Source organism: Marinobacter sp. NP-4(2019), from assembly GCF_003994855.1.
Taxonomy (GTDB): Bacteria; Pseudomonadota; Gammaproteobacteria; order Pseudomonadales; family Oleiphilaceae; genus Marinobacter.
Genome location: NZ_CP034142.1, coordinates 2,996,252 through 3,226,937, shown reverse-complemented (window position 1 = coordinate 3,226,937; position 230,686 = coordinate 2,996,252). Strand labels below are relative to the sequence as shown.

The window sequence follows — 230,686 nt, the reverse complement described above, 5'->3', positions numbered from 1 at the left end:
TGCGAGCCATGGCCTGGAACGGCCGCCACCTGATCATCGGTTTTGCCGCTGGTGATATTCCGAAGATCCCGGCGAACCTGACACTGCTGAAGGGCTGTTCCGTGGTCGGCGTATTCTGGGGCAGCTTCACCCAGCGCGAGCCGGAGGCCAGCGCCCAGAACATGATGGAGCTGATGAAGCTCTACGCCGAGGGCAAGATCGATCCGAAGATCAGCGAAGTGTTCGAGTTCGAGGATTATGCCAAGGCCCTGGGTGCCCTGACCGAGCGGCGGGCTACCGGGAAGGTGGTGCTTAAGGTCGGTTCCTGAGTTTTGGTTTAGTCTGGGATCCCAGCCTGCCGGGTTTGGTGGTGACGCCATGTCGGGCAGGCCGTCCCAAAAACCGCTACGAGCACATCCATGTGCGCTTCTTTCCGGCCGTCCCTGGCCTCCAAGATTTTTGGGACGGCCTGCCCGACATGGCTTGTAAGCTTCTCAGATATGTCCCGACCTACGTACCCACGCTCTTGATTTTGACCGGATATAACTGAACTGTCCGAATGCGCTGGTGGGCGCCCCCTCCCAAAAATGTCGGAGGCCATGGATGGCCGGAGATCAAGCGCACATGGGTGAGGCCGAGCGTTTATGAAGCGAAGCTTCATGCGACAGCCGAACGACAGCAATCTGTGATTGCTGGCTGGACCCCGGAGGGGTGCTTGTAGCGGTTTTTGGGAGGGGGCGCCCACCAGCGCAGTCCCCCAAGCCATCAGGCTAGGGCCCATAGAAGCAGGCCCCTCCAATGGTCAGAAGCTTATCTCACCAGCATCAATCTCAGAAAGCAGCTTCTCATCAAGCCTGGTATACCCCTCAGTACGAGGCAGCCAGGCATAGACCTCCTCGCCGGGCTTGCCGATGGAGTAGCCGGCTTTCTGGATATCCACTTTGCGATACTTGAACGTGCCGGTCTTCTCGATGGCGTGGGTCACGCGCACGAACACCGGGATGGCATAGGCAGGCAGGTTTTCCTTCAGGTAAGCGAACAGCTTGTTGATATCGAACTCACTGCCATTGCTCTGGGGCACCAGAGTCACCATGCCGGCCTTGCCGTTGGTTTTGGGGATTTCCACGCCGTAGACGATGGCTTCCTCCACCATGCCAGAGCCGTCGAGGATGTTTTCCACCTCCGTGGTCGACACATTCTCGCCCTTCCAGCGGAAGGTATCACCCATGCGATCCACGAACTGCAGGTGGCCGCAGCCGATTTGCTTGAGGACGTCGCCGGTATTGAACCAGGCATCGCCTTTCTTGAACGCGTTACGGAGTATGGATTTTTCCGTGGCTTCTTTCTGGGTATAACCTTCGAACGACCACTTCTTGGTAATCTCACCGATCAGCAGCCCCGGCTCACCCTTGCGGACCTCCTCCATGTAGCCTTTCTTATTGCGGATTGGGTCCCGGGTGCCTTCGTGGAATTTCACCAGTTTGTACGGCGCGGTGGAGAAGCCCACCGTGTTGTCCATGTTGAAGAAGTTGGAGAAACCGATGTTGCCCTCGCTGGAGGCATAAAGTTCCGCCACGGTTTCGATGCCGAAACGCTCCTTGAACTCCTTCCAGATCGACGGGCGCAGGCCATTGCCGATCATCTTGGTCAGGCTGTGGTTGCGGTCTTGCTCGCTGGCGGGCTGGTTCAGCAGGTAGCGGCAGAGCTCACCCACGTAGCCAAAGGTGGTGGCGTTGTAGCGGCGCACATCGTCCCAGAACGCGCTGGCGGAGAACCTGCGGCGCAGGGCGATGGAGGAGCCGCCAGCCAGGACTGAACCCCAGCACACCAGCAGAGCCGTACCGTGATACAGCGGCAGGGTGCAGTAGAGGACATCCTCCGGCTCCATGGCCAGGGACATCAGGCCGAAGCCGCCGTAGGCTTTCACAAACTTGCGATGGCTGCCGGGAGCGGCTTTGGGCAGGCCGGTGGTGCCGGAGGTGAACAGGTAGATGGCCGTGTCCCCCATTTTCGGCGGATTGCTCAGTACCGGATTGGTGCCACCATGGGCGCTCACTTTTTCTGCCATGTTGACGTAGCCTTCCGGGGCGTCGCCGAAGATATTCAGGGTATTGGTGTCGGCCAGGAACAGGAACGGCGTGCGGTGCCGGGTCAGCAGATCCGCCTTTACCGCATCGAACGGTTCCACCAGTTCTTCGCCAACCACCACCATGCGAGGTTTGATCAGGTTTACGCTGTGTTCCAGCACCTTGCCTTTCTGGGAGGTGTTGAGCATGGCGCAGGACACGCCGATCTTGGCAGCACCGGCCACCACGGCAAGAAGTTCCGGGCGGTTTTCCAGGAAAACGGCGATGGACTCGCCCTTGACCAGTCCCTGTGCCAGCAGGAAGTTGGCAATACGGTTGGCCCAGGCGTTGAATTCGGACCAGGTGAGGCTGCGGTCTTCGTAGGCAATCGCAGGACGGGACGGGTATTTTTCCGCGTTGCGCTCCACCAGGGTGCCGAGGGTCAGTTCTTTCTTTTCGTTCTTGACCGAGTAGTAATAGTAACCCTTGGCAATGGAAGGGAAGCGGCGGACGATGCGGGGAATGCTGCGGACGATGTCACGGGCTGAAACGTTATCTTGACTCATGGTGTTATCCGTAAGGGTTTTGAGTTGTCGTTTTATCGTTCACGCCCCGGGACACCATCCGCCTCCGGGGCTAATCCAGGAACAGGTCCGGTAGCAGCGGTTTGTCGCCCGCGGCGTATCGGTACTGTTCGAAATCGGTTACGCCATCGCCCCTCAGCACTTCTTCGTCGATCAGGGTCTGACCGGTGAGGCTGGTGCCCGGGCGGTTCAGGATGCTGACCGCGGCATCGGCCATGATCTCGGGCTTGCGGCCCTGAGCCATCATCTGTGGGCCACCCACTTCAAACTCGATGGCGGCCGTGGCGATCAGGGTTTTTGGCCACAGGCAGTTGACGGCGATGTCGTAGCGTTTGAATTCCTCTGCCATCCCCATGCTGAGCATGGTCATGGCGTACTTGGTTGTCGTGTAGGGTCCGTACTGGGCGAACCACTTGGTGTCCAGATTCAATGGCGGCGACAGGCTCAGGATATGAGCGCTGTCCGACTGTTTCAGCCAGGGCAATGCCGCCTGACTGCAGACAAACACCGCACGGGCGTTGACCTGATGCATCAGGTCATAGCGGCTGGCCTTGAGGTTTTCCACCCCGGTCAGCCGGATCGCGCCGGCATTGTTCACCAGTACATCAATGCCGCCAAAGTGTTCGCCGGCTTCGTTGACCCGCTGGAGCACCTGTTTCTCGTCCCGCACATCCAGCACCAGGGGCAGTGCCTGGCCGCCAGCGGCACGAATTTCATCGGCGACGCTGTGAATGGTGCCCGGGAGTTTTGGGTGTGGTGTGTCGGACTTGGCCGCAATCACCACGTTCGCCCCCTGTTTCGCGCAGGCCAGGGCGATGGCCCGGCCGATGCCCCGGCTGCCGCCGGTGATAAAGACCGTTCTTTTGTTCAGGCTGTTCATGCGTTGGCCTCCTGTTCTGTCGCCTCGCCAGCGGTAATATTCACCAGCAACTGGCTGCGCTTGACCTGGTCGCCGTTGCTGACAAGCACCTCGCCGACCACACCATCCCGATCCGCTTTGACCGGATGTTCCATCTTCATGGCTTCCAGTATAACCAGTGTCTCGCCCTGTTGGACGGTCTGGCCTGGGTTTACCAGCACATCAATGATGGCGCCATCCATGGAGGCCTGGATTTTGCCGCTGCCGACACCGTTGGCGCCCGCCGCTGGCTGGTGCGTCACGTCCCGCACCGACCAGGCTTGCCCGAACGCCTGCAAATATAGGGAATCCCCCTCACGGTGATATTGGCAACGCTGACGTACGCCATTGTCGATGATGCATAACAGGCCATCGCCGAAGCTTTCCAGGGTGAGCTGATAATGACTGTCGCCATGGCTGACAGACACTGTGTTTCCGGTCTTTCGCACCAGTAGCTCAACCGTTTTCTCGCCAGTGTCCAGCTTCATTGGCGTCATTGTGGCCGGCGCGTTGCTCCAGGCGCTCTGGCCCGAAATGCCATGGTCGAGAATGCAGGCTGCCAGGGCAAGCTCGCGGATGCCTGGCGTATAGGGTGCCAGTGACGGATCTTCACGGAAGGCCTGTTGCAGGAAGGCGGTGGTGGCCTCTCCCGCCCCGAACGACTCATTGGCGATGATACGGCTGAGGAAATAGCGGTTGGTGGTAACCCCGAACACGGTGGTGTCCTCCAGCGCTCGAATCAGCCGGCGACGGGCTTCGTCCCGGTTCTGGCCCCAGGCGATGACTTTGGCGAGCATGGGGTCATAGTGTGGCGTGATAATGTCGCCGGAGCGCACGCCGGTGTCGAAACGCAGGCCTTCTCCCTGTGCGGGTTCAAAGGCGTGCAGTGGACCGGTTTGTGGTGTGAAATCGTGGGCGGGATCTTCCGCGTACAGTCGCACCTCGATGGCGTGGCCGTTGAGCTGGATTTCGTCTTGCTTCAGGGGCAGAGGCTGCCCCTCCGCCACGGCCAACTGCCAGGCCACCAGATCCTGTCCGGTGATCAGCTCGGTGACCGGGTGCTCCACTTGCAGGCGGGTGTTCATTTCCAGGAAGTAGAAGTTGCGATCTTTGTCCACCAGGAATTCGACGGTGCCGGCGCCCTCATAGCTGCAGGCGAGGGCTGCTTTAACGGCTGCTTCGCCCATGGCTTGTCGCAGTTCCGGGGTGACGAACGGGGAGGGGGCCTCTTCCACGACTTTCTGGTGGCGGCGCTGCACGGAGCAGTCCCGTTCGCCGAGATAAACGGCGTTGCCGTGACGGTCGGCGAAGACCTGGATTTCCACGTGGCGTGGTTCGATGACGGCTTTTTCCAGGATCAGTTCGTCGTCGCCGAAGGCCTGTTTGGCTTCGGAGCGGGCGCGTTTGATGTTGTCCGCCAGTTCGTTTTCGTTCTGTACCAGGCGCATTCCGCGGCCACCGCCGCCGGCAGAAGCTTTGATCATCAGCGGGTAGCCGATGTCGCCTGCGGCGCTGGTGAGTTCTTCGTCGCTGGCGTTGTTACCTTTGACAGGGCCTTCGTAGCCGGGGACCACGGGTACACCGGCTTCCTGCATGGCGATTTTGGAGCGGCGTTTGCTGCCCATGAGTTCGATGGCGCCCGCTGGCGGCCCGACGAAGATCAGGCCGGCGTCTTTGCAGGCGTTGGCAAAGCCGGCGTTCTCGGAGAGGAAGCCGTAGCCGGGGTGGATACAGTCGGCGCCGGTTTTCTTTGCCGCTTCGAGGATGGCGTCGACGTTGAGGTAAGATGCAGACACCTGCGCGGGACCAACGCACACGGCTTCGTCGGCCTCATGTACATGCAGGGCGCGGGCATCGGCTTCGGAGTAGATGGCGACGGTCCGGTACCCCAGAGCTTTGGCGGTGCGGATGACCCGGACGGCTATTTCGCCTCGGTTGGCTATCAATAATTTTTTCAGCATGACTCTGTGACCTACATTTTCAGCGCGCTGGCGTTGTTTGGTGCTCGTCCGCACCCCTGTCGGGGCAGGTCTCCGGAAAACCGCTACAAGCACATCCCTGTGCGCTTCTCTCCGGCCATCCATGGCCTCCGAAATTTTCCGGAGACCTGCCCCGACAGGGGCGCTCCCGCTAACTTGGTTCTTGCTTGCTTGGTGAACACTTTTGTTCTGTTTGCTGAATCATTCAGCCTCACCTGCCCATTTCGGAGGGCGCTTTTGCATAAACGCCATAGTTCCCTCTGCGCCTTCGTCGCTTCGAATAGCCGCCGCGAACTTCTCGGCGGCGCTATCCAGCAAACCACTCATGGATTCGTGACCCACCCGATGCAGCAACGCTTTGGTTTCCGCCGTCGCCTTTGGCGCACAGTGACGAACGCGTTCGAGGGCCTGGCCGAGCAATTCGTCGATCTGCTCGTCCGAAGTTGCTACCTGATGAACAATCCCGAGCGTGCAGGCTTCGTCCGCACCAATTCTCAAACCGAGTAACGCCAGCCGCCGGGCCTGGGTCAGGCCGATGCGTTCGACAACAAACGGTGCGATCTGTGCGGGGATAACGCCGAGGGAGGTTTCCGGCATGCCAAATTTGGCGGTCGGTCCGGCAATGGCGACATCGGAGACGCAGGCCAGGCCGAAGCCGCCGCCCATTACCGCGCCTTCGGTGACGGCGATGACGACCTTTGAGGATTCGTTCACCTGCTGGATCATCTGGCCGAATGCGCGGTTCAGGCGGTAGAACGGATCGGCTTCGCCATCGGCGGCGTCCTGGCTGCGGGCGCCGGCCATGTCTTTGATATCACCGCCGGCGCAGAAGTGGCCGCCGGCCCCGCGGATGACCACGGCGCGGATGCTGAGGTCGGTTTCGATCTGTGCGAACACGGTCGACAGTTCCGCCACCATTTGCAGGCTCATGGCGTTGCGCACGTCGGGGCGGTTGATGGTGACGTGCAGGGTGGGGCCCTGTTGTTCCAGTAGTAGTGTTTCGCAATGTGGTAGCTGATCCATCATAAGACTCCACGTATGTTGTCTGGGGCCGGTGGCCCGGTATCACTGTCCAGGACCGTTGAGGGCCATGGATGGCCCGAATCGAGCCCTACAGGGAGGTACTTGTGGGCGTGTCCTGGACAGTGATACCGGGCTGCCGGTTTTGCACCAAATGTCAGTCGCGACGCTTGCCGGGCAGGGTTCCCATCATTTTGCAGATGATGCCCAGCATGATTTCATCAGCGCCGCCGCCGATGGACACCAGCCGCACATCCCGGAACGCGCGGGACAGCGGGTTATCCCACATGTAGCCCATGCCACCCCAGTATTGCAGGCAGCTGTCCGTCACCTCACGACCCAGGCGGCCAGCTTTCAGCTTGGCCATGGACGCCAGGCGGGTCACGTCTTTGCCTTCCACATGTAGCTCGCAGGCCTGATACGTCAGGGCTCGCAGGGCCTCTACCTCGGTTTGCAGCTCAGCCAGGCGAAAATGGATGACCTGGTTGTCGAGCAGCGGCTGTCCAAAGGTCTTTCGCTCGCGACAGTAGTCGATGGTCTGGTTGATGCAGTTCTCCAGCGCCTTGATCACGTTGGCGGCGCCCCACATGCGTTCTTCCTGGAACTGCAGCATCTGCATCATGAACCCGGTGCCTTCGGCGCCGATGCGGTTACGCTGGGGCACGCGGACGTCGTCGAAGAAGATTTGCGCGGTTTCCGACGAACGCATGCCGAGTTTGTTCAGGTGCGGGCTGAAGGAAATGCCCGGTGAGTTCATGGGCACGACAATCAGGGATTTGTTCTTGTGGGGCTTGTCGTCGGAGGTGTTGGCCAGCAGGCAGATGAAGTCAGCCTTGGGGCTGTTGGTAATCCACATCTTGGAGCCGTTGATGACGTAGTCATCGCCATCTTTCTTCGCGGTGGTCTTCATGCCTGCGACATCGGAACCTGCGCCGACTTCACTGACGCCGATACAGCCGACCATATCTCCGGCGATGGCCGGTGTGAGGAACTCGCGCTTGAGTTCATCTGAGCCAAAGCGGGAGATCGCAGGGGTACACATGTCGGTCTGCACCCCGATGGCCAGCGGCACACCGCCGCAATGGGCCATCCCCAGTTCTTCCGCCGCCACCAGGTTGTAGCTGTAATCCAGCCCCATGCCTCCATACTCTTCGGGCTTCTGGATGCCCAGCAGGCCGAGGTTACCGAGTTTCTTGAAGATCTCATGAATCGGAAACTCGCCGGCTTCCTCCCACTCGTCGCAATGGGGGTTGATCTCTTTTTCCACGAAGTCACGGACGGTTTTCCTCAGGGCTTCGTGTTCGGCAGTGAATTTCATGTTTTTGTTCTCCTCGGGTGTTAGTTCTTGCCTGCATGTATTGGTGCAGGTCCGTTAGCTTGGGTGGCGGGTGTGGGGGACCGATTCCAGAAAAACGCTACGAGCACATCCCTGTGCGCTTCGCTCCGGCCATCCATGGCCTCCGAGATTTTCTGGAATCGGTCCCCCACACCCGCTTTTGTCTGCGAATTTGGTGCTGTCTGGTGACAGTTTTGTGTTCTTGTAGGTCGGATTAGCCGCAGGCGTAATCCGACAGATTGGCGGATTTTTCTGGGCTTTGGTTGTCGGATTACGCCTGTGGCTAATCCGACCTACGTTGGTTATGTCCTGCTACGATTTTTGAAAAGCATGCTCTTCAAAGGCGTTAACTCTGAGCTTGGTCAAACCGTCTGGGAGGGCGTGTCCAAAAATTTCGGAGGCCATGGATGGCCGGAGAGAAGCGCACACGGACGTGCTTGTAGCGGTTTTTGGACACGCCCTCCCAGACGGTGCCCTCACCCAAACAAGCAATCCACGAGGCGGGCTCCCCCATCACAGGCGAGCCACACCAAACGTATTAGGCCGCAATTGCCGCGCCTCAGCCTCCCGGCACACATCCAGAACAAGGGCCACCACCCGCCGCGTATCCCGCGGATCGATCAGGCCGTCGTCCCACAGCCGGGCTGTGCCGAACAGGGCCGTGGAACCGTCCTCCAGTTTCTTGGCCGTCGCCTGCTCCAGGAAATCCAGGGTCTTCGGGTCCGGCTCCATGCCGCCCCGGCGCTGCTTGTCTTCCGCCACGATGCGCATCACCTTGCCGGCCTGGGCCGGGCCCATGACCGCTGTGCGGCTGTTGGGCCAGGCGAAGATAAATCTTGGGTCCAGACCGCGCCCGCACATCGCATAGTTACCTGCACCATAGGAACCGCCGATCACGATTGCGACCTTTGGCACCCGGCAATTGGCCACCGCCTGGATCATTTTCGAACCGTGTTTGATGATGCCGTTCTGCTCGGAATGGGTGCCCACCATGAACCCGGTGGTGTTGTGCAGGAACAGCAGCGGCGTGCCGGCCTGGTCGCAGAGCTGGATAAACTGGGCGGCCTTGGCGGATCCCGCCGGAGTAATCGGGCCGTTGTTGCCGATAATGCCGACGGAGTGACCCTCAATGCGGATGGTGCCGCAGACGGTCTGGTCGTCGAATTCGTTCTTGAAGTCCATGAACTTTGAGCCGTCGGCAATGCGGGCCAGGACCTCGCGCACGTCGTAGGGCTTCTTGGAGTCCGCCGGGATCACGCCCAGCAGTTCCTCGGCCGGGTAGCGCGGTTCTTCCCACTGCAACTCCCGTTGTGGCGGTAATTGCTCATTCCAGGGCAGGGCTTCCAGAATATTCCTCGCCTGTCGAATGCCGTCGGCGTCGTCTTCGGCCAGGTATTCGGCGGTGCCGGCGACCTGGGCGTGCATTTCCGCACCGCCCAGTTCTTCATCGGTGGCCACCTCACCGGTTGCCGCTTTGAGCAGCGGTGGGCCGGCGAGGAACATCTTGGCCTGGTCGCGCACCGCGATGACGTAATCGGACAGACCCGGCTGATAGGCACCGCCTGCGGTGGCGTTGCCGTGGACCACTGTCACCTGCGGAATACCGGCGGCGGACATGCGGGCCTGGTTGGCGAAGCCGCGGGCGCCGAGCACGAAAATATCCGTGGCGTAGTTTAGGTTGGCGCCACCGCTTTCAGACAGGGAAACCACCGGTAGCTTGTTCTCCATGGCGATCTGCTGCAGGCGCAGGGTTTTGTCCAGGCCCGCCGGGGTGATAGTGCCGCCCTTGATGGCGCTGTTGCTGGCGACCACCAGGCAGCGGATGCCACTGACGGTGCCGATGCCGGCGATGATGCCGCCGCCGGACAGGCTGCCGTCCTTGTCGTCATGCATCTTGTAGCCGGCCAGGGAGCACAGCTCCAGGAATGGTGTGCCACGGTCCAGCAGGCGGTTGATACGGTCCCGGGGCAGCAGTTTGCCCCGTTTGGTGAATTTCTCCCGCGCCGCTTCCGCCAGATCCAGAACCTTCTGCTCCACCTCCCGGAAGGTGGCGATGTGGGCTTCCATGGCCTCGGCGTTGGCGCGGAAATCGTCCGACTGCGGGCTGATGGTGGATTCAATGACCTGCATTGGTGTCTCCTTAGTCTTCACCCAGCACTTTGGGGGTGGTGGCCCGATGGAAGCCGTTAAACGGTTCGTTGTTCTTTGCTTTCGGGAAGGGCCATACCCGGCCGCCCTGGGATGCGGCGCCGTCGATGCGCAGGCAATCGCCGCTGACGAAGGCAGCGCCGGGGCTCAGCAGGAAACAGATGGCGGCGCTGACTTCCGCTTCCGTGCCCATGCGCTTCAGGGGCACGTTGTCGCCCAGGCTGCGAATCCACTGCTTCATGTGTTCCGGGTAGTTGTCCATGCCGCTGGAGGCAATCCAGCCCGGGGCAACGGCATTGACGCGAACACCGGACGTACCCCATTCCACGGCGGCGGTCTGGGTGAAGTTCACCATGCCGGCACGAGCAGCACCGGAGTGGCCCATGCCGGGCATACCGCCCCACATGTCCGCAACGATGTTGACGATGGCGCCGCCGGTTTTCGATAGCGCCTGGGTGTAGGCCTCGCGAGCCATCAGGAAACCGCCGGTGAGGTTGGTGCGCACCACGGTTTCCCAGCCTTTCTGGTTGATGCCGGTGAGCGGTGAAGGGAACTGGCCGCCGGCGTTGTTGACCACGCCGTTGAGTCCGCCGTGTTCCTCAAGAATGGCGGTGACGGTGGCTTTGACGGATTCTTCCTCACGGATATCACAGACGTGGGCAGAGGCGATACCGCCATCCTCGGTAATTTCGGCTTTCACCGCTTCAACCTTCTCCGCCTTGCGTCCCACCAGCGCTACCCGCGCACCCAGGGAAGCCAGTTCGTGAGCGGTGCAGCGGCCAATGCCAGAGCCACCACCGGTGACGATAAAAGTCTGGCCCTTGAACAGGTCAGGGTGAAAAATGGATTGATAGCTCATCAGTGTTGTCCTTTCTCCAGAACGGCCCGGGCAACGGGCACAGGGAATTCCAGTAATTGCTGGGCGAAGGCCTTGCCCTGCGGATCGATGCGCAGGCTGGCGACGCCGCCCCCGCCGAGGCTGTGCTCCAGCAGGAAGTTGAAGGCGTGAAAACCGGGCAGGGCCCAGCGGGTCACCTTGCCGGTTTCCGGATTCAGTGTGTGGGCCATCCATTCGGCCACGGTGGATTCGGTCAGGGCCGCTTCAATGAAGGGTACGAAGTCCGGGTGGCGGGCGATGACGCCGATATTGCTGTGATCGCCCTTGTCACCGCTGCGGGCCCAGGCCAGATCGATCAGGGGAACGGTAGTATCGGTCGCCGGTAATTCCTGGCGTGCAGCGGATTCTGCCAGTCGGGCAGGGTCGAAGCCGCCGGCGGTGTCGATCTGCACCGGGTGTTGGTCGTCGGCCAGGTCCACTGAAACCGTTACTTCGGATTTTGGTACCAGGCAGGAGTAGAGACGAATCTTCGGCCACACGGTCGGACGCCCACCGACAATGCCGGTGATTCCGGGAGCCATACCGGTAGCAGCCTGGGCAATCTCCCGGGAAAATAACACCAGTGCTTCCTTCTTGGGGTGGGCAGTGCTTATCTTCACCACCACCTCGCGGCAATCCTGGCGCTGACCGTGGGCGCCGTAGGTCGCTTCCGTACCCAGCAATTCCACGCTGGTTTCGGTGTAGTCCGGCAGGCCGCGTTCGCTGAACATGCGGGCGGTTTTGGCCAGGATGGCATCGGCGACAGTCTGTGCCTTGGCTTTTGCGTCAATGCCGGCGAGCAGGAAGGTCACCGTGCATTTGAATCCGTCCGGCCAGGTGCCGGATACCTTGTAGCTGTCCGTCGGTGGCAGGCCCCTGGCGCCACTAACCGTGACCTGGTCCGTTCCGGTTTCCGATAACTCCACACCGGTGAAGTCGCAGGTTACATCCGGCAGCAGATACGCGCGGGGATCGCCAATTTCGTAAACCAGCTGTTCAGCAACCGTGCCACGGCTGACCATGCCTCCGGTACCTTCAGGCTTGGTGATGACGAAGTCGCCATTGGCACCGACCTCGGCAATGGGGAACCCCATGTCGGCGTAGCCAGCGGCCACCGTCTGCCAGTCGGTAAAGTTGCCGCCGGTGGACTGGGCGCCACACTCAAGCAGATGGCCGGCGAGGCTGCCCTGGGCCAGTTTGTCGTAGTCGCGCCAGTCCCAGCCAAATTCGTGTACCAGCGGCGCCAGCACCAGCGCGCTGTCCGCCACGCGGCCGGTGATAACAATGTCGGCTCCCTGCTCCAATGCCGCCACCAGCCCCGGTGCGCCCAGATAGGCGTTGAGGCTGACCATCATTGGCGGCATGGGCTGGCCGGTGGTCATTTCGGTGATGCCCGCTTCGCTGAGTGGTTTCTTCTTGGCCATCAGGTCGTCGCCCAGTACGAGGGCAATCTTCAGATCCACGCCGGCCTTGTTACACAGGGCCTGCAGCGCATCGCGGCAGGCGGCCGGATTAACGCCTCCGGCATTGGCCAGTACCCGAATACCCTTGTCCTTGATGTCTCCCAACAAGGGGGCCATGACGGTCTGGACAAAATCCCGGGCATAGCCCTGGGTGGGGTCCTTCATTTTCTGGCCCGCCATAATCGACATGGTGATCTCGGCGAGGTAGTCCGCTACCAGGTAATCGATGTTGCCCTTGTGTACGAGTTGGGCGGCGGCGGTCTCGGTGTCGCCCCAGAAAGCGGCGGAACAGCCAATGCGAACGGTTTTCGGGGAATCTGCCATGGTGTTTGCCTTGTTCTCTATGGCCGTCGGAATTCAGGTCGCCTGGCCCGACGGGGTTCTCCAATGATGAAAACGACAATACCAAGCAAGCGCTTGGTTTGTAAACAGGCAAATTGCGGGTAGAATGGCGACATTGTTTCTGCAGCTGGATAACCCCCGTGACCCAAGACGCCATTCTCCATTCCCTCATTGCTGAAAATCTTGTTTCCGATCCTGCCGGTGCCCGTGGTCGGCTGCTGCGGGAGGCCGCCCGGCTATTCCGTGATAAAGGCTATGAACGCACGACGGTCCGGGATCTTGCGGCAGCCGTTGGCATCCAGTCCGGCAGTCTGTTTCACCATTTCCGCACAAAGGAGGAGATCCTCAAGGCGGTGATGGTGGAAACCATTCGCCTGAATACCGCGCTTATGCAGGCAGCCATGGATGCGGAGAGCACCCCCCGCGGAAAACTGCGAGCCCTTATCCGTGCCGAACTGGAATTCATCAATGGCCAGACTGGTGAAGCGATGGCGGTGCTGGTCTATGAATGGCGTAGTCTGTCTGAAGCCTCCCAGGCGGAGGTGCTGGAGTTGCGGGATATTTATGAGCAGCTTTGGCTGGATGTGTTGACCACGATGAAAAGCGAGGGACAGCTGAAGGCGGAGCCTTTCGTAGTGCGCCGAATGCTGACCGGCGCTTTGAGCTGGACGGTGACCTGGTATCGACCGGATGGTGGGCTGAGTCTGGATGGGTTGACGGATCAGGTAATCGCTATGATGGGGCTGGCTGAATAAAAAAGCGAACCCATTCGCCGGGACTTACCTCTTTGGTACAAACGTGCCTACATTAGTTGGCCTTCAAAACACTTGTTTTTCATCAAGATAAGTTCATATTCTTTCTTTCACTAAGGGCCATTGGCCTGATCGGCATAACCAAATCGGCATTCGAGCCATTTTTGTCTGACAAGATTCACCGCATTCTTTGTACCGTCAAAGGTACAAACGGTGCATGGGGTGATGGCACCGTCTCGCGCTCTGCGGGAGACAAAACCTGATAACAAACTGGTCGCCTCATCCCGGACATATAAAAACAACGTAGAACACAGGGCGAATTATGATCTCATCTCTGGTTAAACCCCTTGGCTGCATGGTCGCCATGCGCAACAAGCTTCTGACTCTGGCCGCTCTGGCCTTGCTGGCTGGCTGCTCGGCAAATCCGATTTATTCCACTACTGGCGTGGTGCTCTCCAGCTATTCCGAAGGGGAGGCAACTCCTTATGTATTGCAAATGTCTGACCCTGAAATGGCCTGTGCGCTGGGTGAGGGCATTGATCCCTTGCTGTATTCCTTCTCTCGAGTCACCTCAGCGCCGGACAGCACCGGTTCTCTGTTGATGCTGCTTGCGGGTAACTGTTCGGAGTACCGTGCCTGGGAGGCCGAGCTGGAGTACCTGCGCCACGATTACGCCGGCAATGTGCCTGCTGCAAAGGATGCCCGTGAGAGGGCGAAACGTCTGAACGCGGAAACCGCCAAGCGCCGTTATATTGCCTTCCAGCGGGCCATGGCCGCTTACGATTTCGATCCCGGCGCTGAAGAACTGGAGTGCCCGTTCCTGTTTGAAGATCAGGACGAACTGACCTTCATGGTCGGGCTTCTGACGGGTATGCAGGCGATTGTTAATGATGCCAACTCTGGCGCTATGGCGGGCGTTCCCCGCAATATCGCGCCACAGGCCGAACGTGCCGCAACCTGTCTGGATAACGAGAAGTGGGGCGGATTGCCTAATGCAGTGCGCAGTCTGGTCTGGTTGCTGTTGCCGGATACCCGCCCGGCGCTGTCTCCGGATCCATGGGAGGTTCTTGAAAACAGCTCGAAGCTCTCTGTTGACGCTGGTTTCCGGGTATCCATGGCACTGGAAGCGGTGGCTGCGGAAACCTTTGGTAAGCCGGAAGTGCTTGAGGACCTGATTGCACGTTTTGCGGAAGCTGATAACACCATCGAGGTCAACGATGACTATCGGTTGTTAGATGAAGTTGCCCGCGACGTCATCCAGTTCTCTTCCGATAAGCACTGGACCGCCAATTACGGTTATCGGACACCGCGACGCCATTTCGGCAAGATGAGTCCGGAACGCGAAGAAGAAGTTGAAACCATGGACCTGGATGACCTGCTATAAGCAGGCATCCAACCCCTGTCAACGCAATCCCTTACAAACACAAGAATGACCCGGAGGTCAGTTATGATCCGCAAATCCCTTGCTGCCTTGTCTCTCGTCGCTGCTGCACCATTTGCTTCAGCCGAACCAATCAAGATGTGTGTGTTTGATGTTATCGGTGCCAATGGTGACATGTTCAACATGGTCAAGGATTACGCCCTTGAGATGAAAGCTCATGGCGTTGATTTCGAACTCAAGCCATACACCGACGAAGGCGTTGCGGTGGGTGACTTCAACTCTGGCCAGTGTGATGCGGTCGCGGCCACGGACCTTCGAACCCGCCCATTCAACAAGTTCACCGGGAGTCTCAGCGCGGTTGGTGCAATTCCGACTTACGATGATTTGAAGACCGTGCTGGCAACTCTGGCAACCCCCAAGGCCGCCCCGCTGATGAAGTCGAACGGCTACGAAGTGCTGGGCATTGTGCCTGCCGGGGCCGGTTACCTTTTCGTGAATGATCGCAGTATTGATACTGCGGGTGAATTAGCCGGCAAGCGTATGGCGACCCTGGATTACCAGAAGGACGCCATCCACATGGTTAATCACGTGAAAGCCACTGTCGTCCCGTCTGATATCACCAACTTTGCCGGCAAGTTCAACAACGGTTCTGTTGATACCGCATATGCGCCTGCCTTCGCGTACGAGGCGCTGGAACTTTACAAGGGTATCGGGGAAGACGGCGGCATCGTTGATTACCCGCTGGCCCAGCTCACCATCCAGGTCATTGCCCGGGAAGGTGTTCTGGATGATGAAACGGCTCAGAAATCCCGTGAAGTAGCCTGGGGTATGTATGGTCAGGCCATGGACCTGATCAGCAGCCAGGAAGAGGCCATCCCAGAGGAGAAATGGATTCGCATCCCGGACAGCGATATTGAGGGTTATCAGGAGATGTTCCGTGAAAACCGTCTCCAGCTCCGTGACGGTAGCCACGGTGCGGAGAAGGTTTACCATCCGAAGATGATGAGCCTGCTCAGCAAGATCCGCTGCGCGAGCAATCCCTCAGCATCCGAATGCACTGCAAGCGATCGCGAATAATAACTTCAGGGCAGATCCCTCATGAACTGGCAAGCGATATCGACAGCTGGTGCCAAGACCCTTTACCCCGTGCATCGTTTGCACGGGGTCATACTCTTGCTGCTCCTGATTTTTACACTTCTTCTCGGCATGGGGAATTCCCTCCACTCCAGAATGCTCTGGGTGGGGAACAGACCTGGCCGAATTACTATCTGCTTAATCCGGATGCGACTGAACCCACGTGCGACAGAACGATGGATGTCGAGGCCGAGGTGCAGAAGCGGATGGATGCCTACGAGCCCGATCCCGACGATTTGTTCAGCTCCCCGCCGAACGAAGCTTCCATCAGGGAGTCCCTGGAGCGGAACCTGGCGCTTTGCGAGCAGAAGTACCAGATGTACGCGGAGAACCAGAAGAACGCCACGCCGGCCCTGTCGGTTTTCAAGACGGTGGAGCAGGGGTTTGCCTCGTTCCTGCTGGACAACATCGAACTGACCAAATTTCTGTTTATCGCGATGTTTGCGATGGCCGCCGCGATTTCCGCGCTGGATGCCGATCACATTGCGTTAAGACTGCCCCGCAACCGGGCGGAATGGCGTTTGAGTCAGGGCGTTCAGCTGGCGGTCAACGGGTTGATGGTTTTTTCCCTGCTGTCCTACGTCGGGAAGTTGGAGACCTCACCAGGATCGGAGGATAATATTACCCTCCAGAATGCCTGGGCTGCTGTTTTCGGGCTGTTCATGGTGATCAACCTGGTACGCTTTATCAATATCCCGGAACGGATGAAAGCAGGCAGCCTGAAAGCGTCCTCTGGCCTGGTGTTGCCGCTTTATTGCGCGATGGGCCTGATCGCGATGAGCTACTTCTTCTTTGTCGACGGGTATTCTTCTGGTCTGGCCATTTACTTCGGGATGATGACCAACCTGTCCTCCATGTTCATCAACATCGGTCTGTACGTGTTGGTGGGTATGGCACTGAAGCAGACGCGCATTCCGGAACTGCTGCTGAACATCATCAAACCGTTCCATCTGCCTGCGCCCCTGCTGGCGTCTGTGATGATCTTTGCCACGGCGTTCCCCACAGCGTTTACCGGGGCCTCTGGTATCTTCATCCTTGCCGTGGGTGGTGTGGTCTACGATGAGCTGCGCCGTTCGGGTGCGGGGCGTCAGCTGTCTCTGGCGACAACCGCCATGTCAGGCAGCCTGGGTGTGGTGCTGAATCCGTGCCTGCTGATTGTCGTGGTCGCTGCCCTGAACAAGGAAGTCACAACAACCGAGATGTATGGCTGGGGCTTCTGGGTGTTCATAATGTCGGCCACATTGTTCTCCATAATTGTGTGCAAGACCCAGGGCAACTGGAAGCCACGTCCTGCACCGGGTGCTTTCCGGGAAGCATTGAAGGAATTCCGGCCGCTGGCTCCTTATGCGGCGGTGGCTGTTGGTGTGGTTCTGGCCATCTGGATTATTCTGGGACTGGGCTTCAATGAGTACAGTGCCCCGATGATCATGCCGCTGGTGATTCTGGCTCTGGTCTATCTGGATGCCAGTAAAGACAGCAGGGACGACGGTCAAAGCCGCTCCCAGGCGTTCTGGAGCCGCAGCACGGCGGCAGCCAGTGATGCGGCCGTTCATATCGGGGCGCTGTTGGCGCTGATTGGTTTCTCCATCTGTCTGGGGGGGATTCTGGAGCGGTCTGACATTGTCCACGCACTGTTCCCGGAGGACCTCACCAGTCCGTGGCTCGCCATGTTGGTGATTGTGATCATGCTGACCGTTATCGGCATGGTGATGGATCCATTCGGCGCGGTCGTCCTGGTGTCGGCAACCATTGCGCAGCCAGCCATCCAGCTGGGAATCGATCCGTTGCACTTCTGGATCGTCTGTCTGGTGGCATTCGAACTGGGCTATCTCAGCCCACCGGTGGCGCTGAATCACCTGCTGACCCGTCAGGTCGTGGGGGAAACCGAAGTGCTGGCGGCCGAGCGTACCGGTTCTTTCTGGCACCGTTACGAGCGTCTGTTGCTGCCCTTGGCGGTCATGGTGCCGACCCTGCTGATATCAGCCTTCGTGCCGATGTTGTTCTACGCCCTGTAAGCCGGGTGTAAAAGGACGCCAGAAACCGCCGGTGGGCTGACCTGCCGGCGGTTTTTTGCATCCGGGTATCGTTCGGGAACGTAATTACAACAGAAATCGTCAGATAACCGGGGCACTTTGCTCTATCCTTTTAAGACAAAACACGTATCAATGACAGGAGTCTGGTGGGTGCAGGTGTTGACAGAGCGATTGGGATTCGGTGGTTTACTCATAGCCGGCTTGTTATCCGGTTGTGGTGGTGGCGGCGGTGGCAGTCTTTCCGGTGAAGTGGAAGCGGATCTGTCTGGGACTATTTCCATGGAGAGCCGGACCAGGGTGGATCTGGATACCGCAGACGATATCCGGGTGGGCCTGGCCGGAGATAACGATTCCAGAAATACCTCCCAGGCACTTCCCAACAGTGCAGTGGTGGGCGGCTACCTGAGCTCGTCTCGTGGCACCTATAACACCAATACTGCGGATAGTTTTGAGTATTTTGCTGACCGTGTCGATATATACGCTGCCGAACTCTCTGAAGGGGACCGGATCAATTTCCAGGTCTTCGAGTCACCTGACTCGTATTTCCCGGTAGGAACTTTGCCTCCACAGCGAACCTTGAAGATTGTGGATGCGGATACCGGCCAAGAGGTTCTCATTCTTAGTGAATCTACCGGCTCCCTCCCGATAATCGCGGTGATGGGGGATGGCTTTGAAGAAGGCGCCTATTTTATTGAACTGAGCACCTCTGGCGGTGCTCCTTTTCGGTATGTACTGACGCTGGCCAGTGAGAGCTCTGCCAGTGTGATGAATACCCGCTATGCTGAACCGGATTTTCTGGTTGATGAAGCGGTGGTTACCTTCAAGCCCGAAACTGTCGCAGGGCAGGATGGTCTCGCCGTTGCACAGGCGATGTCAGCAGCCGAGGCGCGTCACCTGGGTGGTCATTCATGGCGGGTGCGCCGGAGCGCGGGGCAACCAGTTACAGCGTTGTCGGCTCAAACGCCTGAGCACCTGCGGACAGAAACCCTGAGCTGGATTCAGCAGTTGGGAGCACGCGCGGATGTGGAAGTTGCCGAGCCGAACTACATCTACACGGCCCAACAGATCAAGCCAGATGACGATCCGCTGTATTCCCGGCAATGGAACTATCCGTTGATCCAGTTGCCCCTGGCCTGGCAGGCGGCCCCCGAAGGAGGGCAGGGCGTCGGCATTGCGGTGATGGATACCGGATTGTTCCGAAACACACCATCGGACACTGGTACGTGGCATCCGGATATTGTCGGCAATCTGGATTTTGTCCCGGGCCAGATCATGGATTACGTGTCCGCTGAGCTGGATATCGATAGTCGGTGGGGGGATCAGAATGGTCGGGATGCCAACCCGGCGGACCCCGGTGACGGCAAGGCCCAGAGCAGCAGCTTTCATGGCACTCATGTGGCCGGGATTGCCGGTGCGGTCGATAATACCGACGGTGTGATTGGCGTAGCCCCCCTGTCGCGCATCTTGCCGGTTCGGGTGCTAGGCGAAGGTGGCGAAGGTAACGCGGCGGATCTGATTGATGCCATCAACTGGGCCGCGACCCGCAACGAGATCGATGTGATTAACCTCAGCCTTGGAGGGCTGGGGCCGAGTCAGAGCCTGGAGAGCGCGATCAATAGCGCGACGGACGCCGGTAAACTGGTAGTTGCGGCGGCCGGTAACCAGGGCACAGATGAAGCCACTTATCCGGCCGCTTTTGAGAATGTCGTCGGAGTCGGGGCGGTAGATGGCGCGGGTAAGCGCTCCTCCTACTCTAACATTGGTCCTTCAGTGGACTTGGTGGCTCCTGGCGGTGATGCCAGCCGTGATGCGAATCAGGATGGCGTGGCAGACGTCATTATCAGCACTTGGGGCACGGATGACGGCGGCGTCTTTGTCCCCGGGTACGCGGGACTGCAGGGTACGTCCATGGCGGCTCCCCACGTTTCGGGAGTGTACGCACTGATGAAATCTGTAGATTCAGGTATGACGCCGGATCTTTTCTTTAATTTCCTGGCCGGGGGACAATTAACCAGCCCTCCACCCAACCAGACGGAATATGGGGCAGGAGTAATCGATGCCCTTAAATCGGTTGACGCTGCGCTCGACGGGAATACCTCGACCATCCTGGCGGCCAACCCATCGAGCCTGCAGTTTAATGGGGTGATAAACGAGCAGGAATTCACCTTCGCCAAGTTTCCCTCCAATGCGAATATTTCAATTACCAGCGTCACCGATTCGGCGCCGTGGCTTATTGATCTGGACGCGGAGGCAATAAATACGTCTGAGCCTGTTATTGTTTCTGTGGATACGTCAGGTCTTGACCAATCCCAGACATACAGTACGGATATCGTTATTGAATATAGCGATAATGCTGGCGGTGACACCGCCAGCCCCCTGACCATTCCGGTCACCCTGCAATTTGGTGATTCCCCGGAAGATCTGGATGCCGGCCGACATTATGTATTACTGGTCAGCACCGATGATAGCCGGGAAACCATTGCACAAACGGTCGTCACTGCCTCGGACGGGCAGTACCGCTTCGCCTTCGACGAAGTGGAGCCCGGTGAGTATTTCCTGGCGGCCGGCACAGACATGGATAACAACGGGCTGATCTGCGAAAACGGTGAAGCCTGCGCCGAGTACCCGGTCAACGGCCTGCCTGAAAAAATCGTCATTGGCGATGAGCCCCTCTCCGGTGTCACACTCAACACCAGTTTCAGGCGCCCCACCATTGCTGCCATGGGCGTGCCCAGATATGGTTTTGAAGGATATCGCCTGAAAACCGGCGCCGATGACGAGGCTGAGCTCGTACGTCAAGTGGAGACGAATCGTTGAAGTTACGTTATGCCAGAGTCGGTTTGGTGGTTGGTGCCCTGCTGGTTGCGGGGTGTGCTGCCACGGTCAGTCGTTCCGAGACGTCGCAGGGCGCCCCTCTGGCACGCCAGGTGACCCAGTCCGACCATTGCGGATTGACGGCGCCCGGGGTGGTTTATGTGGAGCGATACAACCAGCTTGAACGGTTGTCCCGCTTGCCTGCCCAGAACCTGGCGCTGGGCACGCTGGCGAAAGTGGACTTTGAGCGGGAGCACCTGGTGCTGGTCGGATTGGGGCAGAAACCGACGGGTGGTTACGGGGTTACCCTGGAGTCGTCCACCATCACCGATGGTGTCCTGGAGCTGGCGGTCAATGTCAGGCAGCCCTCCGCCGGCAACATGGTGACCCAGGCGCTGACCACGCCCTGTGCGGTCATCGCTGTTACCCCGGATGCCTGGGACCGTTTACGGGTGTCCGGTAACGGAATGGAACCCATGACCCGCAAACGCTAGATTTCCTCGCCCGGACGATGCTATCCGACCACGCCCGCACCGGGGTTCATCACGGGGGCACAAAACAACCGTTGATCTTTCTCCGTGAATCCCTAAGCTATGGGCCAGTTTGATAACAAATCCGCGGAGTCTCTTCCTGCCTATGAGCCAGCAACAGTATAACGCCGACGCTATTGAAGTCCTGAGTGGTCTGGACCCCGTTCGCAAGCGCCCGGGAATGTATACGGACACCAGTCGCCCCAACCATCTGGCGCAGGAAGTGATTGATAACAGTGTCGACGAAGCGCTGGCTGGCCACGCCCGCCGGATTGACGTGGTGTTGTACGCTGACGGCTCCCTGAGCGTTGAAGACGATGGTCGTGGCATGCCGGTGGACATGCACAAGGAGGAGGGTCTTCCCGGGGTTGAGCTGATCCTGACGCGTCTGCATGCTGGTGGCAAGTTCTCCCAGGGCAACTACAACTTCTCCGGCGGCCTGCATGGGGTCGGGGTGTCCGTTGTGAATGCCCTGTCGACCCACCTGGAGGTGACCATCAAACGTGGTGGTCAATTACACCGCATGACCTTTGCCGATGGTGAGAAGGCCTCTGATCTGGCAGTCATCGATACCGTGGGCAAGCGCAACACGGGTACCCGCCTGAAGTTCACCCCGGATTCAAAGTATTTCGACAGCCCCAATTTCTCGGTCAGTCGCCTGCGCCATAACCTCAGGGCCAAGGCGGTCCTGTGTCCCGGCCTGACAGTGACCTTCGTCCAGGAAAAGACCGGCGAGAAAGACGAATGGTGTTACGAGGAAGGGCTACGGGATTACCTGCGTACGGCCCTGGCGGATATCGAAGCGATTCCGCTGGATCCGTTCACTGGCAGCTTCTCCGGTAACAAGGAAGCGGTGGACTGGGCGATACAGTGGCTGCCGGAAGGCGGCGAGGCGGTGATGGAAAGCTATGTGAACCTGATTCCGACCGCCCAGGGCGGTACCCACGTGAATGGGCTGCGTACCGGTCTGCTTGAGGCCATGCGGGAGTTCTGTGAATTCCGCAGCCTGCTGCCCCGCGGCGTCAAACTGTCTCCGGAAGACATCTGGGAGCGTTGCGCATACGTGTTGTCGTTCAAGATGCAGGAGCCGCAGTTCTCCGGGCAGACCAAGGAACGTTTGTCGTCCCGGGAAGCGGCTGCGTTTATTTCCGGGGTGGTCAAGGATGCCTTCAGTCTCTGGCTGAATCAGCACACCGACGTGGCGGAAATCCTGGCAGAGCTGTTTATCAGCAACGCCCAGCGTCGCCTGCGGGCCTCAAAGAAAGTAGCCCGGAAAAAGGTGACTTCCGGCCCGGCGCTTCCTGGCAAGCTGGCCGACTGTTCTGGCAGTGACACCAACCGTTCCGAACTGTTCCTGGTGGAGGGTGACTCCGCCGGTGGGTCCGCCAAACAGGCCCGGGACCGCGAATTCCAGGCGGTGATGCCGCTGCGGGGCAAGATTCTCAACACCTGGGAAGTGGATTCGGGTGAAATCCTCGCTTCTCAGGAAGTTCATGATATTGCCGTGGCGATCGGCGTGGATCCCGGCTCGGAGGATCTTGCGGGGCTGCGTTATAACAAGATCTGTATTCTCGCGGATGCGGACTCCGACGGGCTGCATATCGCGACCTTGCTGTGTGCCCTGTTCGTCAAGCACTTCCGCCCGCTGGTGACGGCGGGGCACGTCTTTGTCGCCATGCCGCCGCTGTATCGGGTGGATCTGGGCAAGGAGACCTTCTATGCCCTGGATGAGCACGAGAAACAGGGCATTCTGGATCGGCTGGCAGCGGAGAACCGTCGTGGCAAGATCTCCGTGACCCGGTTCAAGGGGTTGGGCGAAATGAACCCGCTCCAGCTGAGGGAAACCACCATGGCGCCAGACACCCGCCGCTTGGTGATGCTCACCATTGCTGAGGGCGATGATACCGACAGCCGCATGGATATGCTGTTGGGCAAGAAGCGTGCGTCGGATCGCCGGTCCTGGCTGGAAACCTACGGCAATATGGCGGACATAGCGGTTTGATATTACTTATGGTGCTTTAAAAAGCATCCTTTATTCTTTCTCTGTGATCTGTATAGCCGTTATCCTGCCTCCTTTACTATCGGGAAGCAGGGTGTATGGACTGGCAGGGCTGGTTTGCGTTGAGCCTGGCAGGCGTGGCGCTGATACTCATGAGTGTAGGACGGTTTGGCCCTCATCTGGTGATGATGGGGGTGCTTGTCGTGCTGAGCGCCGGTGGTATCGTCACCGCTGACCAGGCCCTCATGGGGTTCAGTAACAGCGGTCTTATTACCGTTGTCGCCATGTTCGTGGTGGCGGCCGGCATTCATCATTCCGGGGGTGTTGACCTTGTGGTCCACCACCTTCTGCGTTCGCCCAGGAGTGTCCGCTCCGCCCAGGCGCGGATTGCGCTGCCGGTGTCCCTGCTCAGTGGTTTCCTCAACAATACACCGGTTGTGGCCACCATGATTCCGGCGGTTCACGCCTGGTCCCGCAAGATCGGTATTTCTCCCTCCAAGTTAATGATTCCCCTAAGTTATTCGGCGATTCTTGGTGGTACCCTGACGCTGATTGGTACCAGTACCAATCTGGTGGTTAATGGTCAGTACCGGGAATTGACCGGGGAAGAAGGATTCTCGATTTTCTCCATCACCGCCGTGGGGTTGCCGGTGGCGGTCATCGGTATTTCGCTCATGTTGCTGGTGTTGCCGCGTGTTTTGCCGGACCGCAAGGATGAGCAGAAATTTGGTTCGATGCGCGAATTTACCCTGGAAGTGGCGGTGGCCTTCGATGGCCCCCTGGTGGGCCGAAGTGTCGGGGAAGCCGGTTTGCGGGAACTGGAACGGTTGTACTTGGTCGAGATCGAACGTGATGGCAGCGTGGTGACCGCAGTACCGTCCGAAGAGCGGCTTCAGGGTGGTGATCGTCTGGTATTCGCCGGTGATACCCAGGCGATTTCAGACCTGCTGCGAATCAATGGCATCGTACCCTCGGTACACGATGATGAACCCAGTCTTAGCAAGGATCGTGCGGAACGCCGCCTGGTGGAAGCGGCGCTGTCACCGCAATCCGAAGTGCTGGGGTTGACGATCCGTGATGCCCGCTTCCGCGACCGTTACGGTGCGGTGGTGCTGGCCGTTGCCCGAGGCGGCGAGCGGGTGTCCGGGAATCTGGGTAACATCCGCCTTAAGCCCGGAGACGTCCTGTTGCTGGAAGCCCGTCCGGCCTTTGTGACCCGGCAGCGCTACAACAAGGACTTCCTGCTGATTAATGACCTTGAAACCGAGACTCCAAGACATGACCGCGCCTGGCTGTCCTGGGGCATTCTGCTGGTGTTGGTCGGCTCCGCGGCCCTGGGGTTGTTGAGTATGTTAAATGCGGCTCTGATGGGGGCGGCGCTGATGATTCTCAGCGGTTGCTGTTCCGTTGGCCAGGCTCAGAAAGCGGTGGACGTTCCAGTGGTACTGACCATTGCGGCATCCTTCGCCCTGGGTGCGGCGCTGGAGCAGACCGGAGCGGCGGGATACATGGCCGAGGGTATCCTTGGGGTGAGCAACGGCCATCCCTTGATAACCATCTTCCTGGTGTATTTCACGGTGTCGGTGTTGACCGAAGTCATTACCAACAATGCGGCAGCGGTTCTGGTGATTCCGGTGGTGTTGTCGATGACCGGCTCACTCGGGGTCCCCGCTGAACCGTTTGTGATTGCCGTAATGATGGCCGCGTCGGCGAGTTTTGCCACACCTCTGGGCTATCAGACCAATATGATGGTGTTCGGTCCCGGCGACTATCGCTTTATGGATTTCGTGAAAGTGGGGCTGCCAATGAACATCTTTATTGGCCTGGTGACCGTGGCGGTTATTGCCCTGGTTTACGGCATCAGTCCTGTTGCCTGACGTTGTTGATCGAATTGGCGAGCAGGTCGCAACAGAGCACTCTCAGTTCCCCCTGATAGTAATAGCCCAGTGACAGGGTCACGCACATATAAGCGCCGGTAATACAGAGGTAAGGCGTTGTTACCTGCAGGAACTCTGGTTGCGCAATTGCCTGGCGCAAATACTGTTGACGATACCAGTCCGCACTGGTGGTGCTTTCCAGTGGGCGGAACCGCGGGTCAAGGCTGCCGGCCATGGCTTCGGATACCAGGGTGTCCTCGATCTGGACGCCCTTGTCATCTACCAGGTAACACCGGGAAACGGCAGGGTGTTCCAGCAGCCGCAGACAGGCTTGTTGCATCTCGACCCCCTTGTTCAGCTTGCTGACGGCTTCGCGGAAGTCTTCGGAAAAATAGCGGATCAGTTGGTGAGTGGGATCTCTGGTGACCAGGCTCTGGCTCTTGTATTCGTTGAGCAAGACATCAAGGTCGGCCGCTCTGGTCGAAATCTCCTCCAGCAGGATGCTGGGCTTTCTGAAGTAGAAACCCTGAACAAAATCCACGCCGGCATCAATGGCCATCAGGGCCTGCTCCCGCGTCTCTACGCCCTCCAGAAGTACCAGGCAGCCGGACTGGTGCAAAAGGGAAACGATACCGTTGAGGATGTGGCGCGCCTTGTCGTCCTCGGTGGCTCGGGTCAGAAGTTTGCGATCCAGTTTCACGATGTCCGGCGAAAGATTCCAGATGCGCTCAAAATTTGAGTGGCCGGCCCCGAAATCATCAATGGCGGTGAGACAGCCGAGTTTCTTGTAGTACGCCACTGTCTCCCGGAGTTTGTCGGCATCATCCGTCGACTGCTCCACGATCTCGATAACGATGCGGTGTGGAGGAAGGCCGGTTTTCTTCAGTAACTGCCCGAAGAACGAATCTGCGTGGGTGCCGCTGGTGACCACCTGTGGTGATACATTCAGGAAAAGCCAGTTAAGCTGGTCGTGGAACCTCGTGTAATTGCGGATGTGGAGGTAGCGACAGAGCCTGTCAAGCAACAGGTTTTCAGCGCTGGAAGTGGGTAACTGGAACAGGTGTATCGGTAAGACGGCGGCGTTGTCATTATCGAAAGGCCGAACCAGTGCTTCGTACCCCACCACCCGTTTATGGGAGATGCTGTAAATAGGCTGTAGCGCGGTTTTCAGGGTCAGGCCCTGATAGTCTGCGGTCCATGAATCACCTTCCTGGTTGAGCATGGGGGACAGCAGGTCGATATCCGGCGCCGTCAGCTTTTCAGGGAGGGATCGTGACATAGGCGGTACTGAATCTATAGACGAATGCATCGACCGGGCTGATCGTAAGCCGATCGAACTGTAAATACAGATTACAGGCGCCTTCTACAAGCTGGCTGGGCGGCCCTGTGATGAAGGAGAGGGTGCCAAAAACATTGGGGGTTTGCCACTGAAAAATGTAAAAAATCAGGTAATGTGGCCTGATTAAACGCAACGGCAGGGGCAGGAATGGGAAATTCCGGCGGCCGGAAACGGGCCGCCAGGGAATCAATTGTTGCTCGGGACTACAACACTTTCGTCAAATTCAAGTTCCATGTTTACACCTCTCGTTCAATGAGTCACCCAACCGGGTATTGAGTATGTAGGAAGTCTATCTTTTTCATGGTTTTCAACAATCCGTAAAACCCGTATCAGACCAAAGGCATAGTCACCGCGGTTTATCGGCGAATCTGGCGGCATCGGAAATTTTGAGGGGGCTTCTTGATCAGAAAAACTGATCCAGGCGTACAAAACATTTTGGTTGGCTTTATAACAACGCCTTTCTAGACTGTGCCCTGACATCCAGATCAATCAGGGAGTGAGGTTCTCCAGGCCATGCAAGTCCGTAATTCTTCCAGCCAGTTTGGTATCGTCAGCATTGTTGTTCACTGGTTGGTGGCGTTTACCGTATTCGGGCTCTTCGGCCTGGGGTACTACATGGCAGGGCTGTCCTACTATGATGAGTGGTATCGTCTGGCGCCGGATATTCATCGCAGCCTGGGTATCCTTCTGTTTTTGGTCGTACTGTTCCGGGTAGTGTGGCGGTTAGCCAATCCTGCCCCCGAGCCCTTGCCTACCCATACCCGTTGGGAGGTCATGTCTGCTCACATCGCTCATATGTTGCTCTATATCCTGTTGTTTGTCGCGATGGTGAGTGGTTATCTCATTTCCACTGCAGACGGATCGTCTATCAGTGTGTTCAACTGGTTTGAAGTACCATCCGTGACCGGCCAGGTAAAAGGTATGGAGGATATCGCCGGAGATATCCATTACTGGAGCACCTGGGCCATTGTCATTCTTGCGGGCCTCCACGCGCTGGCTGCGATCAAACACCATATTCTGGACAAGGACAACACCTTGCGCCGCATGCTGGGTGCCAAGGGCTGACACCCAGTATGCAAGTTATCGTTGGCCCGCGTCGGGCTTTTTCACTAAGGGAGATGAATATGAGAAAACTATTGCTGGCTTCGGCAGTATCCATGTCCATGGTTGCGGGCGTTCAGGCGTCTGAGCACAGCGGCACCTATGCCTTTGATACCGAGGGGAAGCACCAGTTTATAACGTTCAAGATCTCACATTTGGGTTATAGCTGGCTCTATGGTCGCTTTAATGACTTTGACGGGCAGTTTGTCTACGACGCCGAAAACCCGGAGAACAGCTCTGTCGAGGTCACCATTGACCCCAGCAGCGTTGATTCCAACCATGCCGAGCGCGACAAGCACCTGCGCAGCGAAGACTTCCTGTACGTGGACGAGTACCCGCAGGCGACCTTCAAGAGCAAACGCGTGGTCCTGGATGACGATGGCGACGAGGCCGATATCATCGGCGACCTGACTTTGCGTGGTGTAACCAGGGAAGTCACTCTGGAAGCAGAGTTGGTGGGGCATGGGGAAGATCCCTGGGGCGGCTATCGCATGGGTTTTGCAGCTGAAACCGAACTGAAGCTGTCCGATTTCGGTATTCCCATGGATTTGGGTAAAGCCTCTGAGACCGTCGAGATCGAGATTTCGGTGGAAGGTATTCGTCAGTAATAGAGGTAGTGCCGGGCTGGCGTTTCGTCAGCCCCGGTTTTCCCTGGTAAACAGATTAGCCTGAATCCGCTTTTTCTCTCCGCTTTGCTCCGCTCCGCAACGACATAAATGTCGCTGCCGCCAGAACTGGGCAATGAAAATCACCAGCCAGATCAACAGCCCCGCCCAAAGATAAGGTCCCGCCATCTGGAAAGTGCCGCTGATGGCAAATTCAACGAGAAGCATCAGTGCCAGGGCGAGCACCGCATTAACCATGGCGGTGACCATGGCCTGCCCACAGGCTTTCATATTTGGTTTCATAGTGTTCCGCTTGTTCAAGGTGAAAACGGTCATCTATTCACTGCAGGCGAGCATACGGCCAGTATTAAAGACTCTCCATGCGGGAATTCCGCTATTGGAAACCGGTGTTTCCGCCATCCTGATACCCGAACCCGGAGATATTGCGCCACGGTTATTGGTGTATCGGGGGCTGCGTCCATATAATGTGCCCTCAAACTCAGGGCCGGACAGTTCCGGTCAAGGGCAGGCACAGTCAGCAGAATTCACAACAGGTAAAAAGAGGCATCCATGCCAGAATTCCAGACAACGGATGAAGGCTTTGAGCGGGTTTCACTGAGGGACTACACGGAAAAGGCCTATCTCGACTATTCCATGTACGTCATCCTTGATCGCGCGCTTCCAAATGTCGGGGACGGGCTCAAACCGGTTCAGCGGCGTATCGTTTACGCCATGTCCGAGCTTGGTCTCAAGTCCACCTCAAAATACAAAAAGTCTGCGCGTACGGTGGGCGATGTGCTGGGTAAGTTTCATCCTCACGGTGACAGCGCCTGTTATGAGGCGATGGTGTTGATGGCGCAGCCATTCTCCTATCGCTATCCGCTGGTGGATGGTCAGGGCAACTGGGGGTCTCCGGATGATCCCAAGTCTTTTGCCGCGATGCGTTACACCGAATCCCGACTGGCATCGTTTGCCGATGTTCTGCTGAGTGAGCTGGGACTGGGAACAGTGGACTGGGTGCCTAACTTCGATGGCACGATGGACGAGCCCTCGGTGTTGCCGGCACGGCTGCCCCACGTATTGCTTAACGGTACCACCGGCATTGCGGTGGGCATGGCCACGGACATTCCTCCCCACAATGTCCGGGAAGTGACGGCGGCTTGTATTCGCTTGCTGGATCAGCCCGAATCCACGGTTGACGATCTGTGTGAACACATCAAGGGGCCGGATTTCCCGACTGAGGCCGAAATCATCACCCCGAGAAAAGACATCCGCCAGATGTACGAGACCGGTCGCGGCTCATTGCGGATGCGGGCCCGCTGGATTCGCGAAAGTGGTGAGATTGTGGTGACCGATCTGCCGCATCACGTATCCGGCGCACGTGTGCTGGAGCAGATTGCCCAGCAGATGCAGGCGAAGAAACTGCCCATGGTGGCGGACCTGAGGGATGAGTCCGACCATGAAAATCCGACTCGCCTGGTGATTGTGCCTCGTTCCAACCGGGTTGACCTGGATGGCCTGATGGCCCACCTGTTTGCCAGTACCGACCTGGAGAAAACCTACCGGGTCAATATCAACGTTATCGGCAATGACGGTCGTCCGGGGGTCAAGGGCCTGAAAACCATGCTGACGGAGTGGCTGAGTTTCCGTCGCACGACGGTTACCCGTCGACTGCAGCACCGTCTCGACAAGGTTCTGGCCAGACTGCATCTTCTTGAAGGCCTGTTGATTGCCTATCTGAATATCGACGAAGTTATCGAAATCATCCGCACCGAGGACAAACCCAAGGCGGAGTTGATGTCCCGGTTTGGACTGTCGGCTGAGCAGGCGGAAGCCATCCTCGAACTGAAGTTGCGGCATTTGGCCAAGCTCGAGGAAATGAAAATCCGTGGTGAGCAGGATGAGCTGTGCGCGGAGCGGGATGAGCTGCAGGCCATCCTGGGATCGGAGGATCGCTTGCGTGAACTGATCAAGGCCGAGTTGCAGGCGGATGCCGAAACCTATGGGGATGACCGGCGGTCCCCCATCGTTGAACGTGAGGAGGCGAGAGCCTTCAGCGAGGTTGACCTGGTTTCCAATGATCCGGTCACCGTAGTGCTTTCCGAAAAAGGCTGGGTGCGCGCTGCCAAGGGCCACGACATTGAGCCGGAGGGGCTGAATTACAAATCCGGAGACCGGTTTGCGATGGCGGCCAAGGGCCGGCAGAATCAGCAGGCGGTGTTCCTGGATTCCACCGGGCGCGCCTATGCCCTGATGGCCCACAGCTTACCTTCCGCTCGTGGTCAGGGTGAGCCGCTGACCGGACGCATCAATCCGCCATCGGGAGCGACCTTTTCGGGACTGTTGATGGGTGAGCCTGCCCGCAAGGTCTTGCTGGTCACGGATGGTGGCTACGGTTTTGTAACCTCCCTGGAAGACATGATCAGCAAGAATCGTAACGGCAAGGCGGTAGTGAGTGTTCCGAGGGGGGCGAAGATCATGCCTCCGGTTGTGGTGCCGGCAACTGACAAGCCATTGTTCCTGGGGGCAATATCCAACGAGGGGCGGATGCTGGTGTTCCCGTTGAACGAGCTGCCGGAACTGGCCAAGGGCAAGGGCAACAAGATCATCAGTATTCCTTCCGCCAGGGTACAGAACCGTGAGGAATATGTCGTTGCGGTGGCGGTGTTTGCCGAGGATGATAATCTTGAGATTCGCGCCGGCAAGCGCAAGATGGGATTGCAGTTCAGTGATCTTGAGCACTATCTGGGAGAGCGGGGTCGACGCGGTCACAAGTTGCCGCGGGGCCTGCAACGGGTGGATGCCATTGAGGTGACCCCGGCAGCCGGAAACGGCACAGAAGAGGAGTTGTCCGACAGTGAGTGAACTGGTCCTGATCAATGTTTCCGGGCGTGACAAGCCCGGCCTCACATCGGAAATTACCGGGATAATGGGGCAATACGATGTCCGTATTCTGGATATCGGTCAGGCGGTCATTCACGACCACCTCACCTGGGGGATTCTGATCGAGATCCCGGACGCGTCCAAATCCTCCCCGGTTATCCGTGACCTGCTGTTCCGGCTGCATGCTCTGGACCTGCAGGTACGCTTTGCCCCGATCACGGAAGAGGAATACCAGACCTGGGCAGCCGCGAGGAACCGTGCCTGCTACATCGTTACTTTGCTGTCCCGCGATATCAAGGCTGAGCAGATTGCCCGGGTATCGGCCATTACCGCCCGGCATGGGCTTAACATTGATAACATCACCCGGTTATCGGCCCGGCCCTCCCTCAACCCGGCCGAGAACCGGATTGCCTGCGTGGAATTCTCCGTGCGGGGGACACCGTCGAACCTGGAGGAGCTGCGGGCTGATTTCCTGCATATTGCCGGTGAGATGAATGTAGACATCGCCTTTCAGGAAGATTCGATCTTCCGCCGCAACCGGCGCCTGGTGGTGTTCGATATGGACTCCACACTGATCGAGGCGGAAGTCATTGATGAGCTTGCCCTGGAAGCCGGCGTCGGTGATCAGGTCGCGGAAATTACCGAGCGCGCCATGCAGGGGGAGCTGGATTTCAGCCAGAGCTTCGCCGAACGTCTGGCCCTGCTCAAGGGGCTGGATGAATCGGTGCTTGAAGGGATCGCCAGCCGTCTCAAGCTGACCGAGGGTGCGGAACACCTGATTAGCCGTCTCAAGTCCCTGGGTTATCGCACCGCGATCCTGTCCGGCGGATTTACCTACTTTGCCCGCCATCTGCAGAGCAAGCTCGGCATCGACTATATCTACGCCAATGAGCTGGCAATTGAGAACGGGAAAGTGACCGGTCGCGTGTCTGGCCAGATTGTGGACGGTAAACGCAAGGCTGAACTGCTGCTCGAGATCGCTGAGCGGGAACACATTTCACGGGAACAGGTGATTGCTGTGGGTGATGGCGCCAACGATCTGCCCATGCTCAGTCAGGCTGGCCTGGGCGTAGCGTTCCGCGCCAAACCCCTGGTCAAGGAATCGGCCAGGCATTCCATTTCCACCCTGGGGCTGGACGCTATTCTTTACCTGATTGGTTATCGGGAAAGCGAAGACCAGTAACGATTCGCCGGTGGGTGGGTTTCCACCCATCGGTCTCTCCGCTGTGGGTGAATGGCCACCCAAACCTCCGTATACTCTCAAGATAATCTAATATAAATCAATTGCTTATATAGTTGGCTTGCCTGTTGCTTTGATTGGTGGACCGGAGTCCTGCTCGACTCCTGGATACTCACAACAATGACCAATTGGGGAGCACGCCATGAGCAATCGTCTGAATCACACCTTCATTGCCCTTACCGCCACTGCGTTGATGACCGGTTCCGCGCTGGCTCAGGACCGATCGGACTGGCCGGAGAACTTTACGGTCGGCACCGCCAGTCAGGGCGGCACTTATTTCGCCTATGGGTCAGGCTGGGCGAACTTCATTGCCGAAAACCTGGGAGTTTCCGGAGGCGCCGAAATTACCGGCGGGCCGGTTCAGAACATGGCACTGGTGCATACCGGTGACCTCAGGTTCGGCCTGGTCACCATGGGGCCTGCCAGTGAGGCGGTCAACGGGAAGAGCCCCCTGATGCCGGGGATGAAAATGGACAACGTGTGTGCCATGTTCCCCATGTACCAGACCCCATTCTCCATCACCGTTCTGGCGGATTCGGGTATTACCTCCATTTCTGAGATTCCTGATGGCGCCCGCATCGGTTTCGGTCCTGCCGGCTCCACCTCGGATTCCTACTTTCCGCGCATGATGGAAACTCTGGGCGTAGACTTCGAGCGCCGTAACGGTAGTTGGTCCGATCTGGGCGGACAGTTGCAGGATGGCCTGATTGATGTGGTGGCCTTCGCCGCCGGTATTCCGATTCCTGCCGTCAGTCAGTTGGAAGTGCAGTCTTCCATCAACATCATTGAGTTTAATGAGCAGGAGTTGAGTGCGGTCACTGACGCCTTTCCGGTGTCACCTTTCAGTATTCCCGCAAGCACCTATCAGTCCCTGTCGGATGACTCCCAGGCAGTGTCCATGTGGAACTTTGCCACGGCCAATTGCGATCTGCCGGAAAGCTTTGTGTACGAGATCACCAAGCTGACCATGGAAAATAATGAAAAGATGGTCTCTATCCACAAGGCTGCGCAGACCAGCATTCCGGAAAACTATGTCAACAATACTGTATTGCCCTGGCATCCCGGTGCTGCCCGCTGGTTTACCGAGAACGGCTACTCCATCGAACCTGACATGATCAAGTAATCTCATCCGGGGATCCGCTATGACAACCTCATCACAACAAAACCAGGCGCCGGTTTCGACTACCGGTGCCGAGGATGAACTGCTTGTCCAGGGAGTGGATGACGAACCGGTGGAGGCGAACCGTCGCCTTTACCGTCACTGGATGCTCTGGGCGGTGACGCTGTTCGCAATCGCGTACTCGGCGTTTCACCTGTATACCCTGAACATCTCACCCCTGGAAACCTGGTCGTTCCGCATCGTGCATGTGTGCGGTGCGTTGATTCTGGGCTACCTGTTGTTCTCGGGCGCCGCTTTCAGCGAAGGGCGCCCGCCCGCCGGCCGGCGCTGGACAACCCTGGCAGCGGGTGTGTTGCTGGTGCCCGCTGTCTACGCTCTGGTACAGACCGGGCGGATGTACGAGATGGTGCAGGGTGGCGCCATGCGACTGCCAGTTGAACTTGAGACCTGGCACTTTGGATGGCCGCTACTGGCTGCCACCGGTCTCGGGATTATGGTGAGTTGGTTCCATCGCCGTGACCGTGCCCGATTCAGCGTTCCGGATCTGGTGCTGGTGATATGCTCCATTGCGGTCGCCAGCTATCTGTTGGTGGTCTACAACACGCCAATGCGAATGACCACAGGTACGTCCTTTGCGCCGCTGGGAATCTCTTTTGCGGCAGTCGCCGGCACCGCGCTGATCATGGAGATGACCCGCCGGGTGGCCGGTCTTGCCCTGGTGGCTATTGCCCTGATATTTCTCGGCTACGTCTTTGCCGGGCCTTATCTGCCGGGCTTCCTGAGTTATCCGGGGCTGTCGGTGCAGCGTTTCTTCAGTCAGGTATATACCGATGCCGGCGTGCTGGGGCCAACCACGGCGGTGTCCTCTACCTACATTATCCTGTTCATCATCTTTGCTGCCTTTCTGCAGGCATCGAAGGTGGGGGACTATTTCGTCAATTTTGCCTTTGCCGCGGCAGGGCGCTCCCGGGGTGGACCTGCGAAGGTTTCCATCTTTGCATCCGGTCTGATGGGTATGATCAACGGCACCAGTGCCGGCAACGTGGTGTCCACCGGCTCCCTGACCATCCCGCTGATGAAAAAAGTGGGATATCGCAAGCAGACCGCTGGCGCGGTAGAAGCTGCGGCTTCCACTGGCGGGCAGATCATGCCGCCGATTATGGGCGCTGGCGCCTTCATCATGGCTGAGATTACTGGTATCCCCTATACCGAGATCGCCATTGCGGCCATTATTCCGGCCATCCTGTACTTTGCTTCGGTTTACTTCATGGTGGACCTGGAGGCAGCAAAAACTGGCATGAGAGGTATGCGTTCCGATGAGCTGCCGTCCCTGAAGCGGCTGGCGCGGCAGGCATACCTGTTTGCCCCCATTCTCATCCTGATCGTTTCCCTGTTCATGGGCTATTCGGTCATTCGCGCCGGAACCCTGGCCATGGCGTCCGCCGTGGTGGTGAGCTGGTTGTCACCCCACAAAATGGGCTTCCGCTCCATCCTCAAGGCACTGGAGCTTTCGGGCATCATGTCGGTGCAGATTATCGTGGTGTGTGCCTGTGCCGGTGTCATTGTCGGGGTGATCTCGCTGACCGGTGTCGGCGCGCGATTCTCGTCCCTGTTGCTGGGGGTGGCCGAAACCAGTCAGTTGTTGGCGCTGATCTTCGCCATGGGGATTTCGATACTACTGGGTATGGGCATGCCCACTACAGCTGCCTACGCCGTCGCGGCTTCGGTGGTGGCTCCGGGCCTGGTGAAGCTGGGCATTGACCCGTTGACGGCACACTTCTTCGTGTTCTACTTCGCGGTGGTGTCGGCCATTACGCCTCCGGTAGCGCTGGCTTCATACGCGGCGGCCGGGATATCCGGGGCCAACGCTATGGGGACGTCGGTGGAGTCGTTCCGAATCGGTCTGGCCGCGTTCATCGTACCGTTCATGTTCTTCTACAATGGTGCGCTGCTGATGGATGCCGGAGTACTGGATATCTCCCGCGCTCTGGTGACTGCCCTGGTTGGCGTCTACCTGCTGTCCTCTGCTGTGCAGGGTTGGTTCCTGCGGAATCAGGCGGCGACCGTCGTTCGTCTGTTGCTGCTGGTGGCGGCAATGATGATGATTGCTGGCGGACTGGTCACCGACCTTGGCGGTGTGGCCTTTGCCGTAGCCGCCTTCCTGCTCCAGAAGAAGCAGGCCAGTCCCGTTCTTACGGCCCGGGTATGATGCTTGGCAGGTCGCTTGTGGCTCTCGCCGCGAGTGACCTGCATAATGTCAGCCATGATCAAGCAACCTGGTTTACCTGATTGATGACTGCACGTTACTGGCTGGCCGGACTGTTCCTGATCGTTGTTATTCTGTCCTGGCAACTGGGGAGCTGGTCCGGCTATCAATTACTGGAACGAGAGGGCCTTAAAGAGGCCTTCCGCTACAGTCAGTTGGTGGATCGGGAACTGAAACGCTACCGCCCCATCCCGGGATTGATGGCGGAACATCCTGCATTACGGGAAGCCCTCGATAACCCGGGAAACCCGGACCGGATCGCCATCGCCAATCGCCAGATGAAACGGATGGCGGAGATCGTAGGCAGCTCGGATGTGTACCTGATGGATCGGGACGGCCTGACCATCGCCGCCAGCAATCATGATCGGGCCGATAGCTTCATCGGTCGTAACTTCGATTATCGTCCCTACTTTTACCAGGCAGTCAGCAGCGGCACGGCGGCCCTGTATTTTGCCCTGGGTTCCACCTCCGACGTTCGTGGTCTGTATTTTTCCTACCCAATCCGGTCTGAGGGCCAGGATGTGCTGGGGGTGATCGCGGCAAAAGTCCCGGTCACCGAACTGGAATCCCAATGGCAGCGACCGGCCGCCTTCGCCGATGCGGAGATGGTCGTACTTGACGGCCAGGGGTTCAGTTTCCTTTCCAGCAGACCGGAATGGCTCTATCGCAATTTCCTGCCGGATGACCACGTTGGCAAGGCGGATCTGGCACGGGTACAGAGTCGGTACCCCGGACAATCCCTGAATCCCATGGACATTGACTACCTTGGATCGCCGTTCGGTCTGTCCGAACAGTCCCGCCGGGTACGCATTCGTGATGGTGACCGTTGGCGGGAATACCTCAGTGTTCATACGCCTCTGCCGGAATTGGACTGGGGCCTGGAGGTCATGTTGGGAACCCGTCAGGTACTGTGGAGTCAACTGCGCTTTCTGGCTATGGGGCTGGTATTGTATCTGGGGGGCGTGTTGACCTGGCTCTATCTGAAGGAGCGTTATCGGAGAGAGAAGGAACTGGCCCAGCGAGGTATCCAGCTGGAGCGGCGGGTCGCGGAACGCACGGCCGACCTGGAGGCGTCGAATCAGAAACTGCTCAGGGAAATTCATCAGCGGGAAGAAGCGGAAAAGGAGCTAAGAGAGATCCAGCAGGAACTGATCCAGGCGGCCAAACTTGCTGTGTTGGGACAGATGTCCGCCGGCCTCAACCATGAAATGAATCAGCCACTGACGGCGATTCAGTCTTATGCACGCAACAGCCAGCGCTTTCTCGAGCGGGGTGATACCGAGACCGTCAACGCCAACCTCACGGAAATCCAGGCCCTGTGCGGCAAAATGGCGGAGCTCACCCGGCAGTTCAAGGTGTTTGCCCGAAAATCCGAAGGGCGTCCCGCCAGTATTGATCTGCGCCAGGCGGTGGATGCCGCGCTCAAGATTGTCCGCGCACAGGAAACCAGTGATGGGGTCAGTGTTCAGTGGCAGCGTCCCGAATCCCCGATATTATGTCACGGTGACCTGATCCGTATCGAACAGGTGATGGTGAACCTGCTGACCAATGCCCTGCATGCGGTGGAAGGCATGTCCGACCCGGTTATCCGGATTGATATAGAGGATGGTGGAGGTGATTGGCAATGCCGGGTCCGGGACAACGGTCCGGGACTCCCCGGCAACTCCGAGCAGATCTTTGAGCCATTCTTTACCACCAAGTCCATGAAACAGGGACTTGGGTTGGGGCTGTCGATTTCCCGCCAGATCATGGAGGCTCTGGGTGGCCGCCTGATCGGGCAGAATCGGGAAGATGGCCAGGGTGCGGAATTCATACTGACAGTGAACAAGCGAGAGGCAGTGGAATGACCAGGCCCGCAGTGGTGTTTATCGATGATGATCCCGACATCCGTCAGGTGATGGCCCAGACCCTGGCCCTGGCCGACATGAAAGTGGCGTGCTATGCCGATGGTGAATCGGGGCTGGCAGTTATCGACCGTGACTTCGACGGCGTGGTGCTGTGCGATTACAACATGCCGGACATGGACGGGCTGGCCGTACTTGAGGCGGTTCGCCAGCGGGATGAGGCCATTCCGGTAATTATCCTGACCGGGCAGGGGGATATCAGCACGGCGGTCAACGCCATGCAGCAGGGAGCCTACGATTTTATCGAGAAGCCATTTGATCACGATGAATTGATCGAACTGCTGCGCCATGCCATGGAGAAGCGTCAGCTGGCTCTGGAAAACCGCCGCCTGAAGGCCCAGTTACGTCACCTGGCGAGCCCCGGACCCAGGCTGCTTGGTGATTCCGCCGCCATGCGCCGGGTGCTGGCCACGGTTGAGCCAGTGATGGCGACCTCGGCCAACCTGTTGCTGAAGGGAGAAACCGGTGCCGGCAAGGATGCCATTGCACGCTTTATTCACGAAAACAGCCCCCGAAGCCAGGAAAAGTTTGTCGCGATTAATTGCGGAGCAGTGCCGGAAAATCTGATCGAAAGTGAGTTATTCGGCCACGAGGCAGGCGCATTCACCGGAGCCGACAAGGCCCGGGTCGGCAAGTTCGAGTATGCCCACAGGGGCACTTTGTTCCTGGATGAGGTGGAAAGTATGCCCCTGGCCCTGCAGGTCAAGCTTTTGCGGGTATTGGAGGAGCGGAAGGTTGAACGCCTGGGTAGCAATAAGCCGATGGACGTGGACGTGCGGGTGATCGCGGCCACCAAGGAAGACCTGAAGAAGTTGAGTGAGACCGGCCATTTCCGCGCAGATCTGTATTATCGCCTCAATGTGGTCCAGGTGGATATTCCACCCCTAAGGGAACGCAAGGAGGACATTCCCGTGTTGTTTCATCACTTCGCCCTGGTGGCTGCTGCCCGCCATGATCGTGAGAGTATTCCCCTCAGCGCTGCCCAGGCCGCACGGCTGATGCAGTATGAGTGGCCGGGGAATGTCCGTGAGCTACGGAACCTGGCGGAGCGCTACGTACTGATGGGGCCCGTCGCCCTGGCGGGCAGTGACGAGGGCCTGACTCCTGATGTGGCTGGGCAGCCCAGCCTGGCTGAAATGGTGGACGGGTTCGAGCGCTCGGTCATCGCCAGCGCCCTGAATGCCTGTCAGGGCAGTATCAAGGGCACCATGGAGTTGCTTGGATTAGCCCGGAAAACCCTCTACGACAAGATGAAGAAGCACGGCCTGGACAAGGCCGAGTTCAGGGAGTAACCCCCAACGGGGATCACTGATCCCCGAAGTCGTAGTTCATTTCCGGTACCGGCGCCTGCAGATAATAGCCCTGGATGTAGTTCACCCCGGCCTGCCAGAGTGTTGCCAATACGCCGGCGTTCTCGACCAGCGGAATGATGGTCAGTTTGCCGGAGCTTTGCAGGCTCTTGACCATTTCCTTGACGTTTTCCTTGGCCTCATCGCTCTTCTGGATTTCTTCGGTGAAGGAGCCGTCAATCTTCACGTAATCCACGTTGATGTGTTTCAGTGTATTGAACGGGTTCAGGGCACAGCCAAACTGACAGATGGAAATCTTGCAGTGCAGCTCATGGACCGCCTTGGAGAACTCCTTGGCCTGTTTCATGTAGTTGTTGGCGTCTCCCTCACGGATCTGGAAGATCAGCGAGTCGCCGGGCAGTCTGGCGGCCTTGAGCGCAACGCTCAGCCAGGAAGTGAAGGTCCTGTCTTCCAGGGTTTCCGCGGTAATGTTCAGGAACAGTCGGGTATCATGGCCACGGGAGCGGTGGCTGGAAAGCTGTTTGATGGTTTGCAGGATCACCCAGCGGTCAATCTTGATGGACATGTCGGTAGGGCCAACCGGAGGCAGGAAATCGTAGGGAGAGACTTCCTCACCGTCCTTGTCCAGCATCCGCACAAAGGCTTCGTAATGCTCTTCGCCTTCCCCCCGGAGGTTAATGATGGGCTGGAACAGCAGTCGGAACCGGTTCTCGTCCAGGGCTTTCTGGATGGCCTCTGCCGAGTTGGTATCATCAAGAGCCTCGTAATCGGCCGGGTTGTATATCAGTACGCCGTTGCCCTGGGTGTGGCCTTCCTTTTTCCTGAGTTCGGCGGAAGCTGTGTGGGCCCGGCCAAGAACATCCGGTGCTTTCGGGGAATTCTCGGTTACCGCTGCCACACCAATGCTGAGTGTCACCTGGACAGTGCGGCCGTTGATATCAAACAGGTGATTCTCAACGGTTTTGCAGAGCTCTTCACACTGGCTGGCCAGCTCTTTTTCGTCTCCGGGCTGGCACAAGAGACAGAAGGCATCGTCACTCAGGCGGGCCAGTGTTGCGCCTTCCGGGGTATGCTCCCTAAGTATGTTGGACAGGTCGCCCAGCAGGAGATCCGCGCCGGCAATGCCGACCCGACTTTTCAGGCTCATGAAGTTGTCCAGCGCAATATAGGCGAGGGCGCCAGTTTCGTTGTTCTTGCCGGCATTCGCGACGGTCTGCCCCAGGGCGTCCATCAGATACTGCCGGTTGTAAAGACCGGTAAGCAGATCCTGACTGCTGATCTGACGCAGTTTTTCTTCCAGCTCGGCGTCGCTATGCTCTGGCTGAAGTACGATCTGGGTACACGCCTCACCATCGTAAGTGGCCGATGACACCGACATAACAACGTTCAGTTCATGGTCATCGCTGCGACGGGCAACACAGGTCAGTGTCATACCGTCTTTACCGCTTTCGGCAAAGGACTTCATGAACTCCTTGTACCGTTCCTGGCTTTCCGGTGTCAGGGTGTCGAGGACAGGGATGCAGATCAGTTCGTCGATGTCTTCGTAGCCAAGGAATTCCAGGTAGGACTGGTTGGCGTAGATATGCATGCCATCGTTGATATAGGCGATGGCATCCTTGGAGCTTTCCAGTAACAGCTGACAACGCTGCTCGGCTTCCCGTAAATGTGATTCCAGAATCCGCCGGCGGCGTCTCTCATCCAGGGCTGCCAGCTCCCGGTTTACGACAAGAACCAATTGATCCGTGTATTCAAACGGTACCGTGTCCTGTGCGCCTGCACGAATGATCGACACCGTACGGTCCCGGTCGTACTCGCCGGTCAACAGAATAAACGGAATATCCTTGTCCATGCGGCGGATCATCGCCAAGGCGTCGTCAGCTCCGAATTCCTGTTCAGTATCCCGAGCCAGTAAAAGATCCCAATTGCCGTTTTTCAGTGTTTCTTCGAGGTCTTCCTCGGAAGTAATGCGGTGGGCCCTGGTGGCTTTCCCGGAATTCCTCAGCAAACTGATCAGAGATTCAGCGTCGTTCTGTGATGGATCAAGAATCAGAAGATGTACGGTGGCGTTCTTTTTCTGCATTCGTCAGACGTCTCGTGATACGCATGGGCAGTGCCTCCCCGTTGATGGCACCGGAGGTGCTGAAGCTACAGGGAGGGCCACAGAGAGTCAAATTCATCCTCGTTCGTGCTTGTCGGGGGCATCGAGCCGGTGCTCAGGGCATCGGAGTTCTGCAGCTTCAGTTGGAATTGGCTGATACTGCCGGTGGAGGCCAGCTTCTGCTGCAACTGGCCGTTATCCTCGCGTCCGTCGTGAAGCAGCGATATGCGACTGCCGGACTGGAACGGTAGCCTGGGGGTAATCAGTGTTGCCGCCTGGTTCACAACGCTGATTTCCGGCAACAGTAGCCCCCGCAGATATTCACTGCTGGCCCCGACCTTCTGGATGAGTCGGACTCCGCACGGAGCGGCACTGGGGGCCAGAAGTTCGATGCCTATCTGTGTGCCTTTGTGCTTGATCTGGCGAATCCAGCGCACCACCGCAATGCTCCAGGGGTGACTGGCCTGCTCCCTAACGCCCAGAATTTCGCCTGTTTGCAGCGCCGGGGGGACGTTGCTTTCCCAGGCGGCGCAGTAACCGCCGGGGCTGCTGTTCACCAGCAGGGCCTCGTATGACTGAGGACGTTGCTTCCTGTCGGCTTGGTTCTGAGGCAATTTGCCGGCGCTGCTGCGGAAATTAATTGGTGTGTCCGGCGAACGGTGACCTTCTCCCAGCGGGGCGGCATCATGGGCCTGGGCCCAGACATCCTCATTCCGGCGAGCCGACTGAACAAAGGGGTTGGATGTTTCGTGATGTACGTTGTCATTCCCTCTGACGAATTCGTGAAACTGTTTTTCGCCTGCAATAAAGTAATGCGTGGCCGTCAGGCCAACGCTGATTTCCAGTTTGCCCTGGCCGGAGATGCGGTTGAAATTGCGCTTGGCAAGGATGCCCAGAGCCTGGCTCAGGTGCGTCAGCAACGTTTCGTTCACTCTGGGGGGGAGTTGGAGGCCGCTTTTGTCCTGGTCCCGGGGAGCGCCTGCTTGCAGTGCATCCGACAGCATCCGTGATAACTCTACCGTGTCAAAACCGAAGGTGTCGCCATCCGGCCCCTGTTCCAGAAGGCTGCGATAGATCGGCGGGTTGTCATGCTCCATGTTGACCGCGAACAGACTGCCTTCACTGATGCCGGGACCACAACTGACATGTCGGGTCCAGGTTTCAAACAGCTCGTAGCTTTGCTGCAACTCGTTCTGGCGCAGCTGGTTCGGGCGTGCACAGCCCAACAGGAGAATGCGTTTGTAAGCGTCCTCAATGGTGCTACCGTGGCGATGGACCAGGGTGTTGTCGTCAATGTCGATACCGATCAGCTTGTTGCGATGGGCAAAACGGAACAGGCGGTGGCACTCCAACCAACTGCGCGAGGGGCTCGGACAGTAAAGCTGGTGGGCACGAAGGATAGTGGCCGACAACTCGGACAGGGCGCGATGCACCGACAGGGCGATCGCTTTGCGATTCCTGTCCAGACTGCCGTTCTCCAGGAATTCCAGTATGCACAACTTATAGCCGCCAGCAGAGTGGAGCTGCAGGGCCTGGGAAAGATTGGCAATCTTGCGCTGTTTCTCGGGGAGCGCAACCGACAGACCAAGATAGTGGCGTGACAGTTCGGTGCACACGAAATGAATCTTCGGCCGAAGCATCTCAAGAAACTGCAGGCGCTGCTGGGGTGCTATGAATAGATGGTTCAGTTCGATAATGGCGTGATACAGCTGGCGCGAAGCTTCACCAATATTGGCCATAGGCAATTGCTTGACCCAGCGCCGGAAGGCTTTCGGAGACGTCTCACAAAAGGAGAGGCTCGCTGTTTTCTGCTCGGGAACACGGAGGTCTGGTTTCAGGATTGTTCCTTCCATTCGTTTGCGCCAACAAGTAGTAGTGCCAATTATTCGAACTGTAAAATAGCATAGGCAGAACAGAAAGCGAGAAGTTCACGAGTTGACAAACTTTCACAAGTGATCTCAGGCCATCTGTGTCCTGAACGTCATGCAAACAGGTCAATAGGGGTTTTTCCTGTCTTACCCGGTTCCTCGCGTACCAGTCTGGGGACCAGGAAGCCAGGCAACGTTGCCAGCATTGTTCGTACCAGCCCTCTTGCATGGTCGTCGCTGACGTCAAAGTGGTGAGCGCCGGCAACAGGATCAAAAGCGTGAAGGTAGTAGGGTAGCACGCCTGCGTCAAATAGCCGTTCGCTGAGTTCGCACAGTACGTTTGCGTCATCGTTGACCCCTTTGAGGATGACGCTCTGGTTGAGCAGTGTGACGCCGGCTGATCGCAAATAACCAAGGGCCTGGCGGGTCTGGTCGTCCAGTTCCGCGGGGTGGTTTACGTGAAGCACCATGACCGTTTTCAGGCGCGTTTTCGCAAGCCAGGCCAGCAGCGAGTCGCAGACCCGCTGCGGGATCACCACCGGTAACCGGGTGTGAATGCGTAATCTTCGAATGTGGGGAATGGTGCCGATGGATTCTGCCCAGGCCGAGAGCAGTCTGTCGTTGACGGCCAGCGGGTCCCCGCCGCTGAAAATGACCTCATTGATCGTGTTGTCCCGGGCCAGGGTATCGAGGACATGGGCCCTGTCCGCTGCCGATAGGCGGTGCTCTTCATAGGGGAAGTGGCGGCGGAAGCAGTAGCGGCAGTTAATGGCGCACTGTCCGGTTACCATTAGCAGTGCCCGACTGCGGTATTTGCGGATCAGCCCTGTGGTTTGCAGGGCGCCGGATTCCTCAAGGGGGTCGGAGACGTAGCCTTCAACAGACTCGTTCTCCGCAGTCAGCGGAAGCACCTGGCGTAACAGCGGGTCGTCGGGATTTCCCCGGCTCATTCTGTTCAGATAGGGTTCCGGTACCCGGACCGGGAACAGTTTGTGGCCTTGCCGGGCGCCGGCCAGCCACTGTTCAGGGTCCAGTGCCAGCCGTCTGAGCAGCTGCTCGGGGCTGGTGACGGACTCCGACAGCAGTTGCTGCCAGCTGCGGGGGTCGTTATCGACCAGGCGGGCTTCTATACGGGTGGGGGTTCGCTGTATCATAGCGACCCTTGAATTTTTAATTGCATCTTTTCGGGTAAACATTTCATGGCTTCATATTCTACCAACGAATTTCGCAGCGGTCTTAAGGTTTTGCTGGACGGCGACCCCTGCGTGATTCTTGAGAACGAATTTGTAAAGCCCGGTAAAGGCCAGGCCTTTAACCGGGTAAAACTCCGTAACCTGATGAGCAACCGGGTGTGGGAACGCACCTTCAAGTCCGGTGAAAGCCTGGAATCGGCTGACGTCATAGACCAGGACATGGAGTACCTGTACACCGACGGCGAATTCTGGCATTTCATGCTGACCGACGGTTCCTTTGAGCAGTATCCTGCCGATGCCAAGGCCGTGGGCGATACCGTTAAGTGGCTGAAAGAGCAGGATGTGTACACTGTCACCCTGTATAACGGAGCGCCACTGTCTGTGACGCCGCCAAACTTTGTCGAGCTCGAAGTTGTGGACACCGATCCCGGCATGAAAGGCGATACCGCCCAGGGTGGGTCCAAGCCGGCTACCCTGTCCACCGGTGCTGTGGTTAACGTGCCACTGTTCATCACTATTGGTGAGGTGTTGAAGGTGGATACCCGCTCTGGCGAGTACGTCAGCCGCGTCAAGAGTAGTTGAAGGCTGCTGTTGTGAATCGCGCGTTCGAGTGGCAGCCGTCGGCTTCACTAAGCGCCCTGAAAAGCCGTGCAGACCAGTTGGCCTGGGTGCGCGGCTTTTTTGCGCAAAGGGGGGTGCTGGAGGTGGAAACGCCGGTGCTGGGCCGTTACGGGGTGACAGACCCCAACCTGGATGGCATCTCCGCCAACACCACCGCCGTGGCTGGCGGTGTCGCCGGCGGCTGGCTCCAGACGTCACCGGAATATCACATGAAGCGCCTGCTGGCTGCCGGTTCCGGTCCCATTTTTCAGGTTTCCAGAGTGTTCAGGGACGGGGAGCGCGGACGCCGTCACAACCCGGAATTTTCCATGCTGGAATGGTACCGGCCGGGGTTTACCGACAGTGACCTGATGGCGGAAGTGGGTGATCTGGTGGCCGGCTGGCTGGGGTGTGGGGCCCCGGATGTGCTCGCCTACAGGGATGCCTTTCGCAGGTTTGTCGGCCTGGACCCCTTCCTTGCATCGGCTCGCGATCTGGCTCGCCGTTGCGAGCAATGGCTGGACCCGGAGCAGGCGATGACGCTGGGGCGTGATGGATGCCTGGACCTGATGATGAGTTATCTGGTGGAGCCGGCCCTGGCGGAGTATGGCCCCGTATTCATCACTGGCTACCCGGAATCCCAGGCAGCGCTGGCCAGGGTGAGTGAGCATGACGGTATCCGACAGGCCCACCGGTTTGAGCTGTACGTTCAGGGTATCGAACTGTGTAATGGGTACTGGGAACTGACCGATCCGACTGAACAACGCTTGCGATTTGCGGCGGACAACCGTATCCGGCAACAGACCGGAAAGTCTGAGATGGCGGTTGATACGGCGCTGTTGGATGCCCTGGAGGCGGGTATCCCGGACTGTGCCGGCGTCGCGTTGGGATTGGACCGGTTACTGATGCTGAAGCTTGGCACCCGTGATATTGCCGATGTACTTGCCTTCCCGTTTGAGCGTGCTTGACAGCCCCCGACGATCAGGGGCTGTCTGCTATCCTCTCAGACCAGTGTGCCGAAAGCTTCGCCCATTCTGACGGTTTTCCCGGGGACCTCGTCCTCGTTCCAGCGGACCGAGCCTTTTGGCATCACCAGAACAACGGTGGAACCCAGGCGGAACCGACCCATTTCCTGGCCTTTCTCGAATTGAATCTCTGGTTGATCATCATCGTAGCGAGTGGATGTGATTTCCCCGGTTCCGGGGGCCACAACCCCGCTCCATATCGTTTCAACGCTGCCGACAATCATCGCACCCACCAACACCATGGCCATCGGGCCCGCGTCAGTGTCGAAAATGCAGACCACGCGTTCATTCCTGGCAAACAGATTGGGTACGTTTTCGGCAGTGACCGGATTGACGGAAAACAACTTGCCGGGGATGTACACCATCTCCCGGAGCTTGCCGGCCAGGGGCATGTGAATCCGGTGGTAGTCCTTGGGGGCAAGGTATATGGTGGCGAATTCGCCTTCCACAAAGTCTGAGGCCCGTTGTTCGTCGCCCCCGAGCAGTTCCGTCAGGCTGAAAGACTGGCCTTTGGCCTGGAATACCCGGTCACCGGTGACATGACCAAGCTGGCTGATCGCACCATCCACCGGGCTGACCAGCGTGCTATCCCGGTTATCCACCGGACGCAATCCGGGCTTCAGGGCTCTGGTGAAAAACGCATTGAAGGTTGGGTAAGCCTCCGGAGACTCTTCTACAGCCTCGCTCATGTTTACGCCATAGCGGCCGATAAACCATCGAACAACGCGATTCTTGAGCGCCGGCGTGCGGTCATTGTCTGCCAAACGACCTGCCAGCCGTGAAACAGCCAGCTGAGGGGTAATGTACTGGCTTAAAACGAAGAACTTGTTGAACATTAAACGGGATCCTTTGCGCTCGAAGGCGCGAAGTTTACCAAATACGGTGGCTTGTATAGAAATTGTTTCACAGCTTCGCGGTTCATGCCGGCCCTTGCTATTATCAGCACTGCTTCGGCGGTGTGATAACGATAAAAATTTTCCGATAACTATTACATAAGGCGTTCTCTACTTCCCATGTTGCTCATTATCGGTGCGGTCATTGTAGTTGCGAGTGTTCTCGGCGGGTATGTCCTGCACGGCGGTAACCTGATGGTGCTGTGGCAACCCACCGAGATTCTGATCATTGGTGGGGCAGCGGTCGGCTCTTTTGTGATTGCCAATCCGATGCATACCGTCAAAGAGGTCTTCCGGGGAATCATGCGCCTGTTGACGGGTTCCCCGTACAACAAGGCGTTCTATATGGATCTCCTGAGCCTGTTGTACGACATCTTTGACAAGTCCCGCAAACAGGGTGTCATGGCTATCGAGGAAGACATTGATAACCCCGAGTCCAGCCAGATCTTTACCCGCTATCCGGCCATTATGAAGTCCGGTCACCTGCTGGCTTTTGTCACCGATTATCTGCGCATCATCAGTTCCGGGAACATGGCCACCCACGAGCTCGAAGGCATGATGGAAAACGAGATCGACAGCCGCCAGCACGAACTCGAAGAGCCGGCACACGCGGTCAATAAAATAGCCGACGCCTTGCCCGGCCTGGGTATTGTGGCGGCGGTACTGGGTATCGTGATTACCATGAACTTCCTGTCGGAGGGGCCCGAAAAAATCGGTCTGAGCGTGGCTGCGGCACTGGTGGGCACGTTCCTAGGGATCTGGATGGGCTACGGCTTTGTTGGTCCGACCTCCATTGCTCTGGAGCACGCCGTCAAGTACGAGTTAAAAGCGTATGAGTGTGTGAAGGCCTCGGTTGTTGCGACGGTCTCCGGTCAGGCGCCACAAATGGCCATCGAATTTGGCCGTAAGGCATTGCCAACGGACAAGCGCCCGGGATTTCAGGAGCTTAACGACCACGTCCGGTCGAAGTAAGGTCATTCAGGGGCTGCTGGAGCAGGTTTGTGGAAGAACAACCGATCATCGTAAAGCGCAAGAAGCGGGTTGCTGGCGGCCATCACGGAGGCTCCTGGAAGGTTGCCTTCGCGGACTTCGCGACCGCGATGATGGCGTTTTTCCTGGTGCTGTGGTTAACCGCCACCGCGTCTCCGGAGCAAAAGCGGGCGGTGGAAGGGTACTTCAAGGATCCGGTTGGTTTTACCGAAGGAGGCTCGCCGAACCCGGTGGATCTTGAGGGCAGTGCCTCGGTCGTCAAGGAAAGTACCCAGGATATCGAGAGGAGTGATATCCAGATTGAGGACGAGGTAGTGGAGGAGCTGGCGGAAACCCTCGAGCAGCGACAGATGGAAGAGCTGTTCCAGGAGCTCCAGGAGCGCATTGAGCAAAGCGAAACACTGCAGGAATTCAAGGACCAGCTGCTGATCGATATTACCAGTGAAGGACTGCGGATCCAGATCGTGGATCGCTCTCAGCGCCCCATGTTCGACAGCGGCCGGGCGGAACTCAAATACTACTCTCAGGATATCCTGTTCGAACTGGCCAAACCGCTCGGGGCGGTCAGCAACAAACTGAGTATCACCGGTCATACCGATGCCACACCTTTTGGCGGGCGTCCCGGTTATACCAACTGGGAGCTGTCAGCGGATCGTGCCAATACGGCGCGCCGGGCTCTCGTTGCTGGCGGGGTTGGGGCTGGCCAGATTGCCCGGGTAGTGGGCTTGAGTGATTCGGTCCTGTTCGACAAGGATGACCCCACAGCGCCGGTCAATCGCCGCATATCCATCATTGTCCTGAACAAAAAAGCCGCAGAAGGCATCCAGAACAATGCCGGGCGCAGTGATGAGCCGCTGATTGATTTGACCCAGCCGACGGAGGCCGAGCAGGAGGAGGCCATGGAAAGCCTGGAGCAAGGCGACTGGATGCGGGAGCAGGAACAGCCGGCCGAGGGCGAGCTGAACTGGTAACGGCGCAGGCCGAACTCAGTCCAGTTTCAGGCCCCGCGATTGCTGCTCCGCCATGTCCTTGAGAATTCGATGAAAGCTTTTCAGGCGGGGCTTGCTGATACGCCCTTCCTCAGCCGCCACGTCAATGGCACAACCCGGATCGCCTAGATGACGGCAATTGCGAAAACGGCAGTGGCCGATCAGGTCGCGGATTTCCCGGAACCCGTACTCAATCTCCTGTGGCGACATATGCCACAACCCAAACTCGCGGATGCCCGGCGAATCGATCAGATCGCCGCCGATGGCAAGATGGAACAGCTTGGCTGTGGTCGTGGTATGGGTGCCTTTGCCGGTGCTCTCCGAAAGCGCCCCGACCCGTAGCGACTCGTCCGGCAGCAAGGTCTGAATAATCGACGACTTGCCGACACCTGACTGCCCCACAAAGACACTGGTCTGGTCCTTCACCAGAGCTTCCACCTGCGGTGACGGCGCGTTGCCGGATGCCATGGCGGACGTGCGCATCACCTGGTAACCCAGCGCCTCGTAGCGACCCAGCAGTTCATCGACATAGTCACGATTCCGGTCCGTCAGCAGATCGGTCTTGTTCAGCAGAATGACTACCGGAATATCCGTGCTCTCGGCCGCCACCAGATAGCGGTCAATCAGGTTGTCATGGGGCTCCGGCTCCGGCGCAATCACCAGAATAATATGATCAATATTCGCCGCCACCGGTTTCAGCGCCCCGAAATTGTCCGGGCGTTGCAGCAGGTTGGTCCGGTCACAGCGGGCGACGATGACGCCGGTTTCGCTCTTGCCCGGCCGCCAGATAACCTTGTCACCGGTGACCAGGCTGTCGATGTTGGCGCGCACAAAGCAGCGCACCACCTGCCCCTGGTGTTCGCCTTCCAGCGCTTCCACGTCCAGCTGCTGACCGTAGTGAGCAATAATCAACCCCTCTTGCTCAGGGCCCAGCTCACCGGCTTCCGTCAGTTCCTCAATGGCCTGTTCCTTACGGGAAACACGGGCCGCCCGTTCCTGCTGGATTTTCTTGATGCGCCATTGCTGCTGTTTGTTCAGTCGCCGTTTTGCCATGAAGTAATTTCTGGATTCTTTGATGAAGGGTGTCAATTGCTGTGACATCATACGCTACATCAATGCTATCAGTCTGTCTGAAAGATAATTGGGGCTGATATATCACCATTATTTCGGGGTTGCGGTTGGTGAGCCCCTGTCCAGAACTGTCGGAGGCCATGGATGGCCGGAGATCAAGCGCACATGGATGTGCTTGTAGCGTGTTCTGGACAGGGGCTCGCCAACCGCAACTATCCCGCAAAATTGCAGGCTAGGAGAGCAAAATGGCAGAAGGCAATAACCTGGTATGGATCGACCTGGAAATGACCGGTCTGGATCCGGAAAAGGAAAAAATTATCGAGATGGCCACCATTGTCACCGATTCGGAGTTGAATCTGGTGGCAGAAGGCCCCGTCATTGCCATCCATCAACCGGACAGTCTGCTGAATGCCATGGACGAATGGTGTACCAAAACTCATGGTGAGAGTGGTCTGACACAGCGGGTGAAAGACAGCAAAGTGTCCGAACGGGAAGCCGAACAGGCAACCATCGAGTTTCTGAAACAGCATGTCGAGCCGGGCAAGTCACCGCTGTGTGGCAACAGCATCGGCCAGGACCGGCGTTTTCTGGTGAAATACATGCCGGAGCTGGAAGGCTTCTTCCACTACCGGAACCTGGATGTCAGCACCATCAAGGAGCTGGCGCGGCGCTGGCGGCCGGATGTGCTGGCGGGCGTGAAGAAGAAGGGCAGCCATCTGGCGCTGGATGATATTCGTGATTCCATCAACGAACTGCGCCACTATCGGGAAACCTTCTTCAAATTATAAGCCGTGCTGCTTCAGCGCCCATTGGACATGCTCCCGGACCATCGCTGAGGGGTGGTCCGCGCGTTTCTTCAAGGCTTCGATCACCGGGATGGTGGAGGGGGCGTTGCCCAGCCCCACGGCCAGGTTTCTTAGCCAGCCCTCGTAACCGGTGCGGCGTATCGCCGAACCCTCTGTGCGTTTGAGGAACTGTTCCTCCGTCCACAGGAACAGTTCCGCCAGTTCGCTGTTGTTCAGGCCATGGCGGGGCTGGAAATCGGGTTCCTGTGTGGGTTTGCTGAACTTGTTCCAGGGGCAGACCAACTGACAGTCGTCGCAGCCAAAGACGCGGTTGCCCATCAGCGGGCGCAATTCCTCCGGAATGCTGCCTTTGAGTTCGATGGTCAGGTAGCTGATGCAGCGGCGGGCATCCAGCAGGTGCGGGCCCTTGAAGGCATCGGTCGGGCAGAGCTCCAGGCAGGCGCTGCAGCTGCCGCAGTGATCCGTTTCAAATGGCTGGTCTACGGGCAGCGGGGCACTGGTGAAAATTTCACCCAGGAAGAAAAACGAACCGGCCTTGGGGTGAATCACCATGTTGTTCTTGCCGATCCAGCCCAGGCCTGCGCGTTGGGCCAGGGCTCTCTCCAGCACCGGTGCGCTGTCCACGAAGGCACGGTAATCGTGGCCGCTGACCGCTTCGTCAATTCGCCTGGCCAGGGTTGCCAGCCGCTTGCGCATCAGTTTGTGGTAATCACGACCCAGGGCATAGCGGGTGACGTAGGCTTTTTCCCGGTTAGTAAGCGCTTCTTTCGGGCTGTCCGGTGATGCCAGATAGTCCATGCGAACGGAAATGACCCTCATGGTTCCGGGCACCAGGGATGTCGGTGTGTAGCGCTTGTCGCCATGATCGCCCATGTACGACATCTCACCGTGATAGCCATGTGCCAGCCAGCGCTTGAGGCGCTCGCCATGGATGCCGGTATCCGGAAGGGTGATGCCCGCGTCACTGAAGCCCAGTTCCCGTGCCCAGGAGCGGATGAATTCCGGCAAATTTTCAATGGCGTTAGTCGGTTTCGCGGTCATTTCCATGCAAGCTGGGTGAGCGTACGGAATTTTAATCTGATTAAGTTATGACCTTTTTCTCTGTTTTGCTATTCTTTACAGGTATCTGGCCAATTTTCTTAAACTGATTTCTTTAGCTGGAGCGCGGGTGCATGCCCCTGTCTGATCTACACAGTCTACCAGAAGACCTGTATTCCGCAGATGCTGTGCGGGAGATCGATCGCTATGTGATTGATGAAAAAGGGGTTGACGGGTTCGACCTGATGCAGGCGGCAGCGGCGTCGGTGTTTCGCCGGCTGGTAAGACGATGGCCTGAGCCAGGTCGGATTCTGGTGTTGTGTGGTGCCGGGAACAATGGCGGAGATGGCTACCTTTTGGCGGCCGCCGCCAGGCGCCATGGTCTGAATGTGAGTTGTATTGCCGTTGCTCCGGTCGGGAAACTGTCTGGTGATGCCCGTCTGGCTTGGCAGAAAGCAAAGCAGGATGGTGTTGATATTGTTGCCTGTGACGGTATCGGGGCGGATGGACTGGATGCTTTGTTTGTGTCGGCGAACCTGATTGTCGACGCCATGCTGGGGACCGGTGTTTCCGGAGCACCACGAGAGCCGTTTGCGGAGATGATCCGCCGCTGTGCGTCGGCCCGGAAGCCGGTGGTCGCAGTGGATCTGCCATCGGGACTGAACGCGACAACCGGCGCGGCAGCGGGGGATGTGATTCGGGCGGATTTGACGGTTACCTTTATCGGCTTGAAGGCAGGGCTGTTTACCGGGCATGGTCCGGAAGCCTGTGGTGAGATCTGTTTCGAGTCTCTGACCACGGCACAGTGGCAGGAGGGCAGTGGGCAGATTCCGTTGGCGCGCCGGATAGACTGGGCTTCCGAGTCCGCCATGGTACCGCGTCGCCCGGTGACAGCCCATAAGGGGCATTTTGGCCACATACTGGTGGTGGCTGGTGACCGGGGCTTTGGTGGCGCGGGTATTCTGGCCGCCGAAGCAGCTTCCCGTGCTGGCGCTGGGCTGGTGACCCTGGCGACGCGTCCCGAGTATGTGGCGCCGGCCCTGGCGCGCTGCCCGTCGGTCATGGTCCAGGGGCTGATTCATGGTTCCGAATTGCCGGCGTTGCTGGATGCCGCCGATGTTGTTGTTTGCGGCCCCGGTATTGGCCGGGGTCCCTGGGGCCAGCAAATGCTCCAGCAGGTGGTTGCCAGTGGCAAGCCCAGGGTGCTGGATGCCGATGCGCTGAACCTGATGGCTTCCCGGGTAGCGGTAAAGGATGATGACCATATCCTGACGCCCCATCCGGGTGAGGCCGCACGATTGCTGGACTGTGAGGTGGCTGAAATCGAAGTGGACCGGGTCAAGGCGGCTGACAGATTGCGTCAGGTGTTTGGTGGAACGGTGTTACTCAAGGGCGCCGGTACTGTCATCGCTTCAGGAAACGAAGTACCCCGGATCGTTGATGGCAGTAATCCCGGGATGGCAACCGGAGGCATGGGCGATGTGCTTTCAGGTATCATTGGCGCCTTGTATGGGCAGCTGGGTAATCCATTGCATGCGACCACGACCGGGGCTTGCCTGCATTTGGCAGCTGCCAACCTGGCTTCCCGGAATAAGGGCTTTATGGGATTGTTGCCGGGTGATGTGATCGATGCCGTGCCAGGAGTGTTGGCAGAGATTGAAAGGAAGAGATGTAGCTTGCAAACGCCGGAGTCGGGAACGTAATGCAGTCTGATCAAAAGGAATTCCGCGTTTTTCTGGCTGACGAAGCGGCCACGGAAGCGCTGGGGGGGCAGTTGGCAAAGGTGGTCATCGATGCCGGGCGTGGGGCGACCCTGTTCCTGCAAGGTAACCTGGGCATGGGAAAAACCACGCTGAGCCGGGGCGTCATGAGAGGTCTGGGCCATGAAGGGGCGGTCAAGAGCCCGACGTACACCCTGGTGGAGCCCTACGAGCATCTTCAGCCAGCGGCGTACCACTTTGATCTCTACCGGCTGGGCGACCCGGAAGAATTGGAATACATGGGCATCCGGGATTATTTCGAAGGTGGCAACTTCTGTCTGATCGAATGGCCTGAAAGGGGGCTGGGTGTTTTGCCCCAGCCAGATCTTGTGGTCACGCTTGAGCGGGAAGGCAGGGGGCGTGCAGCGAGGCTGGTGCCCGGAACAAAGAACGGTGAGTCGCTGTTGGCGATGCTAAAGGACGCTGGCAACAACCGACCCGGGGCAGATCCGGGTCAGGATAAGCGCGGGTGAGCAGTATGACAATCATCAGAACATTAGGTGCCTCCCTGGCAACGGGGATTCTTGCGATGCTTCTGGCCTGGCCGATGGTCGCTCTTGCGGGCAAGGATGTGGAAGGTGTGCGTATATGGCCCGCCCCGGACCACACGAGGCTGGTTCTGGATATTGCCGGCAAGGTCGAACACAACGTGTTTTCGCTGTCTGGCCCGTCCAGGCTGGTGATTGATATGAAGGATGTCTCTCTGAAAGCCGATTTTTCCACGCTGGATCTGTCCGGTAGCCCTATCCAGAGGATTCGGAGTGCGCCCCGCAACGGTAACGACCTGCGGGTTGTGCTGGACCTCAAAAGCGAAATCAAGCCACGCAGTTTTCAGCTGGAGCCTAACCAGCAGTATGGTCATCGTCTGGTGGTGGACCTGATTGATGAGGGCGGGCTGAAGGTGCAGAAGGCAGTGAAGCCGACCGTCACTGAAAACACCAATGGTAAGCGGGATATCGTTGTCGTGATTGATGCGGGCCATGGTGGTGAAGACCCTGGGGCAATCGGTCCAAGGGGGACCCGCGAAAAGGATGTCGTATTGTCCATGGCGAAAACCCTGCAGCAGCTTATTGACAGGAAGCCGGGCTTCACCGCCAGGCTGACCCGCACAGGCGATTACTATATCGACCTGCGCAGTCGGACTCTGCTGGCCAGGAAGCATAATGCGGACCTGTTTGTGTCGGTCCATGCTGACGCGTTCAGAACACCGCAGCCCAGAGGGGCGTCGGTGTTCGCGTTGTCTGAGCGTGGTGCGACCAGTGAATCCGCCCGCTGGCTTGCCCAGAGTGAAAATCGCTCTGACCTCATCGGTGGTGCGGGTGGTGTGTCACTGAATGGCCGGGATGAAATGTTGGCGGGCGTTCTTCTGGACCTGTCCATGACCGCCAGTATCAACTCCAGCCTGGGCATCGGCAGCTCAATCCTTGGCAAACTCGGAAATGTCACCAAGCTGCATAAGCGTGGGGTAGAGCAAGCGGCGTTTGTGGTACTGAAGTCGCCCGATATCCCGTCATTGCTGGTGGAGGCGGGCTTTATTTCCAATCCTCAGGAAGAGAGAAACCTGTCAAGCTCGTCTTATCAGCGCAAATTGGCGAACGCTGTTTTTGATGGTATTTACGACTATTTCTCGGAAACGCCTCCGCCGGGAACGTTGCTGGCCGCACAGAAGGCGAACAGGCAGGACGGTAACACGGTGAGCCAGTACCGGATTCGTCGTGGCGATACCCTGTCGGATCTGGCCCGGGAGAACCAGACCACTGTCAGCGAGTTGATGCGTTTTAACGGCCTGAACGATGACCGTGTTATGGTAGGGCAAACCATTCGTATTCCCGCATCCTGAACAAGAGGTTTTTCCGAAACATGCCCGCCATCCGATTGCTGTCTCCACGGCTTGCGAACCAGATTGCCGCAGGTGAAGTGGTGGAGCGCCCCGCTTCTGTTGTCAAGGAACTGGTGGAAAATGCCCTGGATGCCGGCGCCAGCCGGGTTGATATTGATGTGGAGCAGGGCGGAGTGAAGTTGATCCGGGTGCGGGACGATGGCTCCGGCATCGGTGAAGCGGATTTGCCGCTGGCGCTCAGTCGCCACGCCACCAGCAAAATAGAAAGCCTGGATGATCTGGAAGCAGTGGCGTCTCTCGGTTTTCGCGGCGAGGCCCTGGCCAGCATCAGCTCGGTATCGCGGCTTGCCCTGACCTCCCGCACGGAAGAGCAGGAAGCGGCGTCCCGGGTCGAAGTAGAGGGTCGTGATATGGACGCCCGCATTTCTCCTGCTGCCCACCCCGTTGGTACCACCGTGGAAGTGCGGGATCTGTTCTTCAACACGCCGGCGCGCCGCAAATTCCTGCGGACCGAGAAAACCGAGTTCAACCACGTTGAAGAGTGTGTCCGCAGGCAGGCGCTGAGCCGATTCGATGCCGGGTTTACCCTGCGCCACAACCAGCGTGTTATCCAGAGCCTGCGCCCGGCGGAAAATCCCCTGGACCGGGAGCGCCGTATCGGTTCGCTGTGTGGCCAGCAGTTCATCGACAATGCCGTGGTGATCGATGCCGAGGCTACCGGTCTCCGCCTCTGGGGCTGGGTTGCCTTGCCTACTTTCTCGCGCAGTCAGGCGGACCTGCAGTACTTCTTCGTCAATGGCCGGGTCATCCGTGATCGCCTGGTGGCCCACGCCGTGCGGCAGGCCTACCGGGATGTGCTGTATAACAATCGCCATCCGGCGTTTGTCCTGTACCTGGAAGTGGACCCGGCCACGGTAGACGTGAATGTTCACCCGACCAAGCACGAAGTGCGCTTTCGTGACGGAAGACTGGTACACGATTTCATTTTCCGAACCCTGCACAAGGCACTTGCGGATGTCCGTCCGGACGATCACCTGCGTGGTGCCGTTGCCCAATCCGCGGTGCGGGAAGACGTCGGAGGCACCGGCGTTGTTGGTGGCGGTGCATCACCGTTTCCCGGTGGCAACGCGACATCGTCGGCCGAGCAGGGCATGTCCCGCAGCTGGGGTGAAACCGCATCCGTATTTCCAGCCCATGGCGGTAGCGGGCATCAGGGGCAACCTCAGCATGAGTGGCAGGCCCGGGATCAGATGGGGTTCTATCAGTCCCTGAATGAGGGGGGTGGTCTGGCCGGGCGGGAGCAAAGCACGCCGATGCCGGACCTTGCCGTAGGGCAGCCCACGCCTCCGGCAGACAGCGAAGCAGAACCGCCACTGGGCTATGCCATCGCCCAATTGCATGGCATCTATATCCTGGCCCAGAGCCGGCAGGGCATGATCGTGGTGGATATGCATGCGGCCCATGAACGTATCACATACGAGCGCATGAAGCGGGCGCTGGAAGCGCAGGATCTGAAAAGTCAGCCATTGCTCGTGCCGCTGTCACTGGCGGTCAGCCAAAAAGAGGCGGCCCTCGCCGAAACCCACGGCAACGAACTCCAGCAACTGGGGCTTCAGGTGGAACGCATTGGTCCGGAAACCCTGGCCATCCGGCAGGTGCCGGCGCTTTTGCGGGGCGCGGATACCGAGCAACTGGTGCGCGATATCCTGGCCGATCTGATTGAAAACGGCCAGAGTGACCGGGTTGAGGCGGTAACTCATGAGTTGCTGGGCACCATGGCCTGTCATGGCTCGGTGCGGGCAAACCGGCAGCTGACCATCCCGGAAATGAACACTTTGTTAAGGGATATGGAAGCGACCGAGCGCAGTGGTCAGTGCAATCATGGCCGCCCCACCTGGACGGTGGTGACTCTCTCCGAGCTCGACAAGCTGTTCCTGAGAGGGCGTTAAGAGCGCCATGGCCGATGACCTGAACCAGACTCCCCAGTTGCCACCGGCTATTTTCCTGATGGGGCCGACCGCCTCCGGCAAGACCGATCTGGCTATGTCGTTGTGTGAACAGTTGCCTTGCGACATTATCAGCGTTGACTCGGCAATGATCTATCGAGGCATGGATATCGGTACCGCTAAGCCGTCGGCAAGGGAGCTCGCCAGGGCGCCCCATCGTCTGATTGATATCTGTGACCCGGCGGAGCGCTATTCAGCCGCCGATTTTCGGCGCGATGCGTTGCGTGAAATGGCCGCTATTACCCAGGCTGGCAGGATTCCGCTGCTGGTTGGCGGCACCATGATGTATTTCAAAGCGTTGTTTCATGGTCTGTCGAACCTGCCATCCGCCGACCCGGAGCTCCGTCGGGAACTGGAAAGGGAAGCCCGGGAAAAGGGCTGGGCGGCCCTGCATGAGGAGCTGGCGGCCCGCGACCCGGTCGCTGCAGGACTGATACACCCGAACAATCGCCAGCGACTGATAAGGGCCCTGGAGGTCATACGTCTGACAGGGCGGCCGATCTCGGAACTCTGGCAACATTCGGCCGGAGACGGTACCGATGCGCATGGCAAATCCTCTAATGTCGAGGATTACACCTATTTTACTCAATGGCAGGCAGACGAATCCTCGTCGCTTCCGTATACTGTGGTGCAACTTGCTGTTGCTCCGACCGACAGAAAGGTTCTTCACGAGAGGATACGCCTTCGATTCATGAAGATGCTGGAGGCCGGTTTTCTCGAGGAAGTCCGGGCCTTAATGGCCCGCGAGGACCTGGATGCGGATGCGCCTTCCATGCGTTGTGTCGGTTACCGCCAGGCCTGGCATTATCTGGCAGGTGATGACGACTATGACACCATGATCAGCAAGGGTGTAGCTGCGACCCGCCAGTTGGCGAAGCGGCAGTTAACCTGGTTGCGCAAGTGGTCCAATGTGGACTGGCTCGACAGTGAAGATACATATATCACTGAAGCGGCCTTGAAAATTATCAGACTTCGCACCACATTTAATTCTGAAAAATGACGATCTGCACTTACTTATAAACAGGAGAAAAACACATGTCAAAAGGGCATTCTTTACAAGACCCTTACCTCAATGCCTTGCGCAAGGAGCGCATTCCGGTTTCCATCTTCCTGGTCAACGGCATCAAACTTCAGGGCCAGATTGAATCTTTTGACCAATTCGTGATTTTGCTGAAAAACACTGTCAGCCAGATGGTCTACAAGCATGCCATTTCTACCGTTGTACCGGCCCGGAATGTACGTATTCCGCCGCAGGCACCCGGCGGAGAAGGCGAGGCTGAAGACTGAATTGTCGGGTTTCCGGTATTGCCACCCGCGTTTCCGAAGAACCCCTGGCGGTTCCGAGGACCGCGGGTGTTTCTTTTTAAGCGACTAACGGTTTGACTGTTTCGGAGTTGTGACCACTTGTTTGAGCGTCCCGACGTTGGTGAAAGGGCAATTGTCGTCCATATTGATTTTTCCTCTTACGAAGAGACCGAAGACCCGGATGAGTTTCGGGAGCTGGTGACATCTGCTGGTGTGGAGCCGGTGGGGCTGGTTACTGGTTCCAGAAAGCAGCCGAGCCCCCGCCTGTTTGTCGGTGAGGGCAAGCTGGAGGAGATCCGCGATGCGGTCGCTGCCCACGAAGCCGATGTGGTGCTTTTTAATCATGCCCTGAGTCCTTCCCAGGAGCGCAATATTGAGCGTGAGCTCAAGTGCCGGGTCCTGGATCGCACCGGGGTCATTCTGGATATTTTTGCCCAGCGTGCACGAACCCATGAAGGTAAGCTTCAGGTGGAACTCGCCCAGCTTGAGCACATGTCGACAAGGCTGGTGCGTGGCTGGACTCACCTTGAGCGCCAGAAAGGGGGTATCGGTCTGCGTGGGCCGGGTGAAACCCAGCTGGAAACGGACCGCCGGTTGCTTCGTGAGCGCATCAAATCGATTCACAAACGGCTGGAGAAGGTTCGCCGCCAGCGTAATCAGGGGCGTCGGGCCCGTAAGCGTGCGGACATTCCCACCGTTTCTCTGGTCGGTTACACCAACGCTGGAAAATCTACCCTGTTCAACCATGTCACCACTTCGTCCGTCTATGCGGCGGACCAGTTATTTGCCACGCTGGATCCAACGTTGCGGCGACTGGAACTTCCGGACATTGGTCCGGTCGTAATGGCGGATACCGTCGGGTTTATCCGACACCTGCCCCACAAGCTGGTGGAAGCCTTCCGCGCGACACTTGAGGAAACCACAGAAGCGACGCTGTTGCTCCACATCATCGACTGTCATGATAGCCGTCGTGATGAGAACATGGAGCAGGTGGAGGAGGTGCTGGCTGAAATCGGCGCTGATGAAGTCCCGGTGCTTCAGGTCTTTAATAAAATTGATTTGCTTGATAATTTTAGTCCGCGCATTGAACGTAATGAGGACGGCTTGCCGGTCAGGGTATGGTTGTCCGCGGTCACCGGTGAGGGGATCCAGGGGTTGTTTGACGCCATTGTCGAGCGTCTGGCCGAGGATGTTATTCATCAGTTTGTATTGTTGGGCCCCCGGGACGGCAAGCTTCGGGCGCTTCTGCATCAGGCCGGTTCGGTGTTGAGCGAAGAGCACCGGGACAGCGGTGATACAGTGCTGGAGGTCCGCCTGCAGCACCGGGACTGGCTCCAGTTATTGAGCCGTGCCGGCATACAGGAAAACGAAATCAGATTAGATGCAAGGGAGGCGTAGGCCGGTAACGCTATTGCCGGGGCGCTCATAAATCCCTAGTATTTGCAGCCATTCTATCAGTCAGGAACGGAGAGCATTATGGCCTGGAACGAACCGGGTGGTAACCGCAACGACAATGACCCATGGGGAACCGGTGGTGGTCGTGGCGGCAATGATCAAGGTCCGCCAGACCTCGATGAGGCGCTGAAAAAAGGTCTCGACAAGCTGAACAGGATGCTGGGTGGAAAAGGCGGTCGCTCCGGCGGCTCCGGTGGTTCTTCATCCGGCGGTGGTGGCTTTGGTGCCATTCTGGCGCTGGTGGCCATCATTGGTCTGGGGTATGTCGTATTCCAGTCCTTCTACACAGTGGACGAACAGGAACGGGCAGTCGTTCTGCGCTTTGGTGAGTTCAGCCGCACAGAGGAGCCCGGTCTCCGCTTCAAGGTGCCACTGATTGACGATGTCACCAAGGTTCGCGTGACCAATGTTCGTACGGCTGAGTCCAGCGGTCAGATGCTGACCCAGGACGAGAACCTGGTAACCGTGGACCTTCAGGTCCAGTACCGTGTTGGCGATGCCAAGGCGTATGTGCTGAATATCAGGGACTCCAACCAGGCTCTGGCATTTGCCACGGACAGCGCACTGCGCCATGAAGTGGGTAGCTCCACTCTGGACGGAGTGCTGACCGAGGGTCGTGCCGAGCTGGCGGTTCGCGTTGAGCAGCGCCTGCAGAGTTTCCTGCGGGACTACGGCGCCGGTCTGGAAATCGTGCGTGTGAACGTTGAAAGTACCCAGCCGCCTGATGCGGTGCAGGATGCTTTCCGCGAAGTCCAGCGTGCCCGTGAAGACGAGCAGCGCGTCAAGGAAGAGGCGGAAACCTACCGTAACAAGATCGTGCCGGAGGCCCGTGGTCAGGCTCAGCGCATGATTGAGGAAGCCAACGCCTACAAGGAAGAGGTGATCGAGCGCGCCAACGGTGAAACCGCACGCTTCCTGGCAATGCTGGAGGTGTACCAGCTGTCTCCGGAAGTGACCCGCGATCGTATGTATCTGCAGGCGCTGGAAGGTGTATTGTCCAGTACCAGCAAGGTGCTGGTGGACACCCAGAGCAGTGGCAACATGATGTACCTGCCGCTGGACCGCCTGACCCAGGGGCGTATTTCCAGCAGTGGCAGTGGCGCGGACAGTTCCGCAACTCAACCTGATATCTCAACTCTCACAGATCAGGTGATTCAGGAACTGCGTGGACGGCAGGATACCGGCATTCGGAGGAGCAGATAATTATGGGACCCAAAGGTGTAGTGGGCCTTGCAGGCGCCCTCATTGTAGTCCTGCTGGTGTTGTCGAGCGTTTACATCATTCCTGAGACCCACCGTGGCGTGAAGCTTCGCTTTGGTGAGCTGATTGAAACGGACATGCAGGCAGGCCTGCACTTCAAGGTGCCGGTGATTGACCAGATCCGCGAGTTCGATATTCGGGTACTGACCATGGATCTTCCCTCCCGTCAGTACTTGACGATCGAGAAGAAGCCGCTGGATGTGGATTCCTACATTGCCTGGAAAATCCGCGACGTGGACCAGTTCTACCGCGCCACCGGTGGCGACGAATACCGCGCCCAGTCCCTGCTGTTGTCCCGCGTCGACAACGGTCTGCGGGATGAGTTCGGTGTCCGGACCATGGTCGAGGTTGTCTCCGGTCAGCGTGATGAGCTGATGCATACGCTGCGGGATCGGGTCAACGAAACGTCTTTGACAGAGTTTGGTATCGAAGTTCTGGATATTCGGGTCAAGGCGATCGAGTTTCCCGGTGAAGTGAGCCAGAACGTCTATCGCCGCATGGCCACCGAGCGTGAAAAGCTGGCCCAGGAATTCCGGTCACGTGGTCGTGAGCTGGCCGAGGGTATTCGTGCCGATGCCGATCGCCAGCGTACGGTGATTCTGGCGGAAGCGTTCGCCCAGGCCGAGGAAACTCGTGGTGAAGGCGATGGTGAGGCTGCGCGGATCTATGCCAATGCGTATGGGGCCAACCAGGAGTTCTACAGCTTCTATCGTAGCCTGCAGGCGTACCAGAACACCTTCTCAAGCAAGGATGACATCATGGTGATTGATTCCAACAGTGACTTTATGCGGTTCCTCAAGGATCCCCAGGGCGGCCGCTGAGAGACATTGCTCTGAGCTAAAACCGGAATACCTCGGTATTCCGGTTTTTTTGTGCCTGCCAACAGTGTAAAATTCTGCCGGTTTTGGTTCGGGTTTTTCCTGCTCCCGAACTCGCCCTAAATCCTGTGCAATCCCGCCAACCTCGGTTGCGGCGGGGCAGAACGGACAACGGAATCTCATGACAGTATCTGATCGCTGGTTACTGCCGGATGGCGTGGAAGACATTCTGCCGCCTCTCGCAGGACAGATTGAATCCCTGCGCCGGGATGTAATGGACACTTGCCAGCGCTGGGGGTACCAACTGGTAATCCCGCCGCTGATTGAATACCTGGAATCCCTGTTTACCGGAACCGGCCACGATCTTGAACTGCAAACGTTCAAACTGACCGATCAGCTGACTGGCAGGATGATGGGCGTACGCGCGGACATGACCCCTCAGGCGGCCAGGATTGACGCCCATACCCTGGGGCAGGAAGGCATTACCCGTTTGTGTTATGCGGGCCATGTCCTTCACACCCGTCCACGGCACATGCTCACGGGCCGCACCCCGATCCAGGCTGGCTGCGAACTGTTTGGCAGCGCGTCCGAAGCTGCCGATATGGAAGTGATCAGCCTGATGCTGGAAACCCTGCGGGTGGCGGGAATGCCCCGGGTGCACCTGGACCTGGCCCATGTGGCGATTTATGAAACCCTGATGGGAGAGGCCAACTTCGATCGGGATACCGAAGCGGCCATTTTTGACGCCATGGCCCGTAAGTCCGTCCCCGAGCTGGATGAATTGCTTGGTTCCTGTGAACCCGGTTCTGCTGGCGGTCGTCTGCGGGAGCTGGCCCGGGTGAGTGGTGGTTCAGAAGCTCTGCAGGAAGCCCGAGAGATTCTGGAAGGTGCGCCGGAGGCCTTGCTGGAAGCCCTCGATAAGCTGGGGCGCGTGGCGGATATGCTGGCCAGGGATTTCCCGGAGATCAGTTTCGGATTCGATTTCTGTGAACTGCGCGGCTACAACTACCACACCGGTCTGGTGTTTGCGGCCTACGCGCCCGGGCACGGTGATGCGGTTGCCAAGGGTGGCCGCTACGATGCCATTGGCAGTGACTTTGGCCGTGCCAGACCTGCAACCGGCTTCAGCCTGGATATCCGTGCCCTGGTGTCACTTGGCGAGCGTGTCGTGCGCCGTCCAGGAGCCGTGTGGGCGCCTGCCGATACAGATCCCGCCCTGGAAGGGGTGATTGCCGGTCTGAGGCTGACGGAAACCGTGGTGCGGGCACTGCCTGATGAATCGGACGCTGACCCGGCGGCAAAGGGGTGTGACAGAATTTTGGTAAAGCGTGACGGCCAGTGGGTCGTGGATCAACTGAGCTGAATTGAGAGAATATCATGGGTAAAAATGTAGTTGTGCTGGGCACCCAGTGGGGTGATGAAGGCAAGGGCAAGATTGTTGATCTGCTGACCGATAAGGTCGCGGCCGTGGTTCGCTTTCAGGGCGGTCACAATGCGGGTCACACCCTGGTTATTGAGGGCAAGAAGACCGCTTTGCACCTTATTCCCTCCGGCATCCTTCGTCAGGATGTTCAGTGCCTGATTGGTAACGGCGTTGTCCTGTCACCGGAAGCCTTATTAAAGGAAGTGCGTGAGCTGGAAGTCAACGGTGTGGCGGTGCGCGACCGTCTGCGTATCAGTCTGGCGTGCCCGATTATTCTCAGGACCCACGTCCGTATCGACCAGGCCCGTGAGCGCGCCAAGGGTAATGAAAAGATCGGGACTACCGGTCGCGGTATTGGTCCGGCATACGAAGATAAAGTTTCCCGCCGTGGTGTTCGTCTGGGGGATCTCTGTAACCCGATCGCTTTTGAAGAGAAGCTGCGGGAGATCATGTCCTACCATAACTTCGTGCTGACCGAGTATTTCAAGGAAGAGCCGGAAGATATTGATGCCGCGCTGGCTGAACTCAGGCAGATGGGTGAGGAAATCCTGCCCATGGCCGCAGACGTCACCGACATCCTGCACGACTACCGCAAGCGTGGCGAGAACATCCTGTTTGAGGGTGCCCAGGGCTCACTGCTGGATATTGATCTGGGTACCTACCCCTACGTGACCTCGTCCAATACCACGGCCGGTGGCACCGCGACCGGTTCCGGGTTTGGTCCCCTGTTCCTGGATTATGTTCTGGGCATCACCAAGGCTTACACCACTCGTGTGGGTTCTGGTCCTTTCCCGACTGAGTTGTTCGATGACATGGGGCAGCACCTGGCGGTGAAGGGCAATGAAATCGGCACTACCACCGGACGTTCCCGTCGTTGCGGCTGGTTCGATGCCGTGGCCCTGCGCCACGCCATTCAGATCAACAGCGTTTCCGGTATCTGCCTGACCAAGCTCGACGTGCTGGATGGCATGGACACCGTGAAGGTGTGTGTCGGCTACAAAACGCCGAAGGGCGAAATTTTCCGTCCGCCCATCGGTTGTGACACCTACGAGGACATCGAGCCGGTATACGCTGAACTGCCCGGCTGGAAAGAGAGCACCGTTGGCCTGACCAGTCTCGATCAGCTGCCGGAAAACGCGAAAGCGTATATTCGCTTTCTGGAAGAGCAGATCGAGGCCCCGATCGATATTATCTCAACCGGGCCGGATCGGGTGGAGACGGTGACGCTCCGCCATCCGTTCGGCGAATAGAGCCTGGACCCAAGAAACCCCGCTTTCGAGCGGGGTTTCTTGTAAGCGGAACCCGGAAATCAGGGCTTGTTGGCAATGATGGTTGCCCGCTTGGGGCCCGGGTAGCCCTCGATGGTTTTGCCGGGATCATCGGGGTCGAGGAAATCCGCCAGGGAATTGAACCGCATCCAGTCGGTCTGACGCTGTTCCTCGGTGGTGGTCTCGGTGACGTCCACTACTCGCGCGTCCCTGAATCCGGTGCGATCGAGCCAGCGCAGGAGGGTATCGCAGGTGGGCAGGAACCAGACATTGCGCATCTGGCCGTAGCGATCCTCCGGCATCAGGCTGTAGCCTTCCGGTCCATCCACGACCAGTGTTTCCAGCACCAGCTCTCCCCCCCGGCGCAGGGTGTCCTTCAGTTCCAGCAGGTGGTCCAGCGGCGACCGACGATGATAGAGAACGCCCATGGAGAAGGTGGTGTCGAACGATTCCAGCTTGCCTGGCAGGTCTTCCATGCGCACGGGAAGAAGATCAACCGGCACCGTCCCCAGGTACTTCTTTACGCTGAGGAACTGGAACAGGAACAACAGGCCGGGGTCGATACCGATTACCCGTCCGGCGCCTTCCCCGAGCATGCGCCAGCAGTGATAACCGGAGCCGCAGCCCACGTCGAGAATACGCCGCCCGCTTAAATCCGACAGATAGGGCGCCACCCGGTCCCATTTCCAGTCCGAACGCCATTCGGTATCGATGTAGGTGCCAAAGAAATCAAAGGGCCCCTTGCGCCAGGGCATGAGCCCTCTTAGGCCGGATTCCAGCTGTTCAAGCTGTGATTCGTTGAGTGGCGTTTCCGCGCTCAGGGTAACGGCGGATGTGTCCAGTCTGGCCCGGGCGTGGGGAACCTCGGGAAGCAAGGCCAGTGCTGCCATCCAACGGGCGATGTCGCCGTGAGGGTTGTCCTCGAACCGGCGCCGGAGTTGTTGGGTCAGCAGATCGGACCAGCGTTCCTGGCCCTCGTTATTCAGTTCATTGAGGAGGGCCTGATAGCAGCCCTGCCAGTCAAAGGTTGCCATTGAAACTCCTCAGGCAGCGGATTTGATGGCCAGCATGGAGACAAAGTTGAAGCACTGGTACCAGACCATGACCTGGTCAAAGCCGGCCTGCTCCAGTCGTATGCGGTGATCGGCGAGACTTTCCGGGATCAGTACCTGCTCTATGGCAGAGCGTTTCTGACTGATTTCCAGGTCGGAGTAGCCATTGGCCCGTTTGAATTCGTGGTGCAGGCGGGTCTGGGTTTCCTGCTCTTCGGGAGACTCGAAGCGGATTTTCTCCGACAGGATCAGTACCCCTCCCGGCCGGGTGGCCGTTGCAATGCGTTCCAGTAGTGCCGCCCGCTGGTCTGGTGGCACGAACTGCAGTGTGAAGTTGAGCGTGGTGACCGAGGCATTGCTGAGCTCGGTGTCAAGAATGTCCTCGCAACGCAGGTGCACGGGCAGGGGGCTGTCATCCAGGGCGACATAGTGTTCACAACGTTCAATCATGGCTTCCGAGTTATCGACGCCAATGAGGGTACAGTCGCCAAAGGGTATGCCGTGTCTCATCGCCAGGGTGGAGGCGCCGAGCGAGCAGCCCAGGTCGTAGCAGTTGGAGCCGGCCTGGACGTACTGCTCGGTGATCACTTCGATCATTGGGATGATGGTGGTGTAGCCGGGAACCGAGCGGCGAATCATGTCCGGGAAGACCCGGGCTACCGAGGCGTCGAAGCGAAAATCCTCGGGATTCCGTTCAGTGGCGAACAGGCGATCGGTTTCCTGCAGCGGGGCTCGGGGTTTGTCACTCATCGCCGGCGGTATCCTCTGAAGGCTCCTGGGTGGAGGCACGATGACATCTCACACCCCGGTTCTTGTAGTCCACAACAATACCGCGAAAGTCCGGGTCCACGTCTGCCGCAATTGCCAGGTAACCCTGTTCGCAAACGGCGTGCAGTTCGGAGGATTTCGGGGACATACGGAAGTCGTCCCCGGGGGTGACGTGAATCGCCTGAAATTCGCCGACCGGCACGTTGTCCTTGTTGTTGGAGTGATCTATACGGCCACTGACTTCAAGAACCACCACTGTGGCGATGGCCGTGCCGATGGCGGTAGCGATCAGACTGCGGACCGTGAACCTGGCCTCTTTCTCGCTCATCAGAAAATCTCCGGGTTAATGTGTCTGTCCGGTCGTTAGTACTGACCAGGAATGTTGATGGGCGGTGCCTGCAAGGCGGCAAGTTGTTCCCTCATGGCCAGTACCTGATCCGACCAGTATCTTGGCTGGGTAAACCAGGGGAAGAATCGTGGAAATGCGGGGTCATCCCATCGCTTCGCGAGCCAGGCGCAATGGGCAATCTGCCGATAGCAGCGCAGGGGCTCTATCAGGTGGCGCTCGCGACGGTCAAAGTCGCGAAACATCTCATAGCCTTCGAGCAATTCGCCGAATTGCTGGCCCCTTTCGGTGTCGTCGCCATTGAGCAGCAGCCACAGATCCTGGATGGCCGGCCCGGTACGGCAGTCGTCCAGGTCGACAAACAACATCTGTTCGTCGCGACATAATATGTTGCCGGCGTGGCAGTCGCCGTGGAGTCTCAGACTTGCCACGTCACCGGCATCATCAATTCTGCGGGCACAGGCATCATACAGATCGGGAATCAGGCTGTCCCAGGCCGGGCGGAGGTCCGCCGGGATCCAGTCGCCGTCTATCAACAGCTGATTCTTGCTGGTGAGGCCGTCGAGGATGTTGAACGCGGGGCGGTGCTGGAAGGGCTTGCTGGCACCCACGTTGTGGAGTTGCCCCAGCCATTGGCCGAGCCGGTAGAGGGTATCGGTGACGCTGGTGTCCGGCGCCTGGCCGCCACGCTGGGGAAAGACCGCAAAGTGAAATTCCTGCCATCGGCCCAGGGTGTCGCCCGAAGGCATCGCCATCGGCGCGACCACCGGGATATCCGCTGCCGCCAGCTCGGCTGTGAAGGTGTGTTCCTCGCGGATCTGGGCCTCAGTCCAGCGGCCCGGTCGATAAAACTTGGCAATGATCGGTGCGCTGTCTTCAACGCCGATCTGGTAAACGCGGTTTTCGTAACTGTTGAGGGCGAACAGACGGCCGTTGATGACGAAACCTGCGCTTTCCATGGCGTCCAGAATGGTATCGGGAGTCAGGGCGTCGTAAGGATGGCTTGAGGTTTCTGTCATAGGATCGGTTAGCGCCTTGAGTCTTGTCTGGCCTGCATGTGGCTGAGGTGGTACCAGTTTTCATCCAGTTCCCACCGGATGCGATTGATGCCGCCGGCGTTCAGTATGATGTCGCCGGCCCTGGCCTGGACCTGGGCGAGTTCGCGCTCTGCCCGCTGCCAGTCCCGGTGGTTGTCACCCAGATTCTGCATGCTCGGAAAAATAGTCGTTAACGCCTGACGGGTGGAGATGTTGTGGGAGCGCAGGGAACTCATGATGGCGGTGTTGCCTTCCACCCTCAACACCCGGTGTTGGTAAGGGTAGTCCGCCACTACGGCGTCTGCTTTCAGGCTGTGGTTGAGGCTGATCACTTCAAACCCTCTCCAGCCCAACCAGCCCACAAACAGGGCTGCAACCACCATGACCGTTAAAAACTGCTTCCTGTCTGACATCTCACACCTGCTTCCTGCATTAACGTGACGTCCCAGTATAACGTGTCCCGCATGGTATCGTAATGTGAATACGGATGTGTCTGCCGGCTTTTTCGCGGCCCCCGCGTTTTGCGAAACTGTCCGCTGGCACAAGGTAACAAGACAGACAGGAACAATAAGGCAGGTTGGAATGGCGAAGCTGGAGAAGCTCCAGGCGGATACGGTGGTGATTGGCGCCGGTGTTATCGGGCTGGCCGTCGCTGGGGCTCTTGCCCGGCAAGGCAGGGAGGTGTTGGTGCTGGAGGCCGGGGATCATTTCGGAGAAGGGATTTCCTCCAGGAACAGTGAAGTTATCCACGCGGGCATCTATTACCCAGAGGGTTCCCTCAAGGCCCGCCTGTGTGTGCGGGGGCGTGAACAACTCTACGAGTACTGCCGGAAACGTCACATTGGTCATCGCAAAACAGGAAAATGGATCGTGGCAGCCCGCCGCTCCCAGATTCCGAAGCTTGAAAGCATCCAGGCGCAGGCCCGGCTAAATGGTGTGGCGCTGGCCATGGAGGGTGTGGATGCGGTGAAGAAATATCTGCCAGGAGTATCCGCCTGCGCGGCCCTGTATTCGCCGGAAACGGGTATTGTCGACAGTCATGGGCTGATGGTATCCCTGTTGGCCGACCTGGAACGCGCAGGCGGGCAGTTGGTGAGGCGTGCACCAGTGGACGCCGCCTGTTCCGATGACACGGGGCATCGCCTGACCGTCGGCGGATCCATGCCTTGTGAGTTGTTGGCCCGTTGCGTCATCAATGCGGCGGGGCTTGGGGCAGTGCCGTTGGCGGAAAACTGGGCGGGGCTGCCGGCTACCGGTCGACCGGAGCAATGGTTCGCTCGCGGCATTTACTTCAGTTACAACGGTCGGCATCCTTTTAGCACCCTGATCTACCCGGTGCCGGAACCTGGCGGCCTTGGGGTGCACTTGACGCTCGATCTTGCCGGACAGGCCCGTTTCGGGCCGGATGTGGAGTGGATTTCCACTGCGGACTACACCGTCAACCCGGCGCGGGTTGATGCGTTCGTCGAGGGTATCAGGCAATGGTGGCCGGAATTGGACGCAAGCCGCCTGCAGCCGGCCTATGCGGGTATTCGCCCGAAACTGACGGGCCCTGACGGAGGTTTTTCCGATTTCCGGATCGACGGACCGGAGGATCATGGGGTGCCGGGGCTGGTAAACCTGTTCGGCATCGAATCGCCTGGTTTGACGTCCTGCCTGGCGATTGCCGATTATGTCGCTGCCAGAGTCTGACCTGATTGTCGGATTACGGCGTTAGCCGAGCGTCCTGGCCAATGCCCAAACCTGCACGTCTTCGGCACCAGCGTCCATCAGTGCTGCCGTCAGCATCCGGGCAGTAGCGCCGGTGGTGACCACGTCATCCACCAGCGCTATCCGTGCCGGTATCGCACCGTTGACCTCAAACATGCCGCGCAGGTTATGCAGCCGCGCTTCCCGGCCTAGTTCTCGCTGTGGCCTGGTGTGTCGAAGGCGTCTGATGCGGGTTGTAGACCAGGGTATTTTCAGTGTCAGGGACAACTGTTCGGCAATATCCTCTGCCTGGTTAAACCCCCTCTGGCGCCTGCGCTTGCTGTGCATGGGCGCAGGCACAATCAGGTTCGGCCTCAGCTCAGGCCTGGTTTCCAGGTGTCGGGACAGGTGCTCAGCCAAGCCGGTCACCAGTGGCCGCACATATTTTCTCTGGCCGTTGTATTTGTACCGTCCGATCATGCCGTCTACCGGATATTGGTATCGCCAGGGCGCAACGGTATGGCTGAATGGCGGCGGTGTGGAAAGGCATTCACCACAGATAAGCGTGTCGGAGGGAAAGGCCATCGGAAGGGCGCAGCACCGGCAATGCCACCGGTTAACCGGTAAGTCCTCGCGACACCCCTGACATAAGCCATTGATTGCCTTGTGGTCCAGGCAGGCGACACAGCTTCCTGCTGTTTTCTCACTGTTAACCTTTAGTTCTATCAAGGTTGACAGGAATCTCAGTCCCTTTATCATTCGTCTCATCCGTAAACCAGTAACCCGTTAAAGGTTAACAGGGCCCTATTATGACCGCTACTACTCCCCGTCACGACTGGACGCTTCAGGAAGCACGCGAACTGTTCCAGCTGCCGTTCAATGACCTGCTGTTCCGCGCCCAGAGTGTTCACCGGGAATTCTTTGATCCCAACGAAGTCCAGGTCAGCACGCTGTTGTCGATCAAGACCGGTGCCTGCCCTGAGGATTGTAAGTATTGTCCCCAGAGTGGTCATTACAACACCGGCCTTGAAAAAGAAAAGCTTTTGGAAATTGAGAAAGTGGTCGCAGAAGCTCAGGCCGCCCGTGAGAAGGGCGCCTCCCGTTTCTGCATGGGCGCTGCGTGGCGCAGTCCGACCAAGAAGGACATGCCGTACGTTCTGGATATGGTGCGTCAGGTGAAATCCCTGGGGCTGGAAACCTGTATGACCCTGGGGATGCTTCAGGAAGACCAGGCAAAAGAGCTTGCTGATGCTGGGCTGGATTACTACAACCACAACCTCGACACCTCCGAAAAGTACTACAGCCATATCATTACCACCCGTACTTACCAGGATCGTCTCGATACCCTCGACAATGTCCGCAAAGCCGGTATGAAAGTCTGTTGTGGCGGCATCATGGGCATGGGTGAAGATGAGGACGACCGTGTCGGCCTGCTGGTCCAGCTGGCGAATCTGCCCCACCATCCGGAGAGTGTGCCGGTCAACATGCTGGTGAAGGTGAAGGGTACGCCGATGGAGAACGTGGAAGACCTGGACCCGTTTGACTTCGTGCGCATTATTGCCGTGGCCCGCATCATGATGCCGGAATCCCATGTTCGCCTGTCCGCCGGGCGGGAGAACATGAACGAGCAGATGCAGGCGTTGTGTTTCATGGCTGGCGCCAACTCCATTTTCTACGGCGAGAAGCTGCTGACGACCGCTAATCCGGAAGCCGATGCCGACATGGCGCTGTTCCGCCGTCTCGGTATCCGCCCTGAGCAGCGGGAACAGTGTGCAACCGAGGAACAGGAAGAGGAGTCGATTGCCGAGGCGGTCGAGTACGAGGCAACCCGCCACATGTTCTACGACGCCACCAGGGAATCCGCATAACCGGAAGTCCTGTAGGTCGGTTTAGGTGTTCACCGAACACCGTAAACCGACAAGCGCCGTCACCAAAGCTCAGGAAATGACCAGTGCGAGACTTCGCGGCAGAACTTGAACAGCGTAAACAGTCCGGCCTGTACCGAACCCGCCGACTGATTTCCGGCCCCCAGCAGCCGTCTCTGACCTCCGATGGTCAGAGGCTGCTGTCGTTCTGCAGTAACGATTATCTTGGCTTGGCCAATCATCCCGCCAACATCGAAGCGCTCGTTAAGGCCTTGCCGGAGACTGGTCTGGGTGGCGCGGCGTCTCACCTGATTTGTGGTCATCATGATGCCCACCACCGCCTGGAAGAGCGTCTGGCCGCCTTCACCCAGCGCAGTGCCGCGCTGTTCTTCTCCACCGGGTACATGGCTAACATGGGGGTGATCTCTGCCCTGGCAGGACGGGGAGATACGATCTTCTCGGATCGGCTCAATCACGCTTCCATCATTGATGGCTGTATTCTCAGCCGGGCAAAAGTCCGTCGTTACCCCCACAGTGATATGGCCGCATTGGAGCGGATGCTGGCAGAAACCCCGGGCCACAAGCTGGTGGTGACCGATGGCGTGTTCAGCATGGACGGCGATATAGCGCCGCTCAGGGAGTTGGCTGCGTTGTGCAGGGCCAACGATGCCTTGCTGGTGGTGGACGACGCCCACGGTGTGGGTGTGCTGGGCCCCCAGGGGCGTGGCAGCGTGGCGGAGCTGGGATTGTCCGAGGAGGACGTGCCGGTGCTGATCGGTACCCTGGGCAAGGCCGTGGGCACCAGTGGCGCCTTTGTGGCAGGTTCGCAGGTATTGATGGATTACCTTGTGCAGAAGGCCAGGACGTACATATACACCACCGCGATGCCGCCGGCGATTGCCGAAGCAACGGTTGCCAGTCTCAACCTGATCGAGCGGGATGATGAGCGACGGGGGCACCTGAGCGAATTGATCGAGCGTTTCCGGCGCGGAGCCAGCGAACTCGGGTATCAGCTGATGCCCTCCCGGACGCCGATTCAGCCCATTATGGTGGGTGATAACTGGTCTGCACTGGCATTGAGTAAAGCCTTGGAAGAGCAGGGGCTGCTGGTAACCGCCATTCGCCCGCCGACGGTGCCTGAAGGTGAGGCACGGCTGAGGGTCACCCTGAGTGCCGCCCATACCCTGGCAGACGTGGACCGCTTGCTGAAGGGCCTGGCTGATTGCCGGGCACTGTCGGGCATTGCGGTGGAACAGTCCGCATGACTACCGGGAGCGCTGGCAGGTTGGTTGTGGTCGGCGGCTGGGGCGTGCGGAGTGACATGCTTTCCGACCTCTATGACAGCTGGCCAGGAGAGGTGATGCCCGTCAGTCTGGATGACAAACTGTTGACCGGGTGCGACTCGGTCGGGGCGGTTGCTGACGAGTTACTGGGCCGCTTCCCAAAGCCTGCAGTGTGGATGGGGTGGTCCCTGGGTTCGCAGGTTGCCATGGCCGCCGCCGCTCGCCACACCGGTGCTGTGACTTCTGTCATTACCCTCGGAGGCTTCCCCCGATTCACTGAAACAACGGGCTGGCCCTCGGGTATGCCGCAAGGCGAGTTTGAGGCGTTTGCCCGGGGGATTACCAGAGATCCTGACCGCTATTGGATGCATTTTCTGTTACTGATGATCAATGGTGATGCCCATGAATGTGAGGTCCGCAAGAAGCTGAAGTTTTGGCTGGAGCAGGGGGCTCCGGTATCCAGCGAGAATCTCGTCAAGGGACTGGACTGGCTCAGGACCGGGGATCAAAGATCGCTGTGGGGCAGTTCCGGAGTGCCGGCGTTGCATCTCATGGGGGAGAAGGACGTTGTTGTCAGGCCCTGGCGTGAGTGGGCCGGGCTGTCCGTGCAGAGCTGCACCGGGGTGGTACCGGGAATGGCTCACTGGCCCACGGGAGAAGCCGCCAATGAATGCCAGCAGGTGATAGCCGAGTTCCTGGCAGGCGCGCGCGAGGTGGGGCAATGGATGTCCTGATGCGATCGCCCGGTGAGGCCCAGCGCAACGACCAACCGCGCCAGCAGGATATCGCACGGGATTTTGGCGTGGCTTCTGAAACCTACGAATCCGCGTCGCGGCTCCAGCGACATATGGGGGGCGTGATGCTGGACCAGCTTGATTGCTGGCAGGCCAGCAGCAGCGAACCCGACATTCTCGACCTCGGCTGCGGTACCGGTTGGTTCACTCGTAAATTACGACAGGCTTATCCTGGAGCTCACGTCACCGGCATTGATCTGTCGCCGGGGATGATTGCTCACGCCAGATCCAACAGCCCGGCTGATATTGATTGGCTGGTGGCGGATGCGGTGCACATTCCGCTTCCCGACAATAGCGTCGATATCGTCTTCAGTAATCTGATGATTCAGTGGTGCGACCATCCGCTGTCGGTGCTGGCCGAATGCCGGCGCCTGTTGCGCCCGGGCGGCATACTGGTGTGCTCAACGTTGCTGGACGGTACCCTGAAAGAACTGGAACAGGCCTGGGCGCAGGCTGATCCGGGGCGTCGGCACGTCAATCGGTTCGAAGCTGCGCCCACCATCAAGCGAATTGTGGATGAAGTATTGCCGGGCGGGGAAGTGGCAACAGCAACCGTGACCCTGGACTATCCGTCGCCCCTGACACTTACCCGGGAGCTGAAATCTCTGGGAGCGGGATACAAAGGGCAGGATCGTCGTCGCACAGCGACAGCCCCGGGACGTCTGAGATCCATGTGTGCGAACTATCCGCGAACCCCCGAAGATACGATTCTGGCATCTTATCAGGCGTGCTGGATTACATACTTGTCTCCCCTTTTCTAACCCTAATTTCTGAACAGGTTTATCATGGCCGGAAAAAGCTTTTTCGTCACAGGTACAGACACCGAAGTGGGTAAGACCATCGTATCGTCCGCCATACTGGAAGCGGCCAGGACGATGGGCAAGCGGACCATCGGCATGAAGCCGGTAGCGTCCGGATGCGATCGGACATCGGAAGGACTTCGGAACGAAGATGCGCTGATGCTGCAGGCTGCGATGACGGAATCACTGGCCTATGACCGGATCAATCCTGTGACCCTGGAACCGGCCATCGCACCCCATGTGGCTGCAGAGCAAGCCGGTCGTCAGTTGACTGCGCAGCGGCTGGTGGGATTTTGCCGGGGCCTGCAGATGCAGCCGGCGGACCTTTTGTTGATTGAAGGTGCGGGTGGCTGGCGGGTGCCCCTGAACGACAGGGAAACCTATTCGGCAGTTCCGAAGGAGCTGGATGTGGGGGTTATCCTGGTGGTGCCGCTGAGGCTGGGGTGTATTAACCATGCCCTGCTAAGCGCTGAAGCCATTCGCAACGATGGGTTGACCCTGGCGGGCTGGGTGGCAAACCGCCCGGAAGAGGAACCCATGAGTTGTGAGCAGGAAACCCTGAACTACCTCCTGATGCACCTCGGCGCGCCTTGCCTCGGGGTTCTGCCCTGGCTTCGGGAACCGAATCCCCGGGAGTTGGCGGCGTTTCTTGATATTGATGTGCTGTTTGAAAACTGATCAGGTTTGTGGCCTACTAAGTCCAGTCAGGGGCATCAGGTATCGCAGTCATGATCAACAATACATTGGGCATTGGTATTCAGGGCATCCAGGAAGGCATGGCGGGCATGGAGAATGCGGCCCGAAAGATTGCCCGTGGCGGTGTTGATGGTCCCCAGGGCACTGCGGAGGGCGCTGGCTCTCTGGTGGAACCCATCGTCGAGCTGAATCTGTATGAGCGCAGTGTTGAAGCGTCCGCACAGGTTGTCAAAACCGCGGACGAGACGCTCGGCACACTGCTGGATATCATGGCCTGATCACGGTTCCTTCCAAAGCTGACCAAAACTGAACCGACCCCTTCGAACGAATCGTTATTATTCTGCGTAATTCTTCCCTCTTCGTAATGGCCTGATTGGCCAATCTTTTCTTCTCGGGTTAGCGCTGAACCCGCCTCACTCCAGTCTTTTTTGCCACAAATTGCAACACAAATTTCCAGCATGGCTATTGACAATTCTGTGCCTCTAAACGTATGTTTCAAACAAGTGTTTAATTAAGGCTGTGTTGCGATAGCATCACGGTGTCTGAGCAAACCCCAAGGCCAAGTACTGCAATCTGTGTTGCAGATGTGACCGAAAACCTGAGGTGGATTACATGCCTGAATACAAAGCGCCCCTGCGTGACATCAAATTCGTAATGAACGAGCTGCTGGACAGCGAGCAACACTACGCCAAGCTGGAAGGTGCCGAGGATGCAACTCCGGATATGGTGGACGCCATTATCGGGGAAGGTGCCAAGTTCTGTGAGCAGGTCCTGTCTCCGCTGAACCAGGTGGGCGACAAGGAAGGCTGTACCTGGAGCGAAGACGGTGTGAAAACTCCGACAGGCTTCAAGGAAGCCTACCAGCAGTACGTTGAGGGCGGCTGGCCGTCGATGACCGCCGATCCCAACTACGGTGGTCAGGGCCTTCCGCATTCCCTCGGTCTGGTTATGAGCGAAATGGTGGGTACCGCTAACTGGTCGTTCGGCATGTATCCGGGCCTCAGCCACGGCGCTACCAACACCATCGAGGCACACGGCACAGAAGAGCAGAAGCAGACCTACCTGACCAAGCTGATCAGCGGTGAATGGACTGGCACCATGTGCCTGACCGAGCCGCACTGTGGTTCCGACCTGGGTACCCTGCGTACCAAGGCCGAGCCCAACGCTGACGGCACCTATGCCATCACCGGTACCAAGATCTTCATCTCCGCCGGTGAGCACGACATGGCCGAGAACATCGTCCACATCGTTCTGGCTCGTCTGCCGGGTGCTCCGGAAGGTACCAAGGGCATCTCCCTGTTTATTGTGCCCAAGCAGCTGCCGAACGAAGACGGTTCCGCTGGCGAGCGTAACGCTGTGTCTTGTGGTTCCATCGAGCACAAGATGGGTATCCACGGCAACGCCACCTGTGTGATGAACTTCGACGGTGCCAAGGGCTGGTTGATCGGGCCGGAGAACCGCGGCCTGAACTGCATGTTCACCTTCATGAACACCGCCCGTATCGGTACCGCGATCCAGGGGCTGGGTGCGGCCGAGCTGGGCTTCCAGGGCTCCCTGGCCTACGCCAAGGAACGTCTGGCCATGCGCTCCCTGAGCGGTCCGAAGAACCCGGATGGCATCGCGGATCCGATCATCGTTCACCCGGACGTTCGTCGCATGCTGCTGACCCAGAAAGCGATAGCTGAAGGCGCCCGCGCGCTGATCTACCTGACTGCACAGCAGGCGGATATCGTTCACAGTGGCAAGACCGAAGAAGAGCGCAAGGCCGCTGACGAAGCCCTGGGCTTCCTGACCCCGATCGCCAAGGCGTTCCTGACCGAAATCGGTTACGAGTCAGCCAACCTGGGCATGCAGGTCTTTGGTGGTCACGGTTTCATCTCCGAGTGGGGTATGGAGCAGAACGTACGTGACGCCCGTATCGGCATGATCTACGAAGGTACCACCGGTATCCAGGCGCTGGATCTGCTGGGCCGCAAGGTGTTGATGACCCAGGGCGAATCCCTGAAGGGCTTCACCAAGCAGGTGCATGTGTTCTGCAAGGAAAACGCCGATAACGAGCAGCTGAAGGAATTCCTGGAGCCGCTGGCGGCCCTCAACAAGGAATGGGGCGATCTGACCATGAAGATCGGCATGACCGCCATGAAGAACCGCGAGGAAGTCGGCGCCGCGTCCGTGGACTACCTGATGTATTCCGGTTACGCCGTGTTTGCTTACCTGTGGGCCCGTATGGCCAAGGTTGCGCTGGACAAGATGGCTGACGGAACCAGCGAAGAAATGTTCTACAACGCCAAGGTGCAGACCGCGCGTTTCTACTTCAAGCGTATGCTGCCCCGCGCCAAGGCTCACGCCGAAAGCATGCTGGCTGGTGCAGACAGCCTGATGGATATGCCGGAAGAAGCCTTCGCCATTTAAGGCGCGGGCAGGCAGACCCGGAAAAGCCCGCTCTCCCCGGAGGCGGGCTTTTTTCATGAGTTAGGCTCGCCAATAGGGTAGAATACGCCCCTATAAAAATAACCTTGAGCGGACACATAGCCGAGAGGCACGCGACAGCAAACAGCTGGGTGTGTGCCGACAGACTGACTGGATTTTTGGAGAGTTTTAGATGGCTGATTATCAGGCACCTTTACGTGACATGCGCTTTGTTCTGAACGAAGTTTTCGATGCACCTGCACTCTGGGCGTCTCTGCCGAAAGTTGCGGAGAATGTAGACCCGGAAACCGCCGATGCGATTCTGGAAGAAGCCGGCAAGATTGCCAGTGGTGTGCTGGCCCCGCTGAACCGTGAAGGTGACGAGCAGGGCAGTAAGTGGAATGACGGCGAGGTCACCGCTCCAGAAGGCTTTAAAGAAGCTTACCAGACCATCGTGGAAGGTGGCTGGAATGGCCTGGGCGGCAACACCGAGTTCGGTGGTATGGGCATGCCCAAGACCCTGGTGGCCCAGTTCGAGGAAATGATGCAAGGTGCCAACATGGCGTTCGGTCTGGCACCGATGCTGACCGCCGGTGCCTGCCTGGCCCTGGATGCCCATGGTAGCCAGGAACTGAAGGAAAAGTACCTCCCGAACATGTATTCCGGCGTCTGGTCCGGCGCCATGGATCTGACCGAGCCCCACGCTGGTACCGATCTGGGCATTATCCGCACCAAGGCCGAACCGAATGATGATGGCTCTTTCAGCGTCACGGGTACCAAAATCTTCATTACCTGGGGCGAGCACGACATGGCGGAGAACATCATCCACCTGGTGCTGGCCAAACTGCCGGATGCGCCGAAAGGGCCGAAGGGCATTTCCCTGTTCCTGGTACCGAAGTTCATGGTCAATGACGACGGCTCCCTGGGCGAGCGCAACAGTGTGAGCTGTGGTTCCATCGAGAAGAAGATGGGGATCAAGGGCTCCGCAACCTGTGTGATGAACTTTGACGGCGCCAAAGGCTGGCTCGTGGGCGAGGAGAACAAGGGCCTGGCGGCCATGTTCACCATGATGAACTACGAGCGTCTGGGTGTGGGTATCCAGGGTATTGGCGCTGCCGAAGCTTCCCTGCAAAGTGCTCGTGAGTACGCGCTGGAGCGTATCCAGAGCCGTGCCCCGACCGGCGCCCAGCAGCCGGAGAAAGCAGCCGACCCGATACTGGTGCACCCGGACGTGCGTCGCATGCTGCTGACGATGAAAGGCTATGTCGAAGGCGGTCGCACCTTCTCAACCTACGTTGCCCAATGGCTGGATATTTCCAAGTACGCCGAGGATGATGAGCGCCGCAAGCACGCCGAAGGCATGGTGGCGTTGCTGACACCGGTTGCCAAAGCATTCCTGACCGATCGTGGCCTGGATGCTTGCATCATGGGGCAGCAGGTATTCGGTGGCCATGGCTTCATCCGTGAATGGGGCCAGGAGCAGCTGGTTCGTGACTGCCGTATCACCCAGATCTACGAGGGCACCAACGGTATCCAGGCACTGGATCTGATGGGCCGGAAAGTGGTTGGTAGCCAGGGCAAACTGTACGAGCTGTTTGCCAGTGACGTGGCTTCCTTTATCGAGGAAAACAGCGGTGATGAGAATCTGCGTCCGTACCTCGAGCCACTGGCAGCCGCATTAGAGCGTCTGTCCGATGTCACGGAACATGTGATCAATCAGGCGGGCGATAACCCCAATGCCATCGGCGCGGCGTCCGTGGACTACCTGGACCTGTTCGGTCTGACCGCCCTGGGCTATATGTGGGCGAAGATCGTCAAGGCTGCCGCTCCGAAAGCGGAAGGTGACACCTCCGGTTTCTACACCGGTAAGCTGAAGACGGCGCGCTTCTATTTCGATCGTCTGCTGCCGAAGACAGTATCACTGGCGGAGGGCATTCGCAGTGGCAGTGACTCGATGATGGCGCTGACAGCCGAGGAGTTCTGATCGTAACGGTCAGATGATGAAGTCGAGAAAAGGCAGATCCTGCGAGGGATCTGCCTTTTTTGTTATTGGGGCAAGAGTTTTTTTACAGGTTGTCCATGCGGTCAGGATTCAGGATAAACGGGTTCTCGTTACCCTGAAGCTCACTGACCTGGCGATGGCGAGTCAGCTCATGGTCGTCCGGGGGATCCATCCGGTTCCAGCTTTTAAAGACCGGGGAGGCACCGACCCAGGGCAGGTCGTAGGTATCCACCATGTAGGCAACCGCACGGGCGACATCACCTTTCACCTTGCCCGGTGGTGCAAAGAACTGGGCACTTTCCCGGTTTCCACACTCGTCTTCCCGTGCGCCAGCGCCAAGTTCCTCGTAACGGGCGTTGCGACGGCGCATTTCTACACGGTTGGTAACCGGCACCATGTTGTGGAGATCGGAAGCTATTTGGCGATAGCGGTCATCCCGGTCGCATTGGCTGGACGTGCCGCAGCCCAGGGCGCTTCGGACCGCCGAGAGAGGGTATATATGGCCCGCTGTCATGGTGAACCCTTTGTTTTTGAACGGGGTTTCGCAGAAGAATGAGGTGCCCCCATCGGCGTAGAGGGTTCCCCAGAACTGATCCCGGACAACCGCATCCGGGTCGCTGAATCGGGTATTCTGGCCGTTGACCAAAGGCGGGACCAGCAACAGTGTAAGGATAACAATAAGGGCGCTTGTCTGATGCATGCGTTCTTATACCTCGCTACGAGGGTTTGGGCCTTTGCCGATCAGGCCCAACCCCCATTACTTCAAGCGATCACGAAGGCGCTGATACCCCGCACGAACCTCTTCTCCAAGCTGGTGGGCTGACTGCCGGGCTTCGTGGGTGGCATCCTCGGCATCGTGCAGAATCTTGTCGAATTTGTGGCGGAACTTCTCCCAGTCCTTTTCCAGGTCGTCCCATTCATCCTTGACGTCTTCGCGGGCAAGGTGAAGCTGGACACGTGCTTCATCACGATACTGTTTGATTTTCTCCGACAGTTTTTTGAGGTCATCCTGCAGCGTCATATGAAACACCTCCTTTGGTAGATATTCCTTACAATGCTCCCGAACCTGAAAACCTGTCAAGAGGGGAGTTGGGGGGAGGGAGGTTCAGGTGGCGCGGGTTGCCAACAGGGTGGCCATGTCTTCCAGATAGCTCCAGGGAGAGGAAGGGGAAAACCCCTTGGCGGCGCGATCGATATCGCTGCATAGCTCCAGGGCTGAGTGAAGCTGGGGGCGGGAAAGCCGGCGTGCTGCCTGCTCGATGGTACGGGCCCGTTGTAGCTGGAAAACGCCACGTTGCTTGAGGAAGGCCGATGGGTTTTCGCGCTGCGCAGCTGCTGCCCGCAGTTCCATAGTGAGATTCAGGTCGCGGACCAGGACTGCCAGAAGCCCCAGAGGGTTCTCACCTTCCTGTTTGAGCACCCCGATCATCTTGCGGGCGTGGGGAGCCCGCCCGGCCAGCAACTCGGTTACCAATTCGAACCCGGTAAAGCGGGAACTGTCCTGAACAGCCTGTTCTATGACGTCTTCATCAATGGTTTTACCGGTGCCAAAGAGGGCCAGCCGATCCAGTTCCTGGCTGGCAGCCAGCAGGTTGCCTTCCAGTCTCTCGGTGAGAATGTTCAGGGCGCCCCGAGTCAGGCTCAGTCCCCTGGATTTGGCGCGTTGTTGCAGCCAGCCGGCAAACTTGTCGCCATCGACAGGCCACACTGGAACATGTACGCCCTTGTTCTGTAATTCCTTGTACCATTTCCTGCGGGTCTCGGCGGCGTCCAGTCTGGCGCTGATCAGCAGCAGTATGATGTCTTCGGGAGGATCCTGAAGAACTCTCTCAAGGACTGCGCGACCATCTCCGAGTTTGCCGGTGGGCAAGTGGATCTCGATGCGGCGTTTTTCCGCAAACAGGGACAGTGAACCAAATTCCTCGCCCACCGTGTTCCAGTCCAGTTGGTGATCGGCGTGAAACGTCATGCGCTCAAGGAAGCCGGCATCCCGGGCCGCGCTGCGGACCTGGTCGCAGCATTCCTGGACCAGCAGGGGTTCATCTCCGGAAATCAGATAGACCGGTGCCAGGGATTTCTTCAGTAACTGGGGAAGCTGGGCCGGTTGTGTTTTCATAATCAGCGAGTGTCTTGCTCTTGATCAGTGGCAGACTCTTCACTTAGCTGGTTCCGTAATTCGGTAACCCGTGCGTCCGTCAACGGTGCCAGCCGGAAAATGATCTGCTGTGCGAGCCGTTGATAGAGTTGTTGTCGGAGTTCCTCTTCCTCCCGCTGTTTGGCGAGCACATTGGTCTCGTCGTAGCGATAGGTCTCGCTGGTGTTAAGGCGGGTTTCCGCGATCAGCGGCAAGTCGTCACGGGTCAGCAGGTCCATGTCGACGGTCTGTCGTAGCGTGTATTCGGCAGCCGACGCCTGAACCGTAATGGCGCTGGCACGCCGATCCTGCCGGAAACCACGCAAGCGCAGAATGTAATCCGCCTGCTCCGGATCCCGAACGTCAATCTTGCCGAGCTCAAGCTGCTCCGTGACCGCCCGGCAAAGGTCGTCCGGTATTTCGTTGACGCAGGAGACCGCCAGGGGCTGCAGACCGGGCGGCACGGGTGGTGCCCCCCGTAACTGGAAGCCGCACCCGGTCAGGATCAGCGACAGCATGGCTGCCACTGAGAGTCTGATGTAACGACGTGGGTGCGAAGCGGTCATCTTAGTTGGCTACCACGTTGACCAGCTTGCCGGGAACCACAATGACCTTGCGAACCGTCTGGCCTTCGATAAAGCGCACAACGTTTTCGTTTTCCAGTGCGAGTTTTTCCAGGCTCGCCTTGTCGATGTCCGCAGGTACATCTGCTTTGGCACGGACTTTACCATTGACCTGCAGCACCACTTGGATCTGGCTGCGCACCATGGCCTCTTGGTCAGCCTCTGGCCATGGGGCGTCCACCACGGGCTTCTCATGGCCCAGGGCCTGCCACAGGCTGTGGCAGATATGGGGAACGATGGGTGACAGCATCAACACGGCAACCTCCAGCGCCTCCTGGCGGACGGCCCGGCTCTGGGGGGCGTCATCGGTCAGTTTGCCTACATCATTCAGCAGCTCCATCACCGCCGCAATGGCGGTATTGAAGGTGAGGCGACGGCTGATGTCATCACTGACTTTGGCAATGGTTTCATGGGTCTTGCGACGCAGATCCTTCTGGGCGTCGGTCAGGTTGCCCACGTCCAGCGCTGGCGTGTCGCCACCTGTCGCCAGTTCATTCACCATGCGCCACAGGCGCTTGAGGAAGCGGTGGGCACCTTCCACGCCGCTGTCCGACCATTCCAGGGACTGTTCTGGCGGCGCCGCGAACATCATGAACAGGCGTACGGTATCCGCGCCGTGCTGATCGATAATCGCCTGGGGATCGATGCCATTGTTCTTGGACTTGGACATCTTGGTGACCCCGCCAACCTCAACCGGCTGGCCATCTTCCTTGTGGACCGCTCCGACAACCTGACCCTTGGCATCCCGCTCGACGGTGACATCGGCCGGCGAGATCCAGGTTTTACCGCCTTTACCGTCTTCGCGGTAGTAGGTCTCCGCCAGGACCATGCCCTGACACAGCAGACGGTTGAAGGGTTCGGAACTATTAACCAGGCCCACGTCCCGCAACAGTTTGTGGAAGAATCGTGCGTACAGCAGGTGCAATATGGCGTGTTCTATGCCGCCGATATACTGATCCACCGGCAGCCAGTAGTTGGCGGCAGCCGGATCCAGCATGCCCTTGTCGTAGTTGGGGCTGCAGAAACGGGCGTAGTACCAGGACGACTCCATGAAGGTATCGAAGGTGTCGGTTTCCAGGGTCGCCGGCTGGCCTTCAAAGGTGGTTTTGGCCCACTCCGGATCGGCTTTGATGGGCGACTGGACCCCATCCATTTCGACGTCTTCCGGCAAAGCGACTGGCAACTGATCATCGGGTACCGGGCGTTCGGTGCCGTCTTCCAGGGTCATCATTGGAATTGGGGCACCCCAGTAACGCTGGCGGGAAACACCCCAGTCACGCAGACGATAGTTCACAGTGCGTTTGCCAATGGCGTTCTCTTCCAGGTAGTCCGCAATGGCATCAAAGGCTTCTTCGCTGGTCAGGCCGCTGTATTTGCCAGAGGACACCAGAATACCTTTTTCGGTAAATGCCTGTTCCTGCACGTCTATGTCACGACCGTCGCGGGCGGCGATCACCTGCTTGATCGGCAGGCGGTACTTCAGGGCAAACTCGTGATCCCGCTCGTCGTGTCCGGGAACGGCCATCAGGGCGCCGGTGCCGTAATCCGTCAGCACGAAGTTGGCAACCCAGACCGGAATTTCTTCCTGGGTGAGGGGATGGATGGCCTTGAAGCCGGTGTCGATCCCCTTCTTTTCCATGGTGGCCAGCTCGGCCTCGGCGACCTTGCTGTTGCGACACTCGTCGACGAATTCAGCGACGTCACGATGACGCTCCGCCGCAGCCTTGGCCAGCGGGTGTTCGGCGGCCACGGCCATATAACTGACGCCCATCAGGGTGTCCGGACGAGTGGTATAAACGGTGAGCCCGTCATCTCCGCCCTTCAGCGGGAAGGTCAGCTCGGTGCCGACGGACTTGCCGATCCAGTTGCGCTGCATGGTCTTGACCTGTTCCGGCCAGTCTTCCAGGTCGTCCAGGTCATTCAGCAATTCTTCGGCGTAATCGGTGATACGGATAAACCACTGGGGAATCTTCTTCTGTTCGACCAGGGCACCCGAGCGCCAACCGCGACCATCGACCACCTGTTCGTTGGCAAGTACGGTCTGATCCACCGGATCCCAGTTGACTGTGGACATTTTCTTGTACACCAGGCCTTTTTCGTAAAGGCGGGCGAAGAACCACTGTTCCCAGCGGTAATAGTCCGGCTTGCAGGTGGCCAGTTCGCGGTTCCAGTCATAACCAAAGCCCAGTTGCTTGAGCTGGTTCTTCATGTATTCGATGTTGGCGTAGGTCCACTTGGCAGGCGCGGTCTTGTTGGCGATGGCGGCATTTTCAGCGGGCAGGCCGAAGGCGTCCCAGCCCATCGGCTGCATCACATTCTTGCCCTGCATGCGCTGGTAGCGGGAGATCACGTCGCCGATGGTGTAATTGCGGACGTGGCCCATGTGCAGTTTGCCGCTCGGGTACGGGAACATGGACAGGCAGTAGTACTTGGGCTTGCCAGGCTCTTCCTTGACGGTGAAGGTGTTGTTCTCCTCCCAGAAGGTGCGGGCATTCTGTTCTACATTACGTGGGTTGTACTGCTCGTCCATTCCTGCCATTACCGAAATTACCTTGTGTGAAAAATAAAACCCTGTATCAAAATGATGTCCGGAGCGGGCCGAACATTCTAACGCACACGGAGGTTAACAGGTAGTCTGCCAAAATTCGTTTCATGTGCCAGACTTAAAATTATGGGGGAAGGCTGATTGGGTATGGCGGACCGGGACACGCTGTGAATACATCCCTGTACGCTTGACAAAAACATCCCTGTTTTTGACAGTCCCGGTCCGCCAACACCCAATCAGCCCCAGACCATCTGAGGAGTCGTTATGGCCGAGTCAGAACGCAGACATCTATCCGGAAAAGCCCTGGAAGTCTATGACCGGATGCTGGAGAGGGTGCAGTCGCGCCTCAATGAGTTGCAGGAAACCTCCCTGGAAACCCTGGAAGAAGAAGTCCAGAAAGCGGTTGAGTTCGAATACGAGTTGGAGGAAATGACCAGGGAGGAGGCGGATCTGCTGGGAGCTTATCTGCAGCGGGATCTGGAGCACCTTCTGCACTTTGTGGAGGAGACCGGTGAGGGGCTGACCGAGTGGTTGCAACTGGATATTGCGTTGCTTGAGCATCAGCTTGCGGACAGGCTGCTTTCTGTTGCAGACAAGACGCTGGTGGATAATCTGGAACTACGCCAGAAGCTGGAAAACCAGGAGGTCGGCCATTACATTTCCGGCGAGGTGGCGACAGCGGGGATGTTCCAATGTCTGAATTGCGGCCATATGCGCTGTCTGACCGCCACCAGCCATTTGGAGCCTTGCGAGGCCTGCGGTTCCCACTACTACGAGCGCGTGACCAGCCGCTGGCCCCGTAAGTCGGAATAGCGGTGCACCGTGTCCCAACAAGTAGGTCGGATTAGGCGAAGCCGTAATCCGACACAGAAGTTCATGTCGATTGTTGGATTACGCTTTGCTAATCCAACCTACGGTTTGGGGATAATCCGCTCGCGCACGAAGACAATGAGAATAAGCGCCAGGGTCAGCACCGGCCAGGAGCCGGTCTGCATATAAGGCGTGCTGCCGGATGCGACATATACCTCTCCGGTCAGAACCGCGCGCTCGAACTGGGGAATGGTCTCAGCCAGCTGTCCCTTGTGATCAATGATCGCAGTAACGCCATTGTTGGTGCCCCGTAGCATATAGCGGCCGGTTTCCAGTGCGCGCATGCGGGCAATCTGCAGATGTTGCAGCGGGCCAATGGAATCGCCAAACCAGCCGTCGTTGCTGATGGTCAGCAACAGGTCGGTGCCCCGGGCATTGCGGGCGACAAAATCCGGATAAGCCACTTCGTAACAGATGAACGGCATGATGCGTCTGCCGTTGGCAATCAGGGGGGGTTGGTCGGCCGGCCCCCGGCTGAAGCTGGACATCGGCAGGTCGAAGAAGCCGATCAGCCCACGCAGCCATTGCTGAAGGGGCACATACTCGCCGAAAGGCACCAGTTTCTGCTTATGGTACATACCTTCGCCATTGCCAATAGCCATGATGCTGTTGTGGAAGGTGAAGTCCTCGATGCGGTTGCTGAAACCGTACCAGGGGATGCCGGTGATCAGTGTGCTGTTGTCCCCCAGTTCTTCGGCAATGTGTTCGATGATTTTGCCGGCCTGATCCTGAGGAATGGGGATGGCGGTTTCCGGCCAAAGAATGAGGTCGGTGTCCCACTGCTCCTCCGTCAGCCCCAGATAGACCACAATCTGATCGCGAAGGAAGTCGGGGTCCCACTTGATCTGTTGGGGGATGTTGCCCTGCATGGAGGCAAAGGTGACGGCCTCGTCGCTGACGCTGGTCCACTCGATTTTCGACAATGTGGGGCCGGTTACCCAGGGGATGAGCGCCAGTACAGCAACGATCACGGCATTGGCGGTGCGCTTGTTGAGAACGAGCCACCATGCACTGTAGATGGCGACGCTGGTGACGGTTATCCAGAAGGTCACACCATGCACCCCGACCAGTGGCGCAAAGCCTCCCAGCGGCCCGTCCACGTGGGCATTTCCCAGGTACAGCCACGGGAAACCGGTCAGCAGCCAGCTGCGCACCCAGTCGCCAAGAATCCAGATGGCGGGGAAGAGGAGGAGGCGGCGCACCAGGCTCTCCTTTGCCAGCTTGCCCCAGCCCCAGAAGGCGATGGCGTGGAACAATGCGAGGCCCGCCACGAAGAGTGCCGTCAGCAGGATCGCCAGGGGGACAGAGGTATTGCCGTGCTCACTGATGCTGATGTAGACCCAGCTGGCGCCACTGCCAAAAATCCCGAGGCCGGTAAACCAGCCCGCCCGGAACAGCTTGTGAGGTGCCAGCGGAACGCTTGCCAACAGGATCAGTACAAGGGAAACCGGCCCCAGCCACCACCACTGAAAGGGCGATAGCGTCAGGGTTTGCAGGGCGCCCGCCACCACGAGGGTGACGGTTCTCAGCCAGTGGTTACCTGACAGGCGCGTGTCCGGAATTCGGGGAAGGGCGTCGTTATTGCTCACTACGGGTTACCTGCAGCAGACGGATGACTCGGTTATCAGCGTTCGCAATAGTAAATTGCAGCCCGCCAAATGCAACCGATTCACCTCGCCTGGGCAGGTGGCCGAATTCCTTGAGAACCACACCGCCAATGGTGTCGAACTCTTCCTCATCCAGCTCCGTCTGGAAAAACTCGTTAAAGTCGTCCACCGGTGTGACCGCTTTTACCGCAAAGCTGCCGTCTCCCCGGGCTTTGATGTGGGTCTCCTCATCAAAGTCGTGTTCGTCCTCGATTTCACCCACAATCTGTTCAAGCACGTCCTCAATGGTGATCAGCCCGGCGGTCCCGCCGTACTCATCCACCACAATGGCCATATGGTTCCGGTTTTCCTTGAACTCTTTCAGCAACTGGTTAAGACGCTTGCTTTCGGGCACGAACGTCGGTGGTCGCAGTATTTCGCGTATACGGGACCAGTTGACGTCATTATTGAGGGCCAGCGGTAAAAGATCCTTGGCGAGCAATACGCCAATGACGTCGTCCTGGCTGTCGCCAATGACGGGAAACCGACTGTGTGCAGAGGAAATGATTTCGCCAAGAAATTCTTTTGGTTCCTGGGCGGCCTTGACAGTGACCATCTGGGAGCGGGGGATCATGATCTCGTCCACCCGCATGTCGATGACCTGCATGGCACCTTCGATGATGCTCATGGCATCGGCGTCGATAATGTTCTCTGATTCCGCATCCCGCAGGATTTCCAGCACGTCCTCGACGGACTCAGGCCCGCTGGAGAAGGCCTGTGATATACGCTCCAGCCAGGACCTGTTGCCCTGACTGCGACTCGACTGATCGTCGCTCATGAGTCTTGTTCCGCTTCCTCTGGTTCGTAAGGATTGCCATATCCAAGCTGTTGTAGCAGCCGGACTTCGAGGGCTTCCATGACCTCGGCATCATCATCTTCAATATGATCATAGCCCTGAAGATGAAGCATGCCATGTACAACCATGTGTGCCCAATGGGCCTCAAGTTCTTTATGCTGATCTTTGGCCTCTTTTTCAACAACCGGGGCACAAATGATGAGATCTCCGACCAACGGAACTGTTATACCCGCTGGGGCCTCAAATGGGAAGGACAGCACATTGGTTGGCCCGTTTTTGCCCCGGTACTGGCCATTGAGTTCCGCGCTCTCATCGCTATCGACAATACGAATTGTGACCTCGGACGCGGTGTCCCCGAGCCAGGCGCATTGCGCCCATTGCTCAAGCCTCTCTGCTACCGGAATGCCGGAAGCGTCATAAACCTGTTGCAGATCTACTGTTAGCCTGTTCACTGGCCGGTGGCGCTCCCATCGTCAAAGGAATCGTAGGCTTCCACTATGCGTTGGACCAGGGGATGACGAACCACATCCTTTGCTTCAAATCGTGTAAAGCCAATGCCGGAAACCTTGCTCAGCACGCCGGCAGCATGAATCAGCCCGGAGTTTTCGCCGCGAGGCAGATCGACCTGGGTGGTGTCACCGGTAATCACCGCCGTGGAGCCAAAACCAATCCGGGTCAGGAACATCTTCATCTGCTCCCGGGTGGTGTTCTGGCTTTCGTCCAGGATGATGAAGGAATTATTCAGAGTGCGGCCACGCATAAAGGCAAGGGGCGCAATCTCGATCACGCTCTTTTCAATCAGCCGGGTGACATGGTCAAAGCCCAGCATTTCATAAAGGGCGTCGTACAGCGGGCGCAGGTATGGATCCACTTTCTGCGCCAGATCTCCAGGCAGGAAGCCCAGCTTTTCACCGGCTTCCACCGCTGGACGAACCAGCAGGATGCGCTTTACCTGCTCGTCCTTCAACGCTTCCACCGCACAGGCCACCGCCAGCCAGGTCTTACCAGTACCGGCCGGGCCAATACCGAAGTTGATGTCGTGGGTGCGGATGTTGTGCACATACTTCTGCTGGTTGGCCCCGCGCGGCTTGGCCTGCAGCTTGGGCGTCTTGATGACGGTCACCGCGCCGTCGTAGGGAACATCCTCAGGCAGCCGCTCGAAGCCGGTTTCACGAATGAACAGGTGCACGGTGTCAGGAGAAATGTCGTCAGTGGCTTCGGTTTCCCGGTACAGGTGCCGGATAACCTCCACGGCCGCCGCCACATGCTCGGTCTCGCCTTCCACCCGGAAGTGGTGGTTACGGCGACCGATCTTGACCCGCATACGCCGCTCAATGTGCTTCAGATGCTCATCAAACTGGCCACAAAGGGTGGTCAGCCGGTGCTGATCGACGGGGTGCAGGTCAAATTGTCTGGAATCGTTGGCTTTCAAAAGTGCTCCGTTTTGTTTACTCCCCTGTTTGCATTCCGGGAGTACGAATGTTTGATTCGGTGTCAACGGGAGAGGGCCGGAACGTCTTTCCAAAAAACGCCCGTAAATACATCCCTGTAGGGCTCGGTCGCGCCATCCCTGGCGCTCCACGTTTTTGGAAAGACGTTCCGGCCCTCTCCCTGATTAATCTATGTGCAGGCCCAGCGCCAAAAAAACAAGTAGGTCGGATTAGACGCAGTCGTAATCCGACAAAGTTCGAGATCGCATTTTTTGTTGGATTACGACTTCGTCTAATCCAACCTACGGTCAATACCGCCCGATTAAACTCTGCTCCCGGCATGCACGTACAAAGTCAGCGGAGAGCGGTGGGGCTTTCCTCCCAAAAATTTCGAAGGCCAAGGATGGCCTGAGAGAAGCGCACATGGATGTGCTCGTAGCGGTTTTTGGGAGGAAAGCCCCACCGCTCGCCATGCTCCAAACTCGGACGAATCGGAAAACAAGCTTAGTATAACTCCGAGCTTGTAGGCACACCGCGCAACGAGTTGGGATAAGCCTCAACAATCTCGACGTCGATAAAGTGCCCCACCACTTCCGGATTCTCATGCCGGAAATTCACAATCCGGTTGTTCTCCGTCCGCCCGGCATACTCACCCGGGTCTTTCTTGGACAAACCCGTTACCAGAATCCGCTGAGTCGTACCCACCATCTTGCGACTGATGTCCATGACATTCTGATTCAGCCGATCCTGCAGAATGCTCAGGCGCTGCTTCTTCACCTCCATCGGTGTGTCATCCGGCAAATCTGACGCCGGAGTACCCGGCCGGGCGCTGTAGATGAAACTGAAGGACATATCGAAGCCGATGTCATTGATCAGCTTCATGGTGTCCTCGAAGTCTTTCTCGGTTTCGCCAGGGAACCCGATAATGAAGTCCGACGAGAAACTGATGTCCGGGCGAATCTTACGCAGACGGCGGAGTTTGGATTTGTACTCCAACGCCGTGTGACCACGCTTCATGGCCGCCAGGATTCGGTCCGAGCCGCTCTGAACCGGCAGGTGCAGATGGCTGACCAGTTCCGGTACCTGCTCATAGACCTCGATCATCGCATCGGTGAACTCTACCGGGTGCGAGGTGGTATAGCGGATGCGGTCGATACCGTCGATGGCGGCCACCAGGGTGATCAGTTCTGCCAGATCCATGGTGTCGCCGTCGTAGGTTTCGCCACGGTAAGCATTGACGTTCTGGCCCAGCAGGTTCACCTCGCGTACGCCCTGGCTGGCCAGATGCGCCACCTCGGCAATCACGTCATCCGCCGGGCGGCTGACTTCCTCGCCACGGGTGTAGGGCACCACGCAGAAGGTGCAGTACTTGCTGCAGCCTTCCATAATGGACACAAACGCGGAGGGTCCGTCGGCTCCCGGTTCAGGCAGTTTGTCGAACTTCTCGATTTCCGGGAAGCTGACGTCCACCACGCCGACGCCGTTACCCTTGGTGCGGACCTCGGTGATCATGTCTGGCAGGCGGTGCAGGGTTTGTGGGCCAAACACCATATCCACGTATGGTGCGCGATCCAGAATGGCCTGGCCTTCCTGGCTGGCGACGCAGCCGCCGACTCCGATGATCAGGTCCGGTTTTTTGCTCTTCAGGCCCTTCCAGCGACCGAGCTGGTGAAACACCTTCTCCTGCGCTTTTTCACGAATAGAGCAGGTGTTCAGCAGCAGAATGTCGGCGTCATCGGGTGTGTCCGTCATTTCGACGGTTTCACCGGTCTTGAGCAGGTCCGCCATGCGGGCAGAGTCGTACTCGTTCATCTGACAGCCGTGGGTCTTGATGTACAGCTTCTTGGCCATGATTCTCACGTAATCTGGTGGATGTGGCGCCGGGCTCGCGATGGTTCAAAGAGGCGCTAGCAAAAAAGGAACTGCGTATTATAACGGGGTGATCAATCCGCAACCACCATTGTCTCGGCTTGTTGCTAGTTTCGCTGTGGTATTATTTGCTTCTTTTTAGGTTTGGGGCTGAAGCGATTGGGGAGGGGCTTTCCAAAAAGCGCCCGTAAATACATCCCTGTAGGGCTCGGTCGCGCCATCCTTGGCGCTCCACGTTTTTGGAAAGCCCCTCCCCAATCGCTTCGTCAGACCTCCGAGTGACGCTCGACCCGTAGGTCGGATTAGCCGAAGGCGTAATCCGACACCCCAACAACCAACCCCATACAACGCTATGACCCCAGAACGCCTGGCCCGAATCAAACAAACCCTGAATACCCGCCAACCGGATCTCAGCGTCCTTACCGACCAGGTCCATAAACCCAGAAACCTGTCTGCCATCATCCGTTCCTGCGATGCCTTTGGGCTGGCCACCATGCACACCGTCTGGCCAAAGGAAGGCTTTCGTGCCTTCCGCAAGACTGCCGGTGGCAGCTACAGCTGGGTGACCACCCACACCCACCGCACCATGGAGGACGCGATCGGCACGTTGAAAGGTCAGGGCCATAAACTCTACGCCGCACAGTTGTCCGACCGTGCAATTGACTACCGCGACGCCGATTTCACGGTGCCCTGTACGGTGATCATGGGTAATGAAGTAGATGGTGTCAGTGCCAACGCCGCCGAGCAGGCGGACGAGCATATCGTGATTCCGATGATGGGTATGGTGGAGTCCCTGAACGTTTCCGCCGCCTGCGCCATCATCCTGGCCGAAGCCCAGCGCCAGCGAAAGGCGGCAGGGCTGTACGATTACCGGCGCTTGCCGGATGATGAATACAACAGATTGCTATTCTGCTGGTGCCAGCCAACCGTCAAACGCTACTGCGATGACCGCAACCTGCCGTATCCGCCGATAGATCCGGATACCGGCGAGCTGATTGATGGCGTCGGCTGGATGCAGGGCGTTCGCGAACTTCGCAAGAACCGCCCCCGTTGGGATGACGTCCCGGCTGTTGAGGAGTCGGATCAGGGTTGATCCGACTTCCAGGTGATATGCGGGCTACCATTTATCCAGTTGCAGGCCGTGCTTTTTCAGGTAGTCGCCGTGTTCTTTCAAGTATTGCTCGGTTCCTACCGTGAACTCTGCCGGATCGCCATCGATTTCAGACGCCTGCATTCGCATCACCTCTATTTCGTTGCCGCGTTGATTCAATATCCAGCCAACAACAGTGCCGCCGGGAGCGAGCCCAAGTATTAGCGTATGACGAACATCCTCAAAGCTACCTTCTGATGTGTAGACAGTTGCTTTTTCGCGCATTTTTTCCAGAATATCAGGTGTTAGCTTGATAAGCTTTGCGAAATATTTCTGCTCAGCAAAGGAAAACCACGTTAAGAATACGAGTTCCGGAAACGGATCGGCCTGAGCACCTTTCCCTCGGGGGCCGAGGGGGCCTTTCCAGCAGCACCCAACACTTCCAACAGGTTGTTTCCAGCTCCTTACACCAGACTTTTCCAAGTGCATGTTCGTTACCCATATCGGGTAATGTTTTGGGGCACCGATTGCAATTCGCCAATATTCTTCCTTAGACGCTGTCGCACAGCCTGATATAAAAAGTAGCAAAGCCAGTAATGGGATAGTGATCCTCATTGGCATCATGTTATAGATTCCTGTTTGGATAAATCGCACGGTCTGTCTCTGGTACGTTTGGTCTTAGGTTCCGGAAGAGCGAGATTTGTGCTGGTACGCCTGCCAGTGATGTTTGGTAATCGTTGTAGTGGGCTGAGTAGTGAGTGTACCGCTGTCGAATCAGGTTAAGTTCTGAGTTCGACAGGTTGATTTCGTGTGACGGGTCCCGCAACAAAGATTCGAACTTCGGCAGAAGGGCTGTTAAGTCCTGGGGAAGTTCGCTTTCGCTGGAATGGGCTCTCAGTTCTCCAAAAGGTACCCCTGCCATCTTTGCTTCAGAGTGCATCAAGTGGAGTGGTATGCGTGAGTAGTCTCCACGTACGTTCCTGATCATGCGAAGCATGATTTCCATTTGTCCATCCGGGGAAGGGTGAGAACGATAGTCTCGATCTATTTTGAGACTCGCCCTGTCGGTCGTCACTCCATCGTGAGTTTCAATATTTTGTCGCAAGGGAAGGCTGAATTCTCCAATCCACTTTTCTCGGACAAGGTCGGCTTTTAGGATCTCGAGGGAATCCCACTCCTTTGTCTGTTCCGGCCACTTATAATGGTTTGAGGGGATTGGTATTCGGGGGTGAGTTGAACATCTTCGATAGACTCTTCGGCGTATCCACCGCCAATGTCTGAATGCGCGCCGGGCAGGGCTAATTCTTTAAAATTACCAGGAAGGGTGCCATCAGAATTCCTAATGCTGTTGAGTGCAAAATTCTTTCGTTTTTCGTCTGAAGCAGTGATGTGCAAAACTCGACCGACATTGCGAGAATCGACGTGTAGTTTGACCGGATCGTTGCGTTCGTTGTGAGCGAAAAAGTCGCCAGACTGAACGTTTATGATTCCTGCGACAGTATCAAAAATACCCAGGAATCGAATCTGGACGTCATCTGGCCAGCTGATTTTTTGCTCTTTGAGCATCTTCCCCAGAAGACCTTCGCTTCCTTTGGATATTTCGTGAGAAGCGTGACGTGCCGCTGCGGCCCCTCTGCTGAACTCGAAGAGATCGACCGTCAATCGTTTGATTTTTTGATTCTTGATATCCATGGATAGGAGCCGCTTAAGTTCTTCGAATACCTTGTTTACTTGTGTGATGACACCGGTCTGGCCGAGGCCCGTGACGGCATCAAGTAATCGGTCGTCCTCTCCATTTTTGGTTCCCACACCAGGGACATAGACTGGATACCGATAGATTCTTCGGTCATGTGTATCCTCAATCCCCTCTGGGTATACATTCCATAGCTTTGCGATGTTGGTGGGGGCATTTGAGTAGCTTGTATCAGCTCTTAATGCGATTAACTGCTCGCATTCGTCAATTGATGCAGCGCCATTTTCGAGCGCTTTTGAGCACTGTCTTTCTGTTATTTCTCGCAACTGCTGACTGTTAAACGCATTATTCAACGTCCCATCCGTAAAAATCCCCACCTCAACATGAACTTCCGGCTCCTTCTCCTCCTGCACCTCGATGTCCTCTGCGGATTTGATACCAGCGATAGTCGTGGCCATCACCGACGCCGATGATTCGGTAGCAGAGGAAGCCTGTTGCATTGGGTGGGGCTGGCTCTCATCGGAGTCTGTGCTTGGGTGAGGTGAGGGCGAGCCGGAGCCCGGGAAGAATGGCCCGCGTTTAATATCCTGTGGCGTTAGTTGGGCTGCGTTCAGGTCCTGTAGCGGGTCATCAAGGCTAAAGGGCAGCGGGCTTGTGGGTTGCCATTCGCCGCCCTGCGGCAATTGCGGGTTCGTAAGCCAGGCGACAACCGGGGATAGTGGGTCTTCGTCCAGTGGTCCGTGGACCAGAAACGCTTCGCCTGTGTATACCAGGTTTGCCGCTAACTCGCAGAGGTCCGCCCGGTCGTAGGGTTGCAGCCTGAGCAGTTGGCGCAGTTCCTGATCGCTGAATTGTCCTGCGTGGATTCTGGCGCGGGTCTCGAAAGCCGCCAGGAAGGGGCATTCTATTCGTGGAATATCGTAGGGGGTCAAATCCATTGACCGCTTGAGTTGCATCGTCACCACTCCTTGCTGACGTATAGGTTTTAAGGCGGGGTAAGCATAACGGATTCGGGGCCGATGTGACCGTTTTGCGTCACATATTCAGTCAGTCGGTGACCATTCGCTGGGTCGTCCCGGTAAAGAGTTGGTGATAGGTGCCGTTGTCGATCAGTTCCTGAGCAGCTTCGTCGAAGTGGTGTCTTAGGCGCATGCCCTGATCTGACTGATGAAACCGGTAGGCCAGTTCCTGTACGCCAAATTCCGCACCGTGATGAATCATGGCCCGTAGCCCCAGGCGGTTCAGAAGTTTCACACCATCGGACTGATACTCAATGGTGGCGTCTATGCGCCCCAGAGCCAGTTTATGCATGTTCTGCTCCAGCGAGTTGCCGGGTTCGATCTGGATGCCGGAAATATTTCGCAGTTCTTCGGGGTAATAGCGTCCCCGGATTGTGCCGACGTTGAGGCCGGCCAGCTCGTCAATATGATTAAGTGGGCCGGTCTTGTGACGGGTGAAGATAACAAAACCGTGGGTCAAGGCAATGGGTCTGCCAGTTACGCCGGGTTGCTCCGGGTCGCCCACGATTTCAGGGAACAGAACATCAGCGGTGCCATCCCGAAACATCTTGTTCGCTCTTGCCCAATGATCAATATTCAGCACCTTGCAGTGAATATTGCGTGATTCCAGATTCTGTATAAGTCGCTTGGTCCAATCAAAATTGGCTTGGGTCAGTGCCGGATCGCCTGTCGGACCATTCACCACCAGGCAGGGAGGCTCATTACTGAACAGTGGGGTTGGCCAGGCTAACAGGGAGCATGCAAGACAAATTCGGCAGGCGTTGGCAAAGGCTTGAATGCATAAGCACAACATGGGCGCTTTCATCGCAGCCTCCCACTGAGTCGTGTCCCTCCAACTGTGTCTTGTGCCAGTGGCTGGTAACACAAGAACTGCGTATGTTCTGAACTAACTCTACGCCACCTGCGGCGAAACGAAAGAAAAACTTGAGGTCAGAAAGGGGAGGAGAGGTGTCGGGACGAGAGGTGTCGGGACGACACCTCCGGTGCTGGCTTATTCCCGCCCCTCCAGATAGCGCTGCAACTGCTCCCGAAGCGCCTTTGGCAGCCGGGTTATGGTCAATGCATCCTTGTCCTTGTCGTAGTAGACCGCCTGGTTCACCAGATCCGAGGAGAAAGACACACTCATACCGCCGCCGGAACCGGCGATGCGCACCAGCTTCTTCACCTTGCGGTGGTCCGGGTGCAGTACCCCGCTTTCGGGAAGCTCTGCAGCCTGGGATGCAAACTCCTTGAAGCGCTCTGGCTGGCTTTCATCGAGATAGCCGGACAGGGCTTCGATGGCGACAGGCTCGCCCAGGGCGTGTTGTTCCTTGCAGAATTCATAGGCCCGGGCGCGTACTTTGCCGGCTTCTTCCGGCTCGGCAGTCTTCGCGAACGCTTCCACCGCATCCAGAAACGTCACGGTTTCTTTTTCCACGTCGACCTGATTGGTGAAACCACACAGCTTGATGAACAGGTCACCGCCTTCGCCGGTGCCGCGTGCATGCACCAGAGTCAGGTAATTCTCGCCGGGATTGTCGCCACGCCAGTCGTCCAGCTCGATGCGGGCCGCCAGGTTCAGACGGGACAGACTAAGGATGTCGGTAGCGTCCAGCGTCTGTTTGGCGTCAAAACGCATGGCGCTGTCGTTTTCCAGGATCAGCAGGTACACCACTTCCGAGTCAGCCAGGGCTTCGTGGACAATCATCAGGTGCCCCTCGAACTCCTCCTGGGCGCCGTTCAGCAGTTCCTGCCACTGCCCGAACAGGCGATCGGTCAGGGAGGTGAAGGATTGCCTGTCCTCCAGGTAATCCTTGAGCCAACTGCTGAAGGGGCTTTCGCCGATATCATCGGAGAAGCGGCCGTATTTCTTGCCGGGCTTGCTGTTGAACAGGCGCTTCATCTGCTTGTGAAGGGCCTCGTAGTCGCCGCCCGGCTCGGTCAGGGCTTCGCCCGGGCGAACCCGTGCCGGTTGTCCGGGCTGATACTGGCTGGCAAAGAGAGTACGAAGCTGCTTGATGGCCATGAAATCGTCGTTTCCCTGGTTGGTAAAAAAACAAAGCCCTGAGGGCTGACCTTCAGGGCTTTGCATTGTACCGATTTTCCGGACCCGGTGAATTGTCGGATTACGCTTTGCTAATCCGACCTACGATAAGGCATCAAATCCGCTTGTGACGAACCAGATCCTGTACCAGCTCGTTAACCGCCCCAGGAATGTCCTGGTCGCTGTCTGCGGAAGCCGTAGCGGTGGCGACATCGGAACCCAGGTTAACCGCAACCGCAATCAGTCCATGGGCGGACAGCAGCTGGGCAGTACGTCGGCGATCTTCAGCCGTACCGGCATTGTCCTCGCTGAGCACAACCGTGGTCTTGCCCTGATCAAACAGCGCGCGTTCCACCGCCAGTGCCAGTGCCGGCGCCTGCTTGCCGTTACAGGCAATAATGGCCGGCTTCTGGGCCAGGCGACGGGCGCGTTCTTCCACGCTAACCGGCTCGAGGGACTCCACATCACTTGCCGTACCGGCGATCATACCGGCGCCCACAGTCACGTTGGTCAGCCTGTCGATTACGATGAAGCTGCCCGTGGCATGGTTACGCGGATAGGCATCAAACGCGATTGGCTGGCTCAGTGTCAGTTCACAGAGGCCGATCTCATTGAGCTGAAGTGCTGTTGGATTGGTCTTCTGCTCCAGGGTATTCACGTCAGTCTGGTGGTGAATTGTCTTCACGGTACCAGAGGTAAAGGTCGGCCCCAGCTTGATGTCATACAGGCGCCCGGTTTCCAGCGGGGCGTCGGTCATCCACACGATATTGGCGTTAAAGCGGTTGCCCACCTCCGGCTCATCTTCCGCCTTGACCAGCATGTCGCCACGGCTGATGTCGATTTCATCATTCAGGGTCAGGGTGACGGCCTGATCGATGTAGGCTTCTTCAACGTTCCCTTCAAAGGTGACGACCTCCTTGACCGTGCTGGTGCGGCGGGACGGTAAAGCCATGACCTTGTCGCCGGGGTGGATAACACCGGAGGCGATAGTGCCGCAGAAACCGCGGAAGTCCAGGTTGGGGCGGTTGACGTACTGAACCGGGAAGCGGAAGTGCTCCAGGTTCTTGTCACGGGAGACTTCCACCGTCTCGAGGATTTCCATCAACGGCTGACCGGTGAACCAGGGCGTGTTTTCACTCCGGTTGACCACGTTGTCGCCTTCCAGGGCCGAGATCGGCACAAAGCGGATATCCTTCAGGCCGAGCTTGGCGGCAAAGGCCAGGTACTCGTCCTTGATCTCGTTGAAGCGCTCCTCACTGAAATCCACCAGGTCCATCTTGTTGATGGCCACCACGATGTGACGGATGCCCAGCAGGGACGCAATGTAAGAGTGCCGGCGAGTCTGGGTCAGCACGCCGTGGCGGGCGTCAATCATCAGGATTGCCAGCTGCGCCGTGGACGCACCGGTGGCCATATTGCGGGTGTACTGCTCATGGCCCGGAGTGTCAGCGATGATAAACTTGCGCTTGTCGGTGGAAAAATAGCGGTAGGCCACATCAATGGTGATGCCTTGTTCCCGCTCCGCCTGCAGGCCGTCCACCAGCAATGCCAGATCCAGCTTTTCACCGGTGGTGCCCACTTTGGCGCTGTCGGTTTTCAGGCTGGCCATATGATCTTCGTAGATCATCTTGGTGTCATGGAGCAGGCGGCCGATCAGGGTGCTTTTACCATCGTCGACACTGCCGCAGGTCAGTAGACGCAGCAGTTCCTTGTTCTCGTGTTGCTTCAGGTAGGCCTGAATATCTTCAGCGATCAGATCAGACTGGTGTGACATCTTAGAAGTACCCTTCCCGCTTTTTCTGTTCCATGGAGCCGGCTGAATCGTGGTCGATCACACGACCCTGACGCTCGGAGCTGGTGGCCAGCAGCATTTCCTGAATGATTTCAGGCAGTGTGGTGGCCTCGGACTCGATTGCGCCGGTGAGGGGATAGCAGCCCAGGGTGCGGAAGCGGATGGACTTCATCATCGGCTTTTCGCCTTCCTTCAGGGGCATGCGATCGTCGTCCACCATGATCAGTGTGCCGTCCCGTTCAACAACCGGGCGTACAGCGGAGTAGTACAGCGGAACAATCTCGATGTTTTCCAGGTAGATGTACTGCCAGATGTCCAGCTCGGTCCAGTTGGACAGCGGGAATACGCGGATGCTCTCGCCCTTGTTGATCTTGCCGTTGTAAGTATTCCACAGCTCCGGGCGTTGGTTCTTTGGGTCCCAACGATGGTACTCGTCGCGGAAGGAATAGACCCGCTCCTTGGCGCGGGACTTTTCTTCATCGCGACGTGCGCCACCAAAGGCAGCATCGAACTTGTACTTGTCCAGGGCCTGCTTAAGAGCCTGGGTTTTCATCACATCGGTGTGCTTGGCACTGCCGTGGGTGAAAGGCCCGATGCCTTGCTTGATGCCGTCCTCGTTCTTGTGAACGATCAGATCGAGCCCGTACTCTTTAACCTTGCGGTCCCGGAATTCAATCATGTCCTTGAACTTCCAGGTGGTGTCCACGTGCATCAGGGGGAAGGGCGGTTTACCCGGGTAGAACGCCTTCCGTGCAAGATGCAGCATGACCGCAGAATCCTTGCCGATGGAGTAAAGCATGACCGGGTTATCGAACTCGGCCGCGACCTCCCGAATGATATGGATGCTTTCAGCTTCCAGCTGCTTGAGATGGGTCAGGTTATATGTGGTCATCGTAATCTGTTGCCGCCTTGCGTGCCGAAAATGGCTTTGCGTGTGAATAGGGCAACTATACCAGAGGCGATTAGGGTATAAGAAGGTGTGTAACTAGAGTTTGGTGCTATATGAATATATCAGGAGCAGTTGTCAGAACCTGAAAGCAGCTTGCTGACGTAGCGATCCACATAGTCGTACCCGTTGCCTTCAAACTCGGCAAACTGGATACCAATATGGAATTCATCCCGGGCAATGCGACGCATGTGAACAATACTGCCTTCGGCAATCACGGACACCGGCTGGGTGGGCACTACCGGAACGGAAAACTTTGCTGTAACCGGAATAACGCTGCCCGGAATCGGTGCTCTCTGGCTCGGAACCAGTTCTTTTACCAAAGCCTGATTGCAGGAAATCATAATGCCTGTCCGGGAAAGGTTGGCGATTTTGCAGGTCAGGCAACTGCCGTCCTTCCGCTCAATGGTCACATCGGCGGACACGTCCACCCGCTGTTGGTTACGAAGATTTGGCTTGAAGGCAACTGGTTTCATTCTGACTCTTTTGGCATGTTCGGTTTCAAAGTTGGCTGCCTTACCCATAATGCTCGTCCAAAATTCCCGGAACTGACCTTTGAAATCAGGGTTTATGAATAACTCGACTGTCGGGTCGAATCGCCTGGTCATTTGATGAAAACGTTATGCATATTTCTATAACTGACTGAAAGTCTAATTGTTTAAATGATGAACAGCAATACGTCTGTCGCTGTCAGTGTCAGTTTTGTGAAGTAATTCTGAACGGGGTGTCAGATAGTTCCGAGCTCCTGATCATATCGGTGCCTTATACACCTCGCTTATTGCTTCAGGCCTTGTGCATGCTGAGGTAAACTGTTGCCCTCAATTCACCCGTGCAGGAACCCTGGCGCGTATATGACAGACAAACTCCAAACCTCCGTAACCGGCAGCGGCAAAGTTGGCTTCATCAGCCTTGGGTGCCCGAAAGCACTGGTCGATTCCGAACGCATCCTCACCCAGCTGCGGCTGGATGGCTATGACGTAGTGCCAACCTATGACGATGCCGACATAGTGGTGGTGAACACCTGCGGGTTTATCGACGCGGCCAAGCAGGAATCCCTGGACGCCATTGGCGAGGCGATCAACGAAAATGGCAAGGTGATTGTTACAGGCTGCATGGGTGTGGAGGCAGACAAAATCCGCGAGACCCATCCGGGCGTTCTGGCGGTATCCGGCCCCCACGCTTACGAAGAGGTTGTGGGGGCGGTGCATCAGTTCGTGCCACCGAAAAAAGAGCACGACCCGTTCACCGATCTGGTTCCACCCCAGGGCGTGAAACTGACCCCCAGGCACTACGCCTACCTGAAAATCTCCGAAGGCTGTAACCATCGCTGCACCTTCTGCATCATCCCGTCCATGCGGGGTGATCTGGTCAGCCGCCCCATCGGTGATGTGATGGACGAGGCCAAACGCCTGGTGGATGCGGGGGTCAAAGAACTGCTGGTGATCTCCCAGGACACCTCGGCCTACGGTGTTGATACCAAGTACCGCACCGGTTTCTGGCAGGGCCGGCCGTTGAAGACCAGGATGCAGTCACTCTGTGAGGCGCTGGGCGAAATGGGCGTGTGGGTGCGTTTGCACTATGTTTACCCCTATCCCCACGTGGACGACGTGATTCCGCTGATGGCCGAAGGCAAGATCCTGCCGTACCTGGACATCCCATTCCAGCACGCCAGTCTGCGGGTTCTCAAGGCGATGAAACGCCCGGCCCACGACAGCAAGACTCTGGAGCGCATCCGCAAGTGGCGGGAAATCTGCCCCGAGCTGACCATCCGCTCCACCTTCATCGTTGGTTTCCCCGGTGAAACCGAAGAGGATTTTCAGTACCTGCTGGACTGGCTCGACGAAGCCCAACTGGATCGCGTCGGCGCGTTCAAATACAGCCCGGTGGAAGGTGCCAGGGCCAACGAAATCGAAGGTGCGGTGCCCGAGGAAGTGAAAGAAGAGCGCCTGGCCCGCTTTATGGAAAAACAGGCCCGGATCTCCGCTGCCCGCCTGCAGGCCAAGATCGGTCAAACCATCGATGTGCTGATCGACGAAGTCGACGAAGAAGGTGCCATTGGCCGCTCCAAGGCTGACGCACCGGAGATCGACGGCATGGTTTATCTCAACGACGAAACCGACTTGGTGCCGGGGCAGATCGTTCAGGCTGTCGTCGAGCATGCGGATGAGCATGATCTATGGGGTCGGCTTTTGTAGTTACCTTTGAGTTGGGCTCCTAGCCTGTCAGCGTTGGGGGAGGGGTGTGTTTGCTGCCCCTTCCCAAAAACCGCTACGAGCACATCCATGTGCGCTTCTCTCCGGCCATCCATGGCCTCCGAAATTTTTGGGAAGGGGCCGCAAACACACCCTTCGATCAGCGCAGTGATAGTCAAACGAGCAACAGCGTAGGTCGGATTAGCGAAGCGTAATCCGACGCCTGGCACGGTGTATGGACATTTGTCGGATTACGCTTCGCTAATCCGACCTACGGTGAGCCTTTTCTTTGGCGTTATCACGGAGTTTGATGGCCTTGGCGGGCGACTCCTCCCAAAAATTTGCGGAGCCATGGATGGCGGAGCAGAAGCGCCACATGGATGTGCCGAAGGAGCGGTTTTTGGGAGGAGTCGCCCGCCAAGGCCCCTCCCGCAGAACAGGCAGGCTAGGGCCGCACCAAACAGGCACGACCCAGAATTAGCCCATTACCCCCCAAGCTTCTTAACAAGAATCTCGTTGAACAGCTTCGGATTCCCCTGACCCTTGGAGGCCTTCATCAGCGGTCCCATGAAACCTCCAAGCATCTTCTTGCGCTTCTTGGGATCTTCCTCGTTCTGGTACTGGGCCACCTGATCCGGCATGCCGGCCAGGACCTCATCGACCATCGCCTCCAGCGCGCCGGTGTCAGACACCTGCTTCAGACCCTTGGCATCAATGATGGCGTCGACATTGTCGTTCTCGCCGCTCCACAGTGCCTCGAAGACCTTCTTGGCGCCAGCCGAGGAAATCGTATTGTCGGCAATCCGCACCACCAGGTCACCCAACTGGGTGCCAGTAATCGGAGAATCGGCCACCGATTTCTCCTCGGCATTCAGGCGAGCGGAGAATTCGCCCTGGATCCAGTTCGATGTCAGCTTGGCATCTTTGCCGTGACTGACGGCTTCCTCGAAGAACGAGGCCAGTTTTGAGTCGCCACTGAGCAGGCCGGCATCGTAGTCATTGAGGCCGTACTGATCCATGAAGCGGGCTTTGCGAGCATCCGGCAGTTCCGGGAGGCTGTTGCGGGCTTCTTCAATGAACGAATCATCGATTTCCACCGGCAGCAGGTCGGGGCAGGGGAAGTAGCGGTAATCGTTGGCTTCTTCCTTGGTCCGCATGGAGCGGGACTCGTCCCGGTCGCCGTTGTACAGGCGGGTTTCCTGCACGATGGTGCCGCCGTCTTCCAGAATGTCCATCTGACGCTCCACCTCGTGGGCAATGGCCTGTTCCATGAAGCGGAAGGAGTTCAGGTTCTTGGTTTCAGTGCGGGTGCCCAGCGTTTCGGAGCCCTTGGGTTTCAGCGAAATGTTCACATCAAACCGCATGGAACCCTGGGACATGTCGCCATCGCAGATGCCCAGCGATGTCACAATGCCATGGAGTTTCTTGGCAAAGGCCACCGCTTCCTCGGCGCTGGTCATGTCGGGCTCGGTGACCACCTCGATCAACGGTGTACCGGCGCGGTTCAGGTCGATGCCGGTCATGCCGTGGAAGTCCTCGTGCAGGGACTTGCCGGCGTCCTCTTCCAAATGGGCGTGGTGAATCCTCACGCGCTTGGTCTCGCCATTGGCGAGATCAATGTCCACATAGCCGGGGCCAACAATCGGGCGTTCCAGTTGGGTGGTCTGGTAGCCCTTGGGCAGGTCCGGATAGAAATAGTTCTTGCGCTCAAACACCGAGCGGCGCTCGATCTCGGCATTAACCGCCAGGCCGAACATCACCGCGTAGCGAAAGGCCTGTTCGTTCGGCACAGGCAGGGTACCCGGCATGGCCAGATCAACCGCATTGGCCTGCGTGTTGGGCTCGGCACCGTAAGCGGTGCTGGAGCCGGAAAAAATCTTGGTTTTGGTGGCGAGCTGAACGTGAATTTCCAGCCCGATCACAATGTCCCACTGCATACTCATTCTCCTGTCCCGGGCTTATTGCGGTTCACGCTGGTGCCAGTCGGTCACCTGCTGGAATTGATGGGCGGCGTTCAGCAACCGGGCTTCGGAGAAGTAATCCCCGATGATCTGCAGCCCAACCGGAAGGCCGTCGACAAAGCCCGCCGGCACGGACATGGCTGGTACACCCGCCAGGTTCACCGCGATGGTGAAAATGTCTTCCAGGTACATGGTGACCGGATCGTTGGTCTTTTCGCCCTGAACGAACGCCGGTGACGGCGAGGTCGGGCTCATCAGCACGTCCACTTCCTTGAAGGCATTGATAAAGTCCTGCTGAATCAGGCGACGGACTTTCTGCGCTTTCAAGTAGTAAGCATCAAAATAGCCGGCGGACAGTGCATAGGTACCCACCAGAATCCGGCGCTTGACCTCGGTGCCGAAGCCTTCGGCGCGGGTACGGGTGTACATGTCCATCAGGTCTTTCGGGTCTTCGCAGCGGTAACCGTACCGTGCCCCGTCAAAACGGGACAGGTTGGCGGACGCCTCGGCCGGCGCAATCACGTAGTAAGCGGCAATCGCCAGTTTGGCGTTCGGCAGCGATACCTCTTTAACCGTCGCGCCCAGTTTCTCGTATTCCCTCACTGCGTTGCGGATCTGCTCTTCCATGGCCGGGCTGAGCTGGTCACTGAAGTACTCTTTTGGAAGGCCGATGCGCAGGCCTTTTAAAGGCTCGTTCAAAGTCGCAGTGTAATCGGGCACGTCACGATCAATAGACGTGGAGTCCTTGGGGTCAAAGCCCGCCATCACATTCAGCATCAGCGCGTTGTCTTCAGCTGTCCGCGCCATGGTGCCACCCTGATCCAGGCTGGAGGCAAAGGCAATCATCCCGTAACGGGAAACCCGTCCGTAGGTTGGCTTCAGGCCAGTAATGCCACACAACGCCGCAGGCTGGCGGATAGACCCGCCAGTATCCGTCGCCGTAGCAGCAGGAACCAGCCGGGCCGCTACCGCCGCAGCTGAACCACCGGACGACCCTCCCGGCACCCGCTTCTCACCCTGGCTCAACCCCCACGGATTAGTGGTGGCGCCAAAATAGCTCGACTCCGTGGACGAGCCCATGGCGAACTCATCCATATTGGTCTTGCCCAGACACACCGCGCCGGCCTTGCGGAAGTTCTCCGTTACCGTGGCGTCATAGGGGGGGACAAAATTCTCCAGCATCTTTGAACCGCAGGTGGTGCGAACCCCATTGGTGCAGAAAATATCCTTATGGGCGAAGGGCACCCCGGTCCAGGGCGTCGCGTTACCAGCAGCACGCTGCTCGTCCGCTACTTTCGCGTCCGCCAGCGCCTGATCTTCGGTCACCGTAATAAAACTGTTGAATCGACCGTCTTCCTGCTTGATGCGGTCGAGAAACTGTTGAGTCAGCTCCACACTGGAAATCTCGCCACGTTCCAGCTCGCGGGAGAGCTCTGCTACAGATTTGTTATGCATGATACTTCCTGAATTACGTCGCTGTTCGTCCGGTCACTCAATTCTCTTTATTTACTCTATGACCCGGGGTACAAGATAAAGACCATTTTCGGTGGCCGGCGCTATGGCCAGGAACGCTTCCCGCTGATTGGTCTCGGTCACCTCGTCTTTGCGCAGGCGCTGAACCGCATCCAGCGGGTGGGCCAGGGGCTCCACATTGGCGGTGTCCGCCGAACCCAGCTGATCGACCAGGTCCAGAATATTGCCCAGGTCTTTCTCAAGTGCCGAGACCTGCTCCTCGTCCACGCGGATGCGGGCGAGCACAGCGACTTTCTCAATGTCCTTGCGGGAAATGGTCACATTGCCTCCCAGAAATATGAAGTTTCAGTAACTTATGGCTGAGCTGACGCCAGCCGAAATTTGCACGGACTACGAGGGCGCCTGGGAGACAGCTTTCCAAAACTGTGCGGAGCCATGGGTGAAAAGCGTCAGCTTTTCACGGGCTGGCCACGGATGGCCTGCCCAGGACCCGCAGCGCGACGCAGGAGCGATAAGCGTTGCGGGGCGGAGCCCAAGCGTACAAGGACGTATTCACAGCGTGTTTTGGAAAGCTGTCTCCCAGGCGCCCTGCACCCAGGTCAAAGGTAAAGGCGCTATGGTAACAGATTCCGGCATTGGCGGGAGGGGGCCACTTTGTGTAGCAAACTTGTGGCAAAGTGTTAACGGATAGGCTCAGGGCCTCATCGTGCCTTGCCTGCGGGGGTGCTCGCTGCTAAAGTTGCCGCATCTTTTCTGCGACTGCAACTCTCAGGTTGAAACTACACGAATGTTGATTAAAAGACTCCGAGGAATGTTTTCCAGCGACCTGTCCATCGACCTGGGCACCGCGAACACCCTTATATACGTGCGTGAGCGCGGAATTGTGCTGAATGAGCCCTCCGTTGTGGCCATTCGCACCAGTAACTCCCAGAAAATGGTCGCAGCAGTCGGCTCCGAAGCAAAACGGATGCTGGGCCGCACCCCCGGGAACATCACCGCCATCCGACCGATGAAAGACGGCGTGATCGCGGATTTTGTAGTGACCGAGAAAATGCTGCAGCACTTTATCCACAAAGTGCATGAAAACAGTTTCATTACCCCCAGCCCGCGAGTGCTGGTCTGTGTGCCAAGCAAATCCACCCAGGTAGAGCGTAAAGCCATCCGCGAATCCGCCCTCGGTGCGGGTGCCCGTGAAGTCTACCTGATCGAAGAACCCATGGCCGCGGCAATCGGCGCCGGTCTGCCGGTAGAAGAAGCCAGCGGTTCCATGATTGTGGACATCGGTGGTGGTACCACCGAGATTGCCATCATTTCCCTGAACGGCATCGTCTATGCCGAATCGGTCCGGGTTGGCGGGGACAAGTTCGACGAAGCCATCGTCACCTACGTGCGCCGCAACTACGGTAGCCTGATCGGTGACTCCACGGCTGAGCGCATCAAGCATGAAATCGGCTGCGCCTACGAAGGCCTGGATATCCGCGAGATTGATGTTCGCGGTCGAAACCTGGCCGAAGGTGTGCCCAGGGCGTTCACCCTGAACAGCGAAGAAATTCTCGATGCGTTGCAGGAATCCCTGGCGCAGATTGTCCAGACCGTGAAAAGCGCCCTGGAGCAGTCTCCGCCTGAACTGGCATCCGACATTGCCGAGCGCGGCATTGTGCTGACAGGTGGCGGCGCCCTGCTACGTGGGCTGGACAAACTGATCAGTGAGGAAACCGGCCTGCCGGTGATCATTGCCGAAGACCCGCTGACCTGTGTGGCTCGCGGTGGCGGCAAGGCATTGGAAGTGATTGACCGGGGTGGAATCGGAATGTTCTCCCAGGAGGGGTAAAACCGTGGTACCGGCATCACGCCTGACACCCTCTTATCCCCGACCGCCGCAAGTGGACGACCACTGCGGCGGTTGTCGTATATGCCCGGTATTTAATGGCGGGAGGATTAGCCATTAAGACCATCTTTGTGCAAGGTCCCGTTCCCGGTTTCAGGTTATTGCTGGTGATTGTTGTCTCAGCGGTGATGATCGTTGCGGATGCCCGCTTCGACCGACTGACACCGGTTCGTAGCGTGATCGGCACCGGCCTGGCTCCGATCCACTGGCTGGGCAATGCGCCTTCCGAGCTGGAGCACTGGATCGCAGGTCTGTTTACTACCCGGGAAGATCTCCAGGCTGAAAATGAAGAGCTCAGGGCTCGCCTGCTGATCCTTGAGCGCCGTGCTCTCAAATATGCCGCTCTGGCGTCCGAGAATAACGAACTCCGCCGTCTGATGAACTCGTCGGAAGTGCTGGACGACCGGGTCATTGTGGGCGAAATTGTCGGCGTGTCGCCGGATCCTTTCTCTCACGAAGTTATCATTAACAAAGGTAGTCGGGACGGTGTGACGGTCGGGCAGGCTATCCTTGATGCCAATGGTCTGCTGGGACAGGTCCAGCAAACCAGTAGTTTCACTTCGCGGGTGCTGCTGATCTCTGACAGCAGCCACGCCGTTCCGGTCGAAGTGGTACGTAATGGTCTGCGCGCCATCCTGCTGGGGAACGGCGACATCAACGCCCTGGAACTGGTACACGTGCCTGACACCGCCGACATCCGGGAAGGTGACCTGCTGGTCAGTTCCGGCCTGGGCGGGCGTTTCCCGAAAGGTTATCCAGTGGCTGAGGTGGCCAGTATTACCAAGGAATCGGGTGAACCCTTCGTAAATATTAAGGCAACGCCAAAAGCCCAGTTGAACCAGAGTCGGTTGGTGCTGGTTGTCTTTCCGCCGGAAGGAGAAAGAGACGGGGATGGCAACGCCCCTGGCCAGGTCGATGCCACCGTGAGTACCGAGCCTGACGAGCGGGGTGAGCACTGATGTTATCCGTGATCAGCTACCCGGTCTTTGTCATCAGTGTCATTCTGTCTCTGGTGCTGAGTATTTCTCTGTTCCCGGTCGGTTGGTTCGAGTTCCGACCCGAATGGCTGGGTCTGATGGTGTTTTACTGGACCTTCCGCGCCCCGGCGCAGTTCGGAATCCTGTTTGCCTGGTGTCTGGGCTTGTTGCTGGATGTTCTGGAGGCCACGCCCCTGGGGGTTAATGGCCTGGGTATGGCCTTGATTGCGTTCCTGGTGCTGACCATTCATCAGCGTCTGCGGATGTACCCGATACCACAGCAGTGTCTGATGGTGTTCCTGTTGATTGGTATCAATCAGATGCTGGTGCACTTCATCAAGCAGATTCTTGGCGGTGAGGACGCAGGGTTCAGTTATCTCTGGCCAGCCCTGAGCAGTGCCATTATCTGGCCGTTGGTCTGTGTGCTGCTGGATAATCTCAACCGCAAACTGGGGTAGGGTGTTCCCATGCAGCCCATTATTCTGGCTTCGGCCTCACCAAGACGCGCCGAACTGTTGACGCAAATTGGCCTGTCTTTTCATGCCCGGCCCGTGGATATCGATGAAACGCCGCGGGAGGATGAGTCACCGTCCGCTTATGTGGAACGTCTGGCCAGAGAAAAAGCCATTGCCGGAGCCTCGGATCCCGGGCAGATCGTCATCGGATCTGACACGTCGGTCGTCCTGGGTGGCGACATTCTTGGCAAGCCCGCGAACCCCGGAGAGGCGGAAGCCACACTGGGCCGCCTGTCCGGTCGTACCCACCAGGTACTGACGGCGGTTGCACTGGCTACGGGAGGGCAGTGTTTTACCCGTCTGGTGATCACCGATGTGACCTTCCGGGAGCTTTGTCCGGAGGAGATTCGCGCCTATATCGCCAGCGGCGAACCGATGGATAAAGCCGGAAGTTATGGAATCCAGGGGCTTGGTGGTATTTTTGTGAAGGAAATACGAGGCAGTTACAGCTCGGTCGTGGGTTTGCCGCTGCAGGAAACTGCCACGCTGCTGGCGCAAGCCGGTTACCCGGTCTGGAAAGTCTGGCAACGTAGTCTGGAGAGCCACAATGAGTGAAGAAATTCTGATCAACGTTACCCCGGTCGAGACAAGGGTGGCTCTTGTCGAAAACGGCATGTTACAGGAAGCCTACATCGAGCGGACCAGCCGCAAGGGGATCGTTGGCAATATCTACAAGGGGAAGGTTGTTCGGGTGTTGCCCGGTATGGAAGCGGCGTTTGTCGATATCGGACTGGAGCGGGCGGCCTTTATTCACGCCTCCGATGTGGTGAACGGACAGTCGTCAGACGATGGCAATGACTCTCCGAAAGTCGTGCCGGATATTCGCACACTTCTGCGTGAAGGTCAGTCCCTGGTGGTGCAGGTGACCAAAGATCCGATTGGCACCAAGGGGGCCCGCCTTACCACCCAGCTGTCGATTCCCTCCCGCTACCTGGTGTTTATGCCCGGGATTTACCACATTGGTATTTCCCAGCGTATTGAGGACGAAGCTGAACGCGCGCGGTTGAAAAGCCTGGTGGAAGAAGCGGCTGCCGAACAGACGGATGTGCAGGGCGGATACATCATTCGCACCGCTGCGGAAGCGGCTGCGGCAGATGATCTGATCGGCGATATGAAGTATCTGCACCGTCTCAGCCAGTCCATTCATGAGCGCATTGCCCGGGTCCAGGCACCAACGGTGGTGTATCAGGATCTGCCCCTGTTTATCCGCACCATTCGGGATTTGATCCGCCCCCAGACCGAAAAGGTCCGCATTGACAGCCGGGAAAGCCACCAGCGGGTGATGGAATTCGTTGAAGAGTTCGTGACCGAGTTTTCCGACAAGGTGGAGTATTACCCCGGAGAGCGCCCTATATTCGACCTGTATTCCGTGGAAGACGAAATCCAGAAGGCGCTCAGTCGCAAGGTGCAGCTCAAGTCCGGTGGGTATGTGATCATCGACCAGACCGAGGCGATGACCACCATCGACATCAATACCGGCGCGTTTGTCGGGCACCGGAACCTGGAAGAAACCATCTTCAAGACCAACCTGGAAGCGGCACGTGCCATCAGCCGGCAGCTACGCCTGCGAAATCTCGGCGGCATCATCATCATTGATTTTATCGACATGGAAGACAGCGAGCACCAGCGCCAGGTCCACCGGATGCTGGAGAAAATGCTCGAGCGGGATCACGCCAAGACCAAGATCACCGGGGTGTCGGAGCTGGGGTTGGTGGAAATGACCCGCAAGCGGACGACAGAAAGCCTTGGCCAGATTCTCTGTGAGCCTTGCCCCATCTGCGATGGTCGTGGCTTCCTGAAAACCAGCGAAACGGTATGCTATGAAGTGTTTCGGGAAATTCTCCGGGTCAACCGCGCCTATGACGCGGAAAGCTACCTGGTGATGGCGTCCCAGAGCGTGGTGGACCGCCTCCTGGATGAGGAGTCCGATAACGTTGCCGACCTGGAAACCTTTATTGAGAAAACCATCCGGTTCCAGGTAGAGCCCTTTTACAGCCAGGAACAGTACGACGTGGTTCTGCTGTAATCATCAGGTAAGCGATGTCCTCCATGATTGACGACCAGGATCCGGAAAGTACACCGGTCCGGCTGGTTTCCAGGCTGGCCAGCCTGGTGTGGTGGATGTTGCTGGTGGCACTGGTCCTGCTGGCGTTGTATGCCGGTATTGGACGGCAGTTGACCCAGAACATAGACAGCTTCCGGGGCGAGATCGAAGCACGCCTGTCTCAAAAGCTGGGGCACGAGATCTCCATTGGCTCCCTGAGTTCCAGCTGGAACTGGCTGGACCCTTCCCTTGACGCCCGCAACCTGATTGTCCTGAGTGAGGATGGCGAAGAAGTGGCGGCCTCCCTGCAACAACTCCGTGTTCGCCTGGATACCCTTTCTTCGCTGTTTCGTCTGCGCATCGTCTTTGCGGATTTCGAGGCCGACGGTCTGGACATGACCCTGAGTCAGACTCCGCGGGGGAAGTGACCGTCGAAGGGGCAGACCTGCCCGAACCGGTAACCAACGACCTGAAGCTCTGGCTGGACCGTGCCGGAACCTGGCTGTCCGATCCCAGTGTCAGGATAACCCGGGTGAACCTGGGCATCAGGGACAACAACGGCAAGGTTCGATACCTGGACATTCCGCAGTTGGATATGGTTTACCGCCGCGGTCTCTTTATGGCTTCGGGACGCGCCATGCAGGCGGGTACCACCGAGCAACTGGCCAGCTTCAGTCTGTTTGGACAGCACTTCTTTCAGGGGAACTTCAATGGCCAGCTCTATGTAGACGTGAATTCCGGGCGACTTTTCGATGGCCTGATTGATGAGTACAGCTGGCGTGATGTGCGCGTTGAAGGGTTCGATCTCGGAGGCCAGGCCTGGCTGACGTTCCGTGATGGCAGGCTGGAGCAGGTGACGGGCACGGTTGAAACCCCCTATCTGCAACTGGGCGTGGGGCGCGAATCCCTCGCGCCGCTGGAGGATATTCGTGCCAGGTTCGGGTGGCGTCGCAGTGAGACCGGGCTCATCGACAAAGAGCCGGTCGATCTTGAAAGCCTGGCCGGTGCTGGTGAGTTTCATCTGAATGATCTGGAGTGGACCTGGGACGGTGACCAGGTGTCACCCTTTAACCTGCGGGTTAGGCAGCGTGCTGAAGGAACGGACATCATTGCAGACGAAGTGCCCTTGCGGCCGCTGCGGCGGGTGATCTCGAGCATTGGCCTGTTGCCGGCGATGGCCAATCGGGCGCTGGATAATTACCGACCGGGCGGCAAGCTTAATGACGTGCGATTACTGGTGCCGGGTCCCGACGGTGAAGGCTTTAGACTCTCCGGTGTGTTGGATGATGTCAGTGTTGAGGCCTATCGGGGGGCGCCGGAGATCCAGGGCCTGGACGGCCATCTGGTGGTGGACCAGCGTGGCGGCTACGTGGAGGCTGACAGTGAACAGGTGACGTTCGGTTTTCCTTTATTGTTCCGGGGAAGCTGGGCCATGTCGTCACTCCAGACCCGGGTCGCCTGGCAACTGGATGGCCCCATTACCCGGGTGTGGTCTGACGACATCCGGCTGCACTACGGAGAGCAAACCGAACTCACCGGGGCGTTTGATCTTCGTCTGGATCGTGAAGGCGAAGACAACCTCAGTTTGCGTGCGGGCGTCCGCAACGGCCGGGCCGACATGCTTGCCGATTTCGTGCCGGCGCGTGTGGTTGATCCGAAGCTGTACGACTGGCTCACCACGGCCATTACCGAAGCGGATATTACCGAGGGTGTCTACTACGGACACGGACTGATCAACCGGGGCGCGCCCCGGGGCTCGTTTGTATCGTCCATGCGATACCGATTCAATAATGCCAGTGTGAAATACGATGAACGTTGGCCGGCGGTGGAGAACGGCCGGGGTGAGGTGTTTATCCACAATGGTCAGACCCGGGTAGAGCTGGAGCAGGGCAATACAGGACAGCTTCAGCTCGAGCCCAGCCAGGTACGGGTGGAGCCGGTGAACGGCAGCATCCGTCTTACGGTGGATGCCTCTGCCGGGGTTCCCGGATCGGCGGTAGCTTACTGGATGGAAAACAGCCCGTTGGGCGAGATGGCGGGCGCCGCCGGACGGAGTGTGCGGTTCGGTGGTGAATATCACCTGGACCTTGGTCTGGAGATGCCCCTGAACGGTAATGGTGAGCCAGAAGTAGAGGCCCGGGTTGCGACCGAAAACGGTGAGGTGGTCTACCCGGAAGCGGATCTGGTCTGGGAGAAAATGTCCGGACAGCTTGGGTTTAGCACGGTATCCGGGTTTTCCGGCGAGCCGTTGAAAGCGGTGTTCCTTGACGATCCAGTGACGATCTCGCTCTCCCGTAGTGGCAGTGATGGTGCGATGACAATCCGGCAGCAGGGACAGATTCGGTTGCCTCAGGTATTTGCCCGCGCTGGGCTGGAAAGCGATATGGGGCTGGGCATGGATGGGGTCACCGGTTACACCGCCACTCTGGATGTGTCGCCTGATACTGCCTCGACGATAACGATCCGCTCAAACCTGCAAGGGGTGTCCGTCAACTGGCCGGAGCCACTGGCGAAAACCGCAGATGAGGAAACGGTTATAACGGCCGCCATCGATCCAACCCGAAAAGACGGGCTTGGAGTTGATCTCGACTGGGAGAACCGCCTGTCACTCAGCCTGCTGAAAAAAGCCAGTGGGTTTGACCTGGATATCCATCGCCTCTGGCTGGGGCGACAGTTACTGACAGACATTGAAGTATCGGGCAGTGACCATGGGGACCAATGGGTGCTCGGCACCCGGTCAGAACGGGCAGTGGGGCGTGTGGTTCTGCCGGGCAACGATGACACGATCATCGCTGACTTCCAAAGCCTGCATCTGACTCGTGACGGTGAGAAAACGGACGATCAGGGGGCATTGCTGACAGTTGATGAACAGCTTGAGGCATTTCGTGCCCTGGAGATCGGGAAATGGCCGGACATCAACGTGAGTATTGCCCGGCTCCGGTTGAACGATGATGAGATTGGTCGATGGTCCTTCCGCTTGCGACCAGAACCTTTCCGTTTGAGGGTAGAGGCAATCGAAGGGCGGCTTAACTCTCTGAAATTGACCGGCGACATGACCTGGAGTATTGCCGGGGACCGGGAGACGACCCGCTTCGCAGGTGATATTGAAGGCGGTACCCTCGGCGACCTCGGTAACTTGTTCGATGCCGACATCCCGTTGCGTAATGAGGAAACCGCGATCCAACTCGATCTTGATTGGCCCGGTCGTCCCAACGAATTCGGCCTTGAGGCTCTAAGCGGTTCGGTGAGTATGCGGCTGGATGATGGTGTCATCCTGGAGCGGAACAACTCCGCCCAGCTGTTCCGTGTATTCAACCTGCTCAATGCGGATACCCTCTGGCGTCGCCTGCAACTGGATTTCTCCGATTTGTACGAAGCAGGGGTAGCGTTTGATGCCATTTCCGGCAAGGCGGTGATTAACGACGGGCTGCTCACCTGGGACCCTGAATTGCAGGTGGTGGGGCCGTCGGGAGCCTTCAAGCTGTCGGGCACAACGGATATGGCGGAAGAAACCCTGGATATGCGATTGGTGGTGGTGCTGCCCCTGACCCAGAATCTCCCACTGGCAGCCTTGTTGATGGGGGCGGGGGCACCTATTGGTGGAGCCCTGTTTGTATTGGACAAGGTACTGGGCGACCCATTGAGTAAACTGACCAGTGCGACCTATAGTGTAACCGGAAGCTGGGATGATCCGGCGGTAGACCTGCGGAGAGTGTTCGATACCGGCGAATGATTCCAGATAATCGGGCATCACTACGGAGACTGACCATGACTAATGTTTCTCCCCCCCTTGTGGCGGCCATCCAGATGGTCAGCACCCACGATATTGACGCCAACCTGCGCGAAGCCGAACGGCTGTTGACCGAATCCGCCCGTGCCGGAGCACGCGTCGCTGTGTTGCCTGAAAACTTCGCGGTACTGGCCACCTCACAGATGGTGGACTGTGGTAAGCGGGAGGCATCGGACGCGCCCGTGATACGGCAATTCCTGGCGGACCAGGCACGCCGGCTCGGAATCTGGATTGTGGGGGGCTCGTTGCCCCTGTCCCAACGCCCGGATGGCACAGACATTGACGGGCGGGTTCGCGCGACCGGTTTGGTGTACGACGACCAGGGCAATGAAGTGGGTCGTTACGACAAGATCCACCTGTTTGATGCCATGGTGGAGGATGCTCACGGTCAGTACCGGGAATCCGATACTTTTGAGCCCGGAGAATCAGTGGTCACCGTGGAAACGCCGGTTGGCCGGTTGGGAATGGCGATCTGTTATGACCTGCGTTTTCCAGAGCTGTTCCGGGCATTGCGGGAGAAAGGGGCCGACTGGATCTGCCTGCCCAGCGCATTCACCTGGCAGACGGGGGATGCCCACTGGCACGCACTGATCCGGGCGAGGGCCATTGAGAACCAGGTTTGGGTTGTGGCACCGGGGCAGGGTGGCCAGAACAGCCAGCGGCGCCGCACCTACGGTCACAGTCTGATTTGCGATCCCTGGGGCAAGGTGGTGTCGGAGATAACAGAAGATGGGCCCGGCGTGATTACCGCAATCCTGGACCCGGATCTATTGACCAACGTCCGCACTCGAATGCCAGTCTGGGAACACAGACGTTTATAAAACTACTCCACTTCGTCAATCGCTTCCCGCAAGTACCGGAACAGCTTCCTCGCCTGCCCGGTATTCTTCTGCTTCTCCACGTCCTTGCGGGCGTTGCGGGCCAGGTTGCGCAGGTGCTGGATATCGGCACCGGGGCAATAGTTTACGAATTCCCCCACCGCTGAATCGCCCTCGCTGATCATCCGGTCACGCCAGCGCTCCGCCAGGTGGTGTCGCCGGGTGTGTTCCTCGCTGCCGGCATCGAACGCATCAATCGCCCGCTTCAGGGCATCGGGATCGTCTTCCTGGCGGATGACCTTGCCAATGAATTGCAGGTGCCGGCGTTTGGCCTCATTCTGGCGAATGCGACGGGATTCCTCGATCGCGGCCCGCAGGGTGTCACTGATGGTCAGGGTGTCGAGCTGGTCATTGCTCAGTTCCAGCATACGCTTGCCGAGATCCTGGAGTGCGTGCATTTCCCGCTTGAGCTGGGATTTGCTGGGGCCAAGGTATTCCGGCGCGTCGTTGTCGTCGTGATGATCTTTCATAGTGCTATCTGCTTGTAGGGTTACGCATAGAATATGGTGGCCAGTCCCAAAAACGCCATAAACCCGACCACATCCGTAACCGTGGTCAAAATAACGCTGCCCGCCAGCGCCGGATCAATATTACGGGATTTGAGAAACAGCGGCAGCACGGTGCCAACCAGGGCAGCGGCCACCAGGTTAATAATCAGTGCCGCGGCAATGATGCCGCCAATCAACAAATCCTTGAACCAGAGCGTGGCAGCGGTCGCCACCACCACGGCCCACAGTACGCCGTTGAGGATGCCGGCTACAAATTCTCGGTTCAGCAGCCAGCCAACGTTGGCACCGCTGATTTGTCCCACCGCCATGCCGCGGATCACCAGGGTCAGGGTCTGGCTGCCGGCAATGCCGCCCATGCTCGCGACAATAGGCATCAGCACTGCCAGTGCGACCACCTTGGCGATCGTGTCCTCGAACATGCCGATAACGGCGGACGCAGTGAACGCGGTGATCAGGTTGATGCCCAGCCAGATGGCTCGGCGCCGGGTGGTTTTCAGGATCGGAGCAAAGGTGTCTTCGTCCTCGTCCAGACCCGCCATGCTCATTAGCGAGTGGTCCGCATCTTCACGGATAACGTCAACCACGTCATCGATGGTGATGCGCCCGAGCAGGCGGCCGTCTTCATTGACCACCGGTGCAGAGATAAGGTCATAACGCTCAAACAGGGTGGCTACCTTGGTGTCCGATAGCAGCACCGGAATGGGTTCAATATCCGTGTCCATCACTTCCCGCACGGTCGCTGCCGGGTTGGACACCAGCATCTTGGTAATTGGCAGCATGCCAATGAACTCGTCCCGCCGGCTCACCACGATCAGGCTGTCGGTCATCGGCGGCAGGTTACGGTGCCGGCGCAGGTAACGGAGCACGACGTCAATGCTGATGTCCGGGCGCACCGTGATGGTGTCCGTGTTCATCAGACCACCGGCGGTGTCCTCCGGGTAGGACAGGACTTCCTCTACCCGTCGCCGATCCTGCTCGTCCATGGTGTCCAGGACTTCCTGGATAACCGTGTCAGGCAATTGCTGGAGCAAGTCGGCCAGGTCATCCGACTCGAAGTCCTCGAGGATATCGGCCAGTTCCTGGGCATTCAGCTGGCTGAGAAAGTAGCCCCGGATATCATCACCGAGGTACTGGAGGACTTCACCTTCCAGCTGCTTGTCGACCAGGTTCCACAACAGGGCCCGCTGACGGGGCGGGGACGACTCCAGCAGGTGGGCTATATCACTGGGGCTCAGACCGCCATTCAGGATGCGTGCAACCTGTTTCAACGCGCCACTGTCAAGCGCTTCGCTAAGAGAGCGAAGGCGCTGGCGAGCCTGGCTTTTTTCCAGAATATCGGTCATGGTTCACCCACAGTCAGAAAACCCCCGTATTATAGCGGAGTTAGGCGGCACAGGTGATAAAGAGTTGTAGGTGAATGTCGCAGGAAACCAAAAGTCGGTCGAGAATGTGGGTTTATTCGCCTTCGCCAAAATAGTCATTGATCAGCTCGACCAGGGCCTCAATCGCCTGTTCCTCGTCTGCGCCGTCCGCAATCAGCTCTATTTCTGTTCCCTGGCTTGCGGCCAGCATCATGACCTGCATGATGTTTTTCGCATCAACTTCGCGACCTTTGCCACAGATTGTCACCGAGCTTTTATAGGCTGAGGCGGTGGCAACCAGCTTAGCGGTGGCACGCGCGTGCAAACCGAGCTTGTTGATGATGGTGATGGGACGTCGAATCATGCCCGTTTACCCCTGGTCCCTGGTTTGCAGGTGGGGTAATTCCGTGTGGCGGACCTGGACATTGTTGTACTTCTGACGGAAGTAGTCGCCCAGTTGCTCGCAGACATAGACAGAGCGATGCTGTCCGCCGGTGCAGCCGATGGAAATGGTCATGTAGCTTCGATTGCTGTCAGCGAACGATGGCAACCAGCTGTCCAGAAACGCAATCAGGTCGTCGACCATCCTGCGGCTCAGGGGCTCTTTCTCCAGAAATTCGATAACCGGTTGGTCAGTGCCGACATACTGGCGAAGGCTGGTATCCCAGTAGGGATTAGGCAGGCAGCGCACATCGAAGACGTAGTCGGAATCCAGAGGCACGCCGTGTTTGAAGCCGAATGACTGAAACAGCAGGGCCAGTTCCTGGTCCTTGCGCCCGACGATACGCTGCTTGACCATGTCGCGCAGTTCATACATGGACATGCCGGTGGTATCGATGTAGAGGTCGGCCAGCTTTGACAGTGGCTCCAGTAGCTGTTTCTCATTGCCAATGGCTTCCCGGAGTGACGTTTTGTCGTCACTCAGCGGGTGTTTGCGACGTGTTGCGTGGAAACGCTGGAGCAGGGATTGTTCGTCCGCATCCAGGTAGATAATCTCGACGGTGACGCCGGTACCCCGGAGCTGGCGATAAATGGTTTCGAAGTTGGTCAGCTCACCGGCCAGGTTGCGGGCATCGATACTGACTGCCATTTTACCCAGGCGGCCTGGGGAATCGCTGTGATTGGCGGCTTCTGTCGTCAAGGGGAAGAGCAGGCCGATAGGCAGGTTATCAATGCAGTAAAAGCCCAGATCCTCCAGCACGTGAAGCGCCGTACTTTTTCCCGAGCCTGACCTGCCACTGACAATAATCAGTTTCATTGCCTTTTTGCCTCCGCTCAGAAATGATCAGCTATCACCGTCCAACATGCAGCTGTAGAGAGATTGTGCATCCGTACATTGCCGCAACTGATCGCAAAATCCCCGGTCGTTGAATTTCTCCGCCAGTTGGCTCAGCAGTTCCAGGTGTTCGCTGGTCGCTTCCTTGGGAACAATCAAGGCAAACACCAGATCCACCGGCTGATTATCAATGGCATCGAAACTGACCCCTTCTTCCAGCGTCAGCAGTACACCAACCACCCGGTCAAGCCCTTCAAGGCGACAGTGAGGGATGGCGATGCCCTGGCCAATGCCGGTACTGCCGAGCCGCTCCCGGGAAATCAGGTTGTTGAAGATCTGGGTTTCGCTGAGAGAGGAATCCTGTTGATTCACCTGCTCGGCAATGAATTCCAGAACCCGTTTCTTGCTGGATGCCGGGGTTCGGCACAGGGTCAGTTCCGGTGCAAGAATGTTTTCGATAGTCAGGGATGTGTCGCTCATGAATCGACTGCAATTCCGTAAAAAAAAGGCTGCGGCACGTTCGTGCCGCAGCTCGATTATTTTGAATGCCTGGGAACCGGTATCTTAACGGACACCATTACCATGCATACGATCGATGTTCTTTTCCTTGTGTTTGAGAATCTGACGGTCCAGTTTGTCAATCAGCGAATCAATCGCTGCATACATGTCGTCATTCTCAGCCTTTGCGTGAATCTCACCACCAATCACGTGGAGTGTCGCCTCAGCCATTTGCCTTACCTTCTCAACCTGAAGCGTCACCTGACAGTTACTGATGTGGTCAAAGTGGCGCTCGAGCTTTTCAAACTTGCCTGATACGTAATCTTTCAATGAGGGAGTCAGTTCTACGTGATGGCCTGAAATATTGAGTTGCATAGGCGTCTCCTGTCGTCATCATGCTGACCCCGGTGAGGGCCAACGGTGTGCCGGCGTTATTCCTGCCGGCGGATCCAGTCGGGTCAAACCAGCCGTTTCCGTTCATTGGAAGGCGGAATGTGCATAGCCTCACGATATTTGGCTACGGTCCGCCTGGCTACCTTGATACCCTGTTCTCCTAGCATGGCTGCAATTTTGCTATCGCTCAATGGCTTTTTCGGAGTTTCTGCCGCAATCAGTTTCTTGATCATGGCACGGATCGCGGTGGAGGAACACTCTCCACCCTCATCAGTACTGACGTGGCTCGAGAAAAAGTACTTTAATTCAAAGATGCCACGGGGTGTATGCATGTATTTCTGGGTGGTCACCCGGGAAATGGTGGACTCGTGCATTTCCACGGCCTGGGCAATGTCCGACAGAATCAACGGCTTCATCGCTTCTTCGCCGTGATCCAGAAAGCCCTGCTGATGCTCGACAATCCGTGTGGCCACCTTGAGCAGGGTTTCGTTTCGGCTTTGCAGGCTCTTGATGAACCATTTCGCCTCCTGAAGCTGATCCCTCAGGTAGGTGTTGTCGGCGCTGCTGTCCGCGCGCTTGATCAGGGAAGCGTAACTGGCATTGACCCGGATCCGGGGAGCAATGTCGGGATTGAGTTCGACTCGCCAGCGGCCGTTGTGCTTGCGAACCATAACATCGGGAATGACGTAATCCGGTTCGGCCCGGTCTACCGAATCGCCCGGCCGTGGGTTGAGACTGGTGATCAGCGCCAGCACTTCCCGCAACTGATCTTCCTTCAGGCGGCTACGGCGCAGCAGTTGTGCGTAATCCCGGTTGCCCAGCAGGTTGATGTAATGGGTAATGACCAGTCGCGCCTGGGCCAGCCAGGGGGTGTCCGGCGGCAACTGGTTGAGCTGGATCAGCAGACACTCCTGCAGATTGCAGGCAAAGACGCCGGGTGGATCAAAGTGCTGCAGTCGGTGCAGCACTGCTTCCACTTCGTCCAGTTCCAGCGGGTCGTCCTCGGTGTCGTCCACCAGTCCGGAATGGATTTCCTCTATGGATGAGGCCAGGTAGCCACGCTCATCCACTGCGTCCATCAGGGCATGGGCGATGGCCTGGTCCCGTTCGCTCAGGGGGGTCAGGTTCAACTGCCATTCGAGATGGTCCTGAAGGGTCTCGGTCGGGGAATTGCGGGTTTCGAAGTCGCTGTCGTTCTCGTCTTCATTGCGGGCCGCCGGTGCCGGTGCTGACTGGTAGATGTCATCCCAGGCGGTATCTACTGGCAAATCGTCCGGAATGTTATCGGGAATGTCATTCTCCGATGCCCAGTCGGGACCGTTCTCGGATTCATCCCAGTCGGAGGTGGACTCCGTCGCCGAAGCGGTTTCCTCGGACTTCGGGGACTCTTCGTGGTCCTGCTCGGAGGTATTGGCATCCGGGGTATCGTCGTCTTCCGAGGTTTCCAGCATGGGGTTGGAGTCCAGAGCCTGCTGGATTTCCTGCTGAAGGTCGAGAGTAGAGAGTTGCAGAAGCCTGATCGCCTGCTGCAACTGGGGCGTCATGGTCAGGCTCTGACCCAGTTTTAACTGTAATGACGCTTTCATAACCATGGTTCAGGATCCGTCACCCAGTAAACGAGTGATTGCAAAAAAAATTCGTTGTATGCTGGCTACTTGCCAGACCAAGCAAGTTCTTTGCCGAGTGTACTTGCTTGTCACTGACATGACAATTGGGTCATGGTAAAACCGGCTCTGGAATATGACGCCGGTCAAAGCCGGAATTCATTTCCGAGGTAGACCTCTTTCACTTGCTGGTTGGCCAGGATTTCCTCCGAATTTCCGGAAGCAATAATGTGGCCGCCTGAAACGATGTAGGCATTCTCGCAAATGTCCAGGGTTTCACGCACGTTGTGATCAGTAATCAATACCCCGATCCCCTTGTCCCGCAAGTGCCGGATAATCTGTTTGATGTCGCTGACCGAAATGGGGTCGACACCGGCAAAGGGTTCATCCAGCAGGATGAACGCCGGTTCCATCGCCAGCGCCCGGGCAATCTCCACCCGCCGCCGCTCACCGCCGGACAGCGCCATGCCCAAGCTGTCGCGGATGTGCGTAATGTGGAACTCTTCCAGCAGCTCTTCCAGTTTGGCCTCGCGATCCGCCCGTTTGAGTTCCTTGCGGGTCTCCAGGATCGCCATGATATTGTCCCGCACCGTCAGCTTGCGGAACACCGACGCTTCCTGGGGCAGGTAGCCAATCCCCTTGCGGGCACGACCATGCATCGGTAGTGGCGTAATGTCCTTGCTGTCGATGGTGATGCGGCCATTATCCGCCGATACCAGTCCTACGATCATGTAGAAGCAGGTGGTCTTGCCTGCTCCATTGGGACCCAGCAGGCCAACAATTTCGCCACTGCGAATCTCCAGGGAGACGTCAAGGACCACTTTTTTGTGTTTGTAGCTTTTTGCCAGATTACTGGCCCTGAGAACTGCCATCCGAATCCTGTCTGTTTTGACTGCTGCGTGGCTGGATAACCATCTCAACACGGCCATTGCCGTTGCTGGCGGACCCTTCTGCGGTGACGACACGGTCGACGCTATCATAATGAATGATGTTGCCGCGGAACAGGTTGCCATTCTGTTCAATCACTGCTTCCCGTTCAAATGTCAGCCGGTTTTCCGGGGCCGAGTAGGTGATGTTGAGGGCGCGAGCGTCGGTTTCTCCTTCGCCGTTCCGCGCGGGTTGCCGGTAGTGGGCTGGTTGCCCGGTGGCTTCGATTCGCCGCAGGCCGTTCTCATCACGGTAGAGGATCACTTTGTCGGCGGTCAGCTCAGTGGCTCCCTGGGTCAGGGTGACGTCTCCGGTGTAGGTGGCAACCCCCTTGCTGTCATCCAGCCGTGCGCTGTTGGCTTTGACGGTAATCGGGGTGTCGGAGTCCAGGCTGAAAGCAACTGCTGACCCGGCAAACAGGAGTGCTGCCAGCGCTGCGGTAAAATTACGGATTGGCTTGTTGGCCAGGTTCATAGCGTCCTTCCACCTGTGAGTCGAGTTCGAGAATGCGGGCATCTATCCAGGCCTTCATTCCGGTTGCCCGGGTCACGCTGAATGAATCGGTCAGCGTGACCGGAGCGTCGGTGTAGACCGTGCGGCTGTTGTTGTCCAGCGTCAGCCTGGAAGTCGTCAGGATGCCCCGGCGGTCACCGGCAGTGCGAATCACCTTGACGTTACCTTTGAGGTGAAGCAGGCCATCCGCCTCACGGTAAGTTCCGGTATCCGAGCTCAGGTGCCAGGGTTCGGACTCACCCTCACCAAATAGTTCCGCCCGTGGGGATTCCATGATGGCCCTGTTGCTGGCTTCAAACTGCTCAATACGCGGGCTTTCAAAGCGCACATTGAGTTTGCCGGTTTCATCGTATGAAAGGTAGCGACCGTTGACGACAAAGCCATCGGGTTCGGACTGCCCTCTCAGTGCCGCTGCGTCCACCGGTTCCTGAGGCTCGTCACTCTGCCACATCATCACGATCAGAGCCACAATGGTGCAGCCCAGTGCCAGGGTTCTCAGCCAGGGACGGTCGACCAGTAACAGGGTGGGGAGCAGGTTGCCTCTCATCGCGACGGGTCCTTCAGTCGGCCAGGGTGTAGGCGGCCAGGGTGGTGTCGAGCTGGCCGCAGGCGGTCAGCAACAGGTCACAGGCCTCCCGAACCGCACCGCTGCCACCGGGGACCGAGGTACATACATCCGCCTGTTCGCGAACCAGCCAGTAGCCGTTGGGAACGGTAATGCCCAGGCCGGCAAAGCGGATGGCGGGCAGGTCCGGCAGATCATCGCCCATATAGGCGATCTCGTCGGGGCTGACACCAAGGGATTCGACCAGTTCCTGCAGCGCCACCTTCTTGTCTTCGCGGCCCTGCATCAGGTGCGGGATGCCGAGGTCGCTCATGCGTTTTTGAGTCAGTGGCGAGGTGCGCCCGGTGATGACGGCGACGGTAATGCCGGCGGCCATGACCTGTTTCAGACCCAGTCCATCCAGAATATTAAAGCCTTTCATTTCATCGCCCGTGGCACTGAAAAACAGTTTGCCATCGGTCATGATGCCGTCTACATCCAGGGCGAGCAGGCGAATATTGGCGGCTTTGCCGAGAATGCGGGCCGGCCATTGCGGGCGCAGGGTATCGGTCATTGCTTGCCTCCTCAGATAACGCCGGCGCGGAGCAGGTCGTGCATATTGATGGCGCCGACCAGTTGGCCATTTTCATCCGTGACGGGCAGGGCGTTGATTTTCATTTCTTCCATGATGTTTAACGCCTCGGCGGCCAGGTGGTCGGCCTGGATGGTTTTGCCGTTATGGGTCATGACTTGGTGAATGGGGGTTGTGTGGACGTCAAAGGATCTGTCCAGCGTGCGACGCAGATCGCCATCGGTGAAGACACCGGTCAGGTTACCGTCCGCGTCCACCACCGTGGTCATGCCCAGTCCCTTGCGGGACATTTCAAGCAATGCGCCGCTGAGGGTGGTGTCTTCGGTGACGCGGGGGATGCGGTCGCCGGAATGCATGATGTCGGAAACCCGCAGGAGCAACCGGCGACCCAGGCTGCCGCCAGGGTGGGAGAAAGCGAAGTCTTCCGCACTGAAGCCGCGAGCTTCCAGTAGCGCGACCGCCAGGGCATCCCCCATTACCAGGGTGGCCGTGGTACTGGAGGTGGGGGCCAGTCCCAGGGGGCAGGCTTCCAGGGCCACACTGACATCAAGGTTGGCCACCGCTTCTTTTGCCAGGGTGGAATCTGCATTGCCGGTCATGCTGATCAGCGGGGCACCCATACGACGCAGCAACGGAAGGATGGTGACCACTTCGCTGGTGTTACCGCTGTTGGAAATGGCAAGCACCACGTCCTGTCCGGTGATCATGCCCAGATCGCCATGACTGGCTTCGCCGGGGTGTACGAAGAAAGAGGGCGTACCTGTGCTGGCGAGGGTGGCGGCAATTTTGTTGCCAATGTGGCCCGATTTGCCCATGCCGGTTACCACCACGCGTCCCCGACAAGCCATGATGACCTCGCAGGCACGGACAAAGTGATCGTCGATGCGATCCAGCAGGGACACAATGGCCTCTTTTTCTATCTCGATGGCTCGGAGCGCCGAGTCCCGGTAGGTCTGCTTGATGTCGGCTATGGTCTTGTCGCTGTCGCTCATGGTGTTTTCGGCTCGCACCTTGTCGTCATTTGGGACACTGGTTGGTTTGGCGGGAGTATATCACTTCACGAGGCTATGGGGCCTTGTTCAGGGAAACTGATCATTGCCATCAGGACATTTTGTGTTGTGTGGATTGAGCTTCCAATCTGCTTCGCATAATGTATGCGCCTGATTGAAAGGGATGGCTTATGGCTTCGGAAGCATACATAACATTGACGGATGTGGTTTTCTCGCGCTCGGGCCGGCGTATATTTGATGGTGTGACCCTCGAAATCCCCCGCGGCAAAATTACCGCCATCATGGGGCCGAGCGGAACCGGGAAGACCACCCTGTTGCGGCTGATCGGCGGTCAGTTGAAGCCGGATTCCGGTACCATCATGGTGGCGGGTGAGAATGTGCCCAAGCTTAGACGCAAGGCCCTGTATACCCTGCGGGAAAAAATGGGCATGTTGTTCCAGAGCGGTGCCCTGTTTACCGATCTAAGTGCATTCGAAAACGTTGCCTTTCCCCTGCGTGTCCATACTTCCCTGCCCGAGGACATGATCCGCGATATTGTGCTGATGAAACTGGAGGCTGTCGGGCTCCGGGGGGCGAGGGACATGATGCCTTCAGAGCTTTCCGGTGGCATGACCCGCCGGGTGGCCCTGGCCCGCAGCATTGCCCTGGACCCGGAACTGATCATGTACGACGAGCCCTTCGCCGGCCAGGATCCCATTGCCATGGGGGTGCTGGTCAAACTGATCCGTGACCTCAACAGTTCCATGGGGCTGACCAGCGTGCTGGTGTCCCACGATGTACCGGAATCCCTGAGTATTTGCCATTACGCCTGTATTATTGCCGACGGCCAGATTATCGGCGAAGGGACGCCGGATGAATTACGGCAGCACCCATCCGAGCGGGTGCAGCAGTTCCTGCAGGGGCAGCCGGATGGTCCCGTGCCATTTCATTACCCGGCTGCGGATGCCGGGTCGGACTGGGGACTCACCGGAGGCCTCAAATGATGGATCGGATCGCCGCACTTGGCCGCCTGGGGTTTGCTATCGTGGCCACGGTTGGCCGTGCCGGCTATTTTCTTGGTGGCGCCCTGGCCGGGGTTCCGAAACCTTCGGTGGGGTTTCCATTACTGGTTCGTCAACTCTATTCGGTTGGGGTGCTGTCCCTGGCGATCGTTGTGGTATCTGGTCTGTTTATCGGCATGGTGCTGGGGCTGCAGGGCTATACCATTCTCAGTGATTATGGCTCTGAAGCGGCGGTCGGTCAGATGATCGCTCTGACACTGGTGCGGGAACTGGGGCCGGTCGTGACGGCGCTGTTATTCGCGGGGAGGGCCGGCTCGGCCCTGACCGCCGAGATAGGCCTGATGAAGGCAACGGAACAGCTGTCCAGCATGGAAATGATGGGGGTGGATCCTCTCAGGCGGGTGATTGCCCCCCGGTTGTGGGCCGGTTTTATCGCGATGCCAATCCTCGCCGTGATCTTCTCGGTGGTTGGTATATGGGGTGGCATGCTGGTGAGTGTCGATTGGCTGGGCGTATTCGAGGGCGCATTCTGGGGTAATATGCAGTCATCGGTCAGCTTTGTGGATGACGTGCTGAACGGCGTGGTGAAAACCGTGGTATTCGGGTTCGTCTGCACCTGGATTGCCGTGTTTCAGGGTTACGATTGCGTGCCGACTTCTGCCGGCATCAGCTCGGCCACCACCAAAACCGTTGTCTATTCATCATTGGCCGTTCTCGGCCTGGATTTTGTGCTTACTGCCGTCATGTTCGGGGATTTCTGACCCTGAGTTGCGGTGTAGATACAGCAGGATTGACCAGAACTTAATCGGGAGCCGGATATGGCACAGAGAACCACGGAAATCATCACTGGCCTGTTTATGATCGCAGGGCTTGCAGCGGTGCTGGTTCTGGCATTGCAGGTGAGCGGATTGTCACCCAAAAACGCAGGTGACACGTATACCCTGTACGCCAACTTCAACGACGTTGGCGGCATTTCGCCGCGGGGCAAAGTCGCCATGGCGGGCGTCAAGGTGGGCTCGGTTCGCAGTGTGACTCTGGACAAGGAGACCTTCCAGGCCAGGGTGGAGCTTGCCATTGACGCTGACGTGGACAACATTCCGGCGGATAGCTCCGCGGTAATACGTACATCCGGCATACTCGGGGATCAGTACATTGATATTTCAATCGGTGGAGATATGGAATCCCTGAAGCCTGGAGACAGCTTTTATTCAACACAGTCGGCCATGAATCTTGAGCGCCTGATTACCAATTTCGCATCGGGTAAATAGCGCAAGAGAAAAGGATCTGAAACGTTACAGGAGAAAAACATGGTATTGATCAGACGCAGCATGCTTTTTATGGCCTTCCTGATGGCGGCCCTGGTGTTTCCGGCCCACGCAGGTCAGGAGGAAGACCTTGTAAAGTATGTGGATGAAAATACCCAGCGCCTGGTGGACAAGCTGAACGAAGAGAAGGGACTGTACGACAGGGACCCTGAAGCTTTTTACAGCAGCATGGACCAGGAGCTGCGGGAATTTGTGGATTTTCGCCGGATTGCCGCTCGCGTCATGGGAAGGTATGCACGCCAGACCTCCCCTGAGCAGCGCGATGAATTTGTCGAGAAATTCAAGCGTAGCCTGTTCGACAGCTACGCCCAGGCGCTGGTCAGTGCGAACGACTTCGCCATTGAAGTGAAAAGCGCGGAAATCCATCCTGATCATGCGGACCGGGCCTCCGTGCAGATGGAAGTGTTGACGGCCAGTGGCAACCGATACCCGGTCACTTACTCCATGTATAAAAATGATGAAGGTCGCTGGATGATGGAAAATGTCATCGTCGAAGGCATCAACATCGGCCTGGCGTTCCGTGACCGCTTTGCCCAGGAAATGGAGCAGAACCGTGGCCAGGTCCAGGCTGTCATCGATGGCTGGGGCGATGCCGTGGATTCTCTCAACCTTGATGAAGAAATGGATAACTCATGAATCCGGGCGCCCGGGTTGAGCTCAGTGGCAACACCCTGAAAGTGAGCGGGTCTGTTGATCCGCTCACTGTGCTGCCCACCAGAAAGCAGGGCGAGGCACTGATTCAATCGGCCTCCGGTAACCTGACGGTCGATCTGAGTGCCATGGAAACAGCACACAGTGTGGTTCTGTCGTTACTGCTTTGCTGGCAGCGATACGCCGAGAAGTTCGGTCGTTCGCTGTCATTCACTGGCGTCAGCGCCCGTCTCTATTCGCTGGCCGCTCTCAGTAACCTTGAAGAGCAGTTGTCCGGTTTTCAGCCCGATCAGTCCGCCTGAAAAAATCCCCGCTATTCTTCACATTCCCGACTCTCTCCATTCTGTCATTCGCTGCTGGCTGACCCGGGCCGCGTAATTGGTTACAATCTCGCCCCTGATCTACAAACACCCGAGGAATGACTATGGAAGCCGCCGAAGTTACCGAACTGGTAAAACAGGCCCTGCCGGATTGCGAAGTGCAGGTTCAGGTCGATGGCAACCACTATATGGTTGTCGTGGTAGGGGAGGTTTTTGAAGGCCTGTCCACCATCAAACGGCAGCAAATGATCAACAAGGTGCTTTTCCAACACATTATGGACGGCACCATACACGCCCTGCACCCAAAAGCCTTTACTCCGGCTGAGTGGGCCGCGCGCCAGGGCTGATGACTGCCCGCCAATAACAGGAAGACTATTGTGGACAAACTTCTGATCAGGGGCCGCAAGCCCCTGAATGGTGAAATCCGGATATCCGGTGCCAAGAACGCCGCCCTGCCCATACTGGCGGCCACCCTGCTGGCGGATGAACCGGTAACCGTGGGCAACTTGCCGCACCTGAACGACATCACCACCATGATCGAGTTGCTGGGTCGCATGGGCGTGGAGCTGCTGATTGATGAGAAAATGAGCGTGGAAGTACACGCCAACACCATCAAGCATTTCCACGCGCCTTACGAGCTGGTCAAGACCATGCGGGCGTCGATCCTTGTGCTGGGCCCGCTGGTGGCTCATTTTGGTGAGGCGGAAGTGTCCCTGCCGGGTGGTTGTGCCATTGGTAGCCGGCCGGTAAACCTGCACATCCACGGCCTGGAAATGATGGGCGCGGAAGTGAAGGTGGAGAATGGCTACATCAAAGCCAGGACCAATGGTCGCCTGAAGGGTGCCCACATCTTCCTGGACACCGTAACCGTCACCGGTACCGAAAACCTGATGATGGCCGCTGCCCTGGCGGATGGTAAAACTATCCTGGAAAACGCCGCCCGCGAACCGGAAGTGGTGGACCTGGCGGAATGCCTGATTGCCATGGGCGCCGACATCAAGGGCCACGGCACTGCGACCATCGAAATCAATGGCGTGGAACGCCTGCACGGTTGTCACTACGACGTGCTGCCTGACCGTGTCGAAACCGGTACCTACCTGGTCGCCGCTGCCGCCACCGGCGGTCGGGTGAAACTGAAAGACACCCGTGAAGACCTGCTGGAAGCGGTGCTGCTCAAGCTGGAAGAGGCCGGGGCACACATTTCCACCGGTAAAGACTGGATCGAGCTGGATATGAAAGGCAACCGCCCGAAAGCGGTGAGCCTGCGTACAGCGCCGTATCCGGCATTTCCGACAGACATGCAGGCCCAGTTCGCGGCGATGAACGCCGTCGCCGAAGGCACCGGCACCATCGTGGAAACGGTGTTCGAGAACCGCTTCATGCACCTTCAGGAATTGATTCGCATGGGTGCGGACATCACGCTTGAAGGCAACGCGGCAATCATCAAGGGGGTTGAGCACCTGACCGGAGCACCGGTAATGGCGACCGATTTGCGCGCGTCTGCCAGCCTGGTCATCGCCGGCCTGATGGCCGATGGCGACACCATTGTGGATCGCATCTACCATATTGATCGCGGCTACGAGTGTATTGAAGAGAAGCTGCAGCTGCTGGGCGCCAGTATTCGCCGCCTGCCAGCATGAGCGACACGGATCAGAAACCGGAAGGACGCATGACCGACTCCATCACCATTGCATTGTCGAAGGGGCGAATCCTCGATGAAACCCTGCCATTGCTTGCGGAAGCAGGCATTGAGCTGGTCGACGACATCAAGAAATCCCGAAAACTGGTGTTTCCCACCACTGATCCCAACGTGCGGGTGCTGATTATCCGCGCCACGGACGTGCCCACTTATGTGCAATATGGCGGCGCGGATCTCGGGGTAACCGGCAAGGATGTCCTGATGGAGCACGGCGGTGACGGTCTCTACGAGCCGCTGGATCTGAACATTTCCCGCTGCCGTCTGATGACCGCCGGTCCAAAGGATAAACCGGCCCCGGCGGGTCGAATCCGTGTAGCTACTAAATTTGTTAACCTGGCACGACGTTACTACTCGGCCCAGGGCAGGCAGGCGGATATCATCAAGCTCTACGGTGCGATGGAATTGGCTCCGATCCTCAATCTGGCGGACGAAATTGTCGATATCGTCGATACTGGCAACACGCTGAAGGCCAATGGCCTCGAGCCAAGGGATCTGATCGAACACATCAGCAGCCGTCTGGTGGTTAATCGCGCTTCGATGAAGATGAAACACGAGCGGATTAACCCCATAATTGAAAAAATGTCCGTTGCTGTGGACAAGCGCCGGCAAGACTCGGCGTAAGAACCGGTCAGCCGGGGCAGTCCAGGATCTAGCCTGGCGGGCTGAAGGGATCGGGTAAGGCTTTCCAAAACACGCTCAAGCACATCCATGTGGCGCTTGGGCTCCGCCATCCATGGCTCCGCACAGTTTTGGAAAGCCTTACCCGATCCCTTCGTCCGACTAACGGTGAGTCTGGACTGCCCCGGCAGACCGGTTCCTGAGCTATCGTGGCGACCTGAGTATCTGTAAGCCGTTAATCCCATACAGGATTTGATTCATGACTGTGAGCATCAAACGACTAAACGCCTCCCAAAGTGACTTTGACAGTGCGCTGGCCAAGCTGCTGGCCTGGGACGACAGCGTGGATCATCAGGTGAATGAGTCGGTGCGTCATATCCTGCATGAGGTGAAAACCCGTGGTGACCAGGCGGTTCTGGAATTTACCGAGAAGTTTGATCGCCTGAAGGTTAGCAGCGTTGCTGACCTGGAAATGGATCAGAGCAGACTGCAAAAGGCGTTGGGCGCTATTCCCGAAGACCAGCGTGTGGCCCTGGAAAAAGCCGCTGAGCGGATTCGCGGTTATCACGAACACCAGAACCAGAAGTCCTGGCAGTACCAGGACGAAGACGGCACCGTGCTTGGCCAGAAGGTGACGCCGCTTGATCGTGCAGGCTTATACGTTCCCGGAGGCAAGGCGGCATACCCGTCCTCAGTGCTGATGAACGCTATCCCTGCGAAGGTTGCGGGTGTGAGCGAAGTGGTGATGGTGGTTCCGACACCGGACGGTGTAGTGAACGATATGGTGCTGGCCTCTGCGGCCATTGCTGGCGTTGACCGAGTATTCACCGTCGGTGGAGCGCAGGCAGTTGCAGCTCTGGCCTACGGCACGGAAACCATTCCTGCCGTCGACAAGATCGTTGGGCCCGGTAATATCTTTGTTGCCACTGCCAAGCGCGAAGTCTTCGGCACCGTCGGTATCGACATGATCGCCGGCCCGTCGGAAATTCTCGTCATCTGCGACGGCAAAACCGATCCTGACTGGATCGCCATGGATCTGTTTTCCCAGGCCGAACATGACGAACAGGCCCAGTCCATCCTGATCAGCCCGGATGCAGACTTCCTGGACGCCGTCGAAGCCAGCATCAACAAACTGCTGCCGACGATGGAACGTGCAGACATAATCCGCACCTCCATGACCGACCGCGCCGCCCTGATCCAGGTCGCCGACCTCAGCGAAGCCGCTAAGGTCTCTAACCGGATTGCCCCGGAACACCTGGAGCTTTCCGTTGAAGACCCCGAGACCCTGGTGGAAGAAATCCGCCACGCCGGTGCCATCTTCATGGGGCGCTACACCGCCGAAGCCCTCGGCGACTACTGCGCCGGCCCGAACCACGTGTTGCCGACCAGCGCTACGGCACGGTTCTCGTCGCCGCTGGGGGTTTATGATTTCCAGAAGCGCTCGTCCATCATAGGTTTCAGCGCTGAGGGAGCCGATCGCATGGGGCGTGTTGCTTCAGTATTGGCCCGGGGCGAGGGTTTGACTGCCCATGCGCGGTCGGCGGAATATCGGATCAAGGATTGAGTCAGTTTGTCGGATTAGCGAAGCGTAATCCGACAATATGCTATCACCAAAGTTTGCGAGGGCGGCGGGGATGTCTTCCCGGGAAGACATCCCCGCCGCCCGTCTTCTCGGAGTAAAAACAGAAATGAGTAAATTCTGGAGCCCGCTGGTCAATGACCTGGTGCCTTATGTGCCGGGCGAGCAGCCAAAAATGGCCAACCTGGTGAAACTGAACACCAACGAGAACCCATTTGGCCCGTCACCCAAGGTTATCGAAGCCATCCAGGCCGAGCTGAACGACAGCCTGCGCCTTTACCCGGATCCGGAAGGCGAAAGCCTGCGCCAGACCATCGCCGACTACCACAAAGTCACGCCTGAACAGATCTTCTTGGGCAACGGCTCCGACGAAGTCCTGGCCCACATCTTCTACGGCCTGTTCCAGCACGGCGAACCCGTATTGTTCCCGGACGTCACCTACAGCTTCTACCCGGTGTACTGCGGCCTCTACAACATCGAAGGCAAAACCGTCCCCCTGACCGACACCTTCGAAATCGACCCGGCCGACTACAAACAACCCAACGGCGGCGTCATCTTCCCGAACCCGAATGCGCCAACCGGGCGTTATCTCGATCTGGAGCACGTAGAAGAAATCCTCCAGGCCAACCCCGACCGGGTCGTCGTAGTAGACGAAGCCTACATCGATTTCGGCGGCGAGAGCGCGATTGCATTGGTCGATAAATACCCGAACCTGCTGGTCAGCCAGACGCTGTCGAAAGCCCGCTCACTGGCTGGTCTCCGAGTTGGCTTTGCAGTAGGGCACCCGGATCTGATCGAAGCCCTCAATCGCGTCAAAAACAGCTTCAACAGCTACCCCCTGGACCGCCTGGCCCTCGCCGGCGCGAAAGCGGCCTACGAAGACGAAGCCTGGTTCCGGAAATGCTGCGACGGTGTTGTTTCAGAGCGTGAGCGAATGACTAATGCACTGGCAGAACTTGGGTTTGAAGTTCTTCCATCCAAGGCGAATTTCATCTTCGCCCGCCACAAAACACAGACTGGCGAGGCGCTGGCAAAAGGTCTGAGAGAGCAGGGCATCATAGTCCGCCACTTCAATAAACCCAGAATCAGTGACTTCCTGAGAATCACCATTGGAACGGCAGAGCAGAACGATGCCTTGATTGCTGGCCTCAAGTCTCTGTAGCCTTCAAGCTTGGGGTGTCGCAAGGCAGGTAAGGCTTTCCGGGAAACGCTACAAGCACATCCATGTGCGCTTGATCTCCGGCCATCCATGGCCTCCGACATTCCCGGAAAGCCTTACCTGCCTCGCTCTTCAAACATGCGGAGTTATATCGTCAAAGACGGAGAGTTCATGGCAAACCGCAACGAAATCCTGAAAACAATCGAACAATGGCTCCAGCCCGAAAACTTCCAGGACTACTGCCCGAACGGCCTGCAGGTTGAAGGCAAGGACGAAGTGAAAGTCATCGTCACCGGCGTCACCGCCTCAAAAGCCCTCATCGACGCCGCCATTGAAGCCAACGCCGACATGATCCTCGTCCACCATGGCTACTTCTGGAAGGGCGAAGACCAACGCATCCAGGGCATGAAGCGACAGCGCATCAAACAACTCCTGGACCACGACATCAGCCTCGTCGCCTACCACCTGCCACTGGACGACCACCCCGAATACGGCAACAACCGCCAGTTGGCCGACGTGCTGGGCATCGAAAACCCCCGCCCTCTCGGCGGCCTGGTGTGGGAAGGCGAACTGCCAACAGCGGTCACCCCCGAACAGTTCGGCCGACAAATTGCCGAGAAACTCCATCGGGAGCCTCTGTGGGTCGGTGAGGGCAAACCAGAAATCAAACGGGTAGGGTGGTGTACCGGCGCAGCCCAGGGTTTTATCAACATAGCCCTTGAAGCTGGCCTGGATGCTTACATCAGCGGTGAAATCTCAGAACCGACGACTCACACCGCTCGTGAATGTGGAATTCACTACTACGCGGCAGGCCATCACGCCACGGAGCGTTACGGAGTGAAGGCGCTTGGTAAGGCCTTGGAGAAAGAGTTTGGGATAAATCACCGGTTTATCGACTGCGATAATCCAGTGTAATAAGGCGTGTAGAGGATAACGCTAAAGTCAGGGTGACTGGTTGGGCCTATCTTTCCAAAACTGTGCGGAGCCATGGATGGCGGAGCCCAAGCGCCACATGGATGTGCTTGAGCGTGTTTTGGAAAGATAGGCCCAACCAGTCACTCCACCGAAAAATTCAGGCCGGGGACGGTACCAGCTGGTCAGGCCTTAGAGGTTGAAGACTTGTCGCCCTTCTTGAGCCCAAAGTCCTCAGCCAGCGTGCCCTTATCCTCAGGCCCGGACTTGGGCGCATAATCCCGTGGCGGCTCCACGCCGTCCTCGCGAGCACCCTCAAGACGAGCACGAGACCTCTCCTGCTCCAGCTCCTCCATCCACTCCTCATCATTACACAGCCGGTTCGCCCCCCGTGCCATGTGCTGATTCACATCGCGATACGCATCATTGAAACGGCGCAGCAGATGAGCCGATTCCATAAAGTGCTCATTCACCTGGGCCTGGTAGCGGGTATATTCGCTACGTAGCTCCTCAATCTGTTGCTCGACACGGCGCTGACGCAGATTAGTAGTCTGCCCGGAGCGGCTGATCAGTACGCCGATGACAATGCCAACAACCAATGCGGCAATCGCTGCCAGAATCAGGTTCGTCATAAGATGTGTCGTCCTTTTGCGTTTTAAGAGCTTGGCCCTTTGGGGCAGTATAACGTTCCAGGCTGCTCACGCCCATCCACAAAGTCTGAGCCAATCGTCGTATTGCTTCGTCAAAGCCTGCCCTGACTGGAGAGCCGGGTATCCGTTGGCAGTGCCAACGTGGCGAAAAATCCCAAAATCGGCCACAATACGCCGCCGTAAATGAACGACCACTCTTCGGGAACAGGCTTGATGACCGACCACATGACCCCTTGGCAACGCTACCAGCAGGATCTCGAACGCCCGGATTTTCACCGGGATCCGGCACAGGAAGATGCCGTCCAGCGTTTGCAGTCACTGTACGATAAACTCGTGGAAGCCGAAAGCGAACGCCAGAAAGGTTTGGCAAAACTTCGCAGAAAGCTGAAAAAGGGCAGGGAAGAACCGGTCAGGGGGCTGTATTTCTGGGGTGGTGTCGGTCGTGGCAAAACCTACCTGATGGACACCTTCTACGAATCGCTGCCGTTTGATCGCAAAATGCGGGTTCACTTCCACCGTTTCATGCAGCGGGTACACAACGAACTCAAGTCCCTGAAAGGGGAAAAGAACCCGCTGGAGCTGGTATCAAAAAAGTTTGCCGACGAAACCCGGGTGATCTGCTTCGACGAGTTCTTCGTGTCCGACATCGGTGATGCCATGATCCTGGCCACCCTGATGGACGGTCTGTTCAGCCGTGGCGTGACCCTGGTGTGCACCTCCAACATCGTGCCCGACGGTCTCTACAAGGACGGCCTTCAACGCGCCCGCTTCCTTCCAGCCATTGATCTTGTTAAAAAACACACCGAAGTGGTGAATGTCGACGGCGGCGTGGACTACCGTCTCCGGACCCTGGAACAGGCCGAGTTGTACCACTTCCCGCTGGATGATGAGGCCGACGTCAGCCTGCGCAAAAGTTACGATGCACTGGCGGTCGAGGCGGCGAAGCACAGTAAATCCATGGAAATCAACGGCCGCAAGATTCCCGCCATCGCCCACGCCGACGACGTGGTGTGGTTCGATTTCAAGGACGTGTGCGACGGGCCCCGCAGCCAGAACGACTACATTGAGCTGGCGCGACAGTTCCACGCCATCATCATCAGCAATGTCCCGGTGCTGGGCGGTGACAAGGACGATCAGGCCCGCCGTTTTATTAACATGATTGACGAATTTTACGACCGCAACGTCAAAGTCATCATCTCCGCCGCGGCGGCAATCACCGATCTGTACGCCGGCGGCCGCCTGGGTTTCGAGTTTGAACGTACCGAATCCCGACTGCTGGAGATGCAGTCCAGGGAGTACCTGGAAGCGGCGCATAAACCCTGAGACAAGGTGTCGGATTACGCTTTGCTAATCCGACAAACCTACCAAACAACCAACAGAGAGATTCAGATATGAGCACAGATAACGTAGTCATCGTCAGCGGTGTCCGTACCCCCATGGGCGGCTTCCAGGGCAGCCTGGCGGACGTCAGCGCCCCGGAACTGGGTGCCATCACCATCGCCGAAGCGGTGAAGCGCGCCGGCCTGCAGCCGGCGGACGTGCAGGAAGTGGTTATGGGTAACGTACTGCCTGCCGGCCTCAAACAGGGCCCGGCCCGCCAGGCCATGCGCAAGGCCGGTCTGCCAGATCACACCGGCGCCACTACCATCAATAAACTGTGCGGTTCCGGTATGAAAGCCGCCATGTTCGCTCACGACATCATCAAGGCTGGCAGTAACGACATCCTGGTTGCCGGCGGCATGGAAAGCATGTCCAATGCGCCATACGTGCTCCAGGGTGTCCGCAAGGGCTACCGCATGGGGCCGGGCCAGGCACCGCAGGATCACATGTTTCTGGACGGCCTGGAAGACGCCGAAACCGGCCGTCTGATGGGGGCTTTCGCCCAGGAAATGGCGGACAAGAAAGGCTATACCCGGGAAGAAATGGATGAATACGCCATCACCTCCCTGACCCGAGCCAAGAAGGCCATCGAAGAGGGCCTGCTGAAGGACGAGATCATCCCGGTGACGGTAAAGACCCGTAAGGGCGAAGTGGTTGTAGAAGACGATGAGCAGCCCCATAACGCCAACATCGAAAAGATCCCGAGCCTGCGTCCGGCGTTTGCCAAAGACGGCACGGTTACCGCTGCCAACGCCTCGTCCATCTCCGACGGCGCGTCTGCGCTGGTGCTGATGCGTGAGTCCGAAGCCGAAAAGCGTGGTCTGAAGCCGCTGGCCCGCATCGTTGGTCACAGCACCCAGTCACAGCATCCGTCCGAGTTTACCTGTGCACCAGTGGGCGCGATCGAGACGCTGTTCGCCAAGACTGGCTGGAGCAAGGACGATGTGGATCTGTTCGAGATCAACGAAGCTTTCGCTATGGTGGCCATGATGCCGATCCGCGAGCTGGGTCTGGACCCTGAGAAGGTCAACATCCACGGTGGCGCCTGTGCCCAGGGCCATCCGGTCGGCTCAACCGGCTCCCGTCTGCTGGTAACCCTGATGTACGCGCTGCAGCGTTACGGCAAGAAGAAAGGCGTCGCAGCCCTGTGTATCGGCGGCGGTGAGGCGACGGCCATGGCTATCGAAATGCTTTAAGGCTCCGGGCTTTTAACTTTGGTGTTTTGGAGAGGTGCCTGCCCCTTTCCAAAACACGCTGTAAATACGTCCCTGTACGCTTGGGCTCCGCCATCCCTGGCTCCGCACAGTTTTGGAAAGGGGCAGGCACCTCTCCACCCGGACTTGAGTGATTGCTACCCGGATTCGTCTTGCTGAATAGATTGGCGCCGAGAGGGGGACGGCTTTCCGGGAATGTCGGAGGCCATGGATGGCCGGAGATCAAGCGCACATGGATGTGCTTGTAGCGTTTCCCGGAAAGCCGTCCCCCTCTCGGTGCTTCCCCATAGCCCTAAACCCCGTTCTGCTCAGGTCTAAATAGACAATAAAACAAGGTGGTTGCATCCACCATTGTTGTCTATAGTGATTCGAAGTGAGGGAACCCGGCGGTAAAACAGGGTATGACCGCAAAATCATACTTTTGACTGATCAAAGCGCCCAAGAGCGTTAGCTATAGTGCCAGCATCACGAGCACTGTGCGTGAAGCCTCCAACACCGTGAACACCAATAATCAGAGCAGCGACTCAGAACAACAATGGAGTAGCCTTCCAATGACAAGAAAAACTCAACAATGGCATCAGTGGGCCAAATTGCCGCTGGCCGTGGCAGTTGCAGCCGGTATGTCCGGGCAGGCAACCGCCTATTCGTTTTACCTGGGGGACGTCGAAGCCCAGTTCAATACCACACTGTCCGCCGGTGTCGGCTGGCGTACTCAGGAACGTGACAAGCGCCTGATCGCCCAGGGTAACCTCGGCCCCGAGTACGCTCCGGGTGGGAGCAAGGAAAATATTGGTGCGTCCACCAACAACTACGATGACGGTAACCTGAACTTTGAGAAGGGTGACACCTACTCCAAAATCGTCAAAGGTAACAGTGAGCTGTTCCTGGACTACAGCGTCAACAGCGATATGCTGACGCGGGTAGGCGGTCTGCTTCGTGGCCGCTATTGGTACGACTTCGAACTGAAGGATGAAATGCGCGCCGTTGATGATGTTGGCCAGCGGCGCGAGCTGAACGATGAAGCGAAGGATAACGCCTCTGGTGGCGAAATTCTGGATGCTTACGTGTTCTCCGACTGGTATTTCGGCAATGTGCCTGTGAGCCTCCGTTATGGTAAGCAGGTGGTGAGCTGGGGCGAGAGCACCTTTATCCAGGGCGGTATCAACGTGATTAACCCGGTTGACGTTCCTGCCTTCCGCGCCCCGGGTTCAGAATTGAAGGATGCACTCCTGCCAGTAGAAATGTTCTACATGTCAGCAGGCGTGACCGAGAATATGACCGTCGAGACATTCGTTCAGGCGGATTGGGAGCCGGTTCGTCCCGACGATTGCGGTACGTTCTTCTCCACCAACGATTTTGCGTCGGACGGTTGTGGACCTGTGCTTCTGGCAGGGCAGTTGCCGGACTCCCAGGCGTTTGCTCAGGGATTCATTGCTCCACGCCTTGGCGATAAAGAAGCTGATTCAAAAGACCAGTTTGGTGTCGCTCTGCGTTGGTATGTGCCAGAGTTGAATGACTCCGAGCTCGGGTTCTACTACATCAAGTACAATAGCCGCCTTCCGTACGTCAGTGGTCTGGTGAATAACCCCTCCGATCCGGACGGTACCCAGACCAATGACCCGAGCAAGCCTTTCTCGACATTCCCGAGCTACTTCATTGAGTACCCGGAGAATATCAACCTGTATGGTATCAGCATCAACACCACCACCCCGGGTGGCTGGTCTCTGGGGGCAGAATACAGCTTCCGCGACAACGTCCCCATTCAGTGGAACGCGTTTGAGCTGATTCTGGGTGGCCTGCAAGCACGCACAGAAGCCGATGGCAGCCAGACGCCTCTGAGTCTGCTTGAGCGTCAGCGTCTGGAAGAGGCGGGTGGTGCAAACCTTGCCGGGACTGAGGTGCAGGGTTATGACCGCTTCAAGGTTTCACAGGCGCAGTTCACACTGATCAAGTTCTTTGATCAGGTGATGGGTGCGAGCCGACTCTCATTTATTACGGAATTTGGTGCAACCTACATCCACGATTTCCCGGACACAGACGAAGCGCGATTCGGTCGTTCCGGCACCTTCGGTGTAGGTGAAATTCCCCTGGACGCTCTGGGTGGTGCGGATATCTGCGCCGGTGGGGCGAACCTGAACACCAATTACTGTAACAACGAAGGGTTCACGACAGACTTCTCATGGGGCTACCGTGCGCGTCTGGTCTGGGCATACAACAACGTGTTCTCCGGCATCAACCTCTCGCCACAGCTAGCCTGGAGCCATGATGTACAAGGATACAGCCCTCAGCCAGGTGGCGCTTTTAACGAAGGCAGCAAGGCGCTTGGTCTGTCCCTGCAGGCGGTCTACCAGAACAAGATCACCGGCAACATCGGCTATACAAACTTTTTCGGCGGTAAACCGTATAACGAGTTAACTGACCGTGATTTTGTCAGCGCGAGTGTTTCTTACTCCTTCTGAAACCGGCATGAATTCGTTTGACGAGGTAATCTAAATGAAACTGAACAAAAAGCTATTGGCCTCCGGTGTGATGGCTGCAACCCTGTTTGCCGGCAATGCCTTCGGTGCGGTATCCGCCGAAGAAGCCGCCAAACTGGGTAACAGCCTGACGCCCATTGGCGCCGAGAAAGCCGGCAATGGGGATGAAATCCCGGCCTGGGATGGTGGCCTCAAGGAAGCGCCTGCGGGCTACAACGATGATGGTATCTACATTAACCCGTTCCCGAACGACGAGGTGCTGTTTACCATCGACCAGAGCAATGTGGATCAGTACGCCGAGAACCTGTCCCCGGGGCAGGTGGCGATGATCAAAAGGTACGACGACTACAAGATGCCCGTCTACCAGACGCGTCGCACAGCGACTTATCCTCAGTCAGTCATGGAGCAAACCGTCGAGAATGCGACGAAGGCGGAACTGATCAAGGGCGGAAACGGCATCGCGAACTATCAGGATGCGACACCGTTTCCGATTCCTCAGAATGGCGTAGAAGCCATCTGGAACCACATTACTCGCTATCGGGGTGGCTCGGTTCAGCGTAACGTTGGTCAGGTAACACCAACTGAGAACGGTAACTACAGTGTGGTCAAGTTCCAGGATGAGCTGACCTGGCGCGCATACCTGAAAGACTACGAGCCGGATCAGGATCCCAACGTTCTGTTCTATTTCAAGCAGGCCATTACTGCACCGGCCCGTCTGGCGGGTAACGTGCTTCTGGTCCATGAAACCCTGGATCAGGTTAAAGAGCCCCGTCGTGCCTGGGTATACAACGCCGGTCAACGTCGCGTCCGTCGTGCACCCCAGGTGGCCTACGATGGACCGGGTACCGCTGCGGATGGCATGCGTACCTCCGACAACTTCGACATGTTCAACGGCGCACCCGACCGCTACAACTGGGAGTTGGTCGGCAAAAAGGAAATGTACATTCCGTACAACTCCTACAAGCTGGTGGATCGTGACCTGAGCTACGATGACATCATCAAGGCCGGGCATATCAACCAGGATCTGACCCGTTATGAACTTCACCGTGTGTGGCATGTCCGCGCGACCCTGAAAGACGGCGCACGTCACATCTATGCCCAGCGGGATTTCTACCTGGACGAAGATTCCTGGCAGGCCAGCGTGATTGATCATTATGACGGTCGTGGCGAACTCTGGCGTGTCGCCGAGGCCCATGCCATGCAGTTCTATGACCAGCAGGTGCCCTGGTACGCGATTGAGGTGCTGTATGACCTGCTCTCCGGTCGCTACCTGGCGCTTGGTCTGACCAACGAGGAAAACGATCCTTATACGTTTGGAGTAGAGCGTACTTCGCGGGAATACACACCTGCCGCTCTCCGTCGGGCGGGCGTTCGATAAAACGCGTCAGGCGTTGTGCCGAAAAAGGCGGGCCTCCGAGCCCGCCTTTTTTTATGGACGTTGGCTGTGATAAATGCGTTAAATTCTCGCCACTGTTTTACAGACTGCCACGTCAAAGTTTTGCAGCCCACACCGCATTTGGTTTAACCTCTCCCTCATACTAAAGGCGTACCCGATGATGGTACCCAGATAATTTGTGCAAACATTGCATATTCCGGACACGTGACAATGCCATTCATGGTTGCCGTGAGCCGGACTTGAGCGGGGCGAAGTGTGAAACCATTTGATGATGGCAGTGCCGCCAATGATGAGTTCCAGTCGGTTTCCGCCGGAACACATCGGGGCGAGCTCGTCAGAGATCTCTTGCGACAACGGGTCCGGATTCCCTCCGCACCCTCTGAAGGCCTTCAACGGCCGTTGCTGACAGGACGAATCCGGGAGGCATTGGGTCCTGGAAGTATTCTCTATCTGGAGGCGCCGTGTGGCTACGGCAAGTCCCATGCTTTATTGTCTGCGCTCCATGAATCCGAGCGTCCTCTGGAAACCATTAAATGGATCTCCTTCTCCGCGCAGGATAATGAACCCGCACGACTGATGACGTTGCTGGGTATCGCCCTCAATCCCCAGCCTTCCCGCGACGCGACCCTTGCACATGCCACCGCAAGTCACAGTGAAGCCCTGTCATTGCTGTTGGCCCAGGATTATTGGCAAACACCAGAGCGTAAGGCCGTGCTGGTGCTGGATAACCTGACATCGGTCAGTCATCCGGTGGTGATCGAGCTGCTGGGGCAGTTGATTGCCGAATTACCAAAAGGTTTGTCGCTGGCGCTGGTTTCCCGCAAACCGTTGCCGTTCGAGACCCACAAATCAGAGCTGGAAGGGCGGTTCACCCGGTTAGGTCCGGAAGCGTTGGAGCTGAGCCGGCAGGAGACGTTCGAGTTCTATTCCGAAGCATTGAAAAACAGCCAGCTGACCATGGTGGCTGTTGATCACCTGTATTCCCTGACCGAGGGCTGGATTACCCCACTGGCGCTATACCAGCGAGAGCTGTCCGCCCTGGCGGAGTCGCGGTTGCCCATCCAGGAGACCGTCAGTGTGGAGCGTTTTCTGCGGGACTCCGTGCTGTCCCGATTGACGCCTTCCCAGCAACGGGCCCTGCGGATCATGGCCGAGATGGACGTCGTTTCTGACGATCTGTTTGCTTGCCTGGTGGATCCGTCTTGCGATACCGGCTTTCGGCCTTCCGTAGCGGCGGAAACCGGAATACCGCTGCGACCACTTCCAGGCCGGGGGCGCTGGTTCCGCCTCAACCCGCTGTTTCATGAGTGGCTGCGAAGTTCGGCCCTGGATGGTGCCATTGATCGCGCACTGGCTGCCAGCCGCTGGTTTCGCCAGCATCACCAGCTACCCGAAGCGTTGCGTTACGCCTTGCTGTCGGAAAACGCCGAAGAAGCTGTAAAAATCGCCTCCGAAGGCTCCGAGGCCCTGCTGATAGGCCAGGATACCGCTTCGCTTCTACGCCTGCGTCGATCCCTGCCGCCCGGCTTGTTGGAGGACAGTGCGCGGCTGCGGTTGGTTTACAGCTGGGTCCATGCCATTGGTGGTCAGTTCGCCCAGGCCAGGGCGCTTCTGGATGGTCTGGGCGATGATGATCGCGAGGTCCTGTCCGGTCGTATCAACGCGCTGAAAGCGTTTATCCTGCGGGGAGAAGGGTTCGTCGAAGAGGCCCTTGAAGTGGCTGATCGGGCGCTGGCCGCCGAAGAGCTGTCTACGCAGGGGCAGTTGGTCACCCAGATGGTACGTTCCAGTGCGTTTTGCGCCGCCGGCCGATTCGCGGACGCCCGGGATGCCAACCGCGCAGCTGCCCGGCTGGCCCGGGAAGCCGGTGATTCCGGGTCGGAGCTGCTGGCTGTCTATACCCACGCACGGATTGAACTCGGAAAAGGGGCACTGAAACACGCGGAACAGCTGCTGCGGACCGGGCTCGATACCGCCATGAATGAAACATCCCGGTCGACACGAGTCGGCGAGTCCCGCTTGCAGCTCAACCTGGTTCTGGTTTTATGGCATCAGGGCCGGGAGGCTGAGGCGGATCGGCTTCTGGTGACCTGTGGTCGCCATGCCGAGCAGACCCGGGATCTGGGATTGTTGCTTGCCATGGCCCTGCGAGTACTGATCTGTCGCACCCAGGGGCGCCTGGAGGATGCGTTTGTCTGGATTGGCCGTGCCGAACGCACCATGCACGCCTGGCAGGTGGATGAATCCGTTTTTATGCCGGTGCTGGAAGCGCTGAAGGCCAGTTGTTGGCTGGCGTCAGGGAATATCGATAGCGCTGAGCATGCCCTGGAGCGCCTGCGGCCATACCGGGAGACCGGTTGTGTACCCGAGTTGATCCCAATGATGCCCGGCCTGCTGGACCTGCTTCAGGTCAGGATTGAGCTGGCGCGAGGGGATGACATTAAAGCAGCGGATACCCTTCGGCGTATTCGCCTGAATAACGGTGACGTGATCCCATTTGCGGTTGACCTGCACCTGCGGCTGCTGGAAAGCTTGCTGGCATTCCGGGAGCGGGGCGTGGCGGCAGCGCTGAAACCGTTGACACAGGCCGTCAATATTGCTGGACAAGAGCATTTCATCAGCCCGTTTGCTGAGCTACGCATCGAAATGAGCGAGCTGATGGAAAAGGCATACCCGCATTTGCCGGAAGGAGATTTCACCCGGTCCGTCGGTCAATTGTTTGGGCTTTCGGTGGCCAAAGTGAATGCCGCGCCGTTGGCGGAACCTATCAGTGAGCGGGAGCAGGGGGTTCTGGAGTTGATCGCCAAAGGGCTATCCAACCAGGAAATTGCCGACCAGTTGCATATTTCCCTGCATACCGTGAAAACCCACGCCCGACGCATAAACGCCAAGCTGGAGGTCAAGTCCCGCACCCAGGCCATCGTCCGCGCGCGGGAACTGGGTTTACTGTAACCCGGGTTGTCGGGTTACGCTTCGCTAACCCGACCTACCTCTTCATCGGGTTCTGGGACAGGGGCCTTCAGGGCCTCTATTCGGGCGTCCTTCTCGGCCCAGACTTCGCTGATCCAACTCTGAAAATCCACACGGGTTTCCCGGCTGCCCTCGTAGTCCATGCTCAGGAAACGCTCTGGAATTTCGCGAACCCGGATATCAATGATGATCCGGCGGGTACGACCGCAGAGGAAGTCCCAGAACCCGGAGCGACCATTGGGGTAGACAATACTGACATCGAGCATGGTGTGGAGCATTTCCCCCATGGCACCGAGTACAAAGGCCGTGCCGCCGGCGCGGGGTTTCAGCAGGTGCTTGTAGGGAGACTTCTGTGACCTGTGCTTGGCCGGGGTCAGGCGGGTGCCTTCCATGAAATTGAAGATGGTCACCGGGGTGTAGCGGAATTTCTCGCAGGCAGCCTGGGTGGCAGCTATATCCTTGCCTTTCAACTCCGGGCGCCTGGCAATCTGTTCCTTGGTGTGACGATGCATGAACGGAAAGTCCAGAGCCCACCAGGCGACGCCCAGCAGGGGCACCCAGATCAATTCTTTCTTGAGGAAAAACTTCAGTAGCGGAATGCGGCTGTTCAGCACGTATTGAATGGCCGGGATATCTGCCCAGCTCTGGTGGTTACAGGTTACGAAATACCAGTGTTCGCGGCTCAGGTTCTCTGCCCCCCTCACGTCCCACTCAATGTGGTGGAGCAGGTCCAGGAAACGGTTATTGAAGCCGATCCAGATGTACGCAATGTTGTTCAGTGCGATGGTGCACAGCTTTCGGACCGTCGTCACCGGAAGGATGAGCTTGATCAACGCAACCAGCATCAATACCGGAAACAGAATCAGGGTATTGATCAAGATCAGCAGGGCCGCCAGGGTTCCCTTGAGCGGCGCAGGCAAAAAATCGAGCATTAGCGGATGTCCCCGGAATGTTCTTCGTCTCCGGCATTGGGCAGGAGCGCATGTTCTTTGCTGGCGGAGGCCAGGTGTTGCAGTGATCCGGTCTCGGCGCCGTAGAACGTGGCCCGGAAATCGGTATCGAAATAAGCCAGGTTGTTGTACCGGATCATGCTGCGGATCTCTTGTACATAATCCTCACCCCGTTCTGAATAGCTAATCAGGCCTGCCGCCAGTGCGCTTCCGGACGCCAGCTTGTCATTGTTGCGCGCAGCCAGCCGCACATCACGCAACCCCTGATAAGCCGGGTGGCTGTTCAGGTTCTGAACGTATGCCCGGATGGAGCGGTAGGGGGAAGAGAACCTGGCCACTTCGTGAGAGGCGCCTTCTACCCGTGCCTTCGGCACCAGGCCACAGCCTTTGGAAAAACACCACTGACCGAACAGGTTATTGCCCTTGGTGGCAAAACGTGAAGTGCCCCATGCTGACTCATTGGCCGCCTGGGCCAGCACGAGGGACGGGGCTATCACGTCCAGGCGTTTGTGCAACTGTTTGAACATGGCCGGGCTGGCAGGCTTCTCATCGACGCGGAGTCTTTCTGCCTGCCTGATCAGCCAGGTGCGCTCGGGTTTGCTCAGCTCTTCCTTCCGTGACAGGGCTTCCAGGTAGTCCCGTTCGATCAGGATGCGGGAATTGGCCAGCGCGATCCGCGGGTAAAGAAAGGAAAAGAACGCGGCTTTGCGTTCCGTGGTATCGCGATAGCGGCTGAAGTCCGGCAGGGGTTTGTTGGCCCAGGCCGGGAGAGGCGGCAGGGATGACAGCACCAGATCGTCATCGAAGGCGCTGTCCGGATCCGGTGTATGAAGACTGCCCCAGAATGCAAAAACCACCAATGGGAAAACCAGCAAAAAAGCCCGGATACCTGCAGACATAAAACCTCTCGTTACAGTCGATATGACCGAAATTATAACAGGTTATACGTGACTGTATCCCGGCTGGGTTACCTCTGTCGGGTTAGCGTAGCGTAATCCGACAATCAGTCCGGCAACCGTGTGGCGATCAACAATCCCAGCTGCTGCTCCCCGCCATCGGCATCCTGCAGTCGCAGAAACAACTGATCCTGCCCCGGCGCCACAAATCCCGTCAGCGTCAGGCCTCCGGCCTCAAACGCAACCTCACCGTTGCCACCCTGGGTATAGGTCAGCGCCACCTCTCCCTCATCGACGGCCACCGGTCCCGACACGGTTTCATTGGCGACCGAATGCACCACCTTCAGGGTTTGTCCGGTCAGCGTCGCAGTGGTGCCCGAATCAATCGTGAGCACGGCATTGTCGAAATGTCGCAGGCGGTTTTCGCCATCGGCCAGCCCCATGGCCAGCCCCTGCAGCCGAAAGCGCCCACTCTGGGGAAAATCACCGGTTTGTGCCGCCGCAATCAACAGGCCATCCCCGGTGTCAGCATTGTCCAGATTGAAGGCCAGCAGTGAGCCGTCGGGGGTGCTGGCACCGATGCCCAGATCCGGAGTGACGAACTGTCCTGAAGGGTTGCTGATATCCAGATTGAGACGCCCGATGTTGCGATCTCCCACGCTAAGCCGTGACGGCCGGGTGCTGATGGTCCAGTCGGCGTTGCGGTCTCCCGCCATCGGCCCGGTCACGGCCCCTGAGCCGCCGTCCCGGGCGATGGCCGTGGTTGTCATCACCTGGTGGACATCGTTGCCGCTGATTTCCCAGCTGCCCACGCCGGATTCAATCACCAGTGGCTCCGCGCCGTCAGCAAAGCGGCTGGCGAGGAACGCCACGTTGTATTGACGTCCATTCAGTTGATCAAGGCTGAAGCCTGCTTGCCGCAGCAGGTTCAATTCCAGCACGGACAGGTAGTGATCTTCCAACACCGCTTTGCGTTGCAGGGCATCCTCGGTGGCTTCCAGCTCGATGGCCTTGCCGGCACTGAAATAGCCGCCCAGTACGCGATCCGGCGCCTCGCCGGCCTCGTCCGTAGTGCTGACAAACGCGTCCAGATAGTAGGGGTTGCGGGTCCAGCCGATGGTCAGGGAACTGCCACGACCGGTGACGCTCTGGTACAGCGCCCGCCCGGCCAGCAGGCGGGTATTGTCCTGCAGGGTGGCGGCCCCCGGCGAGGAGGCGTGGGTGTTCAGGTCCCAGTGGTCGGTCCCTCTTGGGTAAAACTCATTACCTGCCTGGTGAATCAACGCCTCGCGGTTATAGGGCACATCCGAAGCCAGGGACGTCACCCGGATATTGAACGCGTCGAAGCTGGTCAGGGTCAGCGCGGGGTAGACATAGCCGGTGCCGTTGCTGTCCGTCACACTCTCTTCCTGCGCCGTCCGCACGCCCCATTGGCCGGAACCGGCAAGACTCGATTCGCGGAAAGTCTGCCCCAGTTCAACGCCGAGGAACACTGAATTGTAGTCCGCCGAACTGGCGCTGATTTTGCCGGAGGATTGTTCATCCAGCACCGCATATGCGGCCATGCTGTCCACATAACGGGCGAAATCGCCACGACTGTCCAGATGGTCCAGGGCCGCGCCCAGGTCCACATCGCCGGGAATATCAATCTCAAAATCGTGGACCTGGTCGGCCAGGGTCGACCAGACATATTTGTTCAGGCACAACTCGCCCGAGGCATCGTCAACGCAGTCCATGATCTGACTGAACTGGTCGGGGGAGTAGCCGCTGATGGAATGGCTCACCAGGTATTCGGAGAAAGGGTTTACCTTGACGTCGCGGTCCGAGTCCGCGGCCAGCGCCCGCATCCGGGTGTTGCCGTAGACCGCTTCAATCACCACGTCCGGCCCCAGCGGCAGCCCATTACTGAAGGTAATGACTTCCGCGCCGCTGCCTTCGGTGCGGTGGGTGACGTCAACGGACCCAAGATTTCGCAGGCTTTGGTCTGTCCGGTACACCTCGATCCGGTCCGGCGTCACGATTCGCAGGTTGCGACGGGTCAGCTCGCCGTTTGGCGCCAGCGCAGAGGGCACCTCCACGGTGACGCGGACTTCATTGGCCGCCAGGCCGTTGGTGTTGTTGGAATCACCGGTACTGCCGGAACTGAAGTCGTCCCGGGCGTTCTTGGTTGGGGGAAAGCTGTTGTCCCGGGAACCCGCTTCATCAACCGCACTGTCACCGCCGCCACAGCCAGATAACGCAACAACCGACGTCAGTACCAGCGAGGGGAGCCAGACCCGGGAACCGGAAAGCACGTTGGACAAAAGGGGGGAAAGTGAAAAGCCATAAGGAGAGCGTATGTTGAGAGCCATGCCAGGGACAATCCATTATCGGAACATGAGCCGGCAGTCTAGCAAGAGAGATGATGGCAAAGAGTGAGGCAGGCCACGAAACAAAAACGGGCGCCTCGCAAGGCGCCCGTCCTGTACTTCCCGAAAGAGGGCAGGGTCAGAAGAAGATCTTCATGCCCGCCATAACGCCCTCGTCCAGATCCACATTGCCACGCAGGGGCGAGTCGAGGTCGGTGTTCAGGTAACGGTAACCCGCGAACACCTCAGCGTTGCGGATCACCCGGTAGCTGCCGCGTAGCTCAACACTGGTCATGTCCTCGGAGTCACCGAACGACAGGATGCTCGGCGCGTAGTGAAGACCGCCGGTAACGGACAGGCCCGGCACATCGGGAATGTTCACAGTCGCAAAGCCACCCAGGCCAACGGCGCCGCCGTCCAGGTCATCGTCTTCCCAACCGATGGCGCGCAGACCAATACCGGCGGTGGTTGGCAGGTTACCAAGCGCGGTGCGGCCCTGGGCGTGGAAATCCACGTTACCAATGTGACGACTGCCTTCGTGGTAGGTGTAACCGGTGCCCAGTTGCAGTTCGGAGTTGGTGCCAAAGAAGTTCACCTGGCCCTTGACCGAATCGTTGGTCAGACTCAGGTCCAGATCGGATGCCAGTGCAGGAGCAGCGGCCAGTGACAGAGCAAGAACGGAAATACGGGTTGCTTTCATTCTTTTACTACCTTTATGGATCAATGAACGGAATCCGGCACCGGGCCTGGCCGGTGGCGGCGATTGTTCAGATGAGCGCATGGTAACGGGCCGCTGCGGGTGGCTCAACTTAAAACGGGGTAAGGGCCTGTTAATAGGGCATTAGTGCCGGGTGATCTCGTCCAGTTGGTCGAGGTCGTCCGGTGAGACATTCTGTGCCGGTACCCGGTATTCTTCGTTGGCCCAGGCGCCAAGGTCTATCAGCTTGCAACGTTCGCAGCAGAAGGGGCGGAACGGATTGTCCTCACTCCATTCGACGGATTTTTTGCAGTTGGGGCATTCTACTTTCATAATTTTCCAGAGACACCTTCGGTGTCTTCAGCCAGTGGATCAGGAGGGCGCGGATGCCTGACAGTATTGTTCCAGTACTGCCCGCAACATTTCAATATTGACAGGCTTGGCAACAAACGAATCCATTCCTGCCCGACGGCACCGTTCCTCATCTTTCTCCATGGCACTGGCGGTCAGCGCGACCACCGGTACCCGTTCCCGGCCATGGTCAATTTCCCACTGGCGCAGGCGTCGGGTGGCTTCAAACCCGTCTACCCGGGGCATAACACAGTCCATGAACACCAGGTCAAAGGGATGCAGCTGCCAGAGACTGGCCGCAATTTCACCGTCGTTGGCGGTCATCACATCGCAGCCCAGCTTTTCCAGCAGGCGCCGGGTCAGTGTTCGGTTCACCGGGTTATCCTCCACCAGCAGCACTTTCATGCGGCTACAGGGCAGTTCCCGGCGCCGCGATGGTTCGCTGATGGACTGGAGTGAGAAACGGGTCAGGAACCGGCGCTCACCGGAAGCCCGGTCTGCGAACAGTTGATGGAGAATCGGAATCAGGCAGGACTCCCGCAGGGACTTGCTCAGGAAGGCGTCTGCTCCAGCCTGGCGGAAATGCTCGGCGTCACCCCGCTGGGGGTTGGATGACAGCAACAGCAGACGGGTTTCCGTCCACTGGGGGTTACTGTGGATCTGCCGGCACAGCAGGTCACTGTCCATATCCGGCACGAAGCCGTCCAGTACAATGGCGTCGAAGTCATGCTGGTTATCCGAGGCCAGACGGACAGAGGTCAGGGCCTCACCCGCTGACTTGACCGCTTCAATGTGGAGATCGTGGCGTGACAGCATCTCCAGGGTGATCTTGCGGGACAGTTCATAGGAATCCACCACCAGAATTCGCCGGCCCTGCACCATGCGGGTATCCGGCCGGATACGCGTTGCGCTTTCCGGCGCCACCGGCAGCGACAGCTCGGCCCAGAATGTGGTGCCTTCGCCGGGACGGCTCTCGACGTCCAGGGTGCCGTCCATCAGCCTGACCAGTTGACGACAGATGGTCAGGCCCAGCCCGGCACCAGGCAGTTGCCGCTGGAAGTTCTGGCCAAGCTGAACGTAGGGCTCGTACACCAGCGGGAGATCCTCCGGGCTGATGCCGATCCCGGTATCCTCGACCGCCAGGCGCAGGCGGACCAGATTATCCCTGCGGCCAAGCACCTCCACGCTGATCAGAACATGGCCGGAATCGGTAAACTTGATGGCATTGGAGGTCAGGTTCAGCAGAATCTGCCGCACCCGAACCGGGTCGCCGCGAAGCGCCCACGGGAGGTTTTCGTCCACCCGTAATTCCAGCGCCAGGCCCTTTTCGCGGGCGCGGGTACCGAGCATGTGCACCAGGTCGTTCAGGGTCTCCCTGAGATCGAATGGCAGATCCTCCAGCACCAGTTTGCCGGCTTCCATGCTGGAGATGTCGAGCAGATCGTTAATAATCGCCGACAGACTCTCGGAGGCGCTCAACAGGGTCTGGACAAACTCCCGTTGCTCCTGGTCCAGCGGCGTATCCGTCAGCAGGTTGGCATAGCCCAGTACCGACTGCAGCGGTATGCGAAGTTCGTGGCTGACATTGGCCAGGAACTGGTTCTTGGCATGATTGGCCCGGACCGCCTCATCGCGCTCGCCCTGGGACTGGATGGTAGTCTGGCGCAGCGAGCGGGTGTCTTCCAGCAGTTGCAGGCGCATCTTGTTCAACGCCTGTTCAAGCTCACTGAGCTCATCACCGTGTTTCGGTGGCTTGCGTCGAAGGTGCAGCGGCTCGATCAGGGCATCCAGGTTCAGGCGCGCGGCATAGTCCGCCATGGTTTCCAGATGCCGTGAGATGGTCATCCTGACAATCAACAGCAGCCCCAGGGAACCCAGTATCAGGATCAGGGACTGGAACCCCAGGGTCATCAGGGTACGGTCCATCAGTTCCTTGTGCACCTGTTCCACCGAGGAGGTGATGGTGAGCGTGCCCAGATTCTGGGGGGCGTTCACCGAAGCGCGATTGAATACCAGGGGAAAAGACTGGGAAATCACACGACCCTCAGGGTAGGTGCCGGTGCTGAACTCCTCGCCGCCGGTGATGGTCACCTTGGCGTGCTGGATCACCGGCATGGCCCGCATATCATCCAGGCTGTTGGCCACCTCGCTGAAATTCATCAGCCAGATGTTGTTGCTCATGCTGCCGGAAATCAGCTCGGCCGCCTTGGTCTGGGTACTGCGAAGTTCTTCGGTACGGCGCTCATACTCACCGATCATCTGCAGGCCGGTGGCTGCCAGTGACAGCACAATAGCGAACAGCAGTACGTACACCAGCAGCCTTGCAGCCAGTGGCCGTACACCCATTCGTTTGAATAACCGGATCAAAGGCAAGGCACGTATTCCCTGTGACTAGTGAACTGGCGACTAACCGCCTCAAACTTTGTCGAGTTTAACAGACCGTTAGCACTTCGACACGTTCCCCGCCGGGATCATGAATAAAACGGAAACGCACGTTCAGATCATACAGATGCGCACCATAAATCCGTGCCTCTTCCCGCCCCCTGCGGAACGAGGGTCGCGGATCATAGCTCACCACATCCTCAATCAGACGGCGCAGATCGCGATAGGGTTCCCTGGGCAAGGCAGCCAGTTGTGCCTCGGCCTCATCAAGGAAAACCACCGGCAGTCGTTCGGTTGGTGGCGAGTCCGCCCACCCCAGGCTGGCCTCGGGCACCGAGTCGGCAAACGGCAGGTAGGGTTTGATATCGAGGATGGGCGTGCCCTCGATCAGGTCGTGATCGCTGATCTGCAGGATCAGCCGACCGTTTTCCCGTCGCAATCCTTCGTTGCGCACCACCGATAACCCCAGGCTGTTGGGGCGGAAGGGCGATCGGCTGGCAAACACCCCCATCTTACGATTGCCCCCGAGACGGGGAGGGCGCACCACCGGCCGCCACTCTTCCCGGACGGCTTCATGGAACTGGAAAGTCAGCCACAGGTGACTGGCGGTTTCCAGCCCCCGGAAGGCATCCTCCCGGTCAAACGGCGATGCAATCACCAGATCGGCATGGGCATGGCGGGTCAGCCCTGGCTGGCGGGGAACCCCGAACTTGTCCCTGAAGCAGGAGCGGGCATAGGCAATGGGCGTTAACGTCAATGCGTCTTGAGGTGTGTAGGTCATGATCGGTCAATGGTACCCGAGAAATACAACTCGATCCTCAAAATCAGGGATCCGTGGTCCTTGAAACTTTCTTCCCGGGGAAACTCCAGTGCCGGAATGATCTCGCCAAACAGCCAGTCGCTGTGCAACCGATAGCGATAGGTCAGGTCCGCGAAAACTGAGGTATGCCGCCAGTTGGGCTGGCTTTCACCCAGCACACCCAGGCGCGGGCTCAGGGTGGCCCGGTTGTTCAGGCGTTTGTGAAAATTGAAGGTCTGTGCCATCTCGAACTTGCGGTCATCGTGCACCCACTCCATTTCACTGGCGGACAGGAACGTCCAGCCACTCCCTATGTCCCGGCTGCCCCCGATCCAGGTTCGCGTGCCCCAGCCGTCCTGGTGGAAATAGTACAACCGCTGTTCTGCGGTCAGTATCCAGTTCTTGTCCAGTTGCCAGCGCTTGTCTGCTTTTATTCGCCAGAAAGCGTCGGTAGGGAAACGCAGCCGGACACCCACATCGGCACTGAAGTTGATTGCATCCCCAACCTCCGACAGATACCGCAACGCACCGGTCGCCTCGGTATCCGAGCGTTCCTCTTCGGTTAACTGGCGGTCCCGGCGCCGTTCGGACAGCGGAATCAGCTCATCACTTTCACTTTCGATCACCAGCCGCAGTTTTTCTTTAACCGTGGGAATATCAAGACGAAACTTTGCTTCCGGTTCCAGTTGCGCCGGATCGCCATATTCGGACTCTGTGGCAAAACCCAGCCGCAGGTAGCTCTGGTTGTTGGGCAGGCCATTATCGGCACCGGAGAAGGTGCGGTCCGCCCATTCGCCCAGCGCCTGTACACGTGAGCCCTGGGTGCGTTCCTGGCGCAGTACCCAATTGCTGAAAATAATCCAGTAGGTGTCTCGCGGTTCCAGCCAGTAGTCCTCGGGAGAGAAATCGTAGAAGTCAGCTGGCAGCGATTCGGGGGAGAGCGCATCGCCCACGGACGGGTCTTTCATGATAAAAACGGGGTCAGCGGCGTGTGCCGGAGTAATCGTTCCTGACGCTATGGACAGCAACCCCAGGACTGCCAGAATGTTCTTACCCAAAGGCCACCATAAACTTCTTGTGCAACTCACCAACCTGCCGTTCCACGTCGCTTAACTCCTTGTTATTGTCCACCACCTCATCGGCTTTTTGCAGACGTTTTTCGCGGGGCATCTGGGCGGCGATGATACGCTCCACCTGCGCCCGATCATTATCATCGCGGGCCATGGTACGTGACAGCTGAACCTCCACCGGTACATCCACCACCACCACCTTTTCCACCAGTTGGTGCTGGTCGGTTTCCAGCAACAGCGGAGACACCAGCAGGACATAGGGCAGTGAATAGTCGGCTGGATGAAGCTGTCGAATCAGGTCCTCCCGGATCACCGGATGCAGCAACCCCTCCAGCCAGGCCCGTTCCTCCGGTTGCTCAAACACAATCGTCCGCAACCGGGCACGATCCAGGGAACCGTCCGCCTGCAGGATATCCGCCCCGAAATGCTCCGCAATCCGCGCCAGCGCCGGAGTGCCAGGTTCCACCACCTGCCGGGCAACATCATCCGCATCCACCCAATGCACCCCCAGCGCCCCAAACATCCGCGCCACGGTGGATTTGCCGGAGCCAATGCCGCCAGTCAGCCCAATAACCGCCATCAGACCCCCATAAACCCAAACCACCAACTCTGAATTTCCGCACCAAACCACAAACAAAGCAACCCGGCGGCCGCCAGATAAGGCCCAAACGGAATCGGCACCTCACGCCCATGCTTACGGAACACCATCAAAGATATCCCCACAACCGCCCCGACCACGGACGATAACAAAATCACCGCCGGCAGCAACTGCCAACCCAGCCAGGCCCCCAAAGCGGCCAACAACTTGAAATCCCCATGCCCCATGCCTTCCTTGCCAGTAACCAGCTTGAACAGCCAGTACACCGACCACAGCGACAGATAGCCCGCCACCGCACCCCAGAAGGCACTGTGAAAATCCGTCAGCACACCAAAATAATTCAGCACGAGCCCCAGCCACATCAGCGGCAGGGTCATGCTATCCGGCAGCAGCTGGGTATCAAAATCGATCATCGTCATCGCTACCAGCGACCACACCAGCAGCAGTGCCCAAAGCGACGACACGGACGGCCCCAGAATCGCAATGGTCACCACCGAGAAAATCGCCGTCAGTGCCTCGATCATCGGGTAGCGGGGAGAAATCCGCGTCTTGCAGGAAGAGCACTTGCCCCCCAGCACCAGGTAACTGATTACGGGAATATTCTCCCAGGCGCGGATCCTGTGGTTACAGGAAGGGCAGGTAGAGGCGGGAGATGACAGGGTAATGGGCGTTTCCGGCTTACGCTGCCCCTCCGGCAGCGCCAGAAACTCCTCGCACTGGCAGCGCCAATCCTGGTGCATCATCTTTGGCAGGCGAAGAATCACCACATTCAGGAAACTGCCAATACACAGCGAAAAAAGCACCACCGACAAATACAACAGCCACGGCGTGGCCAGCAGAGAATCAAGAATAAGCATGAACTATCCGAAAACCAGGAGCGGAAAGAAACGTAGGTCGGATTAGGCAAAGCCGTAATCCGACACAAACCAGTAAGCGTAGGTCGGGTTAGCAAAGCGTAACCCGACACAACAGCTGACTCTGGAGTACCTACACCACCTGACCCATCTGGAAGATCGGCAGGTACATACCAATAATCAGACCACCAACCAGAACACCCAGAACTGCCATAATCATCGGCTCCATCAGTGCCGTCAGGTTATCCACCATGTCATCAACCACGCTTTCATAGTGGTCTGCGACTTTCTCCAACATCTCATCCAGGTTGCCGGATTCCTCGCCGATGGCAGTCAGTTGTACGGCCATAACAGGGAAAACACCGGTCGCCCTCATCGCTGCTTGCAGCTGGGTGCCGCTGGAAACCTCATCTTTGATCTTGGTCACCGCGTCCCGATAAACGGCATTGCCTGTAGCACCGGAAACCGATTCAAGCGCATCAACTAGGGGAACGCCCGCAGCGAAGGTAGTCGAGAGTACCCGGCCAAACTTTGCCACCGCGGACTTATCCAGAATTTCGCCAACTATAGGTAGTTTGAGTAGATATTTATCAACCAGATCTGAGAACCTCTGAGATCGCCTTATAGCCTCCTTGAACAGGAAGATAAAACCAACAATCCCCAGAAGTACAATAAACCACCATTGCTGCATCCACTCCGAGATGTTGATGATGAATTGTGTAAAGACCGGAAGGTCCGCGCCGAAGCCTTCGAAGAGACTTTCGAACTGAGGTACCACTTTGACAAGAAGAATGGCGGTCACAACGATTGCAACGACAATTACCGCAATCGGGTAGGTCATCGCTTTTTTGACTTTCTTCTTCAATATTTCAGTTTTCTCAAGATACGTTGCGATGCGATCAAGCATCTGCTCAAGCGCACCGGCTTTCTCACCCGAGTCCACCAGGTTGCAGTAAAGGTCATCAAAATGCTTGGGATGCCTGCGCAGGGCACCGGCAAAGCTGGTACCCGAGGCAACGTCATTCCGGATGGCTCCAACCAGTTCCTTCAACCCCTGGTTTTCCAGCCCGTCCGTCACAATATCGAAACTCTGAACCAGCGGCACACCGGCCTTCATCATGGTCGCCATCTGGCGGGTGAACATGGCGATATCAAAGGGCGTAATTTTCTTGCTGCCGCCGAACAGGGGCTTGGGCTTCTTCTTGACCTTGTCCGGGATGATGCCCTGCTTGCGCAACTGGGCTTTCACCAGTGCCAGATTCGAACCGGAGACTTCCCCCTTGGTTTTATTGCCTTTACGGTCTTTGCCTTCCCAGACAAATGCCTGAAGCTTTTGTGCTTTTTCTGCCATGGTTAATCCTTCGTCACGCGGTTGGCTTCCTCAAGGCTGGTCACCCCCTCAATCACTTTCTTGAGGGCGGACTGGCGAAGATTCGGGAAGCCTTCGGCCTGAGCCTGCTTTGCAATTTTAATGGAGCTGGCTTCTTCCATAATCATGTTTGCCAGTTCGTCGGTAATCTTGACCACTTCGTAAATACCGACGCGTCCTTTGTATCCTCCATTGCATTTATCACAGCCCTTGGGGCGGTACAACGTGAAGCCTGTATCAATTTGTTCCTGTGTGAACCCTTCGGCGATAAGGACATCGTGCGGGACCTCCGCAGGCTTCTTACAGCTGTTGCAAAGCCTTCGGCCCAGTCGCTGGGCGATAATCAGACTGACTGAAGTAGCAATGTTGAACGCGGGTACCCCCATGTTCATCATCCGCGTCAGCGTTTCCGCTGCGCTGTTGGTGTGCAGGGTTGAAAGTACCAGGTGGCCGGTCTGCGCCGCCTTGATGGCAATGTTGGCGGTTTCCAGATCCCGGATCTCGCCCACCATGATTACGTCGGGGTCCTGCCGCAGGAAGGCCCTCAAGGCTTCTGCAAACCCAAGGCCCACCTTGGTATTTACGTTCACCTGGTTAATACCTTCGAGGTTAATCTCGGCTGGGTCTTCGGCGGTAGAGATATTCAGCTCTGGCGTGTTCAGAATGTTCAGGCCAGTGTACAAGGAAACAGTTTTACCGGAACCCGTGGGGCCGGTCACCAGAATCATACCCTGAGGTTGCTGCAGAGCATCCATATACAGCTTCTTCTGGTCTTCTTCATAGCCCAGAACATCGATACCCAGTTTGGCCTGGCTGGGGTCAAGGATCCGCAGAACGATCTTCTCGCCCCACAGGGTCGGCAACGTATTCACCCGGAAGTCGATGGCTTTGGTCTTGGACAGCTTCATCTTGATCCGGCCATCCTGGGGAACCCGGCGCTCCGAGATATCCAATTGCGCCATGATCTTCACCCGCGCCGAGATCTTGGGAGCCAGTTTGATGGAGGGGCGGGACATCTCTTTCAGAATGCCGTCTGTTCGGTAGCGTACCCGGTACACTTTTTCGTAAGGCTCAAAGTGAATGTCCGACGCGCCTCCCCGAATGGCGTCCAGAAGCATTTTATTCACATATTTTACGATCGGCGCATCATCAACTTCGCTGGGACTAACCGCGCCCTCGTCTTCGTGCTCGCCACCTTCGGTCTCCACGCCTTCCAAGTCGGCATCTTCAAGGTCTCCCATCGTAGAGTCATGGGATTCCAGGTACTTGTCGATGGCCTCATGCAGTTTAGCGTCATCAACCAGTATGGCGTCCGTACTGAGGCCGGTGTTGAACTTGATCTCATCCAGAGCCTGGATATTGGTGGGGTCAGAGACAGCAATGAACAGACGATTGCCACGTTTGTACAGAGGCAGTGCGTTGTGTTTCCGGATCAGCTTCTCATCAACCACTTTCTCCGGCAGCATCTCCGGAAGGAAAGCGCTGAGATCCAGAACGGATATACCAAACTCCATGGCGGCGGAGAAAGCCAGCCCGCTGCTGTCCGCCAGTTTGTTCTGAACGAGATAAGTGATCAGCGGAATGCGATTTTGAGACGCCTGAATAAAGGCATCCTTCGCGGTAGCCTCATCAAGCAGTCCGTCCTCCACAAAGCGACGTGCAAGGCCGGTAAGCGTTACGTTGGATTTATTGGTAGCCATAAAGGGTATAAAGAGTGCTGCCTAAGTTGCTGAAACTCTGCCAAGAGCGAATGTACAAGAGTTTAGATGGCTGGGCATGCTTTGGAAAGTCACGAACTGTAAAGCATGATCCAGCTCAAGTATGGATAGAGTGTATGAATGGGTGACGTCGAGTGGGTGACCAAAATTGTCACACACTGACGTGGGTTGACATCATTTTACATTTTGGTTGTGTGTGACCTGGTTCACACAAGGTCTGCATTGCGCTGATATCAAGGCATTTATTAACTTAATCAGGATCTTGGCATGCGCCCTGCTTAAGAACCTGTCAGGCTCAAACCGGTTGCGGGGCACAGCTCCACCGGCCCCGGAGCCATCTCGAGATCAAAAACCGACTAACACAGAGGTTTAATAATGAAAAACATTCAGATGAACCAAGCGCAAAAGGGTTTCACGCTGATCGAACTGATGATCGTTGTGGCGATCATTGGTATTCTTGCAGCCGTTGCTATTCCGGCGTATCAGGATTACACCATTCGCGCCAAAGTGACAGAGGCAATGTCCATTGCGTCCCAGGCGAAAACTGCAGTTTCTGAGTACTATGTGTCTCAGGGTTCCATGCCGGCCGACGCCGCCGCAGCTGGTCTCTCGGCCACAGGTACTGATTATGAGACTGCAGTCGTAGACGCGATGACATACGGTCGTACTAGCGCGGATGTAGGCGTTGTGACCGTTGCAGTAGAAGACCTGGGCGGCGACACAGCTGCAGGTCAAAACTTTACTTTGACTGGCACAGGTGACTCAACAGGTGTTGAGTGGGTTTGTGCGGCCGGCACTCTTGCTTCCAAGTACCTTCCGTCCAATTGTCGCTAAGATAATCTGGCGGCTCAGTTAAAGCGCCTTCGGGCGCTTTTTTATTATGTGGCTAAAAAATAACGTATATTTCCAGCTTTCTACTGCGGCGTTCCTGGCAGTCGCTGTATATGCTCTAGGCCTATCCGGTGGGTTCTACTTTGATGACGAGTGGAACATCCTTAAAAACCAGGCCTTGCAGCTTGACTCGCTGAAACTGGACGAGCTATGGAATGCTGCGCTTTCAGGTACAGCGGGACCGTTAGGGCGCCCCCTTGTGATGTTGAGCTTTGCGCTCAACCATGTCTTTTTCGGCCTTGACCCTTTTTACTTCAAGCTTGTTAACCTGATTGTTCATTTGCTCTGTGGCTGGACAATGTATGCTTTGGTTATTGCCCTTTGCGAATACCTGCCTCAGGTCCCGGTCGATCGCAAGCGCCTGCTTGCCTTTCTGGTGTTGTTATTGTGGCTTTTGCATCCGCTTAATTTAACGACGGTTTTGTATGCGGTTCAGCGGATGGCAGGCCTGAGTGCATTGTTCTGTCTGCTGGGTATGTATGCCTATGTAAAGGCAAGGCAGGTAAGCGTCTCCAGTTGGGGTAGGCGACTGTGCTGGTATGTGTGTTGTTTTGTTCTCTTTTGGCCGCTGGCACTTGCGAGTAAGGAAAATGCCGCGCTCTTCCCAGCATACCTGTTCTTGATAGAGCTGGTATTTTTGAAGTTTCGCAGTGCCAACCGGCAGACGGTGAGTCGGCCTCTGGTGATTTCTTACGGGTTTCTATTTCTTCTTCCTTCTGTTCTTCTCGTGATCTATTTCGCGTTCTCCCCTGACTGGATCCTGAATGGTTATGCAAAGAGAGACTTTACGTTGACGGAGAGGTTGCTCACCCAATTCAGGGTGCTGCTCTTTTATATAGGTCAGCTAGTTTTTCCGTTGAATACCTCGCTTGGACTTTTTCATGATGATTTTGTCGTATCAAAATCCATCTTTTCTCCCTGGACAACGGCAGTCTCAATACTCGCAGTAGTTGCAGCAACGTCCTGGGCCTTTGTCCGAATCAGAAGGTACTCCGTGGTTGCGTTCGGAATCTTGTTTTTTCTGGCTGCGCACTCACTTGAATCCACCATTCTGGGGCTTGAATTGGTGCATGAGCATCGAAACTATCTCGCCAGTTTTTCATTTTTTTTCGCCATCGCCTACTACTTGGTAATAGGTGGAGAGCGTTATGCAAACCTTAGAGCAATAATGGCAATCAGCTTAGTTGTGTTTTTCAGTGCGACAACGTTAGCCCGCGCAACAGTATGGGGAGAGCCGGCCATTCACACGTACAGTGAAGTGGTAAACCATCCTCAATCCCCCAGAGCCAATTATGGTATGGGCAAGCAATATGCAGTTTATGCGAGTTCTCTTGAGAGCTCCGATCAAAAGGCAGAGGCGCTGGACCAAGCTGCGTTTTATTTTGAGAGAAGCGCCGAACTCAGAGAGAGCTATACGGATGGACTGTTTGGCCTGTTCATAATGGAGGGGGTTGAGGGCTATGAGATGAGCGAGGAGGCATACCAGGCTTTGCTTGATAGGCTCGCCAATGAACCCTTTTCCAATAACAATTACAATTACCTGAATAGCATAATGTCTTGCTTGGAGGCAGGGCGTTGCAACATTCATGATATGAGATTGGCTGAATTGATCAATGCCTGTCTTGAAAATCCAGAATTTGATGGGGGGCATCGGGCCCATATACTAGAGCGCTACAGAGAGTATGTTAAATGAGCCCCAGGCTTAATAGGCATACAGTGTTTCTGGGGGGCGCCATTGAGACTGCTATCTGGGCGGTTGTGTTAGTCTGGTTGCTAGATGCGTGGTACCCAAAATATTACGCTGACTTATTTAGTATCGGCGTAAAGTGTGCTGGTTTTCTGGGGGTGCTTTTTGTCCTGGGGGCTGTGCTTGGTGCTTTATTTTATAAGCCCGACGAGAAGGCTTACGCTAACGATCTGAGTGTGATGTTCGTTGTCAGGCTTGCTGTGTTAGCCTTCGGTTTACACCTGACCTATAGTCAGAGACCCCTTCTGGTTGTATTTTCTGTTGATAGATTTGTCGTAGTGCAGGCGCACCAGATTTCGCTGAATCAAGCGCCGCCGGCAATTGTAAAGATGATAGTGAATGCTGAGGAGCCCCCAGTAATTGCAGCAAGAAAGCTTCCGAATGATGACATAAGTGCGATTTTGAGTGTCATGGGGGGAGCTCCGGATATCGAGTATCAGCCAGGTCAATATGAAAAACTCGGCTTCCAGCAAGAAAGCTTCTACGAGAGAATGTGTAGCAAAGATATTCTTGGCAGTAGAAATGGGCCTGGCAATTTAGAACGCTGCGGATCATTGGCTGTCCCTCTTGTTTATAAGGACGATAATCACGCTACAGCCATTTTTGACACTAATGAACTAAGAATAGCGCGGATTGATTATAAGGATCCATGGTAGAGAACTTTCGAGGTAGTGCTCAAAGTATGCTGAATTATACAATAATTATACCTGCAAAGAATGAAGCCCGTTCTTTAAAAACATTGCTGCCAAAGATTAAAGAAGCATGCCCTGATTCGGAAGTCCTTGTGGTGAATGACGGCTCCACTGACGAAACCAGTCAAGTTTGTGAGGAATTTTTTGTTACTGAAATTCTTCATCCATATTCAAAGGGAAACGGTGCCGCTATTAAATCTGGTGCTCGGGCTGCTTCGGGAGATGTTCTTGTATTTATGGATGCTGATGGTCAGCATTCCCCAAATGATATCCTCCGTTTGGTTGAAAAATTAGATGATGGCTACGATATGGTAGTGGGTGCGCGTGGGAGTGAATCCCAGGCCAATGTTGGGCGTGATGTGGCTAATCGATTTTATAATAGACTTGCTAGCTATGTGGTCGATCACAAAGTAGAGGATCTTACCTCTGGGTTTCGCGCGGTTCGGCGGGAAAAATTTCTCGAGTTTCTATATCTACTTCCCAATGGATTTTCATATCCAACAACCAGCACAATGGCATTTTTTCGTGCTGGATATTCCGTCTTCTACTTGCCGATCGTTGCAAGCGCCCGAGAAGGTAAGAGCCATATAAAACCCATTAAGGATGGAATTAGATTCCTTCTAATTATTTTTAAGGTTGGTACACTTTATTCGCCACTGAAGATCTTTTTTCCTTTGGCGTTTTTTGTTTTTATGTTGGGAACTTCATACTATGGGTACACTTTTTTCACTGAGGGAAGGTTTACTAATATGAGTGCTTTGATGTTCACGACGGCGCTTATAGTCTTCATGGTTGGCTTGGTGTCAGAACAAATAACAGCTCTAATGTATAAGAACAAAGAGTAGAGCGCGATGACAAATGCTCCTATTTGGAGCTATTAGGTGCGGACAGTTGTGACTAAAGCTGACGAGATAGGGGTTTGGTTTGTTGCCATTCGCGCTCACACTGGCGCGGATGTTTTTACAGAGCGGTTAGCGAAAGCGTTGCGGGAGCGAGGGGTGAAGGCTGAAATATCCTGGCTCCCTCACTACGCGGAGTACTTACCATGGTTGGTGAAAAAGCCGCATCCGCCTGCTTGGGCAACGGTCGCGCACGTAAACTCCTGGCTTCACGAATCATTGCTTCCAGATAACTTGCCCCGTGTCGTGACGGTTCATCTTTGTGTTCATGATCAGTCAATTGGCGCATACCAGGGATTTCTCCAGAAGCTATATCATCGCGTTTGGATAAGACACTGTGAATCTCTGTCGCTTAAGAGTGCTGATGCCGTAACTGCCGTTAGCCATTACACTGCAAAAATGACGAAGAGGATATTTGAAACCTCTGAGATCCGCGTAATACACAACTGGGTGGACTCGAAGTCGCTTCCGCTCTGTGGCGTACAGGCTCCAGGAAAATCCAAGCCTTTCCGACTGGTGTTCGTAGGTAACGTTACCCAGCGTAAAGGTGCAGATCTTCTGGTTCCGATAATGGAAAAGTTAAGCAATGGCTTTGAACTGAGGTATACCGGTACAGAGGACGATCTTCGGAAGATCGGTGTATCGAAGATACCAAAAAACGTAATTCCAGTTGGTCGGATTTCATCGCAAACTGAGATGGAAAAATTATATGGGGAAAGTGACGCCCTGATTTTCCCAACTCGTCTCGAGGGTTTTGGTCTGGTTGTCGCAGAGGCTATGGCTGCAGGTCTTGCAGTAGTTGCTTCTAATTGTTCTTCAATCCCTGAACTGATCGGTAGTGAAGGCGCCGGGATTTTATGTACGCCTGATAATGTGGAAGAGTTTGTTGGTGCATGTAAACGGCTACACTCCTCACCGGGTATTCGCCAAATGATATCGGTAAAAGCGAGAGACCGGGCAGAGCGACTTTTTTCCCCGGCAGAAGCTGTTGGTAAATATGTGCGTGTTTATCAGGATGTCACCAATGATGCCTGATATGCCTCCTCTGGATGTTCAGACCTTAAAACGTAGGCTAGGTGTCGTCTAAGTATGTACGAAGTAACGATCATTATTCCGGTATTCAATGACCAGCTTGGGCTGAACAAATGCTTGCAGGCTATCGATGATCAGCAGGGGGTCGATTTGTCACTGGTCCGGTCAGTGGTCGTTGACAACGGATCTCGACCGCACCTCGTGCTGCCAAAAGGCCTGAAACACAGTGTAAGCCTTTTTCGCTGTGAAACGCCCGGATCTTATGCCGCTCGAAACTTTGGCGTTAGGCACTCAAGTGGCGGTGTTCTAGCATTCATTGATGCGGATTGCTGGCCTCATGAGAACTGGTTGAGTGAGGGACTTAAGCTTCTGAGTGAAACAGAATACAGCGCCGTTATAGGTGGTGAAGTTACCTTTGAGCCCTCGGGACATCCGACAGGAACAGAGCTATACCAGCTAATGATGGGGTTTGGCCAGCAAAGGTGTATCAATACAATGGGCTTCACCGCAACGGCCAATCTCTTTGTATCCCGAAAGCTATTCGAGCTGGCCGGTCCTTTTGATGAAACATTGTACTCATGTGGAGATCGTGAGTGGGTTTGGCGTGCAGCTGATCACGGTATTTGTGTGAAATACGCGGGAAAATCCATTGTGTACACCCACCCTAGAAGGTCGTTAAAAGGCGCAATTATTCAGGCGAGGCGCGTTGCGGGCGGACGCCACATTTTAAAGAAGATGCTCCATGAAAGAGGGCAGGTGCAAGTCGACATGCTTAATCGCCAAAAAGGAATCCGCTCGAAGTCTGCAAGCATTCTGAACGCCTCCGGCTATTCGTTGAGACAACGACTTTCGGCGTTCATAGCTGCAAGCCTGATTCGCTGTGCCCATGATTTTGAAAGGATTCGTATCATTCTCGGCTCGGAGCCTGAACGGCGATAATTTTGGGGTAACGGATGAACAGATTATCCGAAAGAAGTGAAGCCACGTTTTTGTTGGTTAGCAGGAACTTCCCTCCACTCCAAGGTGGGATGGAGAAGCTTAATCAACACCTTCTCGAGGAACTCAGCAAAAGCTATAGAACTGCTTTGGTTGGACCAGTGGGGTCTTCTGAATACGCGCTACACGCAGATACCATAAAGGAATGTAGGTCCGCTCTCATACCGTTTTTAGTGGGGGCGACATTGAAAGCAGTTCTCTGGGCCCGGGTAAATAAACCGTCGGTTATTATGGCGGGAAGTGGAGTAAACGGAATTTCTGCGTGGTTGGCGGCAAAAATCTCGGGAGCCCGCTGGGGGGTCTACCTTCACGGCTTGGACATTATCGTCAATAGTGCGCTATATCGTTGGGTGTTTCTTCGAGCACTTAGGAAAGCGGACTTCTGGATCGTAAATAGCCGCGCGACAAGGGATGCAGCTATCGAAACTGGTTTTGATGCTTCTCGAATCTATTTGCTGAACCCCGGTGTTGCTGTCAGCGAGAGGTTACCGTCAAAGGAACTTGTGAAGCAATGGTTGGTCGACAACCAATTGCAGGGTAAGAAAGTCTTACTTTCTGTGGGGCGGTTGATGAAACGAAAGGGGCTGGCAGAGTTCATTTCGAGATCCTTGCCAGACATTGTGAAGGCTTGTCCGGATGTTGTTCTTGTTGTAATCGGTGAAGCGCCAAAAAGCGCTCTTTTAAAAACTGGAACCTGTCAGGCTGAGCTCATTGAGATGGCGCAAATGGCGGGAGTTGATTCCAATGTGAGGTTAATGGGCAGCGTATCGGACGACAGTCTCCAGCTTGCATATGCTGCGGCTGATGTTCATGTGTTTCCAGTTCTGGATCTGCCGGGTGATATGGAAGGTTTTGGGATGGTCTCCATTGAAGCTGCTTCGGCAGGGACGCCCACTGTTGCATTTTCGGCGGGAGGGGTGCCGGATGCAGTCAGGTGCGGGATCTCTGGCCAACTCATACCTCCTGGCGACTACCTGAACTTTGCGGAGACTGTAGTTGGCATATTGAAGAAAAAGGTTACATATGATCTTGAAGAGTTGCTTCAGTTCTCGCGACAGTTTTCCTGGTCGAGTTTTGGAGCAAGTCTAAGAGACATTGCGCCATTGAGGAGAGAGGATGAGTCCAAACCATAAAGATGTCAGGCAGTATTATGACCAAGTATATTATAAAGAACTGATATCTCCTCGCGGCCATCCTAGTCGCCACCTCCAAGGATTGGTCCGAAAGTTGGCGCTGAAGAAGAGTGATCGTATTCTTGATGTTGCCTGTGGTTCTGGAGAATGGCTGCGAGTGGCCCAGGAACTTGTGAGTGAGGTAGCTGGAATAGATATCTCCGAAAAGGCCGTTGAGGCCTGCAGGAAGGCAATGCCAGATGGCCGGTTTTCGACAGGGCCTGCGGAGGAATTGCCGTATGCTGATAATGAATTTGATGTTGTTACTTGCCTGGGATCGCTGGAACATTTTCTTGATCAACAGGTGGCATTGGAAGAGATATTGAGAGTTGCGAAGCAAGATGCGCGAATCTTGATTCTTGTGCCCAATTCGGGTTTTCTGACCTATCGATTGGGGCTATTCCAAGGAACCAACCAGCAGGATATAAGAGAAACAATTCGAAGTCTCGATGAGTGGACAAAGCTTTTTGAGTGCGCTGGCCTCGAGATTGTTGGGCGGTGGAAAGATCTTCATGTCTTGAGCCGACGCTGGATATTTCGTGCCCCTTTTTATTTTGTACCGTTGAGAATACTTCAAGCAGTGATACTGGTTATTTGGCCCTTGAGTTGGCAGTATCAAGTGTATTTCGAGTGCCGGCCTAAAGTGATGCGCTCTTAAAAGCTGCACGCGTGGTCATCTCCAACAATTCGGCCCAAAAACACCCAAACCTCCCCCCAATAATCTGGCATAGTACCAACCCCATCCAGCACTGTGCCGGGTTACGAGGTTACATGGGCGAGCAAGACCAGCAGAAAATCATTCAGATCAACATTCCAGTCCTGAGGGAGCGCACCGGGTCGGCGATCCGGGGTGTGGGTAATTTCACGTCGATGACGCTGAAAGTGCCCCGTGCATTCTGGCCGGTGGCCCGTTTGGCGGGCAACCTGGAGCCGATTGATCAGGATCAGCTCCGCTCGGCGCTCGACGAGTTGTTTGACACGTTGTATGAGCATCCGCTGAATGTGCAGTCCCGCTCGCTGACCCGGGTGTTGCGCAAGTATCGTCTGATTCCCAACGAGGAAACCACCGAAGGGCTAATCCGCTTTCTGGTAGGGCAGGTGGTCACCCGCAGTCCGATCGAGGTGCCGGAGAGCGTCGTTGATGAGTTCTGGAACTTCTTTCACGAACTGCTGGACGCGCCCGAACTCAAGGGGTTGATCGAGCTCAACCTTGATATCGTCCGCCTGGTACTTCGGTCCTACGAGCCGTTGATTGTTGAACTGGTCAACCGCCTCAAGGATATCCGCAAGGCCAACCAGGAAGGATTGGCGGATGTGGGGCGCAAGGTCAGTGTGCTGCGTCGGGATCTGGTGATTCTGCGGCGGCAGATCAAGGCGATTCGCCACATCAAGCCGTTCCTGCAGACAGACCCGAAGGATTTTGCCACCCAGGCGCAGATCGTTGCCCGCATGGTTCGTGAATTCGGCCCCTTGTTTATCAAGATGGCCCAGGTGGCAGCGGCGAACGCGGACTTCCTGCCGGAGGAAATTGCCAAAGAGCTGGCAGTGTTCCAGGAAGACGTTGATCCGATGACGCCGGACGAAGTCAACGAGGCCTTTCTGGACTGCTTTGGCAGGTTGCCGGGGGAGATGTACGTCCAGTTCGATGTGAATAAGCCGTTGAAGTCCGGGTCCATCGGCTCGGTCTACCTCACCAAGAAAGTTATTCAGGATGACGGCGGGCTGGAGCGCCTGCAGCCGGTGATCGTCAAGGTGGCCCGCCATAACCTGGAGCGGGAATTCCAGATGGGCAACCTGGCCATTGAGCTGATGCTGGTCAGCAGCCAGTTCTGGGCACCGCATTCCAAGTTGCTGCCGTTCCTCCACGCACTGTCCGATCAGGTGAAGGAGTTCACCCGCGGTTTTGAGCAGGAACTGAATTTTGAGGACGAAGCGGCGATCCAGCGTCGTTTCGCGGCACGGGCTCGGGTGACCCGGGCCTGGCATGTGCCGGATGTGTTTGTGGCCACCAACCGCATTCTGGAAATGGAGTATGTGGATGACGCCGTTTCCATCAAGAAAGCCATCAATAGCCTGCAGGGCTCCGAGCGCAAGCGGTTTCAGCGCACCCTGGGGGAGAACTTCCTGTTTACCCTGTTTGAGCACATCTTCGTGTACAACGAGCTCCATGGGGACCTGCACCCGGGCAATATCATGGTCTCGCCGGACGCGGAGCCCTACCTGATTGACTGGGGCAACGCCGTTCATATGGCCGGCAAGTGGAGCTTTGTGCGGGATTACATCATCAGCGTCCTGCTGGCAGACACCGAGCGCCTGGGGGATATGCTGATTGAGATGAGCACCCACCCTGACAAGAACCGACTGCGCCGGGACGAAATCATCGAACGCCTGAGTGATACCCTCGCGCGCCGGGACGTCTCGCCACTCACCGAGGATGCTTTACGCACCCTGTGGCGAGAGGGCACCGCCGGCCTGCATCGGCGCATGCAGACCGCGCTGCAACTGCTGTCCAATACCTATCAGCTGGGCATTGTGATCCACAGCGACTACCTGCACCTGTCTCGCTCCCTGGTCGCCATGGCCGGTGCCTACATCAACATCTACGAGGGCCTGCCCCGCAGCCTGGTGGTGCGGGACACGGTCAAAAGCCTGGTGCTGTTTCCAGTCAACCTGGGCATGGCGCGGTTGAGTCACCGGGTGACTCGTTTGCAGGGTGGGTTGTTGCCAGGGGTGGTCTAGGGTGTCGGATTAGGCGCAGCCGTAATCCGACAACGTACCTAAACCTCCACCTCATCAAACAACTCCGGCACTTCCGCATCCCACCCGAACTTCTCGCGGATACGCTTACGCATCACGTCACTGGCTACCATCTCCCCATGGGTGACATACACCTTCTCCGGCTTCAATTGCCCCTGTTCCAGCCAGGTCAGGATCTCCCGATAGTCACCATGGGCGGAGAGCGAATCCAGGTTGTGGATCTCCGCCTTTACCGGCCAGTATTCACCGTGGATCTTGACGGATTCCACGCCATTCACCAGGGCATCCCCCCGCGTGCCGGGCGCCTGGAACCCGGCAAACACCACGCTGTTGCGCGGGTTGGGCAGCAAGGTCTTCAAATGGTGCAGCACACGCCCACCGCTGGCCATGCCGCTGGCGGAGATAATCACGCAGGGGTAGCGTGCCGAATCCAGCTTGATGGACTCTTCCACCGTGCGCACGAACTCCGTCTGGTCATCCATCATTTCGCATTGCGCGGCGCTGAGCTTGTGTTCCTTGTTGTGCCGGCAGAAAATTTCCGTGGCTTTTATCGCCATCGGGCTGTTCAGGTACACCGGCAGCTTGGGGATGCGCTTTTGCCCCATGATCTTGTGAATCACATACAGCAGCATCTGCGCCCGGCCCACGGCAAACGCCGGCATCAGCACAATGCCACCCCGACTGGCGGTTTTGGTGATGATTTGTGCCAGTTCCTCCTCCGGATCGGTCTCCGCGTGGAGGCGATCGCCATAGGTGGATTCGCACACCAGCACGTCCGCTTTCCGGATTGGTTCCGGCGGGCGCATGATCACGTCGTCCTGGCGGCCCACATCGCCGCTGAACACAACCGTGCGCTGACTGGCCTTGTGGTGTACGTGTACACAGGACGACCCCAGGATGTGGCCGGCCGGCGTAAACGTCACCTCCATCCCCCGGACCGGCTCGAACGGATCGTGGTAGTGCAGTGACTCGAAATGCTTCAGTGCTTCCCAGGCGTCCTTTTCGGTGAACAGCGGCTCCGGCTTTTCGTGTTTGGAGAACTTCTTGCGAAAGGCGTATTTGGCGTCTTCCTCCTGCAGGAAACCGGCGTCCGGCAGCAGGACCTTGCACAGTTCATGGGTGGCCTTGGTGCAGTAAACCTTGCCCTTGAAGCCATTCTTCACCAGCGCAGGCAGGTAACCGCTGTGATCAATGTGGGCGTGGGTCAGCACCACCGCCTCGATGGTGGAAGGATCCACGGGAAACGGCGCCCAGTTCCGCTTGCGCAGGGTTTTCACGCCCTGGTACATGCCACAGTCAACCAGCAGGCGGTGCTTGTCATCCGACAGCAGGTAACGCGAACCGGTAACGGTGCCTGTGCCGCCAAGGAAGCGAAGTTTCATGGGGTGACTCCTTTCGGTGAATGCTGACTGTCAGCTTAGCGCAGAGTTGGTGATATGGATTTGATTTGTGTCGGGTTGGTGTTGGATTCCAATTACCCCCGGCACTAACACCACCCCCCCACACTCCGTTAAACTGTCACCAAACCCGACAGCAGGACGCTCCCAATGCATTACAGCTCCATCCTCCCGGATGTTATAAAAATCGCCGATCAAGCCAGCGAGCGGGTGCTCCACATCTACCAGTCCGACTTCAAGGTGGACTACAAGGCCGACCAGTCCCCGATCACCGCCGCCGATCTGGCCAGCCATGAAGTGATCGTGCAGGGGCTGCGAAAGCTCACTCCGGACACCCCCATCCTCTCGGAAGAGGGCGCCGACATCCCCTGGGAAGAGCGCAAGCACTGGCGCCGGTTCTGGTTGATTGACCCGATAGATGGCACCCGGGATTTCACCCAGCGTACCGGGGAGTTTACCGTCAACATCGCCCTGATTGAGGACGGTGAGCCGGTCCTGGGCGTTGTGACTGCGCCTGCCCTGAAAGAAGCGTTCTGGGGAGCGAAAGGGGAGGGCGCCCATAAGCGCGATCGGTCTGGCAAGATTTCGCCGATGCACGTTGTTGAAGCAAAAGCCATCAAACGCGTCGTCGCCAGCAAGAACCACCTCAACGACGAAACAAAAGCCTTCATCGAGCAAGTGGGTGAGCACGAGCTGGTCCAGGCAGGCAGTTCCCTTAAATTCTGCCGCCTGGCCGAGGGGCGAGCCGACCTGTATCCGCGCCTGGGGCCAACCTGCGAGTGGGATACCGGCGCGGCGCATGCCGTGTTGGTGGCTGCCGGTGGCAAAGTGGAAACGTTAGAGGGTGAGCCGTTACGATACGGCAAGGAAGACCTGCTCAACCCGTTTTTCATCGCAACAGGGAAGTAACGTCAATGACGTGGTACGCACTGCAGCACAAACCCGCACAGGGCGACCGGGCCCTGGAACACCTCCAGAACCAGGACATCGCCTGCTTCTACCCCAAGATCACCGTGGAAAAAATCAAAGCCGGCAAGCGCACCAGGAAACTTGAGCCGCTATTCCCCGGCTACCTGTTCGTCAACCTGGAACAGACCGATCCCATGTGGTCCAAACTCCGCTCCACCCGGGGCGTGCTGCGAGTGGTGGGCTTCGCCAACAAGCCTGCGCCAATTGGTGACGACGTCATCCAGCATATTAAGGACAGCCTGCATACCGTTGCAGAGCAGGGCGGCATCAAACCAGGGCAGCCGGTGGCACTCAGCGAAGGGCCGTTCCAGGGCCTTGAGGCGATTTTTCAAGCGTATGATGGCGAAGAGCGGGCCATTGTACTGATCAGCTTCATGCAGAAGCAGCAGGCCGTAAAAGTGCCCGTTGCCGCGCTGGCAGGAAATCCCCGTAGGTCGGATTAGCCGCAGGCGTAATCCGACAAACAGATTCAACCCGTCCCAGGGCATGCGCGGCCTGGATATTTTGCATTGTTTAACGCCAATGCAACACCAGTTGAGGCCAACATTACGGTTTGTCACTTGTCTGCAATCTTATCTTCGGTAGAATTGCGTCACATTTGATACACGTCACAAAAATTACCTGACATGGATTTGGTCGGGGCAGCCTCTCGCCGTGCCTCTCGAATACCTGTCACCAACAAACGAATTCTATGACCTCAAAACACTGGACTCTGGTCGGTGGGGCGGTAGCGTGCCTGAAATCGACCGCCATTGCGGGCGTTGCCAGCGGACTCTCTCTGGCAGTGGCGCAGGCCGCACCGCAGGACCTGGCATTTCCCGGCTACAGCGGCTACCTCAACGTACCCTCGGCCACCGTGCTCGACCACGGCCAGGCAGACGTCATGTATTCGGATCAGGCTTTGGACACGCGCCAGACATCAGGTAATGACACGTATGGCCATTTCAACAACGTAGCCGGCACCTTTGGTGTTTTTCCTCTGGTGGAAGTGGGTGGTCGCTTGACCTGGGATCGCACTCAGGCGAATTGTTACCAGGAAACCTGTGGAATCCGCGACTTGTCGGCGAACATCAAAGTTCAGGCCCCGTTCATTCCAGACAACTGGTTCACCCTGGCCGCCGGTGTTCAGGACCTGGGGGGCGAAACCGACGACTTTGAGTCCGTCTATGTGGTTGCCGGCCGAGAGTTCGGGCCAGTCGAGATATCCGCAGGCTACGGTGACCCAAAGACCCCCGGGCGCTACCTTGACGGTGCCTTTGGCGGCGTATCCTACCGACCGGTTCCCTGGCTGAACGTCATGGCCGAGTATGACAGCCAGGATGTCCGCCTGGGATTGGGGGCCGCCTCCCCCGAAGGCCTCCTGCCATGGGGCATGCAGGTGAAGGGAAAGGTCCTCGCCTACGACGAAGGCGACACCGACAACGACCGCCACTTCTTCTCCCTGGGCCTGTCCATCCCCTTCGGCAACAAACCCAGCAAACAGCGCCTGGAACCTGTCGCTGCCGACAGAATTGAGCCCGTAGGTCGGATCAGCCAAAGCCGCAACCCGACAGATTCAGCAGACCCCGTAGGTCGGATTAGCCAAAGGCGTAATCCGACAACCTCAGACCAAAACAACACCGGCAAAAAATCAGCCCAAAACCTGGGCCAACAACTAGTCAAAGCCGGCTACGACCGAGTCTCCGTCGCCAGCGAAGGCGACACCCTCCACATCCAGTGGGAAAACAACATCTACACCCGGGACGAACGGGATTCCGTCCTAGACGTAGCCCGAAGAGCCAAGGCCGCAGCCGGCGTCCACAAGAACGCCAGGCTCACCCTGCTCAACCAGAACATTCCAGTGGTAGAGCGAACCGTCCCACTGCAGGAACCTCACCCGGACGGCAGCGATGAGCCTTACGCCATCGCCTCGGGCTTTTCCAAAACCAGCCTGTTGGACCGGGACGAACGCGAGTGGGACTTCCAGGGCAGCTACGGCCCCACCTGGAAGCCGCGCATTACCCTAAGCCCGACCATCAGTTCTGGCGTGGCCACCGAATACGGCGTATGGGACGCCTCCGTCGGCATCAGCGCGGAAGTGTCTGCCTCGCTCTGGACCGGTGCACTGGCCTCGGCAACCTATAACACCGAAATCTACCAGACCGAGGACTTCGAAAAAGGCGGCGTGTTCTACGAAGACCGGCAGCGCAATGCGCTGATCGAGGCGGAAGTCCAGCAAACCTTCAAGCTTCATCCCCAGCTATACACCAGTTTCCACGGTGGCCGTTACGCCATCGACTGGAACGGGGGCCTCAACGAGACCATGATTCTCAGTGCAAATGGTCATCACAGTTTGAGCTATCTGGGCGGCAGCTTCCGCCACAGAGACGACAGCGGCTTTAAGCGCAACCAAATGCTGGGCCGGTACAGCTACTACAATCCGGATCTGGATGCCCAGTTCGATGTGTACGGTGGCCAGTTCTTTGCCGAGGATACCGGTTTCCGTCTGGATAGCCGTTTCTGGTTCGGGGACTATGCAATTACCCTGAGCTACAAGAATACCGATGCCGAGTTCATCAGCCTGGGTTGGGTAATTCCGCTCACCCCGGAAAAAACCCGCCAGTTCCGCTACGCTCAGGTTCGCGGCGATGCCAACTGGAATTACAGCGTGCAGAGCCGAATCAACGAAGATCAGAACCTGACGGCGTTTGGCGGGGCAGCCATTGTGCGTTCAGCCAACCCGATACAGTCCCTGTATCTCAACCGTGGCCGGCTCACAAATGACTGACCGGGCCGGTGGCGTGGCCCGAAAAGCCATAAAATTCAAGGCAAGTAGAAACAAAGTGTGATTGCGTTTTAACCTCACTTGCCTATAGTGGGAGCAAAACAGGCCTATTGGAGGCCAATAAACGTCAGGGTGTCGCAGTACAGTCGTGGCGCAGCCAACATCAAGAAGCAATAACCAAAACGTGCGAAAGCTCATTCAGGAGATTAAGAGGCTATTATGAGTCAATTTAAAAAAGGAACGTTTTCACGCAACCTGGCCGTCGCAGCTATTCTGGCTCCGACGATGGCGATTGTAGGGTGTTCATCCAGTAGCGGCTCCTCGTCGGATGGTGGCGCCGATGGCTCCAGTGAAGGCTTCGCATACGACGGCTACCTCAAGAACGCCGTGGTATGTGTTGATGAAAACCTCAACAAGGCGTGTGACCTTGGCGAGCCCAGAACCACCACCGGTGACGGCGGCGTGTTCACTTTGGACTCCCTGACGGATGTCCAGGTGCAACTGCCATTGGTTCTCCAGGTGGCGTCCAGCACCATCGATGAAGACGACGGTGCCTCGGTTGACAGCAACCTCAAGTTCCTGGCGCCGGCCGGCAGCAAAGCCATCAGCGGCTTCAGCACCATCATCCAGGCGAAGGTTGAGAAAGCTCTGGCAGAAGGCTCAACAGCCAGCCTGGCAAGCCTCAAGGCGAGCGCAGCTGATGAGCTTGCAACCGAACTGGGTGTTTCCGGTGTGGACCTTACGGCCTTTGACCCGATTGCCGCCAAGACCGATGGCAGCACTTCCGAGGAAGCGCAAACTAGCGCTGCCAAGCTTCACCTGGTGAACCAGGTGCTGAGCCAGCAGATTGCCACCCTGGTACCGCAAGCCAATGCCAACTCCAATGGCAACGAGACTGCAGCCTTTGGTGCCCTGGTCAACAAGCTGAATGCAACCGACGTCAAACAGGCCGTCGACAACGACACCGCTGGCCTGGCATTGCCTGAGCTGAAAGAAGCGCTGGCAGATGTTATCGTGAGTGAGGTTGTGCCCGCGGTCCCGACTGTCGAGGAGATCGAAGAGCAGGCCGCTGTGGATGAAATCGTCAAAGCGATCATCGAAGAATTGGTCGAGGAAGAAGAACCGACCGGCGCAACAGGCGCTACCGGCAGCTGATCAACTGCGGCTAAAGCGTCACAAAGGGGCTGGCTTTGCCAGCCCCTTTGTTTGTAGTTTCGAATAAAACAGGCGTTATTATTGGCTCTATAACCAACAAAAGTCCCGGCATTACAACTATGGTATTGAGGATTCTGATTCCCCTGGCCCTGCTAGTCCTGCAAGGCTGCGCCTTTGCCCCTGGTTCACACATCAGTGCCGGCGGCTGGACTTCCGATTATAAAAACCAGCCAGAGGAAGACTTCAGTCATCTGGTGAAAGTGAGCCGCATTGGTCCAGCCAATCTGCGTGAGGCAATCGTCGCCGAAGTGCCGCTTCCACCTGAAGAATTGCTACTGAAAGACAGTGATTTCCAATATCGCATTGGTATTGGTGACGTACTGCAAATTACGGTTTGGGACCACCCGGAGCTCACCATCCCCGCAGGTTCTGAGCGCAGTTCCCAGGAATCCGGGAATGTCGTTAACGAAAATGGCGATATTTATTACCCGTACATCGGTTACGTAAACGTCGCTGGAAAAACCACCCAGAAAGTAAGGGAAGAAGTTGCGGAACGCCTCTCTGCTTATCTGGAGTCCCCACAGGTTGATGTGTCTGTCGCTGCTTTCCGCAGCCAGCGCATATACGTAAGCGGCGCAGTGGATGAACCGGGCGTTTACCCTCTCACCAACGTTCCCACTCGCCTGGTTGACGCCATCAGTCAGGCTGGTGGCCTGGAAGAGAATGGCGACTGGCGCCATGTCATACTGACCCGGAATGGGCGTGACTACACACTGTCCTTGAAAGACGTGTTCGAAAAAGGCAATAAACACCACAACGTGCTGCTAAAAAGCGGGGATGTCATTAACGTTCCACTGGGTAACGATCGCAAGGTCTTTGTGTTGGGTGAGGTAGCTAAAACCCAAACATTACCCATGGGCCGTAATGGACTCTCGCTGGCAGAAGCCATTTCCAACGTAGGTGGCCTGAACGAGCGCCAGTCGAGTGCCACTGGCGTGTTTGTAGTGCGCCGATCTGAAGAGGCAGGCCCCGACAGTGATACTCTGATCGATCTCTACCAACTGAACCTGAAAGACGCCACCGCGATGGTGATGGCGGACAGCTTCACTCTGGAAAACAGAGACCTCGTGTACGTAACCGCTGCCCCTCTGGCCCGCTGGAATCGTGTCGTGTCTTTGCTGGTGCCGTCATTCACTGCACTGTTCCTGGGTGATCGGGCGCTTAACCTCGGGGAATAGGGCAAGACCATGTTTAACCACATTTTAGTACTTTGCGTGGGTAATATCTGCCGCAGCCCCGTGGCCGAAGCCCTGCTGAAAGCCAACTTGCCCGGCAAAACCATAGAATCCGCCGGGCTGGGCGCGCTGGTGGACCATGAAGCCGACCCGACCGCCGCCGAATTGGCCCAGCGAGCGAGGCTAGACCTGACTGAGCACCGGGCACGACAAGTCACCACCGAACAGCTCCGCCGCGCAGATCTGATCCTGGTGATGAGCGAAGGCCAACGCGCCCAGGTCAGGGCCCAAGATCCGACCGCTGCCGGCAAAACCATGCTGCTTACCCATTGGTTACCCGGCAAACCGGACATCCCGGACCCCTATAAAAAAAGCCGCGAAGCCTTTGAACACGTGCACCAAATGCTCCAGGACTCCGTACAGGCCTGGCTGCCCAAGCTAAAATAATGAGCAAGAGCAACAAATGAGCGAACCAAGTACCACCCCCTCCGGTAGTCAGATCCGCCAAAACGACGACGAAATCGACATCGGCTTTTTGCTTGGCAGCCTGTGGGACCACAGAATTTTCATTGCCATACTCACCGTGGTCTTCGCTGTGGCCGGTCTTATCTACGCAACTCTGTCCACCCCAATCTACCAGGCTGATGCCCTGGTTCAGGTGGAGAAAAAGTCCGGGACTATGCCTGGGACTGATATGTCGGAGTTGCTTGGCCAGCAAGAGTCCAGCACCAGTACCGAAATCGAAATACTCCGCTCTCGGATGATTCTGGGCCAGGTAGTCGACCAGACGGACCTGGATATCGAAATACAGCCCGACAGCCTTCCCATTATTGGTGACTGGCTGCGCCGTGAGGGCTTCGCACGCCCGGGTTTTATGGAGGGGAAAGCCTCTGTATGGGCTGGCGAAACCCTGCACATTAGCGAACTGGTCGCCAGCCACGAAAGCAGTACGCTGAAATTCACACTCGAATCTTTGGGCAATGGCCGCTACCTGTTGAAAGACGCAGAAGGGAGTCAACTGGGGCAGGGCAGGGTCGGTCAGAAACTGGTTGTCGACGAACCCTGGCTGGAACTCACGGTAGCCGAGGTGAGCGCTCCGGTCGGGGCCAGCTTCACGGTTGTTAAGAAGAGCCGGCTGTCTGCCATTAATGGCCTGAAGAACCGCCTGCAAATAAGCCCGCAGGGCAAGGACACCGGCATCCTTCGCCTGACCCTACAGGGGGCAGACAAACAGGAGCTGGTTCGAAGTCTGAATACCACCAACCAGGTATTCCTCACCCAGAACATCGCACGGCAAGCCGCCGAAGCGGAAAAAAGCCTGGAATTCCTGGAAGAGCAGGTACCGAAAATCCGTGAACAGCTTAACAAGGCGGAAAACCGCCTGAACGAATATCGGTTACAGAGCGACAGCATAGACCTGAGTTTCGAAACCCAGAACGCCCTCGACAGTCTGGTGCGCATCGAAGCCAGCTTGAACGAGCTTGAGCTTCAGGAATCCGAACTGGCGCGCCGCTTTACTCCCAATCACCCGGTGTACCGTTCCTTGTTGGAAAAGAAAGACCAACTGCTGCGGGAAAAAGCCCGGCTGGAAGAGCGCACCGACAACCTCCCGGAAACCCAGCAACAGGTACTGCGCTTGAGCCGGGATGTGGAGGTAACCCAGGAAATCTACGTGCAGCTGCTCAACCGTATGCAGGAACTGCGCCTGGTTCGTGCCGGCACCGTGGGCAATGTGCGCATTCTGGATGATGCCGTCACCCAGGGGCAGGTGGCCCCCCGCCGTAACCTGATTGTGGCCGTTGCAGGCATGAGTGGTCTGCTGCTGGCCATGGTGATCGTGTTGCTGCGGGCCGCCTTTAATCGGGGTATTGTATCCCCGGAACAGCTCGAAGAGCTGGACCTGCCGGTATACGCGACGGTGCCGCTTTCCGAGGAAGAGAAACGCCTTGCGAATAAAAGCAGAGCGCCCGGCAAGCGCCGCCACAAAGGCTCCGTTAAAGAAGGCCTTTTGGCAGTGCGAAACCCGGCCGATCTCTCCATCGAGGCCATCCGCAGCCTGCGCACCTCCTTGCATTTCGCAATGATGGAAGGTAGCGATAATCGCCTGGTAATCACCGGCCCCAGCCCCGGAATCGGTAAGAGCTTTATGTCTGCCAACCTGGCGGGTGTTTGTGCACAAGCAGGTCAGAAAGTGGTGGTGGTTGATGGAGACATGCGTAAAGGCCACGTGCACGAAGTCTTTAATCAGACGGCCCATGACGGACTTTCCGAGGTGCTCTCCGGAAAGCTGGAGTTTAACCAAGCCATTCGTGGTACAGAAATGGATGGGCTCAACTGGGTCAGCCGCGGAAGTGCTCCGCCCAATCCTTCCGAACTATTGATGCAGGCGCGCTTCACCGAATTCCTGGATTACCTGAGTGAACATTTCGATCTGGTGATCATCGACACCCCGCCGATCCTGGCAGTAACCGATGCCGCTATTGTCGGCAAGCTGTGTGGTACCACACTCATGGTTGTCCGTTTCGGAGTGAACACGCCGAAAGAAATCCAGATTGCGGAAAACCGCCTGGCTACGGGAGGGGTTACCCTGAAAGGCACTATCCTTAATGCCATGGAAAAGAAAGCGGCAACGAGCTACGGCTATTATGGGTACTACAACTACGCTTACAAATCAGAGTAAATAAAGACTCGATACCATGAAACTACTCGTCACAGGCGGCGCCGGCTTCATCGGCTCCGCCGTCATCCGCCACATCATCAACAACACCAGCGATGAAGTGGTCAATCTGGACAAACTCACCTACGCCGGCAACCTGGAGTCCCTGGCCGAAGTCAGCGACAGCCCTCGCTACAACTTCGAACAGGTCGACATCTGCAACCGTGCTGAGGTAGACCGCGTGCTGGCCCAACACCAGCCAGACGCCATCATGCATCTGGCCGCCGAAAGCCACGTAGACCGCTCCATAGACGGCCCTGCAGAGTTCATTGAAACCAACATCGTAGGCACCTACACCCTGCTGGAAGCCACCCGCCAATACTGGCAATCCCTGGAAGAGACCAAAAAGGCAAACTTCCGCTTCCACCACATAAGCACAGACGAAGTCTACGGCGACCTGACGCACCCGAATGAACTCCCCTCTCCCCTCGTGGGAGAGGGGCTGGGGGAGAGGGGGAGCTTGCCTCTTTTCACCGAACAAACCCCCTATACTCCAAGCAGTCCCTACAGCGCCAGCAAAGCCAGCTCAGACCACCTCGTGCGAGCCTGGCACCGAACCTATGGCCTGCCGGTACTGGTAACAAATTGTTCCAACAACTACGGCCCATACCACTTCCCGGAAAAACTGATCCCGTTGATGATCCTCAACGCCCTGGAAGGCAAGCCGCTCCCGGTTTACGGCAAAGGCGACCAAATCCGTGACTGGCTTTACGTAGAAGACCACGCCCGGGCCCTCTACAAAGTGGTTACAGAAGGAAGTCCGGGCGAAACATACAATATCGGCGGTCACAACGAAAAACAGAACATCGAGGTAGTTCACACCATCTGCGACATCCTCCAGCAACTACGGCCACAGGAACGCAGCTACCGGGACCAGATCACCAACGTAAAAGACCGCCCCGGCCACGACATGCGCTACGCCATAGACGCCAGCAAGATCCAGAACGAACTTGACTGGGTCCCTGAAGAAACCTTCGAAACCGGTATCCGAAAAACCGTCCAGTGGTACCTGGATAACCTTGACTGGTGCCAACGAGTACAAGACGGCAGCTACCAACGCGAGCGCCTGGGGGCAGGGGAGTGAACATTCTACTCCTGGGGAAAACAGGCCAAACCGGCTTTGAACTGCACCGGACCCTTTCCCCCTTGGGCACCATCAGCGCCCCGGGCAGGGAAGAGCTGAACCTGTCGGATCATCAAGCCGTTAACCAGTACCTGGTCAATACCAGACCAAACCTGATCGTGAACGCCGCCGCCTGGACAGCTGTAGACGCCGCTGAAGACCAGAAGGCAGAAGCCGAACGCCTCAACGCTGGCCTGCCGAAGCAGTTGGCCCAATACGCCGCTGCGAACAGCGCCCGGCTGATCCACTACAGCAGCGATTACGTCTACCCGGGCACAGGTAAAACCCCGTGGAAGGAAACTAGCGCCACTGGCCCCCTGAGCCACTACGGCGAAACCAAACTCCAGGGCGACCAGGCCATCGAACAAAGTGGCGCGGATCACCTCATCTTCCGCACCAGCTGGGTCTACAGCGCCCGTGGCAACAACTTCATGAAAACCATGCTGCGCCTGGCCGAAAGCAAAACCGAACTCAACATAGTGGCGGATCAGATCGGCGCCCCCACGCCGGCGAGGCTCATCGCCCAGGTAACGGCACTGGCCATACACAGCAATCTTAAAAGCGGCCTCTACCACCTTGCCCCCCAAGGCGAAGCCAGCTGGCAAGACTTCGCGACAGAAATCTTCCACTTGGCCGGAAAAAGCACAAAAGTAATCCCCATCCCGACCAGCGATTACCCAACTCCCGCAGAGCGCCCGCTGAACTCAAGGATGGACGTAGCAAAACTGGAACAAGCCCTCAATATCCAGCTCCCAACCTGGCAAAGCCAGCTGGAGTTAACATTGGGTGAATACCTGGAGAAGTAAATGAAAGGGATTATCCTGGCCGGCGGTTCCGGCACCCGTCTGTACCCAATCACAAGGGGCATCTCCAAGCAGCTCCTCCCGGTGTACGACAAGCCCATGATCTATTACCCGCTATCCGTCCTGATGCTGGCCGGAATACGGGAGATCCTTGTTATCACCACACCGGAAGATCAGGAAGGCTTCAAACGTCTCCTGAGTGATGGCAGTCAATGGGGCATTAATCTGACATATACCGTACAACCCAGCCCGGATGGCCTGGCTCAGGCCTTTATCATCGGCGAAGAATTCATAGGTAACGACAGCGTTTGCTTAGTTCTGGGCGATAATATTTACTATGGTCAGGGCCTGAGCAACATGTTGCAAGCCGCTGCCAGCCGGGACAGAGGAGCCACCGTATTCGGTTACCAGGTTACCGACCCGGAGCGTTTCGGTGTGGTAGCGTTTGACGAGCATCAGCGTGCTATCTCCATTGAAGAAAAACCGACTCAGCCGAAATCCGACTATGCGGTCACCGGCCTGTATTTCTACGACAATGACGTTGTCGACATTGCTAAATCAGTTACCCCCTCCGCCCGTGGTGAACTTGAAATCACCACCGTTAACCAGGCCTACCTGGAACGAGGGGATCTGAACGTGGAACTGCTGGGCCGGGGCTTCGCCTGGCTGGACACCGGCACTTTCGACTCCCTGCACGAAGCCGCCGGCTTTATCGAAACCCTGGAAAAGCGCCAGGGCCTGAAAATCGCCTGCCTGGAAGAGGTCGCCTACCGCATGGGCTTCATCGGTGAAGAACAACTGCTGGCCGAGGCTGAAAACCTTAAAAAGAACAGCTATGGCGATTACCTCAAGAAACTGGTCAAAAGTGCAAAGTAAGCGAGCTCTATGAAAATCACTGAAACCAGAATTCCAGACGTAAAACTCATCGAACCCAAAGTGTTCGGAGACGAACGCGGCTTCTTCATGGAAACCTGGAACGAAAAAGCCTTCCGTGAAGCCGGCATCAACGTCACTTTTGTGCAGGACAACCACAGCCGCTCGGTGAAAAATACCCTGCGCGGCCTGCACTACCAGATCAAACAGCCCCAGGGCAAACTGGTGCGGGTAACCCGTGGCGAAGTGTTCGACGTAGCCGTAGACTTGCGCACCAACTCGCCGACCTTCGGCCAGTGGGTAGGGGAATACCTCTCGGAAGAGAACAATCGTATCCTTTGGGTTCCGCCTGGGTTTGCCCATGGTTTTCTGGTTACCAGTGACACGGCGGATTTTCAGTACAAGTGCACCGACCTATACGCGCCCGAGTATGAACGCTCCATCCGTTGGAACGACCCAACCCTGAACATAGACTGGGGCGTAGCCAACCGGGAAGACCTGCTGCTATCCGGCAAAGACAAAGAAGCCCAAAGCTTGGAACAGGCCATGGCTGAACTCAAAGAGCATTACTGAATGATACCCGTCTCCAAACCCTACCTCCCCAACCGGGAGAAACTGGATCAATTCCTGGACGGCATCTACGAACGCCAATGGCTAACCAATAACGGCCAACTGGTACAAGAGCTCACCCAACGGCTGGGAGACTATCTGGGCGTTGAAAACCTGCTGCTGGTCTCCAACGGCACCCTGGCCCTGCAAATTGCCTACCGAGCCCTGGGCGTGAGCGATGCAACCCCGGGCGCACAGCCGGAAGCCATCACCACCCCGTTTACCTTCATCGCCACGGCCAGCTCCCTGAAGTGGGACGGCGTGCAGCCGGTGTTCGCAGACATAGATCCCAACACCTGGTGCCTGACCCCGGCCAACATCGAAGCGGCCATTACCCCGAACACCCGGGCTATCGTACCCGTGCACGTATTCGGCAACGCCTGCGATGTAGAAGCTATTAGAACCATCGCCCAAAAGCACAACCTGAAAGTCATCTACGACGCCTCCCACGCCTTTGGTGTGAGCTACAAAGGCGAAAGCCTGCTCAAACACGGCGACGCAGCCACCCTCAGCTTTCACGCCACCAAGCTGTTCCACACAGGCGAGGGAGGGGCCATCATCTTCAAGCGCAAGGAAGATCTGGAGCGGGCGAAGAAAATGATTAACTTCGGCATCACCGGGCCGGAGAGCATTGAAGAGCTGGGCATCAACGCCAAAATGAATGAATTGCAGGCGGCAATGGGGTTGTGTGTGCTGGATGAAATGGAAGAAAACCTGAAAGCACGGGCCGCTGTGTGGCACCGGTACGAACAGGCACTGAGCCAGGCCCTGCAACTGCAAGCAAAACCGAAAGCACTGGATTATAACTACGCCTACTTCCCGGTGGTGTTCGAAAACGAGGAACAGGCTGTGCGAGTAGCGGTCACGCTGAAAGAGAACGGCGTTCTGGCGAGGCGGTATTTTTACCCGTCGCTGGAATCGGTGGCGTGTTTGGATGCGGAGGCTGACCAGCCCGTATCCAGAGATATCGCCAGCCGGATACTTTGCCTGCCGATTTTTACCGAGCTGGAAGTAGAGCAGGTTAATAAGATTTGCCGAGTTGTTAATGATATTTTTAGATACTAGGTTGTTCGGGAAATGAAAAAGAAATTACTGGTTTTCCCATGTGGTTCTGAGGTGGCTCTTGAAATCCACCGTTCACTGCGTTTCAGTGCGCACTTCGAACTAGTGGGGGCATCAAGTGTTGATGACCACGGGAAATTTGTGTTTGAGAAATATATCGGCGGCATACCGTTTCACAATCACCCGGATTTTATTTCAGTCGTTAAAGGCATTGTCCAAAGAGAACAAGTCGATGCCATTTTTCCGGCAATGGACGCGGTGGCCACGACACTCAAAAGTAATGAGAGCACACTTGGCTGTGTGGTAATTGGGTCCGGCGCCGATACTACGGCTGTTTGTTCATCGAAGTCTGCTACCTATTCCCGCTTGTCTGATTGTATTCCTTGCCCGGCATGGGCTAATGAACTGAGCAGGGTTGAGCAGTATCCGGTTTTTATCAAGCCTGATGAAGGTTATGGGTCCAGAAATGTGGGCATTGCGAATTCTAGAGAAAGTGCAGAGAAGTTTTTGCAAGACCACCCAGGTACTTCCTTTGTGTTTTGTGAGTACTTGCCAGGAGAAGAGTTTACAGTGGATTGTTTCAGTAGCTCAAAAGGGGAGCTGCTATTTCATGGCGCAAGAAAAAGAGCAAGGGTCAGTAACGGCATCAGTGTGAACACCGTGGAGTCAAGTAAGCACAAAGAGGCAATTTATAAAGCCGCAATGGCGATTAATGATAGATTGCAACCGCGCGGGGCTTGGTTTTTTCAGATGAAGGAGAACAAGGATGGAGATCCAGTTTTACTGGAAGTCGCTGCACGGTTAGGTGGTTCTTCGTCGTACTTTCGTGCCAAGGGTGTTAATTTTGCGTTGTTGAGCGCGTTTGATGCTTTTGATATTAGCGTAAAAGTCGAGCCCAATACCTACGACGTTGAACTGGATAGAGCGCTGGGAAGTCGATACAGAATTGATTTGACATACGATACAGTATTCATAGATTTCGATGACTGTTTGCTGCTGGACAACAAAGTTAATACAGAGTTGGTCAAATATATTTTTCAAGCTCGTAATCAAGGTGTCGCTGTCGTTCTGATCACCCGGCACGAGAAAGATATTTTCCAAACGCTCAAGGAATACAGGCTTGAAGGGATGTTTGATCAGGTAATTCATATTAAAGATAAACGTCCAAAATCTGAGTTTATTACCAAAAAGCACTCAATATTTATAGATGACTCCTTTGCAGAAAGAGCGGAGGTAAAGCGAACACACGGTATTCCAGTTTTTTCCCCGGATATGGTTGAAATGTTAATGATTTCGGAGGGCTGAATGCAAAAATTTATACACCTTGGTATGCCAAAGGCGTTGAGTTCAGCCTTGCAGGAAAGTTTTTTCTCCAAGCATGAGGATATTCATTTTCTTGGTGTGGGTGTTGGTAGTCTGATTGACTATGTCAACGATCCGATTAATAGAATATTTGAGACCCTGATTCCCTATTCCAATAACGACTTTTATCAGTCGAACAAAGGGTCAGCGATAGCAGATTTTGGGTTGGAAATTCGGAAGGCTGTTGAACATAATAAAAAGTGGGTTGGTGTTTCGAGCGAATGGTTAGGGTTTAATTTTACTCCTGAAATGGTTGAGCCCGATATAAAAATGAAACGATTAGCTGAGGTTGTGGGCTCCGACGCTAAAATAATTTTTTTGACAAGAAGTAATTTTTCGTTTGTTAAGTCACTTTGGGCCGAGTTAGTCAAAGTCGGTCTGCCAAAATTATTTTCAGAATATTGTCAATATCTTTGGGATTTTCAGGACAGAAGTTGTCTTTATGAAATGCTTTATGATCTTCAGTATTCACGGGTTGTCAAGTATTTCGGTAGGGAGAATATTCATATTGTTCCGCTGGAAAAATTCAGATCCAAGAATGGGGAGCTAACAGAGACCAATCAAAAAATCGATTTGATTTCTTATTTGTGTCGGGCTTTGGATGTTAACTATCCTTCTAATTTTATGTTGCCATCGGTTAATCCCTCTTTAAGTAATAAGGAGCTCTTTCATAAGCTTGAACTAAATAAAAAGTATCGCCATGATTTTGGAAATTTATTGTTTGAGCCTTCCAATATTCATCGAAGCCGTAAGCAGCTCGAATGGTTGGGTTCCGCTGAAGATAAAGACGTATTTCGAGATGTTAAGATGAAGAGGCTTTTGCTTGAACAAGCAAAACTGGCGGCCAAAAAATCTAACTCTGAAGTTTCTTATGAATTGCCAAAGTCGCTTGCAAAAAATCTGAGTCAGCTTTTCATCGAATCCAATCAGAGGTTTGAAGAAATGAGCGGGATCACTCTCCCAGATCAGTATTTTCAGCCACTCTGATACAAGCTCTTCTTATTACTGACAAAATACGTGTTTAATGGCCGCTACAAGAATGTTCCTGGGAGGCGCATTTCTCGAATACCAATCGTTGTCGGTTGGAGGATTATTCGCAAGGGGATGCGGAGCGGGTATATGAAGCAATCACCACGGGCAAGGAATAAGCAAAATCGTGTTAGGTAAAATCAAAAACCGTGTTCGCCAGAAGGCAGCAGAACTGCGTAACCAGCGTAAAGCTTTAGGCAAGGCTAGGTATTTTCGTAGCCGTGGATTCGCCGTTTAATGATTTCCCCATGGGAAAACCACACATGAAGGTTCGCGACATCTGATGCAGACGATGAACCGCAAGATCGGTGTAGGAGTGCTCTGGAACCTGGCGAGCCTGTTCCTCACCCGAGGAGCCAGCACCATCTTCATGTTGTTCCTCGCCCGCCTGCTCGCGCCGGACGCCTTTGGTTTGGTGGCCATGGCCACTGTTGTGTTTGAGTTGGCCAACGCCTTTATCAACTCGGGCCTTGGCGCCGCGCTGATTCGAAGTAAAACCGTGTCAGACTCTGACTTAAACACTGTGTTCTACACCAACCTGTTGTTAAGTTTGGTGGCATACGCCGCTTTGTTTGCCGGCGCGCCCTACATAGCAGCGTTCTATAGCCAGCCAGAGTTGACCTCCCTAATTCAGGTAATGGGATTGGTTGTTTTCATTAATGCGGCCAAGGTAGTCCAAGTAGCGGTACTCAGTCGCAGAATGGACTTCAAAACTCAGATGAAGGCTAACACTGCAAGTGTATTAGTCTCGGGCTGCCTCGCAGTGGCCGCCGCTTGGAGCGGGTGGGGTGTTTGGAGTCTTGTGGTGCAGATGCTGAGTTCTGCCTTAGTGTCAGCCTTATTGGTTTGGTTTGTAAGCAAGTGGCGCCCTTCACTTGTGTTTAGTATTGAATCATTTTCGCGGCTGTTCCATTTTGGAAGAAATTTGTTAGCAGAGGGGTTGTTACAGATATTATTTGAAAACTCCTATGTGCTAGTGATAGGTCGTTTTTTTAGTGCGGAACTGACGGGCTTGTACTTTCTCGCCAAAAAACTCAGTAACCTTATATCACAACAGCTGACCAATGCGGTGCAACAAGCCACCTTCCCAGCCTTGTCGACTCTACAGGATGATAACAAGGTGCTCTTGCACAAATACCGCCAGATCATGCAGCTCATGATGTTCCTGATTGCGCCGATCATGGGGTTACTGGCAGGGCTGGCGCCGGTGTTGTTTGAGTTGATGTTTGATAAACGTTGGTTCGGTGCGGTACCTTATTTGCAGTTGCTCTGTGTGGTTGGCGCGTTGTATCCGCTTCACGCATTAAATGTGAATTTGCTTAACGTAAAAGGTCGCTCGGACCTCGTGCTGAAGGTCGGCTTGGTAAAGAAATCTGTCAATCTGACATTGTTGTTTATAGCGATACCTTATGGGATTTTTGGAATTGTAGTTAGCCAGGTTGTTGGTTCGTTTATGGCGCTTATTCCTAATACCTACTTTTCTGCTCGTTTGGTTGGGTACTCTTTAATTGATCAGGTTAGAGATATTACAAAACCACTCCTTGCCGCGCTGGTCTCAGGATTTGCCTCTTGGTGTTTCGTGGAACAGGGTGATCAGAATTTGCCTCTATGGTTTATTGGTGGCGGCACTGTTGGATTGGTAACCTATGCTGCAGTGTCACTGTTGATTCGTGTTGAAGGTGCCAGCTTATTGGTTAAGAAAGTCAAAGATCGAAAAGCTGCTATAGGATAGCTGAGCCAAAAATATTCCAACTAGGAATTTGAATTTTGAAATTTATTATTTGGACGCCAGTATACAGAGACAATAGTGGAGGCATTATTGTGCTTCATAAGCTGGCCAGCATGCTCCGGGAAGCAGGTCGTGTAACACTTATATGGCCCCAACCAAAACCTTCTTTTAGTGAATTGAAAACATTGCGTGGTTGGATAAAGCTTGCTAATTGGTTTAAATTTCAGTTAAAAAATCTAGCTACCAATCGAGACATTAAATCTCCCTACAAATTAGATATAGCAACAAATAAAGATATTTCAGGTGCAGTTGTTGTTTATCCAGAAATTACAGCAGGCAACCCACTGGGAGGAAGTTGTGTCATTAGATGGTTGTTAAATAAGCCTGGCGTGATAAGTGGTGTGACAGATTTTGGCAGCAACGATTTGTTTTTCTATTACCATAAACACTTTAATGACTGGACGATCAATCCTCATGAGGATCATCATCTACGTGTCTCTGAATTAAAATCAGATATTTACCAAAACACCAATAAGGCTGAGCGTTCAGGTCAGTGTTACATGGTCCGAAAAGGCCGTGATAGACCTTTAGACTATCATGAAGTTGGCGCTCAGTGCGTGGATGGTCTTTCTCATGAAGAGTTATCGGTAATATTTAATAAGTGTGAATATTTTATTTGTTATGACTTGTACACCATGTATTGTCGGTACGCGGTAATGTGCGGATGCATACCAATAGTCGTTCCTCAAGAAGGCTTGTCAAAAGAGGAGTGGCGGCCCGAAATTCAAAATCGCTACGGAATCGCTTACGGATGGGATGATGTTTCTTGGGCTGTCGAGACTAGAGGCAAGCTTCTTGATTATCTGGCTGAGGAGGAGAGTCGAAGCATCGATTCAGTTGATAGGTTTGTAGCTATTGTTGAGCGCTATTTTGCGGATCAATTGAGTGTAAATTCAGCGGATGATCAGCGGTAATCTCGATGTAATTGGGATTTCGTTTTAGTGACCAAACCAGCCAGCGATGGCAAGCTCACAACCCAAAAGCCCACTCATGGACAACTTCAAACAATCCGCCCTACGTTGGCTCAGGGATGGTGAATTTCTCTTCCACGCCAGCCGCTACGGCGGCGCAAGTCACGCATTCGGCATAGCTGCGGAGTGCGCACTGAAACACGCCATGGACAATCTGCCCGGCGGTGAGCGCGAGTTGCCCTATAAACATCTTCCGGAACTCGTTCATGACGCAAAGCGCTGGTTCAGCGGGCGAACCAGCCGTGGGCTTTATCAACTGATCAATTCCCAGAGCTATATGGCAGAATGGTCTATAGGAAACCGGTACTGGCTCGATGACTACTTTAGCCAGGAAGCATCAGAGCGCTTTCGTGATCACGCACGGCGTACCTGCATAGCAGCGGATTTAGGGATATAAGCATGCGACCGCAAGCACATATTACTTTCGATCAGTGCCTGCCACTGCTGGTGCGCGTCGTGCGTGAGCTTGTGCCATCGGTGGATTTTGCCGAACTTCGGGTTGTGCGTGATATGCATGGCCGTTTGTATTTAATGGTGCCGGATAATTGGTCAGATTCTGAAGTTGGCGCTCTGAAAGAAAAGCTTCAGAGTGTACTTGGCCACTACAGCCCGGGTATGAACGGGGTCGCCAGGTATCAGGACACTCTGGCAGGGGGAGCGCTTTTTCAGGAGCCCACGTTGGTCCACTGGGTAGATGGCGTTAACCTGCACCTGATTGAGCGCCGTGCAATGGGGCAGGACTGGGCGCTACAGCCGCAGGCTGGTCCGCAATTTCATCCCCCACGCTTTGTTTTCCACAGTCTGAAAGGAGGTGTGGGGCGTTCAACGGCCATGATGTTGTGGGGGCGGGAGTTGGTTCGCCAGGGCCGCACCGTGTTGTTGGTAGACCTGGATCTTGAAGCGCCTGGGCTGGGTGCGCACATGCTGGAGCCTGAACACCGCCCAGTATATGGCGTTTTGGATTGGCTGGTTGAAGATCTGGTGGGTAATGCGCGTGCGGCCATGCCGAAAGACATGGTGGCTCAGAGTACTTTGGTGAATAGTCCGGGTTTGTGGGTAGCGCCAGCGTTGGGCAAGCGTGCGTTTGATAGCCCGGAAAACGTGATGGCCAAACTGGCCCGTGGCTATCTTGAAGGAGAAGATGGTCTCGGTTTCGCCGCAAGGTTGCGGCACATGGTGGAGGCGCTTGAAGCCCATGTGAAGCCGGATGTTGTATTGATTGATAGCCGCGCTGGATTGCATGAAACCGTTGCCGCGAATCTTCTGCATTTGAACGCCGAGGTATTTTTGTTCGCGGTGGATGTTCCGGCTACTTGGGAGGGTTATCGCTACTTGCTGTCGCATCTGACACAACTGGCGCAGGTAAGCGGTAAGGCGAGCCAGCAGCTAGTAGATTGGCGGGAGCGTTTTCACATGGTTCACGCGCGCTCAAGCATGAGTGAAGCAGATAAGCGTCGTTTTGCATCCCGTGCATTCAATGTATGGGTTGATACACTCTACGACGAACTGCCACCAGATGAGTTGGTTGATGCTGCTCCAGCGTTTACTTTTGATGAGTTTGATTCCGATGCGCCGCACTGGCCTTTATCCATCCTCAGGAGTGATCACTTTGAGGCGCTGGACCCGATGATGCAGTTAGCAAGCATTGGTGAAAGTGCCATCCGGGAGGCGTTTGGTGAGCTATTCTCAGGGCTAAATCATTGTCTGGCTCTGGCCAAGGTAGATATCTTATGAATTCCAATGAGCAGTTGCTGGAGACCTTGCGACCCGCTTTTGAGGCGATACCGGAGGAAGTTGCTCATCACGGTACTGAGCCGCCTGAACCTGCGAGTGTGTACGTGGTTCCGGGCCATGAAAGCGCATTGAATCCGGATACGGCAATTGTCGTGGGTGATAGAGGCACGGGCAAGAGCTTCTGGAGTTCCGCGCTCAATGGCGAGGCCACCCGGATGGTGATTGGACAGCAACTCAAGCGCATTCGCCTTGATAACACCTGCGTAGGCTGGGGCTTTTCATCGGAAACGAGCAACCGTAACCACCCGTCGAGGAGGGTTTTGCAGCGGTTGCTTGATCAGAACTTTAACCCGGAGGACATCTGGCGCACGGTCATTCTTTATCAGTTGCTGGAAGCGTCCGGGCAAGCTTTTTTTGAAGGCACTGAAGACTGGCCAGCGCGAATTCAGCGTGTGGCCGATAATCCGGAAGCAGAAGAGCGCCTGTTCGCGTCGATCAATGAAGAGCTGGAGTCCCGTGGTGAACGGCATCTGCTGGTGTTCGATGCCCTTGACCGCCTGGGGAATGATTGGGCTCAAATCCGTGTGTTATTGCGAGGCCTGCTGAGGGTAGGGCTTGATTTGCGGGAGTTTCGCGCAATCCGCACCAAATTTTTTCTGCGCCAGGATATGTGGGAAGACCAGTCTGTATGGGCCTTCCCGGATGCATCCAAATTGACCCATGGCCGGGTGTTGCTGCAATGGCACAGGGCAGACTTGTACGGTTTGCTGTGGCACCAGCTTGCCAATAACGCCCGGTCCGGCCCCCAGTTTCGCCAGTGGGTCCAGCGCGAATACCAGTGCTCGTTTGGTGAGGTAACCACAAACGGCGTAACGGTTTACGTGGTGCCAGAGGCCATTCGTACCCGGGAAGCCAACCAGTCAGCCTTGCTGCAGGCGATTGCCAGCCGGTTCATGGGCACAAACCGCCGCCGTGGCAATACCTTTACCTGGCTGCCAACCCACCTGGCCGATGCCAAAGGCCAGGTGAGCCCGAGAAGTTTTCTGGTGGCACTGAAACACGCCCATACACTAACCCAGCGGCAATACCCGGAAGCCGACGTGCTGCTGCACTATGAAGGTATCAAAAAGGGTGTTCAGGAAGCTTCCCGCCTTCGCTTGCGGGAGCTGCAGGAAGACTACCCCTGGATTCAGCAGGTGCTTGACCCATTACAGGGAATGACAGTGCCCGCCAATGAAGAAGAGCTGCACGCACGCTGGCGGGATGATGATGTCGTAAACAGGGTTCTGCAAGCAGCCGCTGACAATAACCAAACTCTGGACGATAGTGTACGACCATACCTGCCTCCCCACTCACTGGAAAACCAGGCGCAGGAGGGAACGCTGACCCAGGCAATGATAGAAATCGGTGTAATCAACCGAACCGCAGACGGCCGCCTGAACATGCCAGACCTGTTCCGGGTGGCGGCAGGTATTGGCAGGCGCGGTGGGGTTCGGGCAATACGATAATGATGGTTCAATACTAAATGAAAATTTCCATAGCCATGGCCACCTACAACGGTGCCCAATACATACAAGAGCAACTCCAAAGCTTCGTAGGCCAGACTCGCCAGCCGGACGAACTAATCATCACAGACGACTGCTCCACAGATCAAACGGAAGCCATCGTCCGCGAGTTCGCAAAAACAGCGCCATTCATCGTCGAGTTCCACCGTAACGAAAAGAACCTGGGCTACTGCGGCAACTTCAACGCAGCGTTGATGAAGACGACCGGCGATCTGGTTTTTCTCAGTGACCAGGATGACGTGTGGTTCCCGGAGAAGATCGAACACATGATCAGTGTTGCCGAGCGTAACCCGCAAGCGTTGGTGGTGATGAACGATGCCGCGTTGACGGATGGAGAGTTAAATGAGGTGGGGTTGACCAAGGTAGGCCAGATACGCTCGGCCGGCTTTACTATGGATAACTTTGTGATGGGCTGCTGTTGCGGGATTCGTCGCGAGTTATTGGACTTTTGTATGCCTATTCCGGCGGGCATTAACGGCCATGACAACTGGATTGTAGACTTCGCAGACGCTCTGAATAGCAAAGTGGTCGATGATCGGGTGCTTCAATACTACCGTCGGCACGAATCCAACGAATCGCAGTTTATTGCTAACCGTACAACGAGGGTTACCCCGCGGCTGGCTTTTATACACTCGGTGAAAAAGCTATTTGAAGGTGATGTTCGTGAGAGAGAAGATGCTCAGATTGCACAGCAGCAGGTGATGATCGAGGGCATTCAACGGGTGCAAGCGGTAGCACCCCAAAAATACCACGCCAATTTGGAGCATATGTTGGAAACAGCTGAAGCCGCAGCGAATAGTTTTGAGCTGCGTGTACGTGTTCGAGAGAAGTGGCTTTTGCCGAGAATGGCTGCAACGCTTGGCCTGCTATTGAAGGGTGGCTACCGAAATACCAGTGGAGTTAAGGCGGTTTTGAGGGATTTGGTGGGCTGTTAAATCAGTTCACTAAAAGGTGAGTCACCACAAGATAATTGTCATCGGATCACTCATGTTGACCGTATGCGACAGAAGTCACTGGCTTGTTGAGATGGCGAATCAAATTTTAACGATAAAATTGAGATAGTCTGAGGCTATACATCAATTCATGGGTGTCGATAGAAAGTTCCTATCTCATGGTGAGCTGTACAGCTTGGGAAACAAGACAATTCTGTATGTCTGTACTTAAAGATGGTTTAGCAGAAAAAAGCTTTGTTAATAAAGCCGACTTAAACTTAACGCTTCTATGTTGGAACAGTAGTGGATACTCCATTTTTCTCTGTGATTAGCCCAAATTTTAATTCTGGGAAAAAATTGTTACGTGCGGCTCAGTCGCTTTCAAGAAACAAAGTGAGCTTTGAGCATATAGTTGTTGACGACTGTTCTACAGATGGATCGTTTAATCTACCGTGTGAACTTGAAAGTTCTACGATTCTTGTGCGTAACGAAAAGAATCTCGGGCCCGGACCATCGCGCAATAAAGGCCTTGAGATTGCCAGAGGTCGCTATGTTATATTCATGGACTCAGATGATTTCTTTATGCCACTCGCGTTAGATCTTATCCATCACGCGCTTATGTCCGAAGGCTGCCCTGATGTTTTTATTTTTGGATACTACTTTAATAGGTCTGGACGTCATGACAATTTAGAGGATGATGTTAAGGTTGAAATGTCCTATTATAAATTGTTAGATGGGGAGGTTCTCCTCCGAAAGTACTTTCTGGATGAGATCGTGTCCGCGCCTTGGGGGAAATGTTTATCTTCACATTTAGCGAAAGGAGCAAGGTTTCCATCCCTCAGGGTATCTCAAGATGCCTTTTATAATCTTGATGTTTTTTTGAAAGCAGAATCCACCATTATTAGTGATGATAAGCTTTATGTTTTTGATAAGTCGGATTCTAAAAGTCTGACTAGCAGGCCGTTTGATTATTCAGAGTTCAAGAAATTTTACAGGAGCTGGATTGCTTTTGAGAGAAAGGTGCTAAGCGATACAGCCCTGATAAAATATAGGGATCTGGTTTACGCTAGAAAAATAAAGTTCTGTGTTCTTTATTATATGAATAGGCTTGCACTAACGCCGGAGGCAGAAAGAGATTCGAGAGTTGTTGCATTTGTTAAGGCGCTGTTCCTGAGAAATATTTGGCTGGCTCGCAGGAATCTTTCGGGGAAATCTATTGCTGCATCCTTTCTTTTCTGCATCGTTCCAAAAATTACACTTCTTGTTTTAAGGTCGAGGCTTTTGAAGGGGAGCAAGTGACGAAATCATGTATATATCTTCGCTTAAACATGAATAAAAAAGTTTGTTTTTTTACTGGTTCACAAGCTCTCCCTGGCGGAACCGAAAGGGCCTGCTCAGATGTTGCTAATACAATTCGTCGGGCAGGCTACTCCGTTACGATCCTCAGCCAATACAATGGCAAAAAAAGTTTTTACGAGGTTGATTCAGGCATTGAGTTGAGGGAGCTTTTTCCATTGAGGCCTTGCGGGTCTACAGGTTTTCTTAAAACATCATGGAGGCTATTTAGATTTGTTGTTAGAAATCGCCCGGATGTTTTGATTGCTGTAGAAAGCTTGTCGTTTTTATTCCTTGTATTCTGTTTTTTTCTTCCAAATCGGCCGGTGGTGGTCAATTGGGAGCATTTTAATGCAGAAATTGATCTTGGGTTGAAGTCTAGGAATTTTGCTAGAAGGCTAGCGGTATGGTTGTCGGACAAAATTGTGGTTTTATCCGATAAAGACAAACAGTGCTGGAAGACGTACCTGAAATGTCCCGATGATAAAGTTATTCGTATTTATAACCTGAACCCAGTGTCAGTTAATGCCAACGCGAGGAGTAAGGATGATACTTCCCTTCAGCGCCGAGTTTTAGCGGCTGGCCGTTTGACATACCAAAAAGGGTTCGACCTGCTCATAAAAGCTTGGAGTTCCTTACCGGAAGAGCAGCGTGAGGGTTGGAACCTCCGGATATGTGGGGAGGGGAATGATCGCCCCATTCTTGAAAGGCTGATTGAAAAGTTTGGACTGGGCAAGGAGGTTCAGTTGGTGGGGCAAATATCTGATATTAAGTCGGAATACGAAGGAGCAGACCTTTTCGTTTTATCGTCCAGGTTTGAGGGGTTTGGCCTGGTGGTTTTGGAAGCCTTGAGTTTCGGGGTTCCCGTTGTGAGTTTTGACTGCCCGGCCGGCCCATCGGAGATTATAGAAAATGAGGTTGATGGAGTCCTAGTTCCGTCAGAAGACATTGAAAGGCTCTCGGATGCCATTGCTTCTATCATTAATGACGAACACAAGCGGCTATTAATGGCGAGAGCGGCACTGCGGGATAGGCCTCAGTTTTCTCGGGAAGTGGTTGGTGCGCAGTGGATATCTTTGCTTGAGTCTCTTGGCTGTTGCCGTTGATAATTATCAGCTCAATCGGTTAGTTCGCCAGGGCCGAATAAGCTAAGGCTCTCCAGTGAGCCCCAATCGCAGTGACCAGCGACCAGAAAATCATGGGCTGGATAGCTATCACACCAGCAGTGATAAATTCCACAGTGAATGGAATGCCGGGCCGGTGGACCCCTGAACCGTTTTTCCAAAGGTAAATTTTCCACGCTTCCTGGTTTACCCATGCGTATCAAGCCTAAGCAGTCCGGGTTGATCCGTGTCTGGGTGCCGTATGGTTTAACAGATGCCTTGGTAAGTATATGAGGACGAAGTAAATGATCGTGGCCAGAAAAATTAGTATGGTCTGATATTCAGAAAACGGAGTTTGTTTCGTTGAGAATTATGTACGTTATAACCGGGCTTGGGTTGGGTGGCGCTGAAAAAGTTGTTACCTCACTAGCGGACGAAATGGCGGATCGGGGTAATAAAGTACTTCTGGTTTATATGACCGGTGATGCTCTGCTTAGGCCGTCGAATCCAGCTGTGGAATTGGTCAAACTGGAGGTTAATTCACCAAGAGATTTGCTTACTTTTATAGCAGAGTTTCGTCAGCTTCATGCCCGCTTTGAGCCCGATGTAGTTCACACTCACTTGGTACATGCGAACATCATTGTTCGGCTAAGTAGGTTGATCACGCCCATTCGCCGATTGATCACTACAGCCCACAATCGGAATGAGGAAGGCCGGTTCCGGATGGTAGGTTATCGAGTGACAAATTGGTTGGCGGACGTTTCCACAAATGTGAGTGCCGAGGCAGTTCGTGCATTCGAGCTTCAGAGGGCTATTCCTCCCGGTAAAATGCTTGCTGTCCACAACGGCATATCCCTTTGTCAGTTTCAGACATCGGTCAGCGGGGTATCACGGATCAGGTCTGAGTTTGGGTTGGCCGATGACACGAAATTAATCGTTTCAGTAGGTAGACTTTCTGAGCCCAAAGATTATCCCAATCTATTGAACGCGCTTGCGCGAGTTGGGAATGAAAGCAGTGATTGGCATCTGGCTGTGGCTGGGGACGGGCCTTTAAGGAATCAGTTGGGCAGTTTAACTCAAAAGCTCGGTTTGGATGATCGAGTTAGTTTTCTAGGCGTCAGGAATGACATTCCGGATTTGTTGTCTGCAGCTGACCTTTTCGTTCTCTCCTCTGCGTGGGAAGGATTTCCCATGGTGGTAGGCGAGGCGATGGCATGTGAATGTGTCGTAGTTGCTACTGATTGTGGTGGCGTTCGCGAATTTCTCGGGGATTCAAAGTTATTGGTAAAGCCAAAGAGCCCAGAAGCGTTAGCTGCTGCCATTAACGATGCATTAAAACTTTCTCCCGACCAGAGGGCGGCTTATGGTCAATCCGCTCGTAAGAGGATACGGGAGTTCTATTCACTGGAAGCAACCGTGGATAAGTGGTTGGCGATCTACAAAGGGTGATTTGCTTGTGAGCTTTGCTGAAAAAAGCGTTGGGCCAACCTGATATGTGTGGGATTACTGGTGTATTGTCGCCAAATTCCGGCTTGGCAACGGAATCAACGGTACGTCGAATGGCCGATGCTGTTTTGCACCGGGGGCCTGATGATCTTGGCACTTGGGCAGATAGTGAAGTAGGAATTGCATTAGGTCATCGGCGACTTGCTATTTTGGACCTGTCCTCTGCTGGTTACCAGCCTATGGCATCTCTATGTGACCGCTATGTCATTGTGTTCAACGGTGAGATCTATAACCATATCATGCTCCGAGAGCAGCTGCGTGAGGCAACGGGTGGTGGTATTCCGTGGCGAGGGCATTCGGATACCGAAACGCTGTTAGAGGCCTTCCGGGTATGGGGTATTGAGGATACGCTTCGGCTCACCAGCGGCATGTTTGCCATTGCCGTTTGGGATCGGGAAGAGCAGTTCTTGACACTGGCCAGGGATCGCTTCGGTGAAAAACCACTTTATTACGGGTGGGTTGATGGCACGTTAGTATTTGCGTCTGAACTCAAGGCACTGAAGCAATACCCCGGCCTTCGTGGTGAGCTTGAATCTAGAGTGCTGCAGAGTTATCTGCGCTTTGGCTGTGTGGGTGGTCAACAGAGCATTTTGAAGGGTGTGTTTAAGCTGCCACCTGGGTCGTTTCTGGAGGTGTCTTTGGCAGATATAAAAGCTGGCAAACGCCCGCAGCCTGCAGAATGGTGGTCTGCCGTTGACTCTGCCCATGCTGCTCGCCAGAGCGCTCCAGTATCGCCTGAGCGGGCGTTGACCAATGTGGCGGAGACGCTAATTGCATCCGTTGAGCGCCAGATGGCTGCGGATGTTCCTTTGGGAGCGTTTCTCTCAGGAGGTGTTGACAGTTCTCTGATAGTGGCGCTGATGCAGAGCCAGTCTGCCCGGAAGATTCGGACGTTTTCAGTGGGGTTTGATGACCCGCGTTATGATGAATCCGAGCATGCTGCTGCAGTGGCTAGGCATCTTGGAACGGAACATACCACGTTGCGGGCGACCTCTCAGATGGCTCTGGATGTGATTCCAAAGCTGCCCGCGTTATACGATGAGCCGTTTGCGGATTCTTCCCAGATACCCACATTCCTTATCTCCAGCCTTACTCGGGATCATGTCACTGTAGCTCTTAGCGGTGATGCTGGCGATGAGCTGTTTGGTGGGTATAACCGTTACGTTTGGATGCCGAGAGTTTGGAGTAAGCTCGCGCGTATGCCCCAACCGATGCGGCATACCTTGGCCAGTCTGCTAAAGAGCATGCCGCCCCGCGGATATGATCGATTGATGGCGATAGGCAGCCGGGTTTTGCCTTCCCGCCTCCACATACGTACCTTTGGTGAGAAGCTCTACAAACTTGCGGATGTGCTGGCTTGCGGTTCCGATAGGGAGCTATATGGCGGTCTGGCCTCAATGAACCGCCACCCTGAGAACTTGCTTGAACCTGAATGCTGTTCTGATAAAGCCGTGGAGCACCTGTATCCGGCGTTAGCCGGGTTTGACCAGGTAGAGTGGATGATGTTGATGGATACCCTCAACTTTATGGTGGACGATGTGCTGGTGAAGGTAGACCGCGCCAGCATGGCGAGTAGCCTTGAAGTGCGGGCTCCGTTTCTTGATCCAGATGTTTATGCTGCTGCCTGGCAATTGCCACTGGACATGCGGGTTCGAAACGGTGAGGGGAAGTGGGCGTTGCGCCAGATTTTATATCGCCACGTGCCTCGTGAGCTGATCGAGCGGCCCAAGATGGGCTTTGCGGTGCCGCTGGATGACTGGCTGCGGGGGCCATTGCGGGAGTGGGCGGAAGATCTTTTGAGTCCGTCTTCCCTTGCCAATCTACCCGCACTTAACCCGCGTGCGGTGCAGGCTATGTGGCGAAACCATTTACAGGGTAAGGGCCATTTAGCTCAGCAGTTGTGGGCGGTGCTGCAGTTGAGTGCCTGGGCAAAGCATTGGTTGGTTTCGTGACTGATCTGAACTGGATTTTTGATACCGGCTTTTGGGGCATGCGGTTTTATGACATGCCCAATTTTCTGATCTGCGTTGTGTTCGTGCTTCTGGCTGGCAGGGCGTTGAAAGTGCCTGCCAGCTATCAAGGTGTTTTGCTGTTTCATTGCGCTTTGCCGCTGATGCTTAATGGAGTTTTGTTTTCCTACGGCTATATGCCTGATGCCTTCAAATACTGGTGGGAGTTTAATGCCATTCGAGGCGGAGAGCTGTCGATCTATGAGGCTTGGACTGGTGGTACAGTAGAGCGAGCAGCGTTGTATTTTTCTGCCATGCCGTTTCCGTTTGCTGTAACGCCCTTGAGTCTCGGTTTTTTCAATAGCTTTCTCTATTCGGCGCTGTTTTTCTGGCTGTACCGAAAAAACGTCTTCACTCCGATTTCGTTGTGGTTTTATTTGTTGTATCCAAGCCTCGCCTTATATACGGGCATGGGCCTCAGGGATACCTTCATTTTTGTCTTCATGATTCTGGCCGTGCAATGGACGCGGGAGGGGCGTTGGTGGCTGGCCACTGTGCCGCTTTATCTGCTCTATCTGATCAAGTTTCAGAACTTTTTTATTCTAGGCCCCATTCTTCTGCTCTATTCGGTGTTCGGCATTCGCCATTCCGGCGTTAGTGGTGGCAAAGCGGTTGCGGTTTTGATAATTGCAGCCATTACATTGGCGGTTATCTCACCCATTGCATTGCCCGAGATTAACAAGTTCCGTTCCGCGATGTTCGTGGAAGATGGCGGCAACATCGAAGATGTGGAGTTGATCGGGAGCCCGGGAGAGTTTGTGGCTTCTGGTTTGGTGAGTGGTATTTATTTCCTTGCCAAGCCTTTCCTCTGGGAAGCAAGTAACCCTCTGCAGTTGATACAGGCAGCCGAGAACATGCTGGTTCTATTGCTGCTGGCTCTTATCGTCCGCGTTGCCTGGAAGCAGGTGCCAAGGAAACTGATGTTCTGGCTATTGTTCATGGCATTGGCTTTGTCAGTCTATGGGTTGGTGGTATTCAATTATGGTACTGCTGCTCGCTATCGTTACCCGTTTGTGGTGATTTTTGTGCTTTTCGTTTGTGCTGACTGTGAAGTGCGACGGTTTTTATCGGTTTCTTTCCGTGGTTGGCGCCGATCCGGACTTCGGCGAACCGCCTGATACCAATCTGTTATTTGCTTGAGAGTTTGTTTTGAAGACGGTCTTTCTTACGTCCAACACTTCCTGGTACCTCTATAACTTCCGTGCGAGCACGATTCAGGCTTTGCGTGAGCAGGGTAACCGGGTGATTTGCCTGTCGCCGCCGGATGATTTCAGTCAGCGGCTGGTGGATGAACTAGGGGTGGAGCATATTGCTTTGCCGCTGGATGGCAAAAGTACAGGCGCGGTGCAGGAGCTGCGCAGCCTGCGCTTTATCTGGAAGGTGGTGCGCCGATACCGGCCGAACGCCGTGTTCAACTTTACGGTAAAGATGAACATTTATTGCGGTCTGGTGTGTGCGCTTCAGAGAATTCCGTTCGCCAACAACATCTCAGGTCTCGGTACTGCGTTTATCCACGATTCCTGGCTGTTCCGGCGGGTGCGGCAGGTGTATGGGCTGGTGAACCGCCGGGCGCGGAGGTTGTTTTTCCAGAACGAGGAAGATTTGTCCGTATTTCGGGATAAAGGTTTGTTGGGGGATACGCCTTTCACCCTGTTGCCTGGCTCCGGCGTGGATTTAGAGCGCTTTGAGGTTTCGCCATTGCCCGAGACTGGCCCGTTCACGTTCATCATGATTGCCCGTTTGCTGGGGGATAAGGGCGTACGGGAGTACGCTGAAGCATGCCGATTGCTGAAGGCCGACGGTCTGGATGTGCGCTGCCTGCTGGTGGGGCCGCTGGGGGTGAGTAATCGCACAGCCATTTCTGAAGAAGAAGTCCTGCAATGGAAAGAGGAAGGCATTCTCGAATACCCCGGCGCCACCGATGACGTGCGGCCGCTGATTGAACAGGCCCATGTGCTGGTGTTGCCATCCTATCGGGAAGGTATGCCCCGCACCGTACTGGAAGCCGCCGCCATGGGCCGCCCGGCGATTGTTACGGATGTGCCGGGGTGCCGGCATGCTATTGAGCCGGAGGTTACCGGGTGGATGTGCGAGGTGCGCAGTGCTGAGTCTTTGGCGCAGCAGATGTGGCGGGTGGTGACTATGGATGCTGCGGAGTTGCAGAGGGCAGGGGATGCAGCACGGCGTCGAATGGAAGAGGCGTTTAGTGAAGAGCAGGTAGTTCAGGCTTATATCAATTGTTTGTCAATTTGAGGATGTGATGTCTAAGTATCAGGAAGTATGTGACGGCCTGGCTGGTTCCCCCAAAACCTGGCTAATCACCGGCGTAGCCGGCTTCATCGGCTCCAACCTGTTGGAGCATCTGTTGAAGCTGGACCAGACGGTGGTGGGGCTGGATAACTTCGCCACCGGTTATCAGCGCAATCTGGATGAGGTGCGGAGCCTCGTATCATCGGAGCAGTGGGCACGTTTCCGCTTCATCGAAGGGGATATCCGCAACCTGGAAGATTGCACTCAGGCCTGTGACTGTGTGGATTATGTGCTGCACCAGGCCGCGCTGGGCTCGGTGCCCCGGTCGTTGAATGACCCCATTACCACCAATGCGGCTAATATTACCGGTTTCTTGAATATGCTGGTGGCGGCCCGGGACGCGGAGGTGGAAAGCTTTACTTACGCGGCATCCAGCTCCACCTATGGCGATCACCCCGCGTTGCCGAAGGTGGAGGAGAACATTGGCAAGCCGTTGTCACCCTACGCGGTGACCAAGTATGTCAATGAGCTGTATGCGGATGTGTTCGCCCGCAGCTATGGCTTTAAGGCTATCGGCCTGCGCTATTTCAATGTGTTTGGCAAGCGCCAGGATCCGGATGGCGCCTACGCCGCTGTCATCCCGAAATGGACGGCCTCCATGGTGCGAGGTGAGGATGTGTTCATCAACGGCGATGGTGAGACCAGCCGGGATTTCTGTTTTATCGAAAATGCGGTGCAGGCCAATGTGTTGGCGGCCACCGCTGACGAGGCTGCCAAGAATGAAGTCTATAACGTTGCGGTGGGGGATCGCACCACACTGAACACGTTGATTGATTCTCTGAAGGATGCGCTGGCCGGTAATGATGTGGTGTATTTGAAAGCGCCGGTATACCGGGACTTCCGTGAGGGGGATGTCCGACATTCCCAGGCGGATATAAGCAAGGCGGCCAGCAAGCTGGGCTATGCGCCTGAGTTTCGCATCGGAGAAGGAATTGCCAGGGCAATGCCCTGGTACCTGAATAACAGGGCTGAATAAGCCATTGCCTACCGAAACCTGAAATCCCTCGGGCACATTAGCGTCAGATTTGTCACTTTTCTGGAAAGGATCTCATGGAGAAAATCGCAGTAATCGGCCTGGGTTACGTTGGCCTGCCGTTGGCCACCGCTTTTGGAGAAAAACGCCCGGTCGTGGGTTTTGACATCAATATCAAACGCATCAGGGAATTGCGTGATGGCGTCGACTTCACCCGGGAGGTCAGCCCCGAGGAGTTGGCGGCGGCCAGTCAATTGTATTTTTCCGATAACCTGGAAGATCTCGCGGACTGTTCTGTCTTTATTGTGACGGTGCCGACCCCGATTGACGAGTTCAATACGCCGGATCTCACCCCATTGGTGAAGGCCAGTGAAACCGTCGGCAAGGTTCTGAAAGCCGGCGATATTGTGATTTATGAGTCTACCGTGTATCCCGGTGCAACAGAGGAAGTGTGTGTGCCGGTGCTGGAGCGGGTGTCCGGTCTGGCGTTCAATGAAGATTTCTACGCCGGCTACAGCCCGGAGCGGATCAATCCGGGGGATAAAGAACACCGGGTAACCACGATTACCAAGGTTACCTCCGGCTCCACGCCGGCCATTGCCGCCGAGGTGGACGCGCTCTACGCGGATATCATCACTGCCGGTACCCATCAGGCCAGTTCCATCAAGGTGGCCGAGGCCGCCAAGGTGATTGAAAACACCCAGCGTGACCTGAACATCGCCCTGATGAACGAGTTGTCGATGATCTTTGCCCGTTTGGGGATTGATACCCACGAAGTTCTCGCCGCTGCGGGCACCAAGTGGAATTTCCTGCCCTTCAAGCCTGGCCTGGTCGGGGGCCATTGTATTGGCGTTGACCCTTACTATCTCACTCATAAAGCCCAGGCCATTGGTTACCACCCGGAAATCATCCTGGCCGGTCGCCGTGTGAATGACGGCATGGGGCCTTATGTGGCGGCAGAGCTGATTAAAGCGATGATCAAAGCCGGACACACGGTGGCCAATGCCCGGGTGTTGGTGATGGGCTTCACCTTCAAGGAAAACTGCCCGGATTTGCGCAACACGCGGGTGATTGATGTGGTCAACGAGTTGAAAGATTTTGGTTGCCAGATCGATGTAACCGATTGCTGGGCTGACGGCGCGGAAGCGGAGCTTGAGTACGGGATCAACTTGGTCCGCGAGCCTGCCCAGGATACGTATGATGCAGTGCTTCTTGCCGTGCCACATCGCGAATATGCGGAGATGGCAGCGACGGAACTGCGTGCTTTCCTGAAGGATGATGGTGTGCTGTTTGATCTGAAAGGTGTGTTGCCTTTAGGGGAAGCAAATCTACGGTTGTAACCGGGAGCAGCCGATTGGGCCATGCGAACCAAAACTCAGGGAGAACGTTTTGGTTGAAGTAGGTTTGGCGCTATTTGATATACCAAGTTAGGCCAATCGTAAAGAAATGTTAAAAATTTTTGTGATGTTGGTCACAAACTGCACTCGTAAGGTAATCTGCCCGGGTAGTTTTACCGGTCTCAACATGGTTAACAAGGAAGTATATGGAATCTGCAGCCTCTCTTGGCCTTTCCTCCGGTCTTATCGCCTTCTTTTCGCTATTGCTTCTAAAGCCCTTTGCCATGCGGGTCCGCCTGCTGGATCTCCCTGACCACCGCAAGGTGCACAAGGGCGCGGTACCGCTGACCGGCGGGTTGAGCGCGTTTATCGGGTTGTTCGCAGCCTGGATGATTTCCATGCCGCTGATTGGTGGCTATGGGATCTATTTGCTGGCGTCCTTGATGCTGGTGTTGCTGGGTGCCGTGGATGACGCACGAGATGTGCCTGCTCAATTCCGGTTGTGGGCGCAGGTGGCCCTGGGGGCGTTGTTGACCTATGGATCTGGTGTGTCCCTGGTGCACTTTGGCGATCTTCTGGGATTGGGAGTGATCGAGTTGGGCTGGCTGGGGCCACTGATTACGATTGCTGCGGTGATAGGCGCGACCAATGCCTTCAACATGATTGACGGTATTGATGGCCTTGCGGGCAGCATGAGCCTGGTTGCTTTGTTATCGCTGTCCTTTCTGTTCCTGCAGGCTCCCGGCAACAGCTTGGAACTGGCATTGGCATTCTCAATTGCTATCGCTCTGTTGCCGTACCTGGCGGCAAATCTTCGTATGCCACCCTTCACGAAACGGATCTTCATGGGCGATGCCGGCTCCATGTTTATCGGGTTTTCCATTGTCTGGCTGCTGGTGAAAGGCACCCAACCCGAGACCCAGGCGCTGCGACCGGTGACGGCTCTGTGGCTCATCGCCATTCCGCTGATGGATATGGTGGCTATTATGGTGCGCCGTGCCCGCAAGGGGCAGTCGGTGATGAAGCCAGACAGGGAGCATTTGCATCATATCTTCATGCGGGCCGGGTTTACTGATCGGCAGGCGTTGGTGGTGATTACCGTGGTTTCTATCTTGCTTGCAGGCACTGGATTGGCAGGAGAGTACTTCCAGGTCCCCGAGTGGATGATGTTTACGCTGTTCGTGGGCGTGTTTGCAGCGTATGACTGGGCGTTAAGCCACGCCTGGCGGTTGTTGGTGCTGTTGCGGAAGAGGAAGCTTACGTAGATTGGGTTGTCGGATTACGCTTCGCTAATCCGACCTACGTGTAGCGCGATGCATAAATTGTAGGTCGGATTAGGCCCGCAGGGCCGTAATCCGACACCCACAAGCCGGAGCATGCATGCAATTCTGCTATCCTGGCTTTTATGATCCAGGTTTTCCCATCCCTTGCTTGCCCCCTTCAATAAAGTAGAATCTCGACACTTTTTCCACGAAGTCTAATCGCCTGGTATATCTCCACGAGGAATCGCTGATATGATTTGTCCTGTTGTCATGGCCGGTGGTACCGGTTCCCGTCTTTGGCCGCTGTCGCGGCAGTTGAATCCCAAGCAGTTCCTGCCGTTGACCGATGAAGACCAGACCATGCTGCAGGCCACGGTGAGTCGTCTTGATGGCATTGCTGTGGCGAATCCCGTTTTGATCTGCAATGAAGAGCACCGCTTCCTGGCTGCGGAGCAGATGCGCGCCATTGGGCGTGAACAGTCCCGTATTATTCTGGAGCCAGTGGGCCGGAATACCGCACCCGCTATCGCCTTGGCGGCGATGGTGCTGCAGGAAGCGGGAGATGATCCGTTGATGCTGGTATTGGCGGCGGATCATCTGATTGAGGATGTGGCGGCGTTTCACCAAAGTATTGAGCAGGCCATCCCGCTTGCGGAAGAGGGAAAGCTAGTCACCTTCGGGATTGTGCCGGTGAAAGCGGAAACCGGTTATGGTTATATTCAGCAGGGTGCCGGGTTTCCGGCGGGCGGGGCTGCCGTTAAGGCATTCGTGGAAAAGCCGGATGAAGAGACTGCCCGGCAATACCTGGAATCCGGTGATTATCTGTGGAACAGCGGCATGTTCCTGTTCCGTGCCAGCCGTTACCTGGATGAGCTGAAGACGTATCGCCCAGAAATCTATGACGCCTGCAAAGCCGCGTTGTCTGACAGCAGTCAGGATCTTCATTTCAGCCGGGTGAATGCGGAAGCCTTTGCTGCCTGCCCGGATGAGTCTATTGATTATGCGGTAATGGAAAACACGGCGGATGCCGCGGTTGTGCCCCTGGAAGCGGGATGGAGCGATATTGGTTCCTGGTCCGCGTTGTGGGAGGTCAGTTCAAAAGACGAGCAGGGCAACAGCGTCACCGGGGATGTGATTACCGAAGCGACCAACAATACCCTGGTCAGGGCGGACCACCGGCTGGTGGCCACGCTTGGGGTGGAGGACCTGGTGGTGATCGAAACCAAGGACGCGGTCCTTGTTGCCCATAAGGACAAGGTTCAGGATGTCAAAAAGGTGGTTCAGGCTATTAAGTCCGATGGTCGTCATGAGCATATGAATCACCGGGAAGTGTACCGCCCTTGGGGTGTCTATGATTCGGTTGACCATGGTGCTCGTTATCAGGTCAAGCGCATTACGGTGAAGCCCGGCGCAAAGCTGTCCGTGCAGATGCACCATCACCGGGCCGAGCACTGGATTGTAGTGAGCGGCACCGCAAAGGTGACCAACGGTGAGAAAAGCTATCTGGTGACCGAAAATCAATCGACATACATCCCCGTCGGGCAGGTCCATGCGCTGGAAAACCCCGGGGTTATTGATCTGGAGCTGATTGAGGTGCAGTCCGGTTCTTACCTCGGGGAAGATGACATTGTCCGATTTGAGGATCGGTATGGGCGCTCATGACGTGTATACTGCGCGCATTTGTACGAGATACGGAATGATTTATGCCTATTTTTGATGTCTTCAACGGCGATGCCGATGGCGTTTGCGCGCTGATTCAGCTGCGCTTGGCCAATCCCGTTGAAAGCACCCTGATCACCGGCGTGAAGCGGGATATCGAACTGGCGAAGCAGGTGCCTGTTACTGAGCCGGCTCAGGTGAATATTCTGGATGTCAGCCTGGACACGAACCGGGAGGCAGTGGATGCTCTGCTGTCAACTGGCAGTAGCGTATTCTATGTGGACCATCATTTTCCGGGAGATTCATTACCGCAGCATGATCGATTTACGGCGCTGATTGATACCCAGCCGACGACCTGCACCAGCTTGTTGGTGGATCAGCACCTTGGGGGCCGGTTTCATAACTGGGCCATTGCCGCTGCCTTTGGGGATAACCTGAACGCGGTGGCCGAGGAATTTGCCGGTAAGGCCGGGTTGTCCGCAGAGCAGGCGGAGTCTCTGAAAGCCTTGGGTGTCTGCATCAACTACAACGGCTACGGCGCCTCGGTTGAGGATTTGCACTTTCATCCGGCGGATCTGTACCGGGAATTTGTGACGTTCGAGGATCCGTTGGAGCTGATCGAATCCCAGCCGCCGGCGTGGCAAAAGCTCCGGGACGGCTATGAGGCCGATATGGCCAGCGGTCTGGCAGCGCCCGTGCTGGCGGAGAATGGGGCCTCGCTGGTTGTGCAGCTTCCAGATGAGCCCTGGGCGCGCCGTGTCAGCGGCGTGTTGGGCAATGAACTGGCCAACCGCAACCCGGATAAGGCCTGCGCCATTGTGACGGTGAAGGCCGATGGCAGTTATCTGGTGAGTATTCGGGCGCCGTTGAACAACCGCACCGGTGCGGATGAGCTGGCGCGGCGGTTCCCGACCGGCGGTGGCCGCAAGGCGGCAGCCGGGATTAACGCGCTGCCGGCGGAGCAGCTTGATGAGTTTCTGGAAGCGGTTGCGGCTTTCTGGGCCTGAGGCCTTGATTGTCGGATTACGAGGCGTTGCCTCTAATCCACCTACAAGGACATGCCGCACCCACGTAGGTCGGATTCGCCGCAGGCGTAATCCGACAACAAAACTTGGACATAGCAATGACATTAACCCCTCCAAAGAAAACCCACCTCAAACAGCTTGAGGCGGAGTCTATCCAAATCATTCGCGAAGTGGCGGCCGAGTTCGATAACCCGGTGATGCTCTATTCCATCGGCAAGGATTCCGCCGTCATGCTGCATCTGGCGATGAAGGCCTTTGCACCGGGCACGCCGCCGTTTCCGCTGATGCATGTGGACACCACTTGGAAATTCCGGGAAATGATCGAGTTCCGCGACAAGATGGCGGAGAAGCTTGGCCTGAAGCTGATTGTTCACACCAATCAGGAAGGGGTGGAGCAGGGCGTTGGGCCGTTCACCCATGGTAGCGCCAAGCACACCGATGTGATGAAAACCCAGGCACTGAAGCAGGCCCTGGACAAGTACGGTTTTGATGCCGCCTTTGGTGGTGCCCGCCGTGATGAAGAGAAGTCCCGCGCCAAGGAGCGGGTGTATTCGTTCCGCGACAAGTTCCACCGTTGGGATCCCAAGAACCAGCGCCCGGAATTGTGGAACCTGTACAACGGCAAGGTGAACAAGGGCGAGAGCATCCGCGTTTTCCCGCTGTCCAACTGGACCGAGCTGGATATCTGGCAGTACATCTATCTGGAAAATATCGACATTGTACCGCTGTACTTCGCTGCCGAACGCCCGGTGGTGGAGCGGGACGGCACACTGATCATGGTGGATGATGACCGCATGCCGCTGGAACCCGGCGAGAAACCGGAAAAGAAGATGGTGCGCTTCCGTACCCTGGGGTGTTATCCGCTGACCGGTGCCGTTGAATCGACCGCGGCTACCTTGCCGGAGATTATCCAGGAGATGTTGCTGACCAAGACGTCGGAGCGACAGGGGCGGGTGATTGATCACGATTCAGCTGCGTCCATGGAACAAAAGAAGAGAGAAGGGTACTTCTAATGTCACACGCATCTGAACTGATTGAATCCGATATCCTGGCGTACCTGGATCAACATGAAAACAAGGACTTGCTGCGCTTTTTGACCTGCGGCAGCGTCGATGACGGTAAATCCACACTGATTGGCCGTTTGCTGTTCGATTCCAAGCTGATCTTTGAAGATCATCTGGCGGCCCTGCACAAAGACAGCGAGCGCCAGGGCAATGCCGGCGAAGCGCTGGACCTGGCGTTGCTGGTGGATGGCCTGGCGTCCGAGCGGGAGCAAGGCATCACCATTGATGTGGCCTACCGGTATTTCTCCACGGACAAGCGCAAATTCATCATTGCCGACTGCCCGGGCCACGAGCAGTACACCCGCAACATGGCCACCGGTGCCTCCACCTGTGACCTGGCCGTGGTGATGATTGATGCCCGTAAAGGCGTGCTGACCCAGTCCCGCCGCCACAGTTTTATTGTCAGCCTGTTAGGGCTGAAGCACGTAGTGGTGGCCATCAACAAGATGGACCTGGTGGATTTCTCCGAGGATGTGTTCAACAACATTCGCGAGGAGTACGAGAAACTGGCGAGCCAGTTGGGCCTGAAAGATGTGTATTACGTGCCTATCTCCGCCCTGAACGGCGATAACGTGGTGAACCGCAGCGAGCAAACGCCCTGGTACCACGGTGAGACCCTGATGAATATCCTGGAGCAGGTGGAAGTTCTGGAAGACCAGAACGTGACCGATCTGCGCTTCCCGGTGCAGTATGTGAATCGCCCGAACCTGGACTTCCGTGGCTACTGTGGCACCCTCGCCAGCGGTGTGGTGCATAAGGGTGACGAAGTAGCGGTGCTGCCGTCCGGCAAGTCTTCCCGCGTGAAAGGCATTCACACCTACGAAGGTGAGATCGATCGGGCCTGGCCGGGGGATGCCGTCACCCTGACTCTGGAAGATGAGGTGGATATCTCCCGTGGGGATCTGCTGGTGCACGCCAACAGTAGACCGAAGATGGGGAACCGCTTTGCCGCACACATCGTGTGGATGAACGAAAAGACCCTGCAGCCGGGGCGTGAGTACGGCATCAAGATTGGCACCAAGGTCACCAGTTGTTTCGTAAACCGGGTGATGGAAGAGGTGGATGTAAACACCTTGGCCCGCAATACGGAAGTAGCGGGTGGGCTGGAGCTGAACGCCATTGGCCTGTGTGATGTGGAACTGTCCGAATCGGTCGTTGTGGAGGACTACCAGCGGCATCCAGGCACCGGGAGCTTTATCCTGATCGACCGGATGACCAACGTGACGGTTGCTGCGGGTATGGTAGAACGCCAGCTAAACGATGCCGGCGGCTCAGTGGCCCGTGATTACACCGAGGCGGAGCGTAACCTGAACAAATTTATCCGCGAGAATTATCCGGAGTGGGGTTGCAAGGCCGTTTAACCTGTTTGTCGGATTACGAGGCGTTGCCTCTAATCCGACCTACGACTGATGCTGTCGGATTACGGCTTCGTCTAATCCGACAACCAAAACCAGACCAGAGGAAAAAGGACCTTGGCCGAAAATATTGTCTGGCACGACCACAAAATCACCCGCGCGGAGCGCTCTGTAAACAAAAACCAGAAACCCTGCCTGTTGTGGTTTACCGGCCTGAGTGGTTCCGGCAAGTCAACCATCGCAAACGCTCTGGATGTCGCCTTGCACAACAGGGGTTACCACACGTTCTTGATGGATGGCGACAACGTTCGCCACGGCCTGTGCAAGGACCTGGGCTTCTCGGATGAGGACCGGGTAGAGAATATCCGGCGCATCGGCGAGGTGAGCAAGTTGTTTGCTGATGCTGGTTTGATTGTTCTCAGCGCATTCATCTCTCCGTTTACCAGTGATCGTCGCATGGTCAGGAACTTGTTTCCGGCGGGCGAGTTCATTGAAGTGTTTATGGCGACGCCGCTGGATACTTGTGAGCAGCGGGACCCCAAAGGGCTTTATGAAAAAGCCAGGGCAGGACAACTCAAAAACTTCACTGGTATTGATTCGCCCTATGAGGCGCCTGAGTACCCTGAGGTACGATTGGATACGTCCACCATGTCAGTCGATCAGTGTGTCGAGAAGCTGATTGGCTATCTACTTGAGCGTGAGCTGATTTCTCCGTCGCGATGATTACGTTAAAGCTAAGGTTCCATTCGCGCGAGGAACACTAACGCATGGCTTGGGATGCTGCTCTTACCCTGACCAGTCTTGCCGCCGTGCTGGGCACGTTGGTGCTAACACGGGTGTCAGCCGACCTGGTTCTGATGTCGGCGCTGGCGTTTTTGTTGGTCACGGGAATTCTGGAACCTGTTCAGGCGTTGGCGGGGTTCGGTAATCCGGGGGTCATAACCATCGCCACGCTCTACGTGGTCGCAGCCGGCCTGAAAGAGACGGGTGCGGTTCAGTGGATTGCTCGTCGTATGTTGGGCCACCCGAAAACGGGGCGGGGTGCGCAGCTCAGAATGATCGCGCCGACTGGCATTTTAAGTGGGTTCATGAATAACACGGCTGTCGTTGCCATGTTTATTCCGGCTATTCAGGATTGGGCCCAGCGTCTTGGTATCTCCGCCTCGAAACTTCTTCTTCCATTGAGCTATGCCGCCATTCTGGGTGGAACCTGTACTCTGATTGGTACCAGTACCAACCTGGTGGTGGATGGTTTGTTGCAGAGCCAGGTAGGCATTCACCTTGGATTGTTCGAGCTCGCGTGGGTTGGTGTACCACTGCTGGTTGTCGGCGGTGGATTCCTGGTGTTGTTTGCGGAGCGACTGTTGCCTGATCGGGGTGGGGTGACCGAAGAACTGGAGCAGGTCCGTGAATACGGTGTAGAGGTGGAAGTTGTCAGCCCAGGCCCCTTGGTGGGACGGACCATTGCGCAGGCTGGATTACGGGCATTGAACTATGGCTACCTCACTGAGATTGATCGGGGTGGCCGGCTGATTACCGCCGTAGAGCCTGACCGGACATTGCAGCCCGGCGATAAACTCTATTTTGTAGGCGCGCCGGAGTGTGCCAGTGAACTTCGCCGCATTCAGGGCCTGAAGCCCGCCAATGGCAGTGTGCATAAATTGGATGTGGCCAACCATCAGCGTTGCCTGGTGGAAGTGGTTCTGGGGCCGGAATTTCCCGCTCTGGGCAAAACCGTCCGTGATAGCCGCTTTCGTACCCGCTTTAATGCAGTGATCCTGTCGCTCTCCCGCGAAGGCAAACGGGTGCCAGGTAAACTTGGCGCGATCACTTTCAAAATGGGCGATACCCTGTTGCTGGAAGCCAGCCATCAATTCGCGGAACAGTATCGATTCCGGCGCGATTTCCTGTTGGTGAGTGCCTTGAACGATTCCACGCCTCCAGACTTTCACAAGGCCCCGCGCGCTCTCGCGATTCTGTTAATGATGGTGGTGGTTAGTGCCTCCGGCCTGCTCAGTATTATGGAAGCAGCTTTTCTGGCTGCGGGTGGGATGATTGTGTCCGGTTGCCTGACGGCCAGTCGCGCCAGACGAAGCGTGGATTTGCCTGTTTTAGTGGTGATTTCTGCGTCATTTGCTCTGGGTAATGCCATGACAGAAACCGGGGCCGCGCAATGGGTCGCCGATGGCTTACTGGGGTTCGGTAATCTTTCTCCCTGGATGACGTTGGCTCTGATCTATTTGCTGACGGCAGCATTCACGGAAATGATCACCAACAATGCTGCAGCGGTGCTGATGTTTCCCATTGCGTTGGCTGTGTCGGAGCAGTTAGGGGTGAATTTTCTTCCCTTTGCGGTCGCGGTGATGTTTGCGGCCTCTGCGTCTTTTATTACGCCGCTGGGATACCAGACTAACCTTATGGTTTTCGGGCCTGGGCGGTATCAGTTCGTTGACTACATAAGAGTTGGCTTGCCCTTGAGTCTTGTAGTGGCCTCGGTCGCTATACTGTTAATCCCGAATGTTTGGCACTTTTGAGTCGCTACCGGCACACTTTATTGCCGCTACGTTTGATTTTGTTAATCCTGCCTTTCTAGTATTTCTCTTCTGATATACTCCCTCCTCGTGTTCCTCTAGGATTGCCCTTTTTATGTCGCCGTTGATTCGGTTTTTCGATATATGCATCTCCGCCATCGGCCTGATTTCTCTGTTCCCGGTATTTGCTGTGCTTTTTTTGCTCGGATTTCTGGACACCGGTTCGCCGCTGTTTCGCCAGACTAGAGTGGGAAGGCATCAGGCACCGTTTGTATTGAACAAGTTCAGAACGATGGGAGTGGGGACCCATTCGGTGGCTACTCATATGGTCGATGGCAATGCCGTCACGCCCTTGGGGCGCTTCCTTCGAAAGTCAAAACTGGATGAGCTGCCTCAGCTGTGGAATGTATTGAAGGGGGATATGAGTCTGGTTGGACCAAGGCCCTGTTTGCCTGAGCAGCAAGAGCTTATTGAGGCCAGAGCCCAGGAAGGGGTCTTTGTGGTGCGGCCCGGGATAACCGGGTTGGCGCAGGTTCGGGGTATAGATATGTCCACGCCTGAATTACTGGCGCAAACGGATGCGAAAATGCTCCGGGATTTTAGTTTGTTGCGATACTTCCAGTATATTTTCCTCACGATAAGCGGCAAAGGTGCCGGGGATCGTGTGGCTCACTGAATCGGTAAGGATGGCCGTCAGCAATGATAAAAACACTGAACTATTTAAAAGGTGTTCTTTTTAACTTGCCTCGTCCCCAGAAACGCCTGATCTCGGTGTGTGCCGATACGGCGTTTATTTTGCTGGCCCTGTGGGCCGCGTTCTCTCTTCGCTTTGAAAGCCTTACGTGGATGCCTTCGGAGCGGCAGCTACTGGTGTTCGGATGCACGGTAGCCACTTCTGTTTTTGCGTTCGTCAAGTTAGGGCTCTACCGGGCCGTCATTCGCTACATCAGTGAGAAAGCTTTGATGGTCATGGTCATGGGGGTTCTGATCTCCGCGATTTCGCTGATCATTTATGGCTATTTGTTTCAGGCTCTCGTGCCGCGGTCAGTGCCGGTGATTTATGGCGCTCTGGTATTCATGCTGGTGGCGGGCACTCGGTTTGCCTTCCGGACGCTGATTAACCGGCCCAGGGAAAAGGCCAAGGGCCGGGTGCTGATTGTTGGAACCGGGCCTAAGGCACTGCAGTTGTCTTCTGCCCTTGTTCAGGGTACCGAGTATCGGCCCATGGGGTTTGTCACACCCGATCGAAGTAAGCATAAGTCTCTGATTGCCGGAAAACAGGTCTATGGTCTGGGCCACATCGAGCGCGCAGTCCGGGAGCAGGGTATCCAGCGCATCTTTCTGGCGCTGGAAGACGATGGCAGCGTGGATCGGAAGTCACTGATTCGGAGTCTGGAGGAGTTGGTTGTTCCGGTCCAGACGGTTCCTTCCATGTCGGAGTTGGTTGCCGGTCAGGCACGGATCAACGATATCCGGGACCTGGATGTGGAGGATCTGCTGGGGCGCGATCCCGTCAAGCCGAATGCTGAGCTGGTAGCGGACAGTCTCCGAGGTAAGGTGGTTATGGTGACCGGGGCTGGAGGGTCCATTGGATCTGAGTTGTGCCGGCAGATCATAAGGCACCGCCCCAAAACTGTGGTGTTGTTTGAGCAATCAGAGTTTTCTCTGTACGCCATTGAGCGGGAACTGCGTTCCATCAGTCAGATTGAGGGGGTAGATGTCGAGCTTTATCCCGTGCTTGGCAATATTTGTCATCGTCGTCGTTGTGAGAGGGTGATGCGGGCTTTCGGCGTGCAGGTTGTGTACCACGCTGCCGCATACAAGCATGTACCGCTGGTTGAGCACAATGTAATCGAAGGTGTGCAGAATAATTTGTTTGGTACCTGGCACGCGGCGGAAGCCGCCATTGACGCGGGTGTTGAGCGTTTTGTGTTGATTTCCACCGATAAGGCGGTCAGGCCCACCAATGTGATGGGGGCTACCAAACGGCTGGCGGAATTGGTGCTGCAGGGACTGGCTACCCGCCAGTCCGACACGGTTTTTTCCATGGTTCGGTTTGGCAACGTGCTCGGCTCTTCAGGATCGGTTGTGCCCCTGTTCCGTGATCAGATCCGTGACGGTGGCCCGGTCACCGTGACCCATCCTGATATTACCCGATACTTTATGACGATCCCGGAGGCCAGCCAGCTTGTGCTTCAGGCTGGAACCATGGGGCAGGGTGGGGACGTGTTTGTTTTGGATATGGGGGAACCTGTAAAAATCGCGGATCTCGCCAGGAAGATGATTCGATTGATGGGGTTGAGTGAGAAAACAGAAAAATACCCGGAAGGCGACATTGAAGTTATCTATACAGGGCTACGTCCGGGAGAAAAGCTGTTCGAAGAATTGCTGATTGGCAACAGCCCCCAGGGGACGTCTCACCCTCGCATTATGATGGCGACTGAGGTGAGCCTTTCCTGGACAGATGTCGAAAAAACGTTGAAACAGCTCATGATTGCCAGCCGCAACTTCGATTGCGGGGGGGTGATTGAGTTGTTGAAAGCTGCGCCCACGGGTTATGCCCCTACAGGAGCGTTGGAGGATTTTGTCTGGTGTGAATTAGGTGGCTCCGCCGCGATGCTTCAGGCAGCTAACCCTGATGAAGACAAGGTGCGGAAGCTGTATTAAGCATCACGTATTTTAACTGTACTGGAATTGTTTCAGCCTTGTTTCTCTGCCTGAATTGACATCTCAAGCTGTGATAGACTTCGCGGCTAATTTATTTGGCACTCGCCTTTTTAGAGCTCTGCCCGGTTAGGTGAAGATTGGAGTCTTGTTGATATATGAAAACTTTGTGTGTGTTTGGTACCCGGCCGGAAGCCATCAAAATGGCCCCGCTTGTTCAGGCGTTGGGTGCCGATGAGCGGTTTGAATCCCGCGTATGTGTGACGGGGCAGCACCGTGAAATGTTGGATCAGGTTCTGGATTTGTTTGAAATAACTCCGGACCATGATCTGAATATAATGAAGCCGGGCCAGGATCTGACCGACGTTACCTGCGCCATTTTAAGTGGGTTGAGGGAAATTCTGCGCGAGGAAAAGCCCGATATTGTGCTGGTGCACGGTGATACAGCAACCACCTTCGCGACATCTTTAGCTGCTTACTATCAGCAAATTCCGGTTGGACATGTTGAAGCTGGCCTGAGAACGGGAAACCTTTATTCTCCCTGGCCAGAGGAAGCCAACCGCAAATTGACCGGGGCATTGGCCAAGCTGCATTTTGCGCCAACAGAAACATCGAAGAACAATCTCCTGGCGGAAGGGGTTAACCAAGCCAATGTCGTTGTCACCGGCAATACGGTTATAGATGCGTTGTTGGAGGTTGTGGAAAAGTTGGACCACGACCATGCCTTGCTGGAAAGGATGCAGGCTGAGTTTTCGTTCCTGCGGCCTGAGGCTCGCCTTGTTTTGATTACCGGCCACCGCCGTGAAAGCTTCGGAGGCGGTTTCGAGCGCATCTGCGAGGCAATCGCCCAGGTTGCCAAAGAGAATCCAGGCGTTGATCTGTTGTACCCCGTGCACCTGAACCCAAACGTTCGAGAGCCAGTGCATCGCCTTCTGGACAAGCTAGATAACGTTCATCTGATTGAGCCAACAGATTACCTCCCATTCGTTTACCTGATGAACCGCTCGTCCATCATATTGACCGACTCGGGTGGCATTCAGGAAGAGGCGCCTTCCCTGGGCAAGCCGGTACTGGTTATGCGCGATACCACCGAGCGTCCTGAGGCGGTGGACGCTGGAACGGTGAAGCTGGTTGGCACGGACGTGGCGAAAATTGTCACGGAACTGGGTGAGCTTCTGAACAGTGAGGCTGCCTACAGGGAAATGAGCTTTGCCCACAATCCTTACGGTGATGGGAAAGCCTGTTCGCGAATTCTAGATGCCCTTCTAGCTACGCGCAGCAACTAACCTTTACTTTCTTTGAGACCGGGTTTTTATGAACTTTGATACGATTTCAGTTATCGGGCTTGGCTACATTGGTCTTCCTACAGCAGCGGTGATCGCGTCGCGTCGTAAAAATGTGATTGGCGTGGATATCAATCAAAACGCCGTGGATACCATTAACCGTGGCGACATTCATATCGTTGAGCCCGAGCTGGACATTGTGGTGCATTCGGCTGTAAACGAAGGTTGCCTGCGAGCGACAACTGTACCTGAGCCGGCGGATGCCTTCCTGATTGCGGTACCAACACCGTTTAAAGCAGAAAATGGTAACGACCATGTGCCCGATCTGACGTACATCGAAGCAGCAAGCAAGGCCATTGCCCCGGTGCTTGAGAAAGGCAACCTGGTGATTCTGGAATCTACGTCGCCCGTTGGCGCCACAGAGCAAATGGCCCAGTGGCTCGCTGAGGCCCGGCCGGACCTGACCTTCCCCCAAACCCACGGTGAGGATTCGGATATTCGTGTAGCCCACTGCCCCGAGCGTGTACTCCCGGGCCACGTGGTGCGGGAGCTAGTGGAGAATGACCGGGTTATCGGGGGTATGACCGCCAAGTGTTCCGCAGCAGCGGCATCGCTATACAGCATTTTTGTGGAAGGTGAGTGTATCACCACCACCGCACGCACCGCTGAAATGGCCAAGCTAACGGAAAATAGTTTCAGGGATGTGAACATCGCCTTCGCCAATGAACTGTCCATTATCTGTGACAAGCTGGACATCAATGTCTGGGAACTGATCCGCCTTTCCAATCGTCATCCACGCGTGAATATCCTGCAGCCAGGCCCTGGTGTGGGCGGCCACTGCATTGCAGTGGATCCGTGGTTCATCGTCAGCGAAACCCCTGATGAGGCAAGACTGATTCGTACTGCCCGTGAGGTAAACGACGGCAAGCCGCAATGGGTACTGGAGAAAGTTCAGCAGGCTGTTGGTCAGTTCCTGACAGCCAATCCGGATAAGACCGCCAGGGATGTAACGATCGCGTGCTTTGGTCTGGCCTTCAAGCCGGATATTGATGATTTGCGGGAGAGTCCGGCGCTGCGGGTGGCTGAGGCGATTCTGGATAAGCATGTGGGTGGCTTGTTGGTAGTTGAACCAAATATAGCGTCGTTGCCAGATACCAAGCTTGAAGGGGCAGAGCTAGTGGGTGCATCGCAAGCATTGGCTCAAGCCGATATTCTTGTCATGTTGGTTGACCACAAACCCTTTACTCAAATTGGACGAGAGAATGTGGCTGAGCGATTAATCATTGATTGCCGGGGTGTGTGGGAGGCTTGAGGGGCTCTTCGCGGCACGACATAACATCATTATAGATTGGGTTACTATGAGCGTTGACACTCCAGATATCAAAACTCTCTCGGTTGATGGGGTCGATTACGTGATCGCCCTGCCAAACTGGAAAACCGATTACATCCAGGGAAAAATTTCCAGTTCCGGCGAACCTTACGAACACTCAATGTTGAGAAGCATGTCCAGTCGCCTGAAAGCCGGTGATCTGGTGCTGGACGTTGGCGCAAACATAGGTAACCACACTCTTTATTTGGCGGCTGTTACTGGGTGCAGGGTGCATTCGTTTGAGCCAAATAAGATGCTTTGCGGAGCCTTGCAGCAAAGCATTGAAGCAAACGGTCTGTCGGATACCGTTTGGGTCCATAATGTTGGTGTGGGTTCTGCAACTGGTAGTGCGAGATTCGCCCATGAAGATGAGGCGAATTTGGGCGCTCAGTCCTTATTGGTCGAAGATGGGGATAGCGCTGGCATCGAGGTGATCAGGCTGGATGATCTTGAACTTGATGGGCCGGTAGCTGCTCTTAAGATTGATGTGGAGGGGATGGAGCAGGATGTTTTGGAAGGGGCCAAAAAACTGCTCACCCGGGACAAGCCACTACTCTATATTGAATGCCAGAAGAAAGAGGATTTTCACTTAATTGCACAATGGGTTGGTTCCCAGGGTTATATCTACAATGAGACATATAATGCAACGCCAACGCATTTATTTATCCATAAAAGTAAAATTGGAACTAATGACCAACCTGAGTTAACTCTCGTTAAATTACGAGAGGCCTTATATGAACGCGACGCAGAATTGCAAGACACCAAAGAGCGTTTGAACCAGTCTAACCTGAAATACCGGGAGGTTAACAGGAATCATGGTGAAATCCGGCAGCGTGTAGAGGACCTCAGAAAAGAACTGTTTGAATCTGTCGAGCGAGAAAGTAGGCTAAACCAAGAGAATAAACTCCTACAGGATAAACTGCTTGTGGCGCAGCAGTCCCTGACGTACGTATTGAGAAAGCACCTGTCGAGGGTGAAACGCAGCGCCAAAACACCGGGTGGTCTTCGGAATCTTGTGCTGCGCCTAGGTGTCCGCCTGGTACGCTCACCAGTTTATATTCGAGCATTGTTAAAGCATCGTCTGTCTGATGAGTCGCGCTTAGCTGTTAATCCGTCGATAGTTCCTCCACGCAATCTGAATGCTTTGAAGACCGACACCCTGCAGACTAAATCCAGTAAGGAGCTTAGGGTGGCTTGCATTATGGATGACTTCACTTGGTCGTCTTACGCACCCGAATGTCAGCTTAACCAACTGACCCCAGCGAACTGGCGGGTGGAGCTGGAAGAGTGCCAGCCTGAGCTGTTGTTCGTCGAATCTGCCTGGCGGGGCAAAGACCAGCTTTGGGGAAGTAAAGTGGGGCACACTAGCCAGGAGCTTCAGGAAATTCTGCGCTGGTGTCGGGAAAGAAATGTTCCAACCGTATTCTGGAACAAAGAAGACCCGGTTCACTTCGAGACATTTTTGAATACGGCACGCCTTTTTGACTTTGTCTTTACCACGGATATCGATTGTGTGCCTCGATATAAGGCCGTTTTGGGGCACAATGAGGTTTATTTTTTACCTTTTGCATGTCAGCCGCGTGAGCACAATCCATTTGAGAAGTATGTTCGAAAAGATGCCTTTTGTTTTGCTGGCGCATATTACGCTCGATATCCTGAGCGTGCGCGAGATCTGGAGGGCTTTGTAGGAACCCTGCCCGAATATCGCCCCCTGGAAATTTATGACAGGAATTACGGTAAAGACGACCCTGACTACGCCTTTCCGGAAGCGTTCCGACCGCACATAGTTGGGACTTTGCCGTTCTCCGAAATCGACAAGGCATACAAGGGATATCGTTACGCCATTAATTTGAATTCGATCAAACAGTCGCAAACTATGTTTGCGCGGCGGGTTTATGAGCTGCTGGCATCCAATACCTTGACAGTCAGCAACTTTTCCCGGGGGCTCCGCTTGATGTTTGGAGACCTCGTGTTGTCCAGTGACAGTGGCAAGCAATTGGTCAGTGAGCTCGAGTCCATGGAGGCAGGTGATAAAGTCGACCGCGTTCGGCTCGCAGCGTTGCGGAAGGTGTTGAGTGAGCATACATACGAGGATCGTCTCAACTATGCACTAGCCCGGATTACCCGTACGGAGCGAAAAGTGCAGTTACCCACTTTCCGCATGATTGGCGTGGCAAACTCGAAGCATGATGCCATCACGTTGCTGGAACAGTGGAAGCGTCAGCAGGGAGCGGACGTTAGCCTGACCATTGTTCATGATTCAGAGTTGACGGATGAGCTGGCTGTGTTGAAGACAGCCGAAGGCCAGCGAGTCACTTGGCTTCCATACGAGCAACTGCAAGGTAAGAGTCTCGCGGATTTGGCAGAGGGCTCCCAGTGGATCGCAGGTGCCTCTAATCGGGATTATTACGGTCCCAACTATTTCCGGGATATTGCACTGACAACCCGGTACCGAGTGGCCCAGGCCATAGGTAAGTGGGCTTCATACCACTGGAGTGACGGTATCTGCGAACTTGTTCATGCCGGTACAGAGTACAGGCCAGCGGATATCTTGTTTGCCCGGTCCTCTGCAATTCAGATTACGGCTGCAGGTGAAATCAAAGCCTCCGAATGGCTGGACGGGTTGGAAAGTTGGCGGTATGAACTCCAAGATCAGTTTTCGATTGATCGCTTCAACTATTGTGCTGATATGCCCGAGGGGCAGGCTGCTGCTGAGATTAGGAGCCAGGTGGATGATCTGGACCTCGATCATGGCCTTCCACTTGAAGAGCTGAATAGGGCTGCAGAGTCCGCCCTGCCCAAGAAAGATGTTGAGAATGGAAGTCATGCGTTGTCCGGTGCATTGTTGGGCCGCATGATTACCCGGAAGGGGTCATACGCGGATCATCTTGATCAACATACAGTTTCGGATACATCCACTGTTATTCGGGTCTCCAAAAACCCGGCAATAGAGGCAGAGTTGGATGGGCTGTATCTGAATATAGTCTCGAGACTGAACGATGGGCAGCATGAGTACATTTATTGTCCGGAAAGCATTTCTATAGAGCGGCTGGCGATAGATATTGGAGCGATTCGTAATCAGGGCCTTCCGATCCATCTGGAAATGGATCCGGGGTTGAACCTGAGTCTTGTTGTTTTGTTTTTTGATGGCGCTGGCGAAAAGATTAAGCACTATATTGAGCCGGCCAATAGAAACGCGGTGGTCAATGTGCCCGAAAATGCTTCTGCTCTGAGATTGGGGCTGCGGGTGTATGCCGGGGGCACAACGACAGTGCGGCGACTGATTTTCGGGTATAAGAGCCTTGAGCCTGGCCACATCTTTGGAAAATCTGATGTGCTGCTGTTGACCAATCATTACCCTAGTTATGATGATCTTTATCGCAATGGGTTCGTTCACACCCGTGTCAAGGCTTATGCAGAGCGGGGTGTAGGAGTTGATGTTTTTCGCCTTAGGCAGGGGCAAGAGATAAATTATCATGAGTTTCAGGGAGTAGACGTGATGTCCGGCTCCGAAACATCTCTTCGCCAAGTCCTCAGCTCAGGAAAATATAGACACATTTTGGTTCACTTTCTTGACAAAGAAATGTGGTCTATTCTCAAAACGCAGATTGAAAGAATAAAAGTAACTGTATGGATTCATGGCGCAGAAATTCAGCCATGGTGGCGCCGCGAGTATAATTATGCTGACGAGTTTGCCTTGGAGCAGGCGAAGAAAGAAAGCACAGATCGATTGGAGTTTTGGAGATCGATTTTTGCTGATCCTCCCGAAAACCTGAATTTTGTATTTGTATCCAACTATTTTGCTAACGAAGTTATGGAAGACGTGGGCGTCGTGCTTTCAAGCAAGTGTTATGAGGTCATTCACAATCCTGTGGATACTGAACTATTCAATTACGTGCCTAAGAGTCAGGAACAGCGTAAAAAGATTCTTTCGATACGTCCTTATGCGTCTCCAAAATATGCTAACGATCTTAGTGTGAAAGCCGTTCTGGAGCTTTCCAGAGAAAGCTTTTTCCCGGATTTGGAGTTTCTGTTTGTCGGTGATGGCGTTTTATTTGATACGGTCCTTGAGCCTCTGAGGCAATATGCAAACGTAGAGATTAGGCGCGGTTTCTTAAGTCAACATGAAATAGCTCAGCTTCATAAAGAATATGGAATATTTCTGTGCCCGACTCGAATGGACGCCCAAGGTGTCTCGAAGGATGAGGCAATGTCTTCCGGCTTGGCGGTGGTAACAAATCGAGTAACGGCTATTCCTGAGTTTATTGATGAAGGTTGTGGCCTATTAGCGGAAGACGGCGATTATAAAGGGATGGCTAAGGCAATTAGTGATGTTTACAGGTCAGAAACAGAATTTCTGAAACTATCTGCTGCCGCTGCACATCGGGCGAGAAGCCAAGTAGGGAAAAAATTAATAATTGATCAGGAGTTGGCGCTGTTCAAGGCACTAGGTGGTAGTGATTCCTTTTGGGCAGCTGAATCAAATGAGAAGCGCTAACTAAAGGAGTTTGGTTTGAAAGTCATTGCCAAAGGCTATTATGGTATGGGTGGGAATATTGCGGTACTTGTAACTGCAATAATGCTTGCCAAACGCTTAAACGCAAAGTTGGTTGTAGATTGGGAAGAGGGTGTTTATGGTGTCGCTGATCGAGACATATTTCAGCACCTTTTTGATTATCCGCTTAATGATATTTCTTTAAAATATGACGATGGTGCAAAAGTATGGCCACCTGCATGGCAGGAGTTTTATAAGAAAACTATGCCTTATCGCGTTGTGGGTGGAGTGAATTTGTCAAATATTTCCACCGATCTTGCTAAAGAATTTGGAATTAACAATCTAAAAGAAAAGTTTAATACAGTAATAATAAGCAGAGACAGTAGTTGGTGGCATTGGCCAGAGTTTAAAGAGGAAAGTGAGCATGTTGTTCGCTCCCTAAAGCCTTCTGCGCATATTTTAGCGAGAATTAATAAATATGAATTGGGTGACAATGCCATTGCCGTTCATTTCAGGCACGGCAATGGGGAGCCTACTGTGGTTCCTCCGGACATAAATTGGTTTTTTAGTCAGGTTGATAGCTTTATTAGGCAGTCGCCAACTTCAAAAGTTTTAGTGTGTACGGACTGCCTTCGAGTGTTACATAAGTTCCAGGAGCGCTATGGTGATAAAGTTATCTCCACTGATAAGTCTTATCTCGGTCTTGGGAAAGGGGCGATGCATTGTAATGAGTCTGAAATTGACAGGCTTTATAGCGCTGAAGAGGCCATTGTTGATATATGGAGTATGGGGCGATGCAAGTACTTTGTGGGATCGAAGAGCTTTTTTACTGGTGTGGCTTTGAAGCTAGCCTCAGCGGCTCGTCAAAATATCAAGGTTTGGTCACCAATCCATCGTAGTCATCGGCAAGAGCCCGATAAAGTACCAGTAAGTGATGATCCTTGGGCCCGAGAATGTTTTTTTAAGGCTGGTATGTATACCGATGGTGTATTTATTAAGTTCTTAGAGCGAGGAGTGAGCTTTTATTACTTGTACGATGAGTTAGCTTCTTTTGATTCCCTCGAAAACATCGACTTGGGTGCAGTGCAGGCTGAATTAAACATTAAGAGGTTGTATTAATATGATATCACATCAGCATAAGTGTATTTTTATACACATTCCAAGAACTGGGGGAACCAGTGTCGAGCAGTTAATTTTTGGCGGTAACTGGTGGGCCTATGAAAAGGAGACAAAGCATCTATTGGCGAGCCAGGCTAAGAAGCTATATGCGGATTATTGGGATGATTACTTTAAGTTTGCGTTTGTTAGGAATCCATTTGATAGGGTTGTTTCGCTTCTAAACTTTTCATCTATGTATTATGGCACTTCGATATCGGATCGATTAACGCAAGAGCATATAGAGTGGTATAAGAAAAAGTATGGTTATCCCAAGGTTGTGGAATATGACTATCGATTTTATAAACGTTCAGAGGTGATATGTGAGAATCACGCTGCTGGGCAAGTTTATGGCAATATTATAGATGAAGAGCTAGACTTTATTGGTAAGTTCGAGAGTTTAGAGGATGATTTTAGGAAAGTATGTGATTTCCTGAAGATTAATTATAAAACGCTTCCTCACAAGGCTCAGTCGAAGCATCGAGAGCATTATAGGTCTTATTTTGACGAAGGATTAGTCGATACTGTAGAAAAGCTCTATGCGAATGATCTAAAAAAATTCAATTACTCTTTTTGAGTTGTTATCTATGAAAAAGGCACTTATTACTGGTGTAACTGGGCAGGATGGGTCTTACCTTGCGGAGCTCCTTCTTGCAAAAGGGTATGAGGTTCATGGCATCAAGCGACGGGCGTCCTTGTTCAATACTCAGCGAGTGGATCATATTTACCAAGACCCTCACGCTGACTGCCAACAATTTATCCTGCATTATGGTGACTTAACGGATTCCTCAAATCTGACCCGAATAGTTCAAGAAATCCAGCCGGATGAGGTATACAACTTAGGCGCTCAGTCTCACGTGGCGGTATCATTTGAATCCCCTGAGTATACGGCTGATGTGGATGCTCTCGGAACGCTACGTCTGTTGGAAGCAATCCGGCTCTTAGGGTTGGAAGAGAAAACGCGCTTTTACCAAGCTTCAACATCTGAACTTTACGGCATGGTGAGGGAGGTGCCACAAAATGAGTCTACCCCCTTCCATCCGCGATCGCCATATGCAGCGGCTAAGCTTTACGCGTATTGGATTACGGTTAACTACCGCGAAGCTTACGGTATGTATGCTTGTAACGGAATTTTGTTCAATCATGAATCGCCTCGTCGCGGTGAGACGTTCGTAACTCGAAAGATTACTCGTGGGCTAGCGAATATAGCTCAAGGCCTTGAGGAATGCATCTTTATGGGAAACATGGATGCATTGAGGGACTGGGGACACGCGAAAGATTATGTGCGAATGCAGTGGATGATGTTGCAACAAGAGTGGCCGGAAGACTTCGTTATTGCAACAGGTGTTCAATGTTCTGTACGGCAGTTTATCACTTTGTCGGCTAGAGAGCTTGGGATCTCACTGCGTTTTGAGGGGGCGGGCCTACAAGAGGTCGGTATAGTTGACTCCATTGCGGGCGACATGGCTCCAGCCCTGAAAACCGGGGATGTAATTGTGCGCGTGGATCCTCGTTACTTTCGGCCAGCTGAAGTGGAAACTTTGCTAGGTGATGCGAGTAAAGCTAAGCAAAAGCTTGGATGGATTCCGGAAATTACACTTGAGGAAATGTGTGCGGAAATGGTTGCTGAGGACCTGAAAGTGGCTCAGCGGCACGCCCTACTCAAGAAATTAGGCCATGATGTGCCCGTATCTTTGGAAAACTAATTATGATTAAGCGTGTGTTTATTGCCGGCCATAAGGGCATGGTTGGCTCGGCTATTGTGAGGCAACTTGAGAACCAGTCCAATATCGAATTGGTTCTGCGTGATCGAAGTGAATTAGATTTGACAGATCAGGCTGCGGTAAGCTCATTTTTCTTACAAGAGCGAATTGACCAAGTGTATCTTGCCGCCGCAAAGGTAGGAGGCATTCTAGCGAATAATAACTATGCAGCTCAGTTTATATATGAAAACTTAATGATTGAATGCAATGTAATAAATGCAGCTCACATGGCCGATGTTGATGATCTTTTGTTCTTGGGGTCCTCCTGTATTTACCCTAAGTTCGCTGAGCAACCGATGAAAGAAGATGCTCTTCTAACCGGAAAGTTGGAGCCTACTAATGAGCCTTATGCTATAGCAAAGATTGCAGGTATCAAGCTATGCGAAAGTTACAATCGTGAGTATGGACGACGTTATAGAAGTGTTATGCCAACCAACCTTTATGGGGCAAATGATAACTTTCATAAAGACAACTCTCATGTTATTCCTGCTATGATGCGCCGATTCCATGAAGCTAAAACTTCCGGAAGTTCTGATGTCATTGTTTGGGGGAGTGGTAAGCCCAAGCGTGAGTTTTTATATGTTGATGATATGGCTGAAGCCTCGGTATTCATCGCAAACTTAGATCAGGCCACTTATGAAACCCACACTCAGCCAATGCTTAGTCACATTAATGTTGGTACTGGTAAAGATTGTTCGATTGCTGAATTAGCGAATACTATGGCCGAAGTAGTTGGATTTAGAGGAGATATTATATTTGATACCTCCAAACCAGATGGTAGCCCCCGCAAGCTTCTGAATGTTGAAACGTTGAAAAGCTTGGGGTGGACTTACAATGTCGATCTAAAAGATGGCTTGGCTCGAACTTATGATTGGTTTCTAAACCATCAGGACGACCTGCGTGGCTAAACATGAACCTCTTTGGCGCGAATATTTGATCCAAGCTTTAAAGGAAGATTTAAATTCCCGTGAGGCGGAGATTAGCGCTATCCGAGCTAGTCTTCGTTATAGAGTTGGTGGTTGGGTGCTAGAGGCTTGGCCTCCAAGGTTTCGGAGTATAGTCGTATTAGCCCGAATAGTAGTCACATTCTTACGGCTGAGACGCAATGTTAATACACCCAAAGTTACACATTCTAATTCTCAGGTAGTCGTTGGGATGGAGAGTCGATCAGCGGATACGGTTGTATTCGGAACTCAAATTCCCGAAGTTCTTAAGGGGGAAGATATAGTTTGTTCAGATGACCTTTCTATCCTAATTGCTATTCTTGACAGCGATCGCCCTGCCGGCACTCTCGTTCTCAGGCTTGCTAGCCCAGCTATAACCCGTCGTATACAGCGGCTACGGTTTAAAGGCTGGAACGTTTTTTGGTGGCCAGAAAAGCGTGATGTTTGCACTGATACAGCACAACAAAATTACATTGCAAGTCATTCTGATGAGTATAGAAGTGAGCAGGGGACATGAAGCTTTTATATGCTTATCGCTACGGTATAGTTGGTGGCGTCTCTACTCAGTTGCTATTGAGACAGGACGCCTTGGAAAAAGCTGGGCATGAAGCCAGTCTCTTCTTCAGCCAAGACAATGGATTAGGTCAGTTACTGGGGGCGCGCAGCCGCATTTTCTTTGGCTCAGGGGTGTCATTCCAAAAACTTGTTCGCCAGGAGCGGTTCGATGCGGTTGTTGTGATTGATTCACCCGAGCTCCTGAAGTCGGCGTCAGGTTCAATGTTGCGCAAGAACCCGGTTTATTTGGATGTGCACACCACAACGGACACCGGACTGAGTTATCTGCTGGATCTGGATGCGAGGCAGCTTGATGGTGTCATGGTTCCAACAGATTATTCCTCCCGTCTTGTGGGTCAGCGGTTGGGGGAGGCTGCAAAAATACAGGTTGTGCCGAATATCCTGAATACTGAGGTCTTCTATCCCCATGTCAAAGCGAGTCATTTTGGGGGAGAGCCAACCAGCCGTGAATTTGTGTGGGTTGGTAAGTTGGATAACCACAAAAACTGGCGGTTGGCGCTAGTTTATGCAGGAATGTTGAAGGATTTGCTCGGTAACATTCAACTGTATGTCGTGGGTGGTTATACCGCTCCGCCAAAACAGGCCGAAGAGTTCTTTGAGTTGGCGTTCAGGCTGGGGATTTCCGATTCCGTAAGCTGGTTGGATCGCGTTGAGAATACGACGTTAGCCAGCTTATACAAACGCTGCGCCTTAAGTGGTGGTGCCATGTTGGTAACGTCGCGGGACGAATCGTTTGGAATGGCCGCTGCGGAAAGCCTGTTGTGCGGATGTCCGTTGATTGCAAATGATCTGCCTGTGTTCCGGGAAGTGTTTCCCTCTTCGCCCTTGGTCCACTTGGTCGATATCTGGGACCCTGAGCAGGTTGCGCGCGCAGCGCAGAATGTTGAAGCATTGGCGAATCGGGAGAGCTTGGTGGAACAAGTATACAAGCAGCTTGGTGACCGTTATGGTGCTGGCCCGTTTGTGAAGTCGTTTTTGAATTTCCTTGGAGGGCAGTAGTGGGGATGAAAACCCGGGAAGAGCTTCAACAGGAACTAAGTGACCTGGAAAAGCAACATCGCCAGATTCTTAACAGCAGTAGCTACCGTCTCGGCAGGCTATTGATTTCTGTTTGTCGCTCTCCGAGGCTTCTATTTCGCCTACCAATTGATCTTATGCACCTGGCCCGTGATGTGAGGCAGCAGAAGCGTCCACCACAGCCTGGAAGCAGTCAATATGAGACAGTCTCCAGGCAATGGCGGCAGCTTGCCAAGCATTTACAGTCCAATCCCAATTCAGGCCCGCTGGTGTTTTTGTTTTCAGGGACGACCTATATCCAGGGGACTCGGGGTAACCGGCCAATCCGTCAAACTGAGGCTCTATTACGTCTGGGCGCGTCGGTTTTTTTCAGCTATCATCGCTCCCGCTATACCGAAGCGCTTCCGGACTATTCCACGGAGGGATTGGTTCAGGCTCCGGTAGATATTACGTTGCAGTTGTTGGATGACATTGCCTTCGAAGAGCTGGGTGATACTAAAAAGCTTTACATTATCTCTTACCCCTATCCCGGCATTGAAAAGAGTATAGCAACGTTTCGTAAGAATGGCTGGACTGTTCTTTACGATTGCCGGGATGACTGGGAAGAGTTCAGCAAAGTTGGAATGGCGCGTTGGTTTGATGCAGACGTTGAAAACACGTTGGTGAGAGGTACTGACGCAACAGTTTGTGTTTCACAACCGTTGGTTGCGAAGATGTCTGCTCTTTCACCTGGTAGCAGGGTGGAGCTGATGCCGAATGCGGTAGAGGCCGATTTTCTGCCCGGCGATTATGAGCACAGGCCAGAACGTGACCCGAAAATCGTGGGTTATTTTGGCCACTTGGCCGGTGCCTGGTTTGACTGGGAAGCTTTTAGCGAGATAGCGGAACGTTGTTCCGCTTACCGGTTTGAGATCATCGGCCACTCAGCCCCGCATGGATTGACGCTGCCGGATAACGTCGAACTGCTCGGCCCTAAACCCTGGAATCAGTTGTATCAGTTCGCCGGCCGTTGGAGTGCAGCTATCATACCCTTCAAGATGGGTCCTTTGGCAGACGGTGTAGACCCTATCAAGATCTATGAGTACCTCTCATTTGGGTTGCCAGTGGTATCTTTTCAGATGCCACAGATTAACGACTACCCAGCCACGAGAACAGTTTCCTCCGTCCAGGAGTTTTGCTGTGCCCTAGTTGAGGTTTGTGAATCCGCTCCAGACAAGGCCCATATTGTGGAGTTCCTTAAGCGGAATACCTGGGAGGTCAGGGCCACCGAACTTTTATCATTTGTTGAGCACCAGTCTTCATGATGGGAGCGGCATTGCAGTCATTGAGATGGAGCTTGTCCCTAGGGGCAAAAATAGGGCGGGTTGTTCCATGGTTGACTGGCGTAGTTGTGTTATTGGCCCTGGTATCCCAAGTCGCCATGCTTCTCGCGTCGTTTCTCCCATTAAAGGTTGTTATTCTGCTTGGTTCCGAGAGCATGCCTCGCTATCTGCCTGAAGAGTTAAAAGTGCACGGGAAGGATGCGCTCATTGCCGCTTTTAGCCTGGTAACGGTTGGTTTTTTTATTGTTCATTTGATAGCTGAGCGGTTTGTGATCAATGTGACAGGGCAGGCGACCCGTAAGTTGCTTAAGAAAAGTCATAAACTGGTACTGTTTGAAAATCAGGATGATATGGCTGCAAATGCCTATCAGCGTTTCTCCCGGGCATTGGCCGGCGGTGTGTTTGCTTGCTTGGCCCTTACTGGGTTGGCTGTTTTTTATGCAGAAATGGCTATCGTCATTATTGGCTATTTTATTGGCTGTGTCGCGCTGTTGTGGGCGGGGGCGGTGTTCAACAAGAATGTCCGGGAGCGGCTGGAATCCAATTTGTCTTCGACGCTTAACCTGTTAGCCGGCGTCGGCTTTTTCGTATCGTTTGGCTTTCTGGTATTAGACTTCATCGTTTTGACTCCTCCCGGCGTTATTGTTGCCATTATTTCTCTGCTGGCAAGCCGAATGATCCTGCAAAAAATAAATACTGGCATTATGGATGTTTCCGCCATCAGTAAACAGCGACCAAAACTGGAAGCTCTCTTTTTTCATGGAAAAGTATTTCAACCGGAACTTGGGAGTAAGGACCGGGGTATTTGGCATATGATCAGGCCAGAGGTGCGGGAGTCTTGGCTCGAGCCGGTATTTGAGGAATTTGTTGTATCATGGGCTGGTATTCGGTCTATTGAATGGCATCAGAGCGCTGTACCTAATGTGCCGGCCCTTAGCGTTGTTGGAAATAATGAACAGCGATACCTTGTGAAGTTATTCGATAGAAACCGGAGTTCTTTGGCTCTGCATGAAGCAACCCTTTTGGGGGAGGCTTGGGATGGCTTGCCCGCCCCTAAATTAGTTGCGAATACCAGAGTTCGGCAACTGCATTGCCTTATTTATGAAATTGTGGCCGGCTATCATCCTGATAGGGGCGCAATGAAGCAGCTGACAGAGTCCGTTAGGGGCAGGCTTTTGAGTGTTTCGCTTCCCCATGGTTTGCAGCTCCAATACAGTCGGTCAAAACCTATGTTGTGGCAACGGCTTGATGAGACGATTGTTGATCGGTTGCTTTCGTGTGCTAATTCAGATCGCCAACGTGACTTGGTGAATGAATTGGGCGAGAAAGTCGCTGATTTGAGGGAGCAGCTCCGAAGGTTACCTCTTTCCTTGATAAATCCGGAGATTAGTTCCTCCAGTATCTTGGTTACTTCATCAGACATCCAAATGTTGAATTGGGGGCGCTGGAGCATTGATCCAGTGGGCGCCGGATGGCGTGTTGGGCCAAAACAGCTTAACCAGTTAGCTGACTATCTTGACCAGGCCGCTGAGCATCGCCCTGATCTTAGAAAGGTATCGACTGAGGCCGCCGAGTTGGCTGCCCTTACTTATTCGTTCGAAGCGAAGAGCATGCGACAGCAGTTTGAGGAGGCTTTTGAGTTACTCCCGGCCATACTCAAGCGTTTGGATCACGTTGAGGGAGAGTCACTACTCTTCCGAGAGGGCATGTCCGAATGAACAGTGGGGAAAATTGTTGCTCAGAATCCTCAGTTGTTGACATGCTCGTCTGGAATACCTTCCAGAACGATGCCCGTGTAAAGAATGAAGCGGAGACATTGGCTGGTGGCGGTTACCATGTTGCTGTACATGCTCTTCATGCCCCGGGATATACTCAGCAACAGGAGTTTTTACCTTCCGGGGTTGAGGTGATTCGCCATGGTAGAAAACAAGGTTTACGGTTATTGAGCCCTCGGAAGCATACGGCTCGTCGTAACCGACTGGAGTTGATTGCGCTGTTGTTAAGCCGGTTGTTAACCCATTTACTGATGTTGGCGAATTTGGTCAAACGCCGTCCGGATGTTGTGCATGCCCACGATGTAAATGTGTTACCGACAGCCTGGCTGGCTGCGAAGCTGTCGGGGGC

Annotated in this window: 193 protein-coding genes and 2 pseudogenes (2 of these 195 cut by a window edge); 127 read left to right on the top strand and 68 right to left on the bottom strand. The window is 56.0% G+C overall.

Annotated features, from left to right (window positions below; genetic code table 11):
• Positions 1-308 carry the final stretch of an NADPH:quinone oxidoreductase family protein gene (locus EHN06_RS14615; RefSeq protein WP_127333273.1) on the top strand. The gene continues 673 nt to the left of window position 1, outside the view, so the window shows 308 of its 981 coding nt (coding positions 674-981); its start codon lies beyond the left edge, outside the window; it ends in the stop codon at positions 306-308.
• Between the two features lie 473 nt (positions 309-781).
• Here EHN06_RS14615 and EHN06_RS14610 read toward each other — a convergent pair whose 3' ends face one another.
• The 8 genes from EHN06_RS14610 to EHN06_RS14575 all read right to left on the bottom strand — a co-directional run bounded on the left by EHN06_RS14610 (position 782) and on the right by EHN06_RS14575 (position 12,674).
• Positions 782-2,611, bottom strand: coding sequence for a long-chain-acyl-CoA synthetase (locus EHN06_RS14610; RefSeq protein WP_127333272.1), 1,830 nt, complete (start codon positions 2,609-2,611; stop codon positions 782-784).
• Positions 2,612-2,681: 70 nt separating this feature from the next.
• The gene (locus EHN06_RS14605; protein ID WP_127333271.1) at positions 2,682-3,509 is read right to left on the bottom strand and encodes an SDR family oxidoreductase; all 828 of its coding nucleotides are present in this window, start codon (positions 3,507-3,509) and stop codon (positions 2,682-2,684) included.
• Complete coding sequence (locus EHN06_RS14600) at positions 3,506-5,488, bottom strand: acetyl/propionyl/methylcrotonyl-CoA carboxylase subunit alpha (RefSeq protein WP_127333270.1); 1,983 nt, start codon at positions 5,486-5,488, stop codon at positions 3,506-3,508. The genes EHN06_RS14605 and EHN06_RS14600 overlap by 4 nt, the downstream gene beginning before the upstream one ends.
• A 219-nt stretch (positions 5,489-5,707) precedes the next feature.
• On the bottom strand, positions 5,708-6,529 hold the full coding sequence (locus tag EHN06_RS14595; RefSeq protein ID WP_127333269.1) for an enoyl-CoA hydratase/isomerase family protein: 822 nt from the start codon (positions 6,527-6,529) through the stop codon (positions 5,708-5,710).
• 154 nt (positions 6,530-6,683) lie between these two features.
• Positions 6,684-7,844 (bottom strand): citronellyl-CoA dehydrogenase, encoded by a 1,161-nt coding sequence (gene atuD / locus EHN06_RS14590; RefSeq protein ID WP_127333268.1) that lies wholly within the window; start codon positions 7,842-7,844, stop codon positions 6,684-6,686.
• 531 nt (positions 7,845-8,375) lie between these two features.
• On the bottom strand, positions 8,376-9,992 hold the full coding sequence (locus EHN06_RS14585; RefSeq protein WP_127333267.1) for an acyl-CoA carboxylase subunit beta: 1,617 nt from the start codon (positions 9,990-9,992) through the stop codon (positions 8,376-8,378).
• Positions 9,993-10,002: 10 nt separating this feature from the next.
• Positions 10,003-10,869: an SDR family oxidoreductase gene (locus tag EHN06_RS14580; protein ID WP_127333266.1), complete on the bottom strand. Its 867-nt coding sequence runs from the start codon at positions 10,867-10,869 to the stop codon at positions 10,003-10,005.
• Complete coding sequence (locus tag EHN06_RS14575) at positions 10,869-12,674, bottom strand: acyclic terpene utilization AtuA family protein (RefSeq protein ID WP_127333265.1); 1,806 nt, start codon at positions 12,672-12,674, stop codon at positions 10,869-10,871. The genes EHN06_RS14580 and EHN06_RS14575 overlap by 1 nt, the downstream gene beginning before the upstream one ends.
• Positions 12,675-12,832: 158 nt before the next feature.
• Between EHN06_RS14575 and EHN06_RS14570 the strand changes: the two genes are divergently transcribed.
• The 8 genes and pseudogenes from EHN06_RS14570 to EHN06_RS14535 all read left to right on the top strand — a co-directional run bounded on the left by EHN06_RS14570 (position 12,833) and on the right by EHN06_RS14535 (position 25,212).
• On the top strand, positions 12,833-13,447 hold the full coding sequence (locus EHN06_RS14570; RefSeq protein ID WP_416332527.1) for a TetR/AcrR family transcriptional regulator: 615 nt from the start codon (positions 12,833-12,835) through the stop codon (positions 13,445-13,447).
• 319 nt (positions 13,448-13,766) lie between these two features.
• Positions 13,767-14,828 carry a hypothetical protein gene (locus EHN06_RS14565; RefSeq protein ID WP_127333264.1) on the top strand — a complete coding sequence of 354 codons (1,062 nt, stop codon included), beginning with the start codon at positions 13,767-13,769 and terminating at the stop codon, positions 14,826-14,828.
• Between the two features lie 63 nt (positions 14,829-14,891).
• On the top strand, positions 14,892-15,902 hold the full coding sequence (locus tag EHN06_RS14560; RefSeq protein ID WP_127333263.1) for a putative solute-binding protein: 1,011 nt from the start codon (positions 14,892-14,894) through the stop codon (positions 15,900-15,902).
• A 21-nt stretch (positions 15,903-15,923) separates the two neighbouring features.
• Positions 15,924-17,974: pseudogene (locus tag EHN06_RS14555) on the top strand (TRAP transporter large permease subunit).
• Positions 17,975-18,142: 168 nt separating this feature from the next.
• Entirely contained in the window at positions 18,143-20,809 is a 2,667-nt protein-coding gene (locus EHN06_RS14550; RefSeq protein ID WP_164735615.1) for a S8 family serine peptidase, read from the top strand.
• Positions 20,806-21,300, top strand: coding sequence for a protease complex subunit PrcB family protein (locus tag EHN06_RS14545; protein ID WP_127333261.1), 495 nt, complete (start codon positions 20,806-20,808; stop codon positions 21,298-21,300). The genes EHN06_RS14550 and EHN06_RS14545 overlap by 4 nt, the downstream gene beginning before the upstream one ends.
• 142 nt (positions 21,301-21,442) lie before the next feature.
• Positions 21,443-23,338: a DNA topoisomerase IV subunit B gene (gene parE / locus EHN06_RS14540; RefSeq protein WP_127333260.1), complete on the top strand. Its 1,896-nt coding sequence runs from the start codon at positions 21,443-21,445 to the stop codon at positions 23,336-23,338.
• 95 nt (positions 23,339-23,433) lie between these two features.
• Complete coding sequence (locus EHN06_RS14535; protein ID WP_127333259.1) at positions 23,434-25,212, top strand: SLC13 family permease; 1,779 nt, start codon at positions 23,434-23,436, stop codon at positions 25,210-25,212.
• On the opposite strand, the gene EHN06_RS14530 is transcribed toward EHN06_RS14535, so the two are convergent.
• A complete protein-coding gene (locus EHN06_RS14530) occupies positions 25,196-26,491 on the bottom strand; it encodes an EAL domain-containing protein (protein WP_127333258.1) in 1,296 nt (431 codons plus the stop codon). The genes EHN06_RS14535 and EHN06_RS14530 overlap by 17 nt on opposite strands.
• A gap of 573 nt (positions 26,492-27,064) precedes the next feature.
• On the opposite strand from EHN06_RS14530, the gene EHN06_RS14525 reads away from it, so the two are divergent.
• Together EHN06_RS14525 and EHN06_RS14520 are read left to right on the top strand one after the other, a co-directional pair.
• Complete coding sequence (locus EHN06_RS14525) at positions 27,065-27,616, top strand: cytochrome b (protein ID WP_127333257.1); 552 nt, start codon at positions 27,065-27,067, stop codon at positions 27,614-27,616.
• A 59-nt stretch (positions 27,617-27,675) separates the two neighbouring features.
• On the top strand, positions 27,676-28,260 hold the full coding sequence (locus EHN06_RS14520) for a YceI family protein (protein ID WP_127333256.1): 585 nt from the start codon (positions 27,676-27,678) through the stop codon (positions 28,258-28,260).
• Between the two features lie 27 nt (positions 28,261-28,287).
• Here the strand turns inward: EHN06_RS14520 and EHN06_RS14515 are convergent, their stop codons facing one another.
• Entirely contained in the window at positions 28,288-28,560 is a 273-nt protein-coding gene (locus EHN06_RS14515) for a hypothetical protein (RefSeq protein WP_127333255.1), read from the bottom strand.
• 267 nt (positions 28,561-28,827) lie between these two features.
• Here EHN06_RS14515 and parC point away from each other — a divergent pair, with 267 nt between their 5' ends.
• The 6 genes from parC (at position 28,828) to EHN06_RS14485 (ending at position 38,962) form a co-directional block, all read left to right on the top strand.
• The gene (parC, locus tag EHN06_RS14510; RefSeq protein WP_127333254.1) at positions 28,828-31,122 is read left to right on the top strand and encodes a DNA topoisomerase IV subunit A; all 2,295 of its coding nucleotides are present in this window, start codon (positions 28,828-28,830) and stop codon (positions 31,120-31,122) included.
• Positions 31,115-32,323 (top strand): phosphoserine phosphatase SerB, encoded by a 1,209-nt coding sequence (serB, locus tag EHN06_RS14505; RefSeq protein WP_127333253.1) that lies wholly within the window; start codon positions 31,115-31,117, stop codon positions 32,321-32,323. Before parC ends, serB begins: the two co-directional genes overlap by 8 nt.
• A 250-nt stretch (positions 32,324-32,573) precedes the next feature.
• On the top strand, positions 32,574-33,503 hold the full coding sequence (locus EHN06_RS14500) for a TAXI family TRAP transporter solute-binding subunit (RefSeq protein WP_265936934.1): 930 nt from the start codon (positions 32,574-32,576) through the stop codon (positions 33,501-33,503).
• 19 nt (positions 33,504-33,522) lie between these two features.
• A complete protein-coding gene (locus tag EHN06_RS14495; protein ID WP_127333251.1) occupies positions 33,523-35,709 on the top strand; it encodes a TRAP transporter permease in 2,187 nt (728 codons plus the stop codon).
• 83 nt (positions 35,710-35,792) lie between these two features.
• Positions 35,793-37,613, top strand: coding sequence for a sensor histidine kinase (locus tag EHN06_RS14490; protein ID WP_127333250.1), 1,821 nt, complete (start codon positions 35,793-35,795; stop codon positions 37,611-37,613).
• Positions 37,610-38,962: a sigma-54-dependent transcriptional regulator gene (locus EHN06_RS14485; RefSeq protein ID WP_127333249.1), complete on the top strand. Its 1,353-nt coding sequence runs from the start codon at positions 37,610-37,612 to the stop codon at positions 38,960-38,962. Before EHN06_RS14490 ends, EHN06_RS14485 begins: the two co-directional genes overlap by 4 nt.
• A gap of 13 nt (positions 38,963-38,975) precedes the next feature.
• Here the strand turns inward: EHN06_RS14485 and EHN06_RS14480 are convergent, their stop codons facing one another.
• The 3 genes from EHN06_RS14480 to epmB form a co-directional block, all read right to left on the bottom strand.
• Complete coding sequence (locus EHN06_RS14480; protein WP_127333248.1) at positions 38,976-41,060, bottom strand: EAL domain-containing protein; 2,085 nt, start codon at positions 41,058-41,060, stop codon at positions 38,976-38,978.
• A 65-nt stretch (positions 41,061-41,125) separates the two neighbouring features.
• Complete coding sequence (locus EHN06_RS14475; protein ID WP_127333247.1) at positions 41,126-42,931, bottom strand: GTPase; 1,806 nt, start codon at positions 42,929-42,931, stop codon at positions 41,126-41,128.
• A gap of 128 nt (positions 42,932-43,059) precedes the next feature.
• The gene (gene epmB / locus EHN06_RS14470) at positions 43,060-44,100 is read right to left on the bottom strand and encodes an EF-P beta-lysylation protein EpmB (RefSeq protein WP_127333246.1); all 1,041 of its coding nucleotides are present in this window, start codon (positions 44,098-44,100) and stop codon (positions 43,060-43,062) included.
• A 45-nt stretch (positions 44,101-44,145) separates the two neighbouring features.
• Here epmB and efp point away from each other — a divergent pair, with 45 nt between their 5' ends.
• Positions 44,146-44,721, top strand: coding sequence for an elongation factor P (gene efp, locus EHN06_RS14465; protein WP_127333245.1), 576 nt, complete (start codon positions 44,146-44,148; stop codon positions 44,719-44,721).
• A gap of 11 nt (positions 44,722-44,732) precedes the next feature.
• Complete coding sequence (gene epmA / locus EHN06_RS14460) at positions 44,733-45,707, top strand: EF-P lysine aminoacylase EpmA (protein ID WP_127333244.1); 975 nt, start codon at positions 44,733-44,735, stop codon at positions 45,705-45,707.
• Between the two features lie 35 nt (positions 45,708-45,742).
• On the opposite strand, the gene asd is transcribed toward epmA, so the two are convergent.
• Positions 45,743-46,600 (bottom strand): archaetidylserine decarboxylase, encoded by an 858-nt coding sequence (asd, locus tag EHN06_RS14455; protein ID WP_127333243.1) that lies wholly within the window; start codon positions 46,598-46,600, stop codon positions 45,743-45,745.
• A gap of 177 nt (positions 46,601-46,777) precedes the next feature.
• On the opposite strand from asd, the gene motA reads away from it, so the two are divergent.
• Together motA and motB are read left to right on the top strand one after the other, a co-directional pair.
• On the top strand, positions 46,778-47,629 hold the full coding sequence (gene motA, locus EHN06_RS14450) for a flagellar motor stator protein MotA (RefSeq protein WP_127333242.1): 852 nt from the start codon (positions 46,778-46,780) through the stop codon (positions 47,627-47,629).
• Between the two features lie 29 nt (positions 47,630-47,658).
• Positions 47,659-48,618 carry a flagellar motor protein MotB gene (motB, locus tag EHN06_RS14445; protein ID WP_127333241.1) on the top strand — a complete coding sequence of 320 codons (960 nt, stop codon included), beginning with the start codon at positions 47,659-47,661 and terminating at the stop codon, positions 48,616-48,618.
• A gap of 15 nt (positions 48,619-48,633) precedes the next feature.
• Here the strand turns inward: motB and rsgA are convergent, their stop codons facing one another.
• Positions 48,634-49,689 carry a small ribosomal subunit biogenesis GTPase RsgA gene (gene rsgA / locus EHN06_RS14440; protein WP_127333240.1) on the bottom strand — a complete coding sequence of 352 codons (1,056 nt, stop codon included), beginning with the start codon at positions 49,687-49,689 and terminating at the stop codon, positions 48,634-48,636.
• A 263-nt stretch (positions 49,690-49,952) separates the two neighbouring features.
• Between rsgA and orn the strand changes: the two genes are divergently transcribed.
• The gene (gene orn / locus EHN06_RS14435) at positions 49,953-50,495 is read left to right on the top strand and encodes an oligoribonuclease (RefSeq protein WP_127333239.1); all 543 of its coding nucleotides are present in this window, start codon (positions 49,953-49,955) and stop codon (positions 50,493-50,495) included.
• Here the strand turns inward: orn and queG are convergent.
• Positions 50,490-51,554 carry a tRNA epoxyqueuosine(34) reductase QueG gene (queG, locus tag EHN06_RS14430; protein ID WP_127333238.1) on the bottom strand — a complete coding sequence of 355 codons (1,065 nt, stop codon included), beginning with the start codon at positions 51,552-51,554 and terminating at the stop codon, positions 50,490-50,492. The genes orn and queG overlap by 6 nt on opposite strands.
• Positions 51,555-51,685: 131 nt before the next feature.
• On the opposite strand from queG, the gene EHN06_RS14425 reads away from it, so the two are divergent.
• The 11 genes from EHN06_RS14425 (at position 51,686) to EHN06_RS14375 (ending at position 64,668) form a co-directional block, all read left to right on the top strand.
• Entirely contained in the window at positions 51,686-53,254 is a 1,569-nt protein-coding gene (locus EHN06_RS14425; protein WP_127333237.1) for an NAD(P)H-hydrate dehydratase, read from the top strand.
• A complete protein-coding gene (gene tsaE / locus EHN06_RS14420) occupies positions 53,254-53,784 on the top strand; it encodes a tRNA (adenosine(37)-N6)-threonylcarbamoyltransferase complex ATPase subunit type 1 TsaE (protein WP_127333236.1) in 531 nt (176 codons plus the stop codon). The genes EHN06_RS14425 and tsaE overlap by 1 nt, the downstream gene beginning before the upstream one ends.
• Positions 53,785-53,789: 5 nt before the next feature.
• A complete protein-coding gene (locus EHN06_RS14415) occupies positions 53,790-55,151 on the top strand; it encodes an N-acetylmuramoyl-L-alanine amidase (protein WP_416332526.1) in 1,362 nt (453 codons plus the stop codon).
• A 20-nt stretch (positions 55,152-55,171) separates the two neighbouring features.
• The gene (gene mutL / locus EHN06_RS14410; RefSeq protein ID WP_127333235.1) at positions 55,172-57,100 is read left to right on the top strand and encodes a DNA mismatch repair endonuclease MutL; all 1,929 of its coding nucleotides are present in this window, start codon (positions 55,172-55,174) and stop codon (positions 57,098-57,100) included.
• A gap of 7 nt (positions 57,101-57,107) precedes the next feature.
• Complete coding sequence (miaA, locus tag EHN06_RS14405) at positions 57,108-58,157, top strand: tRNA (adenosine(37)-N6)-dimethylallyltransferase MiaA (protein ID WP_127333234.1); 1,050 nt, start codon at positions 57,108-57,110, stop codon at positions 58,155-58,157.
• Positions 58,158-58,192: 35 nt separating this feature from the next.
• Positions 58,193-58,444: an RNA chaperone Hfq gene (gene hfq / locus EHN06_RS14400; RefSeq protein ID WP_012136350.1), complete on the top strand. Its 252-nt coding sequence runs from the start codon at positions 58,193-58,195 to the stop codon at positions 58,442-58,444.
• A gap of 117 nt (positions 58,445-58,561) precedes the next feature.
• Positions 58,562-59,860, top strand: a complete 1,299-nt coding sequence (gene hflX, locus EHN06_RS14395; protein WP_127333233.1) for a ribosome rescue GTPase HflX — start codon at positions 58,562-58,564, stop codon at positions 59,858-59,860.
• Positions 59,861-59,938: 78 nt separating this feature from the next.
• Positions 59,939-61,120, top strand: coding sequence for an FtsH protease activity modulator HflK (hflK, locus tag EHN06_RS14390; protein WP_127333232.1), 1,182 nt, complete (start codon positions 59,939-59,941; stop codon positions 61,118-61,120).
• Positions 61,121-61,122: 2 nt separating this feature from the next.
• Positions 61,123-61,998 (top strand): protease modulator HflC, encoded by an 876-nt coding sequence (gene hflC / locus EHN06_RS14385; protein WP_127333231.1) that lies wholly within the window; start codon positions 61,123-61,125, stop codon positions 61,996-61,998.
• A 178-nt stretch (positions 61,999-62,176) separates the two neighbouring features.
• Positions 62,177-63,358 carry an ATP phosphoribosyltransferase regulatory subunit gene (locus tag EHN06_RS14380; protein ID WP_127333230.1) on the top strand — a complete coding sequence of 394 codons (1,182 nt, stop codon included), beginning with the start codon at positions 62,177-62,179 and terminating at the stop codon, positions 63,356-63,358.
• Between the two features lie 14 nt (positions 63,359-63,372).
• Complete coding sequence (locus EHN06_RS14375; RefSeq protein ID WP_127333229.1) at positions 63,373-64,668, top strand: adenylosuccinate synthase; 1,296 nt, start codon at positions 63,373-63,375, stop codon at positions 64,666-64,668.
• Between the two features lie 59 nt (positions 64,669-64,727).
• Here EHN06_RS14375 and cmoB read toward each other — a convergent pair whose 3' ends face one another.
• The 5 genes from cmoB to EHN06_RS14350 are packed head-to-tail and all read right to left on the bottom strand — an operon-like array spanning position 64,728 to position 68,302.
• Complete coding sequence (gene cmoB / locus EHN06_RS14370) at positions 64,728-65,720, bottom strand: tRNA 5-methoxyuridine(34)/uridine 5-oxyacetic acid(34) synthase CmoB (protein ID WP_127333228.1); 993 nt, start codon at positions 65,718-65,720, stop codon at positions 64,728-64,730.
• A gap of 9 nt (positions 65,721-65,729) precedes the next feature.
• Entirely contained in the window at positions 65,730-66,488 is a 759-nt protein-coding gene (gene cmoA / locus EHN06_RS14365) for a carboxy-S-adenosyl-L-methionine synthase CmoA (protein ID WP_127333227.1), read from the bottom strand.
• The gene (locus tag EHN06_RS14360) at positions 66,481-66,834 is read right to left on the bottom strand and encodes a kinase (protein WP_127333226.1); all 354 of its coding nucleotides are present in this window, start codon (positions 66,832-66,834) and stop codon (positions 66,481-66,483) included. The genes cmoA and EHN06_RS14360 overlap by 8 nt, the downstream gene beginning before the upstream one ends.
• A gap of 35 nt (positions 66,835-66,869) precedes the next feature.
• Positions 66,870-67,871: a serine/threonine protein kinase gene (locus EHN06_RS14355; protein ID WP_127333225.1), complete on the bottom strand. Its 1,002-nt coding sequence runs from the start codon at positions 67,869-67,871 to the stop codon at positions 66,870-66,872.
• An 8-nt stretch (positions 67,872-67,879) separates the two neighbouring features.
• Positions 67,880-68,302: a hypothetical protein gene (locus tag EHN06_RS14350; protein ID WP_127333224.1), complete on the bottom strand. Its 423-nt coding sequence runs from the start codon at positions 68,300-68,302 to the stop codon at positions 67,880-67,882.
• 169 nt (positions 68,303-68,471) lie between these two features.
• Here EHN06_RS14350 and EHN06_RS14345 point away from each other — a divergent pair, with 169 nt between their 5' ends.
• Complete coding sequence (locus EHN06_RS14345; RefSeq protein ID WP_127333223.1) at positions 68,472-69,581, top strand: NAD(P)/FAD-dependent oxidoreductase; 1,110 nt, start codon at positions 68,472-68,474, stop codon at positions 69,579-69,581.
• A 21-nt stretch (positions 69,582-69,602) separates the two neighbouring features.
• On the opposite strand, the gene EHN06_RS14340 is transcribed toward EHN06_RS14345, so the two are convergent.
• The gene (locus EHN06_RS14340; RefSeq protein WP_228257318.1) at positions 69,603-70,163 is read right to left on the bottom strand and encodes a ComF family protein; all 561 of its coding nucleotides are present in this window, start codon (positions 70,161-70,163) and stop codon (positions 69,603-69,605) included.
• Positions 70,164-70,387: 224 nt separating this feature from the next.
• Here EHN06_RS14340 and bioB point away from each other — a divergent pair, with 224 nt between their 5' ends.
• From bioB to EHN06_RS14300, 8 genes are all read left to right on the top strand, one after another.
• A complete protein-coding gene (bioB, locus tag EHN06_RS14335; protein WP_127333221.1) occupies positions 70,388-71,446 on the top strand; it encodes a biotin synthase BioB in 1,059 nt (352 codons plus the stop codon).
• An 83-nt stretch (positions 71,447-71,529) separates the two neighbouring features.
• Positions 71,530-72,708, top strand: coding sequence for an 8-amino-7-oxononanoate synthase (gene bioF / locus EHN06_RS14330; RefSeq protein ID WP_127333220.1), 1,179 nt, complete (start codon positions 71,530-71,532; stop codon positions 72,706-72,708).
• The gene (locus tag EHN06_RS14325) at positions 72,705-73,460 is read left to right on the top strand and encodes an alpha/beta fold hydrolase (RefSeq protein ID WP_127333219.1); all 756 of its coding nucleotides are present in this window, start codon (positions 72,705-72,707) and stop codon (positions 73,458-73,460) included. Before bioF ends, EHN06_RS14325 begins: the two co-directional genes overlap by 4 nt.
• Complete coding sequence (bioC, locus tag EHN06_RS14320) at positions 73,448-74,281, top strand: malonyl-ACP O-methyltransferase BioC (RefSeq protein ID WP_127333218.1); 834 nt, start codon at positions 73,448-73,450, stop codon at positions 74,279-74,281. The genes EHN06_RS14325 and bioC overlap by 13 nt, the downstream gene beginning before the upstream one ends.
• 24 nt (positions 74,282-74,305) lie before the next feature.
• Positions 74,306-74,998, top strand: coding sequence for a dethiobiotin synthase (gene bioD, locus EHN06_RS14315; protein ID WP_127333217.1), 693 nt, complete (start codon positions 74,306-74,308; stop codon positions 74,996-74,998).
• 50 nt (positions 74,999-75,048) lie between these two features.
• A complete protein-coding gene (locus tag EHN06_RS14310; protein WP_127333216.1) occupies positions 75,049-75,294 on the top strand; it encodes a flagellar basal body rod C-terminal domain-containing protein in 246 nt (81 codons plus the stop codon).
• 334 nt (positions 75,295-75,628) lie between these two features.
• A complete protein-coding gene (locus EHN06_RS14305; protein ID WP_127333215.1) occupies positions 75,629-77,428 on the top strand; it encodes an acyl-CoA dehydrogenase C-terminal domain-containing protein in 1,800 nt (599 codons plus the stop codon).
• Positions 77,429-77,618: 190 nt separating this feature from the next.
• Entirely contained in the window at positions 77,619-79,409 is a 1,791-nt protein-coding gene (locus EHN06_RS14300; RefSeq protein WP_127333214.1) for an acyl-CoA dehydrogenase C-terminal domain-containing protein, read from the top strand.
• An 82-nt stretch (positions 79,410-79,491) separates the two neighbouring features.
• Here the strand turns inward: EHN06_RS14300 and EHN06_RS14295 are convergent, their stop codons facing one another.
• The 5 genes from EHN06_RS14295 to leuS form a co-directional block, all read right to left on the bottom strand.
• On the bottom strand, positions 79,492-80,127 hold the full coding sequence (locus tag EHN06_RS14295; RefSeq protein WP_127333213.1) for an endonuclease: 636 nt from the start codon (positions 80,125-80,127) through the stop codon (positions 79,492-79,494).
• 57 nt (positions 80,128-80,184) lie between these two features.
• Entirely contained in the window at positions 80,185-80,448 is a 264-nt protein-coding gene (locus tag EHN06_RS14290) for a hypothetical protein (protein ID WP_127333212.1), read from the bottom strand.
• Positions 80,449-80,532: 84 nt separating this feature from the next.
• Positions 80,533-81,543: a DNA polymerase III subunit delta gene (gene holA, locus EHN06_RS14285; RefSeq protein ID WP_127333211.1), complete on the bottom strand. Its 1,011-nt coding sequence runs from the start codon at positions 81,541-81,543 to the stop codon at positions 80,533-80,535.
• Between the two features lie 2 nt (positions 81,544-81,545).
• Positions 81,546-82,127 carry an LPS assembly lipoprotein LptE gene (gene lptE, locus EHN06_RS14280; RefSeq protein ID WP_127333210.1) on the bottom strand — a complete coding sequence of 194 codons (582 nt, stop codon included), beginning with the start codon at positions 82,125-82,127 and terminating at the stop codon, positions 81,546-81,548.
• A 1-nt stretch (position 82,128) separates the two neighbouring features.
• Complete coding sequence (gene leuS, locus EHN06_RS14275; protein ID WP_127334457.1) at positions 82,129-84,714, bottom strand: leucine--tRNA ligase; 2,586 nt, start codon at positions 84,712-84,714, stop codon at positions 82,129-82,131.
• 279 nt (positions 84,715-84,993) lie between these two features.
• Between leuS and EHN06_RS14270 the strand changes: the two genes are divergently transcribed.
• Positions 84,994-85,542, top strand: a complete 549-nt coding sequence (locus tag EHN06_RS14270; protein ID WP_127333209.1) for a zinc ribbon-containing protein — start codon at positions 84,994-84,996, stop codon at positions 85,540-85,542.
• A gap of 98 nt (positions 85,543-85,640) precedes the next feature.
• On the opposite strand, the gene lnt is transcribed toward EHN06_RS14270, so the two are convergent.
• From lnt to miaB, 5 genes are all read right to left on the bottom strand, one after another.
• Positions 85,641-87,188: an apolipoprotein N-acyltransferase gene (gene lnt, locus EHN06_RS14265; RefSeq protein WP_127333208.1), complete on the bottom strand. Its 1,548-nt coding sequence runs from the start codon at positions 87,186-87,188 to the stop codon at positions 85,641-85,643.
• A complete protein-coding gene (locus tag EHN06_RS14260; RefSeq protein WP_127333207.1) occupies positions 87,178-88,023 on the bottom strand; it encodes an HlyC/CorC family transporter in 846 nt (281 codons plus the stop codon). The genes lnt and EHN06_RS14260 overlap by 11 nt, the downstream gene beginning before the upstream one ends.
• The gene (gene ybeY / locus EHN06_RS14255; RefSeq protein WP_127333206.1) at positions 88,020-88,493 is read right to left on the bottom strand and encodes an rRNA maturation RNase YbeY; all 474 of its coding nucleotides are present in this window, start codon (positions 88,491-88,493) and stop codon (positions 88,020-88,022) included. Before ybeY ends, EHN06_RS14260 begins: the two co-directional genes overlap by 4 nt.
• Positions 88,490-89,473, bottom strand: coding sequence for a PhoH family protein (locus tag EHN06_RS14250; RefSeq protein WP_127333205.1), 984 nt, complete (start codon positions 89,471-89,473; stop codon positions 88,490-88,492). Before EHN06_RS14250 ends, ybeY begins: the two co-directional genes overlap by 4 nt.
• Positions 89,474-89,975: 502 nt before the next feature.
• Positions 89,976-91,322: a tRNA (N6-isopentenyl adenosine(37)-C2)-methylthiotransferase MiaB gene (gene miaB, locus EHN06_RS14245; protein ID WP_127333204.1), complete on the bottom strand. Its 1,347-nt coding sequence runs from the start codon at positions 91,320-91,322 to the stop codon at positions 89,976-89,978.
• Positions 91,323-91,692: 370 nt separating this feature from the next.
• Here miaB and trmH point away from each other — a divergent pair, with 370 nt between their 5' ends.
• Complete coding sequence (gene trmH / locus EHN06_RS14240) at positions 91,693-92,433, top strand: tRNA (guanosine(18)-2'-O)-methyltransferase TrmH (RefSeq protein ID WP_127333203.1); 741 nt, start codon at positions 91,693-91,695, stop codon at positions 92,431-92,433.
• A gap of 24 nt (positions 92,434-92,457) precedes the next feature.
• Here trmH and EHN06_RS14235 read toward each other — a convergent pair whose 3' ends face one another.
• From EHN06_RS14235 to EHN06_RS14205, 7 genes are all read right to left on the bottom strand, one after another.
• Positions 92,458-93,084, bottom strand: coding sequence for a DUF2931 family protein (locus tag EHN06_RS14235; RefSeq protein ID WP_228257317.1), 627 nt, complete (start codon positions 93,082-93,084; stop codon positions 92,458-92,460).
• A gap of 498 nt (positions 93,085-93,582) precedes the next feature.
• Positions 93,583-95,079 (bottom strand): T6SS phospholipase effector Tle1-like catalytic domain-containing protein, encoded by a 1,497-nt coding sequence (locus EHN06_RS14230; RefSeq protein WP_127333202.1) that lies wholly within the window; start codon positions 95,077-95,079, stop codon positions 93,583-93,585.
• Between the two features lie 91 nt (positions 95,080-95,170).
• A complete protein-coding gene (locus EHN06_RS14225) occupies positions 95,171-95,947 on the bottom strand; it encodes a substrate-binding periplasmic protein (protein ID WP_127333201.1) in 777 nt (258 codons plus the stop codon).
• 186 nt (positions 95,948-96,133) lie between these two features.
• Positions 96,134-97,147, bottom strand: coding sequence for a nucleoid-associated protein (locus tag EHN06_RS14220; RefSeq protein ID WP_127333200.1), 1,014 nt, complete (start codon positions 97,145-97,147; stop codon positions 96,134-96,136).
• Between the two features lie 133 nt (positions 97,148-97,280).
• Positions 97,281-98,939: a sulfate adenylyltransferase subunit CysN gene (gene cysN / locus EHN06_RS14215; RefSeq protein WP_127333199.1), complete on the bottom strand. Its 1,659-nt coding sequence runs from the start codon at positions 98,937-98,939 to the stop codon at positions 97,281-97,283.
• A 1-nt stretch (position 98,940) separates the two neighbouring features.
• Entirely contained in the window at positions 98,941-99,849 is a 909-nt protein-coding gene (cysD, locus tag EHN06_RS14210; RefSeq protein WP_127333198.1) for a sulfate adenylyltransferase subunit CysD, read from the bottom strand.
• Positions 99,850-99,968: 119 nt separating this feature from the next.
• A complete protein-coding gene (locus EHN06_RS14205; protein WP_127333197.1) occupies positions 99,969-100,379 on the bottom strand; it encodes a PilZ domain-containing protein in 411 nt (136 codons plus the stop codon).
• 375 nt (positions 100,380-100,754) lie between these two features.
• Here EHN06_RS14205 and rimO point away from each other — a divergent pair, with 375 nt between their 5' ends.
• A complete protein-coding gene (gene rimO, locus EHN06_RS14200; protein ID WP_127333196.1) occupies positions 100,755-102,098 on the top strand; it encodes a 30S ribosomal protein S12 methylthiotransferase RimO in 1,344 nt (447 codons plus the stop codon).
• Positions 102,099-102,580: 482 nt separating this feature from the next.
• Here the strand turns inward: rimO and gatB are convergent, their stop codons facing one another.
• From gatB to gatC, 3 genes are read right to left on the bottom strand one after another with little or no spacing between them, the layout of a single operon-like run.
• Positions 102,581-104,032 carry an Asp-tRNA(Asn)/Glu-tRNA(Gln) amidotransferase subunit GatB gene (gatB, locus tag EHN06_RS14195; protein ID WP_127333195.1) on the bottom strand — a complete coding sequence of 484 codons (1,452 nt, stop codon included), beginning with the start codon at positions 104,030-104,032 and terminating at the stop codon, positions 102,581-102,583.
• Between the two features lie 21 nt (positions 104,033-104,053).
• Positions 104,054-105,511, bottom strand: a complete 1,458-nt coding sequence (gene gatA, locus EHN06_RS14190; protein WP_127333194.1) for an Asp-tRNA(Asn)/Glu-tRNA(Gln) amidotransferase subunit GatA — start codon at positions 105,509-105,511, stop codon at positions 104,054-104,056.
• A 51-nt stretch (positions 105,512-105,562) separates the two neighbouring features.
• Positions 105,563-105,850 (bottom strand): Asp-tRNA(Asn)/Glu-tRNA(Gln) amidotransferase subunit GatC, encoded by a 288-nt coding sequence (gene gatC, locus EHN06_RS14185; protein WP_127333193.1) that lies wholly within the window; start codon positions 105,848-105,850, stop codon positions 105,563-105,565.
• A gap of 469 nt (positions 105,851-106,319) precedes the next feature.
• Here gatC and EHN06_RS14180 point away from each other — a divergent pair, with 469 nt between their 5' ends.
• The 8 genes from EHN06_RS14180 (at position 106,320) to EHN06_RS14150 (ending at position 115,564) form a co-directional block, all read left to right on the top strand.
• Positions 106,320-107,360: a rod shape-determining protein gene (locus EHN06_RS14180; protein WP_127334455.1), complete on the top strand. Its 1,041-nt coding sequence runs from the start codon at positions 106,320-106,322 to the stop codon at positions 107,358-107,360.
• Between the two features lie 185 nt (positions 107,361-107,545).
• Positions 107,546-108,376 carry a rod shape-determining protein MreC gene (gene mreC, locus EHN06_RS14175; RefSeq protein WP_265936933.1) on the top strand — a complete coding sequence of 277 codons (831 nt, stop codon included), beginning with the start codon at positions 107,546-107,548 and terminating at the stop codon, positions 108,374-108,376.
• Entirely contained in the window at positions 108,376-108,852 is a 477-nt protein-coding gene (gene mreD / locus EHN06_RS14170) for a rod shape-determining protein MreD (protein ID WP_127333191.1), read from the top strand. The genes mreC and mreD overlap by 1 nt, the downstream gene beginning before the upstream one ends.
• A gap of 9 nt (positions 108,853-108,861) precedes the next feature.
• On the top strand, positions 108,862-109,464 hold the full coding sequence (locus EHN06_RS14165; protein WP_127333190.1) for a Maf family protein: 603 nt from the start codon (positions 108,862-108,864) through the stop codon (positions 109,462-109,464).
• Complete coding sequence (rng, locus tag EHN06_RS14160; RefSeq protein WP_127333189.1) at positions 109,457-110,935, top strand: ribonuclease G; 1,479 nt, start codon at positions 109,457-109,459, stop codon at positions 110,933-110,935. The genes EHN06_RS14165 and rng overlap by 8 nt, the downstream gene beginning before the upstream one ends.
• A gap of 14 nt (positions 110,936-110,949) precedes the next feature.
• Positions 110,950-111,381, top strand: coding sequence for a hypothetical protein (locus EHN06_RS21520; protein WP_228257316.1), 432 nt, complete (start codon positions 110,950-110,952; stop codon positions 111,379-111,381).
• The gene (locus EHN06_RS14155) at positions 111,378-114,686 is read left to right on the top strand and encodes a YhdP family protein (RefSeq protein ID WP_228257315.1); all 3,309 of its coding nucleotides are present in this window, start codon (positions 111,378-111,380) and stop codon (positions 114,684-114,686) included. The genes EHN06_RS21520 and EHN06_RS14155 overlap by 4 nt, the downstream gene beginning before the upstream one ends.
• Before the next feature lie 35 nt (positions 114,687-114,721).
• On the top strand, positions 114,722-115,564 hold the full coding sequence (locus EHN06_RS14150; RefSeq protein WP_127333188.1) for a carbon-nitrogen hydrolase family protein: 843 nt from the start codon (positions 114,722-114,724) through the stop codon (positions 115,562-115,564).
• Positions 115,565-115,566: 2 nt separating this feature from the next.
• Here the strand turns inward: EHN06_RS14150 and yjgA are convergent, their stop codons facing one another.
• From yjgA to EHN06_RS14090, 12 genes are all read right to left on the bottom strand, one after another.
• On the bottom strand, positions 115,567-116,091 hold the full coding sequence (yjgA, locus tag EHN06_RS14145) for a ribosome biogenesis factor YjgA (RefSeq protein WP_127333187.1): 525 nt from the start codon (positions 116,089-116,091) through the stop codon (positions 115,567-115,569).
• A 20-nt stretch (positions 116,092-116,111) separates the two neighbouring features.
• Entirely contained in the window at positions 116,112-117,473 is a 1,362-nt protein-coding gene (gene mgtE / locus EHN06_RS14140; RefSeq protein ID WP_127333186.1) for a magnesium transporter, read from the bottom strand.
• A gap of 112 nt (positions 117,474-117,585) precedes the next feature.
• Positions 117,586-117,855, bottom strand: coding sequence for an HPr family phosphocarrier protein (locus EHN06_RS14135; protein ID WP_127333185.1), 270 nt, complete (start codon positions 117,853-117,855; stop codon positions 117,586-117,588).
• A gap of 6 nt (positions 117,856-117,861) precedes the next feature.
• A complete protein-coding gene (gene rapZ, locus EHN06_RS14130; protein ID WP_127333184.1) occupies positions 117,862-118,749 on the bottom strand; it encodes an RNase adapter RapZ in 888 nt (295 codons plus the stop codon).
• A 27-nt stretch (positions 118,750-118,776) separates the two neighbouring features.
• Complete coding sequence (gene ptsN, locus EHN06_RS14125) at positions 118,777-119,247, bottom strand: PTS IIA-like nitrogen regulatory protein PtsN (RefSeq protein WP_127333183.1); 471 nt, start codon at positions 119,245-119,247, stop codon at positions 118,777-118,779.
• Between the two features lie 84 nt (positions 119,248-119,331).
• Entirely contained in the window at positions 119,332-119,640 is a 309-nt protein-coding gene (gene hpf, locus EHN06_RS14120; RefSeq protein ID WP_127333182.1) for a ribosome hibernation promoting factor, read from the bottom strand.
• Between the two features lie 83 nt (positions 119,641-119,723).
• Positions 119,724-121,250, bottom strand: coding sequence for an RNA polymerase factor sigma-54 (locus EHN06_RS14115; protein ID WP_228257314.1), 1,527 nt, complete (start codon positions 121,248-121,250; stop codon positions 119,724-119,726).
• Positions 121,251-121,408: 158 nt separating this feature from the next.
• Positions 121,409-122,134 carry an LPS export ABC transporter ATP-binding protein gene (lptB, locus tag EHN06_RS14110; RefSeq protein WP_127333180.1) on the bottom strand — a complete coding sequence of 242 codons (726 nt, stop codon included), beginning with the start codon at positions 122,132-122,134 and terminating at the stop codon, positions 121,409-121,411.
• Positions 122,112-122,663, bottom strand: a complete 552-nt coding sequence (lptA, locus tag EHN06_RS14105; protein WP_127333179.1) for a lipopolysaccharide transport periplasmic protein LptA — start codon at positions 122,661-122,663, stop codon at positions 122,112-122,114. Before lptA ends, lptB begins: the two co-directional genes overlap by 23 nt.
• Positions 122,635-123,249 (bottom strand): LPS export ABC transporter periplasmic protein LptC, encoded by a 615-nt coding sequence (gene lptC, locus EHN06_RS14100; protein WP_127333178.1) that lies wholly within the window; start codon positions 123,247-123,249, stop codon positions 122,635-122,637. The genes lptA and lptC overlap by 29 nt, the downstream gene beginning before the upstream one ends.
• A 13-nt stretch (positions 123,250-123,262) precedes the next feature.
• Positions 123,263-123,820: a KdsC family phosphatase gene (locus EHN06_RS14095; RefSeq protein ID WP_127333177.1), complete on the bottom strand. Its 558-nt coding sequence runs from the start codon at positions 123,818-123,820 to the stop codon at positions 123,263-123,265.
• Positions 123,821-123,831: 11 nt separating this feature from the next.
• Complete coding sequence (locus tag EHN06_RS14090; RefSeq protein ID WP_127333176.1) at positions 123,832-124,830, bottom strand: KpsF/GutQ family sugar-phosphate isomerase; 999 nt, start codon at positions 124,828-124,830, stop codon at positions 123,832-123,834.
• Between the two features lie 188 nt (positions 124,831-125,018).
• On the opposite strand from EHN06_RS14090, the gene EHN06_RS14085 reads away from it, so the two are divergent.
• From EHN06_RS14085 to EHN06_RS14035, 11 genes are all read left to right on the top strand, one after another.
• Positions 125,019-125,831: an ATP-binding cassette domain-containing protein gene (locus EHN06_RS14085; protein ID WP_127333175.1), complete on the top strand. Its 813-nt coding sequence runs from the start codon at positions 125,019-125,021 to the stop codon at positions 125,829-125,831.
• Positions 125,828-126,610: a lipid asymmetry maintenance ABC transporter permease subunit MlaE gene (gene mlaE / locus EHN06_RS14080; RefSeq protein WP_127333174.1), complete on the top strand. Its 783-nt coding sequence runs from the start codon at positions 125,828-125,830 to the stop codon at positions 126,608-126,610. Before EHN06_RS14085 ends, mlaE begins: the two co-directional genes overlap by 4 nt.
• A gap of 57 nt (positions 126,611-126,667) precedes the next feature.
• Positions 126,668-127,117 carry an outer membrane lipid asymmetry maintenance protein MlaD gene (gene mlaD / locus EHN06_RS14075; RefSeq protein WP_127333173.1) on the top strand — a complete coding sequence of 150 codons (450 nt, stop codon included), beginning with the start codon at positions 126,668-126,670 and terminating at the stop codon, positions 127,115-127,117.
• 60 nt (positions 127,118-127,177) lie between these two features.
• Positions 127,178-127,810 (top strand): MlaC/ttg2D family ABC transporter substrate-binding protein, encoded by a 633-nt coding sequence (locus EHN06_RS14070; RefSeq protein WP_416332561.1) that lies wholly within the window; start codon positions 127,178-127,180, stop codon positions 127,808-127,810.
• The gene (locus tag EHN06_RS14065; RefSeq protein WP_127333171.1) at positions 127,807-128,127 is read left to right on the top strand and encodes an STAS domain-containing protein; all 321 of its coding nucleotides are present in this window, start codon (positions 127,807-127,809) and stop codon (positions 128,125-128,127) included. Before EHN06_RS14070 ends, EHN06_RS14065 begins: the two co-directional genes overlap by 4 nt.
• A gap of 122 nt (positions 128,128-128,249) precedes the next feature.
• A complete protein-coding gene (locus tag EHN06_RS14060; protein ID WP_127333170.1) occupies positions 128,250-128,492 on the top strand; it encodes a BolA family protein in 243 nt (80 codons plus the stop codon).
• A gap of 30 nt (positions 128,493-128,522) precedes the next feature.
• Positions 128,523-129,785, top strand: a complete 1,263-nt coding sequence (gene murA, locus EHN06_RS14055; protein ID WP_127333169.1) for a UDP-N-acetylglucosamine 1-carboxyvinyltransferase — start codon at positions 128,523-128,525, stop codon at positions 129,783-129,785.
• A gap of 29 nt (positions 129,786-129,814) precedes the next feature.
• Positions 129,815-130,465 (top strand): ATP phosphoribosyltransferase, encoded by a 651-nt coding sequence (gene hisG, locus EHN06_RS14050; protein WP_127333168.1) that lies wholly within the window; start codon positions 129,815-129,817, stop codon positions 130,463-130,465.
• Between the two features lie 256 nt (positions 130,466-130,721).
• Positions 130,722-132,026: a histidinol dehydrogenase gene (hisD, locus tag EHN06_RS14045; protein ID WP_127333167.1), complete on the top strand. Its 1,305-nt coding sequence runs from the start codon at positions 130,722-130,724 to the stop codon at positions 132,024-132,026.
• Positions 132,027-132,150: 124 nt separating this feature from the next.
• Positions 132,151-133,203, top strand: a complete 1,053-nt coding sequence (gene hisC, locus EHN06_RS14040) for a histidinol-phosphate transaminase (protein ID WP_127333166.1) — start codon at positions 132,151-132,153, stop codon at positions 133,201-133,203.
• Positions 133,204-133,371: 168 nt separating this feature from the next.
• A complete protein-coding gene (locus tag EHN06_RS14035; RefSeq protein ID WP_127333165.1) occupies positions 133,372-134,115 on the top strand; it encodes a Nif3-like dinuclear metal center hexameric protein in 744 nt (247 codons plus the stop codon).
• A gap of 182 nt (positions 134,116-134,297) precedes the next feature.
• Here the strand turns inward: EHN06_RS14035 and EHN06_RS14030 are convergent, their stop codons facing one another.
• Positions 134,298-134,744, bottom strand: a complete 447-nt coding sequence (locus EHN06_RS14030) for a YhcB family protein (protein ID WP_127333164.1) — start codon at positions 134,742-134,744, stop codon at positions 134,298-134,300.
• A gap of 243 nt (positions 134,745-134,987) precedes the next feature.
• Between EHN06_RS14030 and zapE the strand changes: the two genes are divergently transcribed.
• From zapE to EHN06_RS21785, 6 genes and pseudogenes are all read left to right on the top strand, one after another.
• A complete protein-coding gene (gene zapE / locus EHN06_RS14025) occupies positions 134,988-136,085 on the top strand; it encodes a cell division protein ZapE (protein ID WP_206075793.1) in 1,098 nt (365 codons plus the stop codon).
• Between the two features lie 68 nt (positions 136,086-136,153).
• Positions 136,154-137,338, top strand: coding sequence for a thiolase family protein (locus EHN06_RS14020; protein WP_127333162.1), 1,185 nt, complete (start codon positions 136,154-136,156; stop codon positions 137,336-137,338).
• A 569-nt stretch (positions 137,339-137,907) separates the two neighbouring features.
• The gene (locus tag EHN06_RS14015; protein WP_127333161.1) at positions 137,908-139,815 is read left to right on the top strand and encodes a DUF1302 domain-containing protein; all 1,908 of its coding nucleotides are present in this window, start codon (positions 137,908-137,910) and stop codon (positions 139,813-139,815) included.
• A gap of 34 nt (positions 139,816-139,849) precedes the next feature.
• Entirely contained in the window at positions 139,850-141,211 is a 1,362-nt protein-coding gene (locus tag EHN06_RS14010; RefSeq protein WP_127333160.1) for a DUF1329 domain-containing protein, read from the top strand.
• A gap of 594 nt (positions 141,212-141,805) precedes the next feature.
• A pseudogene (locus EHN06_RS14005) lies at positions 141,806-143,818 on the top strand (helix-turn-helix transcriptional regulator); the annotation flags it as partial.
• 57 nt (positions 143,819-143,875) lie between these two features.
• Positions 143,876-144,181 (top strand): response regulator transcription factor, encoded by a 306-nt coding sequence (locus EHN06_RS21785; protein WP_416332560.1) that lies wholly within the window; start codon positions 143,876-143,878, stop codon positions 144,179-144,181.
• 14 nt (positions 144,182-144,195) lie between these two features.
• On the opposite strand, the gene EHN06_RS14000 is transcribed toward EHN06_RS21785, so the two are convergent.
• The 12 genes from EHN06_RS14000 to pilB all read right to left on the bottom strand — a co-directional run bounded on the left by EHN06_RS14000 (position 144,196) and on the right by pilB (position 158,213).
• On the bottom strand, positions 144,196-145,131 hold the full coding sequence (locus EHN06_RS14000) for an acyltransferase (RefSeq protein ID WP_127333158.1): 936 nt from the start codon (positions 145,129-145,131) through the stop codon (positions 144,196-144,198).
• A complete protein-coding gene (locus tag EHN06_RS13995) occupies positions 145,131-146,048 on the bottom strand; it encodes a glucosaminidase domain-containing protein (protein WP_127333157.1) in 918 nt (305 codons plus the stop codon). The genes EHN06_RS14000 and EHN06_RS13995 overlap by 1 nt, the downstream gene beginning before the upstream one ends.
• Positions 146,049-146,152: 104 nt before the next feature.
• The gene (locus EHN06_RS13990) at positions 146,153-148,396 is read right to left on the bottom strand and encodes a hypothetical protein (protein ID WP_228257313.1); all 2,244 of its coding nucleotides are present in this window, start codon (positions 148,394-148,396) and stop codon (positions 146,153-146,155) included.
• A gap of 136 nt (positions 148,397-148,532) precedes the next feature.
• The gene (locus EHN06_RS13985) at positions 148,533-149,093 is read right to left on the bottom strand and encodes a YfaZ family outer membrane protein (RefSeq protein WP_127333156.1); all 561 of its coding nucleotides are present in this window, start codon (positions 149,091-149,093) and stop codon (positions 148,533-148,535) included.
• Positions 149,094-149,234: 141 nt separating this feature from the next.
• A complete protein-coding gene (yacG, locus tag EHN06_RS13980; RefSeq protein ID WP_127333155.1) occupies positions 149,235-149,423 on the bottom strand; it encodes a DNA gyrase inhibitor YacG in 189 nt (62 codons plus the stop codon).
• A gap of 39 nt (positions 149,424-149,462) precedes the next feature.
• Positions 149,463-151,787 carry a response regulator gene (locus EHN06_RS13975; protein WP_228257312.1) on the bottom strand — a complete coding sequence of 775 codons (2,325 nt, stop codon included), beginning with the start codon at positions 151,785-151,787 and terminating at the stop codon, positions 149,463-149,465.
• Positions 151,788-151,872: 85 nt separating this feature from the next.
• Complete coding sequence (gene tsaA, locus EHN06_RS13970; RefSeq protein WP_127333153.1) at positions 151,873-152,604, bottom strand: tRNA (N6-threonylcarbamoyladenosine(37)-N6)-methyltransferase TrmO; 732 nt, start codon at positions 152,602-152,604, stop codon at positions 151,873-151,875.
• On the bottom strand, positions 152,601-153,680 hold the full coding sequence (locus EHN06_RS13965; protein WP_228257310.1) for a hypothetical protein: 1,080 nt from the start codon (positions 153,678-153,680) through the stop codon (positions 152,601-152,603). The genes tsaA and EHN06_RS13965 overlap by 4 nt, the downstream gene beginning before the upstream one ends.
• Entirely contained in the window at positions 153,673-154,272 is a 600-nt protein-coding gene (gene coaE / locus EHN06_RS13960; protein WP_127333152.1) for a dephospho-CoA kinase, read from the bottom strand. The genes EHN06_RS13965 and coaE overlap by 8 nt, the downstream gene beginning before the upstream one ends.
• A complete protein-coding gene (locus EHN06_RS13955) occupies positions 154,272-155,147 on the bottom strand; it encodes a prepilin peptidase (protein ID WP_127333151.1) in 876 nt (291 codons plus the stop codon). Before EHN06_RS13955 ends, coaE begins: the two co-directional genes overlap by 1 nt.
• Positions 155,148-155,277: 130 nt before the next feature.
• Positions 155,278-156,495, bottom strand: coding sequence for a type II secretion system F family protein (locus tag EHN06_RS13950; RefSeq protein WP_127333150.1), 1,218 nt, complete (start codon positions 156,493-156,495; stop codon positions 155,278-155,280).
• A 2-nt stretch (positions 156,496-156,497) separates the two neighbouring features.
• Complete coding sequence (gene pilB, locus EHN06_RS13945) at positions 156,498-158,213, bottom strand: type IV-A pilus assembly ATPase PilB (RefSeq protein ID WP_127333149.1); 1,716 nt, start codon at positions 158,211-158,213, stop codon at positions 156,498-156,500.
• Positions 158,214-158,606: 393 nt separating this feature from the next.
• On the opposite strand from pilB, the gene EHN06_RS13940 reads away from it, so the two are divergent.
• The 9 genes from EHN06_RS13940 (at position 158,607) to EHN06_RS13900 (ending at position 168,399) form a co-directional block, all read left to right on the top strand.
• Positions 158,607-159,065, top strand: a complete 459-nt coding sequence (locus tag EHN06_RS13940; RefSeq protein WP_206075664.1) for a pilin — start codon at positions 158,607-158,609, stop codon at positions 159,063-159,065.
• Positions 159,066-159,111: 46 nt separating this feature from the next.
• A complete protein-coding gene (locus EHN06_RS13935; protein ID WP_127333148.1) occupies positions 159,112-160,815 on the top strand; it encodes a hypothetical protein in 1,704 nt (567 codons plus the stop codon).
• Positions 160,812-161,525, top strand: coding sequence for a hypothetical protein (locus EHN06_RS13930; RefSeq protein WP_127333147.1), 714 nt, complete (start codon positions 160,812-160,814; stop codon positions 161,523-161,525). Before EHN06_RS13935 ends, EHN06_RS13930 begins: the two co-directional genes overlap by 4 nt.
• 26 nt (positions 161,526-161,551) lie before the next feature.
• Positions 161,552-162,406 (top strand): glycosyltransferase family 2 protein, encoded by an 855-nt coding sequence (locus EHN06_RS13925; RefSeq protein ID WP_127333146.1) that lies wholly within the window; start codon positions 161,552-161,554, stop codon positions 162,404-162,406.
• Between the two features lie 48 nt (positions 162,407-162,454).
• A complete protein-coding gene (locus tag EHN06_RS13920) occupies positions 162,455-163,495 on the top strand; it encodes a glycosyltransferase family 4 protein (RefSeq protein WP_164735614.1) in 1,041 nt (346 codons plus the stop codon).
• Positions 163,496-163,549: 54 nt separating this feature from the next.
• On the top strand, positions 163,550-164,431 hold the full coding sequence (locus EHN06_RS13915) for a glycosyltransferase family 2 protein (protein WP_127333144.1): 882 nt from the start codon (positions 163,550-163,552) through the stop codon (positions 164,429-164,431).
• A gap of 14 nt (positions 164,432-164,445) precedes the next feature.
• A complete protein-coding gene (locus EHN06_RS13910) occupies positions 164,446-165,621 on the top strand; it encodes a glycosyltransferase family 4 protein (RefSeq protein WP_127333143.1) in 1,176 nt (391 codons plus the stop codon).
• Positions 165,605-166,318, top strand: a complete 714-nt coding sequence (locus EHN06_RS13905; RefSeq protein WP_127333142.1) for a class I SAM-dependent methyltransferase — start codon at positions 165,605-165,607, stop codon at positions 166,316-166,318. Before EHN06_RS13910 ends, EHN06_RS13905 begins: the two co-directional genes overlap by 17 nt.
• Positions 166,319-166,431: 113 nt before the next feature.
• Entirely contained in the window at positions 166,432-168,399 is a 1,968-nt protein-coding gene (locus tag EHN06_RS13900) for an AarF/UbiB family protein (protein ID WP_127333141.1), read from the top strand.
• Between the two features lie 38 nt (positions 168,400-168,437).
• Here the strand turns inward: EHN06_RS13900 and EHN06_RS13895 are convergent, their stop codons facing one another.
• Positions 168,438-169,799, bottom strand: coding sequence for an MBL fold metallo-hydrolase RNA specificity domain-containing protein (locus tag EHN06_RS13895; protein ID WP_127333140.1), 1,362 nt, complete (start codon positions 169,797-169,799; stop codon positions 168,438-168,440).
• Positions 169,800-169,964: 165 nt separating this feature from the next.
• On the opposite strand from EHN06_RS13895, the gene cysQ reads away from it, so the two are divergent.
• The 48 genes from cysQ to EHN06_RS13655 all read left to right on the top strand — a co-directional run.
• The gene (cysQ, locus tag EHN06_RS13890; RefSeq protein ID WP_127333139.1) at positions 169,965-170,723 is read left to right on the top strand and encodes a 3'(2'),5'-bisphosphate nucleotidase CysQ; all 759 of its coding nucleotides are present in this window, start codon (positions 169,965-169,967) and stop codon (positions 170,721-170,723) included.
• A 5-nt stretch (positions 170,724-170,728) separates the two neighbouring features.
• Positions 170,729-171,226, top strand: a complete 498-nt coding sequence (gene rfaH / locus EHN06_RS13885) for a transcription/translation regulatory transformer protein RfaH (protein ID WP_127333138.1) — start codon at positions 170,729-170,731, stop codon at positions 171,224-171,226.
• A gap of 248 nt (positions 171,227-171,474) precedes the next feature.
• A complete protein-coding gene (locus tag EHN06_RS13880; RefSeq protein WP_127333137.1) occupies positions 171,475-173,550 on the top strand; it encodes a YjbH domain-containing protein in 2,076 nt (691 codons plus the stop codon).
• A 216-nt stretch (positions 173,551-173,766) separates the two neighbouring features.
• Complete coding sequence (locus EHN06_RS13875; protein WP_127333136.1) at positions 173,767-174,702, top strand: hypothetical protein; 936 nt, start codon at positions 173,767-173,769, stop codon at positions 174,700-174,702.
• A 119-nt stretch (positions 174,703-174,821) separates the two neighbouring features.
• Positions 174,822-175,940 carry a polysaccharide export protein gene (locus tag EHN06_RS13870; protein ID WP_127333135.1) on the top strand — a complete coding sequence of 373 codons (1,119 nt, stop codon included), beginning with the start codon at positions 174,822-174,824 and terminating at the stop codon, positions 175,938-175,940.
• A gap of 9 nt (positions 175,941-175,949) precedes the next feature.
• On the top strand, positions 175,950-176,384 hold the full coding sequence (locus EHN06_RS13865) for a low molecular weight protein-tyrosine-phosphatase (RefSeq protein ID WP_127333134.1): 435 nt from the start codon (positions 175,950-175,952) through the stop codon (positions 176,382-176,384).
• 16 nt (positions 176,385-176,400) lie between these two features.
• Entirely contained in the window at positions 176,401-178,617 is a 2,217-nt protein-coding gene (locus EHN06_RS13860; protein WP_127333133.1) for a polysaccharide biosynthesis tyrosine autokinase, read from the top strand.
• Positions 178,618-178,633: 16 nt separating this feature from the next.
• Positions 178,634-179,737 carry a dTDP-glucose 4,6-dehydratase gene (rfbB, locus tag EHN06_RS13855; RefSeq protein ID WP_127333132.1) on the top strand — a complete coding sequence of 368 codons (1,104 nt, stop codon included), beginning with the start codon at positions 178,634-178,636 and terminating at the stop codon, positions 179,735-179,737.
• Positions 179,734-180,582, top strand: a complete 849-nt coding sequence (rfbD, locus tag EHN06_RS13850) for a dTDP-4-dehydrorhamnose reductase (RefSeq protein ID WP_127333131.1) — start codon at positions 179,734-179,736, stop codon at positions 180,580-180,582. The genes rfbB and rfbD overlap by 4 nt, the downstream gene beginning before the upstream one ends.
• Positions 180,583-181,455 (top strand): glucose-1-phosphate thymidylyltransferase RfbA, encoded by an 873-nt coding sequence (gene rfbA / locus EHN06_RS13845; RefSeq protein ID WP_127333130.1) that lies wholly within the window; start codon positions 180,583-180,585, stop codon positions 181,453-181,455.
• Positions 181,456-181,464: 9 nt separating this feature from the next.
• Positions 181,465-182,025, top strand: a complete 561-nt coding sequence (gene rfbC, locus EHN06_RS13840; RefSeq protein WP_127333129.1) for a dTDP-4-dehydrorhamnose 3,5-epimerase — start codon at positions 181,465-181,467, stop codon at positions 182,023-182,025.
• Positions 182,026-183,126: a DegT/DnrJ/EryC1/StrS family aminotransferase gene (locus EHN06_RS13835; protein ID WP_127333128.1), complete on the top strand. Its 1,101-nt coding sequence runs from the start codon at positions 182,026-182,028 to the stop codon at positions 183,124-183,126.
• 12 nt (positions 183,127-183,138) lie between these two features.
• Positions 183,139-184,428, top strand: coding sequence for an ATP-grasp domain-containing protein (locus tag EHN06_RS13830; protein ID WP_127333127.1), 1,290 nt, complete (start codon positions 183,139-183,141; stop codon positions 184,426-184,428).
• A complete protein-coding gene (locus tag EHN06_RS13825) occupies positions 184,429-185,472 on the top strand; it encodes a hypothetical protein (protein ID WP_127333126.1) in 1,044 nt (347 codons plus the stop codon).
• 325 nt (positions 185,473-185,797) lie between these two features.
• Positions 185,798-187,246: a lipopolysaccharide biosynthesis protein gene (locus EHN06_RS13820; protein WP_127333125.1), complete on the top strand. Its 1,449-nt coding sequence runs from the start codon at positions 185,798-185,800 to the stop codon at positions 187,244-187,246.
• Positions 187,247-187,281: 35 nt separating this feature from the next.
• Positions 187,282-188,217 (top strand): hypothetical protein, encoded by a 936-nt coding sequence (locus EHN06_RS13815; RefSeq protein WP_127333124.1) that lies wholly within the window; start codon positions 187,282-187,284, stop codon positions 188,215-188,217.
• A 76-nt stretch (positions 188,218-188,293) separates the two neighbouring features.
• Positions 188,294-188,671: a hypothetical protein gene (locus EHN06_RS13810; protein WP_127333123.1), complete on the top strand. Its 378-nt coding sequence runs from the start codon at positions 188,294-188,296 to the stop codon at positions 188,669-188,671.
• 2 nt (positions 188,672-188,673) lie between these two features.
• Positions 188,674-190,008 carry a ParA family protein gene (locus EHN06_RS13805; RefSeq protein ID WP_127333122.1) on the top strand — a complete coding sequence of 445 codons (1,335 nt, stop codon included), beginning with the start codon at positions 188,674-188,676 and terminating at the stop codon, positions 190,006-190,008.
• The gene (locus EHN06_RS13800; RefSeq protein ID WP_127333121.1) at positions 190,005-191,516 is read left to right on the top strand and encodes a hypothetical protein; all 1,512 of its coding nucleotides are present in this window, start codon (positions 190,005-190,007) and stop codon (positions 191,514-191,516) included. Before EHN06_RS13805 ends, EHN06_RS13800 begins: the two co-directional genes overlap by 4 nt.
• Positions 191,517-191,533: 17 nt before the next feature.
• Complete coding sequence (locus EHN06_RS13795; RefSeq protein ID WP_206075663.1) at positions 191,534-192,508, top strand: glycosyltransferase family 2 protein; 975 nt, start codon at positions 191,534-191,536, stop codon at positions 192,506-192,508.
• Positions 192,509-192,808: 300 nt separating this feature from the next.
• Positions 192,809-193,804, top strand: a complete 996-nt coding sequence (locus tag EHN06_RS13790; RefSeq protein ID WP_127333120.1) for a glycosyltransferase family 2 protein — start codon at positions 192,809-192,811, stop codon at positions 193,802-193,804.
• A gap of 29 nt (positions 193,805-193,833) precedes the next feature.
• Positions 193,834-194,946 (top strand): glycosyltransferase family 4 protein, encoded by a 1,113-nt coding sequence (locus tag EHN06_RS13785; RefSeq protein WP_127333119.1) that lies wholly within the window; start codon positions 193,834-193,836, stop codon positions 194,944-194,946.
• A gap of 369 nt (positions 194,947-195,315) precedes the next feature.
• Positions 195,316-196,392, top strand: a complete 1,077-nt coding sequence (locus EHN06_RS13780) for a glycosyltransferase (protein WP_127333118.1) — start codon at positions 195,316-195,318, stop codon at positions 196,390-196,392.
• Positions 196,393-196,436: 44 nt separating this feature from the next.
• On the top strand, positions 196,437-198,401 hold the full coding sequence (asnB, locus tag EHN06_RS13775; RefSeq protein ID WP_127334450.1) for an asparagine synthase (glutamine-hydrolyzing): 1,965 nt from the start codon (positions 196,437-196,439) through the stop codon (positions 198,399-198,401).
• On the top strand, positions 198,398-199,576 hold the full coding sequence (locus EHN06_RS13770; RefSeq protein ID WP_127333117.1) for a hypothetical protein: 1,179 nt from the start codon (positions 198,398-198,400) through the stop codon (positions 199,574-199,576). Before asnB ends, EHN06_RS13770 begins: the two co-directional genes overlap by 4 nt.
• Before the next feature lie 31 nt (positions 199,577-199,607).
• The gene (locus tag EHN06_RS13765; protein WP_127333116.1) at positions 199,608-200,711 is read left to right on the top strand and encodes a glycosyltransferase family 4 protein; all 1,104 of its coding nucleotides are present in this window, start codon (positions 199,608-199,610) and stop codon (positions 200,709-200,711) included.
• A 7-nt stretch (positions 200,712-200,718) separates the two neighbouring features.
• The gene (locus EHN06_RS13760) at positions 200,719-201,744 is read left to right on the top strand and encodes an NAD-dependent epimerase/dehydratase family protein (RefSeq protein WP_127333115.1); all 1,026 of its coding nucleotides are present in this window, start codon (positions 200,719-200,721) and stop codon (positions 201,742-201,744) included.
• 74 nt (positions 201,745-201,818) lie between these two features.
• Positions 201,819-203,081: a Vi polysaccharide biosynthesis UDP-N-acetylglucosamine C-6 dehydrogenase TviB gene (gene tviB / locus EHN06_RS13755; protein WP_127333114.1), complete on the top strand. Its 1,263-nt coding sequence runs from the start codon at positions 201,819-201,821 to the stop codon at positions 203,079-203,081.
• A gap of 203 nt (positions 203,082-203,284) precedes the next feature.
• The gene (gene wecA / locus EHN06_RS13750) at positions 203,285-204,343 is read left to right on the top strand and encodes a UDP-N-acetylglucosamine--undecaprenyl-phosphate N-acetylglucosaminephosphotransferase (RefSeq protein WP_127333113.1); all 1,059 of its coding nucleotides are present in this window, start codon (positions 203,285-203,287) and stop codon (positions 204,341-204,343) included.
• A gap of 249 nt (positions 204,344-204,592) precedes the next feature.
• Entirely contained in the window at positions 204,593-206,002 is a 1,410-nt protein-coding gene (locus EHN06_RS13745; RefSeq protein WP_127333112.1) for a mannose-1-phosphate guanylyltransferase/mannose-6-phosphate isomerase, read from the top strand.
• 41 nt (positions 206,003-206,043) lie between these two features.
• Positions 206,044-207,006, top strand: coding sequence for a DHH family phosphoesterase (locus EHN06_RS13740; protein ID WP_127333111.1), 963 nt, complete (start codon positions 206,044-206,046; stop codon positions 207,004-207,006).
• 116 nt (positions 207,007-207,122) lie between these two features.
• The gene (cysD, locus tag EHN06_RS13735) at positions 207,123-208,037 is read left to right on the top strand and encodes a sulfate adenylyltransferase subunit CysD (protein ID WP_127333110.1); all 915 of its coding nucleotides are present in this window, start codon (positions 207,123-207,125) and stop codon (positions 208,035-208,037) included.
• Positions 208,037-209,449: a sulfate adenylyltransferase subunit CysN gene (gene cysN, locus EHN06_RS13730; RefSeq protein WP_127333109.1), complete on the top strand. Its 1,413-nt coding sequence runs from the start codon at positions 208,037-208,039 to the stop codon at positions 209,447-209,449. The genes cysD (EHN06_RS13735) and cysN (EHN06_RS13730) overlap by 1 nt, the downstream gene beginning before the upstream one ends.
• 111 nt (positions 209,450-209,560) lie before the next feature.
• Positions 209,561-210,166 carry an adenylyl-sulfate kinase gene (gene cysC / locus EHN06_RS13725; RefSeq protein WP_127333108.1) on the top strand — a complete coding sequence of 202 codons (606 nt, stop codon included), beginning with the start codon at positions 209,561-209,563 and terminating at the stop codon, positions 210,164-210,166.
• Between the two features lie 44 nt (positions 210,167-210,210).
• Positions 210,211-211,977 carry an SLC13 family permease gene (locus tag EHN06_RS13720; protein ID WP_127333107.1) on the top strand — a complete coding sequence of 589 codons (1,767 nt, stop codon included), beginning with the start codon at positions 210,211-210,213 and terminating at the stop codon, positions 211,975-211,977.
• 121 nt (positions 211,978-212,098) lie between these two features.
• Complete coding sequence (locus tag EHN06_RS13715; protein ID WP_228257486.1) at positions 212,099-212,650, top strand: sugar transferase; 552 nt, start codon at positions 212,099-212,101, stop codon at positions 212,648-212,650.
• Between the two features lie 23 nt (positions 212,651-212,673).
• Positions 212,674-214,641 (top strand): polysaccharide biosynthesis protein, encoded by a 1,968-nt coding sequence (locus EHN06_RS13710; protein ID WP_127333105.1) that lies wholly within the window; start codon positions 212,674-212,676, stop codon positions 214,639-214,641.
• 155 nt (positions 214,642-214,796) lie between these two features.
• Positions 214,797-215,924, top strand: a complete 1,128-nt coding sequence (gene wecB / locus EHN06_RS13705; RefSeq protein ID WP_127333104.1) for a non-hydrolyzing UDP-N-acetylglucosamine 2-epimerase — start codon at positions 214,797-214,799, stop codon at positions 215,922-215,924.
• Positions 215,925-215,952: 28 nt separating this feature from the next.
• The gene (gene wecC / locus EHN06_RS13700) at positions 215,953-217,233 is read left to right on the top strand and encodes a UDP-N-acetyl-D-mannosamine dehydrogenase (RefSeq protein WP_127333103.1); all 1,281 of its coding nucleotides are present in this window, start codon (positions 215,953-215,955) and stop codon (positions 217,231-217,233) included.
• Between the two features lie 46 nt (positions 217,234-217,279).
• Positions 217,280-221,788, top strand: coding sequence for an FkbM family methyltransferase (locus EHN06_RS13695; protein ID WP_127333102.1), 4,509 nt, complete (start codon positions 217,280-217,282; stop codon positions 221,786-221,788).
• Between the two features lie 15 nt (positions 221,789-221,803).
• On the top strand, positions 221,804-222,904 hold the full coding sequence (locus tag EHN06_RS13690; protein WP_127333101.1) for a nodulation protein NodZ: 1,101 nt from the start codon (positions 221,804-221,806) through the stop codon (positions 222,902-222,904).
• A gap of 1 nt (position 222,905) precedes the next feature.
• The gene (locus EHN06_RS13685; RefSeq protein WP_127333100.1) at positions 222,906-223,517 is read left to right on the top strand and encodes a sulfotransferase family 2 domain-containing protein; all 612 of its coding nucleotides are present in this window, start codon (positions 222,906-222,908) and stop codon (positions 223,515-223,517) included.
• 10 nt (positions 223,518-223,527) lie between these two features.
• Positions 223,528-224,646, top strand: coding sequence for a GDP-mannose 4,6-dehydratase (gene gmd, locus EHN06_RS13680; RefSeq protein ID WP_127333099.1), 1,119 nt, complete (start codon positions 223,528-223,530; stop codon positions 224,644-224,646).
• A gap of 2 nt (positions 224,647-224,648) precedes the next feature.
• Complete coding sequence (fcl, locus tag EHN06_RS13675; RefSeq protein ID WP_127333098.1) at positions 224,649-225,611, top strand: GDP-L-fucose synthase; 963 nt, start codon at positions 224,649-224,651, stop codon at positions 225,609-225,611.
• A 549-nt stretch (positions 225,612-226,160) separates the two neighbouring features.
• Positions 226,161-227,222, top strand: a complete 1,062-nt coding sequence (locus tag EHN06_RS13670) for a glycosyltransferase family 4 protein (protein ID WP_127333097.1) — start codon at positions 226,161-226,163, stop codon at positions 227,220-227,222.
• A 5-nt stretch (positions 227,223-227,227) separates the two neighbouring features.
• Positions 227,228-228,544 (top strand): glycosyltransferase, encoded by a 1,317-nt coding sequence (locus tag EHN06_RS13665; protein ID WP_127333096.1) that lies wholly within the window; start codon positions 227,228-227,230, stop codon positions 228,542-228,544.
• Between the two features lie 11 nt (positions 228,545-228,555).
• Positions 228,556-230,280: a hypothetical protein gene (locus EHN06_RS13660; RefSeq protein WP_127333095.1), complete on the top strand. Its 1,725-nt coding sequence runs from the start codon at positions 228,556-228,558 to the stop codon at positions 230,278-230,280.
• Positions 230,277-230,686 carry the beginning of a glycosyltransferase family 4 protein gene (locus EHN06_RS13655; protein ID WP_228257309.1) on the top strand. 808 nt of this gene lie beyond the right edge of the window, so only the first 410 of its 1,218 coding nucleotides appear in the window; the start codon lies at positions 230,277-230,279; its stop codon lies beyond the right edge, outside the window. The genes EHN06_RS13660 and EHN06_RS13655 overlap by 4 nt, the downstream gene beginning before the upstream one ends.

What these genes read in the sequence shown, in the direction of transcription:
- EHN06_RS14610 (WP_127333272.1), bottom strand. Translation starts at nt 2,611, where the DNA reads ATGAGTCAAGATAACGTTTCAGCCCGTGACATCGTCCGCAGCATTCCC.
- EHN06_RS14605 (WP_127333271.1), bottom strand. Translation starts at nt 3,509, where the DNA reads ATGAACAGCCTGAACAAAAGAACGGTCTTTATCACCGGCGGCAGCCGG.
- EHN06_RS14600 (WP_127333270.1), bottom strand. Translation starts at nt 5,488, where the DNA reads ATGCTGAAAAAATTATTGATAGCCAACCGAGGCGAAATAGCCGTCCGG.
- EHN06_RS14595 (WP_127333269.1), bottom strand. Translation starts at nt 6,529, where the DNA reads ATGGATCAGCTACCACATTGCGAAACACTACTACTGGAACAACAGGGC.
- atuD (WP_127333268.1), bottom strand. Translation starts at nt 7,844, where the DNA reads ATGAAATTCACTGCCGAACACGAAGCCCTGAGGAAAACCGTCCGTGAC.
- EHN06_RS14585 (WP_127333267.1), bottom strand. Translation starts at nt 9,992, where the DNA reads ATGCAGGTCATTGAATCCACCATCAGCCCGCAGTCGGACGATTTCCGC.
- EHN06_RS14580 (WP_127333266.1), bottom strand. Translation starts at nt 10,869, where the DNA reads ATGAGCTATCAATCCATTTTTCACCCTGACCTGTTCAAGGGCCAGACT.
- EHN06_RS14575 (WP_127333265.1), bottom strand. Translation starts at nt 12,674, where the DNA reads ATGGCAGATTCCCCGAAAACCGTTCGCATTGGCTGTTCCGCCGCTTTC.
- EHN06_RS14565 (WP_127333264.1), top strand. Translation starts at nt 13,767, where the DNA reads ATGATCTCATCTCTGGTTAAACCCCTTGGCTGCATGGTCGCCATGCGC.
- EHN06_RS14560 (WP_127333263.1), top strand. Translation starts at nt 14,892, where the DNA reads ATGATCCGCAAATCCCTTGCTGCCTTGTCTCTCGTCGCTGCTGCACCA.
- parE (WP_127333260.1), top strand. Translation starts at nt 21,443, where the DNA reads ATGAGCCAGCAACAGTATAACGCCGACGCTATTGAAGTCCTGAGTGGT.
- EHN06_RS14535 (WP_127333259.1), top strand. Translation starts at nt 23,434, where the DNA reads ATGGACTGGCAGGGCTGGTTTGCGTTGAGCCTGGCAGGCGTGGCGCTG.
- EHN06_RS14530 (WP_127333258.1), bottom strand. Translation starts at nt 26,491, where the DNA reads ATGTCACGATCCCTCCCTGAAAAGCTGACGGCGCCGGATATCGACCTG.
- EHN06_RS14525 (WP_127333257.1), top strand. Translation starts at nt 27,065, where the DNA reads ATGCAAGTCCGTAATTCTTCCAGCCAGTTTGGTATCGTCAGCATTGTT.
- EHN06_RS14520 (WP_127333256.1), top strand. Translation starts at nt 27,676, where the DNA reads ATGAGAAAACTATTGCTGGCTTCGGCAGTATCCATGTCCATGGTTGCG.
- EHN06_RS14515 (WP_127333255.1), bottom strand. Translation starts at nt 28,560, where the DNA reads ATGAAACCAAATATGAAAGCCTGTGGGCAGGCCATGGTCACCGCCATG.
- parC (WP_127333254.1), top strand. Translation starts at nt 28,828, where the DNA reads ATGCCAGAATTCCAGACAACGGATGAAGGCTTTGAGCGGGTTTCACTG.
- EHN06_RS14500 (WP_265936934.1), top strand. Translation starts at nt 32,574, where the DNA reads ATGACCGGTTCCGCGCTGGCTCAGGACCGATCGGACTGGCCGGAGAAC.
- EHN06_RS14495 (WP_127333251.1), top strand. Translation starts at nt 33,523, where the DNA reads ATGACAACCTCATCACAACAAAACCAGGCGCCGGTTTCGACTACCGGT.
- EHN06_RS14490 (WP_127333250.1), top strand. Translation starts at nt 35,793, where the DNA reads ATGACTGCACGTTACTGGCTGGCCGGACTGTTCCTGATCGTTGTTATT.
- EHN06_RS14485 (WP_127333249.1), top strand. Translation starts at nt 37,610, where the DNA reads ATGACCAGGCCCGCAGTGGTGTTTATCGATGATGATCCCGACATCCGT.
- EHN06_RS14480 (WP_127333248.1), bottom strand. Translation starts at nt 41,060, where the DNA reads ATGCAGAAAAAGAACGCCACCGTACATCTTCTGATTCTTGATCCATCA.
- EHN06_RS14475 (WP_127333247.1), bottom strand. Translation starts at nt 42,931, where the DNA reads ATGGAAGGAACAATCCTGAAACCAGACCTCCGTGTTCCCGAGCAGAAA.
- epmB (WP_127333246.1), bottom strand. Translation starts at nt 44,100, where the DNA reads ATGATACAGCGAACCCCCACCCGTATAGAAGCCCGCCTGGTCGATAAC.
- efp (WP_127333245.1), top strand. Translation starts at nt 44,146, where the DNA reads ATGGCTTCATATTCTACCAACGAATTTCGCAGCGGTCTTAAGGTTTTG.
- asd (WP_127333243.1), bottom strand. Translation starts at nt 46,600, where the DNA reads ATGTTCAACAAGTTCTTCGTTTTAAGCCAGTACATTACCCCTCAGCTG.
- motA (WP_127333242.1), top strand. Translation starts at nt 46,778, where the DNA reads ATGTTGCTCATTATCGGTGCGGTCATTGTAGTTGCGAGTGTTCTCGGC.
- rsgA (WP_127333240.1), bottom strand. Translation starts at nt 49,689, where the DNA reads ATGGCAAAACGGCGACTGAACAAACAGCAGCAATGGCGCATCAAGAAA.
- orn (WP_127333239.1), top strand. Translation starts at nt 49,953, where the DNA reads ATGGCAGAAGGCAATAACCTGGTATGGATCGACCTGGAAATGACCGGT.
- queG (WP_127333238.1), bottom strand. Translation starts at nt 51,554, where the DNA reads ATGACCGCGAAACCGACTAACGCCATTGAAAATTTGCCGGAATTCATC.
- EHN06_RS14425 (WP_127333237.1), top strand. Translation starts at nt 51,686, where the DNA reads ATGCCCCTGTCTGATCTACACAGTCTACCAGAAGACCTGTATTCCGCA.
- tsaE (WP_127333236.1), top strand. Translation starts at nt 53,254, where the DNA reads ATGCAGTCTGATCAAAAGGAATTCCGCGTTTTTCTGGCTGACGAAGCG.
- EHN06_RS14415 (WP_416332526.1), top strand. Translation starts at nt 53,790, where the DNA reads ATGACAATCATCAGAACATTAGGTGCCTCCCTGGCAACGGGGATTCTT.
- mutL (WP_127333235.1), top strand. Translation starts at nt 55,172, where the DNA reads ATGCCCGCCATCCGATTGCTGTCTCCACGGCTTGCGAACCAGATTGCC.
- miaA (WP_127333234.1), top strand. Translation starts at nt 57,108, where the DNA reads ATGGCCGATGACCTGAACCAGACTCCCCAGTTGCCACCGGCTATTTTC.
- hfq (WP_012136350.1), top strand. Translation starts at nt 58,193, where the DNA reads ATGTCAAAAGGGCATTCTTTACAAGACCCTTACCTCAATGCCTTGCGC.
- hflK (WP_127333232.1), top strand. Translation starts at nt 59,939, where the DNA reads ATGGCCTGGAACGAACCGGGTGGTAACCGCAACGACAATGACCCATGG.
- hflC (WP_127333231.1), top strand. Translation starts at nt 61,123, where the DNA reads ATGGGACCCAAAGGTGTAGTGGGCCTTGCAGGCGCCCTCATTGTAGTC.
- EHN06_RS14380 (WP_127333230.1), top strand. Translation starts at nt 62,177, where the DNA reads ATGACAGTATCTGATCGCTGGTTACTGCCGGATGGCGTGGAAGACATT.
- EHN06_RS14375 (WP_127333229.1), top strand. Translation starts at nt 63,373, where the DNA reads ATGGGTAAAAATGTAGTTGTGCTGGGCACCCAGTGGGGTGATGAAGGC.
- cmoB (WP_127333228.1), bottom strand. Translation starts at nt 65,720, where the DNA reads ATGGCAACCTTTGACTGGCAGGGCTGCTATCAGGCCCTCCTCAATGAA.
- cmoA (WP_127333227.1), bottom strand. Translation starts at nt 66,488, where the DNA reads ATGAGTGACAAACCCCGAGCCCCGCTGCAGGAAACCGATCGCCTGTTC.
- EHN06_RS14360 (WP_127333226.1), bottom strand. Translation starts at nt 66,834, where the DNA reads ATGAGCGAGAAAGAGGCCAGGTTCACGGTCCGCAGTCTGATCGCTACC.
- EHN06_RS14355 (WP_127333225.1), bottom strand. Translation starts at nt 67,871, where the DNA reads ATGACAGAAACCTCAAGCCATCCTTACGACGCCCTGACTCCCGATACC.
- EHN06_RS14350 (WP_127333224.1), bottom strand. Translation starts at nt 68,302, where the DNA reads ATGTCAGACAGGAAGCAGTTTTTAACGGTCATGGTGGTTGCAGCCCTG.
- EHN06_RS14345 (WP_127333223.1), top strand. Translation starts at nt 68,472, where the DNA reads ATGGCGAAGCTGGAGAAGCTCCAGGCGGATACGGTGGTGATTGGCGCC.
- EHN06_RS14340 (WP_228257318.1), bottom strand. Translation starts at nt 70,163, where the DNA reads ATGGCCTTTCCCTCCGACACGCTTATCTGTGGTGAATGCCTTTCCACA.
- bioB (WP_127333221.1), top strand. Translation starts at nt 70,388, where the DNA reads ATGACCGCTACTACTCCCCGTCACGACTGGACGCTTCAGGAAGCACGC.
- EHN06_RS14325 (WP_127333219.1), top strand. Translation starts at nt 72,705, where the DNA reads ATGACTACCGGGAGCGCTGGCAGGTTGGTTGTGGTCGGCGGCTGGGGC.
- bioC (WP_127333218.1), top strand. Translation starts at nt 73,448, where the DNA reads ATGGATGTCCTGATGCGATCGCCCGGTGAGGCCCAGCGCAACGACCAA.
- bioD (WP_127333217.1), top strand. Translation starts at nt 74,306, where the DNA reads ATGGCCGGAAAAAGCTTTTTCGTCACAGGTACAGACACCGAAGTGGGT.
- EHN06_RS14310 (WP_127333216.1), top strand. Translation starts at nt 75,049, where the DNA reads ATGATCAACAATACATTGGGCATTGGTATTCAGGGCATCCAGGAAGGC.
- EHN06_RS14305 (WP_127333215.1), top strand. Translation starts at nt 75,629, where the DNA reads ATGCCTGAATACAAAGCGCCCCTGCGTGACATCAAATTCGTAATGAAC.
- EHN06_RS14300 (WP_127333214.1), top strand. Translation starts at nt 77,619, where the DNA reads ATGGCTGATTATCAGGCACCTTTACGTGACATGCGCTTTGTTCTGAAC.
- EHN06_RS14295 (WP_127333213.1), bottom strand. Translation starts at nt 80,127, where the DNA reads ATGCATCAGACAAGCGCCCTTATTGTTATCCTTACACTGTTGCTGGTC.
- EHN06_RS14290 (WP_127333212.1), bottom strand. Translation starts at nt 80,448, where the DNA reads ATGACGCTGCAGGATGACCTCAAAAAACTGTCGGAGAAAATCAAACAG.
- holA (WP_127333211.1), bottom strand. Translation starts at nt 81,543, where the DNA reads ATGAAAACACAACCGGCCCAGCTTCCCCAGTTACTGAAGAAATCCCTG.
- lptE (WP_127333210.1), bottom strand. Translation starts at nt 82,127, where the DNA reads ATGACCGCTTCGCACCCACGTCGTTACATCAGACTCTCAGTGGCAGCC.
- leuS (WP_127334457.1), bottom strand. Translation starts at nt 84,714, where the DNA reads ATGGACGAGCAGTACAACCCACGTAATGTAGAACAGAATGCCCGCACC.
- EHN06_RS14270 (WP_127333209.1), top strand. Translation starts at nt 84,994, where the DNA reads ATGGCCGAGTCAGAACGCAGACATCTATCCGGAAAAGCCCTGGAAGTC.
- EHN06_RS14260 (WP_127333207.1), bottom strand. Translation starts at nt 88,023, where the DNA reads ATGAGCGACGATCAGTCGAGTCGCAGTCAGGGCAACAGGTCCTGGCTG.
- miaB (WP_127333204.1), bottom strand. Translation starts at nt 91,322, where the DNA reads ATGGCCAAGAAGCTGTACATCAAGACCCACGGCTGTCAGATGAACGAG.
- trmH (WP_127333203.1), top strand. Translation starts at nt 91,693, where the DNA reads ATGACCCCAGAACGCCTGGCCCGAATCAAACAAACCCTGAATACCCGC.
- EHN06_RS14230 (WP_127333202.1), bottom strand. Translation starts at nt 95,079, where the DNA reads ATGCAACTCAAGCGGTCAATGGATTTGACCCCCTACGATATTCCACGA.
- EHN06_RS14225 (WP_127333201.1), bottom strand. Translation starts at nt 95,947, where the DNA reads ATGAAAGCGCCCATGTTGTGCTTATGCATTCAAGCCTTTGCCAACGCC.
- EHN06_RS14220 (WP_127333200.1), bottom strand. Translation starts at nt 97,147, where the DNA reads ATGGCCATCAAGCAGCTTCGTACTCTCTTTGCCAGCCAGTATCAGCCC.
- cysN (WP_127333199.1), bottom strand. Translation starts at nt 98,939, where the DNA reads ATGTCACACCAGTCTGATCTGATCGCTGAAGATATTCAGGCCTACCTG.
- cysD (WP_127333198.1), bottom strand. Translation starts at nt 99,849, where the DNA reads ATGACCACATATAACCTGACCCATCTCAAGCAGCTGGAAGCTGAAAGC.
- EHN06_RS14205 (WP_127333197.1), bottom strand. Translation starts at nt 100,379, where the DNA reads ATGAAACCAGTTGCCTTCAAGCCAAATCTTCGTAACCAACAGCGGGTG.
- rimO (WP_127333196.1), top strand. Translation starts at nt 100,755, where the DNA reads ATGACAGACAAACTCCAAACCTCCGTAACCGGCAGCGGCAAAGTTGGC.
- gatB (WP_127333195.1), bottom strand. Translation starts at nt 104,032, where the DNA reads ATGCAGTGGGACATTGTGATCGGGCTGGAAATTCACGTTCAGCTCGCC.
- gatA (WP_127333194.1), bottom strand. Translation starts at nt 105,511, where the DNA reads ATGCATAACAAATCTGTAGCAGAGCTCTCCCGCGAGCTGGAACGTGGC.
- mreC (WP_265936933.1), top strand. Translation starts at nt 107,546, where the DNA reads ATGATCGTTGCGGATGCCCGCTTCGACCGACTGACACCGGTTCGTAGC.
- mreD (WP_127333191.1), top strand. Translation starts at nt 108,376, where the DNA reads ATGTTATCCGTGATCAGCTACCCGGTCTTTGTCATCAGTGTCATTCTG.
- EHN06_RS14165 (WP_127333190.1), top strand. Translation starts at nt 108,862, where the DNA reads ATGCAGCCCATTATTCTGGCTTCGGCCTCACCAAGACGCGCCGAACTG.
- rng (WP_127333189.1), top strand. Translation starts at nt 109,457, where the DNA reads ATGAGTGAAGAAATTCTGATCAACGTTACCCCGGTCGAGACAAGGGTG.
- EHN06_RS21520 (WP_228257316.1), top strand. Translation starts at nt 110,950, where the DNA reads ATGTCCTCCATGATTGACGACCAGGATCCGGAAAGTACACCGGTCCGG.
- EHN06_RS14150 (WP_127333188.1), top strand. Translation starts at nt 114,722, where the DNA reads ATGACTAATGTTTCTCCCCCCCTTGTGGCGGCCATCCAGATGGTCAGC.
- yjgA (WP_127333187.1), bottom strand. Translation starts at nt 116,091, where the DNA reads ATGAAAGATCATCACGACGACAACGACGCGCCGGAATACCTTGGCCCC.
- mgtE (WP_127333186.1), bottom strand. Translation starts at nt 117,473, where the DNA reads ATGACCGATATTCTGGAAAAAAGCCAGGCTCGCCAGCGCCTTCGCTCT.
- EHN06_RS14135 (WP_127333185.1), bottom strand. Translation starts at nt 117,855, where the DNA reads ATGATTCGACGTCCCATCACCATCATCAACAAGCTCGGTTTGCACGCG.
- rapZ (WP_127333184.1), bottom strand. Translation starts at nt 118,749, where the DNA reads ATGAAACTGATTATTGTCAGTGGCAGGTCAGGCTCGGGAAAAAGTACG.
- ptsN (WP_127333183.1), bottom strand. Translation starts at nt 119,247, where the DNA reads ATGAGCGACACATCCCTGACTATCGAAAACATTCTTGCACCGGAACTG.
- hpf (WP_127333182.1), bottom strand. Translation starts at nt 119,640, where the DNA reads ATGCAACTCAATATTTCAGGCCATCACGTAGAACTGACTCCCTCATTG.
- EHN06_RS14115 (WP_228257314.1), bottom strand. Translation starts at nt 121,250, where the DNA reads ATGGTTATGAAAGCGTCATTACAGTTAAAACTGGGTCAGAGCCTGACC.
- lptB (WP_127333180.1), bottom strand. Translation starts at nt 122,134, where the DNA reads ATGGCAGTTCTCAGGGCCAGTAATCTGGCAAAAAGCTACAAACACAAA.
- lptA (WP_127333179.1), bottom strand. Translation starts at nt 122,663, where the DNA reads ATGAACCTGGCCAACAAGCCAATCCGTAATTTTACCGCAGCGCTGGCA.
- lptC (WP_127333178.1), bottom strand. Translation starts at nt 123,249, where the DNA reads ATGAGAGGCAACCTGCTCCCCACCCTGTTACTGGTCGACCGTCCCTGG.
- EHN06_RS14095 (WP_127333177.1), bottom strand. Translation starts at nt 123,820, where the DNA reads ATGACCGATACCCTGCGCCCGCAATGGCCGGCCCGCATTCTCGGCAAA.
- EHN06_RS14090 (WP_127333176.1), bottom strand. Translation starts at nt 124,830, where the DNA reads ATGAGCGACAGCGACAAGACCATAGCCGACATCAAGCAGACCTACCGG.
- EHN06_RS14085 (WP_127333175.1), top strand. Translation starts at nt 125,019, where the DNA reads ATGGCTTCGGAAGCATACATAACATTGACGGATGTGGTTTTCTCGCGC.
- mlaE (WP_127333174.1), top strand. Translation starts at nt 125,828, where the DNA reads ATGATGGATCGGATCGCCGCACTTGGCCGCCTGGGGTTTGCTATCGTG.
- mlaD (WP_127333173.1), top strand. Translation starts at nt 126,668, where the DNA reads ATGGCACAGAGAACCACGGAAATCATCACTGGCCTGTTTATGATCGCA.
- EHN06_RS14070 (WP_416332561.1), top strand. Translation starts at nt 127,178, where the DNA reads ATGCTTTTTATGGCCTTCCTGATGGCGGCCCTGGTGTTTCCGGCCCAC.
- EHN06_RS14065 (WP_127333171.1), top strand. Translation starts at nt 127,807, where the DNA reads ATGAATCCGGGCGCCCGGGTTGAGCTCAGTGGCAACACCCTGAAAGTG.
- EHN06_RS14060 (WP_127333170.1), top strand. Translation starts at nt 128,250, where the DNA reads ATGGAAGCCGCCGAAGTTACCGAACTGGTAAAACAGGCCCTGCCGGAT.
- hisG (WP_127333168.1), top strand. Translation starts at nt 129,815, where the DNA reads ATGACCGACTCCATCACCATTGCATTGTCGAAGGGGCGAATCCTCGAT.
- hisD (WP_127333167.1), top strand. Translation starts at nt 130,722, where the DNA reads ATGACTGTGAGCATCAAACGACTAAACGCCTCCCAAAGTGACTTTGAC.
- hisC (WP_127333166.1), top strand. Translation starts at nt 132,151, where the DNA reads ATGAGTAAATTCTGGAGCCCGCTGGTCAATGACCTGGTGCCTTATGTG.
- EHN06_RS14035 (WP_127333165.1), top strand. Translation starts at nt 133,372, where the DNA reads ATGGCAAACCGCAACGAAATCCTGAAAACAATCGAACAATGGCTCCAG.
- EHN06_RS14030 (WP_127333164.1), bottom strand. Translation starts at nt 134,744, where the DNA reads ATGACGAACCTGATTCTGGCAGCGATTGCCGCATTGGTTGTTGGCATT.
- zapE (WP_206075793.1), top strand. Translation starts at nt 134,988, where the DNA reads ATGACCCCTTGGCAACGCTACCAGCAGGATCTCGAACGCCCGGATTTT.
- EHN06_RS14020 (WP_127333162.1), top strand. Translation starts at nt 136,154, where the DNA reads ATGAGCACAGATAACGTAGTCATCGTCAGCGGTGTCCGTACCCCCATG.
- EHN06_RS14015 (WP_127333161.1), top strand. Translation starts at nt 137,908, where the DNA reads ATGACAAGAAAAACTCAACAATGGCATCAGTGGGCCAAATTGCCGCTG.
- EHN06_RS14010 (WP_127333160.1), top strand. Translation starts at nt 139,850, where the DNA reads ATGAAACTGAACAAAAAGCTATTGGCCTCCGGTGTGATGGCTGCAACC.
- EHN06_RS21785 (WP_416332560.1), top strand. Translation starts at nt 143,876, where the DNA reads ATGAGCGAGCTGATGGAAAAGGCATACCCGCATTTGCCGGAAGGAGAT.
- EHN06_RS14000 (WP_127333158.1), bottom strand. Translation starts at nt 145,131, where the DNA reads ATGCTCGATTTTTTGCCTGCGCCGCTCAAGGGAACCCTGGCGGCCCTG.
- EHN06_RS13995 (WP_127333157.1), bottom strand. Translation starts at nt 146,048, where the DNA reads ATGTCTGCAGGTATCCGGGCTTTTTTGCTGGTTTTCCCATTGGTGGTT.
- EHN06_RS13990 (WP_228257313.1), bottom strand. Translation starts at nt 148,396, where the DNA reads ATGGCTCTCAACATACGCTCTCCTTATGGCTTTTCACTTTCCCCCCTT.
- EHN06_RS13985 (WP_127333156.1), bottom strand. Translation starts at nt 149,093, where the DNA reads ATGAAAGCAACCCGTATTTCCGTTCTTGCTCTGTCACTGGCCGCTGCT.
- yacG (WP_127333155.1), bottom strand. Translation starts at nt 149,423, where the DNA reads ATGAAAGTAGAATGCCCCAACTGCAAAAAATCCGTCGAATGGAGTGAG.
- EHN06_RS13975 (WP_228257312.1), bottom strand. Translation starts at nt 151,787, where the DNA reads ATGGGTGTACGGCCACTGGCTGCAAGGCTGCTGGTGTACGTACTGCTG.
- tsaA (WP_127333153.1), bottom strand. Translation starts at nt 152,604, where the DNA reads ATGACCTACACACCTCAAGACGCATTGACGTTAACGCCCATTGCCTAT.
- coaE (WP_127333152.1), bottom strand. Translation starts at nt 154,272, where the DNA reads ATGGCGGTTATTGGGCTGACTGGCGGCATTGGCTCCGGCAAATCCACC.
- EHN06_RS13955 (WP_127333151.1), bottom strand. Translation starts at nt 155,147, where the DNA reads ATGCTTATTCTTGATTCTCTGCTGGCCACGCCGTGGCTGTTGTATTTG.
- EHN06_RS13950 (WP_127333150.1), bottom strand. Translation starts at nt 156,495, where the DNA reads ATGGCAGAAAAAGCACAAAAGCTTCAGGCATTTGTCTGGGAAGGCAAA.
- pilB (WP_127333149.1), bottom strand. Translation starts at nt 158,213, where the DNA reads ATGGCTACCAATAAATCCAACGTAACGCTTACCGGCCTTGCACGTCGC.
- EHN06_RS13940 (WP_206075664.1), top strand. Translation starts at nt 158,607, where the DNA reads ATGAAAAACATTCAGATGAACCAAGCGCAAAAGGGTTTCACGCTGATC.
- EHN06_RS13935 (WP_127333148.1), top strand. Translation starts at nt 159,112, where the DNA reads ATGTGGCTAAAAAATAACGTATATTTCCAGCTTTCTACTGCGGCGTTC.
- EHN06_RS13930 (WP_127333147.1), top strand. Translation starts at nt 160,812, where the DNA reads ATGAGCCCCAGGCTTAATAGGCATACAGTGTTTCTGGGGGGCGCCATT.
- EHN06_RS13925 (WP_127333146.1), top strand. Translation starts at nt 161,552, where the DNA reads ATGCTGAATTATACAATAATTATACCTGCAAAGAATGAAGCCCGTTCT.
- EHN06_RS13915 (WP_127333144.1), top strand. Translation starts at nt 163,550, where the DNA reads ATGTACGAAGTAACGATCATTATTCCGGTATTCAATGACCAGCTTGGG.
- EHN06_RS13910 (WP_127333143.1), top strand. Translation starts at nt 164,446, where the DNA reads ATGAACAGATTATCCGAAAGAAGTGAAGCCACGTTTTTGTTGGTTAGC.
- EHN06_RS13905 (WP_127333142.1), top strand. Translation starts at nt 165,605, where the DNA reads ATGAGTCCAAACCATAAAGATGTCAGGCAGTATTATGACCAAGTATAT.
- EHN06_RS13900 (WP_127333141.1), top strand. Translation starts at nt 166,432, where the DNA reads ATGGGCGAGCAAGACCAGCAGAAAATCATTCAGATCAACATTCCAGTC.
- EHN06_RS13895 (WP_127333140.1), bottom strand. Translation starts at nt 169,799, where the DNA reads ATGAAACTTCGCTTCCTTGGCGGCACAGGCACCGTTACCGGTTCGCGT.
- cysQ (WP_127333139.1), top strand. Translation starts at nt 169,965, where the DNA reads ATGCATTACAGCTCCATCCTCCCGGATGTTATAAAAATCGCCGATCAA.
- rfaH (WP_127333138.1), top strand. Translation starts at nt 170,729, where the DNA reads ATGACGTGGTACGCACTGCAGCACAAACCCGCACAGGGCGACCGGGCC.
- EHN06_RS13880 (WP_127333137.1), top strand. Translation starts at nt 171,475, where the DNA reads ATGACCTCAAAACACTGGACTCTGGTCGGTGGGGCGGTAGCGTGCCTG.
- EHN06_RS13875 (WP_127333136.1), top strand. Translation starts at nt 173,767, where the DNA reads ATGAGTCAATTTAAAAAAGGAACGTTTTCACGCAACCTGGCCGTCGCA.
- EHN06_RS13870 (WP_127333135.1), top strand. Translation starts at nt 174,822, where the DNA reads ATGGTATTGAGGATTCTGATTCCCCTGGCCCTGCTAGTCCTGCAAGGC.
- EHN06_RS13865 (WP_127333134.1), top strand. Translation starts at nt 175,950, where the DNA reads ATGTTTAACCACATTTTAGTACTTTGCGTGGGTAATATCTGCCGCAGC.
- EHN06_RS13860 (WP_127333133.1), top strand. Translation starts at nt 176,401, where the DNA reads ATGAGCGAACCAAGTACCACCCCCTCCGGTAGTCAGATCCGCCAAAAC.
- rfbB (WP_127333132.1), top strand. Translation starts at nt 178,634, where the DNA reads ATGAAACTACTCGTCACAGGCGGCGCCGGCTTCATCGGCTCCGCCGTC.
- rfbA (WP_127333130.1), top strand. Translation starts at nt 180,583, where the DNA reads ATGAAAGGGATTATCCTGGCCGGCGGTTCCGGCACCCGTCTGTACCCA.
- rfbC (WP_127333129.1), top strand. Translation starts at nt 181,465, where the DNA reads ATGAAAATCACTGAAACCAGAATTCCAGACGTAAAACTCATCGAACCC.
- EHN06_RS13835 (WP_127333128.1), top strand. Translation starts at nt 182,026, where the DNA reads ATGATACCCGTCTCCAAACCCTACCTCCCCAACCGGGAGAAACTGGAT.
- EHN06_RS13830 (WP_127333127.1), top strand. Translation starts at nt 183,139, where the DNA reads ATGAAAAAGAAATTACTGGTTTTCCCATGTGGTTCTGAGGTGGCTCTT.
- EHN06_RS13825 (WP_127333126.1), top strand. Translation starts at nt 184,429, where the DNA reads ATGCAAAAATTTATACACCTTGGTATGCCAAAGGCGTTGAGTTCAGCC.
- EHN06_RS13820 (WP_127333125.1), top strand. Translation starts at nt 185,798, where the DNA reads ATGCAGACGATGAACCGCAAGATCGGTGTAGGAGTGCTCTGGAACCTG.
- EHN06_RS13810 (WP_127333123.1), top strand. Translation starts at nt 188,294, where the DNA reads ATGGACAACTTCAAACAATCCGCCCTACGTTGGCTCAGGGATGGTGAA.
- EHN06_RS13805 (WP_127333122.1), top strand. Translation starts at nt 188,674, where the DNA reads ATGCGACCGCAAGCACATATTACTTTCGATCAGTGCCTGCCACTGCTG.
- EHN06_RS13800 (WP_127333121.1), top strand. Translation starts at nt 190,005, where the DNA reads ATGAATTCCAATGAGCAGTTGCTGGAGACCTTGCGACCCGCTTTTGAG.
- EHN06_RS13795 (WP_206075663.1), top strand. Translation starts at nt 191,534, where the DNA reads ATGAAAATTTCCATAGCCATGGCCACCTACAACGGTGCCCAATACATA.
- EHN06_RS13785 (WP_127333119.1), top strand. Translation starts at nt 193,834, where the DNA reads ATGAATAAAAAAGTTTGTTTTTTTACTGGTTCACAAGCTCTCCCTGGC.
- EHN06_RS13780 (WP_127333118.1), top strand. Translation starts at nt 195,316, where the DNA reads ATGTACGTTATAACCGGGCTTGGGTTGGGTGGCGCTGAAAAAGTTGTT.
- asnB (WP_127334450.1), top strand. Translation starts at nt 196,437, where the DNA reads ATGTGTGGGATTACTGGTGTATTGTCGCCAAATTCCGGCTTGGCAACG.
- EHN06_RS13760 (WP_127333115.1), top strand. Translation starts at nt 200,719, where the DNA reads ATGTCTAAGTATCAGGAAGTATGTGACGGCCTGGCTGGTTCCCCCAAA.
- tviB (WP_127333114.1), top strand. Translation starts at nt 201,819, where the DNA reads ATGGAGAAAATCGCAGTAATCGGCCTGGGTTACGTTGGCCTGCCGTTG.
- wecA (WP_127333113.1), top strand. Translation starts at nt 203,285, where the DNA reads ATGGAATCTGCAGCCTCTCTTGGCCTTTCCTCCGGTCTTATCGCCTTC.
- EHN06_RS13745 (WP_127333112.1), top strand. Translation starts at nt 204,593, where the DNA reads ATGATTTGTCCTGTTGTCATGGCCGGTGGTACCGGTTCCCGTCTTTGG.
- EHN06_RS13740 (WP_127333111.1), top strand. Translation starts at nt 206,044, where the DNA reads ATGCCTATTTTTGATGTCTTCAACGGCGATGCCGATGGCGTTTGCGCG.
- cysD (WP_127333110.1), top strand. Translation starts at nt 207,123, where the DNA reads ATGACATTAACCCCTCCAAAGAAAACCCACCTCAAACAGCTTGAGGCG.
- cysN (WP_127333109.1), top strand. Translation starts at nt 208,037, where the DNA reads ATGTCACACGCATCTGAACTGATTGAATCCGATATCCTGGCGTACCTG.
- EHN06_RS13720 (WP_127333107.1), top strand. Translation starts at nt 210,211, where the DNA reads ATGGCTTGGGATGCTGCTCTTACCCTGACCAGTCTTGCCGCCGTGCTG.
- EHN06_RS13710 (WP_127333105.1), top strand. Translation starts at nt 212,674, where the DNA reads ATGATAAAAACACTGAACTATTTAAAAGGTGTTCTTTTTAACTTGCCT.
- wecB (WP_127333104.1), top strand. Translation starts at nt 214,797, where the DNA reads ATGAAAACTTTGTGTGTGTTTGGTACCCGGCCGGAAGCCATCAAAATG.
- wecC (WP_127333103.1), top strand. Translation starts at nt 215,953, where the DNA reads ATGAACTTTGATACGATTTCAGTTATCGGGCTTGGCTACATTGGTCTT.
- EHN06_RS13695 (WP_127333102.1), top strand. Translation starts at nt 217,280, where the DNA reads ATGAGCGTTGACACTCCAGATATCAAAACTCTCTCGGTTGATGGGGTC.
- EHN06_RS13685 (WP_127333100.1), top strand. Translation starts at nt 222,906, where the DNA reads ATGATATCACATCAGCATAAGTGTATTTTTATACACATTCCAAGAACT.
- gmd (WP_127333099.1), top strand. Translation starts at nt 223,528, where the DNA reads ATGAAAAAGGCACTTATTACTGGTGTAACTGGGCAGGATGGGTCTTAC.
- fcl (WP_127333098.1), top strand. Translation starts at nt 224,649, where the DNA reads ATGATTAAGCGTGTGTTTATTGCCGGCCATAAGGGCATGGTTGGCTCG.
- EHN06_RS13670 (WP_127333097.1), top strand. Translation starts at nt 226,161, where the DNA reads ATGAAGCTTTTATATGCTTATCGCTACGGTATAGTTGGTGGCGTCTCT.
- EHN06_RS13665 (WP_127333096.1), top strand. Translation starts at nt 227,228, where the DNA reads ATGAAAACCCGGGAAGAGCTTCAACAGGAACTAAGTGACCTGGAAAAG.